Source organism: Novosphingobium sp., assembly GCF_965228995.1.
Classification (GTDB): Bacteria; Pseudomonadota; Alphaproteobacteria; order Sphingomonadales; family Sphingomonadaceae; genus Novosphingobium.
Genome location: NZ_OZ245852.1, coordinates 1,941,140 through 2,169,347, shown reverse-complemented (window position 1 = coordinate 2,169,347; position 228,208 = coordinate 1,941,140). Strand labels below are relative to the sequence as shown.

209 protein-coding genes and 3 tRNA genes (2 of these 212 cut by a window edge) are annotated in these 228,208 nt (G+C 65.2%); 108 read left to right on the top strand and 104 right to left on the bottom strand.

The features are described 5' to 3' along the window. On the bottom strand, positions 1-20 hold the beginning of the coding sequence (locus ACO056_RS10205; RefSeq protein WP_421846317.1) for an MFS transporter. The gene continues 1,231 nt to the left of window position 1, outside the view; the window shows 20 of its 1,251 coding nt (coding positions 1-20); it begins with the start codon at positions 18-20; the stop codon falls past the left edge of the window. Between the two features lie 63 nt (positions 21-83). Then, positions 84-896: a response regulator gene (locus ACO056_RS10200; RefSeq protein ID WP_421846315.1), complete on the bottom strand. Its 813-nt coding sequence runs from the start codon at positions 894-896 to the stop codon at positions 84-86. A 389-nt stretch (positions 897-1,285) separates the two neighbouring features. On the opposite strand from ACO056_RS10200, the gene ACO056_RS10195 reads away from it, so the two are divergent. After that, positions 1,286-3,925 (top strand): TonB-dependent receptor, encoded by a 2,640-nt coding sequence (locus tag ACO056_RS10195; RefSeq protein ID WP_421846313.1) that lies wholly within the window; start codon positions 1,286-1,288, stop codon positions 3,923-3,925. Positions 3,926-3,934: 9 nt separating this feature from the next. Here ACO056_RS10195 and ACO056_RS10190 read toward each other — a convergent pair whose 3' ends face one another. Both ACO056_RS10190 and ACO056_RS10185 read right to left on the bottom strand, forming a co-directional pair. Continuing rightward, a complete protein-coding gene (locus tag ACO056_RS10190; RefSeq protein WP_421846311.1) occupies positions 3,935-4,558 on the bottom strand; it encodes a response regulator transcription factor in 624 nt (207 codons plus the stop codon). Next, complete coding sequence (locus ACO056_RS10185) at positions 4,542-10,061, bottom strand: AAA family ATPase (RefSeq protein ID WP_421846309.1); 5,520 nt, start codon at positions 10,059-10,061, stop codon at positions 4,542-4,544. Before ACO056_RS10185 ends, ACO056_RS10190 begins: the two co-directional genes overlap by 17 nt. 297 nt (positions 10,062-10,358) lie before the next feature. On the opposite strand from ACO056_RS10185, the gene ACO056_RS10180 reads away from it, so the two are divergent. After that, a complete protein-coding gene (locus ACO056_RS10180) occupies positions 10,359-11,048 on the top strand; it encodes a dienelactone hydrolase family protein (protein WP_421846307.1) in 690 nt (229 codons plus the stop codon). Positions 11,049-11,139: 91 nt separating this feature from the next. On the opposite strand, the gene ACO056_RS10175 is transcribed toward ACO056_RS10180, so the two are convergent. Next, positions 11,140-11,230: transfer RNA gene (locus ACO056_RS10175), tRNA-Ser, on the bottom strand. Positions 11,231-11,306: 76 nt separating this feature from the next. Between ACO056_RS10175 and ACO056_RS10170 the strand changes: the two genes are divergently transcribed. Continuing rightward, entirely contained in the window at positions 11,307-12,293 is a 987-nt protein-coding gene (locus ACO056_RS10170) for a peptidylprolyl isomerase (protein ID WP_421846305.1), read from the top strand. 201 nt (positions 12,294-12,494) lie between these two features. Here ACO056_RS10170 and ACO056_RS10165 read toward each other — a convergent pair whose 3' ends face one another. Both ACO056_RS10165 and ACO056_RS10160 read right to left on the bottom strand, forming a co-directional pair. Beyond that, the gene (locus tag ACO056_RS10165) at positions 12,495-13,562 is read right to left on the bottom strand and encodes a hypothetical protein (RefSeq protein ID WP_421846303.1); all 1,068 of its coding nucleotides are present in this window, start codon (positions 13,560-13,562) and stop codon (positions 12,495-12,497) included. Then, complete coding sequence (locus ACO056_RS10160; protein ID WP_421846302.1) at positions 13,556-14,662, bottom strand: phosphotransferase family protein; 1,107 nt, start codon at positions 14,660-14,662, stop codon at positions 13,556-13,558. Before ACO056_RS10160 ends, ACO056_RS10165 begins: the two co-directional genes overlap by 7 nt. Before the next feature lie 115 nt (positions 14,663-14,777). Between ACO056_RS10160 and ACO056_RS10155 the strand changes: the two genes are divergently transcribed. Then, the gene (locus ACO056_RS10155; protein WP_421846301.1) at positions 14,778-15,242 is read left to right on the top strand and encodes a GNAT family N-acetyltransferase; all 465 of its coding nucleotides are present in this window, start codon (positions 14,778-14,780) and stop codon (positions 15,240-15,242) included. A 16-nt stretch (positions 15,243-15,258) separates the two neighbouring features. Here the strand turns inward: ACO056_RS10155 and ACO056_RS10150 are convergent, their stop codons facing one another. Both ACO056_RS10150 and eno read right to left on the bottom strand, forming a co-directional pair. Then, complete coding sequence (locus ACO056_RS10150; RefSeq protein WP_421846300.1) at positions 15,259-15,675, bottom strand: cupin domain-containing protein; 417 nt, start codon at positions 15,673-15,675, stop codon at positions 15,259-15,261. A gap of 41 nt (positions 15,676-15,716) precedes the next feature. Then, positions 15,717-17,003 carry a phosphopyruvate hydratase gene (eno, locus tag ACO056_RS10145; protein ID WP_421846299.1) on the bottom strand — a complete coding sequence of 429 codons (1,287 nt, stop codon included), beginning with the start codon at positions 17,001-17,003 and terminating at the stop codon, positions 15,717-15,719. 247 nt (positions 17,004-17,250) lie between these two features. Here eno and ACO056_RS10140 point away from each other — a divergent pair, with 247 nt between their 5' ends. The 5 genes from ACO056_RS10140 (at position 17,251) to ACO056_RS10120 (ending at position 19,355) form a co-directional block, all read left to right on the top strand. After that, positions 17,251-17,913 carry a hypothetical protein gene (locus tag ACO056_RS10140; RefSeq protein WP_421846298.1) on the top strand — a complete coding sequence of 221 codons (663 nt, stop codon included), beginning with the start codon at positions 17,251-17,253 and terminating at the stop codon, positions 17,911-17,913. A 9-nt stretch (positions 17,914-17,922) separates the two neighbouring features. Beyond that, entirely contained in the window at positions 17,923-18,303 is a 381-nt protein-coding gene (locus ACO056_RS10135; protein ID WP_421846297.1) for a phage holin family protein, read from the top strand. Further along, entirely contained in the window at positions 18,300-18,605 is a 306-nt protein-coding gene (locus ACO056_RS10130; RefSeq protein ID WP_421846296.1) for a hypothetical protein, read from the top strand. Before ACO056_RS10135 ends, ACO056_RS10130 begins: the two co-directional genes overlap by 4 nt. Beyond that, positions 18,602-19,042: a hypothetical protein gene (locus ACO056_RS10125; protein WP_421846295.1), complete on the top strand. Its 441-nt coding sequence runs from the start codon at positions 18,602-18,604 to the stop codon at positions 19,040-19,042. The genes ACO056_RS10130 and ACO056_RS10125 overlap by 4 nt, the downstream gene beginning before the upstream one ends. 88 nt (positions 19,043-19,130) lie before the next feature. Further along, complete coding sequence (locus ACO056_RS10120; RefSeq protein ID WP_421846294.1) at positions 19,131-19,355, top strand: DUF4170 domain-containing protein; 225 nt, start codon at positions 19,131-19,133, stop codon at positions 19,353-19,355. Between the two features lie 249 nt (positions 19,356-19,604). Here the strand turns inward: ACO056_RS10120 and greA are convergent, their stop codons facing one another. The 4 genes from greA to carA form a co-directional block, all read right to left on the bottom strand. After that, the gene (greA, locus tag ACO056_RS10115; RefSeq protein WP_421846293.1) at positions 19,605-20,081 is read right to left on the bottom strand and encodes a transcription elongation factor GreA; all 477 of its coding nucleotides are present in this window, start codon (positions 20,079-20,081) and stop codon (positions 19,605-19,607) included. A 109-nt stretch (positions 20,082-20,190) separates the two neighbouring features. Then, positions 20,191-23,550, bottom strand: coding sequence for a carbamoyl-phosphate synthase large subunit (gene carB / locus ACO056_RS10110; protein WP_421846292.1), 3,360 nt, complete (start codon positions 23,548-23,550; stop codon positions 20,191-20,193). After that, entirely contained in the window at positions 23,534-23,842 is a 309-nt protein-coding gene (locus ACO056_RS10105; protein WP_421846291.1) for a hypothetical protein, read from the bottom strand. The genes carB and ACO056_RS10105 overlap by 17 nt, the downstream gene beginning before the upstream one ends. A 134-nt stretch (positions 23,843-23,976) precedes the next feature. Further along, positions 23,977-25,146: a glutamine-hydrolyzing carbamoyl-phosphate synthase small subunit gene (carA, locus tag ACO056_RS10100; protein WP_421846290.1), complete on the bottom strand. Its 1,170-nt coding sequence runs from the start codon at positions 25,144-25,146 to the stop codon at positions 23,977-23,979. A gap of 161 nt (positions 25,147-25,307) precedes the next feature. On the opposite strand from carA, the gene ACO056_RS10095 reads away from it, so the two are divergent. From ACO056_RS10095 to ACO056_RS10080, 4 genes are all read left to right on the top strand, one after another. Then, a complete protein-coding gene (locus ACO056_RS10095) occupies positions 25,308-25,760 on the top strand; it encodes a GatB/YqeY domain-containing protein (protein WP_421846289.1) in 453 nt (150 codons plus the stop codon). Between the two features lie 75 nt (positions 25,761-25,835). Continuing rightward, positions 25,836-28,649, top strand: coding sequence for a DNA primase (gene dnaG / locus ACO056_RS10090; RefSeq protein WP_421846288.1), 2,814 nt, complete (start codon positions 25,836-25,838; stop codon positions 28,647-28,649). A 46-nt stretch (positions 28,650-28,695) separates the two neighbouring features. Next, positions 28,696-30,708, top strand: coding sequence for an RNA polymerase sigma factor RpoD (gene rpoD, locus ACO056_RS10085; protein WP_421846287.1), 2,013 nt, complete (start codon positions 28,696-28,698; stop codon positions 30,706-30,708). Beyond that, positions 30,705-31,352, top strand: a complete 648-nt coding sequence (locus ACO056_RS10080; RefSeq protein ID WP_421846286.1) for a hypothetical protein — start codon at positions 30,705-30,707, stop codon at positions 31,350-31,352. The genes rpoD and ACO056_RS10080 overlap by 4 nt, the downstream gene beginning before the upstream one ends. A 14-nt stretch (positions 31,353-31,366) precedes the next feature. On the opposite strand, the gene ACO056_RS10075 is transcribed toward ACO056_RS10080, so the two are convergent. Continuing rightward, a complete protein-coding gene (locus tag ACO056_RS10075) occupies positions 31,367-33,052 on the bottom strand; it encodes a M20/M25/M40 family metallo-hydrolase (protein WP_421846285.1) in 1,686 nt (561 codons plus the stop codon). Between the two features lie 246 nt (positions 33,053-33,298). Here ACO056_RS10075 and rpiB point away from each other — a divergent pair, with 246 nt between their 5' ends. From rpiB to rpsD, 6 genes are all read left to right on the top strand, one after another. Further along, complete coding sequence (gene rpiB, locus ACO056_RS10070; RefSeq protein WP_421846284.1) at positions 33,299-33,736, top strand: ribose 5-phosphate isomerase B; 438 nt, start codon at positions 33,299-33,301, stop codon at positions 33,734-33,736. 29 nt (positions 33,737-33,765) lie between these two features. After that, complete coding sequence (glyA, locus tag ACO056_RS10065; protein ID WP_421846283.1) at positions 33,766-35,076, top strand: serine hydroxymethyltransferase; 1,311 nt, start codon at positions 33,766-33,768, stop codon at positions 35,074-35,076. A gap of 3 nt (positions 35,077-35,079) precedes the next feature. Further along, the gene (locus ACO056_RS10060; protein WP_421846282.1) at positions 35,080-35,283 is read left to right on the top strand and encodes a hypothetical protein; all 204 of its coding nucleotides are present in this window, start codon (positions 35,080-35,082) and stop codon (positions 35,281-35,283) included. A gap of 6 nt (positions 35,284-35,289) precedes the next feature. Continuing rightward, a complete protein-coding gene (nrdR, locus tag ACO056_RS10055) occupies positions 35,290-35,766 on the top strand; it encodes a transcriptional regulator NrdR (protein ID WP_421846281.1) in 477 nt (158 codons plus the stop codon). Continuing rightward, positions 35,763-36,509, top strand: a complete 747-nt coding sequence (locus ACO056_RS10050) for an RNA methyltransferase (RefSeq protein WP_421846280.1) — start codon at positions 35,763-35,765, stop codon at positions 36,507-36,509. Before nrdR ends, ACO056_RS10050 begins: the two co-directional genes overlap by 4 nt. Before the next feature lie 349 nt (positions 36,510-36,858). Further along, positions 36,859-37,470 (top strand): 30S ribosomal protein S4, encoded by a 612-nt coding sequence (gene rpsD / locus ACO056_RS10045; protein WP_421846279.1) that lies wholly within the window; start codon positions 36,859-36,861, stop codon positions 37,468-37,470. A 67-nt stretch (positions 37,471-37,537) separates the two neighbouring features. On the opposite strand, the gene ACO056_RS10040 is transcribed toward rpsD, so the two are convergent. Next, a complete protein-coding gene (locus ACO056_RS10040) occupies positions 37,538-37,981 on the bottom strand; it encodes an Lrp/AsnC family transcriptional regulator (RefSeq protein WP_421846278.1) in 444 nt (147 codons plus the stop codon). A 104-nt stretch (positions 37,982-38,085) separates the two neighbouring features. Between ACO056_RS10040 and ACO056_RS10035 the strand changes: the two genes are divergently transcribed. Next, complete coding sequence (locus tag ACO056_RS10035; protein WP_421846277.1) at positions 38,086-39,261, top strand: indoleamine 2,3-dioxygenase; 1,176 nt, start codon at positions 38,086-38,088, stop codon at positions 39,259-39,261. Positions 39,262-39,272: 11 nt separating this feature from the next. On the opposite strand, the gene ACO056_RS10030 is transcribed toward ACO056_RS10035, so the two are convergent. Together ACO056_RS10030 and tgt are read right to left on the bottom strand one after the other, a co-directional pair. Next, on the bottom strand, positions 39,273-41,243 hold the full coding sequence (locus ACO056_RS10030) for an alpha/beta hydrolase family protein (RefSeq protein ID WP_421846276.1): 1,971 nt from the start codon (positions 41,241-41,243) through the stop codon (positions 39,273-39,275). A gap of 89 nt (positions 41,244-41,332) precedes the next feature. Continuing rightward, entirely contained in the window at positions 41,333-42,460 is a 1,128-nt protein-coding gene (gene tgt / locus ACO056_RS10025) for a tRNA guanosine(34) transglycosylase Tgt (RefSeq protein WP_421846275.1), read from the bottom strand. A gap of 73 nt (positions 42,461-42,533) precedes the next feature. Between tgt and ACO056_RS10020 the strand changes: the two genes are divergently transcribed. Next, positions 42,534-43,304 (top strand): TSUP family transporter, encoded by a 771-nt coding sequence (locus ACO056_RS10020; protein WP_421846274.1) that lies wholly within the window; start codon positions 42,534-42,536, stop codon positions 43,302-43,304. A 66-nt stretch (positions 43,305-43,370) separates the two neighbouring features. Continuing rightward, on the top strand, positions 43,371-43,607 hold the full coding sequence (locus ACO056_RS10015; RefSeq protein ID WP_421846273.1) for a YdcH family protein: 237 nt from the start codon (positions 43,371-43,373) through the stop codon (positions 43,605-43,607). Here the strand turns inward: ACO056_RS10015 and queA are convergent. The 5 genes from queA to ACO056_RS09990 form a co-directional block, all read right to left on the bottom strand. Then, positions 43,604-44,632 (bottom strand): tRNA preQ1(34) S-adenosylmethionine ribosyltransferase-isomerase QueA, encoded by a 1,029-nt coding sequence (gene queA / locus ACO056_RS10010; RefSeq protein ID WP_421846272.1) that lies wholly within the window; start codon positions 44,630-44,632, stop codon positions 43,604-43,606. The two genes, ACO056_RS10015 and queA, sit on opposite strands and share 4 nt — an antisense overlap. Before the next feature lie 63 nt (positions 44,633-44,695). Further along, entirely contained in the window at positions 44,696-45,418 is a 723-nt protein-coding gene (locus tag ACO056_RS10005; RefSeq protein WP_421846271.1) for a peptidylprolyl isomerase, read from the bottom strand. 105 nt (positions 45,419-45,523) lie between these two features. Next, positions 45,524-46,060, bottom strand: a complete 537-nt coding sequence (coaD, locus tag ACO056_RS10000) for a pantetheine-phosphate adenylyltransferase (protein ID WP_421846270.1) — start codon at positions 46,058-46,060, stop codon at positions 45,524-45,526. After that, positions 46,061-46,978, bottom strand: a complete 918-nt coding sequence (locus ACO056_RS09995) for a polyprenyl synthetase family protein (protein ID WP_421846269.1) — start codon at positions 46,976-46,978, stop codon at positions 46,061-46,063. It abuts the gene before it with no gap. Further along, positions 46,975-47,244 carry an exodeoxyribonuclease VII small subunit gene (locus tag ACO056_RS09990; RefSeq protein WP_421846268.1) on the bottom strand — a complete coding sequence of 90 codons (270 nt, stop codon included), beginning with the start codon at positions 47,242-47,244 and terminating at the stop codon, positions 46,975-46,977. Before ACO056_RS09990 ends, ACO056_RS09995 begins: the two co-directional genes overlap by 4 nt. 60 nt (positions 47,245-47,304) lie before the next feature. On the opposite strand from ACO056_RS09990, the gene ACO056_RS09985 reads away from it, so the two are divergent. Genes ACO056_RS09985 through purL form a run of 3 tightly spaced genes read left to right on the top strand, consistent with a single transcriptional unit; the run spans position 47,305 to position 50,604 of the window. Then, the gene (locus ACO056_RS09985; protein WP_421846267.1) at positions 47,305-47,703 is read left to right on the top strand and encodes a DUF2177 family protein; all 399 of its coding nucleotides are present in this window, start codon (positions 47,305-47,307) and stop codon (positions 47,701-47,703) included. A gap of 6 nt (positions 47,704-47,709) precedes the next feature. After that, complete coding sequence (locus ACO056_RS09980) at positions 47,710-48,369, top strand: hypothetical protein (protein WP_421846266.1); 660 nt, start codon at positions 47,710-47,712, stop codon at positions 48,367-48,369. A gap of 39 nt (positions 48,370-48,408) precedes the next feature. Next, positions 48,409-50,604, top strand: coding sequence for a phosphoribosylformylglycinamidine synthase subunit PurL (gene purL, locus ACO056_RS09975; protein WP_421846265.1), 2,196 nt, complete (start codon positions 48,409-48,411; stop codon positions 50,602-50,604). Positions 50,605-50,755: 151 nt separating this feature from the next. Here purL and ACO056_RS09970 read toward each other — a convergent pair whose 3' ends face one another. Both ACO056_RS09970 and serB read right to left on the bottom strand, forming a co-directional pair. Then, the gene (locus ACO056_RS09970) at positions 50,756-51,580 is read right to left on the bottom strand and encodes a Coq4 family protein (RefSeq protein ID WP_421846264.1); all 825 of its coding nucleotides are present in this window, start codon (positions 51,578-51,580) and stop codon (positions 50,756-50,758) included. Positions 51,581-51,638: 58 nt separating this feature from the next. After that, on the bottom strand, positions 51,639-52,535 hold the full coding sequence (gene serB, locus ACO056_RS09965) for a phosphoserine phosphatase SerB (RefSeq protein ID WP_421846263.1): 897 nt from the start codon (positions 52,533-52,535) through the stop codon (positions 51,639-51,641). Here serB and miaA point away from each other — a divergent pair. The 7 genes from miaA to ACO056_RS09930 all read left to right on the top strand — a co-directional run bounded on the left by miaA (position 52,528) and on the right by ACO056_RS09930 (position 58,718). Next, positions 52,528-53,487: a tRNA (adenosine(37)-N6)-dimethylallyltransferase MiaA gene (gene miaA / locus ACO056_RS09960; protein WP_421846262.1), complete on the top strand. Its 960-nt coding sequence runs from the start codon at positions 52,528-52,530 to the stop codon at positions 53,485-53,487. The two genes, serB and miaA, sit on opposite strands and share 8 nt — an antisense overlap. A gap of 274 nt (positions 53,488-53,761) precedes the next feature. After that, entirely contained in the window at positions 53,762-55,510 is a 1,749-nt protein-coding gene (ilvB, locus tag ACO056_RS09955; protein WP_421846261.1) for a biosynthetic-type acetolactate synthase large subunit, read from the top strand. 117 nt (positions 55,511-55,627) lie between these two features. Then, positions 55,628-56,149 (top strand): acetolactate synthase small subunit, encoded by a 522-nt coding sequence (gene ilvN / locus ACO056_RS09950; protein ID WP_421846260.1) that lies wholly within the window; start codon positions 55,628-55,630, stop codon positions 56,147-56,149. Between the two features lie 14 nt (positions 56,150-56,163). After that, positions 56,164-56,520: a lysozyme inhibitor LprI family protein gene (locus ACO056_RS09945; protein WP_421846259.1), complete on the top strand. Its 357-nt coding sequence runs from the start codon at positions 56,164-56,166 to the stop codon at positions 56,518-56,520. Between the two features lie 13 nt (positions 56,521-56,533). Next, on the top strand, positions 56,534-57,553 hold the full coding sequence (gene ilvC / locus ACO056_RS09940) for a ketol-acid reductoisomerase (protein WP_421846258.1): 1,020 nt from the start codon (positions 56,534-56,536) through the stop codon (positions 57,551-57,553). Between the two features lie 132 nt (positions 57,554-57,685). Further along, positions 57,686-57,985, top strand: a complete 300-nt coding sequence (locus ACO056_RS09935; protein WP_421846257.1) for an I78 family peptidase inhibitor — start codon at positions 57,686-57,688, stop codon at positions 57,983-57,985. Between the two features lie 73 nt (positions 57,986-58,058). After that, positions 58,059-58,718 carry a YceI family protein gene (locus ACO056_RS09930; protein ID WP_421846256.1) on the top strand — a complete coding sequence of 220 codons (660 nt, stop codon included), beginning with the start codon at positions 58,059-58,061 and terminating at the stop codon, positions 58,716-58,718. Positions 58,719-58,721: 3 nt separating this feature from the next. Here ACO056_RS09930 and ACO056_RS09925 read toward each other — a convergent pair whose 3' ends face one another. Then, on the bottom strand, positions 58,722-59,861 hold the full coding sequence (locus ACO056_RS09925) for an epoxide hydrolase family protein (protein WP_421846255.1): 1,140 nt from the start codon (positions 59,859-59,861) through the stop codon (positions 58,722-58,724). A gap of 196 nt (positions 59,862-60,057) precedes the next feature. Between ACO056_RS09925 and leuA the strand changes: the two genes are divergently transcribed. The 5 genes from leuA to ACO056_RS09900 all read left to right on the top strand — a co-directional run bounded on the left by leuA (position 60,058) and on the right by ACO056_RS09900 (position 64,665). Then, positions 60,058-61,728 (top strand): 2-isopropylmalate synthase, encoded by a 1,671-nt coding sequence (gene leuA / locus ACO056_RS09920; protein ID WP_421846254.1) that lies wholly within the window; start codon positions 60,058-60,060, stop codon positions 61,726-61,728. A 127-nt stretch (positions 61,729-61,855) separates the two neighbouring features. Next, a complete protein-coding gene (locus ACO056_RS09915) occupies positions 61,856-62,110 on the top strand; it encodes a type II toxin-antitoxin system Phd/YefM family antitoxin (protein WP_421846253.1) in 255 nt (84 codons plus the stop codon). Further along, on the top strand, positions 62,107-62,361 hold the full coding sequence (locus tag ACO056_RS09910; RefSeq protein WP_421846252.1) for a Txe/YoeB family addiction module toxin: 255 nt from the start codon (positions 62,107-62,109) through the stop codon (positions 62,359-62,361). The genes ACO056_RS09915 and ACO056_RS09910 overlap by 4 nt, the downstream gene beginning before the upstream one ends. 165 nt (positions 62,362-62,526) lie before the next feature. After that, complete coding sequence (locus tag ACO056_RS09905; protein WP_421846251.1) at positions 62,527-63,585, top strand: amidohydrolase family protein; 1,059 nt, start codon at positions 62,527-62,529, stop codon at positions 63,583-63,585. Between the two features lie 102 nt (positions 63,586-63,687). Next, a complete protein-coding gene (locus tag ACO056_RS09900) occupies positions 63,688-64,665 on the top strand; it encodes an NAD(P)H-dependent flavin oxidoreductase (protein WP_421846250.1) in 978 nt (325 codons plus the stop codon). Positions 64,666-64,674: 9 nt separating this feature from the next. Here ACO056_RS09900 and ACO056_RS09895 read toward each other — a convergent pair whose 3' ends face one another. The 4 genes from ACO056_RS09895 to ACO056_RS09880 form a co-directional block, all read right to left on the bottom strand. Next, positions 64,675-65,199 (bottom strand): AHH domain-containing protein, encoded by a 525-nt coding sequence (locus ACO056_RS09895; RefSeq protein WP_421846249.1) that lies wholly within the window; start codon positions 65,197-65,199, stop codon positions 64,675-64,677. A gap of 52 nt (positions 65,200-65,251) precedes the next feature. Continuing rightward, positions 65,252-65,983: a hypothetical protein gene (locus tag ACO056_RS09890; RefSeq protein ID WP_421846248.1), complete on the bottom strand. Its 732-nt coding sequence runs from the start codon at positions 65,981-65,983 to the stop codon at positions 65,252-65,254. A gap of 116 nt (positions 65,984-66,099) precedes the next feature. Beyond that, positions 66,100-66,597, bottom strand: coding sequence for a flavodoxin family protein (locus tag ACO056_RS09885; RefSeq protein ID WP_421846247.1), 498 nt, complete (start codon positions 66,595-66,597; stop codon positions 66,100-66,102). Further along, the gene (locus ACO056_RS09880; protein ID WP_421846246.1) at positions 66,587-67,888 is read right to left on the bottom strand and encodes a hypothetical protein; all 1,302 of its coding nucleotides are present in this window, start codon (positions 67,886-67,888) and stop codon (positions 66,587-66,589) included. The genes ACO056_RS09885 and ACO056_RS09880 overlap by 11 nt, the downstream gene beginning before the upstream one ends. A gap of 216 nt (positions 67,889-68,104) precedes the next feature. Between ACO056_RS09880 and recJ the strand changes: the two genes are divergently transcribed. From recJ to phoB, 11 genes are all read left to right on the top strand, one after another. Beyond that, positions 68,105-69,892: a single-stranded-DNA-specific exonuclease RecJ gene (gene recJ / locus ACO056_RS09875; protein ID WP_421846245.1), complete on the top strand. Its 1,788-nt coding sequence runs from the start codon at positions 68,105-68,107 to the stop codon at positions 69,890-69,892. A 103-nt stretch (positions 69,893-69,995) separates the two neighbouring features. Next, a tRNA-Glu gene (locus ACO056_RS09870) sits at positions 69,996-70,070 on the top strand. A gap of 74 nt (positions 70,071-70,144) precedes the next feature. Further along, positions 70,145-70,219: transfer RNA gene (locus tag ACO056_RS09865), tRNA-Glu, on the top strand. Positions 70,220-70,260: 41 nt separating this feature from the next. Next, positions 70,261-70,488, top strand: coding sequence for a hypothetical protein (locus ACO056_RS09860; RefSeq protein WP_421846244.1), 228 nt, complete (start codon positions 70,261-70,263; stop codon positions 70,486-70,488). Positions 70,489-70,694: 206 nt separating this feature from the next. After that, positions 70,695-71,849 (top strand): sensor histidine kinase, encoded by a 1,155-nt coding sequence (locus ACO056_RS09855; protein ID WP_421846243.1) that lies wholly within the window; start codon positions 70,695-70,697, stop codon positions 71,847-71,849. Between the two features lie 57 nt (positions 71,850-71,906). Next, positions 71,907-72,953 (top strand): substrate-binding domain-containing protein, encoded by a 1,047-nt coding sequence (locus tag ACO056_RS09850; RefSeq protein WP_421846242.1) that lies wholly within the window; start codon positions 71,907-71,909, stop codon positions 72,951-72,953. Between the two features lie 17 nt (positions 72,954-72,970). After that, positions 72,971-74,353, top strand: coding sequence for a phosphate ABC transporter permease subunit PstC (gene pstC, locus ACO056_RS09845; RefSeq protein ID WP_421846241.1), 1,383 nt, complete (start codon positions 72,971-72,973; stop codon positions 74,351-74,353). 6 nt (positions 74,354-74,359) lie between these two features. After that, on the top strand, positions 74,360-75,634 hold the full coding sequence (pstA, locus tag ACO056_RS09840) for a phosphate ABC transporter permease PstA (RefSeq protein WP_421846240.1): 1,275 nt from the start codon (positions 74,360-74,362) through the stop codon (positions 75,632-75,634). Between the two features lies 1 nt (position 75,635). Then, on the top strand, positions 75,636-76,463 hold the full coding sequence (gene pstB / locus ACO056_RS09835; protein WP_421846239.1) for a phosphate ABC transporter ATP-binding protein PstB: 828 nt from the start codon (positions 75,636-75,638) through the stop codon (positions 76,461-76,463). A gap of 21 nt (positions 76,464-76,484) precedes the next feature. Beyond that, positions 76,485-77,168, top strand: a complete 684-nt coding sequence (gene phoU, locus ACO056_RS09830; RefSeq protein WP_421846238.1) for a phosphate signaling complex protein PhoU — start codon at positions 76,485-76,487, stop codon at positions 77,166-77,168. Positions 77,169-77,264: 96 nt separating this feature from the next. Beyond that, positions 77,265-77,954, top strand: a complete 690-nt coding sequence (gene phoB / locus ACO056_RS09825) for a phosphate regulon transcriptional regulator PhoB (RefSeq protein ID WP_421846237.1) — start codon at positions 77,265-77,267, stop codon at positions 77,952-77,954. On the opposite strand, the gene ACO056_RS09820 is transcribed toward phoB, so the two are convergent. The 23 genes from ACO056_RS09820 to ACO056_RS09710 form a co-directional block, all read right to left on the bottom strand. After that, a complete protein-coding gene (locus ACO056_RS09820; RefSeq protein WP_421846236.1) occupies positions 77,951-78,223 on the bottom strand; it encodes a DUF1467 family protein in 273 nt (90 codons plus the stop codon). The genes phoB and ACO056_RS09820 overlap by 4 nt on opposite strands. 5 nt (positions 78,224-78,228) lie before the next feature. Further along, positions 78,229-79,881 carry a ribonuclease J gene (locus tag ACO056_RS09815; protein WP_421846235.1) on the bottom strand — a complete coding sequence of 551 codons (1,653 nt, stop codon included), beginning with the start codon at positions 79,879-79,881 and terminating at the stop codon, positions 78,229-78,231. Positions 79,882-79,923: 42 nt separating this feature from the next. Continuing rightward, positions 79,924-80,706: a type III pantothenate kinase gene (locus ACO056_RS09810; protein ID WP_421846234.1), complete on the bottom strand. Its 783-nt coding sequence runs from the start codon at positions 80,704-80,706 to the stop codon at positions 79,924-79,926. Further along, positions 80,690-81,457, bottom strand: coding sequence for a biotin--[acetyl-CoA-carboxylase] ligase (locus tag ACO056_RS09805; RefSeq protein WP_421846233.1), 768 nt, complete (start codon positions 81,455-81,457; stop codon positions 80,690-80,692). Before ACO056_RS09805 ends, ACO056_RS09810 begins: the two co-directional genes overlap by 17 nt. Positions 81,458-81,472: 15 nt before the next feature. Then, positions 81,473-82,936: an NADH-quinone oxidoreductase subunit NuoN gene (nuoN, locus tag ACO056_RS09800; protein WP_421846232.1), complete on the bottom strand. Its 1,464-nt coding sequence runs from the start codon at positions 82,934-82,936 to the stop codon at positions 81,473-81,475. After that, positions 82,936-84,516 (bottom strand): NADH-quinone oxidoreductase subunit M, encoded by a 1,581-nt coding sequence (locus tag ACO056_RS09795; protein ID WP_421846231.1) that lies wholly within the window; start codon positions 84,514-84,516, stop codon positions 82,936-82,938. Before ACO056_RS09795 ends, nuoN begins: the two co-directional genes overlap by 1 nt. After that, entirely contained in the window at positions 84,513-86,570 is a 2,058-nt protein-coding gene (nuoL, locus tag ACO056_RS09790) for an NADH-quinone oxidoreductase subunit L (protein WP_421846230.1), read from the bottom strand. The genes ACO056_RS09795 and nuoL overlap by 4 nt, the downstream gene beginning before the upstream one ends. A 5-nt stretch (positions 86,571-86,575) precedes the next feature. Next, on the bottom strand, positions 86,576-86,881 hold the full coding sequence (gene nuoK / locus ACO056_RS09785; protein ID WP_147158224.1) for an NADH-quinone oxidoreductase subunit NuoK: 306 nt from the start codon (positions 86,879-86,881) through the stop codon (positions 86,576-86,578). Then, positions 86,878-87,495 carry an NADH-quinone oxidoreductase subunit J gene (locus ACO056_RS09780; RefSeq protein WP_421846229.1) on the bottom strand — a complete coding sequence of 206 codons (618 nt, stop codon included), beginning with the start codon at positions 87,493-87,495 and terminating at the stop codon, positions 86,878-86,880. Before ACO056_RS09780 ends, nuoK begins: the two co-directional genes overlap by 4 nt. A 12-nt stretch (positions 87,496-87,507) precedes the next feature. Further along, entirely contained in the window at positions 87,508-87,993 is a 486-nt protein-coding gene (nuoI, locus tag ACO056_RS09775; protein WP_421846228.1) for an NADH-quinone oxidoreductase subunit NuoI, read from the bottom strand. 1 nt (position 87,994) lies between these two features. Next, positions 87,995-88,444 carry a hypothetical protein gene (locus tag ACO056_RS09770; protein WP_421846227.1) on the bottom strand — a complete coding sequence of 150 codons (450 nt, stop codon included), beginning with the start codon at positions 88,442-88,444 and terminating at the stop codon, positions 87,995-87,997. Continuing rightward, positions 88,441-89,484: an NADH-quinone oxidoreductase subunit NuoH gene (gene nuoH, locus ACO056_RS09765; RefSeq protein WP_421846226.1), complete on the bottom strand. Its 1,044-nt coding sequence runs from the start codon at positions 89,482-89,484 to the stop codon at positions 88,441-88,443. Before nuoH ends, ACO056_RS09770 begins: the two co-directional genes overlap by 4 nt. Further along, on the bottom strand, positions 89,481-91,490 hold the full coding sequence (gene nuoG, locus ACO056_RS09760) for an NADH-quinone oxidoreductase subunit NuoG (protein WP_421846225.1): 2,010 nt from the start codon (positions 91,488-91,490) through the stop codon (positions 89,481-89,483). Before nuoG ends, nuoH begins: the two co-directional genes overlap by 4 nt. Beyond that, positions 91,490-92,779, bottom strand: a complete 1,290-nt coding sequence (gene nuoF / locus ACO056_RS09755; RefSeq protein ID WP_421846224.1) for an NADH-quinone oxidoreductase subunit NuoF — start codon at positions 92,777-92,779, stop codon at positions 91,490-91,492. The genes nuoG and nuoF overlap by 1 nt, the downstream gene beginning before the upstream one ends. Next, on the bottom strand, positions 92,769-92,945 hold the full coding sequence (locus ACO056_RS09750; protein WP_421846223.1) for a hypothetical protein: 177 nt from the start codon (positions 92,943-92,945) through the stop codon (positions 92,769-92,771). The genes nuoF and ACO056_RS09750 overlap by 11 nt, the downstream gene beginning before the upstream one ends. Beyond that, positions 92,945-93,613 carry a complex I 24 kDa subunit family protein gene (locus tag ACO056_RS09745; protein ID WP_421846222.1) on the bottom strand — a complete coding sequence of 223 codons (669 nt, stop codon included), beginning with the start codon at positions 93,611-93,613 and terminating at the stop codon, positions 92,945-92,947. The genes ACO056_RS09750 and ACO056_RS09745 overlap by 1 nt, the downstream gene beginning before the upstream one ends. Before the next feature lie 135 nt (positions 93,614-93,748). Continuing rightward, the gene (locus ACO056_RS09740; protein WP_421846221.1) at positions 93,749-94,099 is read right to left on the bottom strand and encodes a nuclear transport factor 2 family protein; all 351 of its coding nucleotides are present in this window, start codon (positions 94,097-94,099) and stop codon (positions 93,749-93,751) included. Continuing rightward, entirely contained in the window at positions 94,099-94,320 is a 222-nt protein-coding gene (locus tag ACO056_RS09735) for a superinfection immunity protein (protein ID WP_421846220.1), read from the bottom strand. Before ACO056_RS09735 ends, ACO056_RS09740 begins: the two co-directional genes overlap by 1 nt. Then, complete coding sequence (locus ACO056_RS09730; RefSeq protein ID WP_421846219.1) at positions 94,320-95,531, bottom strand: NADH-quinone oxidoreductase subunit D; 1,212 nt, start codon at positions 95,529-95,531, stop codon at positions 94,320-94,322. Before ACO056_RS09730 ends, ACO056_RS09735 begins: the two co-directional genes overlap by 1 nt. After that, a complete protein-coding gene (locus ACO056_RS09725) occupies positions 95,528-96,439 on the bottom strand; it encodes an NADH-quinone oxidoreductase subunit C (protein WP_421846218.1) in 912 nt (303 codons plus the stop codon). The genes ACO056_RS09730 and ACO056_RS09725 overlap by 4 nt, the downstream gene beginning before the upstream one ends. Before the next feature lie 121 nt (positions 96,440-96,560). Further along, complete coding sequence (locus ACO056_RS09720) at positions 96,561-97,118, bottom strand: NuoB/complex I 20 kDa subunit family protein (RefSeq protein ID WP_421846217.1); 558 nt, start codon at positions 97,116-97,118, stop codon at positions 96,561-96,563. Beyond that, complete coding sequence (locus tag ACO056_RS09715) at positions 97,115-97,501, bottom strand: NADH-quinone oxidoreductase subunit A (protein WP_421846216.1); 387 nt, start codon at positions 97,499-97,501, stop codon at positions 97,115-97,117. The genes ACO056_RS09720 and ACO056_RS09715 overlap by 4 nt, the downstream gene beginning before the upstream one ends. 186 nt (positions 97,502-97,687) lie before the next feature. Next, positions 97,688-98,428 carry a prepilin peptidase gene (locus tag ACO056_RS09710; RefSeq protein ID WP_421855451.1) on the bottom strand — a complete coding sequence of 247 codons (741 nt, stop codon included), beginning with the start codon at positions 98,426-98,428 and terminating at the stop codon, positions 97,688-97,690. A gap of 127 nt (positions 98,429-98,555) precedes the next feature. On the opposite strand from ACO056_RS09710, the gene ACO056_RS09705 reads away from it, so the two are divergent. After that, a complete protein-coding gene (locus ACO056_RS09705) occupies positions 98,556-99,752 on the top strand; it encodes an acetyl-CoA C-acyltransferase (protein ID WP_421846215.1) in 1,197 nt (398 codons plus the stop codon). A 100-nt stretch (positions 99,753-99,852) separates the two neighbouring features. On the opposite strand, the gene ACO056_RS09700 is transcribed toward ACO056_RS09705, so the two are convergent. Beyond that, entirely contained in the window at positions 99,853-100,446 is a 594-nt protein-coding gene (locus tag ACO056_RS09700) for an SH3 domain-containing protein (protein WP_421846214.1), read from the bottom strand. Between ACO056_RS09700 and ACO056_RS09695 the strand changes: the two genes are divergently transcribed. The 3 genes from ACO056_RS09695 to ACO056_RS09685 are packed head-to-tail and all read left to right on the top strand — an operon-like array spanning position 100,445 to position 103,264. Beyond that, positions 100,445-101,488 (top strand): 2-hydroxyacid dehydrogenase, encoded by a 1,044-nt coding sequence (locus ACO056_RS09695; protein ID WP_421846213.1) that lies wholly within the window; start codon positions 100,445-100,447, stop codon positions 101,486-101,488. The two genes, ACO056_RS09700 and ACO056_RS09695, sit on opposite strands and share 2 nt — an antisense overlap. 32 nt (positions 101,489-101,520) lie before the next feature. Continuing rightward, a complete protein-coding gene (locus ACO056_RS09690) occupies positions 101,521-102,840 on the top strand; it encodes an ammonium transporter (RefSeq protein WP_421846212.1) in 1,320 nt (439 codons plus the stop codon). A 1-nt stretch (position 102,841) separates the two neighbouring features. Further along, positions 102,842-103,264 (top strand): ester cyclase, encoded by a 423-nt coding sequence (locus ACO056_RS09685; RefSeq protein WP_421846211.1) that lies wholly within the window; start codon positions 102,842-102,844, stop codon positions 103,262-103,264. On the opposite strand, the gene ACO056_RS09680 is transcribed toward ACO056_RS09685, so the two are convergent. The 7 genes from ACO056_RS09680 to ACO056_RS09650 all read right to left on the bottom strand — a co-directional run bounded on the left by ACO056_RS09680 (position 103,261) and on the right by ACO056_RS09650 (position 111,467). After that, positions 103,261-103,953: an esterase/lipase family protein gene (locus ACO056_RS09680; RefSeq protein ID WP_421846210.1), complete on the bottom strand. Its 693-nt coding sequence runs from the start codon at positions 103,951-103,953 to the stop codon at positions 103,261-103,263. The two genes, ACO056_RS09685 and ACO056_RS09680, sit on opposite strands and share 4 nt — an antisense overlap. A 4-nt stretch (positions 103,954-103,957) precedes the next feature. Then, positions 103,958-105,379: an NAD(P)H-dependent flavin oxidoreductase gene (locus ACO056_RS09675; protein ID WP_421846209.1), complete on the bottom strand. Its 1,422-nt coding sequence runs from the start codon at positions 105,377-105,379 to the stop codon at positions 103,958-103,960. A 9-nt stretch (positions 105,380-105,388) separates the two neighbouring features. Next, positions 105,389-106,150 carry a class I SAM-dependent methyltransferase gene (locus tag ACO056_RS09670; protein ID WP_421846208.1) on the bottom strand — a complete coding sequence of 254 codons (762 nt, stop codon included), beginning with the start codon at positions 106,148-106,150 and terminating at the stop codon, positions 105,389-105,391. Further along, positions 106,147-107,274: a peptide chain release factor 2 gene (gene prfB / locus ACO056_RS09665; protein WP_421846207.1), complete on the bottom strand. Its 1,128-nt coding sequence runs from the start codon at positions 107,272-107,274 to the stop codon at positions 106,147-106,149. The genes ACO056_RS09670 and prfB overlap by 4 nt, the downstream gene beginning before the upstream one ends. 89 nt (positions 107,275-107,363) lie before the next feature. Further along, a complete protein-coding gene (locus ACO056_RS09660; RefSeq protein WP_421846206.1) occupies positions 107,364-107,906 on the bottom strand; it encodes a peroxiredoxin in 543 nt (180 codons plus the stop codon). Positions 107,907-107,986: 80 nt separating this feature from the next. Further along, complete coding sequence (locus tag ACO056_RS09655) at positions 107,987-110,533, bottom strand: penicillin-binding protein 1A (RefSeq protein ID WP_421846205.1); 2,547 nt, start codon at positions 110,531-110,533, stop codon at positions 107,987-107,989. A 49-nt stretch (positions 110,534-110,582) separates the two neighbouring features. Continuing rightward, the gene (locus ACO056_RS09650) at positions 110,583-111,467 is read right to left on the bottom strand and encodes an N-acetylmuramoyl-L-alanine amidase family protein (protein ID WP_421846204.1); all 885 of its coding nucleotides are present in this window, start codon (positions 111,465-111,467) and stop codon (positions 110,583-110,585) included. A 634-nt stretch (positions 111,468-112,101) separates the two neighbouring features. Between ACO056_RS09650 and ACO056_RS09645 the strand changes: the two genes are divergently transcribed. Further along, entirely contained in the window at positions 112,102-114,897 is a 2,796-nt protein-coding gene (locus ACO056_RS09645) for an Rne/Rng family ribonuclease (protein ID WP_421846203.1), read from the top strand. Between the two features lie 88 nt (positions 114,898-114,985). Here ACO056_RS09645 and ACO056_RS09640 read toward each other — a convergent pair whose 3' ends face one another. Then, positions 114,986-115,618 carry a class I SAM-dependent methyltransferase gene (locus ACO056_RS09640; protein ID WP_421855227.1) on the bottom strand — a complete coding sequence of 211 codons (633 nt, stop codon included), beginning with the start codon at positions 115,616-115,618 and terminating at the stop codon, positions 114,986-114,988. A 305-nt stretch (positions 115,619-115,923) separates the two neighbouring features. Between ACO056_RS09640 and ACO056_RS09635 the strand changes: the two genes are divergently transcribed. From ACO056_RS09635 to zapE, 4 genes are all read left to right on the top strand, one after another. Then, positions 115,924-116,106, top strand: coding sequence for a Flp family type IVb pilin (locus tag ACO056_RS09635; protein ID WP_421855224.1), 183 nt, complete (start codon positions 115,924-115,926; stop codon positions 116,104-116,106). A gap of 201 nt (positions 116,107-116,307) precedes the next feature. After that, entirely contained in the window at positions 116,308-117,090 is a 783-nt protein-coding gene (locus tag ACO056_RS09630) for a succinate dehydrogenase iron-sulfur subunit (RefSeq protein WP_421855222.1), read from the top strand. A 25-nt stretch (positions 117,091-117,115) separates the two neighbouring features. Then, positions 117,116-117,586, top strand: coding sequence for a PaaI family thioesterase (locus ACO056_RS09625; protein ID WP_421855448.1), 471 nt, complete (start codon positions 117,116-117,118; stop codon positions 117,584-117,586). Continuing rightward, positions 117,583-118,701, top strand: coding sequence for a cell division protein ZapE (zapE, locus tag ACO056_RS09620; RefSeq protein ID WP_421855219.1), 1,119 nt, complete (start codon positions 117,583-117,585; stop codon positions 118,699-118,701). Before ACO056_RS09625 ends, zapE begins: the two co-directional genes overlap by 4 nt. 465 nt (positions 118,702-119,166) lie before the next feature. Here zapE and ACO056_RS09615 read toward each other — a convergent pair whose 3' ends face one another. From ACO056_RS09615 to ACO056_RS09555, 13 genes are all read right to left on the bottom strand, one after another. Continuing rightward, positions 119,167-121,428, bottom strand: coding sequence for an EAL domain-containing protein (locus ACO056_RS09615; RefSeq protein ID WP_421855216.1), 2,262 nt, complete (start codon positions 121,426-121,428; stop codon positions 119,167-119,169). Between the two features lie 106 nt (positions 121,429-121,534). Continuing rightward, on the bottom strand, positions 121,535-123,424 hold the full coding sequence (locus tag ACO056_RS09610) for an XrtA/PEP-CTERM system amidotransferase (RefSeq protein ID WP_421855213.1): 1,890 nt from the start codon (positions 123,422-123,424) through the stop codon (positions 121,535-121,537). Between the two features lie 10 nt (positions 123,425-123,434). Continuing rightward, positions 123,435-124,997, bottom strand: coding sequence for an exosortase A (gene xrtA, locus ACO056_RS09605; RefSeq protein WP_421855210.1), 1,563 nt, complete (start codon positions 124,995-124,997; stop codon positions 123,435-123,437). Further along, on the bottom strand, positions 124,987-126,213 hold the full coding sequence (locus tag ACO056_RS09600; RefSeq protein ID WP_421855207.1) for a TIGR03087 family PEP-CTERM/XrtA system glycosyltransferase: 1,227 nt from the start codon (positions 126,211-126,213) through the stop codon (positions 124,987-124,989). The genes xrtA and ACO056_RS09600 overlap by 11 nt, the downstream gene beginning before the upstream one ends. Further along, positions 126,210-127,271, bottom strand: a complete 1,062-nt coding sequence (locus tag ACO056_RS09595) for a FemAB family XrtA/PEP-CTERM system-associated protein (protein ID WP_421855204.1) — start codon at positions 127,269-127,271, stop codon at positions 126,210-126,212. Before ACO056_RS09595 ends, ACO056_RS09600 begins: the two co-directional genes overlap by 4 nt. Further along, on the bottom strand, positions 127,268-128,131 hold the full coding sequence (locus ACO056_RS09590; protein ID WP_421855445.1) for an XrtA system polysaccharide deacetylase: 864 nt from the start codon (positions 128,129-128,131) through the stop codon (positions 127,268-127,270). The genes ACO056_RS09595 and ACO056_RS09590 overlap by 4 nt, the downstream gene beginning before the upstream one ends. A 57-nt stretch (positions 128,132-128,188) precedes the next feature. Then, positions 128,189-129,379 carry an XrtA/PEP-CTERM system-associated ATPase gene (locus ACO056_RS09585; protein ID WP_421855201.1) on the bottom strand — a complete coding sequence of 397 codons (1,191 nt, stop codon included), beginning with the start codon at positions 129,377-129,379 and terminating at the stop codon, positions 128,189-128,191. A gap of 19 nt (positions 129,380-129,398) precedes the next feature. Continuing rightward, entirely contained in the window at positions 129,399-131,156 is a 1,758-nt protein-coding gene (locus ACO056_RS09580; RefSeq protein ID WP_421855198.1) for a preprotein translocase subunit YajC, read from the bottom strand. A gap of 2 nt (positions 131,157-131,158) precedes the next feature. Next, complete coding sequence (locus ACO056_RS09575; protein ID WP_421855195.1) at positions 131,159-132,151, bottom strand: AAA family ATPase; 993 nt, start codon at positions 132,149-132,151, stop codon at positions 131,159-131,161. Positions 132,152-132,167: 16 nt separating this feature from the next. Continuing rightward, positions 132,168-133,685 carry an XrtA system polysaccharide chain length determinant gene (locus tag ACO056_RS09570; RefSeq protein ID WP_421855193.1) on the bottom strand — a complete coding sequence of 506 codons (1,518 nt, stop codon included), beginning with the start codon at positions 133,683-133,685 and terminating at the stop codon, positions 132,168-132,170. A gap of 13 nt (positions 133,686-133,698) precedes the next feature. Further along, positions 133,699-134,346: an XrtA/PEP-CTERM system exopolysaccharide export protein gene (locus tag ACO056_RS09565; protein WP_421855190.1), complete on the bottom strand. Its 648-nt coding sequence runs from the start codon at positions 134,344-134,346 to the stop codon at positions 133,699-133,701. A gap of 202 nt (positions 134,347-134,548) precedes the next feature. After that, positions 134,549-135,784 carry a pyridoxal-dependent decarboxylase, exosortase A system-associated gene (locus tag ACO056_RS09560; protein ID WP_421855187.1) on the bottom strand — a complete coding sequence of 412 codons (1,236 nt, stop codon included), beginning with the start codon at positions 135,782-135,784 and terminating at the stop codon, positions 134,549-134,551. 3 nt (positions 135,785-135,787) lie between these two features. Beyond that, complete coding sequence (locus ACO056_RS09555; protein WP_421855184.1) at positions 135,788-137,323, bottom strand: acyl-CoA ligase (AMP-forming), exosortase A system-associated; 1,536 nt, start codon at positions 137,321-137,323, stop codon at positions 135,788-135,790. A 35-nt stretch (positions 137,324-137,358) separates the two neighbouring features. Between ACO056_RS09555 and ACO056_RS09550 the strand changes: the two genes are divergently transcribed. Genes ACO056_RS09550 through ACO056_RS09535 form a run of 4 tightly spaced genes read left to right on the top strand, consistent with a single transcriptional unit; the run spans position 137,359 to position 140,176 of the window. Beyond that, the gene (locus tag ACO056_RS09550; protein ID WP_421855181.1) at positions 137,359-138,414 is read left to right on the top strand and encodes a GNAT family N-acetyltransferase; all 1,056 of its coding nucleotides are present in this window, start codon (positions 137,359-137,361) and stop codon (positions 138,412-138,414) included. 36 nt (positions 138,415-138,450) lie between these two features. Next, entirely contained in the window at positions 138,451-138,720 is a 270-nt protein-coding gene (locus tag ACO056_RS09545; protein WP_421855178.1) for a phosphopantetheine-binding protein, read from the top strand. Between the two features lie 8 nt (positions 138,721-138,728). Then, on the top strand, positions 138,729-139,400 hold the full coding sequence (locus tag ACO056_RS09540) for a hypothetical protein (RefSeq protein ID WP_421855175.1): 672 nt from the start codon (positions 138,729-138,731) through the stop codon (positions 139,398-139,400). Further along, a complete protein-coding gene (locus ACO056_RS09535; protein ID WP_421855172.1) occupies positions 139,400-140,176 on the top strand; it encodes a hydrolase 1, exosortase A system-associated in 777 nt (258 codons plus the stop codon). Before ACO056_RS09540 ends, ACO056_RS09535 begins: the two co-directional genes overlap by 1 nt. A gap of 143 nt (positions 140,177-140,319) precedes the next feature. Here the strand turns inward: ACO056_RS09535 and trxB are convergent, their stop codons facing one another. From trxB to ACO056_RS09520, 3 genes are all read right to left on the bottom strand, one after another. Beyond that, the gene (trxB, locus tag ACO056_RS09530) at positions 140,320-141,291 is read right to left on the bottom strand and encodes a thioredoxin-disulfide reductase (RefSeq protein WP_421855169.1); all 972 of its coding nucleotides are present in this window, start codon (positions 141,289-141,291) and stop codon (positions 140,320-140,322) included. A 76-nt stretch (positions 141,292-141,367) separates the two neighbouring features. Continuing rightward, positions 141,368-142,306: a glutaminase gene (locus ACO056_RS09525; RefSeq protein ID WP_421855166.1), complete on the bottom strand. Its 939-nt coding sequence runs from the start codon at positions 142,304-142,306 to the stop codon at positions 141,368-141,370. Between the two features lie 13 nt (positions 142,307-142,319). After that, complete coding sequence (locus ACO056_RS09520) at positions 142,320-144,353, bottom strand: S9 family peptidase (RefSeq protein WP_421855163.1); 2,034 nt, start codon at positions 144,351-144,353, stop codon at positions 142,320-142,322. Positions 144,354-144,466: 113 nt separating this feature from the next. On the opposite strand from ACO056_RS09520, the gene ACO056_RS09515 reads away from it, so the two are divergent. Together ACO056_RS09515 and ACO056_RS09510 are read left to right on the top strand one after the other, a co-directional pair. Next, positions 144,467-146,236 (top strand): cation:proton antiporter, encoded by a 1,770-nt coding sequence (locus ACO056_RS09515; RefSeq protein ID WP_421855160.1) that lies wholly within the window; start codon positions 144,467-144,469, stop codon positions 146,234-146,236. A gap of 86 nt (positions 146,237-146,322) precedes the next feature. After that, positions 146,323-147,117, top strand: a complete 795-nt coding sequence (locus ACO056_RS09510) for a hypothetical protein (RefSeq protein WP_421855157.1) — start codon at positions 146,323-146,325, stop codon at positions 147,115-147,117. A 13-nt stretch (positions 147,118-147,130) separates the two neighbouring features. Here the strand turns inward: ACO056_RS09510 and alaS are convergent, their stop codons facing one another. From alaS to recA, 4 genes are all read right to left on the bottom strand, one after another. Continuing rightward, positions 147,131-149,839: an alanine--tRNA ligase gene (alaS, locus tag ACO056_RS09505; RefSeq protein ID WP_421855154.1), complete on the bottom strand. Its 2,709-nt coding sequence runs from the start codon at positions 149,837-149,839 to the stop codon at positions 147,131-147,133. Between the two features lie 82 nt (positions 149,840-149,921). After that, complete coding sequence (locus ACO056_RS09500; protein WP_421855151.1) at positions 149,922-150,746, bottom strand: class I SAM-dependent methyltransferase; 825 nt, start codon at positions 150,744-150,746, stop codon at positions 149,922-149,924. 57 nt (positions 150,747-150,803) lie between these two features. Beyond that, entirely contained in the window at positions 150,804-151,430 is a 627-nt protein-coding gene (locus tag ACO056_RS09495) for a glutathione S-transferase family protein (protein ID WP_421855148.1), read from the bottom strand. Positions 151,431-151,662: 232 nt separating this feature from the next. Beyond that, positions 151,663-152,733: a recombinase RecA gene (gene recA / locus ACO056_RS09490; RefSeq protein WP_421855145.1), complete on the bottom strand. Its 1,071-nt coding sequence runs from the start codon at positions 152,731-152,733 to the stop codon at positions 151,663-151,665. Positions 152,734-153,109: 376 nt separating this feature from the next. Between recA and ACO056_RS09485 the strand changes: the two genes are divergently transcribed. Further along, the gene (locus tag ACO056_RS09485) at positions 153,110-154,108 is read left to right on the top strand and encodes an MBL fold metallo-hydrolase (RefSeq protein WP_421855142.1); all 999 of its coding nucleotides are present in this window, start codon (positions 153,110-153,112) and stop codon (positions 154,106-154,108) included. A gap of 18 nt (positions 154,109-154,126) precedes the next feature. On the opposite strand, the gene ACO056_RS09480 is transcribed toward ACO056_RS09485, so the two are convergent. Together ACO056_RS09480 and smpB are read right to left on the bottom strand one after the other, a co-directional pair. Continuing rightward, positions 154,127-156,613, bottom strand: coding sequence for an ATP-binding protein (locus ACO056_RS09480; RefSeq protein WP_421855139.1), 2,487 nt, complete (start codon positions 156,611-156,613; stop codon positions 154,127-154,129). 82 nt (positions 156,614-156,695) lie between these two features. Continuing rightward, positions 156,696-157,178 carry an SsrA-binding protein SmpB gene (gene smpB, locus ACO056_RS09475; protein WP_421855442.1) on the bottom strand — a complete coding sequence of 161 codons (483 nt, stop codon included), beginning with the start codon at positions 157,176-157,178 and terminating at the stop codon, positions 156,696-156,698. 183 nt (positions 157,179-157,361) lie between these two features. Here smpB and ACO056_RS09470 point away from each other — a divergent pair, with 183 nt between their 5' ends. From ACO056_RS09470 to ACO056_RS09460, 3 genes are all read left to right on the top strand, one after another. After that, positions 157,362-158,489, top strand: coding sequence for a patatin-like phospholipase family protein (locus tag ACO056_RS09470; protein ID WP_421855137.1), 1,128 nt, complete (start codon positions 157,362-157,364; stop codon positions 158,487-158,489). A 24-nt stretch (positions 158,490-158,513) separates the two neighbouring features. Then, positions 158,514-159,296 carry a 3-hydroxybutyrate dehydrogenase gene (locus ACO056_RS09465; RefSeq protein ID WP_421855132.1) on the top strand — a complete coding sequence of 261 codons (783 nt, stop codon included), beginning with the start codon at positions 158,514-158,516 and terminating at the stop codon, positions 159,294-159,296. A 266-nt stretch (positions 159,297-159,562) separates the two neighbouring features. Continuing rightward, a complete protein-coding gene (locus ACO056_RS09460) occupies positions 159,563-160,951 on the top strand; it encodes an aldehyde dehydrogenase family protein (protein ID WP_421855439.1) in 1,389 nt (462 codons plus the stop codon). Between the two features lie 156 nt (positions 160,952-161,107). On the opposite strand, the gene dapA is transcribed toward ACO056_RS09460, so the two are convergent. Continuing rightward, positions 161,108-161,989 (bottom strand): 4-hydroxy-tetrahydrodipicolinate synthase, encoded by an 882-nt coding sequence (dapA, locus tag ACO056_RS09455; protein WP_421855128.1) that lies wholly within the window; start codon positions 161,987-161,989, stop codon positions 161,108-161,110. A gap of 101 nt (positions 161,990-162,090) precedes the next feature. On the opposite strand from dapA, the gene ACO056_RS09450 reads away from it, so the two are divergent. Then, positions 162,091-164,109, top strand: a complete 2,019-nt coding sequence (locus tag ACO056_RS09450) for a lytic transglycosylase domain-containing protein (RefSeq protein WP_421855125.1) — start codon at positions 162,091-162,093, stop codon at positions 164,107-164,109. 75 nt (positions 164,110-164,184) lie between these two features. Here the strand turns inward: ACO056_RS09450 and ACO056_RS09445 are convergent, their stop codons facing one another. After that, on the bottom strand, positions 164,185-164,388 hold the full coding sequence (locus tag ACO056_RS09445) for a hypothetical protein (protein WP_421855123.1): 204 nt from the start codon (positions 164,386-164,388) through the stop codon (positions 164,185-164,187). A gap of 95 nt (positions 164,389-164,483) precedes the next feature. On the opposite strand from ACO056_RS09445, the gene ACO056_RS09440 reads away from it, so the two are divergent. Continuing rightward, on the top strand, positions 164,484-164,969 hold the full coding sequence (locus tag ACO056_RS09440; protein WP_421855436.1) for a GreA/GreB family elongation factor: 486 nt from the start codon (positions 164,484-164,486) through the stop codon (positions 164,967-164,969). Between the two features lie 32 nt (positions 164,970-165,001). Here the strand turns inward: ACO056_RS09440 and ACO056_RS09435 are convergent, their stop codons facing one another. Then, the gene (locus tag ACO056_RS09435; protein WP_421855433.1) at positions 165,002-165,409 is read right to left on the bottom strand and encodes a TspO/MBR family protein; all 408 of its coding nucleotides are present in this window, start codon (positions 165,407-165,409) and stop codon (positions 165,002-165,004) included. A 151-nt stretch (positions 165,410-165,560) separates the two neighbouring features. Then, positions 165,561-167,561 (bottom strand): serine hydrolase domain-containing protein, encoded by a 2,001-nt coding sequence (locus ACO056_RS09430; RefSeq protein WP_421855119.1) that lies wholly within the window; start codon positions 167,559-167,561, stop codon positions 165,561-165,563. A gap of 185 nt (positions 167,562-167,746) precedes the next feature. Here ACO056_RS09430 and ACO056_RS09425 point away from each other — a divergent pair, with 185 nt between their 5' ends. The 7 genes from ACO056_RS09425 to ACO056_RS09395 all read left to right on the top strand — a co-directional run bounded on the left by ACO056_RS09425 (position 167,747) and on the right by ACO056_RS09395 (position 172,900). Further along, positions 167,747-169,489: an N-acyl-D-amino-acid deacylase family protein gene (locus ACO056_RS09425; RefSeq protein ID WP_421855116.1), complete on the top strand. Its 1,743-nt coding sequence runs from the start codon at positions 167,747-167,749 to the stop codon at positions 169,487-169,489. Positions 169,490-169,558: 69 nt separating this feature from the next. After that, positions 169,559-170,188, top strand: a complete 630-nt coding sequence (locus ACO056_RS09420) for a histidine phosphatase family protein (protein ID WP_421855114.1) — start codon at positions 169,559-169,561, stop codon at positions 170,186-170,188. Then, positions 170,188-170,370 carry a DUF4169 family protein gene (locus ACO056_RS09415; protein ID WP_421855111.1) on the top strand — a complete coding sequence of 61 codons (183 nt, stop codon included), beginning with the start codon at positions 170,188-170,190 and terminating at the stop codon, positions 170,368-170,370. Before ACO056_RS09420 ends, ACO056_RS09415 begins: the two co-directional genes overlap by 1 nt. Next, complete coding sequence (locus ACO056_RS09410; RefSeq protein WP_421855107.1) at positions 170,370-170,573, top strand: hypothetical protein; 204 nt, start codon at positions 170,370-170,372, stop codon at positions 170,571-170,573. The genes ACO056_RS09415 and ACO056_RS09410 overlap by 1 nt, the downstream gene beginning before the upstream one ends. Positions 170,574-170,578: 5 nt before the next feature. Further along, positions 170,579-171,055: a hypothetical protein gene (locus ACO056_RS09405; RefSeq protein ID WP_421855104.1), complete on the top strand. Its 477-nt coding sequence runs from the start codon at positions 170,579-170,581 to the stop codon at positions 171,053-171,055. Between the two features lie 33 nt (positions 171,056-171,088). Next, positions 171,089-172,357, top strand: a complete 1,269-nt coding sequence (rlmN, locus tag ACO056_RS09400; RefSeq protein ID WP_421855101.1) for a 23S rRNA (adenine(2503)-C(2))-methyltransferase RlmN — start codon at positions 171,089-171,091, stop codon at positions 172,355-172,357. Between the two features lie 75 nt (positions 172,358-172,432). Next, entirely contained in the window at positions 172,433-172,900 is a 468-nt protein-coding gene (locus ACO056_RS09395) for a hypothetical protein (protein WP_421855098.1), read from the top strand. 80 nt (positions 172,901-172,980) lie between these two features. Here ACO056_RS09395 and ACO056_RS09390 read toward each other — a convergent pair whose 3' ends face one another. Continuing rightward, complete coding sequence (locus tag ACO056_RS09390; protein WP_421855096.1) at positions 172,981-174,333, bottom strand: hypothetical protein; 1,353 nt, start codon at positions 174,331-174,333, stop codon at positions 172,981-172,983. Positions 174,334-174,543: 210 nt separating this feature from the next. Here ACO056_RS09390 and ACO056_RS09385 point away from each other — a divergent pair, with 210 nt between their 5' ends. From ACO056_RS09385 to ACO056_RS09375, 3 genes are all read left to right on the top strand, one after another. Next, positions 174,544-174,915, top strand: a complete 372-nt coding sequence (locus tag ACO056_RS09385; RefSeq protein WP_421855093.1) for a glycine zipper 2TM domain-containing protein — start codon at positions 174,544-174,546, stop codon at positions 174,913-174,915. Positions 174,916-175,011: 96 nt separating this feature from the next. Next, positions 175,012-176,250, top strand: coding sequence for a class I SAM-dependent methyltransferase (locus ACO056_RS09380; protein WP_421855430.1), 1,239 nt, complete (start codon positions 175,012-175,014; stop codon positions 176,248-176,250). An 85-nt stretch (positions 176,251-176,335) separates the two neighbouring features. Next, complete coding sequence (locus ACO056_RS09375; protein WP_421855090.1) at positions 176,336-177,550, top strand: argininosuccinate synthase; 1,215 nt, start codon at positions 176,336-176,338, stop codon at positions 177,548-177,550. A gap of 1,186 nt (positions 177,551-178,736) precedes the next feature. Here ACO056_RS09375 and ACO056_RS09370 read toward each other — a convergent pair. The 4 genes from ACO056_RS09370 to ACO056_RS09355 all read right to left on the bottom strand — a co-directional run bounded on the left by ACO056_RS09370 (position 178,737) and on the right by ACO056_RS09355 (position 185,512). Next, positions 178,737-181,661 (bottom strand): hypothetical protein, encoded by a 2,925-nt coding sequence (locus ACO056_RS09370; protein WP_421855087.1) that lies wholly within the window; start codon positions 181,659-181,661, stop codon positions 178,737-178,739. Between the two features lie 786 nt (positions 181,662-182,447). Then, a complete protein-coding gene (locus ACO056_RS09365; protein ID WP_421855084.1) occupies positions 182,448-182,873 on the bottom strand; it encodes a CHRD domain-containing protein in 426 nt (141 codons plus the stop codon). 176 nt (positions 182,874-183,049) lie between these two features. After that, entirely contained in the window at positions 183,050-184,207 is a 1,158-nt protein-coding gene (locus ACO056_RS09360) for an acyl-CoA dehydrogenase family protein (protein ID WP_421855081.1), read from the bottom strand. Between the two features lie 84 nt (positions 184,208-184,291). Then, on the bottom strand, positions 184,292-185,512 hold the full coding sequence (locus ACO056_RS09355) for a DUF3422 family protein (RefSeq protein WP_421855078.1): 1,221 nt from the start codon (positions 185,510-185,512) through the stop codon (positions 184,292-184,294). Positions 185,513-185,622: 110 nt separating this feature from the next. On the opposite strand from ACO056_RS09355, the gene bchI reads away from it, so the two are divergent. Genes bchI through ACO056_RS09335 form a run of 4 tightly spaced genes read left to right on the top strand, consistent with a single transcriptional unit; the run spans position 185,623 to position 189,333 of the window. Next, positions 185,623-186,624 (top strand): magnesium chelatase ATPase subunit I, encoded by a 1,002-nt coding sequence (gene bchI / locus ACO056_RS09350; RefSeq protein WP_421855075.1) that lies wholly within the window; start codon positions 185,623-185,625, stop codon positions 186,622-186,624. Continuing rightward, positions 186,621-188,309, top strand: a complete 1,689-nt coding sequence (locus tag ACO056_RS09345) for a magnesium chelatase subunit D (protein ID WP_421855072.1) — start codon at positions 186,621-186,623, stop codon at positions 188,307-188,309. The genes bchI and ACO056_RS09345 overlap by 4 nt, the downstream gene beginning before the upstream one ends. Beyond that, positions 188,306-189,181 carry an alpha/beta fold hydrolase BchO gene (gene bchO, locus ACO056_RS09340; protein ID WP_421855070.1) on the top strand — a complete coding sequence of 292 codons (876 nt, stop codon included), beginning with the start codon at positions 188,306-188,308 and terminating at the stop codon, positions 189,179-189,181. The genes ACO056_RS09345 and bchO overlap by 4 nt, the downstream gene beginning before the upstream one ends. Before the next feature lie 14 nt (positions 189,182-189,195). After that, positions 189,196-189,333, top strand: a complete 138-nt coding sequence (locus tag ACO056_RS09335; RefSeq protein WP_421855067.1) for a hypothetical protein — start codon at positions 189,196-189,198, stop codon at positions 189,331-189,333. A gap of 366 nt (positions 189,334-189,699) precedes the next feature. Here the strand turns inward: ACO056_RS09335 and ACO056_RS09330 are convergent, their stop codons facing one another. After that, complete coding sequence (locus tag ACO056_RS09330; protein WP_421855064.1) at positions 189,700-190,839, bottom strand: hypothetical protein; 1,140 nt, start codon at positions 190,837-190,839, stop codon at positions 189,700-189,702. 99 nt (positions 190,840-190,938) lie between these two features. Here ACO056_RS09330 and ACO056_RS09325 point away from each other — a divergent pair, with 99 nt between their 5' ends. The 10 genes from ACO056_RS09325 to pufC all read left to right on the top strand — a co-directional run bounded on the left by ACO056_RS09325 (position 190,939) and on the right by pufC (position 200,957). Beyond that, positions 190,939-192,099, top strand: a complete 1,161-nt coding sequence (locus tag ACO056_RS09325; RefSeq protein ID WP_421855061.1) for a methyltransferase — start codon at positions 190,939-190,941, stop codon at positions 192,097-192,099. 197 nt (positions 192,100-192,296) lie between these two features. Beyond that, positions 192,297-193,232, top strand: coding sequence for a chlorophyll synthesis pathway protein BchC (gene bchC, locus ACO056_RS09320; protein ID WP_421855058.1), 936 nt, complete (start codon positions 192,297-192,299; stop codon positions 193,230-193,232). Further along, positions 193,229-194,239: a chlorophyllide a reductase iron protein subunit X gene (locus ACO056_RS09315; RefSeq protein ID WP_421855055.1), complete on the top strand. Its 1,011-nt coding sequence runs from the start codon at positions 193,229-193,231 to the stop codon at positions 194,237-194,239. The genes bchC and ACO056_RS09315 overlap by 4 nt, the downstream gene beginning before the upstream one ends. Then, the gene (gene bchY / locus ACO056_RS09310) at positions 194,229-195,767 is read left to right on the top strand and encodes a chlorophyllide a reductase subunit Y (RefSeq protein ID WP_421855052.1); all 1,539 of its coding nucleotides are present in this window, start codon (positions 194,229-194,231) and stop codon (positions 195,765-195,767) included. The genes ACO056_RS09315 and bchY overlap by 11 nt, the downstream gene beginning before the upstream one ends. A 160-nt stretch (positions 195,768-195,927) precedes the next feature. Next, positions 195,928-197,373 carry a chlorophyllide a reductase subunit Z gene (bchZ, locus tag ACO056_RS09305; protein ID WP_421855049.1) on the top strand — a complete coding sequence of 482 codons (1,446 nt, stop codon included), beginning with the start codon at positions 195,928-195,930 and terminating at the stop codon, positions 197,371-197,373. Between the two features lie 124 nt (positions 197,374-197,497). After that, positions 197,498-197,650: a light-harvesting antenna LH1, beta subunit gene (gene pufB, locus ACO056_RS09300; RefSeq protein ID WP_072383985.1), complete on the top strand. Its 153-nt coding sequence runs from the start codon at positions 197,498-197,500 to the stop codon at positions 197,648-197,650. 105 nt (positions 197,651-197,755) lie between these two features. Further along, complete coding sequence (pufA, locus tag ACO056_RS09295; RefSeq protein ID WP_298171240.1) at positions 197,756-197,935, top strand: light-harvesting antenna LH1, alpha subunit; 180 nt, start codon at positions 197,756-197,758, stop codon at positions 197,933-197,935. A 136-nt stretch (positions 197,936-198,071) separates the two neighbouring features. Then, positions 198,072-198,896, top strand: a complete 825-nt coding sequence (gene pufL, locus ACO056_RS09290) for a photosynthetic reaction center subunit L (protein WP_421855046.1) — start codon at positions 198,072-198,074, stop codon at positions 198,894-198,896. A 13-nt stretch (positions 198,897-198,909) separates the two neighbouring features. Then, positions 198,910-199,872 carry a photosynthetic reaction center subunit M gene (gene pufM, locus ACO056_RS09285; protein WP_421855043.1) on the top strand — a complete coding sequence of 321 codons (963 nt, stop codon included), beginning with the start codon at positions 198,910-198,912 and terminating at the stop codon, positions 199,870-199,872. A gap of 2 nt (positions 199,873-199,874) precedes the next feature. Further along, positions 199,875-200,957: a photosynthetic reaction center cytochrome PufC gene (gene pufC / locus ACO056_RS09280; RefSeq protein WP_421855040.1), complete on the top strand. Its 1,083-nt coding sequence runs from the start codon at positions 199,875-199,877 to the stop codon at positions 200,955-200,957. 159 nt (positions 200,958-201,116) lie between these two features. On the opposite strand, the gene ACO056_RS09275 is transcribed toward pufC, so the two are convergent. The 9 genes from ACO056_RS09275 to ACO056_RS09235 form a co-directional block, all read right to left on the bottom strand. Next, positions 201,117-202,397 (bottom strand): YncE family protein, encoded by a 1,281-nt coding sequence (locus tag ACO056_RS09275; protein WP_421855037.1) that lies wholly within the window; start codon positions 202,395-202,397, stop codon positions 201,117-201,119. Positions 202,398-202,467: 70 nt separating this feature from the next. Continuing rightward, a complete protein-coding gene (locus ACO056_RS09270; RefSeq protein WP_421855034.1) occupies positions 202,468-202,974 on the bottom strand; it encodes a hypothetical protein in 507 nt (168 codons plus the stop codon). Positions 202,975-203,140: 166 nt separating this feature from the next. Continuing rightward, positions 203,141-203,401 carry a hypothetical protein gene (locus tag ACO056_RS09265; protein WP_421855031.1) on the bottom strand — a complete coding sequence of 87 codons (261 nt, stop codon included), beginning with the start codon at positions 203,399-203,401 and terminating at the stop codon, positions 203,141-203,143. Between the two features lie 69 nt (positions 203,402-203,470). Further along, positions 203,471-203,956: a TspO/MBR family protein gene (locus ACO056_RS09260; protein ID WP_421855029.1), complete on the bottom strand. Its 486-nt coding sequence runs from the start codon at positions 203,954-203,956 to the stop codon at positions 203,471-203,473. Between the two features lie 8 nt (positions 203,957-203,964). Further along, positions 203,965-205,161, bottom strand: a complete 1,197-nt coding sequence (locus ACO056_RS09255) for a geranylgeranyl diphosphate reductase (RefSeq protein WP_421855026.1) — start codon at positions 205,159-205,161, stop codon at positions 203,965-203,967. Further along, positions 205,158-206,474 (bottom strand): BCD family MFS transporter, encoded by a 1,317-nt coding sequence (locus tag ACO056_RS09250; protein WP_421855427.1) that lies wholly within the window; start codon positions 206,472-206,474, stop codon positions 205,158-205,160. The genes ACO056_RS09255 and ACO056_RS09250 overlap by 4 nt, the downstream gene beginning before the upstream one ends. After that, positions 206,474-207,400: a chlorophyll synthase ChlG gene (gene chlG, locus ACO056_RS09245; RefSeq protein WP_421855023.1), complete on the bottom strand. Its 927-nt coding sequence runs from the start codon at positions 207,398-207,400 to the stop codon at positions 206,474-206,476. The genes ACO056_RS09250 and chlG overlap by 1 nt, the downstream gene beginning before the upstream one ends. 63 nt (positions 207,401-207,463) lie before the next feature. Continuing rightward, positions 207,464-208,885: a transcriptional regulator PpsR gene (gene ppsR, locus ACO056_RS09240; RefSeq protein WP_421855020.1), complete on the bottom strand. Its 1,422-nt coding sequence runs from the start codon at positions 208,883-208,885 to the stop codon at positions 207,464-207,466. A 14-nt stretch (positions 208,886-208,899) separates the two neighbouring features. Beyond that, on the bottom strand, positions 208,900-209,850 hold the full coding sequence (locus ACO056_RS09235; protein WP_421855017.1) for a cobalamin B12-binding domain-containing protein: 951 nt from the start codon (positions 209,848-209,850) through the stop codon (positions 208,900-208,902). Between the two features lie 239 nt (positions 209,851-210,089). Here ACO056_RS09235 and bchF point away from each other — a divergent pair, with 239 nt between their 5' ends. The 14 genes from bchF (at position 210,090) to hemA (ending at position 225,701) form a co-directional block, all read left to right on the top strand. Next, on the top strand, positions 210,090-210,611 hold the full coding sequence (gene bchF / locus ACO056_RS09230; RefSeq protein WP_421855424.1) for a 2-vinyl bacteriochlorophyllide hydratase: 522 nt from the start codon (positions 210,090-210,092) through the stop codon (positions 210,609-210,611). Next, on the top strand, positions 210,608-211,912 hold the full coding sequence (locus ACO056_RS09225) for a ferredoxin:protochlorophyllide reductase (ATP-dependent) subunit N (protein ID WP_421855014.1): 1,305 nt from the start codon (positions 210,608-210,610) through the stop codon (positions 211,910-211,912). The genes bchF and ACO056_RS09225 overlap by 4 nt, the downstream gene beginning before the upstream one ends. Before the next feature lie 4 nt (positions 211,913-211,916). Further along, entirely contained in the window at positions 211,917-213,500 is a 1,584-nt protein-coding gene (gene bchB / locus ACO056_RS09220) for a ferredoxin:protochlorophyllide reductase (ATP-dependent) subunit B (protein WP_421855011.1), read from the top strand. Beyond that, positions 213,490-217,197, top strand: a complete 3,708-nt coding sequence (locus tag ACO056_RS09215; RefSeq protein ID WP_421855008.1) for a magnesium chelatase subunit H — start codon at positions 213,490-213,492, stop codon at positions 217,195-217,197. Before bchB ends, ACO056_RS09215 begins: the two co-directional genes overlap by 11 nt. 12 nt (positions 217,198-217,209) lie before the next feature. Beyond that, positions 217,210-218,100 carry a ferredoxin:protochlorophyllide reductase (ATP-dependent) iron-sulfur ATP-binding protein gene (gene bchL / locus ACO056_RS09210; protein WP_421855005.1) on the top strand — a complete coding sequence of 297 codons (891 nt, stop codon included), beginning with the start codon at positions 217,210-217,212 and terminating at the stop codon, positions 218,098-218,100. After that, positions 218,097-218,837 carry a magnesium protoporphyrin IX methyltransferase gene (bchM, locus tag ACO056_RS09205; RefSeq protein WP_421855002.1) on the top strand — a complete coding sequence of 247 codons (741 nt, stop codon included), beginning with the start codon at positions 218,097-218,099 and terminating at the stop codon, positions 218,835-218,837. Before bchL ends, bchM begins: the two co-directional genes overlap by 4 nt. A gap of 2 nt (positions 218,838-218,839) precedes the next feature. Continuing rightward, positions 218,840-220,282 carry a BCD family MFS transporter gene (locus tag ACO056_RS09200; RefSeq protein ID WP_421854999.1) on the top strand — a complete coding sequence of 481 codons (1,443 nt, stop codon included), beginning with the start codon at positions 218,840-218,842 and terminating at the stop codon, positions 220,280-220,282. A 73-nt stretch (positions 220,283-220,355) separates the two neighbouring features. After that, positions 220,356-221,132 (top strand): photosynthetic reaction center subunit H, encoded by a 777-nt coding sequence (gene puhA / locus ACO056_RS09195; RefSeq protein ID WP_421854996.1) that lies wholly within the window; start codon positions 220,356-220,358, stop codon positions 221,130-221,132. Continuing rightward, positions 221,129-221,758 carry a photosynthetic complex putative assembly protein PuhB gene (gene puhB / locus ACO056_RS09190; RefSeq protein ID WP_421854993.1) on the top strand — a complete coding sequence of 210 codons (630 nt, stop codon included), beginning with the start codon at positions 221,129-221,131 and terminating at the stop codon, positions 221,756-221,758. The genes puhA and puhB overlap by 4 nt, the downstream gene beginning before the upstream one ends. Beyond that, positions 221,755-222,237, top strand: a complete 483-nt coding sequence (puhC, locus tag ACO056_RS09185; protein WP_421854990.1) for a photosynthetic complex assembly protein PuhC — start codon at positions 221,755-221,757, stop codon at positions 222,235-222,237. The genes puhB and puhC overlap by 4 nt, the downstream gene beginning before the upstream one ends. Then, positions 222,237-222,524 carry a hypothetical protein gene (locus ACO056_RS09180; protein ID WP_421854987.1) on the top strand — a complete coding sequence of 96 codons (288 nt, stop codon included), beginning with the start codon at positions 222,237-222,239 and terminating at the stop codon, positions 222,522-222,524. Before puhC ends, ACO056_RS09180 begins: the two co-directional genes overlap by 1 nt. Further along, complete coding sequence (gene acsF / locus ACO056_RS09175; RefSeq protein WP_421854984.1) at positions 222,521-223,660, top strand: magnesium-protoporphyrin IX monomethyl ester (oxidative) cyclase; 1,140 nt, start codon at positions 222,521-222,523, stop codon at positions 223,658-223,660. The genes ACO056_RS09180 and acsF overlap by 4 nt, the downstream gene beginning before the upstream one ends. Beyond that, positions 223,654-224,439 carry a putative photosynthetic complex assembly protein PuhE gene (gene puhE / locus ACO056_RS09170; protein WP_421854981.1) on the top strand — a complete coding sequence of 262 codons (786 nt, stop codon included), beginning with the start codon at positions 223,654-223,656 and terminating at the stop codon, positions 224,437-224,439. Before acsF ends, puhE begins: the two co-directional genes overlap by 7 nt. A 41-nt stretch (positions 224,440-224,480) precedes the next feature. Further along, a complete protein-coding gene (gene hemA / locus ACO056_RS09165) occupies positions 224,481-225,701 on the top strand; it encodes a 5-aminolevulinate synthase (protein ID WP_421854978.1) in 1,221 nt (406 codons plus the stop codon). A 70-nt stretch (positions 225,702-225,771) separates the two neighbouring features. Here the strand turns inward: hemA and ACO056_RS09160 are convergent, their stop codons facing one another. Further along, complete coding sequence (locus ACO056_RS09160; protein ID WP_421854975.1) at positions 225,772-226,764, bottom strand: SDR family NAD(P)-dependent oxidoreductase; 993 nt, start codon at positions 226,762-226,764, stop codon at positions 225,772-225,774. A 299-nt stretch (positions 226,765-227,063) separates the two neighbouring features. Continuing rightward, the gene (locus tag ACO056_RS09155) at positions 227,064-227,579 is read right to left on the bottom strand and encodes a c-type cytochrome (RefSeq protein ID WP_421854972.1); all 516 of its coding nucleotides are present in this window, start codon (positions 227,577-227,579) and stop codon (positions 227,064-227,066) included. A 262-nt stretch (positions 227,580-227,841) separates the two neighbouring features. On the opposite strand from ACO056_RS09155, the gene ACO056_RS09150 reads away from it, so the two are divergent. Continuing rightward, positions 227,842-228,208 carry the start of a GtrA family protein gene (locus ACO056_RS09150; protein ID WP_421854969.1) on the top strand. Its footprint extends 1,190 nt past the window's final position, so only the first 367 of its 1,557 coding nucleotides appear in the window; its start codon is at positions 227,842-227,844; the stop codon falls past the right edge of the window.

Here is a 228,208-nt window from a genome sequence, read left to right as displayed (position 1 = left end):
CTCGTCGCCGCAGGGTTCATGTGCGGGGTGCGGTCAACGAGGGCCGCTGCGGCGGGCCGCCTGCCGCTTGCCCAAGACGCCCATCATTCCCCGATCGCTTCCTGAATGGCATCTAGCAAATCCTGATGGCGCACGGGCTTGGTCAGAAACTCGCGCGCGCCTGCCTTCATCGCGCGCACCGAGGTATGGACATCCGCATGTCCGCTGATGAAAATGACCGGCGGCTGGGTTCCGTCACGAACCAGCTCGCTGTTGAAGTCGATACCGCTCATCCCGGGAAGCCAGACATCGAGCACAAGGCATGCCGGCTGCTGCGGCGAGGGACGATCCCGGAATTCCTGCACCGAGCCATAGCTCTCGGCGGCAATCCCGGCTGACAGGAGCAGCCCTTCAAGCGCTTCGCGCACGCCGAGATCGTCATCAATGATGGCCACTGTCCGCGAGCGGGCGGACCCGGCCGGAACGCCGCAGGCAGGAGCGGTTGCGGGCGCATGGACGACCTGCATGTCGGGAAAGGGCTCCGCAATCAGCAGATAGCCCCTGCCCGGGATCGTCTTGATCACATCGCGGTCATCGCCAAGCGCGGTTCGCAAGGTTGCCATCTGGAAGCGAAGGTTGCTTTCCTCAACGGTCGTCGATGGCCAGACATGGCTGAAGATTTCGGCCTTGGTCACGATCTGCCCTTGCGATCGCAGCAGCACGACCAGCAGATCGAATGCACGGCTGCCGAGTTCGATCGGAGCCCCGTCCGCCAGCAATTGCCGCGCATTGGGCAAGACGGTAAAGCGCCGAAACCGCAGGACCGGGTCCGCCCTGACGCCGTCAACGCCGCTCTCCCTCGAAGGCAGAACAGCCGTGTCAGCGGCTGCAGGTGCTGGTTGCTGCTGCTCAAGCATTGCGGCCTCGCTGTGTTGCCGGGTCGGAGCAGGTGCTGGCTTCAGCGGTCATGCCCAAGCGAAGCCTGCTGCATCGACTCAGCGCTCTCCCGATAACCAACGTTAGCGTGCTGCTATGCATGCCTGCAATCATCCCCTCGGCGGCTCCGCCTAGCCCTCATGGCTAGTCAGGCTAGACTTTGGTCGGAGGTGGTATCGTCCTTCTTTTCAATCCGGCATGACCAGCGCCGCTAGCACTGATCATTCGCCTGACATTTCAAAGCGATTCCCGCGCGCAGTACAGATGGAAAATGGGAGTCTAACAAAATATAACCCACCCTAGCAGCCGCTAATTCACGCTGCACCGCCCTCCCGATTAGGCCTTGAAATGCCATGCTGGGGGAGTTTCCGTGCGCGCAAGAGACACATCTGACGGCCGTCGCTCCGCAGCCCGCGAAACGCGCTTCCGCGCAGCCTGCCTGCTTGTTCTGGCATGGGGCCTGATCGAAAGCTCCGGCGAGGCGCTTGCCAAGGATAGGCCCGCACCCGGAACGACCGATCAGGATACAGCTGCAAACATCGTCGTCACGGCCCGCCGGATCGGCGAAAAGGCCGAGCGCGTCCCTGTCGCCATCACCGTGGTGGACGGAGCAGCCATCGACCGGCTGGCGATCAACACGCCGCTCGATCTCAACAAGGTCGCCGGGCTTGGCGGCGCGCCGATCGGAGCGCTGACTTCGGTGAACTTCACCCTTCGCGGCCAGGGCACCGCGTTTGCCGGACAGCCCGGTGTGATCCCCTACTTTGCGGAAGTACCCAGCGTACCGCTGACCTATTTCGATCTCGCCAACATCCAGGTCATCAAGGGCCCGCAAGGCACTCTCTTCGGCCAGACATCAACCGGCGGTGTGGTTCTTTTCGAACCCCGGCGCCCGACAAGCGGATTTGGCGGATATCTCTCCGCTGAGGCCGGAAATCGCGGCTACTACCAGCTTGAAGGTGCCATCAATCTTCCCGTCATCGACGACCGCCTGATCGCCCGCGTGGCGATTCAGGTGCGCAATCGCGATGGGTGGATCAAAGGCATCCACCCCAATGGAACGACCTCCGACCTCAACAACCTCGATAACGCCAGCCTGCGGGTGTCCACGATCTGGCGGCCGACCGATACCATTGAAAACTACACCGTGTTCGCGGCTGATCGCATCCGGAGCAATGGCACCGGCTCTCCGCTCTACTACATCGACCCCCGCTTCATGAACCCCGCGGTACGCAATCTGGCGCCTGCCAGCGTGCCCTCGATTGCCGCTGCCTACGAATTCTGGACCGGCTCCGCGCCCCCGGCGGGGCAGACCTTCGCGCAGTTGCTTTCGGGCGCTTTCGCAAAACAGCTCGCTGCCGGACCGCGGACGATGTTCACCGACTATGGGCTGACCAACGAGACCAACAACCGCAGCGTGATCAACCAGACAACGTGGGACGTTTCAGACAGCTTGCGATTCAAGAACATCTTCGGGCTGCGCTGGCAAACCGTGCAAGGGGCGACCTATGATCAGGACGCGACCAGCTTGCCGCTGCTCGATTTTCAATGCCGCTTCACGCCGGGGACGACCAGCGCCGCCGGCACGTGCGCCAAGACCGGCGGCTGGCCCGAACGCACGCTCACCGACGAAATCCAGCTTCAGGGCAAGGCCTTTGCCGGGAAGCTGCAATGGCTGCTGGGCGGGTTCCTGCTCGATGGCGGATCGCGGACCTTCCGGGAGAGCAGCCGGCCCTTCATCGTCTTCGGCTCGCTTTCCGGCGATCCGGCCAGCGCCGCCTTCTGCGCCTCGGTCAACGTGGCAGCCCCGTGCGCCTCGATGGCCCGCACCACCATCCGCAGCCACGCCGTGTTCGGCCATGCCTCGTTCGCCGTGCTGCCCAACCTGCACATAGCGGGCGGCTATCGCGAAACCTGGGACTATACGCGCACCGATACGACGGCCAAGGCGAGCTACCGCGTGCCATTCCACGGCAGGCAGATCGCCGTCCCCGTCTATGGCGAGATGCCCGCAGCCGGCGCGGGGATCGTCAGCACCGTCGTCGATCTGCCGGCCAACGGATCGTACGATGTCTCGGTCGATTGGCAGGCAAGCGACAACGTCCTGTTCTATGCGGCGCATCGCAGCGGCTACAAGACGGGCGGCATCAATGCCGTCGCCGATCCCGGAAGCTCGCAGCGGACATTCGGTCCCGAACGCGCGCGGGATTTCGAAGCGGGGATCAAGAGCAAGTGGTCGCTTGGTTCGATCAAGGGGCAGATCAACGCGGCCTACTACCACACGTGGTACGCGAATATTCAGGAGGGCGAGGTCATACCGGGTACGGCGCAGACCGTGACCACCAACCTCGCCAACGCCAGGATCGACGGGGTCGAGATCGAAGGGTCGGTTTCGCCGGTCAGCTGGTTCACGCTGGCTGGCAATCTGGCCTACACCAACGCCCGCTATTCGAACTGGTCAGAAGTATCGAATTGCAGCGCTCAATTCTGGCGGCCCCAGTGCGCCGGTCTGGCACCTTCGACGCCGGTCACTATCGATCACGCTGCAGGCCTGCTCACGATTGACGGCAAAGCCATCGCCTTCACGCCAGATCGCTTTGCCAATACGTCAAAGTGGCAATGGTCCATCCGCCCGTCGCTGCAGTTGCAGCAATGGCTGGGGCAGGACATCACGCTCGCCGCGAACATCTATCACCGCGGGCCCTACGTCGATGCCGTAGCTGTGGCCAATACCTCCAAGCTCGCGGGAGTTCAGCCGCTGATCCAGCCGACCGTATTCGGCTACGCGACGAGCGATCCCTACACCGCCCCGGGCTATACCATCACCGATCTACGCATCGATTGGCGCCGCGTCGGCGGATCGCGTTTCAGCCTTGCGGCGGGCGTTACAAACCTCGCCGACAAGAATTACAGGGTCAGTTCGGCAAGCGCCTTCGAGATCATAGGGGATGTCTACACCCTCACCGGCGAACCCCGGATGTGGTTCACGCAGCTTGCCTTCGAGTTTTGAGCAGGAGCTTCAGCTGACCAGCAGGTCGGCCAGACGCACAAGCTCGATCAGCGAGCCGGCCTGCATCTTGCGCATGATCTGGCTGCGGTGCAGCTTGACCGTGGCTTCGGAGATGCCGATGCTTGCCGCGATCTGGCGGTTCAGCTTTCCGGTAATCACCTCTCTCATCACCGCACGTTCACGCGGCGTCAGCAGCGCGTAGCGGGCATGCGCGTCCGCGGTGCGCGCCTCCTCGGCGCGGCGCTTGCGGTTCGCTTCGATGGCGCGCTGAACGGCCTCGAGCAGTTCCTGTTCGCGTACCGGTTTGGTCAGAAAATCGATGGCCCCGGCCTTCATGGCGCGCACGGCCATCGGGATATCGGCATGCCCGCTTATAAACACGATCGCCCGGCGCGTGCCGGCCCGCGCAAGCTCCTCGATGAATTCGAGCCCCCCTTTGCCCGGCAAGCGGACATCGACGACAAGGCAATCCGCCCGGTCGCCGTCAGCCGCGGCAAGAAAAGCATCGACCGAGCCATGCAGGTCGGCGGTGAGGCCGATCGACTGGAACAGCCCGCCCAAAGCCTCTCGCACGGCCAGATCGTCATCGATGATGGCAACGATCTTGCCGGCGGCTTCAGCCTGCGTTTGCAACGGCCTGCTCCTCGACCAAGGCAGGCAGAGTAAATGCAAAGGTCGCGCCTCGCGGCCGATTTGCGCTGACCGTCATCCGCCCCCGGTGCGCTTCGATGATCGACCGGCAGATCGAAAGGCCCATGCCGATGCCGCCTGCCTTGGTCGTGAAAAAGGCTTCAAACACCCGGTCCTTCAAGGCTGGGTCCAGCCCCTTGCCCGTATCAGATACCGCAATGGTGAGTTCGCCGTCGCTCCCCGCGCTCGACTGGATCACCAGCTTGCGCACCCGGCCGCCCGACGCGCTCATCGCCTCGATCCCGTTGAGGACCAGGTTGAGAATGACCTGCTGCATCTGCACCCGGTCTGCATGCGCGCAGCCAAGCGTGCGGTCCAACCGCGTTTCAACCGTGATCTTGTTCCGATCAAGCTCGTTGCGCATCAGTTGGACGACCTCGAGGATCGCGTCATTGAGGTCGAGCGCGACCATCTCAGGGGCCGCCTTCTTGGCGAGCGCGCGAATGCTCGCGATCACGTCGCCGGCGCGGTGCCCGTCGTTGATGATCCGCTCCGCGGCACGGCGCGCCTCAGCAACATTGAGCCGCTCCTCCGCCAGCCACCTGAGGCAGGTCGCCGCATTGGTCACCACCGCCATCAGCGGCTGGTTGACCTCATGCGCGATCGACACCGAAAGCTCGCCAAGGGCGGTTATCCGCGAAACCCGCGCCAGTGCCTCCTGAGCCTGTTCCGCCCGCCGGAAGTCCTCGATATCCACGGCTGTGCCATACCATTTGACGATCGCGCCGCTTTCATCGCGCATCGGCTCAACACGGAAGAGGAAGCGCCGAAATTCGCCATCAAATCGCCGGATCCGCGCCTCGACTTCGCCCGACACACCGAACGCGAGCAAGTTCTGCCAGCGATCACGGACCCGCCCGATATCGTCGTGGTGATAAGTCCCCGGCCAGAAATCCCCTGTGGTCGCTCCGGGCACCTCGCTCCCGCTGTAGTCCTTCCACTTCTTGTTGGCGATTTCGAAGCGTCCATCGGGAAATGCACGCCAGGCGAGCGTGGGGATCATATCGAACGACTGGCGCAATTCGTCGCTCACGCGCCGAGCCCGGTCGCGCGCAAGCTTCGCTTCGAGAAACAACCCCGCATTCTCGATCGATACCGCCGCCGGTGAGGAAAGCATCTGCAGGATGCCGAGGCGGGCGGGCGTGAAGACATGGGAGGACAGCGAGTTTTCGAGATAGAGGACCGCAACGAGCTGGCCTTGCTTCACCAGCGGCAGGCACAGGATCGAGCGCGGTTTGGCCGCGAGCAGGTAGACGTCGCTCGAAAACATGCTGGGGTGGAGCGCATCGTCGAGGATCACCGGCTCGAGCGCGCGCACGACGTAGTTCAGCATGGACAGCGGCAATTCGCCGGCAAGCTCGCGCGAGGAGCGCAGCTCCACGACTACGCCGTCACGTCCGGTCGTCGCCTCAGCCGCAATCTGCATCTCGCCTTCACGCTGCAAGAGGAGGACACCTCGCACTGCGCCCGCCTGCTCAACCACGGTCGTCATCAATTGTTCGATCAGCCGGTCCAGCACGATTTCTCCGGAAACCGCGTGGTAGATGTCCACGAGCGCGGACAGATCGAGATTGTCCGCGAGGGCGCCCGATGAGAGCGCGCTCGCGGCCCGGCCAGTATCTTCGCGGCCCAATCCTGGATGCAGCCGATCAAGCTGGGCAACCTTGCCGTCGGCACCCCAGCGCGCATAGCAGGCGCGCGCCTTGCGCAGATAGGTTTGCGCAATGGTGCGGAAGTCGCGCGCCTCATAGAAGCGTGCCGCCAGTTCGTACCCGAGCGCCTCCATCGAAACCTGGCCATCCCGCGCAGCCGCGCTGATGGCATCTTCATACAAGCGCTGTGCCGCAAGGTCGCGGTCTTCCAGACGCGCGATCTCTGCGGCCAGCAAGGCGGCGCGCGCTGCGAAATTTGCCGCGCACAGACCGGCCCATTCCGACAATTGCTTCTGAGCGATTGCCAGTTCCGCCAACTGCGGCTTGCGCTCACCGGCCGGGACAGCGGTCAGCACAGCCGCCCGCGCGAGGGCTGCAAACAAGCAATACTCGGCGCGCTCGAACACCTTGATCGGTTCGATATCGCTGGCGAGCTGCTCGGACACTGCAAGGCAAGTCTGCCAGTCCCCCGCGAAATAGCGCATCTGCAACTTGCGGACACGGTAGCGCACCAGCGCGTGCCACAAGTGCGGAGATTGCTCGAGAAAGGCCTCATAGGCCTGCTCGTCGAAGTCGGCATAGCTGAATGAGCCGAACGTCTCGGTCATGCCCCGCAAACCGCGCACGATGGCGAGAATTCCGTTCACGAATTCCACCGCGAGCGAGAATTTCATCCGGGTCATCAGCGCCAGACCGGCCTCGGCAAGCCGGTGCACCTCGCCAAGGCTCCGCCCCCCGCCAAGCGCTGCAGTCAGCCCGGTCGACCAGGCATACCCGGCATAAGTGACACCGCCCTGCTCCCGCCCCATTTCCAGCGCGCGCATCGCAAGGTCAAAGCAATCGGCGAGCGGCAGGCTCCACGGGCCCACGGTCCCTGAGACGACGGCATAGATGCGCGCCGCGTAGCGATCGAAACCGCGCTCGTCCGCAAGGCGAAGCGCAAGTTGGCCGAACCGGTGGCCCGTCGCGAAATCCCCGAAACGCCAACCGAGAACGAGGCCGGCAAGGTTGGAAAAGATATGCGCGCTCTCGTGCGAGAGCCCATGCTCGAGGCTGATACTGGCCATCCGCAGGATCGTGAGGGTCTGCAGGTTCTCGTGATGCACGCCCGAGGAGATGATCAGCGATTCCAGCACGTCCATGACAAGGAGCCAGTGCGGATCGGTCATGCTCGGCAGTTCGAACAGGGACTCGACGGGACGGTCATTCAGGAGGCGGACAAAGCAGTTGTATTCATCATTGAGCTCAGCGGGTCCGGGGCTGACCGGAAGCACCAGACCGAGGCGTTCGGCGCAGGCGACCGCCAACGCCACGGCGGTCTCCCATTGGCCGAGATAGGCGCAAACCACCATCTGGCGGTTCACGATGCGAGGCTCGTCTGCCAGTTCGGTGCTGATCTCGGCAAGAAAGGCGAGGTTCTTCTGCGCGGCCTCGACATCCCCCGCCATGAACTTGCAGTCCGCGCGATGAAACATGAGCTCGAAGCTCAGCCGGTAATGCGCTGACCAGCTCGCCGGGCCAAGCAAGGTAAAGCCTGCATCCAGATAGCGCAGCGCCGTTTCGTAGGCGGCGGCAGCAATTGCCCGCTTGCCTGCTTCCAGATTGAGCTCGGCGACAAGAATCTGTTCTTCAACCGAGACGACAAGTCCCGCGGCCCGGTTGAACTGCCCGACGATCGTGAAGACCTCGTCCCCGACATCCGCCGCCGCCAGACCGCGGGTCAGCAAACGCCCGACCCGCAAGTGCATTTCTGCGCGGTCTTCCGGCGTAAACAGCGCGTAAGCCGCCTCACGCACGCTGTCGTGTGCGAAGTAATAGCTGTCATCGACCCGCAGCAGCAGGCTGTCGTACACAAAGATCTGGAGCGCGCTTTCAACCGCGGCTTCGCTCTGCGCCATCAGTTGCGCAAGTTGAACGACAGGCGCCGCAGTGCCGAAGCAGGCAAGTATCTTCATCACGTCCACCGCCGAGGCGGGATAGCGGCCAAGCTTGGCGACGATCAGATCGGCCACGTTGTCGGTGATGAACGCGGCCCGGATCCGCTGCAGATCGAAGGTCAGCCTGCCAGAGCCGTCGTCCAGTCGCAGCAAGCCCTCTTCGTGGATCGAGGCAAGGAACTGCAGGAGGAAGAACGGATTGCCCTGCGTCTTGGTGTAGACCAGATCGGTCAGCGGCGCGATTTCGTTCGGCGCAGCGTTCACTGCGGCCGCGGTCAATTCGGCGGCCGCCGCGCTTGTCAGGGGAGACAGGTCGATCTGTCTGAAATTCCCGCGCGCCCTTGTGATCGCCGAAAGCAAATCCTCTAGTGGATCGGCCGCCTGAAGTGCTTCGCGGCGATAGGCACCAACAAGCATCAGGCTCGGGATCGGCTCTTCCGCCGCCAGCTTTTCAAGCAGGTCCTGGGTGGCAGCGTCGAGCCACTGCAGGTCATCGAGGAAAAGAATGAGCGGGCGATCCGGCTGCGCGAAGGCGCCGACAAAGCGCCGAAACACCAGATTGAAACGGTTCTTGGCCTCCTGCGGCGAGACCATCGCGAGTGGCGGGGTTGGTCCGATCACGTGCGACAGACTCGGGAACAGATCGGCCATCAACTGTCCGTTGACGCCGACCGCCGCGCTCAGCACCGAGCGCCAGCGCGCCAGTTCCGTGTCGCTTCCGGTCAGGATCTGCTTGAGCAGCCCTTCGAACGCCTGCGACAGCGTCGCGAAGGGAACGCTCCTTTTGTATTGATCGAATTTGCCCGTCGCAAACAACGCCCCGGATGTTTCCAGCGTTCGGCCAAATTCATGGACAAGGGCCGATTTTCCCATGCCGGAATGGCCGGAGATAATGACCATCTCGAACTGGCGATGCCTGGCGACATGCTCGAAAGCATCGACCAGCGAAGCAAGCTCGGCCGCTCGCCCATAGAGCTTGCCCGGTGCAAGCAGCCGCTGCGGGCGGTCGTGCGCGCCGATCCCGAACGGCTTGATGGCCCCCTTGTCGCTGAGGTCGGCAAGGCATTGCTGAAGGTCGCGCCGGACCCCGGAGGCGGTCTGGTAGCGCTCGTCCGGATCCTTTGCGAGCAGCTTCAGAATGATCGCATCGACGAGCGGCGGCACCCCGTCCATCCGCGTACACGGCGGCGGAGGCTGGCGCGCGATATGGCAATGGACCCAGTCAGCCGGGTCGATGGCGTTGAACGGCAAGGCGCCGACCAGCAACTCGTAAAGCGTGACGCCCAGGCCATAAAGGTCGCTGCGCGTGTCCACCGAACGGTTGGTGCGCCCAGTCTGCTCCGGCGCCATATAGGGCAGCGAGCCGACTTCGCCCACCACGCCCGGCAGCGGCTGGCGCTCCCGGGCGTGGTGCCTGGCAAGACCAAACCCGGTCATGCGGACGCCGCCGGCTTCTTCTATCCAGAAGTTGCCGGGGTTGATGTCGTTGTGGATCAAACCACGCGCGTGCACCGTTTCGAGCGCGCGCGTAATACTGATCGCCTGCTTGAGAAACGGGATGACCAGGCTGGGTTTCCCGACCATCCTGTCGCTGGGCTGCCCACCGGGATCGCGCAGCAGCAGCGCAGGCTGTCCTTCGTGGCGGACCAGACGGATCGGCAGCAGGGCCCAATCGGGATCAAGCCAGGCCCGCATCGAATATTCGCGTTCCAGCCGCAGTTGCACCGATCCGGCAGACGCGCGCGCGCCGGGGGTTCGCACCAGAACCTGCGGCGTCCCGCCGGGCCCGCGCGCGCGGAACAGGGCAAACCCGGAGGTTTCCTGGATCTTCTCCAACCGATAGTCCGACAGGTCCATTGCGTGAGGCCCCTCGTCCACGTGTGCGCGAAGACTAGCGCAATTCCGGTGCAGGCCCGCCCGCTTTCAATCGAAGCTCGCACAGACTAACACCTTCTAACATTTACACCCCGCTGCGAAAACGGGCTCGCCAAGGGCCACCATCATCGCCCGCGGCAAATGCCGAGCGGCAGTATCCGGTCTGGACGGTGACCGTGCATTCTCGAAATATCCAGCTTTACTATACCCTTATCTCGATGTCCGTCGAAAAATCCGTCGGACAGGGTTCGCCAGCCGCAAGGGCAAAGGGACAAGGTGATGAAGGTAACGGTCGAAGATGGCACCTTCGCCAGTTTCGTTGCACGCCCTGCCGTTGCTCGCGCTTCGGGTGGTTCTGTGGTCGTCTTGCACGAAAGCTCGGGATTGAACGACGATATCAGATCAAAGTGTGAGGCCGTAGCTGCGTGCGGATTTCTGGCCATCGCTCCCAATCTGTTCTGGCGCGAGGAGCTCGGGATTGACACGCTAGCGAAGCCGGAACGCGAAAACAGATCGGGCACGGATCATTCGGTCGCATTCGATCACGACCGGGGCGTGAATGACATCGCGGCCGTTGTTCGGGCCGTGCGGGAAACCACGAATGCATCGGCAAGAATCGGTGTCATGGGCTTTGGCCTCGGCGGGTTACTGGCCTATCTCGCCGCTGCCCGCCTTCCGATTGACGCGGCTGTTGTCTTTTACGGCCCAAGGATCGAGCGGCATCTTGCCGAAGTGATCAGGATATCGATCCCCCTGATGATGCATGTCGGCAGTGAGGACGCCCTCGTCACCCCGGCTGCGCTTGTGGCCATCGAGCATGCCCTCAGCCACAACGCAAACGCCCAGATCCTGCGCTATCCTGCCAGCGGCCATGCCTTTGCCCGGCAGGCGGGCGCGCACTACAACGCCGAAGCTGCGGATCTGGCCCTAAACCGCACCACCGCGTTCCTGAAACTGCACCTGGCCTGATTGCAGGGCGACTTGCTTCCGTGTCTACAAGGGCGACGCGGGCAATCGGCCAGGCGGGTGCGCCGGAGCGCGGAATTTAGGCCGGACTAAATGGCGGAGCGGGAGGGATTCGAACCCTCGATACGCTTTTGGCGTATACTCACTTTCCAGGCGAGCGCCTTCGACCACTCGGCCACCGCTCCGCATGCACTGGAAGCGCGGGCCCTAACCGCATGGAAGCGCTTTCGCAAGCGCGCGAAGGCTGGCAAAGTCGGTTTCATGAAACACGCGATACTCCTTTGCTCCGCCTTGCTCAGCCAATGCGCCGCCACAGCAGCCCCTGCCCCGAAGCAAGGGCCCGCGCTCGCCCCGACCGAGATCGTCGCAGCCGCGCCCGCCGCAGACTGGGCACCCATCGCACCGTCCGATCTGCTGGTGATGGACCTTGCTCCCGATGCCAAGGGCGCAGCGCGGCGGGTGGTGATCCAGCTGCTGCCTGCGCCGTTTTCGCAAGGGTGGATCGGCAATATCCGCAAGCTGGCGGCGGCGAAGTGGTGGGACGGCACGAGCGTCAACCGCGTGCAGGACGGCTATGTCGTGCAATGGGGCGATCCGGATGGCGAGGACAAGACGAAGGCGAAGCCGCTGCCGCCGGGGCTGAAGGTGGTGCCGGTGGGAGAATACGAGGGGTCCCCTCCCCAAAAGTTCGAAGCGCAACTCGCCACATCTTTTCGGACCCATAAGAGCGATGATGACTACTATTCCCCACCGATATTCCAAACGAGGGTGGGCGAGCTCCAAGTTATTTATGACGGTTTTCCAATCGGGATAGGGGAGAACCGCAAGGCTCCAGCCATTTGGCCCATCCACTGCTACGGCACCGTTGGCGTCGGCCGCGATTATCCGCCCGATACCGGCTCGGGCGCCGAACTCTACGCCGTCATCGGCCAGGCCCCGCGACAGCTTGATCGCAACATCGCCGTCGTCGGCCGGGTGATCGAGGGGATGGAGCACCTCTCCAGCCTGCCGCGCGGCACCGGCGATATCGGGTTCTACAAGACGGCGGAGGAGCGCACCCCGATCCGCGCCATCCGCATCGGCACCGATGTGCCCGATCTGCCGCGCTACCAGTATCTCTCCACGGAAAGCAAAAGCTTCGCGGCCTATGCCGACGCGCGGGCCAATCGGCGCGATGCGTTCTACATCCGTCCGGCGGGCGGGGTGGATATCTGCAACGTGCCGGTGCCGGTGCGGCGGGTGAAGTAGACGCAGCCGCTCCCACCAAGAAAACCGTCACCCTGAACTTGTTTCAGGGTCCATTTCTCCGCCCGCGCGGAGGCTTGCGATGAGAGCACCTTGCCGCGCAGTTTGCCCTCTATCGGCAAACACCGCGCTTGCGGGACGATAGACCCTGAAACAAGTTCAGGGTGACGACGTGTGTGATGAGAGGCCGCTGTCCGCCTGCCCTCAGCCCAGCCCCAGCGGCGCGTAAGCGCCAAAGATCAGCTGCTCGAACACGCCGGTCCCTACCTCGCCCGCACTCGTCGTGACGCGGCAGACGATCTGCACATGGAAGTTGTCCATCCGCTTCGGATCGACCTCCGCCAGCACGATATCCTCGCGCTCCACTTCCAGCACGCCGTGATAGAGGCCATGCCCCCATTTGGGCGAAGTATAGCCCAGCCCGCGCATCTGGAACCGCACCAGCGGCTCGAACGTCAGCGTCAGCGGCTCATCCCCGCCGCCTATGGTCAGTTTGCCCCCCGCAGGCCACAGCGTCCCCGGCTGCAACGGCGCGTCGAGCTTCGCGGAGGGCGTCTCCGTGAAACCGTCATGCCCGGCCCCATCGGGCGCAATCACCGCGCGGGTGTTCCATGGGCTCCCATGCGCATCGGCGTTGATGTGGAAGAACACGCTGCGGCTGGGCAGGTTGATCGGCGTCCATTGCCAGAAGAACTGCGGCACCACGCCGTGCCCATGCGGCTGCGTGTCGCTCGTGCCGATGGGCCGCACGCCCCAGCTGCGATCGCGCGTGCCCGCCGTCCCCGGCTTCAGCACCGTGCGCACGCCGTCGATCTCCACCCAGCCGGTGTAGTGCCCGTTCTGCGTTGCCCGCGTGTAGTCCATGAAGGTGCGCGGGCCGATGCGGTGAATGAAGCGCGGTTCTTCGATGGGAAAGGCGCGCCCGGTGAACACGATCTCGGCGCGAATGCCCTCGCCCTCCACGCTGATCGAAAGGCGCTTGAGCGGCTCCTCCACGCGGATCGCAATCGGCCCGCACGTCAGGTCCAGCCGCTCCATCGCCAGCTCGCGCGATGCATGAAGCGAATGCTGCACACCATTGCGGATAAAGCAGAAATGCGCGTCCGCCACGTTCAGGTGCGGATAGATGCCGAAGGCCGCCGCGAAGAAATCGCTACCATCGGGCGCATAGCCGTTGAAGAAATAGCGGTCGTAGAAATTGCGGTCGGTGCCGGAATAGGCGACCGGCTCGGGCGTCTGGTGCAGCGGAAAATCGTCGCCCTTGGTCAGCATGTCTTCGTCTCCATCATAGCGTCCAGCGCGCCAATGCTATCGTGATCGAGCGCGAGTTCGGCCGCACCCCGCGCCATCGAAAGGAAGTTGGCATCGCCCCGCTCGGTGCGCACCACGAAGGCCGCGCTGAACACCGCGGTGAACAGCCCATGCAGCGCCCCGATACGGTAGCGCCGCAGCATGGCATCGTGCGCAATCGGCGCGCCGTGCCGCGCCATCTCCTCGGCATAGAGTGCCAGCAGCGCCGCCTCGTTAGGCCGCCTGAGCGCGCTGCCGATGCCGCAGCCCATGAAATAGCCCACATCGGTCATTCCGCAGCCGATGGCGCAGGTCTGCCAGTCGACGATGGCAATCGTCTCCGCCCCGCCCCCCACACCAAACAGCATGTTATCCAGCCGGAAATCGCCGTGGATCAGGCAAGGCTCCTCAGGCTGACGGCCGAGCCAGCGCTCCACCCGCGCATCGAGCTCATCGCACAGCGCCATGGCATCCGCCGCCAGTTGGCCTGCATACCGCTCGCGGAAGATCGCATGAGCCTGATGATAGAGCCGCCCGATCTCACCGAGCAGCCCCTCGCGCCCGTGGAGCCAATCCGCCCCGAGCACCGCCGGAAGGCCCCTCGTGGCGGCATGGAGCGCCGCCGCCTGCCGGATCGCCGCCTCGGCATCGGCAAGATCGCAGCCCTCAAGCTGATTGCCGCCCCGCTCCGGCGCCAGATCCTCGAACAGCAGCACGAAGTCCGTGCCTTCGGCGTTGATCTCGGCGGCGTAGACCTTGGGCGTGCGCACTGCGATCCCGGCGGCAAACTCGCGGTAGAAACCCACTTCCTTCACATAGAGCATCATCGCCGCCGCTGTGCCCCGGCTGGTCGGATCGGCGGAGGCAAACTTGCCCGCCAGCGTTGGCGGAGCTTCACAAGGCCGATCATACGTCAGGCTGAAACGCGCAGTATCGCCCACCTGCCCCGTACCGATGGCCACCCACGTGAAATCGGCAATCCGCGCCCTGTTGCCATCCGGGCCAAGCAGCCCGGCCTTGCCAAGCTGCGCTTCAAGCCATGCGGAATCCACCTCGCCCGGCGTGGTTGGAAATTCTGCCATCAGTTCTCTCTCCTGCGTCCAAGCTGGCAGGCAAGAGGGCACTTGGGAAGAGGCTTTAAGCGTCCGATTAAAATTCCAGGTTGTTGGCGCCTCAGCCGCTGCTAGAAAAGATCAAATGCTCACCATCGCCCCCATGTCCGCTTACCAGACCCACGAATTCGCCGCGATCTGGATTCCGTGGCTCGAAGGCATGGGCCGGGTGGTCGAAGCTGAAGATGCCGCGATCATGGCCGATCCCGCCACCTACTACCGCGCGAGCGGCGGTGAGGCCTTCCTCGCGCGGATCGGCGGGGAGACTGTCGGCGCAGTCGCGGTCAAGGGCCTCGGCGAGAGCGGCTTCGAGTTCTGCAAGCTGGTGGTGACGGAAAGCGCGCGGGGTTCAGGCGCCGGGCGCGCGCTGGTGCAGAAGTGCCTCGCTTACGCCGCCGAAAAGGGCGGCCCGGCGCTCTATCTGCAATCGTTCAAGGCGCTCGACGTCGCGCTCGGGCTCTACGAACGGATGGGCTTTGCCGATGCACCCGCGCCGCCGGGGATGAATGTCCTCGCGCGCACGCAGGTGATCATGGCGAAGGCGGTCTAGCCCGGCCGGCCAGGCGTCACTCGGCTGGAACGACCGGCGGTGCGCCCTTGTCCTTGACGAAGTAGGCCAGAAACCTGGCCGGTTTGGTCTTGCTGGCATTGCGGCCGACGACATGAATATCGCTGGGCTTTTCCATGAACGTCTGGCCGGGCTTCAGGGTCACTTCCGGGCCGCCCCGCACCTGCATCACCACCGAACCTTCGAGCACGTAGACATAGACCAGCGCGTTGTGGCGGTGGACAGGGTCCGACGCGCCCGGGGCGTACGTCACCAGCAGCAGCGCCGCCTCCTTGGCGCCGCCGCCCTCGATTTCGTCCTGCAGCAGCGGAGTGACCACGGCGCGCGCCGGAGCGCCTGCCGCATGATCCGGATGGGCCTGACCCGTTGACGGTGCCGCCAGGAGCGCGGCGGCAAACATCAAAGCTCTCTTCATCGATCAGGCCTTTCCGGTGGAACCGCCGCGATCAGGCGGTCTTATCCGGCCAGTCTACCAAACGCAGCCTTGCCCGCATAGCGCGCCGACTGGCCCAGCTCTTCCTCGATGCGGATCAGCTGGTTGTACTTGGCAAGCCGGTCCGAGCGCGCCAGCGAGCCCGTCTTGATCTGGCCGCAGTTGGTGGCAACCGCGAGGTCGGCAATCGTTGCGTCCTCGGTCTCGCCCGAACGGTGCGACATGACCGCGGTATAGCCATTGCGCTGTGCGATGCTCACCGCTTCCAGCGTCTCGGTCAGCGTGCCGATCTGGTTGACCTTCACCAGCAGCGAATTGGCGAGGCCCTTGCCGATGCCCATCGTCAGGCGCTTGGGGTTGGTGACGAACAGATCATCGCCCACCAGTTGGACCTTCTTGCCGATCTTGGCGGTGAGCGCCGCCCAGCCTTCGAAATCGTCCTCGCCCATGCCGTCCTCGATCGAGCGGATCGGGTAGGCATCGGTCAGTGCAGCGAGATAATCCGCCATGGCCTCCGGCGAAAGCGAAAGCCCCTCACCGCTGATCTCGTACTTGCCGTTCTTGAAGAACTCGGTCGCCGCACAATCGAGCGCGAGCACGATGTCCTCGCCCGGCTTGAACCCGGCCTGCTCGATCGAGGCCATCACGAAATCGAGCGCATCGCGCGTGCTGGCAATGTTGGGTGCAAAGCCGCCCTCGTCGCCCACACCGGTGGCGAGGCCCTTCTGGTGGAGCGCCTTCTTGAGCGTGTGGAATACTTCCGAGCCCCAGCGCACCGCTTCGGCCAGCGTCGGCGCGCCAACCGGCATGATCATGAATTCCTGGAAGTCGATCGGGTTGTCGGCATGCTCGCCGCCGTTGATGATGTTCATCATCGGCACCGGCAGCAGATGCGCCGAAACGCCGCCGACGTAGCTGTAAAGCGGCAGCCCGCGCGCGTCCGCCGCGGCCTTCGCCACTGCAAGGCTGGTGCCGAGGATCGCGTTCGCGCCAAGGCGGCTCTTGTTCTCGGTGCCATCGAGCGCGATCATCGCCTGATCAATGTCGCGCTGGTCTTCGGCATCCATGTCGACAAGCGCGCCGGCGATCTCGCCGTTCACTGCGCCCACCGCCTGCAGCACGCCCTTGCCAAGGTAGCGCCCCTTGTCGCCGTCGCGCAGTTCGACAGCCTCGTGCGCGCCGGTCGAGGCGCCCGACGGCACTGCGGCGCGGCCGAACGAGCCGTCCTCCAGCAGCACATCGACTTCGACGGTCGGGTTACCCCGGCTGTCGAGGATCTCGCGGGCGTGAATGTCGATGATCGCGGTCATGGCGCTTCCTCGTTTGGTGAGATGTCCTGCGCGCCCCTATCTGCGCTTGGCCGGAGTGACAAGGTCAAGCTTGGAACCGGCACGCCCTTGCGCAGTTATGGAAGGCGAGCGGCAATTGCGACCGGGCAGCCGCGCCCACCAGTCTTTGGCACACGCTAAATCCAGGTGCGCGCGCCTTTCGCACTTGCGGCAATTGGTCTAGGACTGGCAGTCATTCCAGAATCGCCCTCGCGAAAGGACCCGCACGATGACCGATACCCCCGAAAACGCGGCTCCCGAAGCCGCCGCAAAGCCAGCCCGGACCCGCAAGAAGGCCGCGCTCAAGGTTGTCGAAACTGTAGCTGAAGCGGTGCCCGAAGCTGTGCCTGCCGAAATCGCGCAGATTGAGGAAACCGTGGCCGAGACCGCCAGCGCCGTCACCACCCGCTTTGGCAAGGCGATCGAGGACGCCAAGGCAAGCGCCGCGAACCTGACGGGCGAAGCGCGCGAGCGCACCGCCGCGCTCACCGGAACGGTCGCCGCCACCGCCAGCGATGTGACCGAGAAGGCCGGCGAATATGCCGAGCAGGCCAAGGTCGTCGCGCTCGATCTCGCGCGTCAGGGCAAGGGCAAGGCGACAGCCGCGCTCGGCGCACTGGGTGAGACGATCGAGATCAACGCTGGCATGATCGACGAGAAGCTCGGCGTGCAATACGGCGACTACGCCCGCGGCGCCGCGCACACCCTGCAATCCACCGCTGCCAGCCTCGAGGCCAAGGACATTCCCGAGATCGGCGAGGAGATCGTGACGTTCGTGAAGAAGAGCCCGGTCAAGGCGCTCGGCATCGCGGCAATTACGGGCTTCGTCCTCTCGCGGTTGCTGCGCCGCAAGCCCGCCCCGGCGGACAGCGCCGAAACCACGGAAGCCTGATCTGCCGGCGTGACCGAGGAAAAGGTCCAGACCGAAGACGCCGCTGTCGGGGATGATTCCCTGATCGGCGGCGCGCGCACGCTGCTTGAAGATGGCCAGACCCTGCTTTCGGCGGAAATCGCGTTCCAGAAGGCGCGCGCCGGCTTCGTGTTCGGCCGCGCCAAGGGCGTGCTCGCGCTTGCCGGGCTGGCGCTCGCGCTGCTGTTCTTCGCGCTGATGGCGCTGGTCATGGGCCTGCTGCTCGCGCTGGCACCGCTGATCGGGCCGTGGGGCGCGCTGGCAGTGGTGTTCCTCGGCCTTCTTGCGCTCACCGGCCTCAGCGTGCTCGGCGTGATCCGCCGCATCGGTGCGATCACCCGCGCACTCAGCGGCAAGGATGGCCCGGCATGAGCGACAATCCGCTCCGCGAAGCCCGCGCCCGGCGCGACGAGGCCTGGGCTCGCGTGCAGGGCGAAGTGTCCGCCTTGCGCACCGGCCTTGCCGAGCGGCCGATCCCGACGCGGATCAAGGAAGCCGCGATGGACCGGGTGCTCGATACGGTGGACGAGGCCAAGGCGGTCGCCAAGGACAACATACCTGTCATCGGCGGCACTCTGGCGCTGCTCGCCGCGTGGTTCTTCCGCCGCCCCCTGATTGCCCTGCTCAAAAACCGCTTCGCCCCCGCGGCCGAAGTGGACGAGGATGAAGCATGACCGATAGCGAAACGCCGCAGCCTGAAGCTTCCGAAACCCCCGAACCCGCACCTGACGCGCTCGGCAAGGTCAAGGGTTTCGTCGAAGAACATCCCGTAGCGATGGTCGCGGGCGGGATCCTGCTCGGCGCACTGGTAGCAGGCGCCATCGCCCGCACCGGACGCGGCGTTGCGGGTGACAAGGCAACCCGCAAGGGCTCGCTCGCCCGCATGTCCCTGCCGCGCCGCGCGGCGGATATCGCCGCAGTGGGCCTCGAACTCGCGGCAGCCTATGTCGCGGGCGCTGCGGGCGAAAAGGCGGCCGCCGCTGCCAGCGATGCCGCAGGCGAAACCCCCGCCAAGCCGGACAAGCCCCGCCTGCCCGATCTGGCCGGCAAGGCCCTGCGCACGCTCGGGCCGATCCTCAAGCGCCGTCTCCCGGGCAGCAAGGCAGAATAGCGCTCTTTCCGTAGCGGCCGGGGCTTGCATCCCCCTCTTCATTTTGCCAGTGGCTGGGCTTCTCCCCAAGGAAACGGACAAGCCAGCCATGCAGAAACTGCACCTCGTCATGGGCGGGCGGGTCAAGGACCCGCAGCACCTTGAATTTACCGATCTGAACGCGATCGATCTCGTCGGCGTCTACCCGGACTATGCGAGCGCCGAAGAAGCCTGGCGCAGCTGCGCCCAGCGCACGGTTGACGATGCCGAAATGCGCTACGTGGTGGTGCACCTCCACCGCCTGCTGGAGCCGGACCTGCACAAGCCGGAGTGAGCGTTAAGCCTACCTCGCCATTGCGAGCGTAGCGAAGCTATCCAGAGCGCAGTGCACACCGCCCTGGATAGCTTCGCTACGCTCGCAATGACGAAGGGATTGGGAATAGGCCCCAACTACCGCGTCAGCCCCTCCCTCTCGTCATTGCGAGGAGGCGAAGCCGACGAAGCAATCCAGAGCGGCAAACGCAATTGCCTGCCTACCCTGCTGAACTCGCGGGCAGCCAAAACCGGCGCGAAGCCAAAGCCCTCAGATAAACTCGATCTTCTCAACCACATAGAAACGGTCGCCCGAAGGCACCGTCACTTCGATCTCGTCCTCGACCCGGCGGCCGATCAGCGCCCGCCCCAGCGGCGAGTTGTAGCTGATCCGGCCGATCTTGGCGTCCGCCTCGGCCTGCCCCACGATCTGGTAGCGCACCGGCTTGTCGGCGTCGTCAAGCAGCGTGACAGTCGCGCCGAACACGATGCGGTCGCCCGAAAGCGTGGTGGGGTCGATGATCTGCGCACGGCTGATCTTGTCTTCCAGATCGCTGATCGTGGCCTCGACCTGGCCCTGCCGCTCCTTGGCGGCGTGATATTCGGCATTTTCGGAAAGATCGCCGTGCGCGCGGGCTTCCTCGATCGCATCGACGATGAGGGGACGCTCTTCGCGTAGCGCCTTCAGCTCCGCCGTCAGCTTTGCATAGCCTTCAGCCAGCATCGGCAGCTTCTCAACACTTGCCATCCCTAATCCTTTTACCTTTCAATCCCTTGCCACGCCGGACAAGAGGAAAACCGTTCCACCCCAGTCAGCACGATGCCAAACCGGGCCCCAATCGCCGCAATGTCGGGGATCATGTGGAGGGCTGATAATAATCCTGCAAGGAGCGAACCGCAAGTTCGGCGCTGCGCAGTGCCTCGATTGCGCCAGCCGCCGCGACCGAAGCTGCCGCCGTCGTGAAATACGGAACCTTGCCATAAAGCGCCGAACCGCGGATCGATTGCGAATCCTTGTGGCTTTGCCAGCCCTCGGTGGTGTTGAAGATCAAGGCGATCTCGCCATCGATGATCCGGTCGACGATATGCGGCCGCCCTTCGGCCACCTTGTTGACCCGCTCGACCTTTACGCCCGCCGCGGTCAGGAACGTCGCCGTCCCGCCCGTCGCCACGATGCGGAACCCCATGGCATCGAGCTTCTGCACCGCTGGAAGGATCACAGGCTTGTCGCTATCCTTGACCGAGACGAACACCGTGCCGCCCACCGGCAGCACCATGCCCGCACCCAGCTGCGCCTTGGCAAAGGCCACCGGGAAGCCGCTGTCGATACCCATGACCTCGCCGGTCGATTTCATCTCGGGCGAAAGCACCGGATCCACGCCCGGGAAGCGCGCAAACGGAAACACCGCTTCCTTCACCGCCATATAGGGCACATCGCGCTTGATCGCCGGCAAGTCCTTGAGCTTTTCGCCCGCCATGATCCGCGCGGCATACTTGGCAATCGGCTGGCCGATCGCCTTGGCCACGAACGGCACAGTGCGGCTGGCGCGCGGGTTCACTTCGATGAGGTAGACCTCGCCGTCCTTCACCGCGAACTGGATGTTCATAAGGCCGCACACGCTGAGCGCCCTGGCCAGCAGCACCGCTTGCCGCTCCATCTCGGCAATGATCTCGGCCGGCAGGCTATAAGGCGGCAAGGTGCACGCGCTGTCGCCCGAATGGATGCCCGCTTCCTCGATATGTTGCATCACGCCCGCGACGACGACATCGTCACCGTCCGCCAGCGCATCGACGTCGCACTCGATCGCATCGCGCAGATACTGGTCGATCAGCACCGGGCTGTCGCCCGAGACCTTCACCGCGGTCGCGATATAATCATCGAGCTGCGCCTGGCTGTCGACGATTTCCATCGCGCGCCCGCCCAGCACATACGAAGGCCGGATCAGCACCGGATAGCCAATGCGCGTCGCCACCGCGACCGCCTCGTCACGGCTGCGCGCCATGCCGCCCAGCGGTTGGCGCAGCCCCAGCTTGTCGACGAGCCGGTTGAACCGCTCGCGGTCCTCCGCAAGGTCGATGGCATCGGGCGAGGTGCCGAGAATGGGAATGCCCGCATCCTCCAGCGCCTGCGCGAGCTTGAGCGGAGTCTGCCCGCCGAACTGCACGATCACGCCCACCAGCGTGCCGTTGGCCTTTTCGGCCTCCAGCACCTCGAGCACGTCCTCGGCAGTCAGCGGCTCGAAATAGAGCCGGTCGGAGGTGTCGTAGTCGGTCGAGACGGTCTCGGGGTTGCAGTTGATCATGATCGTCTCGAACCCGGCGCCCTTTTCGCCGCTCGCGGGGTCCGTATCGCCCAGCGCGAAGCAGGCGTGGCAGCAGCAGTAGTCGAACTCGATGCCCTGCCCGATGCGGTTCGGTCCGCCGCCGAGGATCACGATCTTCTTCCGGTCCGTCGGCGCAGCCTCGCATTCAGGCTCGCCGAACAGGCCGCTTTCGTAGGTCGAGTACATGTAGGGCGTCACCGCCTCGAACTCGGCCGCGCAGCTGTCGATGCGCTTGAACACCGGGCGCACGCCCAGCTTGTGGCGCAGCGCGCGCACTTCTTCCTCGCTCGTCGCGCCCGCCATCGCGTTCAGCACATCGTGGATCAGACCCGAGCGACGCGCCGTCGTTTCGGCCATGCCGCCCGCCACACCAACCGACCGCACCGCCAGTGTTGCCAGCCGCTTGTCCGAAAAGCCCATGGACTTGAGCCGCCGGAGCCCCGCCGCGTCGATCGGCAGGCCATCCGTGTTGATGCGCTTTTCCTCGGCGATGATCGCCTCGATCTGGCGCAGGAACCACGGCTCGTACTTGGTGACGGCGTGGATCTCGTCCACACTCAGCCCCTCGCGGAAGGCCTGCCCGATTACCAGCAGCCGCTCCGGCGTCGCCCGGCTGAGCGCCGCAACGATCTGATCACGCGTCGCGCCTTCCAGCTCGACCACGCGGTTGAACCCGTCGAGGCCCGTTTCCAGCCCGCGCAGCGCTTTCTGCACGGATTCCTGGAAATTGCGGCCAATTGCCATGACTTCGCCGACAGACTTCATCGCCGTACCCAGCAGCGGCACCGCGCCCTTGAACTTCTCGAACGCAAAGCGCGGGATCTTGGTTACGACATAGTCCAGCGTCGGCTCGAACGCCGCCGGGGTCGCCCCGGTGATGTCGTTCATGATCTCATCGAGCGTGTAGCCCACCGCCAGCTTGGCCGCGACCTTGGCAATCGGGAAGCCGGTGGCCTTCGAAGCCAGCGCGGATGACCGCGAAACGCGCGGGTTCATCTCGATCACGATCAGCCGCCCATCCTTCGGGTTGACCGCGAACTGCACGTTGGAACCGCCTGTTTCTACGCCGATTTCCCGGAGCACCGCGATCGATGCATTGCGCATGATCTGGTATTCCTTGTCGGTCAGCGTCAGCGCCGGGGCGACCGTGATCGAATCGCCCGTATGGACGCCCATCGGATCGACGTTTTCGATCGAACAGATGATGATGCAGTTGTCGTTCTTGTCCCGAACGACCTCCATCTCGTACTCTTTCCAGCCGAGCAGCGATTCCTCGATCAGCACCTCGGTGGTCGGCGAAGCTTCCAGCCCGCCGCGCACGATCTTGACGAACTCGTCCTTGTTGTAGGCAATGCCGCCGCCAGTGCCGCCCATCGTGAAGCTGGGCCGGATGATCGAGGGCAGCCCGGTGCGCTCCAGCACGGCGAGCGCTTCTTCCACCGTATGCGCGATACCGGAGCGGGCGGATTCCAATCCGATCTTGTCCATCGCATCGCGGAACTTCATGCGGTCCTCGGCCTTGTCGATGGCCTCGGCATCCGCGCCGATCATGATACAGCCGTACTTTTCCAGCGTGCCATCATTTGCCAGCGCCAGCGCGGTGTTCAGCGCGGTCTGCCCGCCCATCGTCGGCAGCACCGCATCGGGGCGCTCCTTGGCGATGATCTTGGCCACGATCTCGGGCGTGATTGGCTCGACATAGGTCGCGTCCGCCATGTCCGGATCGGTCATGATCGTGGCGGGGTTCGAATTGACGAGGACCACGCGGTAGCCCTCCTCCTTCAGCGCCTTCACCGCCTGCGTGCCCGAATAATCGAACTCGCAAGCCTGGCCGATGACGATCGGCCCGGCGCCGATGATCAGGATCGAGGAGATGTCAGTGCGTTTGGGCATCAGGGTTCAGTTTCTCGAATTGAGCGTAGGCAGCATCAAAACCGTCAAGCAGGCGGTCCTCGATGCCTTCGGAGATTGGGCAGTTGAGCCGGGCATTGTGCAGGTCTTCAAGCGCATTCTTGCGAAGGAAGGCGAGGCGCTCGGCGCTAGTCTCGCCGGGCGGCGAAAGGCTGTCCTTCATGTACCAGGGATCGTCGCCGCTACCGCAGGGCTTCACCGAAACCTGCATAATGTCATAGTCGCCGGGCACGATGTGGTAGTCCAGCGTCAAACCTTCAAGCGTACGCACCATCGAGGCTGGGGAATCCGCGGTTTTGCCCACGACCCAGTCTGTCGAAGGCGCCGCGGAACTGGCAGCCGCAGGCATAGCCACCAGCATGAAAGCTGCGGCAGCGGTCGCGCCGTGCAAGGTGAAAGTGGGGGGGCTCAACCCAGCATCCCCACAAACTTCTCGAACAGATAAAAACTATCCTGCGGCCCCGGGCTCGCCTCAGGGTGATACTGCACCCCGAACGCCCGCTTGCCCGCAATCGAAATCCCGCAGTTCGAACCATCGAACAGCGAGACATGCGTCTCCTCAACACCCTCGGGCAGCGCCGCATTGTCCACCGCGAAGCCGTGGTTCATCGAGGTGATCTCGACAACGCCGTCGGCATGGCGCTTCACCGGGTGGTTCGCGCCGCGATGGCCCTGATGCATCTTGATCGTGCGCGCGCCTGCCGCGAGGCCGAGCATCTGATGGCCGAGGCAGATGCCGAACACCGGAATGTCGCGCTCCAGCAGCCCTCGGATCACCGGCACCGCGTAAACACCCGTAGCCGCCGGATCGCCCGGGCCGTTGGAGAGGAACACGCCCGCCGGCTCCAGCGCCAGCACCGTTTCCAGCGAAGTCTCGGCAGGAACAACCGTCACTTGCGCACCGGCGCGCACCAGATTGCGGAAGATATTGTCCTTGGCGCCATAATCGATCGCCACGACATGCGGCCGGGGATCGTGCGGCGAGCGGGCATAGCCCTGCCCCAGCCGCCAGATGCCGCCTTCCCACTCGGCCTGCTCCTCACGGCTCACCACGCGGGCAAGGTCCATGCCTTCAAGGCCCGGCCATGCCTTCGCCTCGGCGATCAGCGCCGGAATGTCGAACTGCCCCTCAGGATCATGCGCGATCACCGCATTGGGCGCGCCGAGCATCCGGATCCGCCGCGTCAATGCACGTGTGTCGATGCCGGCAAGCCCGATCTTGCCACGCTCCGCAAGCCAGGCCTGCAGCGGCTCTACAGCGCGGAAGTTGGCAGGCTCGGTCACGTCCTCGCGCACCACAAGCCCGATAGCGCCCGGCACGTCATGGCTTTCCATGTCCTCGGGATTGGTGCCGACATTGCCGATATGCGGGAACGTGAAAGTCACCACCTGCCCCGCGTAGGAGGGGTCCGTCAGCACTTCCTGATAGCCCGACATCGCGGTGTTGAAGCACACTTCGCCCACGGCCTTGCCTTCCGCGCCGAAGCCGCGGCCCCAGGCCACCGAACCGTCCGCAAGGACAAGAACGCCGGTCGCGCCCGCCGGTTTGGGCGCATGCGTGTGGGCGGGGTCGGCCATGATAGGGGGCGCTCCGTTGGCAAGGGTCTGGCGATGTCGCTAAGGCTCGGTCGCTAGGCCCCTCGCCGGTTCCCGTCAACCTAGCGAAGGCAGAAAGTTTCGCCTAAGTGACAGGCTTTCGCGCGCTGTCCGCACGCTCCATCCACAGGAATACGAATCCCATGATCCGCGATACCATCAAGGCCGCCCAGATCAGCGCCATGAAATCCGGCGACAAGCTGCGCCTTGCTGCCGTCCGCCTCATCCTCGCCAAGCTCAAGGACAAGGATATCGAACTGCGCACCGCCAGCACGGTGCCCGACGATGACGTGATCGTGGTCGATGTCCTCCAGAAGATGGCCAAACAGCGCCGCGAATCGATCACGCTCTATATGGAAGGCGGTCGCCAGGAACTCGCCGATATCGAACAGGCCGAACTCGCCGTCATCGAGGAATTCCTCCCCGCCCAGCTCGGCGAAGACGATGTGAAAGCCGCGATCGAGGCGATCAAGGCCGAACTTGGTGCAACCTCCATGAAGGACATGGGCAAAGTCGTCGCCGCCCTCAAGGCCCGCCACGGCAGCCAGCTCGACATGGGCAAGGCCAGCGGGCTGGTGAAGGCGGCGCTGAGCTAAACCTCACCGCCCAATCCCCCTTCCCGTTCGTGTCGAGCAAAGCCGAGACACCAAACACATGCCACTGAACGCCCCGTGTCCCTGACCCCCCAATGGCTCGATGAACTGCGCACCCGCGTCTCGCTGTCCGCGCTGATCGGGCGGAGCGTGCGCGTCCAGAAGGCGGGGCGCGAGTTCAAGGCCTGCTGCCCGTTCCACAACGAGAAGACACCCAGCTTCACGATCAATGACGAGAAGGGCTTCTATCATTGCCTGGCTGGTGAGACGCGCGTGATCACCACCGAAGGTGTCGTGGCCATTGCTGATCTAGCCGGCAGCACACACACCGTACTGAGCCGGGGCGGCACATGGATCACAGCTCCCTTCCGCAGTTTCGGGCAGCAACGTCTTTGGGAACTCGTCCTTTCGCGCAACGGCATACGAAAGACCATCTACGCAACGGATGGTCATCGCTGGTTCGTCAGGGGCCGCAACAGCGAGACTACCACAAGACAGTTGCGCCCTGGGCACCGGTTGGAAGCAGTGTTTCCCGCAAGTCGCACCGATTGGACCATTGATCCTGCGGGTGTCAGACACGGGATTGTCTTTGGTGACGGAACACTGATGAAGGCCATCTATGGCACAGTGAACCTGCACGGCCAGAAGGATGCCGAACTGGCGGCATGGTTTCCAGACCAGTCCCATCAGCATCGCGAGCGGGCCAACGGCGAACCGTTCATGCGCATCTATGGCGGGCGGGCGTGCGGGCACATGAAGGCCTTGCCCGAAAGCGACGCAAGTGCGGCCTATTTGCTTGGTTTTCTGGCGGGTTACTTCGCTGCAGATGGTCATGTCGCCAAAGACGGTACGGTCATTCTCAATTCGGCCAAGTCTGCCCATCTCGATGCCGTGCGTGATATCGCGACGCAGCTCGGCATCGGCACATTCGGTCGCACAACCCAGACGCGCCGGGGCCTCAACGGGCAGACAAGCGATGTTCATCGCATCCATTTCGTGGCGTCTTCACTGGCCGAACCCTTCTTCCTCCTTTCCGAAGCGCGCCGACGCCATGCTACCGCCTCCAAGGCTTTCGAGCGGCTGCGCTGGCAGGTCATCTCGGTCTCCCCCACCGACCGGATCGAGGAAGTCTTCTGCGCTGAAGTACCCGGCGAGCATGCCTTTGCCCTCGAAGACAACATCCTGACCGGCAACTGCTTCGGCTGCGGCGCCCACGGCGATGCGATCCGCTGGATGACTGACCATCAGGGCCTGCCCTTCCTCGATGCGGTGAAGGAACTGGCGGCGAGCGCGGGCATGGAAGTCCCCGCACCCGATCCGCGCGCGGCAAAGCGTGCTGAAGAGCAGAAGTCGCTCCACGATGTAATGGCGGCAGCGCAGGCGTTCTTTGTCAAAAGCCTGGCTGAGGATCAGGGCGCGGCGGCCCGCGCCTACCTCGCCTCGCGCGGGTTTCCGGCACATGTCATGAAGGACTTCGGCTTCGGCTACGCACCCGACAGCCGCACCGCGCTGAAGGACGCGCTGTCCCAGTTCCCCGAGGCCATGCTGATCGAGGCGGGCCTGCGCATCGTGGTCGAGGGCCGCGATCCTTACGACCGTTTCCGCGGGCGGCTCATGCTGCCCATCTGCGATCCGCGCGGCCGCGTCATCGCCTTCGGGGGGCGCATCCTCGACAAGACCAAGACGGATGCGCCCAAGTACCTCAATTCCCCCGATACCCCGCTCTTCGACAAGGGCCGCACGGTCTACAACCTTCACCGCGCTTCCCCGGCCAGCCGCCAGTCGGGCCGGGTCGTCGTCGTCGAAGGCTATATGGACGTTGTCGCGCTCGCCGCCGCCGGGATCGGCGAAGCAGTCGCTCCCCTGGGCACGGCGCTGACCGAAGACCAGATCGAGCGGCTCTGGCGCATGGTGGAAACGCCTGTGCTGTGCTTCGATGGCGATGCGGCCGGCCAGCGTGCCGCCGCGCGTGCCATCGTTCGGGCACTGCCGCTGCTGCGCCCCGGTCATTCGCTGCGCATAGCCGTGCTCCCCGCCGGGCTCGATCCCGACGATCTCATCAAGCAGCGCGGCGCCCCCGCGATGGAAGACGTCCTCGCCGCCGCTCGCCCGATGGTCGAAGTGCTGTGGGATATCGAGCGCATGGCAGGCCCGCTCGCCACGCCCGAGGACAAGGCCGGGCTCAAGGCCCGCCTCATGGCCCATGTCGAGACAATCGGCGACGGCGATATCAAGGCGCTCTATCGCCGCGATCTGCTCGACCGGTTCGGCGAGCTCGCCTACCCGCAGCGCGAGCGCCCCGCGTTCCAACCCGTGCAGCGCGGCTCCGGGCGCGGCTCCGGGCCCGGCCGCAAGGGCCCCTGGCAGCCCGCCCCTCCGCCGCTTTCCGCCGCCGTCACCGCGCGGATGCAGGCCGTGGGCGAAGGCCGTCCGCTACTCGCCGCCGTGCTTACAGGCCTTATCGAACAGCCGCAGCAGATCGCGCGCCATGCCGAAACGCTCGCCCGGCTCGAGGTTGCCGATGCCGGGCTCGCAGCCCTCCTCGATGCGCTGATCGATATGGTTCATAGCGGTGCGCAGCCGCTTGAAAGCAGCGACGTTCTTACCATATTGGCAAAGCGGGGCCTCAGGGCACCGCTGGCGGACGATTACGCCGGAATGCGATTCGGTTTTCTGGGCGGCAAGGCACCCGATGCGGCGGAAGAACTCGCCGAAGCGGTCGATCTGCTGGTTGGATTGCCGGCCGTCGAAGCTGCGCTGGCAGAAGCCACGCGCCGGCATGAAGCGGAGTTTTCCGACGAAACATTCGCCGAACAGCAACGTTTGCTACAACGAAGGCTGGCGCTGCTGGCCCGCTTGGGGCAAATGGGCCGCACCCGCGCCGGGATGTGACAGGGGAGTCACGCCTCGCGCGCCGCACAGATGGTACCGGGATTAAATGGCTTCCAACGACACGACTGACACCGGCGACGCTCCGCTGATCGATCTCAACGACGCTTCCATCCGGAAGCTGATCGCCCGCGCCAAGCGGCGCGGGATCATCACTGTGGACGAACTCAACGAGGCCCTGCCGCAGGACCAGATGTCTGCCGACCAGATCGAGGACATCATGGCCGCGATCTCGGAGATGGGCGTCAACATCGTCGAAAGCGATGAGGACGCCGTCGATCCCGAGGACAAGGCCGCGGAAGACGACGCCGACGAGGCCGAGCAGGTCGACGAACGGCCGGACCTTGTTTCCAAGCGCAAGGAAACCATCGAACGCACCGATGATCCGGTGCGCATGTACTTGCGCGAAATGGGCGCGGTCGAGCTCTTGAGCCGCGAGGGCGAAATCGCCATCGCCAAGCGCATCGAGGCCGGTCGCGACACGATGATTCTGGGCCTGTGCGAAAGCCCGATCACCTTTCACGCGATCATCCAGTGGTCCGAAGCGCTGAACGCAGGCGAAATGCAGCTGCGCGAGATCCTCGATCTTGACGCAATGCTTTCAAAGGAGCCGCAGCCCGAAAACCTCTCCGAAGACGGCGAGGAAACCGGTGACGGTGAAATCAGCGAAGCCACCGCCGGCCCCTCCTTCAAGGAAGAAGAGGACGTCGAGGAGGAAGAGGTCGCCGAGGACGAGGACGACGAGCTCACCGAACGCCGCGCCAAGCGCCCGGTCGAGGAGGAGGAGGAGGACAACACCCTCAGCCTCGCCCAGATGGAAGCGCAGCTGAAGCCGGAAGCGCTCGAGAAGTTCGCCCAGATCACCAGCCTGTTTCGCGCTTTCGAGAAGATTCAGGCGGCGCGGCTCAATGCGCTGGGCGCGGGCAATGATTTCCCCGCTGCCAAGGAAATCGAATACCAGCAGCTGCGCGAGGATCTCACCGCGCAGGTCGAAAGCGTGCAGTTCCACGCGACCAAGATCGAATACCTGGTCGACAACCTCTACGCCTTCAACCGCCGCCTTACCACGCTGGGCGGCCAGATGCTGCGGCTTGCCGAACGTCACAAGGTGCCGCGCAAGGACTTCCTCGATCACTACGTCGGGCGCGAGCTCGATGAAGGCTGGCTGCAAACGCTCGCCAACCGTGACAAGAAGTGGGCGGCCTTCGCCCTGAACGAAGCCGAGCCGGTCGAGCGCATCCGCGCCGAGATCGCCGACATCGCGGCTGCCACCGGCATGTCGCTCGGTGAATTCCGCCGCATCGTCAACATGGTCCAGAAGGGCGAGCGCGAGGCGCGCATCGCCAAGAAGGAAATGGTCGAGGCGAACCTGCGTCTGGTGATCTCGATCGCCAAGAAGTACACCAACCGCGGGCTGCAGTTCCTGGATCTCATTCAGGAAGGCAACATCGGTCTGATGAAGGCGGTCGACAAGTTCGAGTACCGCCGCGGCTACAAGTTCTCGACTTACGCCACGTGGTGGATCCGGCAGGCGATCACGCGTTCGATCGCGGATCAGGCGCGCACGATCCGCATCCCGGTCCACATGATCGAGACGATCAACAAGCTGGTGCGCACCAGCCGCCAGTTCCTGCACGAGCAGGGCCGCGAGCCGACGCCCGAGGAAATGGCCGAGCGCCTGTCGATGCCGCTCGAAAAGGTCCGCAAGGTGATGAAGATCGCCAAGGAGCCGATCTCTCTCGAAACGCCGATCGGCGACGAGGAAGACAGCCACCTCGGCGATTTCATCGAGGACAAGAACGCGGTGATCCCGGTGGATGCGGCCATTCAGGCCAACCTCAAGGAAACCGTCACCCGCGTCCTCGCCAGCCTCACCCCGCGCGAGGAACGCGTGCTGCGCATGCGCTTCGGCATCGGCATGAACACCGATCACACGCTCGAGGAAGTCGGCCAGCAGTTCTCGGTGACGCGCGAACGTATCCGCCAGATCGAAGCCAAGGCGCTGAGGAAGCTCAAGCACCCGAGCCGTTCGCGGAAAATGCGTTCGTTCCTCGATCAGTGATCCGCACGGCAAGCTTCGCCCTTGCCGCCGCGCTGGTTGCGGCAGGTCCGGCGCTCGCGCAGTCGGCTCCGGCCCAGACAGCCGCCTCCCAGGCACCAAGCCAGCCCGCACCCGCGCCAGCGGCTGAAAAGGCTGAGCTCGATCCCAAGGCTGTCGCGCTCGCGCAGGAAATTCTCGATATCGGCATGCCGCCAGAGAGCCGCCCCGCGATGTTTGCGGGCATCATGGGTTCGCTGCGCACGCAGATCCGGGAATCCATGTCCAAGATCGCCGGAACCGGCGATGCCGAAGCCGACGCCATCATCGGCCGCGGGATCGACCGCATGTACAAGCAAATGACCGAGCGGATGAACACGCATCTGCCCGATCTCTATCAGGCCATGGCGCGGGCCTATGCACGGCAGTTCAGCTTCGAGGATCTGACACAGATCCGGGCCTTCGTGGGCACGCCGACCGGGCAGCGGTTCTTCTCAAGAAGCGCAACCGTGATGAGCGATCCTGACGTGATGGAAGCCAACAAGCGCTCGATGGTCGACATCATGGGACTCGCTCCGCAAATGCAAAAGCAGATGATCGACGAACTCGTGGCGCATATCGCCAAGAAGGAAGGTCAGAAGTCGCGGGCCGGTAGCCATCCGAGCTAGGCCGACGGCCCCCGTCACTTGTCCGCGCTATAGACCGGCACGGTATCGGCCAGCGGATCGAGCCGCACCGTCAGCGCCGTGCCAACCGCGATCACCAGCAGCACCGCCGCTGACATCCGCGCCGTCCGGGCGCTGAAGCCCTCCCACAGCGGCAGGACTGCCAGCGCCGTCACCGCCAGCGGCAGCACGGCCGCCATCGGCAGGTTCGGCCCGACGCCCTGCATCACCTGATGCCCCAGCGCGATCATGTAGCCGATCACCGGCGTCCCGAGGAGCAGCGCCGCCAGCCGTCCGCCTGCGCCCTCACCCGCTGCCAAGGCCAGCGCCGCGAGCATCACCGGCAGCACCACGACATAAGCCGCCGTCGGCGCCAGCGCCTGCATCACCGCGCTCAGCACGAAAAGCGGCAGCGCCGCGCCGACCAGCCCCGCCGGCTTTGGCTTCCACGCCCCCATTGCCAGCAGGAATGCCGCCAGACCGCCGCTTAGAGCCATAACTTCGAGCCGGGGGATCGCCGCCAATCGGTCGTAGTAATTGACCTTGGCCGACCCCAGCGAAAGCTGGTTCACTGCCCACAGCACAAGGCCCCCCAGCACGATCAGCGCCAGCATCCGCCCTGCCCCCGCCGCGCCCGCGCCGAAGCCGCCGCCGCGCCGCGCGGCAAGACCGAGGCATCCGGCCGCCACCGCCAGCATGGCCCACCCCGCCCACGCCGGATAGACCACCATAAACAGCCCGAACACATCGAAGAACACCACATCCGCCGCCTTGCCCGGCAGCGGCCCGGCGTGCAGCAACGCTCGCGTCAGATCGAGCACTTGCGCGCCCATATCCTGCAGCGCCCCCTGATCGAGCGCGTCGGGCGTCGCCTTGGGTGAATGATAGAGTTGCGGCCGCCCGATGAAGGCAAAGTTGTAGCCGGTATAGGGCCCGCCGCGCGTCTCGGTCAGGTCGGTGTCGTTGGGCAGCACCTTGTAGATGAACACCGCAAGGCTGGACCCGCCAGGCCGCGCGATCGCGCCCGCCGCCCGCGCAATCGCCGCACCGTTGTCCGCCGATGTCTCGAACAGCGTCGTCCGCCCGCCGCCGCCCCGCGCCTCGACATTGATCACCGCGCCAACATGCGCGCGCAAGGGATCGGCGGTGAAGAAGTGATGCGCCCCGTCGAGCCCCAGTTCCTCGCCATCGGTGATCAGCACGATCAGATCGCGCGCCGGCTGCCCAGCGGCCCGCACCGCGCGCGCCGTCTCCAGCAGCGCCGAAACGCCGGCCGTATCGTCTGCCGCGCCGGGCGAGCCGCCCACCGTATCGTGATGCGCCATCAGCAGCACCGCGGGCAGGCTGCGGTCCTTGCCCGGCAGCACCCCGATTACGTTGGTCAGCACCGGTGCGGCAACGTCTTTCCCGCTCCACCACGCCAGCCGCCTGGCGCTTGCGGGCGGCGCGGTGAACAGCGTCTCGTGCACCTCCATCCCCATCGCCTGCATCCGGCGAACGATATGCGCACGCACCGCCGCATCCTCGGGCGAGGCGGCAAGGTGCGGCCGCGCCGCGATCATGCGCACATCGGCCATCGCGCGCCCGGCGGCAAAGACCTCTGCCGGAGCATCGGCGCCAACCGGCACGGGCGGAGTCGTCGCGCGGATGCCGAGCAGCACGCCCAGTATCAGCGCCGCCAGCAGGATCAGCCGTTTGGTCATCTTCCCTCCCGTTCCGCTCTGCGGTACCATGCGCGCAGCCAAGCCTGAATGCGAAGCTTCCGCAAGGCTTCAAATGCTGAACGCATCCGCAGCCTGCCGATACTCCGGTCCCCGCCATCCGCATCCTTCGGTATAATTTTCACTTATATATAACTTAAGGCAATCGCGCGCACTGGCAAAGCCGGGCCAACCCTCCTAAAGCGCGTGGGTCACACGAATCCCTTGGCTCAGGACTACTCGCCGCCCATGCGCATCGCAATCGCCTCGGACCATGCTGCCTTCGATCTCAAGGCCGAACTCGTCGCCCATATCACCGCGCTTGGCCACGAAGTCCTCGATCTCGGGCCGGACAGCACCGCCAGCGTCGACTATCCGGACTATGGCTACAAGATCGCCGAAGCCGTCGCTTCGGGTGAGGCGACGCGCGGCGTTGCGCTTTGCGGTTCGGGCATCGGCATCTCGATCGCGGTAAACCGCCACCCGGCGCTGCGCTGTGCGCTTGTCAGCGAACCGCTGTCCGCCGCGCTCAGCCGCTCGCACAACAACGCCAACGCGATCGCCATGGGCGCGCGCCTTGTCGGCCCAGAAATGGCCAAGGCCTGCGTCGAAGCCTTCCTGGCCGGCGAATTTCTCGGCGGCCGCCACGAAGGCCGCGTTGCCAAGCTTTCCTCCCCAGCCTTCTGACAAACCCCTTCTGAAAGGAGCCCCCGCTGATGAACGCTGCCGCCCCCGCACAGGATATCCGCAAGCCCGGCTTCTTCACCGAACACCTCGCTGCCGCCGATCCCGAAGTCTACGCCGCGATCCGCGGAGAGCTGAACCGCCAGCAGACGAAGATCGAACTGATCGCCAGCGAGAACATCACCAGCCTCGCCTGCCTCGAAGCTGCCGGTTCGGTGTTCACCAACAAGTACGCCGAAGGCTACCCCGGCAAGCGCTACTATGGCGGCTGCGAATATGCCGACGTCGTCGAAACGCTGGCGATCGAGCGGGCCAAGGCGCTGTTTGGCTGCCAGTTCGCCAATGTGCAGCCCAATTCGGGCAGTCAGATGAACCAGGCCGTGTTCCTCGCGCTGCTCGAGCCGGGTGACACCTTCATGGGCCTCGATCTCAATTCGGGTGGCCACCTCACCCACGGTTCGCCGGTCAACATGTCGGGCAAGTGGTTCAAGCCGGTCGCCTATGGCGTCCGCCGCGAAGATCACCAGATCGATATGGACGCTGTCCGTGCCACCGCGCACGAGCACAAGCCCAAGCTCATCATCGCGGGCGGCACTGCCTATTCGCGCGTGTGGGACTGGGAAGCCTTCCGCACCATCGCGGACGAGATCGGCGCCTACCTCCTCGTCGATATGTCGCACATCTCGGGCCTCGTCGCGGGCGGTGCGCATCCCTCGCCGATGCCGCATGCCCATGTCGTCACCACCACCACGCACAAGTCGCTGCGCGGCCCTCGCTCGGGCGTGATCCTCACCAACGACGAAGCGCTCGCCAAGAAGATCAACATGGCGGTCTTCCCCGGCATGCAGGGCGGCCCACTCGTCCACATCATTGCCGCCAAGGCCGTTGCCTTTGCCGAAGCGCTGAAGCCCGAATTTGCGGCCTATGCCCACCAGGTCGTCGCCAACGCCCGCGCGCTGGCCGCAAGCCTGCAGGAAGCCGGCCTCGGCATCGTCTCGGGCGGCACCGACAACCATTCAATGCTCGTCGATCTCACTCCCAAGGACGTGACCGGCAAGGCCGCCGAGAAGGGCCTCGACCGCGCCTGGCTCACTTGCAACAAGAACGGCATCCCGTTCGACACGCGCTCGCCCTTCGTCACTTCGGGCATCCGGCTCGGCACGCCCGCCGGCACCACCCGCGGCTTCCGCGAGGAGGAATTCCGGCAGATCGGCGCGCTGATCGCCGAAGTGGTCGACGGACTTTCGCGCAATGGCGATGAAGGCGACGGCCAGGTGGAACAACGCGTGCGCGAGCGGGTTGAAGCCCTGTGCGCACGCTTCCCCATCTATCCGGAGCTTTGAAACATGGCTGACAACGACGATCTCATGGCCCGCGCCCAAGCCGAAATCAGCGGCATGGCCAAGCAGGGCATGGACCATCCCTCGACCAAGCCGGTCCTCATCGGCGCCGGCATCGGCGCAGTGGCCGGCGCGCTGCTGCCCTTCGTGTCGCTGCCCCTCGGCCTTGCCGTGGGCGCGGGCTATGCGTTTTATCAGCGCATAAAATAACACCGCATGCGTTGCCCGTTCTGTGCCCATGAGGAAAGCCAGGTAAAGGACAGCCGGCCGAGCGAGGACAACACCTCGATCCGCCGGCGCCGTCAGTGCGAGGCCTGCGGCGCCCGCTTCACGACCTTCGAGCGCGTACAACTGCGCGAGGTCATGGTCGTGAAAAGCGGCGCCGGAGGCGGCGAACCCCGGCGCGAGCCGTTCGACCGCGCCAAGATCGAACAATCCGTCGCGCTCGCCTGCCGCAAGCGCCCGGTCGCGCCAGAACGCATCGAACGCCTTGTCAGCGGCATCCAGCGCCAGCTTGAAACGCTGGGCGATGCTGAAGTCGAAAGCCGCCAGATCGGCGAAATGGTGATGGAAGGCCTCCGCCAGCTCGACAGCGTCGCCTACATCCGCTTCGCCAGCGTCTACCGCGATTTCACCGAAGCCCGCGATTTCGAGGAATTCGCCAGCACCGTGCGTGAGGTGGGAGGGACGTGACGCCCCCGAATGATGCACCGGTCATCGTGCTCGTCCGCCCCCAGCTCGGCGAGAACATCGGCAAGGCGGCGCGCGCCATGCTGAACTTCGGCCTCACCCGCATGCGGCTCGTTTCGCCGCGCGATGGCTGGCCCAACCCCAGTGCCGGCCCAGCCGCCGCGGGCGCGGACGTGGTGCTGGCAAACGCCGAAGTCTTCGAAACCCTCGCGGACGCCGTCACCGATTGCGCGCATGTCTACGCCACCACCGTACGCAAGCGCGGCGTGACCAAGCCCGTTCTCACCCCCGAGGCAGCCGCCAGGGAAGCCGCTACCGCCGTGGGCGGCACCGCCTTCGTATTCGGTCCGGAACGTTCCGGCCTCGAAACCGACGACGTTGCGCTTGCCCGCGCGATCATTACCGTGCCGATCAACCCCGAATTTGGCTCGCTCAATCTCGCGCAGGCGGTGATCCTGTGCGCCTATGAATGGTCCAAACACGCGCCTGAGGCCGGACTCGCCCAGCCGCCAGCCGAGGATGCTCTCCTCCCCCCTGCCCCGCAGGAAGAGCTCGAGGGCCTGATCGGCCACATCACCGGTCTGCTGGAGCCGCGCGGCTACTTCGAACCCTACAGCCGCGCCGACGTGACCCACCGCACCTTGCGCAACATGCTGACCAAGCCCGGCTGGAACCATCTAGAGGTGCGCACCTTGCGCGGCGTGCTCACCACCCTCATGCGCAAGCCCGGCCCGAGGGAGAAGTAGCGCCTCATAAATGGGGACAGTCCCTATTTCCAATTTGGTTCGCGCAGAGGCGCAAAGGCGCAGAGAAGGAATAAAGCCTGCGGCGGAGCCGCCTTCCCGTTCATACTTGCTTCTCCGCGCCTCTGCGCCTCTGCGCGAATCCCCTTCACACCCCGCTCACCCTTGACATTCCGCGCAATCGCTGGTCTAGGCGCCCCTTCGCAATTGGCCCTGCACGCCCGGTGAAGCAGTGGCCGCATGCCCCTTATGGGAACATGGTGCGGTTCCGGGTCTACGAAACGCCGGCCTCAAGGCTGGTTCCACAGGCTGGCCCTCGGGCTGGCTGCATAGCAAATTGAAAGGACTTGCCATGTCGAAGCGCAAGGCATCGAAGCATAAGATTGACCGCCGTCTTGGCGAAAACATCTGGGGCCGCCCGAAGAGCTCGGTCAACCGCCGCGCCTATGGCCCCGGCCAGCACGGCCAGCGCCGCAAGAGCAAGGTGTCGGACTTCGGCATCCAGCTGCGCGCCAAGCAGAAGCTCAAGGGCTACTACGGCGACGTCACCGAGAAGCAGTTCAAGCGCACCTATCAGGAAGCCGCGTCCATGAAGGGCGATACCGGCCAGAACCTCATCGGCCTGCTCGAACAGCGCCTCGACATGATCGTCTACCGCGCCAAGTTCGCGCCGACGATCTTCTCGGCCCGCCAGATCGTCAGCCACGGCCACATCCGCGTCAACGGCGTGAAGTGCAACATCGCCAGCCGCCGCGTGCGCCCGGGCGATATCCTGACCCTCGGCCCCAAGGCCAAGGAAATGGCGCTCATCGCCGAAGCCCAGTCGCTGGCCGAGCGTGACATTCCCGATTACGTCGCCGCCGAGGCAGACAAGGCCACGTTCGTGCGCGTCCCGACGCTCGACGAAGTGCCCTACCCGGTGAAGATGGAACCGAACCTGGTCGTCGAGTTCTACTCGCGCTGATCAGCCGGTTTCAGATACGAACACGAAGGAGGCGGGGCAAACACCCCGCCTTTTTTGTTGCTCCCGATCAGCCCCGGAGGTCCTTCGACGTCCCCAGCGACACGTGGCTGGTGATGCTGCGCACTTGCGGCAAAGTTCCCAGCGTGTCCGAATGAAACCGCTTGTAGGCCTCCAGATCCGCCACTTCCACGCGTAGCAGATATTCGACCGCGCCGGTTATATTGTGGCACTCGCGCACCTCGGGCGCCTCGCCCATTGCTTCCTCGAACGAAAGCGCATCGCGCTTGAGCTGGCCGGAGAGGCCGACCATCACGAAGATCGTTACGCCAGTGCCGAGCCGGGCCCGATCAAGCACCGCGCGATAGCCCTTGATTACCCCGCCGGTTTCGAGCGCCTGCACCCGCCGCAGGCAAGCAGAGGGCGACAGGCCCACCCGCTCGGCCAGCTGCAAATTGCTGATTCGCCCGTTGCATTCGAGCGCACGCAATATCTTTTCATCAATAGCGTCCATAACGCCGATCATTGTGCAACTGCACGGCATAACGCGTCAAGACGCAACCTCATTCGGTCATAATTCGCATATCATTGCGCCGCAGAATGACACCGGAGAGCGCCATGACCCTTGCCAGCCTCGCAACCTACGACATCTCCCCCGAACGCGGCTTCCTGTGCGGCTACGATGCTCCCGCCGTGGTGCTAGGCGGCGCGCTGGCAGCAGCCCGCGAGATCGCGCTGCGCCTCCCAGAAATCCTCCCCACCGGGCAGGTCCGCGCGGTGCTCGAAAGCAGCCTCCCTGCCATTACGCCCGAACAGATCGCCGCGCTGGACGAGCCCGCCGCCCGCATGGCGATGGTCCACTATTCGTTCCTCGTGCAGGCCTACGTCTGGGGCGCGGCCGAAGCGCCGGCGGCGCTCCCCGCTATCCTCGCGGTGCCAATGGCCGCGCTCGCCGACCGGCTCGACCAGCAGCCGCTTTTGCAATACAGCGGCTATGTGCTTGATAACTGGGGCCTGATCGACCTTGCCGCACCGGTCAATCTCGACAATATCTACATGATCCAGAAGTTTGCCGCGGGCACCGACGAGGCGTGGTTTGTCCTCATCCACGTCGCGATTGAAGCGCAGGCCGGGGCCGCACTCAAGCTGTTCGCTCCGCTGATCGCCGCCGCCGATGCCGGGGATACCGCTGCCGCCCGCAGCTTGCTTGAGCAGATCGTCGCGGTCTGGGCCGGCATCAACGCAATCTTCGATCGCATGCCCGAACAGTGCGATCCCTATATCTACTTCCGCCGTGTCCGCCCCTATATCCACGGTTGGAAGGACAATCCCGCCCTGAGCGCCGGCCTCGTATACGAGGGCGTCGCGCGGCTCGGCGGGGCCCCGCAGGTCTATCGCGGCCAGACCGGCTCGCAGTCCTCGATCGTTCCCTCGATGGACGCGCTGCTCGGCGTCGGCCATGCAGCCGATCCGTTGAAGGCCTATCTCGATGAACTTCACATCTACCGCCCGACCGGCCACCGCCGCTTCATCGAAGATGTGCGCGCCGCCTCGCGCCTTCGCGCCTTCGTCAGCCGCACCGGCCACAAGGGGCTGACCGATGCCTACAACGGCGCGGTGCAGGCCGTCGCCGATTTCCGCAGCCGCCACCTCGAATATGCCGCAAGCTACATCAATAAGCAGGGCAGCAAATCGGCCGGCAACACCGCAGACATCGGCACCGGCGGCACGCCGTTCATGAAGTATCTCAAGAAGCACCGCGACGAGACCGCCGCGATGCTCCTGCCGGCCTGACCGGGCCCGGACTACATCCCCATGGCCTTCCTCAGAAACGCGTCGCTATCCGCCAGCAGACGCGTCCGCGCTGCTGCGGAGGCGAGCTGGTGGTCGAGGCCGGGAAACGTCACCAGCGTCACCTGCTTGCCGGCATCCTTGAGCCGATCGGCCATGAGGCGGGATTCCGCGATGCCGACGTTCATGTCGCGCTCGCCGTGGAACATCAGCACCGGCACGGTGATCGCGGCGGCATGGCGCGCCGGGGAACCGTCCTCGATATGGTCTCCGTGACCGATAAAGGCATCGGCGAGCCGGAAATTGGCGAAATCACGGAATTCCTCGCGCAGCCTGTCGAGATCGGTGACCGGTGCCACCGCCACAATCGCCTTGAACAGGCCGGGATTGGTCACCCCAGATTGCAGTGCTGCATAGCCGCCATAGGACCAGCCGACGATGGCGAGCTTCGCGGGATCAGCAATCCCCTGCGCAGTGAGCCAGTGGCCTGCCGCGGCAATATCGCTGATCGCAAGCCGCCAGGATTTGAAGCCGTTCTTCTGGTACCAGCCCGAACCATACCCTGTGGAGCCGCGATAATTGGGCTGCAGCACCGCATAGCCGCGCACCGCGAAATACTGCACCAACCAGTCGAAACCCCATTCATCACGCGCGCCGGGGCCGCCGTGGGGCATGACGATGGCTGGAAGCCCCTTGGCCGCGGCAGGCCCTGCGATGCCGGGCGGTAGCGTGAGATAGGCCGGTACCATGCTGCCGTCGCCGGCCGGATAGGTCACCGGGATCATCTTGCCGAGCGCTAGCTGCGCCAGCGGCTGGCGAATCGGTAGCACCTTTTCGAGCTGATGCGTCGTCTTGTCGTAGCGATAGAACAACCCCGGATCTGAATCGCTCGAGGCGAGCAGGAGCAACCGCCCCTCATCTTCGCTTGAATCGACGAATTCCACCAGCGGCTGCCCCGGCAGCGCCTTGCCGAGCGCCGCGCCGAGCTTCCTGAGCTCGGGATCGAAGAACACGTTCACACGCTTCTCGGTCGCATAGGTTGCGCCCACCACGCGGCCATTGCGCCCGATGCTGGTAACGTCATCGATGTCGATACCCGGCTGCTCCAGTACGACCTGCCGGGTGCCTGTCCCATCGAGCGCCACACCATAGAGCACGTGAAAGCCATCCTTGGCGCCGAGCACATAGGCCAGGTTCTTGTCTGGATCGACCGCCAGCGGCGTATCGCTGTCCTCACCCTTCGCAGTGATGAATGGCAGCCACTTATCATCGTCCCTGGCGCGGTAGAACCAGCGCACCTCATCCTTGATATAGCCCTCGTCGCTCTGCCCGCGCAGAGCCATCAAGCGCACATGGCCCCGCCCATCGGTGATATAGCGCACCGCGCCATTGTGGGGTGCCTCGACCAGTTCGCGCTTGCCGCTTTCGAGATCGACATCCTCCACGCCGAGCCCCTCGCGTCGCCGCTCGATATTGCTGCCCACCATGCTGGAAGGCACGAAGGTCCGGGTCATCAGGACGTGGCCCGGCTTGCCCGCGATATCCCAGTCGAGCACACTGCCGCCGTCCTGCAATCCGCTTTGCGACTGGCGCGAAAGCCCGCTCGACACGTAGCCTTGGCCCGTCCCGTCGTTGCGCACGATAACATAGCGCGTCGCACCGAGCAGCACGTCGCCCCGATTAACGGCAACATAGAGTTGGCACATCAGCCGGGTCTCGCTGGCCCAGCGGCACCAGCGCAACTCTTCCCCGGGATTGGCGGCATTCAGCACCGCGCGCGTTTGGCCGGTGGCAAAATCGGCGACGATTACCGTCACTCCGGACCCGGCATTGGGTTTGAGAAAAGCGACCTGATTGCCCGAAGGCGAAAGGCTGATCTGACGCACATCCTCCAACGCGCCGAAGCGCGCTGCCATCGCCGCTCCATCCTCGGCCCGCACAGCCCCCGCGGCCAATGCCAGCGCCGCTCCTGTCAATGCCGCCACGATCCGCACGCCTTATCCCCTTGCCGAAACAGGAGTATTCTTGCCGTGACCGGGCGTTCGATCAAGTGCCCATGGGACGGATTTGGCAGTTACCGCTTCGCGAGATACCGCGCCCGGAACGCGGCCGCAAAGCTCGCAAACCGCGCCTCGGCAATCGCGCCGCGCATCGCGGCCATCAGTTGCTGGTAGAACGAGAGGTTGTGCTCGGTCAGCAGCATCGCGCCCAGCATCTCGCCCGCCTTGTGGAGGTGGTGCAGGTAGGCCCGGCTATACTTGGCGCACACCGGGCACGTGCACTCCGGATCGAGCGGCCCCATATCCTCGGCGTGCTTCGCGTTGCGCATGTTCAGCGGCCCGTCCCAGGTGAAGCCCTGCCCGTTGCGGCCCGAACGCGTCGGCAGTACGCAATCGAACATGTCGACCCCGCGCTCCACTGCGCCGACGAGGTCGTCGGGCTTGCCCACGCCCATCAGGTAGCGCGGGCGATCTGCGGGCAGCTGGCCCGGCGCAAAGTCCAGCGTGGCGAACATCGCCTCCTGCCCCTCGCCCACGGCCAGCCCGCCGATGGCATAGCCGTCAAAGCCGATCTCGGTGAGCGCCCCCGCGCTTGCCGCGCGCAGCTCCTCGTCCAGACCGCCCTGCTGGATGCCGAACAGCGCCGCGCGCTCTGCATGCTCGCCGCCTGCATCGAAGCCGTCGCGGCTGCGCCTCGCCCAGCGCATCGACATTTCCATGGACTTCGCGATCACGTCGCGGGGCTGGTCGATCTTGGGGCACTCGTCGAAGGCCATCACGATGTCGCTACCCAGCAGCCGCTGGATTTCCATGCTGCGCTCTGGTGTCAGGTTATGCCGCGAACCGTCGATATGGCTCGCAAAAGTCACGCCTTCCTCGGTGATCTTGCGCAGGTCGGAAAGGCTCATCACCTGATAGCCGCCGCTGTCGGTCAGGATCGGTTTGTCCCAGCGCATGAAATTGTGGAGCCCGCCCAGCCGCGCCATCCGCTCCGCGCCCGGCCGCAGCATCAGGTGGTATGTGTTGCCGAGGATGATGTCCGCGCCCGTCGCCGCGACATCTTCCACCTTCATGGCCTTGACCGTGCCCGCCGTTCCCACCGGCATGAATGCGGGCGTGCGGATCGTGCCGCGCTGCATCGCAATCGCGCCGGTGCGCGCGCGGCCATCGGTGGCATGGACGGTGAAGGAAAAGCGGGTCATCTGGAAGTCCGGGGTGGGGGAAGCCAAAGGGCCAAGGGTTGTGCGCCTTACGCACAAACGCCATGGCGCGCAAATGCACGAAGCGTTTGCCCTCGCCCCCTGGCTCTATCCCGCGCTGACCGGGCTTGCCGTCCTCACCGGCTGCATCGATGCCATCGCGGGCGGCGGCGGGCTGCTGACGCTGCCTGCGCTGATCTACGCCGGGCTGCCGCCGCACCTCATGCTCGGCACCAACAAGCTCCAATCGGCGATGGGCGCGACGGTCGCCACCACGCGCTATCACCGCGCCGGGCTCTTCGCGCTGCGCCCCAACCTGCCCACCGCCATCGCCGCGTTCCTCGGCGCGGGGGCGGGCGCGCTGGTCATCCAGCATTTCGATGCGCACGTGCTGCGCCTCGTTGTCCCCCTGCTGCTGATGGGCGCAGCGCTTTACACCCTGCTGTCACCCCGCATGGACGATGCGCCGGGCAAGCCCCGCATCTCGGAGCGGGCCTATCTCCCCGTCGCGGGCGGGATCGGCTTCTACGACGGGTTCTTCGGCCCCGGCACCGGCCAGTTCTTTGCCGCCACACTGGTCGCCCTGCGCGGCCTCGGCCTTACCCGCGCGACGGGCCTGACCAAGCTGCTCAACCTTTCGAGCAACATCGCCAGCCTCGTGATATTTGCGCTCGGCGGGCAAGTCATCTGGCTGCTGGGCCTGTGCATGGGCGCTGGATCGATGGTGGGCGCGATGATCGGCACCCGCCTTGCCACCCGCTACGGCGCGCGGCTGATCCGCCCGCTGCTCGTCACCGCCAGCCTCGCGCTGACCGGCAAGCTGGTGTGGAGTTGGTTCGCCAATTGATAGACCGCAAATCGCTTGCCCTCCTTGGCTGCTAGGCTCATCCCACACCCAACGAGGAGACTTGCCATGAGCCATTCCGCCCACGATCTCGCCGCCGCCTTCCCCGAAGCGACAGCCCGGCTCCACGAACTCAAGCTGAGCGATGCGCATTTCCGGAACCTGAGCGATACCTACTACCAGCTCGACAAGGCGATCCATCGCGCCGAAACCGGGATCGAGCCTACTTCGGACGAGCACCTCGAAGACCTCAAGAAACAGCGCCTGACCGTGCTCGATGCGGTGGCCGAAATGGTGGCCGACTAGGGTATCAACAGGCTCGAATCGCCATAGCTATAGAAGCGGTAGTCGTTCGCAATGGCATAGGCATAGGCCGCCTGCATTCGCTCGATTCCCATGAGCGCGCTGACCAGCATCATCAGCGTCGATTTGGGCAGGTGGAAGTTCGTCATCAGCCCGTCGATTGCCCGAAAACGGTAGCCCGGCGTGATGAAGATGCTGGTGTCGCCCGCAAAGGGATGGATCACGCGCCCCTCATCCGCCGCACTCTCCAGAAGGCGCAGGCTGGTTGTGCCCACCGCGATGATCCGACCGCCGGCGGCACGGACGGCATTGAGCCGAGCTGCCGTTTCAGGTTCGATCCGGCCCCATTCGGCGTGCATCGCATGGTCGTCGGTATCGTCGGCCTTGACCGGCAGGAACGTGCCTGCCCCTACGTGAAGCGTCAGCGTCTCGTGGCCGATGCCTGCCTCGGCAAGCGCCGCCATCAGTTCGGGCGTGAAGTGCAGCGCGGCGGTCGGCGCCGCAACCGCGCCGTCTTCTGCCGCGAACATCGTCTGGTAATCCTCACGGTCGCGTTCATCGACCGCGCGCTTGCCCGCGATATAGGGCGGCAGCGGCATCGTGCCCGCGCGTTCGAGCAGCACTTCGACCGGCTCCTCACCGCCGAAAGCCAGCGTCCAGCTGCCGTCGGCATGCCGCTCCTCGGCCGTGGCCGTCACGCCCGCGCCGAAGGTGATCACACTCCCCGGCTTGAGCCGGCGCCCGTTGCGCACGAAAGCCTGCCAGCGGCGCAAGTCCATCCGCTTGTGCAAGGTCGCGCCGATCCGCGCCTGGCCGACCTCGCCGTCCAGCTGCGCCGGAATCACCCGCGTATCGTTGAACACCAGCACGTCCCCCGCGCGCAGCAGCCGGGGCAGATCGCGCACAACCGCATCGATGAACGGCCCTTGCGGCCCTACGCCAAGGTGCTTTGCCGAATCGCGCGGGCTGGCCGGGCGCAGCGCGATGCACTCTGGCGGAAGCTCGAAATCAAACAGGTCTACTCGCATGGGAGTTGCCGCTAGCGCGGTGCAGGTGCTTCGACAAGCTCAGCGCGAGCGCCGCCTCAAACCTCAGTTGGACTTCGAATTGCTCAACATATCCGCAGTGAACGCCGCTGGCGCAGCAGGCGCGGGCGGCGGCGGGGGGGCCTTGTTTTCCGAAGCAAGGCTTGCCTGCACGATCTTGGTCGGGTTCTTCGGCGGCTCGCCTCGCACGATCGCATCGACGATGTCCATGCCCGCGATCACCCGGCCGAAATTGGTATATTTGTGATCGAGCGCGAAGCGCGGATAGAACACGATGAAGAACTGGCTGTTGGCCGTATCCGGCTGATCGGTCCGCGCCATCGAGACTGTGCCGCGCAAGTGCGGGATATCGTTGAACTCGGCCTTGAGGTCCGGCAGCTTGGAGCCGCCCTGCCCGGTGCCGGTGGGATCGCCCGTCTGCGCCATGAAGCCATCGATCACGCGGTGGAAGATGACCCCGTTGTAGAAGCCTTCCTTGGTCAGCGTCTTGATCCGCTCGACATGGTGCGGCGCCCATTCCGGCATCAGCCGGATCGCCACGCGCCCGCCGTTCGAAAGATCGAGCAACAGCACATTGTCCGGATCATGCGAGACGTCGGCATCGACGGCGTAAGTGATCGTCTGGACGTGCTTGATCGGATCGACCTTGATCGGCTTCACCTGTTCCTTCTCGGGCGGACGCTGCGCCAGTGCCGGCGAGACCGGAGCGAACAGCGCCGCGCCCAGCGCGAGGGCGAGCGTGATCCTGTTGAACGAACGCGATGCCATCAAACCAAATTCCTAATCACGTTGGCCGATCAGATCTGCCGATTGGCGGCGGATAGCCCCCCGGCGATGACGCCGCAATGAACAAATCGTGATGCAGCGCGGCGCTCAGTAATCGCCAAGCCGGCCCTGGCGTTCCACCCGCTCCACCACTTCATCGCGCACCTGCTGAGTCACGAAGCGATGAATGTCACCGCCGAACATCGCGATTTCCTTCACCAGCTTGGAAGCGATCGGCTGCAGGCTGACGTCGGCCATCAGGAACACCGTCTCGATGCCGTCGTTGAGCTGCTGGTTCATCCCGGCCATCTGGTATTCGTATTCGAAGTCCGCCACGGCGCGCAGGCCGCGCACGATCACGCTGGCGCCTTGCTTCTCCGCGAACTTCATCAGGAGGGCATTGAAGCCCATCACCGAGACATTCTCGATCCCCTGCGCCGCCACTTCGCGGCTAACCATGGCCATGCGTTCTTCGGGCGTGAACATCGGGTTCTTGGACGGATTGGTCGTCACGCCGATGATCAGCTTGTCGACCAGCTTCGCCCCCCGGCGGATAATATCGAGATGCCCGAGTGTGATCGGGTCGAACGTGCCGGGGTATACCCCGATCCGCGCTCCACTCCCCTTGGCCCCCGCCTCTCCCATTTACCGATCCCTTTCGACAATGAACCACGCCAGCGCGCGCAGAAGGTCCGCTTCCTCGCCGTAGGAGGCGAGGAACTGCACTGCCTGATCGACCAGCATCTGCGCCTGCTCGCGCGCCCGTTCGGGTCCGAGCAGCGAGAGGAAGGTTTCCTTGCCCGCGTTCTCGTCCTTGCGCAGCGCCTTGCCCGCCGCCTGCTCATCACCCTCGGCATCGAGGAGATCGTCGGCGATCTGGAACGCGAGGCCGATATCGCGCGCATAACCACGCAAGTGCGAGCGCCCTTCGGCCGGAATGCGCCCGATGATCGCGCCCATTTCCACCGCCGCGCTTAGCAAAGCGCCGGTCTTGAGCTGCTGCAGGCGCGTTACCGTAGGCAGATCGAACGAGGCGGTTTCGGCCGCCATGTCCATCATCTGCCCGCCGGCCATGCCGTTCATCCCGCTCGCCAGCGCGAGTGTGCGCACCAGTTCGATCCGCACGAAAGGATCGCCCGAAAGGTTGGGATCCGAAAGCACCTCGAACGCGAAATCGTGCAGCGCATCGCCCGCCAGCACGGCCGTCGCCTCGTCAAAGGCCACGTGCAAGGTCGGCTTGCCATGCCGCAGGGCATCGTCATCCATGCAGGGCAGATCATCGTGGATCAGCGAATAGACGTGGATCGCCTCAAGCGCGGTGCCCACGCGGATCGCCATGGCCCGGTCCGCGCCGAACAGGCTGGCCGTTGCCGAAACCAGCAGCGGGCGCAGCCGCTTGCCACCACCGATGGCCGCATAGCGCATCGCCTCGATCAACCTGTCGCGCGGGTCGTTCGCCAGCGGCAACAGCGCATCGAAGCTGCTGTCGATATCCTCGCCAATGCGCTTCAGCGCAGGCAGCAGCAGGTCCCGCCAGGGACCGGTACGTTCCATTGCGGTCATGCCCCGCCCGCTCCATCATCGAAGGGCCGCGTTCCCGTTGCGCGCCCCGGACCGCCAGCAGGTCCATCCGTCACGATCGCCTCGATCCGCGCCTGCGCCGCATCGAGCCGCTTCTGGCAATGCGCGCGAAGTGCATCGCCCCGCGCATAGAGATCAATCGATTCGTCGAGCGGCGCCTCTCCGCTTTCCAGCCGGCGGACAATATCCTCCAGCGCTTTCAGGGCTTCCTCGAAACTCAGCGAGCCGATGTCGTTATCGTGTGCCATCGCTGCCAGCATTGACGGGCGAGCCGCAGCCGGTCAAGCTTCGAGGCGGGGAGTATGCGCATGCAATTGGTGATCGCTTATGTCGTGGCAGCCGTGGTGTTCGGCGGCCTCGATGCCGTGTGGCTCGGTTGGGCCGGGCCAAACCTCTATCGCCCGGCACTGGGAGACCTGCTGGCGCCCACCTTCCGGCTTGCCCCGGCGGGCATTTTCTACCTCGCCTATCTCGCCGGCATGGTCTGGTTCGCGATCCGTCCGGGCATCACCGCAGGTCTCGGTGCGGCGGCGCTTAACGGGGCGCTGCTCGGCGCGCTGTGCTACGCGACCTACGATTTCACCAATCAGGCCACGCTCGCCCGCTGGCCGACGTATGTGACCATGATCGACGTGTGCTGGGGCGCCTTTGCGACGATGACCGCTGCGGTCGCCGCCACCTATGCTGCCCGCGCATTCGCCGGATAACACCCCATGTTCATCGGTCACTACGCCCCCGCCTTCATTGCCGCGACATCGCGCAAGGCTCCGCCACTTGCCGTTCTGGTCGTCGCCGTCCAGCTGCTTGATTACGCGTTCTTCAGCTTCGCGCTGCTGGGCATCGAGCACTACCGCATGGTGCCGGGTTTCACTGCGAGCAACTGGCTCGATCTCTACGACATGCGCTACAGCCACAGCCTGCTCGGCGCCGCAGTGCTGGGCGCGCTGTTCGGCCTGCTGGTCCTTGCCATGACCCGCAGCCGCGCCGCGGCCGCGATTGCCTTCGCCTGCGTCCTCTCGCACTGGCTGGCGGATTATATCGTCCACGCGCCGGACCTGACGCTGGCCGGCTCCCCGCCCAAGCTCGGCCTCGGCCTGTGGAATCATCCATTTGCCGAACATGCGCTCGAAGTCGTGCTCGCTTTCGGCGCGCTCGCTTTCTACGCGAGGCGCACCCGTGCAGCCGGCCCGCGCGCAGCCCTCGTGCTCGCCTTGTTCGCAGGTATCATGGGGTTGCTCCAGATGACCGACTGGCACGGCCCGCGCTCCACCGAGGTCAGCGCTTCGCAGCCGCTCCTCGCCCTTTTCGCCTTTACCGTCCTGGCGGTCCTCGCGCTCCTCGTGCAAGCAACCCGGCAAAACCGCCCCTCTTGAGACTCGCCTTGCCCGCGCGACGGGGCTAAGGGCCCTCCCATGGCCGAGATCACTGCTGAAACCGTCGCCGCCCATGGGCTGTCCGAGGAAGAATATGCCCGCGTGCTCCACGCACTCGGGCGCGAGCCGAACCTTGTCGAGCTCGGCATCTTTTCGGTCATGTGGTCGGAACACTGCTCCTACAAGTCGAGCCGCATCCACCTCAAGAAACTCCCAACCGAGGCGCCCTGGGTGATCTGCGGCCCGGGCGAGAACGCGGGCGTGATCGATATCGGCGACGGGCCGGATGGCACCAAGCTGGCGGCCATCTTCAAGATGGAGAGCCACAACCACCCGTCCTACATCGAACCCTATCAGGGCGCGGCAACGGGCGTGGGCGGCATCCTGCGCGACGTATTCACCATGGGTGCGCGCCCCGTCGCCAACCTGAACGCGCTGCGCTTCGGGCGCCCCGATCACCCCAAGATGAAGCACTTGGTGCAGGGCGTCGTTGCGGGCATCGGCGGCTACGGCAATTGCGTCGGCGTGCCGACCGTCGGCGGCGAGACCAATTTTCACCCCGCATATGACGGCAACATCCTCGTCAACGCGATGACCGTGGGCGTCGCCGATCAGGACAAGATCTTCTATTCCGCCGCCACCGGCATCGGCAATCCGATCGTCTATGTCGGCTCGAAGACGGGGCGCGACGGCATCCACGGCGCGACGATGGCCAGCGCCGATTTCGGCGAGGATTCGGAAGCCAAGCGCCCCACCGTGCAGGTCGGCGATCCCTTCACCGAAAAGCTGCTGATCGAGGCCTGCCTCGAACTCATGGCGACCGACGCCATCGTCGCGATCCAGGACATGGGCGCGGCAGGCCTCACCTCCTCGTCGGTCGAAATGGCGACCAACGGCAAGGCCGGGATCGTGCTCGACATGGACAAAGTGCCCTGCCGCGAAGAGGGCATGACGCCTTACGAGATGATGCTCTCGGAAAGCCAGGAGCGCATGCTCATGGTGCTGAAGCCCGGCAAGGAAGCCATGGCGGAAGCGATCTTCAAGAAGTGGGAGCTCGATTTCGCGGTGATCGGCGAAGTCACCGACACCGGCAACATGGTGCTCAACTTCCGAGGCGAGACCGTGTGCAACATCCCGCTCGGGCCGCTGGCCGAAGACGCCCCGCTCTATGACCGGCCCGCGATGAGCCTTGCCGAATACAAGGCATGGGCAAAGGTGCAGCCGCTGGGCGAAGTGCCCGAAAGCACCGATATCGGCGCGGACTTGCTCAAGCTGATGGCCTGCCCCGATCTCGCCAGCCGCCGCTGGATCTATGAGCAATACGATTCGCAAGTCGGCGCGGACACGCTGCAGAAATCCGGCGGCGATGCGGCGGTGGTGCGCATCCACGGCACGCACAAGGCACTCGCGATGAGCACCGATTGCACCCCGCGCTATTGCTATGCCGACCCTTATGAAGGCGGCAAGCAGGCGGTGGCGGAAACCTATCGCAATATCTCGGCTGTCGGTGCCAAGCCTTTGGCGATCACCAACTGCCTCAACTTCGCCAACCCCCAGCGCCCTGAAATCATGGCCCAGATCGTCGAAGCCCTGCGCGGCATGGGCGAGGCCTGCCGCGCGCTGGATTATCCTATCGTGAGCGGCAACGTCTCGCTCTACAACGAGAGCAAGGCGACCGGCGGCGGTTCGGCCATCCTGCCTACGCCTGCGATTGGCGGCGTCGGGCTGATGGAAGACCATGCCAAGATGGCGACGATCGCGTTCAAGCAGGAAACCGACACAATCTGGCTTATTGGCGGCAAGGGCACCCACCTGGGCCAGTCGCTTTGGCTGCGCGAAATTCATGGCCGCGAGGACGGCAGCCCGCCGCCGGTCGATCTCACCAAGGAACGCCGCAATGGCGAACTCGTCCGCCAGCTCATCGCAGATGGTGTTGCGACTGCCGTGCATGACATTTCGGACGGCGGTTTGCTTGTTGCGCTCGCCGAAATGGCAATGGCTGGTGGTAGCGGCGCGTTCATCGCTCCCATCGAAAGCGCCGAGGAAGCGTTTGGCGAAGATCAGGGCAGATACATTGTCACAACGCGCAAAGGCGTCGAAATTCCCGGTGCCATAGCGATTGGATCGGTCGGCGGAAACGGCATCGAAGAGTGCCGCGATGGTGGCATCAAATTGGCTGCTTGCGACATGCGCGAAGCCAATGAAGCCTTCTTCCGCGACTGGATGGAAGGGTAAAGAACCCCTCCGACCTGCCTGCGGCAGGCCACCTCCCCGTTTGGGCTTCGCCAAAACAGGGAGGACCTAATTCCTCCCCATTTTCCCCTGAGCTTGTCGAAGGGGCAAATGGGGAGGTGGCAGCCCGAAGCTCTGACGGAGGGGTGCTAAATCAGGCCGCCTGCTTGCCCAGCAGATCGTAAGGATCGACCCCCATCGACTGCCACACTGCATGCGCCGCGCGGTAGTGCATGGTCGGCGCGATGTTCAGCTTGGCGCGCACGTCTGCCAGCTGCATCGGCAGCAGTTCGGTGATCGAAAGCTCGGCCACGCGCGGGCAGGCCTTGCCCAGCCCTTGCGCTTCGCGGATCGCGCGCAGCACCGGGGCGCTGCTCTTGACCTGCTTGCCGATATTGAGCCCGGCCATGTAGCCGATGAACAGGTGCGCCAGCGCGGGCTGCTGGCTGTAAGTGAACGCGAGCACGCAGGCCTCACCCAGCGCATCGCGGCCATAGCCGGTCAAAACATGAAGCATATCATGCACATCGCGCATGCGGTTCATGTACCACTGGAACTGGTCGTTGTACTTGGGCTTGTCCTTGGCGAAGCGCTGGAATTCCTCGACAAGGCCCTGCGCCGTCAGTCCCTCGCGCTCCATGAAGTCGCAATAGGCATGCGCGAGCGAACCCTCGGGCGTCTTGCGCAGCGCGGAATGGTCATCGAGGATCGTCGGCAGATTGGGCTCACGCACGCGCAGATCGAGGCCGCGTTCCGAAGTCAGGAACCGCTCGCCCGATTTGCGCAGATCGCGCCAGGGCAGCGCCTCGAAGATGTAGAACACCTCCTCGGTATTCTCCTTGTCCTTCAGGAGCTCACGGAAATGATGCAGCGCCTTGGCCGGGCGCAGCTTGAGCTGCGGGCGGCGTTCATCGAACAGCGGCAGCTGGAGGAAATCGCGAGACGTGTCGGCTTCGAAACGGGCAGCAAGAGCGTTCACACGGTGTCTCCGCAGAATCAGGTTCTGCTGCCGTACTAACACCAGTGTTAATATCGCGTCAACCCGCCACCCAGTTCTCGCGCGCGATCCCATAAAGCGAGAGAATCGCGGTCAGATCCCCGCGCTCGATCCACCCGTCCGCCGCCGCGCGCGCCTTGGGCTTGGCGCGGTAGGCGATTCCGTGGGTCGCCGCTTCGAGCATCGGAATGTCGTTCGCGCCGTCCCCGGTCGCAAGCGAACCGCTCCCCTCGCCCAGTCGCTCCGCCTCCTCGACCAGCACCTTGCGCTTGACCGAACTGTCGACGATCCCGCCAACCACCTCGCCCGTCAGCACGCCGCCATGCACGCCCAGCCGGTTCGCCACGACATGGTCGAAGCCCAGTTGCTCCGCCACCGGATCGGCAAAGGCGTGGAAGCCCCCCGTCACCAGCACCGTCCGTGCGCCCTGCGCCTTCAGCGTTGCGACCAGCGTGCGCGCGCCGTCCATCGGGCGGATGCGCTGCTCCAGGCACTCGGCAATCGCGCTTTCGGAAAGATCCTTCAGCAGCCCCACGCGTTCCCGCAAGGCAGCCCCGAAGTCGAGCTCGCCGCGCATCGCCCGCTCGGTGATCGCCGCGATGCGCTCCTTGACTCCCGCAAAATCGGCCAGTTCATCAATGCATTCCTGCCCGATCATGGTCGAATCCATGTCCGAGACGAACAGGCGCGGAACCTCGATGGGATGCGCCGAAAGCAGCAGATCGCTCTGCGGGAAGCACTGATCCAGAATGCGCCGCACCGCGCCCACGTCCGGCGCCTTGGCCTCCTCGATCAGTTCCATTTCGAGCACGTCGTCTACGTCAGACAGCATGCCAGCGCCGGCTACTTCCCAGCCTTCGCCCTCGATCTGTTCCATGGCGAGCGCAAGATTGTCACCAAGCGTCTCGGGCTCTGCTATCAGCCGTGCGATGAGCACCGATCATTCCCCTTCCGGCGCGGCCAATCTGCCGCCGCTCGCGCTCATTGCAGGGCCGACGGCGAGCGGCAAGAGCGATCTCGCCGTGCGCACCGCGCTTGCGCACGAAGCGGCCGGGGGGAAGGCTGTCGTCATCAACGCCGATAGCGCGCAAGTCTATGCCGATCTCGCTGTCCTCAGCGCCCGCCCCGCCGAGGCCGAAATGCAGGGCGTGCCCCACCGCCTGTTCGGCGCGTGGGACGGGGCAGACGCCTGCTCCGCCGCCGATTGGGCCGCCGCCGCCCGCACCGAAATCGCCGCCGCGCATGCAGCAGGCGCGCTCCCCATCCTCGTCGGCGGCACCGGGCTCTATATCCGCACCCTGCTCGATGGCATCGCGCCGGTGCCCGCCATCGAGGCCGATGTGCGCGCAGAAGTCCGCGCCATGCCGGTGGCCGAAGCCTACGCCGCGCTGACGGCCGAAGATCCGGCCCGCGCCGCCGTGCTCGCCCCCGCAGACGGCGCGCGCATCGCCCGCGCGCTCGAAGTGGTGCGCTCGACCGGCCTTCCACTCGAAGCATGGCAGGCCGAACGCAGCGGCGGCATCGGTGACAAGGTCGCGCTGCGCCCGCTCATCCTCATGCCTGACCGCGCGTGGCTCTATGAACGCTGCGACCGGCGCTTTGCCGCCATGTGGCGTGCGGGCGCCGTTGCCGAAGTGGAGGCGCTCCTTGCCCGCGGCTTCGACCCTGCGCTCCCTGTGATGCGCGCCATCGGCGTTGCGGAAGTCGCTGATTTCCTTGCTGGAAGGATAAGCGAGGCGGACGCAATCGCGGCGGGAAGCCAGGCCACGCGCCGTTATGCCAAGCGGCAATACACCTGGCTGCGCCACCAGCCGCCTGCCGACTGGCCACGAGTCACGTTGGATAATTCCCCGCCAGACAGCCTGATTGAAGCATTATTACACGATTAGCGGTTGACACGGCATTTTGTGTCGCCTACCGCAGTCCTACCGCAGGCAAGGATTCCAGTCCCGTCCTGCGGCTTGCCTGGCCCGGTGCAGTCTGCCTCTGCTCCGGGCCGCATTTTTTGCAGGGTTCGTGAGAATCGGCCCACAATCAGGCTGAATTCGGGTTTCAGCAGGCCCTTTTGGTTTGAAGGAATTGGGCAGCGCGGCTAACGCGCGCCATCGCAGCGGCACCCCGGGAAACCCATTGGGGAAACACGGGGCCGGAAAGGAACGACACGTGAAGAACGAGCGCAGCGGCGCGGAGATCCTGGTCGAAAGCCTTGTCGCACAGGGAACCGAATGCGTATTCGGCTATCCCGGCGGTGCAGTGCTGCCGATTTACGACGCCCTTTTCGGCGACGAGCGGATCCGCCACATTCTCGTGCGCCACGAAGCCGGCGCGGCCCATGCTGCCGAAGGCTATGCCCGCGCCACCGGCAAGCCCGGCGTCGTACTCGTCACCTCGGGCCCGGGCGCGACCAACGCGGTTACCGGCATTGCCGATGCGTTCATGGATTCGATCCCGCTCGTCGTCATCACCGGGCAGGTGCCCACCGCGCTCATCGGTTCGGACGCGTTCCAGGAATGCGATACCGTCGGCATCACGCGCCACTGCACCAAGCACAACTATCTGGTGAAGGATCCCAACCAGCTTGGCGAGATCGTCACCGAAGCCTTCCGCATCGCCACTGAAGGCCGCCCCGGCCCGGTTGTGATCGATATCCCCAAGGACGTCCAGATCGCCCTCGCGCCATGGACCGGCAAGCCGCTGCGCGAACGCATGCGCTACAATCCGCAGGTCGAAGCCCCGCGCGAGGATATTGCGCAGGCCGTGCAGATGATCGCCGCCGCGCAGGCTCCGATCTTCTACACCGGCGGCGGCGTGATCAATTCCGGGCCCGAAGCGGCCGCCCTCCTGCGCGAGCTGCAGGCGCTCACCGGCGCGCCGGTCACTTCCACGTTGATGGGCCTCGGCGCCTTCCCGGCCGAGCATCCGGCGTGGCTCGGCATGCTCGGCATGCATGGCACCTATGAAGCCAACATGGCGATGAACCGCGCCGATCTGATCGTCGCCATCGGCGCCCGTTTCGATGACCGCGTGACGGGCCGGCTCGATGCCTTCTCGCCGAACTCCAAGCGCATCCACATCGATATCGACCGCGCCTCGATCAACAAGACCGTGCGCGCCGATCTGCCGCTCGTCGGCGATTGCGCGAAGGTCATCAAGCAGCTCCTCGGCGCGTGGCACCAGGCCCACCATGAAGCGGCAGACCTCACCGAATGGTTCGCCCGCATCGATGGCTGGCGCGCCCGCAAGTCCCTCGCCTACCCGCACCGCAGCGAGGCGATCATGCCGCAATATGCGGTCGAGCGGCTCCATGCTCTCACCCGGGGGCATGATCCGATCATCACGACCGAAGTCGGCCAGCACCAGATGTGGGCGGCGCAGTACTTCCACTTCTCCGGCCCCAACAAGTGGCTCACCTCGGGCGGCCTCGGCACGATGGGCTACGGCCTGCCCGCCGCGATCGGCGCGCAAGTCGGTTTCCCCGATGCGCTGGTGATCGACATCGCGGGCGATGCCTCGATCCAGATGAACATTCAGGAACTCGGCACCGCCACGCAGTACCGCCTGCCGGTCAAGGTCTTCGTGCTCAACAACGAATGGATGGGCATGGTCCGCCAGTGGCAGGAACTGACCTACGAGAGCCGCTATTCGAATTCGTACTCGGACAGCCTCCCGGATTTCGTGAAGCTGGCAGAGGCTTACGGCTGGAAGGGCATCCGCATCGAGAACGAGAGCGAGCTTGATGCCGGCATTCAGGCGATGATCGACCATCCCGGCCCGGTCTTCGTCGATTGCCTCGTGGCCAAGGAAGTGAACTGCTACCCGATGATCCCTAGCGGGGCGGCGCACACCGACATGATCCTCTACGGCGACACCGTCTCCGGCACGATGGACGACGCCGCCAAGGCGCTGGTTTGACCTTTCCAATGCTCCATTTCTCCCCCCTCCCGTTCGTGTCGAGCGAAGTCGAGACACCATACGCGGTGCCCGGTGTCTCGACTTCTCTCGACACGAACGGGACTTGGATTGATCCCAATGAACGCTGAAACCGCAATCACCGCCGCAGAGCGCCACGTCCTCACCATCACCGTCGATAACGAGGCGGGCATTCTCGCCAAGATCGCGGGCCTGTTCACCGCGCGCGGCTACAATATCGACAGCCTGACGGTGGCCGACATCACCGATGGCCACGATGTCAGCCGCATCACCATCGTCACCCACGGCCCGCCCGAAGTGATCGACCAGATCCGCGCCCAGCTTGAACGCCTCGTGCCCGTGCACAAGGTCGTCGATCTCACCGAAGTCGGCCCTTACGTCGAGCGCGAGCTCGCGCTGATCAAGGTTGCAGGCAAGGGCGAGAACCGTGTCGAGGCGCTGCGCCTGGCCGATGTGTTCCGCGCCAAGGTCGTCGATACCACCACCGCCAGCTTCGTCTTCGAACTGACCGGCGCGCCCGAAAAGATCGACAGCTTCGTCAGCCTGATGAAGGAGCTCGGCCTTGTCGAGGTAGGCCGCACCGGCATCGTCGGCATGATCCGCGGCGCGCAAGCGGCGTGATTTCGGCGCTATTCATGCTTGCTGCGGTACCTGTGCCGGTCTGTGTCGAGACCCCGCAGACCAATTATGAAATTGGCCAGTGCAGCGCGGTGGAGGTCATAAAGGCGGATCAGCGAATGACGGCAGCTTGGCGGAAGCCGCTGAAGGATGTCGGCGGTTCGAAAACACAAACTGGCCAAACCCTTTTGGTCGAGCAGCGGGCGTGGATCGCGTTTCGCGAGAAAGCCTGTCAGGAGTATCAGAACCCCGACCTCGGTCGTGACGCCCAGATCGTGGATGGCCCGATGTGTGTGGCGAACATCATTAACGATCGGGCAAAAGACCTCGAGAGCCGTTACCAACTCAACCACCAAGACCAGATCAACCCGTAAGGATCCCTCTGAAATGAAAGTCTATTACGACGCCGATTGCGATCTGAACCTCATCAAGGACAAGAAGATCGCTGTCCTCGGCTATGGCTCGCAGGGCCACGCCCACGCCCAGAACCTGCGTGACAGCGGCGTCAAGGACGTCGCCATCGCTTTGCGCGCCGGCTCGGCCACCGCAAAGAAGGCGGAAGGCGCCGGTTTCAAGGTCCTCTCGAACGCCGAAGCCGCTGCCTGGGCCGATATCCTCATGGTCCTCGCGCCCGACGAGCATCAGGCCGCGATCTATGCTGAAGACCTCCACGCCAACATGAAGCCCGGCGCGGCGCTTGCCTTCGCCCACGGCCTCAACGTCCACTTCGGCCTGATCGAACCGCGCGCCGATATCGACGTGATCATGATCGCGCCCAAGGGCCCGGGCCACACCGTCCGCTCGGAATACGTCCGCGGCGGCGGCGTTCCGTGCCTCATCGCCGTTCATCAGGATGCGACCGGCAACGCACATGACGTCGGCCTCGCCTACGCTTCGGGCGTCGGCGGCGGCCGTTCGGGCATCATCGAGACGAACTTCAAGGAAGAGTGCGAGACCGATCTGTTCGGCGAACAGGCCGTGCTGTGCGGCGGCATCACCCACCTGATCCAGGCCGGGTTCGAGACGCTGGTCGAAGCCGGTTACGCTCCCGAAATGGCCTATTTCGAGTGCCTGCACGAAACCAAGCTGATCGTCGACCTGCTCTATGAAGGCGGCATCGCCAACATGCGCTACTCGATCTCGAACACCGCCGAATACGGCGACATCACGACGGGTCCGCGCATCATCACGGATGAGACCAAGGCCGAAATGAAGCGCGTTCTGGCCGACATCCAGTCGGGCCGCTTCGTCAAGTCCTTCGTGCTCGACAACCGCGCCGGCCAGCCCGAACTCAAGGCCGCCCGCAAGGCCGCTGCGGCTCACCCGATCGAGAAGACCGGTGCCCAGCTGCGCGCGATGATGCCGTGGATCGGTGCCAACAAGCTGGTCGACAAGGCCAAGAACTGATCTGACGTGCGAAGGGCGGGCCTCACCGGGCCCGCCCTTCGACGAACGACATATGTGAAGCGCTGACCGGCGGTTGTCGATTTACCTCGCACCCGATACCCCCATTTTCGAAGTATCGGGGAATACACAATCATGACATTCCGGTTTGGTGCGGCGGCGCTTGCTAGCCTGCTGCTGTGCGCCGCACCCGCCTTGCCACTGCGCGCGCAGCCCGCGCCCACGGCTCCTGATACCTGCAGCCTCGCGCTGACCGCCCGATTTGTCGGCGCGCGGGATATGGCGGAAGTGCGCAATGCCGTCCGGCAGGTCGCGCGCCCCCATCCGGTGCGCTGGATCGGCCCGGGCCAGCCCATCACGCTCGATCAGAACCCGCAGCGGCTCAACGTGATCGTCGACGAAAACGGCCGCATAGCCGTCATGCGCTGCGGCTGATCGCAGCGGGGTTGCCAGCGGTCGCTCTGCTGTGGCAGCGCCACGGCAAGTCGCCCCCGCCGAAGGACCGTCCATGCGCCGCCTGTTCCGCCCTGCCGTGCTGCTAACCCTGACGCTCATGCTGGCAGGCCCTGCCGCGCAGATCGGCGCAGAGGCCCCGGCAAACCTGCCCGGCACGCTCGATGCGGCCCGCGTCACTGCGGGGACGTACTCATCCGATCCCGGACATTCCTACGTCGCCTGGCGCGTCAATCACCTCGGCTTCAATGAGAGCCAGGGCCTCATCGGCGATGTCACCGGCACCCTCACCCTCGACCCCGCCAATCTCGCCGCAGCCAAAGTCAGCGCGGTCATTCCCGTCGCCAAGCTGGTCACGCCCAACCCGGCGCTGACCGCCTCCCTGCTCGCGCCCGGGGCGGACGGCGGCAAGCCGCACTTCTTTGGCGCCGCTCCGGCCGACGCGACCTTTGTCTCGACCAGCGTCGTCCCCGGCGCGGATGGCCTGAGCGCCGAGGTCAACGGCAACCTCACCCTCAATGGCGTGACCCGCCCGGTCACGCTCAAGGCCCATCTGAGCGGCGCGGGCATCAATCCCTTCAACGCCGGCGCGCGGACTGTCGGTTTCATGGCCGAAACCACCATCAAGCGGTCCGACTACGGCATCATGTTCCTGCTCCCCATCGTGGGCGACGAAGTGCACCTCACCATCTCGGCCGCCTTCGAGAAGAAGTAGGCCTTACCGCATCAGGGCAAACGCCGTCCGCAGTTCGCCCACGAAGCTCCCGGGCTGCTCCCACGCGGCAAAGTGCCCGCCCTTCGCCATTTCGCCCCAGTGGACGATGTTGGCGCAGTGCCGCTCCATCCATTTGCGAGGCGTCGGCAGCACTTCCTTGGGAAACGCGCTCACCGCCACCGGCATCGCGATATCCCCGCCGCCCGCGCTGCCGAAGCTCTCCCAGTAGAGCCGCGCGGAGCTCGCACCGGCCGCCGGCAGCCAATAAAGCATGATGTTATCCAGCATCGCATCCCGGCTGAGCGCGCTTTCGGGCATGCCATCATGGTCGGTCCAGGCCCACATCTTCTCGTAGATCCAGCCTGCCAGCCCCACGGGCGAATCGACCAGCGAATAGCCGATCGTCTGCGGCCGCGTGGATTGCTCCTTGGAATAGCCCGAATCCCAGTCCTGATAATACTTCAGCGCGCCCAGCGCCTTGAGCTCCGCCGGCGAAGGGTTCGCCAGATCTTCCGGCAGCGGCCGCGCGATGGGCATGTTGAGGTGGATGCCCGCACAGCCCTCCACCGCCTGCATCCCGATCTGCGAGGTCACAATCGCGCCCCAATCGCCGCCTTGCGCAAACCACCGCGCATAGCCCAGCCGCGCCATCAGCACGCCCCAGGCCCCTGCGATCTTTTCAACGCCCCAGCCATGCCGCTCCGGTTTCCCCGAAAGGCCAAACCCCGGCAGGCACGGGATCACCAGATGGAAAGCATCCGCCGCCGTCCCCCCATGCGCTTCCGGATCGGTCAGCGCATCGATCACCCCCCGGAATTCAAGGATCGAGCCCGGCCAGCCATGCGTCATGATCAGCGGCGAGGCGCCTTCATGGCGCGAGCGCACATGCAGAAACCGGATCGCCACCCCGTCAATATCCGTGGTGTAGAGACCCTGCCCGTTCAGCCAGTTCTCGCAGCTGCGCCAGTCATACTCGTGCCGCCAATAGGCCACGAACTCCTTGAGCGCCGCCAGCGGCACCCCTTGCGTCCAATCCTCCACCGCTTCGCGTTCGGGCCAGCGGGCCATGTCGATCCGCACATTGAGATCATCCAGTGCCGCTTGCGGCACATGATAGGCAAACGGCTCCACAGCTTCAGACATCACCCACTCTCCTTTGCATTCACTGTGGACAAGCGCGGCGTCCTTCACCATAGGCTAAAAGCATGATCGCCGCTCTGGACCTTACCCTGCGACTTATCCGCCCTTGGGCGTGAAGAGAGGCGGCCACCGGGCGCGCCTTTAGCGCCCAAGGGTCTCCCGCCATAAAGTCGTCATTTCCAGATCCGAAAGCAGTCCCATGTCGATGCTCAAGAATCCCTCGGTCAAGTACCGCCCCTTCCCGCAAGTTCCGCTGGAAAATCGCCAGTGGCCCAGCCGCACGATCACTCAGGCTCCGCGCTGGCTCTCGACCGACATGCGCGATGGCAACCAGTCGCTGATCGATCCGATGGACGCAGACAAGAAGGCCCGCTTCTTCGATCTGCTTGTCAGCCTCGGCCTCAAGGAAATCGAAGTCGGCTTCCCCAGCGCGGGCGCCACCGAATATGATTTCATTCGCGGCCTCGTCGATTCCGGCAAAGTGCCGGACGATGTTTTCGTCCAGATCCTCACCCAGTCGCGCGAAGACCTGATCAAGACCTCGTTCGAAAGCCTCGCCGGCGCCAAACAGGCCATCGTCCACGTCTACAACGCGGTCTCGCCGCTGTGGCGCAAGGTCGTGTTCGGCATGGAACCTGCCGAGATCAAGGAAATCGCCCGCGCCGGCGCAACTTTCCTGCGCGATCAGGCCGCCCGCTTCCCGGAAACGGACTGGCACTTCGAATATAGCCCCGAAACCTTCTCCACCGCCGAACTCGATTTCAGCATCGAATGCTGCGAGGCGGTGATGGAAGTGCTCCAGCCAACGACCGACAAGCCCATCATCCTCAACCTCCCTGCGACGGTCGAGGCGGCGACTGCCAATATCTACGCCGACCAGATCGAATACTTCTGCCGCAACCTGCCTGGGCGAGACCGCGCAGTGATCAGCCTCCACACCCACAACGATCGCGGCACCGGCGTCGCGGCTGCCGAGCTTGGCCTGATGGCCGGCGCGGACCGCGTCGAAGGCTGCCTCTTCGGCAACGGCGAGCGCACCGGCAACTGCTGCCTCGTCACTGTCGCGCTCAACATGTACACGCAAGGCGTTGATCCCGGCCTCAATTTCTCGGACATCGACAAGGTCATCCAGACGGTCGAGTACTGCAACCAGCTCCCCGTCCACCCGCGCCACCCCTATGGCGGCGAGCTCGTCTTCACTGCCTTCTCAGGCAGCCATCAGGACGCGATCAAGAAGGGCTTTGCCGCGCGCGAAACCCAGAACGATGAACTCTGGGCGGTTCCCTATCTGCCCATCGATCCCGCCGATCTCGGCCGCAGCTACGAAGCGGTCATCCGCGTCAACTCGCAAAGCGGCAAGGGCGGCTTCGCCTGGGTGCTCGAGCAGGATCAGGGCCTCAAGCTGCCCAAGAAGATGCAGGCCCACTTCTCCCGCCACGTGCAGGAACTTGCCGACGAACTGGGGCGTGAACTTCACGCAGGCGATATCTGGGCCGTGTTCCAGAAGACCTACCACCTCGAAGGCGAACAGCGCTTCACGCTCGTCGACTACGAAGAAGCCCGCGCGGGAGACGGCACCCGCGTCTTCGCCGGCAAGATCGCGGTCGACGGCGAAGTCCGCTCGGTCTCCGGTCGCGGCAACGGCCTGATCTCCTCGGTCGTCGCTACCCTCAGGGACGGCTTCGGCATTAGCATCGACGTGCGCGATTACGCCGAACATGCCCTGCAAGCAGGCAGCGACGCCCGCGCCGCCGCCTACGTCGAATGCACCGGCCCCGATGGCAAGGTCATCTGGGGCGTCGGCATCGACGAGGACGTCGCCACCGCGAGCGTCCGCGCGATCCTGAGTGCAGCGAACGCGGCGGGCTGACCCCCAAGGTCCTCCCCATTTTTGCGAAGCACAAATGGGGAGGTGGCAGCCCGCAGGGCTGACGGAGGGGCAAAGCCTCTCCAAACGCAAACCTTGCAATAAGTACGCAATCACGTACAATACCAAAATGCGTTCCACCTCGTACAGTGATCTGAGGAAAAACCTCGCCGCAATGCTCGACGCAGTAAGCGCCGATCACGAACCCGTGATGATCACGCGCGATCGTGGCAAGCCCTCCGCCGTCCTGATGTCGCTAGAAGACTACGCCTCGTTCGAGGAAACGCGCTACCTGCTGCGCAGTCCCGCCAACGCCGTCCGGCTTGCCGCCTCGATTGAAGCGCTCGATTCCGGTGACGGGGTGGACCGCCCGCTCGCCGAATGAAGCTGATCTTCAGCGAGCAGGCCTGGGAAGACTACTGCTATTGGCAGGATCAAGACCGAAAGCTGGTCCAACGCATCAACGGCCTCATCAAGGAATGCCTGCGCACCCCCTTCAACGGCACCGGCAAACCCGAGCCTTTGCGCGGAGCCCTGTCCGGCTGGTGGTCACGCCGCATCAATCAGGAACACCGGCTGGTCTACAGGCCCACTGAGGACGGCCTGCTGATCGCGCAATGCCGTTATCATTATTGAAGGATTTCACGGGCCTCAATCCGGCATTCTCCGCGTTCGTGCAGGAGTTCCGCCGACCCTCGACCACTCGTTCCAGTCATGGCCGCCCCGGCCCCCTTCCCTTTCCCGCCCCATCCGGCATACTCCCCTCGCGTGCCCGCCAGAGGCCGACCACGAGAGAGAGCCATGCCAGAAGCCCAAATCGAAGAGATCATCGAACCCGATCTGCCGATCATCGACCCGCACCATCACCTGTGGGATCTGCGCCCGCTGGTCGCCTCGTTCCCGACGCCGCTGCATCCCTTTGTCGAGACGCTGGTTCCGGCGGCCTACTACAACTTCGATACGCTCCACGCCGATACGCACAGCGGGCATAATGTAGTCGGCACCGTGTTCATGGAATGCGGCGCGTTCTACCGCAGCGGGGCCGAAGCTGCGATGAAACCCGTCGGCGAAGTCGAGTTCGTCAACGGCGTCGCCGCGCAGGGCGCGAGCGGGCTTTATGGCAATTACCGCCCTTGCGCCGCGATCATCGGCCATGCCGACATGACACTGGGCGACGGCGCGGCGCCCGTTCTGGAAGCATTGGTGGCTGCCGGAAACGGCCGCTTCAAGGGCATTCGCCATGCCGCCGCGTGGGATGCCGATCCGGAAGTGCTCGGCCCCCCGTTCCACGCCCCCGCCGGGCTCTACAACAGCGACGCCTTCCGCGCCGGCTTCAAGCATCTCGGCAAGATGGGCCTCACGTTCGATGCCTGGCTGCTTGAACCGCAGCTCCCCGATGTCATCAGCCTCGCCCGCGCCTTTCCGGATCAGCCGATCGTGCTCGATCACTGCGGCACGCCGCTCGGCACCGCGAGCTACAAGGGCAAGCTCCACGAACGCTTCGACGTGTGGCGAGGGCATATCCGCGAGCTGGCAGAATGCCCCAATGTCTCGGTGAAGCTGGGCGGGCTCGCCATGGCGTTCTGCGCGATGCCAGAACAGGGCCCCGCTGCCGGGGTGGGCTCCGAAACGCTCGCGGCGATGTGGCGCCCCTATATCGAAACCTGCATCGACGCCTTCGGGCCGGAGCGCGGGATGTTCGAAAGCAATTACCCTGTCGACCGCTGGGGCGCGACGTACCCGGTGCTGTGGAACACGTTCAAGCGCCTCGCCCACGGCGCTTCCGCGGAGGAGAAACATGCGCTCTTCGCCGGCAACGCAGCGCGGACCTACGGCATCAAGCATCTGCTCGCTGCATAGCGTCTGCACCTAGCCATTAAGGGAGCGGCGCTGCCGTTTGACAGCGCCGCTTCTCCTGCTAAAGCTCCGTTTAACCGCTCGCTTAAAACCGGAGCCCTCAGGATGCCGCTTCCCCCGCTGTTCAAGAACCTGCGCCTTCCCGTCATCGGCTCGCCGCTGTTCATCATTTCCGGCCCCGAACTCGTCATCGCGCAGTGCAAGGCGGGTATCATCGGCAGCTTCCCGTCGCTCAACGCGCGCCCGATCAGCCAGCTCGACGAATGGCTGCACGAGATCACCGAGACGCTCGCCGCGCACAACCGCGATCATCCGGAAAGCCCCGCCGCTCCCTTTGCGGTCAACCAGATCGTCCACAAGACCAACAACCGCCTCGATGAGGACATGGCGCTCTGCGAAAAATGGCAGGTGCCCATGCTGATCACCTCGCTCGGTGCGCGTGAAGACATCAATCAGGCCGCGCACCGCTGGGGCGGCATCGTGCTGCATGACGTGATCAACGATCGCTTCGCCCGCAAGGCGATCGAAAAGGGCGCAGACGGCCTGATCCCCGTCGCCGCGGGTGCAGGCGGCCATGCCGGCGCGCTTTCGCCTTTTGCGCTGATGCAGGAAATCCGCACCTGGTTCGATGGCCTCGTCGCGCTTTCGGGCGCCATCGCGCATGGCCGCTCGATCCTCGCGGCGCAGGCCTTGGGCGCCGATTTCGCCTATATCGGCTCGGCCTGGATCGCGACCACCGAAGCCCGCGCGGCCGAAGCCTACAAGCAGGGGATCGTCGAAGGCAAGGCTGACGATATTGTCTATTCGAACCTCTTCACCGGCGTTCATGGCAACTATCTGCGCGGCTCGATCGTCAAGGCCGGGCTCGATCCGGACAACCTGCCCGAAAGCAGCCCGGCGGCGATGAACTTCGGCTCGGGCGGCAACACTGAGGCCAAGGCCTGGAAGGACATCTGGGGCTCGGGCCAGGGCATCGGCGCGGTCGAAAAGGTCGAGACGGTCGCGGAGCGCGTCGCCACGCTCACCGCGCAGTACCGTGAAGCTGCCGCCGGGCTCGATGCCGACAGCGCGCCGTTTCGCTGATCCTGCGGCCTAGAGCCTGCTTTCCGTTGCGTGCCAAAGCATCTCGGCCATCCGGTCGAGGTGGCTGTAATCGAGCGCGGGATCGTGCTTGTTGAGCACGATCTCCTCGCCCTTGCGCGGGCTCAGCAGCCGGCGGCGCAGCGCGCGCTGCAGCAGGTCGAGCCGCATCAGCGCTTCCATCCCGGCAAGCTCGGTATCGTAACGGCGCGTCCGGCTCCAGCCGAGTTCGATCTGGCCGACCCGTTCGGTAACCATCTCCGAATAGGTTCCGTGCGGCCCCCGGTGTAACGGCAGGCCAATTCGCTGCGCTCCGCTCTCGGTTGCGGGCAGCAGTAATCCATTGGCACGAAAGTCGTGAAAGCCGATCCGGTCGGGCGTAAGCGCGCCGATCATGCGGCTGAACGCGCGGCGCCCCAGCAAGGCGCGGGGCAGCAGGTGATGGCGCTGCAAGCCGGGCGTATAGCCAGCCCTGCCCGGCACATTCACCGAGCGAAAAGGGATACGTCCCCGGGCAATATGTCCGACAAGAACCATACAGCCATGCTCGCGCCCGTGCCTTAACGCGTCGCTTGCAAGCGTGCTTTACCTAGCGGGAGACCACGTTAAGCCTGTTGTGCCCGTCCGGCTCCAGCCAGACTGCGCCGACCCCGGCCAGCACCACCTCACGCGGGGTATCCACCCGGCCGTGTGCCACCAGCCAATCGGTGAGCCGCACGGCGATGCGGCTGTCCTCCCGGTTGGGCCCGCCGCTACCCGCATGGAGCTTGAATTCCTGGCCTGTGAGGAAGGCGAGGCCCTCGCTCTCCAGCCCGTCCTGGCTGCGCGCCAGCGCCGTCAGCGCGAGCGCGGGGAACGGCCCGCCAGCGAGCCAGATGCCCACTGCCTCGGCAAACCATGCCGGAGACATGACGATCCGCGCCGGACGCCACATGATCGCCTGCAGCCCGTTCAGCATCGTCAGGTGGCGCAGGACAGCCGCGGCGACCCGAAGCACCGGCAGCAGGCTTTCGGCCCCGGCGAGGTGCGGCCCGACCATGAACCCAACCGCTTCGAGCGCATCGCTATTGAAATCATTGGGCAATGCCACGCGGTGCATCGCAGCCGGATGGGCGCACTGCGGGGCGGGAGCAAGCCCGGCAAGGTCGAAGGTCAGCCCGTCACGCAGCACTTCCGCGCTGCCGGCGGGCACCCGCTCGGAGTTAAGCAGGGAGAATCCTTCGGGACCGGCAGCAAGGCCAGCGACATCATCCGTAGCCGGCCGGCCATCCCGGCCGAACAGCAGCGCGGCAAGAGGCTCACGCCCTGCTGCACGCTCCATCACCACCCACTATGCTCCCTAACATCCGCATCTTCAGAGACACCAATGTTGGGGAGTCGTCGAGTCCCCCATGCCCGAACTGACGCGAAATCGGACCATCGCAGCCCGCCGACGCACTAGAATAGGCCCATCGTCAGACCGGCGCCGAAAGACTGTCCCAAATCGTGGCACTCTTGCAGCGCCGCCTGAGGTACCGTCTTGGCCACCAGAATGGCCTCTGGTGTCTGGACCGCAAGGTTGACGATCAGACTTTCGGCAATGCGCCGCAGCCGCCAGCCGGTGACGATCCGCTCGATCTGGCGCTCTGCCCCTGATCCATCCGAACCCGCTGCAATTGCTGTGGCAAAGGGGCGGCCCTCGATCTGCCCCAGCAGCGGATAATAAGAACGATCGAAGAACTCCTTCATCGCCCCGCTCATCGTGCCAAGGTTCTCCGGGCACACGAACAGATAGCCCTGCGCGGCAAGGAGATCGTGGGGCTGCGCTTCTGCTGCGGCGAGCAGCCGCGCGTCCCCTTCCATCGCCGCACCTTGCCGCGCAGCGTCCGCCATCGCGCGGGCAGCGCCGGTGCGGCTGTGCCAGATGATCAGGAGCATGGCCGGTTCAGCAGCCATCCCCATTGCCGCCAGCACCGCTGACGGCGCCGCCAAGTGCTCCGCCGATCAGGCCGCCAAGCCCGCCCAGCCCGCGCTTCTTGGGCTTGGGCTGGCATTGCTGTTGCGATTGCTGATCGCCTCGGCCTCGCCCGTTTTCGGACGCTGCCTCGTCCATTCCCGGCATGCCGAGCAGGAAGCCGGTCATCGAGCGGTGGCGGATATCGGCGGTCCATTCAGGCTTCCACGGGGTCTTGGGATTGGCCGGGCGCGGCGGATAGACGAAGCTTTCTTCCGGCCCGTAGGCATAAAGCGTGACCATCTGGAACTGCGGCGCGGCGGCCTTGACCTCGGCGGGAACCATGCAGGTCGTCGTGGCGGGTGCGAGCACCGTCTTGCTGGCAACCAGCTTCGCCACCGTTGCGGGCGAGAGCCAGTCCGAAAGCCCGCCGCCAAACTCGCGCGTGGTGCTGGAAGACCACCAGACCATATCGTTCATCTCGCCGCTTCTGCTCATGTTCGCGCCCATCAGCGAGGCGTGATAGCCGGTCGCGTCGGGCAGCGGGTTCCAGCGCAACAGAGTCGCGCCGCTCGGCTGCGCGAACGTGGAGGTACGCAGCGCGCCCATGAAATCCTTGGTCAGCGTGAAGTTCATTTCGGGCGAATAGTTGCCCACGACCTTGTGCGCGCCGATCAGCGAGCTGTCGGTCCGGATCGAGACCTTGCTGTCGCTGTTGGGCCACGAGCCATAGGTCTTGCTGCTCCCCGGCGAGACATGGCGTTCCATCGGCACACTGCTGGTCCACAGCCCCGGTGGCATCTGCCCGGCAGCGATCTTGGAGAAGTCGATGATCACCGGCTGCCCGGCCGGCGCATGTTCACCGCAGCCCCAGAAGATCAGGATGCGCCCCTTGGGCCGCTTGAAGTCCCGCTTCTCGGGCGGCTCGTTCGAGTACTCTGGCGTAGTGGTCTTTTCGGGGGACTTGAGCGGCACCGACAGGCCCAGCTTCGCCCCCGCCGGCATGAAGTGGTCCGCCTTGGGCGCCGCGCCAACCGGCAAGCGGCTCGATCCCAGTTCGAGCGTCAGTTCGTGCTGCGGCGCGTTCCGGTTGCCGCCGCCGAACGCCATGCTCATCGCCCCGCCCATGCCGCCGCCCTTCATGCCCGACATGCCGCCCATGATGCCCGAGGTCGTCCCGGCGCGCATTTCGTAGCGCGCGATCGGCGCGGCTGTCTGTGCCATGCCCAGCCCGACGAGCACGACACTCGCGCCGCCCGCGGCAATCATCAGACGCATGCTGTTCCTGGTCATCAGCTCAACCCCCTCCTGCAAGAGCGGCGGATCTGCCCCTCAGCCTGTTCGTATCGCGCGACCGGATTTCTCTTTTGCCGGATGCGACCATATCCAAGGGCCTTCTGTCAATCGCGCTGCGCTGATGCGATGATCTGGCGCACAGCAATGCAAGGAATGTGGGCAGGATTTGCACTGCCCTTCCCTGCGTCGCTGGTATCGGTTAGCGCCGCTGCCATGATCCCGGTCACCGCCATCACTCGTTCGCTGTCCGGCCTCGCCTGGCGCTGGCGCGGCGGCAATATGGACCTAGCGTCCGGCGGGCCGGGAGCGAGCTTTGGCCAACTCGATACCTTGGTCGATCAGCTGCTCATGGCCCGCGGGGTCGAGCGCCACGATCTCGAGCGCCACCGCCGCCCGACCTTGCGCGATTTCCTGCCCGATCCCTCGATCTTCAACGATATGGACAAGGCCGCCGCGCGTCTCGCCGATGCGATCACCAAGGGCGAGGCCATCGCGGTTTATGGCGACTATGACGTTGACGGCGCGACGAGCGCAGCCCTCCTCATCCGTTTCCTCGCCGGCCTCGGCGTCCACGCGCGGCCTTATATCCCCGACCGCTTGCTCGAAGGCTATGGCCCTTCGGCGGAAGGCCTCGTCAAACTGGCGCGCGAGGGCGCGCAGCTGATCGTCACGGTCGATTGCGGCGCGATGGCCTATGAAGCGCTCGCCGCCGCACGTGCCGAGGGTGTCGACGTGATCGTCGTCGACCATCACAAGTGCAATCCCGAGCTTCCCCCCGCCACCGCGCTGGTCAATCCCAACCGGCTCGACGAAAGCGACGAGGCGGCCAGCCACGGCCATATGGCCGCTGTCGGGGTCGCCTTCCTTCTTGCCGTTGCTACGTTGCGCGAACTTCGCGCGCGCGGCGTGGTCGGAGCCTCGGCGGCGCCCGATCTCATGAGCCTCCTCGATCTCGTCGCGCTCGGCTCCGTGGCCGATGTTGCACAGATCAGGGGCGTAAACCGCGCATTCGTGGCACAGGGCCTCAAGATCATGGCGCGACGTGCGAATATTGGTCTTGCCGCGCTGATCGACGCCAGCCGCCTCACCCGCGCGCCTACCTGCAGCGATCTCGGCTTCGCGCTGGGCCCGCGGATCAATGCCGCAGGGCGCATCGGCGATTCGGGCCTCGGAGTCAGGCTCCTCACCACCAATGACGCGGAAGAAGCCCGGACGATCGCCGCGCGTCTGTCCGAACTCAACGACGAGCGCCGCGCGATCGAGCAGGCCGTGCAGGAAGCCGCCGAGGCGCAAGTCGAGGCGCAGCATAATCGCAGCGTGGTGGTGGTGCATGGCGCGGGCTGGCACCCCGGCGTCATCGGCATCGTCGCCGGGCGGATCAAGGAAAAGACCGGCCGGCCCGCTCTGGTCATTGCAGAAGACGGCGACGCGGAAGGCAACGGCAAGGGTTCTGGCCGGTCGATCCCGGGCGTCGATCTTGGCGCCGCGATCATCGCTGCACGCGCGGCAGGCCTGCTGATTGCCGGCGGCGGCCACGCGATGGCATGCGGCCTCACCGTGGCGGCTGGCGGAACCGAGCGCCTTGCCGACTGGCTCGACGACCGACTTGCCCGCGATGTCGCGGCGGCGCGGCAATCACAGGCGCTGCTACTCGATCTGAGCCTCGCGCCCGGCGGGCTTACGCCCGATCTGGTCGAACGGCTCGAGGCGGCAGGCCCTTTCGGCATGGGCTGGCCCGGTCCGCGCGTGGCCGTGGGGCCGGTGCGCCTGATCAAATGCGATCTCGTTGGCACCGATCATGTCCGCATGGTCGCGGGAGGGCCCGATGGCCGTTCGTTCAAGGCGATCGCCTTCCGCGCCGCCGAAACCGAAATGGGCCAGGCGCTGCTGCACGGTTCGCGTGGCCGGTCGTTCTGGCTCGCCGGGCGGGCGAAGATCGACGATTGGGGCAGCCGCCCGGCGGCAGAACTCCATGTCGAGGATGCAGCCTTCGCGGACTGACGCCTGCCCCTTTGGACAGGCATTTCCGCGTCCACAGTCTGGGGGTTGACCAAACCCGCTTCTCGCCCTAGTTGCGCGGGCCTGCCACGCGGCCCAAGCCGTTGGCCCCTTCGTCTAGCGGTTAGGACGCGGCCCTTTCACGGCTGAAACACGGGTTCGATTCCCGTAGGGGTCACCAACTTGATAGCCGGGCTGAAATGCCGGGCAAGAACACTAAAACCGGGGCGAAACCGCCGACCCGGTTCACGGCAAGGCCCCTTCGTCTAGCGGTCAGGACGCGGCCCTCTCACGGCTGAAACACGGGTTCGATTCCCGTAGGGGTCACCAACCTGTAAGCCGGCCGGCTGGCACATTCGGCCCGGGACGCGATGGATCTCGACTCGCTCAGCTACACCACGGAATTTGCGGCAACCGGCCTGCTTGCGCTGGCTGTCGGAATGGTTGCGGGCCTGCGCGAGCGGCGCGAACGACGCCGGCCGAATCTCGACCGCATCAGCACCGTGCCGTGGGGCCTGATCTCGGCACTCTTCTCGCTTCTTGCGATCATCCTTATCGCTACCGCGGCAAAAGCGTGGTTCGTGCCCGGCGGCGGATAGACCGCTGGTTTGTGGTACTGGCGAGTCAATGCATCGCGCAGACCGGAAAATTGTTTCATGGATCGACACAAAAGCGCAGTCTTTTGCCGTAATGAGGTGATGACGCAGGGCAGCAAGCCCATGCGCTCGCAAAGGTTTGAAGCGGCTTCCATGCTCCGCAGTTCAGCAATTCCGTCGTGACCGGCCCTTCGCTCCCATGGCCGAGCATGATTGTGGCAATCGGCACATGCCTTGCCATGATCATTGTCGGCAGCAGCATTGGCCTCGCCGTCGCGGTGCTGATCCTGTGGCTCGGCACCTTGTGGCTGTCGCGGCCCGAACCTGTCATCGAAGTGCGCGTCGCTGATGAAGGTTCGGTTTCGCGCCAGGCCATGGTGGAATTGGTCGAACCGTTCAGCGTTCCGGTGCTGATGCTCGATAACCAGCGCATTGCCGCCGCCAATGCCGCCGCGCGAGAAGCCCTGGGGCCGCATATCGTCGGCCAGGACGCACGCGTCGCCCTGCGGCATCCCGAGGCGATCACCTTGCTCGACAAGCCGCAGGGCACCGTGATGGTTCGCGGCCTCACTGGCGCAAGGAGCATCTGGCAGGTTCGCCGTGTCAGCATCGATCAGCGCTTTTCGCTGATCGAGATGGTCAACCGCACCGCCGAAGCCGATATCAGCCGCTCGCATACCGACTTCGTCGCCAATGCCAGCCACGAACTGCGCACGCCGCTCGCCTCGATCATTGGCTATATCGAGACGCTGGCCGATCCCGATGCCAAGGTCGATACCGCCACGGCGGCGCGTTTCCATGCCACCGTGCTGCGCGAATCGCGGCGGCTGCAAAGCCTTGTCGAGGATCTCATGTCGCTCTCGCGCATCGAGGCGGAAAAGCACGATGCCCCGCGCGAGCAGATCGATCTTGGCCTTCTCGTGGCCAGCATCGGGTCGGAAGTGGCATCTACCGCCGGTGAAAGCCGGATCTCGGTGAAGGCAACCGACGCGGTGGTGACGGGCGATCGCCAGCAGCTCGATCAGGTCATCCGCAATCTCATCGACAATGCATTGAAGTATGGCGACTCAAGCCAGCCTGTTCGCGTCGAGATCGAGCGGGACGGGCCGGAGGCCGTGTTTTCGGTCACCGACCGGGGCGAAGGCATTCACCCGGATCACATCCCCTATCTGACGCGCCGATTCTATCGCACCGATCCTGGTCGCAGCCGGGCGGCTGGCGGCACCGGGCTCGGCCTTGCCATCGTCAAGCACATCGTCGAAAGGCACCGCGGCAAGCTCGATATTTCCAGTAAGCTCGGGGAAGGAACGACCGTGACGGTGCGCCTTGCGCTTACCGTACCACCGTCGAAAGAACTGTCATAGACCTGTCACACCTTGGTCGCATTGCCCCTCGAACGCTTGGCATAAGGGAACGCAACAATGGTCTCGAATCGTTTCATCGCAGGACCGGCGCTGGCACTTGCCACACTTGGCCTTTCCGCTTGTGGCGGCCAGCAGAACGCGACCCGCGATCAGGTCCGCGCCGTGGGTTCGTCCACGGTCTATCCCTTTGCCAAGGCGGTTGCGGAATCGCTCGCCAAGTCTGATGCGACGATCAAGGCGCCGATCATCGAATCGACCGGCACGGGCGCCGGCATGAAGCTGTTCTGCGCCGGCGTCGGCCCCCAGCACCCCGACATCGAAGACGCCTCGCGCCGGATGAAGAAGTCCGAGTTCGACGAGTGCGTGAAGAACGGCGTGAAGGAAATCGTCGAGATCCAGGTCGGGCTTGACGGCGTTGCCTTCGCCGAGGGCACGAATGGCCCCGGCATCCCGCTCACGCCTGCCGATGTCTACAAGGCGCTCGCCAAGGCCCCGTTCGGCAAGCCCAACACCGCCAAGACCTGGAAGGACGTGAACCCCGCCCTCCCCGACGAGCCGATCCTCGTTTATGGCCCGCCCTCGACATCCGGCACGCGCGATGCGCTCAAGGAACTCATCCTCACCAAGGGATGTGAGACCGATCCCGCGATGACGGCGCTGAAGGACAGTGACAAGTCGAAGCACGACGCCATCTGCGGCGAAGTGCGCGAAGACGGCGCCTATGTTGACTCGGGCGAGAATGACAACCTGATCGTCCAGAAGATTGAGGCGAACCCCAAGGCCATCGGCATTTTCGGCTTCTCCTACCTCGAGGAGAACCGCGACAGGCTGAAGGGCCTGACCATGGCAGGTGTGACGCCGACCTACGAGACGATCACCAATTTCGCCTATCCCGGTGCCCGCCCGCTCTACATCTATGTGAAGAAGGCGCACATCAAGGCGATCCCGGGGCTTCAGGCCTATGTCAACGAGTGGGCCAAGCTGTGGAGCAAGGGCGGTGTCCTCGCCAAGGCGGGCATGGTTGTCGCGCCGGATGATGTGCTCGCCGCCAGCGCGAAGGCGGCCAGCGAGCTGCCCGTGCTCGATGGCTCGCAGCTGAAGTAAGGACCGGACAAGCGGCCATGTCGCCAGGCATTCTTTTCTTTCTGGCGTTTGGCCTGGGTCTGGTCGGCTGGCTGGCCGGGCGCTCGCGCGCCTGGGCCTTCCGCAAGGCCGCACCGGGTACGCGGATCAATTCGCTTCCCGATTTCCATGCCTGGTACGTCGGCCTCTGGGTGGCAGTGCCCACCCTGGTGTTCGCGCTGCTGTGGGATGCGATCAGCCCGGCGCTGGTGCTGCAGCATGTCCTCGCCGATCCCGCCGCCGCCGCGCTTCCCGCCTTCGGTTTCGAGCGCGAGGCGATGATGGGCGAGGCCCGCGCAGTTGCCACTGGCGCCGCACGCGCCGTGTTCAACAGCGAGGCCGAAGGACTGGTCGAGCCCTACCGCATCGCACTCGCGCGCTACAACACCATCGGCCTTGTCGTCACGCTGCTGATCGCCTTTGCCGGTGGTGCGTTCTCGTTCCTGCGCCTGCGTCCCGATTTCTCCGCCCGCACGCGGGTCGAGCGCGCGGTCATGGGGCTTCTGCTGCTGGCCTCGCTGGTCGCGATCCTCACGACGATCGGGATCGTTGTCAGTCTCGTGTTCGAGACGGTGCGCTTCTTCGGCATGGTCTCGCCGATCGATTTCCTTTTCGGAACGCACTGGGCGCCCGATCCGATGAGCACCGGCACGCCCGACGGCAAGGCCTTTGGCGCGATCCCGCTGTTCTGGGGCACGATCTATATCGGCGCGATCATCGCCATGGCGGTGGCGATCCCGCTCGGGCTGATGAGCGCGATCTACCTCACGCAGTATGCGGACAACTCGGTGCGCCGCATCGTCAAGCCTCTGCTGGAGATCCTCGCGGGCGTGCCGACCGTGGTCTACGGCTATTTCGCAGCGCTCACCGTGGCGCCTGCGGTGCGCGATGCGGCGCAGGCGATCGGCATTTCCAATGCCTCGACCGAAAGCGCGATGGCCGCCGGGCTCGTGATGGGCGTGATGATCATTCCCTTTGTGTCCTCGATGGCTGACGACAGCATTGCCGCGGTCCCCCAGGCCATGCGCGACGGCAGCCTTGCGATGGGCGCAACCCGCTCCGAAACGATCCGCAAGGTGCTGATCCCTGCCGCGCTCCCCGGCATTGTCGCGGGCATCATGCTCGCGATCAGCCGCGCGATCGGGGAAACCATGATCGTGGTGATGGCAGCGGGTGCTGCCGCAAACCTGACGGCCAACCCCTTCGAATCGATGACGACGGTGACCTTCCAGATCGTCGCCATGCTCACCGGCGAAGGCAGCTTCGATCACCCCGCCACGCTGTCCGCCTTCGCGCTCGGCATGGTGCTGTTCCTCGTCACGCTCACGCTCAATTTCATCGCCCTGCGCGTGGTCAAGCGGTACCGCGAGGCATATGAGTAACCGGCCATGAGCACGAAGAACGATCCTGCCGCGCTCGAAGCGCTGCGCAAGGCGCGCCAGGCCCGGATGCAGGCGGGCCTGGCACGGCGCTATCGGTCCGATGCCTTGTTCCGCTGGGCCGGCTTTGGCGCGGTCGGCTTTTCGGTGCTGATCCTCGTGCTGCTGCTGGTCTCGATGGCATCGAGCGGCTGGGCCGGCTTCCATCGCAGCGAGATCCGCATGTCCGTGCCGATCCGCGGCCACATGCAGGTCGATCCCGCACGCCTCGCCCAGCCCGATCCGCTTGGCGGACTTGAAGTGGCGGGCCTTCCGGCGCTGGTCAATTCCGCCGCGATCACCGCTTTTGGCCCAGGCGGCGACGCCCTGATTGCCGATGGCGCCTGGCGCGAGGTAGGTCAGCAACTGGTCGACGATCCCTCGCTGCTGATGGCCAACGAGATCAAGGTCTCGGTTCCGGCCAGCGATGATCTCGCCAATGCCCAGCGCGGCGGCGGCGATGCGGCGCTGCGCCAGCGCGCCGCGCGCCTCGCCAGCGACGGCAAGCTCGTGCACGCCTTCGATACCGGCTTCCTCGTCCGCGCCGATGCCACCAATCCGCAAAGCGTGGGCATCTGGGGGGCGCTCAAGGGTTCGATGATGACGATGTTCATCACGCTGGTGCTCGCCTTCCCGGTCGGCGTGCTTTCAGCGCTCTACCTTGAGGAATACGCCGCGCGGAACCGCTGGACGGACTTGATCGAAATCTCGATCAACAACCTCGCGGCTGTTCCCTCGATCATCTTCGGCCTGCTCGGTCTTGCGGTCTTCCTCGCCGCGTTTCCCAACTACCGCTCGGCCCCGCTCATCGGCGGCATGACCCTTGCGCTGATGACCATGCCGGTCATCGTGATTTCGGGGCGCAACGCGATCAAGGCGGTCCCGCCTTCGATCCGTGATGCCGCGCTCGCCATGGGAGCCAGCCCGGTGCAGGTCGTATTCCACCACGTCCTCCCGCTCGCGCTCCCGGGCATTCTCACGGGCACGATCATCGGCATGGCCCGCGCGTTGGGCGAAACCGCGCCGCTGCTGATGATCGGCATGCGCGCCTTCGTCGCCAGCCCGCCGAGCGATTTCACTTCGCCAGCCACGGTGCTGCCCGTGCAGATCTTCCTGTGGTCGGACGAGATCGACCGCGGCTTCATCGAGCGCACCAGCGCGGCGATTGTCGTCCTTCTGATCTTCCTGCTCGTGATGAACGGCGTGGCGATCTACCTGCGTAGTCGCTTCGAGAAACGGTGGTAACATGAACGCTCCAGTCCCTGCTGCGGAAGCAGTGAACCAGTCTGCGGACCCCGTGTTTCCCGAACCGGTCGGCCCGTCCAAGATCAGCGCGCGCGGCGTTTCGGTCTACTATGGCCAAAAGCGTGCGATCGACGAGGTCTCGATCGAAATTCCCCAGAACTACGTGACCGCGTTCATCGGCCCTTCGGGCTGCGGCAAATCGACGTTCCTGCGCAGCCTCAACCGCATGAATGACACGATCCCGAGCGCGCGGGTGGAAGGCGAAATCCTGCTCGACGGGAAGGACATCTACCGTTCCGGCATGGACGTCGTACATCTGCGCGCGCGGGTGGGCATGGTGTTCCAGAAGCCCAACCCGTTCCCCAAGACGATCTACGAGAACATCGCCTACGGCCCGCGCATCCACGGCATCACCGCCAGCAAGGGCGAGCTTGACGGCATCGTCGAGCAATCGCTCCAGCGCGCCGGTCTGTGGGATGAAGTCAAGGACCGCCTTACTGACAGCGGCACCGCGCTTTCGGGCGGCCAGCAGCAGCGCCTGTGCATTGCGCGCGCCATCGCGGTCGATCCCGAAGTGATCCTGATGGACGAGCCCTGCTCGGCGCTCGACCCCATTGCCACCGCGCGCATCGAAGAGCTGATCGACGAACTGCGCGGCCGCTATGCCATTGTCATCGTTACCCATTCGATGCAGCAGGCCGCACGCGTTTCGCAGCGGACCGCATTTTTCCATCTCGGCAAGATCATCGAATACGGTACAACCTCGGATATCTTCACAAATCCGCGCGAAGAGAAGACCAAGGACTACATCACCGGCCGATACGGTTAAGTGCACGGGTAAGGAATCAGGATGGCTGAACACACCGTCAAGGCGTTCGACGAGGACATCACCCGGCTGCGCGGCCTCGTCGCCGAGATGGGTGGTCTGGCCGAGCTTTCCGTGGCCGAGGCTATGGACGCCCTTGTCAGCGGCAATCAGGATCTCGCCGAGGGCGTGATCGCGCGCGACAAGCGGATCGACCACCTGGAAGGCGAGGTCGACCGGCTCGCGGTGCGCGTGCTCGCCCTGCGCGCTCCCATGGCGGATGACCTGCGCGAAGTGATCGCCGCGCTCAAGATCGCCGGTGTGATCGAGCGGATCGGCGATTATGCCAAGAACATCGCCAAGCGCGTCGGCCATATCGAGGGCCGCAAGCGGTTCGAGCCGCTCACCCTGCTGCCAGTGATGAACGAGCTTGCGGGTGACATGGTCCATGATGTGCTGACCGCCTATGCCGCCCGCGATCCCGTTGCTGCGGCCGAGATCGTCAAGCGCGATGCCAAGGTCGATGCCTTCTACGACAGCGTGTTTCGCAACTTCGTATCCTACATGGTCGAGAACCCGGCCACGATCAGTTCGGTTGCGCAGCTCATGTTCGTCGCCCGCAATATCGAGCGGATCGGCGATCACGCCACCAATATTGCCGAGATGGTCCACTATGCCGCGACGGGTACGTACCTGCCCGAACGTGACGAAGTTATCCCGCCAGTCTGAGCGGATAAGCCCGCGTCACGACCGCGTAACATTTGTCGTGTTTGCGTAATCTGACTGTCATGCCCGACGGTCGCACGATTGCATCAGGGGTTTTCGATGTCCGCGCCGAAGCTGCTTCTGGTTGAGGATGACACCGCACTTGCCGAGCTGGTTGAATACCGGTTCCGCGGCGAGGGTTATGAGGTCCGCACAACCGACGATGGCGACGAGGCACTGCTCCTCGCCGCCGAGGACACGCCCGATCTCGTCCTGCTCGATTGGATGATCGGCGGCACCAGCGGCATCGAAGTCTGCCGCCGCCTGCGCCGCACCAAGGCCACGGCGCACGTTCCCATCATCATCCTCACCGCACGCAGCGACGAGGACGACCGTGTGCGCGGGCTCGAGACTGGCGCGGACGACTATGTCACCAAGCCCTTCTCCCCGCGCGAACTGATCGCCCGCGTCGGCGCGGTGCTGCGCCGCGTGCGCCCTGCCCTTGCCGGCGAGACGATCACCGTCGGCGATCTCGCGCTCGATCCCACCGCACACCGCGTCACGCGCCGGGGCCAGTCGATCAAGATCGGGCCGACCGAATTCCGCCTGCTCCGCCATTTCATGGAGCATCCCGGCCGCGTGTTCTCGCGCGGGCAGCTGCTCGATGCGGTCTGGGGCAGCGGCAGCGATATCGAGCTGCGCACGGTTGACGTGCACATCCGCCGTCTGCGTCAGGCCATCGCCATCCCCGGCGCGGCGGATCCGGTGCGCACGGTCCGTTCCGCCGGGTACGCGCTCGAAGGCGTTTAAATCCCCAGCAGCGGCGCGATATCGAGGTCCTGGATCGTGATCCACTGGTTCACGTAGTTGGCATAGTAGAGCCAGAACAGCACCGTCGAGAGAACCGTTGCGCGCAGGATGATCCGGCGCGGGTTGAAGTTTGCCGGTGCGCTGGGCGCCTGGCCCGGCACTTTCTCCACGCCCAGTTCATCGGATGTGCGCACCCCGAACGGCATGACGAGAAAGGCCGAGAGGACCCAGAACAGCGCCCAGATCGCGATGATCGATGTCCACTTCATGCGCTTCAGCCTTCCCGTAGCATGACCTGGACAACCGGCTTCTTGCCCGACCAGCGCTGCGCCGCGCGCCGCACCGTCAGCCGCACCGTCTCCGATATGGCCGCCCGGTCGCGCTTCTTGTCACCCTTGATCGCGGCGACCGCCTTTTCGACATCGGCCTGCGCTTCGGTGATGAAGTCGTCCATGTCTTCCTCAAGCGGCAGCCCGATCGCGGCGATCTCGACGGCGGAAGTCAGCTTGCCCGCAGCCGAGACTGCAAGCCCGGCAACCACCAGTCCGCTTTCCGCCAGCTTGCGGCGCTGCGCCATCGCGCTGCCGTCCGCAGGTGCGATGATGTCGCCATCCAGCACCAGCCGCCCGTTTCGCACTTCCGTCAGCTTTGCCGGCCCATTGGGAGCCAGCCGGACCACATCGCCGTTCTTCTGGACGATCGTGCGCGCAATGCCGCTCGCTTTGCCCAGCCGCGCCTGCTCGGCCATGTGCCGCATCTCGCCGTGCACCGGCACGAGGATTTCCGGCCGGATCCAGCTATAGAGCGCTTCCAGCTCCGGCCGCCCGGGGTGGCCAGACACGTGGATCATCCCCTGCCGGTCGGTCAGCAACTCGACGCCCTTTGCCGCCAGCTGGTTCTGCACGCGCCCGATGGCGAGTTCGTTGCCGGGGATCTGGCGGCTCGAAAAGATCACCGCGTCGCCCTTCTCGAGCTTCACGGGATGCGAATCCGAGGCAATCCGCGCCAGCGCCGCGCGCGCCTCGCCCTGCCCGCCAGTGGCGAGCACCATGACCTGGCCGCGCGGCAAGTCCATCGCCTCATCCATGCTGACGGTCTCGGGGAAGTCCTTGAGATAGCCGCTCGCTTGCGAGACCCCGATGATCCGGTCGAGCGAACGCCCTGCCACACAGAGCTTGCGTCCGGTCGCCACGGCCACTTCGCCCAGCGTCTGCAGCCGCGCGACGTTGGAGGCGAAAGTCGTCACCACCACGCGCTTGCCCTTGAGGCCGCCCACCATCTCCATCAACCCATCGCGCACCCCGCCTTCGGAGCCCGAGGGCTTGGGATTGAACACGTTGGTCGAATCGCAGACCAGCGCCAGCACGCCCTCGTCGCCCAGCGCGGTGAGCTCACCTTCCGTCGCCGGAACACCGATCAGCGGTTCGTCATCGAGCTTCCAGTCGCCGGTGTGGAACACCCGCCCATGCGGCGTCTCGATCACCAGAGCATTGCCCTCGGCAATCGAGTGCGCCAGCGGCACGTAGCGAATGTCGAACGGCCCGAGGCTGAGCGAGGCCTCGTTGGGGATCGTGTTCAGCGTCACCTGCTTGGAAATGCCCGCCTCGGCCAGCTTCTCCGCCACCAGACGCGCGGTGAACGGAGTCGCGTAGAGCGGCACGCCGAGATCGAGCGCGAAGTATGGCACTGCGCCGATATGATCCTCGTGCGCATGGGTGAGGACGATCCCGACCAGATCGTCCAGCCGCTCCTCGATGAATGAGAGATCGGCAAACACGAGGTCGATGCCGGGGTAATAGGGATCGGCAAACGTCATGCCGAGGTCGACCATGAGCCACTTGCCGTCACAGCCGTAGAGATTGACGTTCATGCCGATCTCGCCCGAACCACCGAGTGCGAGAAACAGCAATTCCTTGCCGGGTTTCACCAGAATTCCAATTCGCTTGGGGGCACCCTTGCCCCGGATAAATCAGTTTGCGGCGACGCGCTCCGCCAGGATGGCCAGGCCATCGAGCGTAAGATCCGCATCGACGTGGTCGAAAATGTCGGTGTGATCGCCGAACAGCACAGCAAGGCCGCCCGTCGCGATGACTTTCGCGGGGCGGGCAATCTCGGCGCGCATGCGGGCGATCAAGCCCTCCATCAGCGCCACATAGCCCCAGAACACGCCGATGTGCATCTGGTCTTCGGTGTTACGACCAATCACGCTGCGCGTCCGCGTCGGCGGCTCGATGGCGATGCGAGGAAGCTTGGCCGCGGCATTGACCAGCGCATCGAGCGAGAGGTTGATGCCCGGCGCGATGATCCCGCCCTTGTAGGCGCCCATGTAGTCGATCACGTCGAACGTGGTTGCCGTGCCGAAGTCGACGACGATGAGGTCACCCGGATAGCGCGCATGCGCGGCAATCGCGTTGACAGCGCGGTCCGCACCCAGCGAGCGCGGCTGGTCGACATCGGCCGAAAAGCCCCATTCGACCGGCGGTTCGCCCGCGATCAGTGCCTCACGGCCGAAGTATTTCTGCGAAAGGACCTGCAGGTTGTGCAGCGCGCGCGGCACCACGGTGGCGATCAATATCTGGTCGACCGTCTTGGGATCGAAGCCCTGCAATTGCATCAGCTGGAGGAGCCACACGGCATACTCGTCCGCCGTCCGGCGCGGATCGGTCGCCACGCGCCAGCGCGACTTGATCTCGCGGCCATCGAACAGCGCGAACACGACATTGGTATTGCCGACGTCAACCGCCAGAAGCATCGTTCTCTCCTCCCCCGGAGTGACTTGCGCCGATCAGCTCGACATCTCCGGCGTGGATGGCACGTACGCTGCCGTCAGCCAAGCGGAGAAGCGCCGCGCCATCCGGGTCGATCCCCGCAAAGCCGCCGATCACATGGCCTTCCTCGGTCAGGTTCACGCCCAGCAGCGTCCCCCTCGGCAGGGCCCGCGCTAGCCAGTCCTCGCGCAGCCTCGGCCATGCGCCGGCGTGCCACGCAGTAAGGTCCTCGGCCCAGCTCACCACGAGCGCCGAGGCAAATTCGTCGCGGCGCACCGCGTGGCGCAGTGCGGCCAGAGAAACTGTCCTGCGACCCGGCACCTCGGGCGCCTCGGCCAGATTGACCCCGATGCCGACGATCACGGCATCGCGCTGCCGCTCAAGCAGGATGCCGCCCAGCTTCGCCTCGCCAACCAGCAGATCGTTGGGCCACTTCAGGGCAAGGTCCGAAAGCTCCGGGACGACGGCCATGAGCGCCCTGTGGACGCTTACGCCTGCAACCAGCGCCAGCGTCTGCGGCAAGGCCTCGTCACCCCGCAAGGCTACCGCGGTCGATCCCATGAAATTGCCAAGCCCGCCGGTCCATACGCGACCAGCGCGCCCGCGCCCGGCGGTCTGCCGGTCGGCCACCAGCCAGTGGCCTTCTGCAGGAGCCTCGCCATTCGCCAGCCGCGCCAAGAGCGCCGAGTTGGTCGAGGCGATCTCCGCGACAACCTTGATCAGCGGGTCCGGCACCGCCCTCTCAGCGTGTCATGCGATGTGGAACAGTGCGGCAGCGGCATGGCCCGCCAGCACGCCCAGCGACTTCGTCAGCAGGTAACCGAGCGGGGAGATCGCCACGACCGAGACGAACAGCAGCACGCGCTGCGCCATGTCGCTCCGGCCCGTCACCACATTGGCCGCCTCGTCGAAGTACATCACCTTGACGACCTTGATGTAGTAGAACGCGCCGATCACAGAAGCAGCGATACCGATGGCGGCGAGCGAGAGTAGGTTCGCCTGCACCGCCGCCTGGAACACCACGAACTTGCCCCAGAACCCGAACAGCGGCGGAATGCCCGCGAGGCTGAACATGACCGCAGCCAGTGCCAGCGCCAGCATCGGACGGGTCTTGGAAAGCCCCGCCATCGCGGCGATCGATTCAACCGGCGCGCCGCTCTCGTCGCGCAGCATCAGCACCGCGACAAAGCCGGCGACCGTCATCGCGACATAGATCGCAAGGTAGATCAGCATCGCCGCTGCGCCCGCCTGATTGGCGCAGGCAAGGCCGATCAGCATGAAGCCGACGTTGTTGATCGAGGAATAGGCCAGCAGGCGCTTGATATTGTCCTGCCCGATCGCGCCGAGGGCACCGATCACGATCGAGAGCAGCGCGACGAAAATCACGATCTGCTGCCACACCCCGGGCTGCGCACCGAAGGCAAACAGGCTCACGCGCATGAGCAGGGCCAGCGCGGCCACCTTGGGCGCGGTGGCAAAGAAGGTCGTCACCGGGGTCGGCGCGCCTTCATAGACGTCGGGCGTCCACATGTGGAACGGCGCCGCGCTCACCTTGAATGCGAGACCTGCGAGCACGAACACAACGCCGAACACCGCGCCCATCGCCAGTGGCCCGGCCAGCGCGGCATGAATGCCCGCAAAGCTCGTGCTGCCCGTGAAGCCATAGGTCAGGCTGATGCCGTAGAGCAGGATGCCCGAGGCGAGCGAGCCCAGCACGAAGTACTTGAGGCCCGCTTCCGCCGAACGTTCGTCGCTGCGCAGGAACGCGGCCATGACATAGGCGGCAAGGCTGTTGAGCTCTAGCCCGATGTAAAGCGCGAGCATATCGGTCGCCGAAACCATCATGCCCATGCCCATCGCCGCGAGCAACACAAGCAGCGGGAACTCGGCGCGCATCGCATTCTCGCGCTCGAAGAAGGCGGGCGCAACGATCAGCGTGACGGCCGCGCCGGCATAGATCAGCAGCTTGCCGAAGGCAGCGAAGGCGTCGCCGCTGAACTGGCCGTTCCAGGCGCTGACGCCGGGGCCCATCGCGGCCTGGCTGAGCGCGGGCGCGGTGATCACGGCACAGACGGTGAGGACAGCGACCGCTGCAATCGAAATCGCACGGCTCGCCTTGTCACCGCCCCAGGCAGCGGCCAGCAGCAGGATCAGCCCGGAAATGCTGAGGACTTCCTCGGTCCCGGTGATCGCCAGCGAACGGAGGAGTTCCATCAGCGTGCCTCCCCCCGCACAGCATTGGGCGCGGCTTCGACCCCGTGTTCCATTGCATCCCTTTGTTCATGTGTCGCCGCGGCGGGCGGAATGGCCGCCAGCTGCACGTCCGCATCGCCTTTGGGCCGTGCCTGTGCCAGCCGCGCTTCAAGCGCCGCGATGTCCTTGCGCATCGGCGCAAGGAAGGTTTCCGGATAGACGCCCATCCACAGCACCGCGATACCGAGCGGGATCATCAGCGCCCATTCGCGTGCATCGAGATCGGGCATCGCCGCGGCGTCCGCGTTCTTCTGCACGCCGAAGATCACGCGGCGATAAAGGTAGAGCATGTAGGCCGCGCCAAGGATGATGCCGGTGGTGCACACCAGCGCGACCCAGCTCGATTGCGCGTAGATGCCCATGAGCGAGAGGAACTCGCCAACGAAACCGCTCGTACCCGGCAGGCCGACCGAGGCCATCGTGAACAGCATGAAGAACAGCGCATAGCCCGGCATATTGATGGCAAGGCCGCCGTAGCGGTCGATCTCGCGCGTGTGCAGCCGGTCGTAGATCACGCCGACGGCAAGGAAGAGCGCGCCCGAGACGATGCCGTGGCTCAGCATCACGATCATCGAGCCTTCCAGCCCCTGCCGATTGAAGGCAAACAGCCCCACCGTCACGATAGCCATGTGCGCGACCGAGGAATAAGCGATCAGCTTCTTCATATCGTGCTGCACCAGCGCGATCAGCGAGGTGATGACGACCGCCGCCATCGACAGTCCGTAGATCAGCGGCGCGAACTGCGCGGAGGCCTCCGGGAACATCGGCAGCGAGAAGCGGATGAAACCGTAGCCGCCCATCTTCAGCAGCACGCCAGCAAGGATCACCGAGCCCGCAGTCGGCGCCTGTACGTGCGCGTCCGGCAGCCAGGTATGCGTCGGCCACATCGGCATCTTCACCGCAAAGCTCGCGAAGAACGCCAGCCACAGCCAGGTCTGTGCCTTCACCGGGAAGCTGTAGGCCATCAGCGTCGGGATATCGCTCGTTCCCGCCTCGTTCGCCATCCACATCATCGCGATCAGCATCAGCACAGAGCCGAGCAGCGTGTAGAGGAAGAACTTGTAGCTGGCGTAGATGCGGTCCGCCCCGCCCCAAATGCCGATGATCAGGTACATCGGGATGAGGCCGGCTTCGAACATGATGTAGAACAGGAACAGGTCCTGCGCGGTGAACACGCCGATCATCAGCGTCTCCATCACGAGGAAATTGGCGTAGTACTCGCCCGCGCGCTTCTCGATCGCGTTCCAGCTCGCGCCGATGCAGATCGGCATGAGGAACACCGTCAGCGCGATCAGCAGCAGCGCGATCCCGTCGATGCCCAGCTTCCATTCGAAGCCGGCAAAGACCGATGCATGCTCCTGGAACTGCCACTGCGGCCCGCCGATCTGGTAGTGCGACCACAGCACCGCGCCGAGCACGAGATCCACCAGCGTCGCCGCCAGCGCAATCATCCGCGCCTGTTCGCGCCCCGCCATGAGGCAGGCCACCGCGCCGACCAGCGGCACGAGAAGCATCAGGCTGAGAATGGGAAAGCCGCTCATTTCGCAATCACCCAGCTGACCGCGCCGACAAGGCCGACGAGCATGACCAGCGCATAGCTGTTAAGGTATCCGGACTGCAGCCGTACCGCGATCCGGCTGCCACGCGCGACCATCGCCGCCGCGCCATTCGGGCCGAACCGGTCGATGATGCCGATGTCGCCCTGCTTCCAGAACACGCGGCCGAGCGCCATCGCGGGCTTCACGAAGACCGCGTTGTAGAGCTCGTCGAAGTACCATTTGTTGAGCACGAACCGGTAGAGCGGCCCGATCTGCGCGGTAAACGCGGCCGGGAAGCCGGGGTTCACGATATAGGCGTAATACGCGATCACAACGCCGGTCACCATCACGCCGAACGGCGCCCACTTCACCCACTCCGGCACCCCGTGCATCGCGTGGATCAGGTGCTCGCTGAAGGCGACGCTGTTCTTCCAGAACTCGCCGCTGCCTTCGCTGATGAACGCACCGTGGAACACGAAGCCCGCCAGCACCGCGCCGACCGACAGCAGCGCCAGCGGCACCAGCATCGAAAGCGGGCTCTCATGCGGGTGATAGCCCGCCGTGCCATCATGCGAGGCGTGTGCGTGCGCATGATGGTCATCATGGCCATGCGCGTGGTCGTCATGCCCGTGCGCATCATGCCCATGAGAATCGTGAACGGCGTGCTGGATATGCTCGGACTGCTCCCAGCGCGGCTTGCCCCAGAAGGTCAGGAACATGAGGCGCCACGAATAGAAGCTGGTCATCAGCGCGGCGATAACGCCGCACCAGAAGCCGAAGTGGCCCGCGCTCGTCCCGCTGGCATAGGCCGCCTCGAGGATCGAATCCTTGGAATAGAAGCCCGCAAACCCGAACACGTCGACCAGGCCGACGCCGGTGATCGCCAACGTGCCCGCCATCATCGCCCAAAAAGTGACCGGGATGTGCTTCCGAAGGCCGCCGTAAAACCGCATGTCCTGCTCATGGTGCATCGCATGGATCACCGAGCCCGCGCCAAGGAACAACAGCGCCTTGAAGAACGCGTGCGTGAACAAGTGGAACATCGCCGCGCCCGGCGCGCCCACGCCCGCCGCCACGAACATGTAGCCGAGCTGCGAGCAGGTCGAATAGGCGATCACCCGCTTGATGTCCCACTGCGTCGTGCCGATCGTCGCTGCAAAGAAGCAAGTCGCGGCGCCGACATAGGTCACCACGGTCATCGCGGTTTCGCTTGTCTGGAACATCGGCGAGAGGCGGCAGACCATGAACACGCCCGCCGTCACCATGGTCGCGGCGTGGATCAGCGCCGAAACCGGCGTCGGGCCTTCCATCGCGTCCGGCAGCCAGGTGTGGAGGCCCAGCTGCGCCGATTTGCCCATCGCGCCGATGAACAGCAGGATGCACAGCACCGTCATCGTATCGAAGCGGTGGCCCAGGAACCCGATTGTCGAGCCCGCCATGCCGGGCGCGGCCGCCAGGATCGCCGGGATCGAGACAGTGCCGAACACCAGGAACGTGCCGAAAATGCCCAGCATGAAACCAAGGTCACCTACGCGGTTGACCACGAAGGCCTTCATCGCGGCAGCATTGGCCGAGGGCTTGCGGAACCAGAACCCGATCAGGAGGTACGAGGCGAGGCCCACCCCTTCCCAGCCGAAGAACATCTGCACGAGGTTGTCCGCCGTCACCAGCATCAGCATCGCGAAAGTGAACAGCGAAAGGTAGGCAAAGAACCGCGGTTGATCCGGGTCCTCATCCATGTAGCCCCAAGAGTACAGGTGGACGAGCGCCGAGACGCTGGTCACAACCACCAGCATGATCGCTGTCAGCGTATCGACGCGCAGTGCCCACTGGAAGTCGAGATCGCCCGAGCGCACCCATTGCAACACCGGCACGACCGAGGCTTCGGCGCTGCCGGACAGGAACGAAAGGAAGATCGGCCAGGACAGCGCGCACGATGCGAACAGCGCCCCCGTCGTCACGATCTTGGCCGGCACCTTGCCGATCAGCCGGGCGCCCAGCCCTGCGACAAGCGCTGCCAGCAGCGGCAGGAACACGATTACCTGAATCGGATGCACGGTGGTTACCCCTTCATCCGGTTGACGTCGTCCACGGCAATCGTGCCCCGGCCGCGGAAGTAGATGACGAGAATGGCAAGCCCGATCGCCGCCTCGCCCGCCGCCACCGTCAGCACGAACATCGCGAAGATCTGGCCGACGAGGTCGTGCAGGAAGGCGCTGAACGCCACGAAGTTGATGTTCACCGCCAGCAGGATCAGCTCGATCGCCATGAGGATGACGATCACGTTCTTGCGATTGAGGAAGATCCCCAGCACGCCGAGCACGAACAGGATCGAGCTCACCGCCACATAATGTTCGATACCAATCACAGCGTCACCCCCTGCCCGATGGCGGGCTTGACGTTGACCGTCGCGTCCTCAGGCCGGCGCGCGACCTGGCGGCCCACGTTCTGCCCGCGCGTATCGCCGCGCTGGCGGTGCGTCAGCACGATCGCGCCGATCATCGCGACAAGCAGGATGATCCCCGCCGCCTCGAACAGGAACAGGTAGCGCGTGTAGAGCAGCGCGCCGATGGCGGCGGTATTGGAAAGCCCCTCCGGCGTCGCCGAAGCGCCATCCGCCACGCCCAGCTGCAGCGCACCGGCGTGCCAGACGCCAACGCCCATGCCGAGCTCGACCAGCAGCACCAGTGCAATCAGCAGCCCCAGCGGCGCATTCTTGATGAACCCGGCGCGCATTTCCGAAAAGTCGATGTCGAGCATCATGACCACGAACAGGAACAGCACCGCGACCGCGCCGACATAGACGATGACCAGCAGCATCGCGATGAACTCCGCACCCACCAGCACCATCAGCCCCGCCGCGTTGAAGAACGACAGGATCAGCCACAGCACCGAATGCACCGGATTGCGGGCGAAGATCACGGAAAGCGCGCTGAACAGCATGATCGCCGTGAACAGATAGAAGGCAAAGACCTGGATCATGTGGCGCGGCCCCTAGCGGTACGGTGCATCGGCTTCAAGGTTCGCGGCCAGCGCACGCTCCCACTTGTCCCCGTTGGCGAGCAGCTTGGTCTTGTCGTAGAGCAATTCCTCGCGCGTTTCGGTCGCGTATTCGAAGTTCGGCCCCTCGACGATGGCATCGACCGGGCAGGCTTCCTGGCAAAAGCCGCAGAAGATGCACTTGGTCATGTCGATGTCATAGCGCGTGGTGCGGCGGCTGCCGTCGTCACGCGGCTCGGCCTCGATGGTGATCGCCTGCGCCGGGCACACCGCCTCGCACAGCTTGCACGCAATGCAGCGCTCCTCGCCATTGGGATAACGGCGCAGCGCATGCTCACCGCGAAAGCGCGGGGAGAGCGGGTTCTTCTCGAACGGGTAGTTGATCGTCGCCTTGGGCTTGAAGAGGTACTTAAAGGTCAGCCAGTGCGCCTTGAGGAACTCCCACAGCGTGAAGCTCTTGATGATCTGCGAGACGGTCATTCTATTGCTCCACCGGCTTGGCCGGTTCGGTCACGGACTGACACCCATATCCGGGCATCTGGAAGAGAGATGGGTGCTTCATAGAAAGCCAGAAGAACGCCCCCTGACCACCTGAATGAACATCGGAAAAGCAAGTAAAGGCAACGCGGCGCTTGGCACCCTCGGACCAGACGAGTCCGTTGGACCTGCCCATGCAGCCAAACGATACCTCAGCCTGTGCTGCCGCCACGGTCCGGTTGTCCGGCCAAGTCAACGTCCAGCTCTTTCCGTCGCCATGTTCAACCAACGTCAGGTCTACGCGCGATGCAGCCTTCTTGAGTTGGCCGGGGCTGGTGAAATACTGGCATGAGTAGATCTGGTCAGCGGCATAGGCGTTGGCAGGTGCCCACCCAGCACACAGGGCAGCCGCCAAACTCATGACCAAGGAGCGTGTGGAGGTAGCGTGCATCACGCGTAGTGCCCCGTCGCCATCAGATACCCGCTGATCGCGAACACGAAGAACAGCGAAAGCGGCAGGAAGATCTTCCAGCCCAGCCGCATCAGCTGGTCATAGCGGTAGCGCGGCACCGTCGCCTTGACCCAGCTGAAGATGAAGAAGAAGCCGCAGATCTTGATCACCAGCCACACCACACCCGGCAGCAGATAGAGCACCGGAATGTCCAGCGGCGGCAGCCAGCCGCCCCAGAACAGGGTGGCATTCAGCGCGCACATCAGCAGCACGTTGGCATATTCGCCCAGCCAATAGAGCGCGAAGGCCATCGAGGAATATTCGGTCTGATAGCCCGCAACGAGCTCGCTTTCCGCCTCGGTCAGGTCGAACGGTGCACGCGCGGTTTCGGCCATGCCGGAGATCAGGAACATCACCCAGACCGGGAACAGCAGCGGGTTCGCCACGAAACCGTTGATGATCCAGACGTGGTCCTTCTGCGCCTTGACGATCTCATTCAGATTGAACGAACCCGCCCACAGCACCACACAGATCAGGATGAACCCGATCGAGACTTCATAGGAAATCATCTGAGCGGACGCACGCATCGCGCTGAAAAACGGGTATTTCGAGTTGGACGACCAGCCCGCGATCACCACCCCGTAAACCCCCAGCGACGAGATCGCGAGGACATAGAGCAGGCCGACATTGATATCCGCCAGCACCGCGCCCGAATTGAACGGGATCACCGCCCAGGCCATCAGCGCCACGGTGAAGGTGATGATCGGGGCGATCAGGAACAGACCCTTGTTCGCCGCCGAAGGAATGATGGTTTCCTGCAGGAACACCTTCAGTCCGTCCGCAAACGACTGGAGGATGCCGAACGGCCCCACCACGTTGGGCCCGCGCCGCAGCGCCATCGAGGCCCAGATCTTGCGGTCGGCATAGATCACCAGCGCCACCGCCAGCATCACCGGCAGGGCGATCAGCAGGATTTCCAGCACCGTGGAAAGGCCCCAGGCAGCCTCGTAGGAAAGGCCGAGCGCTTCAAAAAACGGGATCATTCCGCGGCCTCCGCAAAAGTCTCGCCGTGCAGCAGTTCTGCCGAGCAGCGCTGCAGCGTCGGGCTCGAACGCGCGATGGCGTTCGTGAGGTAGTGGTCCTTGATCGGGTAGCCCGCGATCACGCCCTCCGCCTTCGCCCCATGAGGAGCCGCAGGAAGTGCGCCATAATCGGCCAGCCCTTCCGAACCCAGCGCAGGCACTTCGGCAATCATCGCCGCGCGCAGCTGTTCGAAGCTATCGAAGCCGACCGAAACCCCCAGCGCATCGGCCATGGCGCGCAGGATCGTCCAGTCCTCGCGCGCGTCGCCCGGTGCATAGACCGCGCGTTCGGAATACTGCACGCGGCCTTCGGTGTTGACGTAAGTGCCGTCCTTCTCGGTGAAGGCCGCCGCCGGCAGGATGACGTCCGCCGCATGCGCCGCCTTGTCACCATGGTGGCCGATATGCACGATCATCGAGCCGGCAAACTTGGTGTAATCCACCTCGTCCGCCCCCAGCGAGATCACCATCTTGGGGCTAGCGGCAACCAGATCGCCCAGCCCGCCCGGCTGCGCATAGCCCAGCATCAGCCCGCCCATGCGGCTCGCGGCCATGTGCAGCACGTTGAAGCCGTTCCACTCTTCGGTGACCAGCTTGAACCGCTCGGCAAAGGCCAGACCCGCTTCAAGCGCGCCCCTGGCAAGGCCGGCCCCGCCAATCACGATCGCAGGCTTCTTTGCGCCTTCGAACGCGGCCACCACTTCGGCAGGCACATCGTTCAGGATCGCGGCATCATCGCCAAGGAACGCCGCCGGATAAGTCGGCTGCCAGGCCGCGCCGATCACGAAAACCTTCGCGCCTTTCTTGGCCGCCTTGCGCAGCCGGGTGTTCACCAGTGGAGCTTCATCGCGCACGTGGCTGCCCACGATCAGCACCGCGTCGGCCTCCTCGATGCCGTTCAGCGTCGAGTTGAACGCCACGGCGGCCATGTTGCTTGCGGTATAGGCCAGCCCGGTCTGGCGGCCCTCCAGCAAGCTGGACCCCAGCCCGCGCGCCAGGGCCTTGGCGGCAAACATCGTCTCGCAATCGACCTGATCGCCCGCGATCACCGCCACCGCAGCGCCCGGATTGATCTTCGCCACAGCGTCAAACGCCTCAGCCCAGCTCGCGGCGACCAGCTTGCCATCCCGGCGCAGCCACGGCTTATCCAGCCGCCGCCGCGTCAGCCCATCGACCACATAGCGCGCGCGGTCAGACAGCCATTCCTCGTTCACATCGTCGTTCACGCGCGGCAGGATGCGCAGGACCTCACGGCCCCGGCTGTCGATACGGATGTTGGAACCGACCGCGTCGGACACGTCGATGCCCAGCGTCTTCTTCAGCTCCCAAGGCCGCGCCTCGAACGCATAGGGCTTCGAGGTCAGCGCGCCGACCGGGCACAAGTCGATCACATTGGCCGAAAGCTCGTGCTTCGCCGCGCCTTCAAGGTACGTCGAAATCTGCATCCCCTCGCCCCGATAGAGCGCGCCGATCTCGTCCACGCCAGCGATCTCTTCCGAGAAGCGCACGCAGCGGGTGCAGTGGATGCAGCGGGTCATCGTCGTCTTGATCAGCGGGCCCATGTACTTGTCGGTTACGGCGCGCTTGTTCTCGTCATAGCGCGACTTGCCCCGGCCATAAGCGACCGACTGGTCCTGCAGATCGCATTCGCCGCCCTGATCGCAGATCGGGCAATCGAGCGGGTGGTTGATGAGGAGAAACTCCATCACCCCTTCGCGCGCCTTCCTGACCATTTCGCTGTCGGTGCGGATTTCCTGCCCCTCGGAGGCTGGCAGCGCGCACGAAGCCTGCGGCTTGGGCGGCCCGGGCTTCACTTCGACCAGACACATGCGGCAATTGCCCGCAATGCTGAGCCGCTCGTGATAGCAGAAGCGGGGGATTTCCTTGCCCGCCAGCTCGCACGCCTGCAGCACCGTCGCGCCTGCGGGGACTTCGAGCTCTACGCCATCTACTTTGAGTTTAGGCATTATTCTGCTGCCTCTTGCATCGCGCTGTTCTCGGCAATCCGGCGCTCGATCTCGGGCCGGAAGTGCTTGATCAGGCCCTGGATCGGCCAGGCCGCCGCGTCGCCCAGCGCGCAGATGGTGTGGCCTTCGACCTGCTTGGTCACCTGCTGGAGCATGTCGATCTCTTCGACTGCTGCATCACCGGTGCGCAGGCGTTCCATCACGCGCCACATCCAGCCGGTGCCTTCGCGGCACGGCGTGCACTGGCCGCAGCTTTCGTGCTTGTAGAAGTACGAAAGGCGGGCAATCGCGCGGACAATATCGGTGGACTTGTCCATCACGATCACCGCCGCCGTGCCGAGGCCCGAGCCGACGGCCTTGAGCCCGTCAAAGTCCATCGGCGCGTCCCAGATTTCCGCTGCCGGCACCAAGGGCACCGAGGAACCGCCGGGGATCACCGCGAGCAGATTGTCGCGCCCGCCGCGAATGCCGCCGCAGTGCTTTTCGATCAGCTCGCTGAACGGAATGCTCATCGCCTCTTCCACCACGCAGGGCCGCTCAACATGCCCGCTGATCTGGAAGAGCTTGGTGCCCTTGTTGTTGTCGCGCCCGAAGGACGAGAACCACGAAGCGCCGCGCCGCAGGATCGTCGGCGCGACCGCGATGCTCTCGACATTGTTCACCGTCGTCGGGCAGCCATAGAGCCCTGCGCCTGCCGGGAACGGCGGCTTGAGGCGCGGCTGGCCCTTCTTGCCCTCAAGGCTCTCGATCATCGCGGTCTCTTCGCCGCAGATGTAGGCGCCCGCGCCCCGGTGCACGAACACATCGAAATCATAGCCCGAACCGCAGGCGTTCTTGCCCAGCAGCCCTGCCTCATAGGCTTCCGCCACCGCCGCAAACAGCGTCTCGGCCTCGCGGATATATTCGCCGCGAATGTAGATGTAGGCGGCCCGTGCGCGCATCGCATAGCCCGCGACCAACGCGCCTTCGATCAGCTTGTGCGGATCGTGGCGGATGATCTCGCGGTCCTTGCACGAACCCGGCTCGGACTCGTCGGCATTGATGACGAGGAAACTCGGACGGCCGTCCTTCGATTCCTTGGGCATGAACGACCACTTCATGCCGGTCGGGAACCCCGCACCGCCACGACCGCGCAGGCCGGAGTCCTTGATTTCCTGAATGATCGCGTCCTGCCCGCGCTCCATCAGGGCCTTGGTATTGTCCCAATCCCCGCGCGCCTGCGCCGCTTTCAGGTTCCACGGCTGGTAGCCGTAGAGGTTGGTGAAAATGCGGTCCTTGTCAGCGAGCATTGTCCGCTCCGTTCTTCTTCGGCGCATCGCCGCGCGTCGCAAAGGCGATCAGCAGCGCGGCAACGGCAATCGCCCAGCCGCCGAGCGAGCCGTCACGCGCCAGATCGAGCATGCCCAGCCCCATCAGCACCGCACCCACGGCAATCAGGATTGGCTTGAGGGCCATCACCATTCCCCCCGGTAATCGTGGTTGGCGGTCGCCATCGCGGTCAGCGAACTGAGCGCGCCGGCCGGCTCGACGGTGTGACGGCCCGGCAGCTGCGTGCCCGTCTTGGGCTGCTTGCCCGCGGCGAGTTCATCGAGGATGCGCGTCATGTCCGCCGCGGTCAGGTCCTCGTAGTTGTCGTCATTGATCTGGACCATCGGCGCGGAGGAGCAGTTTCCCATGCATTCCACTTCGGTCAGCGTGAACAGGCCGTCGTCGGTCGTGTGGCCCTTATGGAGCCCGCGCGCCTTGCAAGCCGCCATGATGTCGTCAGACCCGCGCAGCATGCACGGCGTCGTCCCGCAGACCTGCACGTGGAAGCGGCCGATGGGGGCGATGTTGTACATCGTGTAGAACGTTGCGACTTCGACCACGCGGATGATCGGCATGTCGAGCTGCTGCGCCACATATTCCATCACCGGAATTGGCAGCCAGCCTTGCGTATTCTCCTCGGCGCCGACCTGGCGCTGCGCCAGATCGAGCAGCGGCATCACCGCCGAACGCTGCCGCCCGGCCGGATAGCGCGCGATGATGTCCTTGGCCTTCTCGGCGTTCTCCGCCGTCCAGACAAAGCTGCCCCAACGCGCCCGCAGCGCGGGGGTATCGGGTTCGATATGACGGTCAGCCACGTGTATTCCCCAATCTCGTCGGCCCCGCACACCCTTTCGTCACCCCCGCGAAGGCGGGGGTCCAGAGCCCACAAGCACCGCCGCGCGACTGGATTCCCGCCTTCGCGGGAATGACGAAGAAAAGATGGTGAGCCATCAGCGAATGAACTCCACCCGAGAGCACTTATCGCCCTCAAAAGAATAGACAGCGATCACATCGAACGGCTCGACCAGCGCCGAACCATCGGTCGAGGCCCCGCGCGTCACATGCTCACGCATCACAACATAAGCGCCGATGGCCTGCGCCTCGACGATCTCGGCATGGTTCTGCGGCCAGCGAGCGAAAGCGGCGGCAAGGCCGGAACGCGTGCCTTCCTTGCCTTCGCGCACGACATCACCGCGATAGTTCGCCTCGCAGGCATCGTCGGTCATGTAGGAGACGTAAGTATCCACATCCTGGGCGTTGTAAGCAGCGATCATGGCCTTGGCGGTGGCGAGGCCCGACATCAGAAGACTCCGTCCGTTGATGTCTCAGCGTTGGCCGGCTTGCCGATGATAGCCCAGATAAGGGCCAGAATCCAACCGATCCCGGTCCAGCCAGCCAGCAAATTAAGTGCCAAAACAAGCCACTTCTTTGCATGCTTGCGGCTGAACGCGATTATAGTTGGCGCGAATGATAGCGGCAAAACGATCAGCAAAACGATCAAATGGGGCAGAGAAAGGCTCATCACCGGTCACACTCCCCGAACACCACATCGATGGCGCCCAGAATGGCGGTCGCGTCGGGGAGCATGTGGCCCTTCGACATGAAGTCCATCGCCTGCAGGTGCGAAAATGCAGTCGGCCGGATCTTGCAGCGGTACGGTTTGTTCGAACCGTCCGACACGAGATAGACGCCGAACTCGCCCTTGGGGCTTTCGGTCGCGACGTAGACTTCGCCCGCCGGCACGTGGAAGCCTTCGGTGTAGAGCTTGAAGTGATGGATCAGCGCTTCCATCGATTGCTTCATCTCGCCGCGCTTGGGCGGCACGACCTTGCGGTCGCTGCTCGAAACCGGGCCTTCGGGCATTTCCGCAAGGCACTGCTTCATGATGCGCGCGGACTGGCGCACTTCTTCGACGCGGACCATGAACCGGTCGTAGCAATCCGAGCGCGTGCCCACCGGGATCTCGAAGTCCATACGGTCATAGACGTCGTAGGGCTGACTCTTGCGCAGGTCCCACGGAATGCCCGCCGCGCGGATCATCGGGCCGGAAAAGCCCCAGGCAATCGCGTCCTCGCGGCTCACCACCGCGATATCGACATTGCGCTGCTTGAAGATGCGGTTGTCGACCACGAGGCTCATCGCGTCCTCGAAGATCTGCGGCAGCCGCGTGTCGAGCCAGTCGGCAATGTCGGTCAGCAGCTTGAGCGGCACGTCCTGGTGCACGCCGCCGGGGCGGAACCACGCCGCATGCATGCGCGCACCCGAAGCGCGTTCGAAGAAGTTGAGGCAGTCCTCGCGGATCTCGAACAGCCACAGGTTCGGCGTCATCGCGCCGACGTCCATTACGTGCGAACCGAGGTTCAGCATGTGGTTACAGATGCGCGTCAGTTCGGCAAACAGGACGCGCAAATACTGCGCGCGCAGCGGCACTTCGATGTTGAGCAGCTTCTCGATCGCCAGCACATAGGAGTGCTCCATCGCGAGAGGCGAGCAGTAGTCCAGCCGGTCAAAGTAGGGCAGCGCCTGCAGGTAGGTCTTGTGCTCGATCAGCTTTTCGGTGCCGCGGTGGAGCAGGCCGACATGCGGATCGATCCGCTCGATGATCTCGCCGTCCAGCTCCATCACCATGCGCAGCACGCCGTGCGCCGCCGGGTGCTGCGGGCCGAAGTTGATCGTGTAGTTGCTGATGACCTCATCGCTGGTGGTGGGCGACTGTTCCAGTTGCAGGCTCATGCCTCGCCTCCATCGGTCTTCGGCTTGCGCGTCCGCTTGGGCTTTTCAGCCTCACCCCCAACAGGCACCGTCGGCTGCTTCTTCGCGCGCGGCTTGCGGGCCGGGCGATCCTCGGTCGGATCAGGGGCGCTGGGTGCGGGTGTCGCGCTATCCGCCGGCGCGCCGGGCGAAACGGGCTCCGAGGCCTTCGCATTGGCAGGCTCGCCCGCCCCGGTGTCGGCCTTGGTTTCGGTCGTCTTGGGCGTGTCCGCCTTGCGAGCGGCGGGCGCAGCGGCCGGCGCGGGAGGCGGCGCAGCGGCCTTCTCGTCACCCGGCAGCACGTAGTCCGCGCCTTCCCACGGGCTCATGAAATCGAACTGCCGCAGGTCCTGCGCCAGCTCGACCTTCTCGTAGACCACGCGCTTGTCCTCTTCCGAATAGCGCAGCTCGACATAGCCGGTCAGCGGGAAGTCCTTGCGGAACGGATGGCCCTGGAAGCCGTAGTCGGTGAGGATGCGGCGCAAGTCCGGGTGTCCGGCGAACAGCACGCCGTACATGTCGTAGACTTCTCGCTCGTACCAGTTGGCGTTCGGCCAGAGCACCGTCGCGGTCGGCACCGGGGTTGCCTCATCGGTCGAGACCTTGACGATCAGGCGGTGGTTCTTCGTCAGCGAAAGCAGGCAGTAGACGACCTCGAACCGCTCGGGCCGCGAGGGATAGTCGGCCCCCGCGATGTCCATCAGCTGCTGGTAATGGTGCTCATCGCGAAGGGCGCGCAGCACATCGACGATCCGCTCGCGCACGACATGGATCACGATTTCGCCGTGCTGCTCGCGCGCGGAAATTACATCTGCGCCAAGCGCGCCGCTCAGCGTTTCCAGCACGCCATCAAACGGCGAATAGCGGGGGGCGGGATGAAGCACAGTCATGCCAGAGCCCTTTCCGCTGGCGCCGCGCCAACGTGCTTCGACAGGCTCAGCACGAGCGGGGTTGGGGTAAGGACCACACACAAGGTCCGCTCATCCTGAGCTTGTCGAAGGATCACAGCGCTCACCGCTCCAGCGTCCCCATCCGGCGGATTTTCCGCTGCAGCTGCATCACGCCATACAGCAGTGCCTCTGCCGTCGGCGGGCAGCCCGGTACGTAGATATCGACGGGCACGATGCGATCGCAGCCGCGCACCACCGAATAGCTGTAGTGGTAATAGCCGCCGCCATTGGCGCAGCTGCCCATCGAGATGACGTACTTGGGATCCGACATCTGATCGTAGACCTTGCGCAGCGCCGGGGCCATCTTGTTGCACAGCGTGCCGGCCACGATCATCACGTCCGACTGGCGCGGGGACGCGCGCGGGGCGACCCCGAAGCGTTCCATGTCATAGCGCGGCATGTTCACATGGATCATCTCGACCGCGCAGCAGGCGAGCCCGAAGGTCATCCACCACAGCGAGCCGGTGCGCGCCCACTGGAACAGTTCCTCGGTGCCGACGACAAGAAAACCCTTGTCCGAAACCTCGGCATTGAGGCCGTCGAAGAAAGCCTGATCGGGCGCGGTCGGCAGGTCTGCCGCGGTCGCCGGGATGATCGAAGAGGAACCCACGGTGCTCATTCCCAGTCCAGCGCCCCTTTCTTCCAGGCGTAGATAAAGCCGATGATCAGTTCGAACAGGAACACCATCATCGTGCCCCAGCCGGCCCAGCCGCTTTCCTTGAGGCTCACCGCCCAGGGAAACAGGAACGCTGCTTCAAGGTCGAAGATGATGAACAGGATCGCCACGAGGTAGAAGCGCACGTCGAACTGGCTGCGCGGGTCTTCGAACGCGGGGAAGCCGCACTCATACTCGCTGAGTTTTTCGGCGTTCGGATTGTGCGCGCCGGTCAGCCGGGCCACCCCCATCGGCAGGAACACGAAAGCGCAGGAAAGCGCGAGCGCGATGCCGAGGAAGATGAGGATCGGCAGATAGTGCGCGAGATAGGGCAGTGATTGGGCCAAGGGGCTGACTCGCCTGTTTCTATGTCGTGCGCGCCCTAGTCCCGGCAGCCCGCCTGCGCAAGTGCGGCATAGCCCGATGAGGCTCTAATATCTCGCTTTTGTCTGTGGATGACCCCGCGCAGCGCAGTTTTGCGTGCTCTTTGGCGCTGCATACGAATGTTCAAATAGTAATAACGCTTCGCATTCTCAAAAACCCTGCCACAGGAACACCGGCCACGCCGCCACCGCGAGCAAGGTCCCAAGTGGTAGCATCGTGTCGGGCGTGATGTGCTTGCCCGCGCGCCACAGCACGGCCGCGACCGCCAACCCGGCAAGGCTCCCCACCAGCAGCGTGTGGATTACCCCAAGCGGCCCCAGCCACAGCCCGATCGCGCCCAGCAGCGGGGGATCACCGCCGCCCAGCCCTTCCTGACCGCGCCAGGCCTGATAGCCCTGCCCCAGCAGCCACAGCACCGCGAACCCGAAGACCCCGCCGACGAGCGACTGGACAAGGATCATGACGTCATCGGCCCAGTATCCCATGACCAGCGCAAACAGCGCGCCGGTTGCCCCCAGCAGCGCCGAAAGTTGGCGCGGCAGCCACATATGGCGCAAGTCCAGCATTGCCAGCAGCAGCAGCTGCCAGCCGAGCAGCATGGCCCAGATCGGAAAGTAGCTCAGCAGTACGGCGATCGCGCCGATCGCCGAGCCGCCCACTTCTGCCGCGAGCTGCCAGCGATCGATGGCAGAGCCGCACTCGCGGCACTTCCCGCCCTGGATCACCCACGAAACGATCGGGATAAGCTCGGCCGGAGTCAGCTCCTTGTCGCACGTGTCGCACATCGAGCGCCCCACCAGCACCGACCGCCCATCGGGCAGCCGCACCAGCGCAGCGCCGAGGAAGCTTCCAACGACCGCGCCCAGCACCATGGCGCCAAGGATCAGCACGAGCGTCAATTCACCGATCCCCGCATAGCTTTGCGTCCCCGCATCAATTGTATTCGTGTGCTCCGGCGGCTACATGATCGGCAGCCCCCGGGGCCAGGCGCGGTCCCTTAGCACAGGAATAGTTTCCATGGTCCAATTCTCCGCCGCAGATCCGGTCGTCATTCTGTCCTTCGCGCGCACCCCGATGGGCGCCATGCAGGGCGCTCTGTCCGATGTCTCTGCCACCCAGCTCGGCGCCACCGCCGTAAAAGCTGCGGTCGAGCGCGCGGGGATCGCGGGCGAGAAGGTCGACCGCGTCTACATGGGCTGCGTGCTGCCCGCCGGCCTCGGCCAGGCGCCGGCGCGCCAGGCCGCGATCCATGCGGGCCTGCCCACCTCGGTCCAGGCGACGACGGTGAACAAGGTCTGCGGCTCGGGCATGCAGGCCATGATCATGGGCGCCGAAGCGCTCGCATCGGGCAGCATCGACATGGTCGTCGCGGGCGGCATGGAAAGCATGACGAACGCGCCCTACCTGCTCAAGAAGCACCGCTCGGGCGCGCGCATCGGCCACGATACGGCCTATGATCACATGTTCCTCGACGGCCTTGAAGATGCCTACGAAGCGGGCCGCGCCATGGGCACTTTCGCGCAGGACACCGCCAACGATTACCAGCTGACCCGCGAACAGCAGGACGCCTACGCCATCGAATCGCTGCGCCGCGCGCAGACCGCGATTGCCGATGGTGCCTTTGTCGCCGAAATCGCGCCGGTGAAGGTCGTCAGCCGTGCAGGCGAAACTGTGGTCGATACCGACGAGGCCCCCGGCAAAGGCAAGCCTGACAAGATCCCGGCCCTGAAGCCTGCCTTCGCCAAGGACGGCACGATCACTGCGGCCACCTCGTCCTCGATCTCGGACGGTGCCGCCGCGCTCGTTCTCACGCGTGAGAGCGTTGCCGCCGCCGATGGCCTCACGCCCGTTGCCCGCGTTGTCGCCATGGCTGCGCACGCGCAAGCACCCAAGGACTTCACCACCGCTCCCGTCGGCGCCATCACCAAGCTGCTTGACCGTGCCGGGTGGAGCGTGGCCGATGTCGATCTGTTCGAAGTCAACGAAGCCTTCGCCTGCGTCGCGATGTTCGCGATGCACGATCTCGGCATCCCGCATGAGAAGATCAACGTCCACGGCGGCGCGACTGCGCTCGGCCATCCCATCGGCGCTTCGGGTGCGCGCATTGTCACCACGCTGATCGGCGCGCTCCAGCGCCACGGCAAGAAGCGCGGCGTTGCCAGCCTGTGCATCGGCGGCGGTGAAGCCACCGCGGTTGCGATCGAACTGGTCTGAACAGGAAAATAGGGACTGTCCCTATTTTTCAGGCCCCCCCCATTTTTGCTCGGCACAAATGGGGAGGTGGCCCGCCATCAGGCAGGCCGGAGGTGTAGTCTCAATCGGCACCCCAGACAGCGGCCTTGGCCACAAAACCGCGCCGGCCGTCGATATCGAACTTGCACCAGGCCGCGCCGCAATCGCCCAGCTTGCCTGTCACCCCCGGCTCGGCGCGCCACAGCAGGCGGCCCGAACCGTCGGAATTCTCACGGATTTCGGCAATGCCGCCCTTCACCGTCGCGGTGCGCGTGCGTGAGAGGAACTGCGCGAGCATCCAACCGCGCGCGCCGTCGATATCCTCGACAAGCCGCCATCCGCCGATCATGCGCAGCACCTTCATCGGCAGCCCTGCGCGCACATAGACCCAGCTGATGCGGTATTCGCGCCCCGGCCCAACGCGCAGATTGGCGGGCTGGCCGCGCAGCGAGGCCCAGTAGGGACCGCTGTCATCGTCCGCAGCGCGCACCGGCGCGGCCATCAGCATGGCCAGCACCGTCATGGCCAGCACCATCAGGATTGCAAACCGGGGTCCGCCACGCCTCACGATCAACCGTCCTCCATCACCCGCGTTCCACCCTGCGATACAGCATTCGCGGCCTTGGGCAACCGGGTGCTTGACCGGAGGCGGCGAGGCGGCATAGCGATAGGTCATGGCCCCCGCTCACACCCCCGCCGGTTCCCCAGGCGCCGACTACCGGCCCACCCGCCGGATCGAAGGCCGCCCCCGCGTCTTCGTGACTCGCCGCCTGCTGCCCGAGACCGAGGCGCGCATGGCCGAACTGTTCGACGTGACGCTCAATCCCGATGATCGGGCGCTGTCGCAGGACGAGATCAGGGCCGCGATGCAGGAAGCCCATGTGCTTGTCCCCACCGTCACGGACCGGATCGATGCGGAGCTCATTGCCGCCGCCGGCCCGCAGCTTGGCCTCATTGCCAGCTTCGGCGCAGGCACCGACCATATCGACCTCGCCGCAGCCCGTGCGCGCAAGATCCTCGTCACCAATACCCCCGGCGTATTTACCGATGATACGGCCGACATGACGATGGGGCTCATCATCGCCGTCTCGCGCCGCCTTGCCGAAGGCGGCCGCGTGATCCGCTCGGGCGATTGGGCCGGGTGGGCGCCTTCAACTCTCCTCGGCCACCGTATCAGCGGCAAGCGCCTTGGCATCATCGGCATGGGCCGCATCGGCCAGGCCGTCGCTCACCGTGCGCGCGCCTTCGGGCTCGAGGTGGTCTACCACAATCGCCAGCGCCTCCCCGAAGCGTTCGAGCGCATGGTCGGCGCGCGGTATGAGGCCGATATCGATACTCTGGTGAGCGAGGCGGACATCGTTACGCTCCACTGCCCCTCGACTCCCGAAACCCACTTCCTGATGGACGCGCGCCGTATCGCGCTGATGAAGCCCGAAGCCTATCTCGTGAACACCGCGCGCGGCGATGTGGTGGATGAGAACGCGCTGATCGAGGCGCTTCAGGCCGGCCGCATCGGCGGTGCCGGGCTCGACGTGTTCGCGCACGAGCCGAAGATCGACCAGCGCCTGCTCGCACTCGGCAATGTCTCTTTGCTGCCTCACATGGGCAGCGGGACATTCGAGGGGCGCACCGCCTCGGGCGACAAGGTCATTGCCAATATCCGCTTCTGGGCCGATGGCCACCGTCCGCCCGATCAGGTACTCGAAGGCTGGGCGTAAAACAGAACAGGCCGCGTGGGGGAGAATTGCCAATGAAGAAGTTCATCGCGGTGGCACTTGCCGCCAGCGCCCTCGCGCTGCCTGTTCTCGCCCATGCCCAGAGCGCAGACGTGCCGGTTGAAGCGCTCGACGCGGCTGACAGCGGCGATACGGCCTGGCTGCTCGCTTCGACCGCGCTGATCCTGCTGATGACACTGCCCGGCCTTACGCTGTTCTATGGCGGACTGGTGCGCGCCAAGGGCTTCCTTGCGGTGGCCATCCAGATCGGAGCGATTGCCGCGATCACCTCGCTGCTGTGGATCATGGTCGGCTACACGCTTGCGTTCGGCCCGGTTTCGAATGGGTGGATCGGTGGCGGCTCGGCCTGGATGCTCGCCCAGCTCGGCAATGTCCGCGAAGGCACGCTCGTTCCAGAGAGCGCTTTTGCCCTGTTCCAGATGATGTTCGCGGCAATCACGCCCGCGCTGATGGTCGGCGCCTGGGTCGATCGCGCCCGCTTCGGCTGGGTTGTCGCTTTCGCCGCGCTGTGGACCCTGATCGTCTACGCCCCTGTCGCGCACTGGATCTGGGGCGGCGGCTGGCTTGCGAGCCGTCTCGGCACCATGGACTATGCCGGCGGCATCGTCGTCCATACCACCGCCGGAGTCTCCGCGCTCGTCGTTGCGCTGCTGCTCGGCAAGCGCACCGGCTTCCCCAAGACGCAGATGCTGCCGCATTCGCCTGCGCTCACCATGATTGGCGCGGCGATGCTGTGGGTCGGCTGGTTCGGCTTCAACGGCGGCTCCGCGCTCACCGCCACCGACGATGCGGCCTCGGCGATCATCAATACCCATGCCGCCGCCTGTGCTGCCGCGCTCGCATGGCTCGTCATCGAAAAGATCAGCATCGGCAAGCCGACCTCGGTCGGCTTTGCCACAGGCGCAGTGGCCGGACTGGCGACGGTCACGCCGGCCGCGGGCTTTATCGCTCCCGGCGCGGCCATCGTCTTCGGCCTTGCCGCCGCGGCTGTCTGCTACCCGATGATCCTCCTGGTGAAGCGCCGCTTCGAAATCGACGATTCGCTCGATGTCTTCGCGGTACACGGCGTGGGCGGCATCATCGGTTCGCTGCTCCTCGCGGTGTTTCTCGAACCGTCGCTCGGCGGGATCGGCTACAACGAAGGCATGGGCCTCGTCCGCCAGCTCTTTGCGCAGGGCGCCGGGGTCGGCGTCGTGGCAGGCTGGAGCGCGCTCGGCACGGTAATCTGTGCGCTAGCCGTCGCCATGGTCATCCCGATGCGCGTGAGCGAGGACGAGGAGCGCGAAGGCCTCGATCTCACCAGCCACGGCGAACGCGCGTGGGAGTTCGAATAAGGTGGGGCGCAAGGCAAGGCTCGCCGCCTTCATCGAAGCCGTGTGGAACCGCGGCGATGCCGCCGCTGTACCGGGCTATCTCGCCCCGGCCTACACCATCCACCATGATCCCGGCGATCCATGGGAAGGCCGCACGCTGGACCCTGCCGGGTTTGCCGAAAGGCTGCTGCAATCGCGCGCGCCGTTCCCGGATCAACGCTTCACGGTGCTGCGCATGGCCGAAGACGAAGACGCCGTGATCATGACCTGGACGTGGGAGGCCACGCATCTGGGCGATTTTCCCGGATTCCCCGCCACCGGCAGCACGATCCGCATGTCCGGCGCGACGGCCTACGGGTTCGACAGTGAAGACCGGATCACCGGCCACTGGCAGATTGCCGACCGGCTCGGCGTGTTCCAGCAGTTGCAGGCGAACCGGACCTAGAGCTCTTCGCGCAAGATCCGCAGCACCGCCGCCACCGCACCGCGCGCGCTGGCCAGTTCGAAGTGCTTGTACGGCACTTCCACTAGCCGGTCAGCCTGCCCCGCCTCGCCCGCAGCGCAGCGTGCTGCGACGATGCCGTCTCGCTTTGACCAGACCGCAATCGTTCGCACAGGCGGCTTCACGCCCGGGTCCTCTGGAAAGGGCGGCGCATCCACCGTGTGATCGTTGAGCGCCTCATAGACCCGCCAGGCGTTGTTTGCCCGGCGGTCGCCCGAAAAGGGCGAACCGAGCGTTACCACCAGCCTGCAGGCACCGGGATGCCGCTGCGCCAGCACGCGCGCAAACAGGCCGCCAAGGCTCCAACCGATCAGCACGACCGGCTCGCCGGTGCGCGCTGCAAGGTCGCACATCCGCGCTTCGAGCCGGGCGATCTGCGCTGGCCGGGCGCCGGTATTGAGCCCCTGCTCCCAGCCTTCGACGACAAATCCCGCCTTGCTGAGCGAATTGCGCAGCAGCGCGGTCGAACGATCGTTCGAAAGCAGCCCCGGGATCACGATAACTGGCCGCCCCTGCCCGAACGGCGGCACGACGACAGGGCGGCGCAAGGGCGCCGCCTGGATCTGCGGCAAGGCCAGGAACTCCAGCGCCCAGCGCCAGCGCGGCGGGGCCTTGGCGGGGTCTGCTGCCAAAGCCTCAGTCCCCCGTCAGGATGCGGTCCACCAGCTGCTTCACGGTGGGCGTGAAGTTGTTGGAATAGAACGGGTCCTGCTTGAAGCGATAGGCCGCGTGCCCCGCAAACATCAGGTTCTCGTCGATCGGCCCGCCATGCGCGATTTCCTGCAGGGTTTTCTGGATGCAGAAGCTGCGCGGATCGGCGAGGCGCCCGGTGGTGTAGTCATCGTGGTCCTTCCACGAAGAGAACCCGCAATGTGAAAGGCAGCCCATGCAGTCCTTCTGGTCCTGCTGGATTTCCTCGCGCTCTGCCATCGTCACGAAGACCACGGTATCGTCGGGCGTGCGCAGCGCATGGGTAAACCCGGCGCCGAACCATGTGCGGGCGCGGTCGCGGTCCGCCGGAGTCACCCAGAAGTTCTTGCCCTTCACCCCGACGTCGAGCTGCACAGTATGCTCGCCGGCGGAGACCTTGGAATAAGGAATCTGCCGCTCGGAGCGTGCTTCCAGCGCGCGCAGGAACGGGTTGCGCACGGCGGAGGAATAGAACCCCGTCGGCGAGAAGCGGTGGAGCAGCACATCACCCGGCTCGAGCGTGCGCAGATGCTCCTTCCAGGCCTGGGGAATCGGGCTTTCCTCGGTCAACAGCGGACGCGTGCCGAACTGGAAGGCAATCGAGCCAAGCTCGGGGTTGTCGATCCAGTTGTCCCACTCGCGCAGGAACCACACGCCGCCTGCCATCACGATCGGCACGCTATCCGGCACGCCCTCGGTACGCATGACCTCGCGCAGCACCTTCACGCGCGGATAGGGGTCCTCTGGCTTCTTCGGGTCCTCGGCGTTGGAGAGGCCATTGTGACCGCCTGCCAGCCACGGATCCTCATAGACCACCGCGCCCAGAAGCTCGGGCACCTTGTGATAGGCCCGCTTCCACAGCGCGCGAAACGCGCGTCCCGAGGAAACGATGGGCAGATAGTTAACCCCGTAGCGCGCCGCGATTTCGGAAAGCTTGTAAGGCATGCCCGCGCCGCAGGTGACCCCGGAAACGAGGCCCCTGGTCTTCTCCAGCACCGCTTCGAGGATCGGCTGCGCGCCGCCCATTTCCCACAGGACGTTGATGTTGATCGCGCCCCGCATGCCATTCGGGCCGCTGGCCAGATCATAGGCGCGGCGCACCTGTTCCACTGCGCCATCAATGGCATAGCGGATCAGCTGCTCATGGCGCTCCTTGCGGGTCAGCTGGTTATAGACCTGCGGGACGATCTTGCCGGTGGGATCATAACTGTCGGCATTAACCGCGCTGACCGTGCCGATTCCGCCCGCAGCCGCCCACGCGCCCGAACTGGCATGATTGGTCGCCGCGACACCCTTCCCACCCTCAACAAGAGGCCACACTTCGCGGCCGCCATACAGGATCGGCTTCAAACCCTTGAACGCAGACATCGTCTTCCCTTAGAGACCCCCAACCTTGCCCCCACCGGCATAAACCCCGGCATGGCATGATCGCATCTTGCTCGGCTCCGGCGGCCCGCTGCCCGCGGGTACGAACTGAGCATAATAGCCTGATACATCCGGCTTACGGCGAAACGCGGTCAAGCGAAAGCCCGCTGTCTCGAATTCGCAAAAAAGCAGGGCCGATGGCGTCCCGTGCTGATCGGTCGGCCGCTCCGCATCGACCACGATCACTGAGCCACCCGCCTTGAGCGCCGGCCACAGCCGCCACAGGAAAGGATAAGGTTCGGCGATCTCATGGTACATGTGAATCATGAACACGCGGTCGAAGCTTCGCGGCGGCAGGCGCGGATCATCTGGAGCGCCCTGCTTGATCGAGACGGTTGTCAGTTGCTCGCGCTCGATGCGCGCGCCAAGCCGCCGCAGCGCGCCCTCGTCGATGTCCTGCGCCAGCACGCGGCCCTTTTCGCCGACGCGCGCCGCAAGCCGCACCGTGTAATAACCCTCGCCCGCGCCGATGTCCGCGACCGTCATGCCGGGCGCAACTTCGGCCTCGTCCATCACGCTGGACGCTTCGCCCTGCTTGTCCCGCAGCTGCTCGGTCGACCACTGGGTAGAAACAATCCTGGCCACCGGCCGCTCCGCACGCGGAAATGCCCGGTCCTGCGGCGCGCGATCGGCATCGCCCGCATCGGCGCGGCAGGCGGCCAGCGCCAGCAGCCCAGCCAGCAGCCCAGCCACCGGGACTGAGCGCGTGCTCAATCGTCGTCTTCCACGGTCACCTTCTCGCCGGTCACCCGCTGCGCAAGCGCGGCGGCCATGAAGGGATCGAGCGCGCCATCAAGCACGTCGGTCGGGTTGGTGCTGACGACGCCCGTGCGCAGGTCCTTCACCTGCTGATAGGGCTGCAGCACGTAGGAACGGATCTGGTGGCCCCAGCCGATCTCGGTCTTGGCCGCATATTCGCCGCTCGCCGCGGCTTCGCGCTTGGCGAGTTCGGCTTCATAGAGCCGCGCCTTCAGCATGCCCATCGCGGTCGCGCGGTTCTTGTGCTGCGAACGGTCGATCTGGCTGGCAACTACGATGCCCGAAGGCACGTGCGTGATGCGCACCGCCGAATCGGTCGTATTGACGTGCTGACCGCCCGCACCCGAGGCCCGATAGGTATCGATCTTGAGGTCAGCCGGATTGATCTCGATATCGATATTGTCGTCGATTTCGGGATAAACCCAGACCGAGCTGAACGAAGTGTGCCGCCGCGCCGAACTGTCATAGGGGCTGATTCGCACCAGCCGGTGCACGCCGCTTTCGGTCTTGGCATAGCCGTAGGCGTTCTCGCCCTTGATCAGCAGCGTGGCGCTCTTGATCCCCGCCGCTTCGCCCACGTGGTAATCCAGCAGATCGACCTTGAAGCCATGGCGCTCGGCCCAGCGCGTGTACATGCGCTGGAGCATTTCGGCCCAATCCTGGCTCTCGGTGCCGCCCGCACCTGCGTGGACTTCGAGGAACGCATTCGATCCGTCCGCCTCGCCCGCGAGCAGCGCCTGGACCTTGTCCTCATCCGCGCGCCCGGCCAGCGCCGCCAGCGTCGCCAGCCCCTCGGCCACGGTCGCTTCGTCGTCCTCGGCTTCGCCCAGTTCGATGAACTCGATCGCGTCGGCCATCTCGCGGCTGATTTCGTTGACCGCACCGATGGAGGCCTCAAGCCGCCGCCGCTCGCGCATCAACACCTCGGCCGCCTTGGGATCATCCCACAGCTTGGGATCCTCGACCCGCGCGTTCAGCTCGTCGAGCCGCCGCACGGCGCGGTCCCAGTCGAGGAACTTGCGCACCAGCCGCAGCGCGGCTTCGATGCGATCGATGTGGGCCTGCCCTTCGGCACGCATGACGGGTCTCACTCCAGATTGCGGGAGCCAAGCCGCTTAGCGAAGCCGCGCGCCTTGTAAAGAGGCGCCGGGACTGCGGCGTCCGGCGCTCAGCCCTTCTTCAGCTTCTGGACCGCCTCGAGCGTGAGCTTCACGTGATCGCGATAGTCCATGTCCGAATGAACGAGGACGATCTTGCCGTTCTTCGCGATCACGTAGCTGGTGCGCTTGGTCAGCCCGCTGGAAATGCCGGCGACCTTGAGCGAAACGTCATAGGCCTTGATCACGTCCTTCGATGCGCTCGCCACGGTAAACTTGTCGCGGCATTCGGCGGTGGAGAACTTCTGCAAGGTCGGCAGATCGTCATTCGACATGCCAATTACCGTGGCGCCGGCTGCGGCAAATTCCGCCGTCGCTTCGGCAAAGGCGTGCGCTTCCATCGTGCAGCCCGAGGTGAACGCCTTGGGATAGAAATAGAGCACCACCGGCCCCTTCGCGAGCAGGGCCTTGAGGTTCACCTTCATCGGCTTGCCGGCAAGGGCACCCATCGTGGTGAAATCGGGCGCGGTGGCGCCCTGCGCCAGTTCCGCGTTGGCCGCAGCAGGAACGAAAAGGGCGAGCGCCGCAGCAGCGGCCAGCATGTGCTTGATCATGACGCGCTATCTATCAGCATGATGCGCTGGCGGGAACCGGCAAATGGTGCAGGCCGTTCGCAGCCCTCCCCCAGCCGCGCCTAGTAGATGCCGCCCTTGTCTTCGACGAAGTCGCCTTCTTCCACCGGCACGTCTTCGCCGCCGGCATCGGCGCCCTTGGCCGCGCGGGCTTTGCGGATCGCCTCGAGCACCGCGTCCTTGAGCGTCTGATCCTCGGGCCGGAACGTCCGGGTCGGTTCGCTGTTGGGCTTGAACGCCTCCCAGATGATCGAAGCCTGTCGTTCGTAGTCCTGCGGCGTTCCGCCAAAGACCTGCCGTCCGCTCACGCGGTCGATCTTCACCATGCGGATACCTTCGGGCACGGTGAAGGGCGTGTCGCTCCAGTGCTTGCGCGTCAGTTGCACGAAGTCCTTGAAGATCGGCGCAGCGATCCGCCCGCCCTGCGCATAGCCGCCAAGGCTGCGCGGCTGGTCATACCCAAGGTACAATGCGCTGACGATATCGGGCGAGCCGCCGGCAAACCACACGTTGGTCGGACCCGATGTGGTGCCGGTCTTGCCGAACAGCGGCAGCTTGAGATCGGCCAGCGTCAGCGCGGTCCCGCGCACGACGACGCCTTCCAGCATATGCACCACCTGGTAGGCTGTGCGCGGATCCATCACCTGCCTGCCGGTCACCTTCATGCGCGGCATCGGCCGCCCGTCCCACTGCGCCATGTTGCAGCCGTTACAATCGCGGTTATCGGCCTTCCAGATCACCTTGCCGTCGCGGTTCTGCACATAGTCGACCAGCGTCTGCTCATGCTGGCGGCCATGGTTGGCAAGCGCGGCATATGCATTGGCCATCTTCGCGGCGGTCGTATCGCCAGCGCCCAGCGCCATCGAGAGATAGGGCTGATAATCGCCGATGCCGACGCCCTTGATCGTGCGGACCACCTTGTCCATGCCGATGTCGTTGGCGATGCGCACGGTCATCAGGTTGCGCGATTGCTCAAGCCCCCAGCGCATCGTGTGGCTGCCCGAACCGCCTTCGTTGCCGAAGTTGCGGAAGCACTTCTGCCCCAGCGCCGCGCCCTGATAGACGCAGAACGTGCCATCGAGCACCATCGAGGCCGGAGTCATCCCGTTATCGAGCGCTGTCGCGTAGACGAACGGCTTGATCGTCGATCCGGGCTGGCGCGCCGCCTGCGTCGCGCGGTTGAACGAGCCGAGCCGCGAATCAAACCCGCCCTGCATGGCCAGCACCCGCCCGCTCTGCGGATCCTCGACCACCATGCCGCCCGAAACCTCGGGAATCACACGAACCGACCAGCCCCCGCCCGAAGGCGCCGCCGCGATCACGTCGCCCGGCTTCATCGCGCTCGGCATCGCCCAGAGCGGACCGGTGCTGCCATCGGCAAAGCCGATCCGGCCATCCCCTCCCTGATTATTGGCGCCGCGCCGTTCCAGCACTACGCCGATCCGCCAGTCCTGATAGTGGATCGAAAGGTTGCTGGTGATCAGTTCGGATTGCCAATTCCCCGAAACATCGAGCTTCGAGATCGGCCCGCTCCACGCCCGTCCGCCGCTGAAGCGAAGGAGCCCCGTACGCAGCGCCGACTGCGCGGCCGTCTGCAGTTCGGTATCGAGCGAAGTCCGCACCCACAAGCCGCCCGCATAGACGCTGTTAGGCCCGTCGTCGGCATTCTCCCCGAATTTGTCGATCAGCTGGCGGCGCACTTCCTCGAGGAAATATCCCGCATCCGCCGTGTAGTTCTCTGCCCGCCGCTGCACCAGGCCAAGCGGCTGTGCCTTCGCCTCGGCGGCCTCGGCCGGTGTTGCCCAGCCGTTCTTGACCATCTGGTCGAGCACATAGGCACGCCGCTCCAGCGCTTTTTCCGCAAACTTGGCGCGGCCATAAGTCTCTGGCGCCTTGGGCAGGATCGCGAGGAACGCGACTTCGTGCAGCTTCAGGTCGCCCACGTCCTTGTCAAAATAGGCACGCGCCGCAGCCTGCACGCCAAAGCTCTGCCGCCCCAGCGGGATCTCGTTGAGATAGAGCTCGAGGATCTGCTGCTTGGTCAGCACGCTTTCGATGCGCCGCGCGAGGATCATTTCCTTGAGCTTGCGCGTGACCGAATATTCGTTGCCGATCAGGATGTTCTTCGCGACCTGCTGGGTAATCGTCGATCCGCCGCGCGCGCGCTCGCCCGATCCGAACTTCAGCGTGTAGTCGATCATCGCGCCGATCAGACCGGTGATATCCACCCCGCCGTGGCTGAAGAACGACTTGTCTTCGGCCGAGAGGAAAGCGTGGATCAGCGGCTCGGGAAAATCGACATAGCGCAGCTGCACGCGCCGCTCGCGCGCGTAACTCGAGACAATCTCGCCATCATTGCCGCGCACCATGGTTGGCAGCGGCGGCTGATAGGTCAGCAGCTTGTCCGCCGATGGCAGGGTGCGGATCACCGTGACCCAGAGGAGCGCGTAGAGAAGCACCAGCACGCCCAGCGCATAGCCGGCGCGGCGCACCCAGACCTGGTCGCGCCAGAGCTGCCGGGCCCGGCCCAGAATGCCCGCCGCATTGCGCTGGATGCGCCAGCGCACAGAGGTACCGTCAGGGTCGGGAAGTCCAGGGTCGTTAGCCATCTGCGCCGCGCTTTAGCATGGCCTTTCGCCCGATTGCCAGTGGCCAGCTTCAGGGAATGGCCGAGGCGACCGTCGTCCGGGCAAGGTAGATCTCGATTGCCGAGGCCACGGCGGCGGCAAAGCTCTTGCGCCAGCCCGGATTGACCAGCGCGCGGGCATCGTCCGGGCTGCTGATATAACCGGCCTCGATCAGCGCCGAAGGCAGGTCGAGCGATTTCAGCACGACAAATGCAGCCTCGCGCTCAGGATCAGTGTGGAAGCGCACCTTTCCGTCCCCCTCGCGCAGGACCAGCGCAGCAAAGGCCTGCGACCGCGCGCGCATTTCGCGCTGCGAGAGACTGACTAGGATCGCCGTCACCGCATCGGACTTGCCGCCGAGGTCCACCCCGTTCACCGTATCGGCCTTGTTTTCCCGCCGCGCGACCGCATCGGCCACGGCATCGGATCCCCGGTCGGACAGCGTGTAGACTGTGGCGCCGGTGGCATCGGGCGATTCCGAAGCGTCGGCGTGGATCGAAATGAAGAGATCCGCTTTCAGCCGCCGCGCAATTCCCGAACGTTCTTCCAGCGCGAGAAAGCGGTCACCGTCTCGCGTCAGGGCCACGCGCACCCGTCCGTCTGCCAGCAACGCATCGCGCAGCGCCAGCGCGAGCGTAAGCGTTATCATCTTCTCGCGCTCGCCGTGCTGCCCGCTCGCGCCCGGGTCATGCCCGCCGTGCCCTGCATCGATCACCACCAGTGGCCGGCTCGCATCGGCCGGGCCCTCCACCTTCGGCAGCCCGATCGCGCCCGTCCGCTCGGGCATGGTGATCCGCACGACATAATCCGGGCGGCGCGCCGGTTCCCACCGCGCCAGCGCAAGCAGGATCGCGGCGGCCATCACCACGGCCAGCGCAGCCCCCAGCCCTACCGCAATCACCACCCGCCTCGTCATGGCTCGCGGCTATGCAATGCAGACTGCCAGCCGGTCCAGCGGAATTGCTACGTGGTTCGCGCGGGGCTGACACATGCCCGCAGCCTCACTGTCATGGTTTTAATTGCTGGTTGGCAAATCCGGTGCTAGCAGTGCCAATCTGGAACGAGCCCGGAATGGCCTCGGCTCCGCCCCCGAAACGCGATGCGGCAAATGATCCCGTATCTCAGTTTATCGGAACAAGGCGCTGCCCTGGTTGGATTTTTTTGGCCCGCGCCTGAAGTACCAGCGAAAAGGCACAGGCCCTGCCCAGCCTTTCTCGCGCCAGAGGTTGATGTCTTGATGCAAATCCGTGCACCGTTCGAGCCGAGGAGCCCTTCAGGGGCCCGTGCGGGCTTGGCGGGCATCGGTCCGTGCCAGTCGCCACGGACCATCTTCAAGACAGACACGCACCAACCGCCGCCGGGCGGCGAGCGCTTGGGGACCGCGCATGCGTCCCTTCCCGCGCTGCGAACCGGCAAATCCGCATTCGCGAAACGCCCTGTTCCGGCCCCGGCACCTGCCAGGCCCGGCCAAGACGGCTATCGCGCTTTCACATTGAACCGCGCCCAGAACCCGGGTTCACCCCCGAGGCCGCGCGGCTGGAGACTTTGTAATGACAACGCGCATGCTGATCGATGCGCGCCACCAGGAAGAAACCCGGGTGGCGGTGCTCAATGGCAACAGGATTGAAGAGTTCGATTTTGAATCTGCTGATCACAAGCAGATCAAGGGCAACATCTATCTCGCCAAGGTAACCCGCGTCGAACCGTCGCTTCAGGCGGCGTTCGTCGATTTCGGTGGCAATCGCCACGGGTTCCTCGCCTTCAGCGAAATCCATCCCGATTACTACCAGATCCCCAAGGAAGACCGCGAGGCGCTCCTTGCCGAGGAAGCCGCCCACGCCGAGGAAGAAGCCGCGCTGCGCGCCGCTGATGAAGCCGAGCACGGCGACCTTGATGACGAGGAAGGCGGCGATGACCGCTACGACTACGACGGTGATGAAGGCGTCACCGAAGTCGATACTTCGGAGAAGGACGAAGTCGCCACGATCGAGGGCGGCGTCGTCGAAAACGGTTTCGAAGACGAAGACGGCAACGGCGGCGACGAAGCCGACGATGAGCAGGGCGAAGAAGGCGGCGAAGACGGCCGTTCGCGCCGCCCCCGCCGCCAGCGCGCACCCCGCGCCCAGGCGCGTGAGGCCGACGATCTGCGCGCCCGCCGCATGGCGCTGCGCCGCCGCTACAAGATCCAGGACGTGATCCAGCGCCGCCAGGTGCTGCTTGTCCAGGTCGTCAAGGAAGAGCGCGGGAACAAGGGCGCTGCCCTCACCACCTACCTCAGCCTTGCGGGCCGCTACTGCGTGCTCATGCCGAATTCGAGCCATGGCGGCGGCATCAGCCGCAAGATCAACTCGGCGGCAGACCGCAAGCGCCTCAAGTCGATCATGGCCGAGCTCGAGTTGCCCCGCACGATGAGCTGTATCGTGCGCACCGCCGGCCTCCAGCGCACCAAGCCCGAGATCAAGCGCGACTTCGACTATCTCGCCCGCCTGTGGGACGAGATCCGCGAACGCACCCTGAAGTCCTCCGCGCCTGCGCTGATCCATTCCGACAGCGACCTCATCAAGCGCGCGATCCGCGACATCTATAATCGCGATATCGAGGAAGTCGTCGTCGAGGGCGAGCACGGGTACCGCGCCGCCAAGGACTTCATGAAGCTGCTGATGCCCAGCCACGCCAAGCGGGTGAAGCAGTATGCCGATCCGGTGCCGCTATTCCAGCGCTACGGCGCCGAGGACCAGCTCACCGCGATGTATGATCCGGTCGTCCAGCTGAAGAGCGGCGGCTACCTCGTGATCAACCCGACCGAGGCGCTCGTCTCGATCGACATCAACTCGGGCCGTTCCACCAAGGAGCATGGCATCGAGGCGACCGCGGTCAGCACCAACCTTGAAGCCGCGCGCGAAATCGCCCGCCAGCTGCGCTTGCGCGATATGGCCGGGCTTGTCGTGATCGACTTCATCGACATGGAGTACGGCTCGAACGTCCGCAAGGTCGAGAAGGCGATGAAGGACGCGCTGCGCAACGACCGCGCGCGCATTCAGGTTGGCCGCATTTCGGGCTTCGGCCTGATGGAAATGAGCCGCCAGCGCCTGCGCACCGGCGTGCTCGAAGCGACGACCCGCGCCTGCCCGCATTGCGATGGCTCGGGCCTCGTGCGGACCGCCTCTTCGGCAGGCCTCTCGGCCCTGCGCATGATCGAGGACGAGGCCGCCAAGGGCAAGGGCACGATCATCACGCTCTATGCCAGCCAGGAAGCCGCGATCTACGTGCTCAATGCCAAGCGCGGCGATCTGGCCGAGATCGAGATGCGCTACGGCGTGACGGTCGAGGTGATCCCCGAGGGCGAGAACGAAGGCGCCAAGATGCGCGTCGCCTCGCGCGGGCCCAAGCCATCGTTCGTGCCGCGTTTCGAGCCCATCATCGAGCCTGAGACGGACATCGACGAGGACGACGACTACGCCGACGAGGAAGAAGCCGAAGGTCAGGACGAGCCGCGCGGCGAACGCCGGGATCGTGACGAAAGCGATGGCGAAGGCGGTCGCCGCAAGCGGCGCAAGCGCCGCCGCGGTCGCGGTCGTGACCGCGATGGCAACGAGATCGCCCAGTCTGCCGCCAGCGAGGGCGAAGCGGGTGACACCGAAGGCGAGGACGAAGGCGACGAGGACGTTGAAGGCAGCGAAAGCGGCGAAAGCGGCGAACGCTCCGACGAGCGCCCCGATGAGCGCGGCCCACGCAAGCGCCGCCGCCGTGGTCGTCGTCGGCGCGGTGGCCGCGGTGATGGCGAAGCGCAGGGCGGCGATGCCGAAGGCGGCGAAGCGCAGGGTGACGAAGCCGATACCGCTGGCGACGAAGCCATCGAGGCTGTCGAAGCGCCGGCTCCGGCCGAAGCTGCCGAGGAAGCGCCCGCCAAGCCGCGCCGTTCGCGTCGCCGCAAGGCAGACGCCGAGCCGGTTGCAGCCGAAGCCGAAGCTGCGGCACCCGAGCCTGCTCCGGAACCGGTAGCAGCCGAGGCCGAAGCCGAAGCGCCCGCCAAGCCCAAGCGCACCCGCCGCAAGAAGGCTGATGCCGCCGAAGCGGCAGCCGAAGCGCCGGTTGCCGAGGTCGTTGCCGAAGCGCCTGTGTCTGAAGCCGAGCCGGAAGCTACGGCCAAGCCGAAGCGTGCGCGCCGCAAGAAAAGCGATTCGCCCGAAGCCGAAGCACCCGCTGCGCCGGCAGAGGAAGCGCCTGTCGCAGAAACCGAAGCGGAAACGCCTGCCGAAGCACCGGCCAATGCCGCCGCTGCTCCGGCCGACGACAAGCCGGGCGAGCCGCGCCGCGGCTGGTGGCAACGCACCTTCGGCGCCTGATCCACAGCGTTCTGGCGCACAAACACAAAGGCCCTCCCCGGCACCTGCGCCGGGGAGGGCCTTTTGTTTGTTTGGGAAGCTCGTCCTGTCAGGCGAGCCGGGTTGCGGTGCCCCATTCCATCCACGCCGCCCAGCGCGGATTGCCCGGCAAATAGCCCTGCCCGATCGGTGAGACATCAAACCCGGCATGTCGGACAGCTGCGGTGATCGGCCTGGTCAGGTGGCAGCCACCGGCAATCGGCTTCCAGAACGGTTCGATTCGCTGCTGCCAACGCTGCACATCCGCATCAGGCGCGCTGCCGTGCTCCAGGAACAGGAATTGCCCGCCCGGCTTCAGGATCCGCTGCAACTCGGACAGCACGCGTTGCGGATCGCTGACCGAGCACAAGGTGTACGTACAGACCACCGTATCGAAGCTCTCGCTGGCGAAGGGGATCGCCTCCCCCACGCCGTGGCGGATATCCGTCGCCCAGCCCTTCCTGGCCGCTTCCGCACGCGCAAAATCGAGCAGCTTGTCGGACGGGTCGATCCCCGCGAAGGACGTTACAGCGTCCTTGTCGTAGAACTGCTGGTTGAAGCCGCCGCCGCAGCCGATCTCGAACACCGCGCCGCGTGCCCGGGGCACCACCTGCCCACGCAGATCCATGATGCCCGGCGCACCGCAGCAGGTGCGAATGAGCCGCGGCACCATGTGCCGGTCCCAGAATGACTTGAAACCCATTGGCGCTTCCCCTCCAAAGCCGACTGACGCTGTTGTTGCACGCTCTGCCGCTGGCCGACAAGCGCCTCGGAAGGTCGTTTCACCGAGTCGAATTATATCTATTTTGCGCCCGATATTTTGCCGATGCCACCCATTTGGAGGGATTATCTCCTTGATATATAGAATTTTTATACAAAGTCACATTCGCGCAAAGCGCATCGGGCGTTAGGGGATTGTTAGAAGGTTATGCGTAGATAAGGCCTTGCTCACCACGGAAGACATAGAGGGGTGGGTGGCGCGTGGGGCGCCAACTCAGGAGATCGAACATGACGCTTTTCAAGAACCTGCTCGCGAACGAAGATGGTGCTACCGCGATTGAATACGGCCTGATCGCCGCTCTCATCGCCGTTGCCGCGATCACCGCCATGGGCGCGCTCGGCAACTCGCTGTCGAACACGTTCAATCTGGTTTCGACCCAGATGAACAACGCTTCGGACGGCAAGCTCTAAGAGCTTCGCGCAAGCGAAACGTTCGGGGGCGGGGAACGAAAGTTCCCCGCCCCTTTCGTTTGTGGTGGAGCCGGCCCGACCTGTCACCATGGGTAGGCCAACTTTGCCCCCTGCCCCCTTGCCCGCCGCCACGGTTTCGCTAAGGACTGTTCATCCTTTTTTCGAACCCGATCAACGTATCTGATCAACAAGGACGGCTCGATGGCGACCTTCACGCTTCCGAAGAATTCCAAGGTCAATGGCAAGTCGCGGCATTTCCCGGCGGCCACGCAAGGAAAGATCCAGAAGTTCAAGGTTTATCGCTACGATCCCGACAGTGGCGAGAACCCGCGCTATGACACGTTCGAGATCGATCTCGACCAGTGCGGCCCGATGGTGCTTGATGCGCTGATCAAGATGAAGGGCGAACAAGACCCGACTCTCACCTTCCGCCGGTCGTGCCGCGAAGGCATCTGCGGTTCCTGCGCAATGAACCTCAACGGCCGCAACGGCCTTGCCTGCACCACCGCGATTACGGACCTCAAGGGCGAGATTCGCATCACCCCGCTGCCGCACATGGAAGTGATCAAGGACCTCGTCCCCGATTTCACGCACTTCTATGCGCAGTACGCTTCGATTCGCCCCTGGCTGCAGACCGTCTCGCCCACGCCTTCGGGCAAGGAGCGCCTGCAGAGCCCCGAGCAGCGCGAAAAGCTGGACGGGCTTTACGAGTGCATCCTGTGCGCCTGCTGCAGCACCTCGTGCCCAAGCTACTGGTGGAACTCCGACAAGTTCCTCGGCCCCGCAATCCTGCTCCAGGCCTACCGCTGGCTGGCTGACAGCCGCGACGAGATGACCGGCGAGCGGCTTGACGAGCTTGAGGATCCGTTCCGCCTCTATCGTTGCCACACGATCATGAACTGCGCCAACGTGTGCCCCAAGGGCCTCTCGCCGGCGCGGGCGATCGCGGAAATCAAGAAGATGCAGGTCGAGCGCTCGCTCTGAGGCGAGCGACTTGCCGCAGCCTGTCATGACCGTCGACAACGCCGCTTTCACTTATGGCCCCTCGGCGGACCATCCCGGCTGGTACACCTGGGACCTGAAGGATCAGGACCGTTTCAACGCCTATGTGATGGGCCCGCTGCTGGTCCGGCGGGAAGACTTGCCCGGCGGCGGCCCGGCGGTCCGCCTCCGCATGTTTCCCGAACGCCGCCACAGCAATCTGCTCGATGCGGTCCACGGCGGGATCACGCTGTCGTTGATCGACGTTTCGTTATTCGCCTGCATGCGTCACGCCATCGATGGCGATGCCGCTGGATCGGTGACACTCGATCTTTCCACCCAGTTCATCGGCGCGGGCATTGTCGGCAAGCCGCTTGATGCGGTGGTCGAAGTGCTGCGCGAAACCCGCCGCCTCATTTTCCTGCGCGGCACGGTGGTGCAGGAAGACCACCTCGTCGCCGCCTTCAACGGAACCGTGCGCAAGCCCTCGGCGCGATGAGCGGTCTGGCGGCCCGCTACGCCGCGCTTGTGGCGGCGGGGGAATTGAAGCCCGATCCCGAACAAGCCGCCGCCGCTATCCGTCTCGATGCCCTCCAGCAGGAGCTGGAACGCCCTGCTCCCAGGCCTGGACTCGTGAGCCGTTTGCTCGGCAGCAAGCCCCCAGCCAGCCCGCGCGGGCTCTACATGTGGGGCGGTGTGGGACGGGGCAAGTCGATGTTGATGGACTTGTTCCACGACACACTCGATGCCCACCCCAAGCGCCGCGCGCACTTTCACGAGTTCATGCTCGATGTGCACGCCCGCCTGCGCGTCGAGCGCCAGAAGGAGCGCGGCGATCCGATCCCGCCGGTCGCTGCCGCAATTGCCACCGAAGCGCGCGTGCTCGCGTTTGACGAGATGGTGGTAAACAACAGCGCCGACGCGATGATCATGGGCCGCCTGTTCACCGCGCTCATTGCCGGTCTCGGCGTTACCGTCGTCACCACCTCGAACCGCGCGCCGAGCGAGCTCTACAAGGACGGGCTCAACCGCGAGCACTTCCTGCCCTTCATCGCACTGATCGAGAACCGGCTCGACGTGGTCGCTCTGAACGGACCCACTGACTACCGCATGGCCCGCATGCAGGGCGTGGGCACCTGGCACGTCCCCAACGGCCCGGAAGCGACCGCAGCGGTGCGCGAGGCCTTCTTCCGCCTGACCGACTATCCGCCGGAGGACAGCGTCCACGTCCCCACCGGCTCGCTCGATCTCGGCGGCGGGCGCTTGCTGCATGTGCCCAAGAGCCTCAAGGGCGTCGCGGTGTTCAGCTTCAAGCGCCTCTGCGGCGAGGCGCGGGGGGCGGCGGATTACCTCGCCGTCGCGCGCAACTACCACACGGTGATCCTCGTGGGCATCCCGCGGCTCGGACCCGACCAGCGCAACGAGGCCGCGCGCTTCGTCACGCTGATCGACGCGCTCTACGAGCACAAGGTTAACCTGATCGCGACGGCCGACGCGGCGCCTGCAGACCTGTACCCCGCAGGTGACGGCCGCTTCGAGTTCGAACGCACGGTGAGCCGCCTGATCGAGATGCAAAGCCGGGACTATCTCGCCCTGGGCCACGGCGAGGACTGAGCGCCCTCCCGGGTAAAGCCGCGCGCCGACGGCGGCGACCACAGACTGCAGCGAAGTTTTGAGGCCCCGAGGCCGCCGTTCAGAGAACAGCGGCGGGGTACAGTGCGTGGCAGCCTCTGCGAATTGCAGCCCGAGTGAGCGCCACAACTGGGCTAGCTGAAGCCGGTCCTAACCGGCAAGCACAGACTAAAACCAAGCGCACAGACACAAAAAAATCCCCATTCTCGGCGATCGTGATGACGTCATGACGTCATCACGATCGATTCGAGTTTGAAGATTTATGCATTTTTTCGGTCCTTCTCTGAGGCACCGAATTCGATTCGGCCATGCTCGGAAAACATCAAATGACGTCAGGAATCCGGAGCATTTCCGATAATCAACGGAAGATATAATGCCAGATCATAAATGCCTCCATCGGGTTGCGATGGTGCAGATATATACTTAATCGGTCTGGTTAACAAGTTCTTAAACTTGCCCGGCGGCTCGGCTCAGGCTGGCCGCATATGTCCTCTCCAGATCGGAATACGTGACAGGCCGGCCCAGAAGATACCCCTGCGCATAATCGCAGCCCATGGACTGGAGGATGGCCAAAGTCTCTGGCCGCTCGATCCCTTCCGCCACCACGGTCTGGCCAAGTGCATGCGCGAGCGTGATCGTGTTCGCCACGATCGCCTGGTCGCGCGGGCTTGTCCCGAGGCGGTCGATGAAGCGCCGGTCAATCTTCAGCTCATCGCTGGGCAAGTCGGCAAGATAGGCCAGACTGGCCTCCCCGGTGCCGAAATCGTCGATCGAGAGGCGGAAGCCCAGTTCGCGCAGCCGAGTCAGGTTCTGGCACGCGGCAGGCCGGTTGCGGACACTCGACGTTTCCGTGATCTCGATCGTCAGCAAGCTCGGATCGATGCTACGCCGGCGCACCGCGTCGGAAAAATTGGCCACAAGGTCAGGCTTGTCGACCATCTGCGCCGAGAGGTTGATGCTCATCTGGAAGCGCGGGCCACGCGCATTGAGCGCCAGGGCAGCCGTAATCGCCAGATCGAGCACCCAGTAAGTCAGGGCATCGATGCGCCCGGCGCGCTCGGCCTGCAGGATGAAGGCATCGGGCGCAATTGGCCCGCGCGTGGGATGATTCCAGCGGATCAGTGCTTCCGCCCCGCACATGCGGTTTTCCTTGAGATTCCACTGCGGCTGGAAGGCCAGCCAGATATCGCCGTTGCGCAGGCCTTCCTCGATCCGCGCGTGTAGCGAAAGCTCCCAGGGCGCTTCGGCAAGGCGGCTGGCCTCGAACAGCTCGATCGCGCGGCCATTGGACAAGGCTTCGTTGGCGCTGGCGAGCGCGGAATTGACCCGGGTGGGGGAATCGAGGCCTTCATTGCGATCCAGCCCGAAGTGGATGTTCGTATCGAAGGTGCGAGTGCCGATCAGCAACGGGGCGGCAAACAGCGCGCGCAGGCCCTCGAGGTGATCGAGCTGCATTTCGAGCGGACGGGCTTCTTCAGCCCAGGCGAAATGGCCGCCATCGCCGTGGTAGATCGTATCGGCCCCGGAACCAGCAGCAATACGCCGCGCGATCTGCCGCGCGCATTCGCTGTGCAGATCCTGCGGCAAAGTCGCGAGGATTTCCTCGTAGCGCGCTACGACGGCGACAACGACATCGGATCCGACCGCAATCGGATTGTTTGCCAGTGCCAGCAGATTGGGCAGGCCCGATGCGCTGGTCAGCTGAATGCGCCGCGCACGCTTCTGCCAGAGCCGGATCGTGCCGTAGATCCCGAGAAAGATGAAGGCCGTGTCTGGCGCAAAAACGATGCCTTGCGTGCGCAGCAGCGCAGGCACAAGCGCGACGGAGCCAAGGGCCGCAACATAGGCCGCAACCTTGCGCCAGCCTCTCGAACGCCGTCCGAACGAGACCAGCAATGCCACGAGCGCGAGGATCGGCAACGAGCCGAGCCGAGGTCCGAACGAGAGGGAGAATGGCGCCTTGAGGCCCTCGGCCCCGGCAATATCGAGCGCGACGGCAGGTGTATAGCTATGGCCGAAATACAGAATGGACGGGGATTTGTTCAACCCGGTCACGATCACCGTTCGTCCTGTCAGATTGCTGGCGCTGGCTGCTCCCGCAACAAGCTCGTGCGAAGCGAGCCGCGGGATCGTCGCAGGATCAACCCTGAAATCGGGGTAGTAATCGCCTTCAAAGCCCGAGCGAACGCCCGCGAGCGCCGCAGAAACCGTGCTGTACTTATGCCCGTCGATGTCGACCGCGTACGGGGCTGAAACGGCATAGAGCACGAAATTCCCGCGCCACGCCGAAACCAGCACCTCGGCATTGCCGGTGATCTGCCGCGGCGGCAGGATAATCGCATCCTTGCCGAAATTGTCGATCTTGTCGGAGCGGGCGATGAAGGCAATGTCAGAGCCGTAGCTGTGGACTTCCCGTGCCAGCCCCGCATCGTCAGCGGCGTTCTCGCCGACCGGCAGCGCCGCATCGATCAGCACGCGCCGCGGCATGCGAAGGCGCAGGCGGCCAAGGATCTCGGTGAGCCCGGCGGAAGTCAGGTTCTTCTGATCGTCGATTGTCAGCAGCACGGTCGAAGCCGGCGCCGGTCGCTGCAGGTTCTTGAACAGCATGTTCCAGTAGCCATGCGCCAGCGGCTCGCCAGCCGCCATCATCGCCAGAAGCAATGTGGCAAGCAGGGAAATGCCGAAAGAGGTACGCAGGAACTGCCGCATGGACCGCCCAGAAGGGATGTTGACACCCGTGCCTAGTCCGAAATGGTTGATATTGGTTTAAGGTTCTGCCGCCAGATTCAACCGTGTATGTTATCAAGTATCTGTTTTATATAACTATATTCAAACTTCTGTCCAACATCAGCAATTGCCAGATAAGCCTGCTGTGATCGCTTGTTCCCGCGATATGCGCCTCCGCCAGAGCGGCGAGGCGTGCTGTGTCGAACCAGCCGGTGCGCGCCAGAGTGCCGCCGGAAACGACCTGCCGCGCTTCCTCGGCGAGCGGCCCGCGCAGCCAGGAGGCGATCGGCGTGACGAAGCCCATCTTCTGCCGGAACAGGATATCTTCCGGCAGATAGCGCCGCATGGCCTCTTTCATCAGCCATTTGCCAGTCTTGCCGCGCACGCGCATTCGCTCCGGAAGTCGCGCGCCGAACTCGATCAGGCGATGATCGAGCAGCGGCTCGCGCGCCTCGAGGCTGACCGCCATGCTGGTGCGATCGACCTTGGTGAGAATATCGCCAGGCAGGTAGAACTTGAGATCGGCATATTGCGCCCGGTCGAGCCCGCTGCGCGCAGGCGCCGCGCGCATCAGTTCCACAAACGGCTGCTCGGCGCGGTAATCGCCGCGCAGCCGCCGGAAATCCTCGGAATAGAGGCTCGCCCGCAGTTCGGGCCCGGTTACCGCCAATGCCCGGGCATAGCCCTCCTCGCCGCTCCCTGCGAGGCTGAGCAGCGTCGTTTTCGCCCGCAAGGGCCGCGGTGCCCAGTCCAGCTTGGGATAAAGCGCACCCAGCCCGCCCAGCAGCGGGCGGCGCAGTGCGGCGGGCATGAAGCCGCGCACTTGCTCCTCGCGGTGCTGGAACGTCTGGCGGCGGTATCCGGCAAAAGCCTCGTCCGCGCCGTCGCCCGATAGCGCCACGGTCACATGTTCGCGCGCCAGCTGCGAGACGCGGTAGGTCGGCAAGGCGGAGGCATCGGCAAAGGGTTCGTCGAACATCGCCGCGAGTTTGCCGACCAGCGCAAAGTCATCCGCGCCCACGATCCGCTGATGGTGTTCGGTGCCATATTGCTCGGCGATGCGCCCGGCATATTCGGTCTCATCGAGCGCCTTCACATCGAAGCCGATGGTGCAAGTCTTCACCGGCTCGCGGCTCGCCTCGGCCATCAGCGCGACGACGCTGGAGCTGTCCACCCCGCCCGAGAGGAACGCGCCCAGCGGCACATCGGCGACCATGCGCGAGGTTACCGCCTCGCGCAGGTGGTGCAACAGATGCGCACCGAGATCCGCCTCGCTCCCACGCTCGCGCGCTTCGAACGAGACGTCCCACCACTGCACCGGCGACGGCGGCGGGGCATCGTGGCGCAGCAGGCGGTAGTGGCCGGCCGGCAGCTTCTCCACGCCTTTCAGGATCGCACGCGTATCGGGCACAAAGCCCCAGGCGAGATAGTCCTCCACCGCCAGTGGATCGATCTCCCGCCGCAGCGAGGGATGCGCGAGGAGTTGCTTGAGTTCGGACCCGAAGATCACGCTGCCATCGGCGAGCGTCGCCATGTGGAGCGGCTTGACCCCCAGCCGGTCGCGCGCCAGCAGCAAGGTGCGCTGCCTCAGATCATAGAGCGCGAAAGCGAACATGCCGTGGAGGCGGGGCAGGCAGTTCACCCCCCACTTCTGCCACGCGGCAAGGATCACCTCGCTGTCGCCGTCGGTGCGGAACGTCGCGCCATCGGCCTGCAGTTCGCGCCGCAATTCGCGGAAATTGTAAATCTCGCCGTTGAACACCAGCATCGCCGCGCCATCGGCCGAGGCCATCGGCTGCGGCGATCCGGCAAGGTCGATGATGGCAAGCCGCAAGTGCCCGAGGCCGACACCCGGCGCAGTCCACACCCCTTGCCCGTCCGGCCCGCGATGCGCCGCAGCTGCGCACATCCGCGCCACCCGGTCCGGATCGACAGGCTTCAGGCCCTCGGTATGAAAGATCCCGGCAATGCCGCACATAGGCCAGCGCTTACCGGACGCGCGCCATGCGGTCCATCCACGGCGCGATGGGGCCGATGGCGGCAAGGAAGCTGCGGATCGATTCGTCGGGTGGCGGAACGTGTTCACCGGCTTCGGCGGACAAGATCAGTGTCATCGTCGCGCGAGGACGCAACAGCAGTCGGTCTTCCATGTTGGCAAGCTTGAGCCGGGTGTTGCTCCCCGTGAGCAGATCGCCAGTGCGCAGCCAGGTCACGGCGAGCCGGTGAACTGGACCGGGTGCCTGAATCACGTCGCTCTTGGCGTCGGCAAACGCCGTTCCCGGCTCCTCCCACGCCCAGCGGCTGCCGAGTGGGAGCGCGCCCTGGCCAAAGCCGCCCGCCTCCTTGCCATCGCCTTGCGACGCGTAGAGCCCGAAGGAAAGATCGACCACGTGGCCCTTGCCATCGGCATAGCGCGTCACCAGCCGGTGATCGGCACCGGTGTGCAGCGGGTGCCATTCGGCCCGTGGGCTGCCGTCGTCGATGTGCCAGCCCGGTACCGCCGGGAGCGTGATGAGATCGGGCATCGGCGCCGCGATCCGGCTCGCTGCCGCGCTCCACGCAAGGCCTGCCAACGCGAGCGCGGCAATTCCGCCCAGCGCTGCCGGAGCCGGCAATGCCATGCGCTCCAGCCGCGCCAGCAGCGGCGAGGCTGCGATGGCCGCTCCATCGACAAGCGGCGCGTCGATTTTCCGGTCAAAGAAGCGCCAGCCCACGGCCATGACGAGCATCATGACGAGCGCGAAGAACACCCAGCCGTAGAAGATATGGTCAAAGCTGGCCGCAAACTCGATCCCGCGCCAGCTTGCGATGTAGATCGTCCCCCACGCGCGCACTCCGTTCGCGAGGACCGGCACCACCAGCGAAAGCGCCATGAACCCCGCCCGGCGCCGCCAGCTGGCAAAGCACACGTTGGAAACAAGGACGCCATAGGCGAACATCGCGATGAGGAACTTCACCCCCGAACAGGCCTCCGCCACCTCGAAATAGCCGAAGCGGGTGGAGATGAAGACGCCGTCGATCGTCGCGGGCAGATGGCTTAACGCCAGCAGCACCATCGTCAGCTTGGCGGTGATTGTCTGGAGGAACGGGATCAGCTCGTCACCGAAGGGCACCAGCGTGAGCATATAACCCAAGGGAAACAGCTGCGCGGCGGCAACGCGCGGTCCCAGCAGCAGCAGCGCAGCACCTTGCAGCATCACGACAGCCGCCAGCTGCCGCGCCAGATTGAGCCCGGCAAAGTCTCCCAGCACCCACAGGAACACCGCGCCGCCCACAACGAAGAGGCCAGGCCACCACGCGCGCGGCACGATCGGGGCGGTTTCGGCTGCGCGCTGCATGGCGAGCCAACCCAGGATCGGCGGAATGAGCAGAATATGATTGTAGGTCGAGCTGTCCCACCACTGCCACGCCATGTCGCGCCAATCGCCGCGAAACAGCACGATAAGCGCCAGCCACACCGCAGCCAGCCGGATCAGCGGCGCGCGCCAATGGTCCGGCACGCGGGCAAGCAGGCCTGGTGGCCGCGCGGGCAGCGCAGTTTCAGGCAGCATCGGCTCCGGCCCCGGTCGGACCGGCAATCAGCGCACGCAAGGGCGCGAGCACGCGGTCCCAGCCGCACTCGGCCACAACAAAACGCCGCGCCGCAGCGCCCATGGCCGCTGCCGCATCGCGGTCCGCCAGCAGTGCCAGCGCCCGCTCGGCCATCGCCAGCGGCGCCTCGGCAAGCGCGAAGTGTTCGCCATCAAGGCCGTCGATGCCCGTAGCCGCTGCCGGCGTCAGCAACACCGGGCGCGCCATTGCCATTGCCTCAAGCACCTTGTTCTGCACCCCGCGCGCGATCAGCAGCGGCGCAGTCACCAGATCCGCCCCTGCCAGCCACGGCCTAACATCGGGGACGGCGCCGGTAACGAAGGTGCCATTGATCCCCTCCAACGCACGCACCGCGGCGGTCGGCGCACGTCCGACCACGGCGAGGCGGGCCTCAGGCTGAGCTGCCCGGATGCGCGGCATCACTTCGTGCGCGAAGAGTTCGACCGCTGTGATGTTCGGTGGATAGTCCATCTGCCCGGTGAACACGATGCTTGGGCCTTCACCCGCCAGCTCAGGAGCCGGGGTGACTGCCGCCGGATCGAACAGCTCTGTATCGATGCCGTTGCCCAGCGCCCGCACATCGGGCCGCGCGCTGCCGGACAGCCGACTTTCAAACAGCGCGCGCTCCTCGCGGCTGACGAACAGGCTCGTCGTCGCGCGGCGCGCCGCCACTTCCTCGAAACGGCGCAGCAGCCGTGCCTCGCGCGCATAGAGCAGGCGGCGCGGCAGCGCACCGGTCTGGGCGTAGGCCTCGAACTTCGCCGAATCGACATCGACGAAATCCATGACCACCCGCCCCCGGAACTCGGGCGGAACATATTGGGCCATCTGCCCCGAAAACACGAAGATCGCCGAAATGGGCCGGGTTTCCAGCACATGGTTCACCCAGCGCTGCAGCTTGGCGGAAGCAAAGGCGGCAAGGCTCACCGGCAGCCCCTGCCCCAGCGCTGCCAGCGCGGCGAGGGGAAGCGGCGCGCTGCGGCGGATAATGCAGTGGCTCATCGCAAGCTCGGCTACCGCACTGGCCTGCGCCAGGTCCGCCGCATCATCGGCAAGCGCGCCGACATGCACCGGCGCAATTTCCGCGATCCGGCGCAGCAGGTGGTTGGAGCGGATCTTGTCCCCCCGGTCGGGCGGATAAGGCACGCGGTGGGCAAGAAACAGGACCTCGCTCATGCAAGGCCCCGTGCGATGAACGGCCCGACGCGGTTGGCGATCCCCAGCGGCAGCTTCTGCCACAGCGCGATCTTGGCCTTGTAGCGCGGGGAAAGCGGATTGACGTCCCGCGGCGGCGCACCATCGGCGCTCCACACTGCGTAGCTCAGCGGCTGCGGCTCGAAACCCCAGTTGCGCTTGAAGTGATAGGCGCCGGTATCGGTCTTCGAGCGTCCGAAATCGAAGCGGTCGCAGCCCTTTGTGCGCGCATGGCACATCAGGGCGTAATACATCACGTCGTTGGCCCTGAGCCCACGCGCCGCATGCACCCCGCCGCCCCAGTAGGGCATCACCGCGCCGCGGTGATAGAGGCTGAGCACCGAGGCGATGGCGCGGCCCTCATGCACGACGGTCAGGATATCGGCATCCTGGCCGAACCTGTCGAGCACTGCCTCGAACAGCGCGCGCGGAAACACCGGAGTGCCGAGATTGCGTACCGATTCGGCGTAGACGGCATAGTGCCAGTCGCGGTCCCGCGCATCGCGGCCGACCAGCACTTGCATCGCGTTGGCCAGCCCCTTGCGCACCTCGGCGCGCTGCTTGCGGGGTATCCAGGTGAGCTGCGCCTCATCATCGGCGGCAAGCGGCGCGACGAAGCCAGCGTGGCTGTCCCGCTTGATGTGCCAGGCCTCGTCGTCGGGCATCGCCCCGCCGCGCACTTCGACAGTCGGACAGGTCAGCCGCCGCGCGAGTTCGGTCGCCGCCGCAAAAAGGCCGGGCGCGGCATCCGCATCGCCCAGCAGGCCGCCGCCAACCGCAAATCCGCTCGAAACCAGCGCGCGGCCGAACAACGGCGAATGGACCGCATGCATGGGCAGCAGCGCGGCAATCGCTCCGCCTCGCTCGGCGATCAGCACATGCGCGGGATGTCCCGCCGCATGCGTCACCGCTTCCAGCCACTCGGGCCGGTGGAAAGGAGTCGCGCCGTCAGCTTCCGCCACAAAGCGCGCAATCGCGCCCCGATCTCCCGGATCGGCAAGACGAACTGCGGTCAGCGAAGGCCGGAATGGCGCGTTCATGCTGCCACCTGCTCGGCATCGAGCCGCGCGGCTTCGGCCGCGACAACTGCGTCCATCCGGCCCCACTCGAACGCGTCCAGCAGCCGGCTGAGCTTTCCGGCCATGACTGAAAGGTTGGTATAGTGCCGGAAGCGCGAGCGCAGCGGCGCATCGTCGCGGCGCGGCTGGTCGGGATCGACTTCCCAGGGATGGAAATAGAACGCCGCGGGCCGGCCATCGCGCCGGTTGACCCGGTCGACCGCCCAGTGCGAGACGCCATAAGGCAGCAGGCGGAAGAACCCGCCCCCACCTGCCGCCATGCGCCGACCGGCAAGCTCCACCGTCGTCACCGGCACTTCGACGAGCGGCGATCCCACGACCGGGCGGAACGCGAAGCGCGGCGCCTCGCGCCAGCCATAGTGATCGTGGACAATCGGCGCCACGCTCGACGAATAGGCGTAACCCTGCCGCGCCAGCACTTCATGCGCCCAGGGCGTGCGCGCATCGATCGAAAAGCTCGGCGCACGGTATCCCGTCACCGCGCCGCCGCTGGTATCTTCCAGTACGCCGCGCGCCCGCGTGATATCCTCGGCAAACGCCGCCTCGCCCATGGCGAAAACGCGCTTGTGGTCCCAGCCGTGGCTGGCGATCTCATGGCCCTCAGCGGCAATCCGGCGCATCATCGCGGGATGGCGCTTCGCCACCCAGCCGAGCGTGAAGAACGTCGCCTTGACCCCGGCATCGCCAAACAGCGTCAGCACGCGGTCGCAGTTTGCTTCCACGCGGCGGTCGAGCCCGTCCCACTCGCCGCGCCCGATCACATGTTCGAACGCGCCGACCTGGAACCAGTCCTCGACGTCGACCGACATGCCGTTGAGCATGGCACCGGAGGGGCGGGGATTTTCAAGATCAGGGCGGGACATGGCGTCATCGCTCCTTCAGGCGGCGCGGCGCGGGGTGTCGTTCTCGAGCCACTCGATCAGCATCGTCAGCACGTGGCGGATCGCCTGCTCCTGCTCCGCCCCGCGCGCCTCGAGCGCGACGATGCGCTGTTGCAAGGCGCCGAGGGCGGCTTCCAGCGTATCGAACCGCGCATCTGCCAGCGGCAGCCCGGCGGGGGTAGCGGGCATGTCGGCCAGTTCGAGCACGGCCTTCTGCAGTTCGACGATCTGCTCCGCCTGGCCCGAAACCGCCTGCTGCAGACCAGCGAGACCGGCAATGGCGGCGGCTGGCAGTTCAGCCTGAGGCGCGGCTTGCGCGGCAGGTGTGATCAGCGGCGCCGGGGCAGGCGCGGGTGCAGCCGGATCGGCCAGCGTGCCGTCGCGCTCCAGATCGGCGATAACTTCGGCCAGCATGGCGCTGTCGATACGCGACTTCTGCTCCACCGCGCCCATCAACAGCAGACGTCCGACCACCTGATTGATCCGGCGCGGCAGGCAGCCGGTCGCCAGAGCCAGATCAGCGAATACATGCGCATCAAACGAAGGGTTCCCCTTCCAGCCGACGCAGGCAAGACGATGCAGCACATAGGGGCCGACTTCGCCCGGCTCCATCGCTTCAAGGTGGTGCGTCGCGATCACGCGCTGGCGCAGTTGCTCCAGCCGCGGCGAGCTTTGCAGCAGATCGCGGAATTCGGGCTGGCCCAGCAGCAGGGTCTGCAGCAGCGGGTGCGAACCGAGCTGGAAGTTGGAGAGCATGCGCAGCTCTTCCAGCGCCTCGATCGAAAGGTTCTGCGTCTCGTCCACCACAAGCAGGCAGCGGCGCCCGGCGCGCGCTTCCTCGTGAAGAAACGCCTCGATCATTGCCAGCGCGCTGGCCTTGTCATGCCCGGCGACGGCAAGGCCGAACGCGCGCGCAGCCATGTGCACCATTTCGCTGCCATCGAGCCGGCTGGTCACGATCTGCGCGGCGGTCAGTCGCTGCCGGTCGATCGTTGCGAGGAGATGCGCCGCGAGCGTCGACTTGCCCGCCCCCACCGCGCCGGTAATGACGATGAAGCCTTCACCCTGCGCCAGCCCATAGCCAAGGTACGACAGCGCCTTGCGGTGCGTGCCGCTCTCGAAATAGAACTCCGGATCGGGGGTAAGCTGGAAGGGCCGTCCGGTCAGCTCGTAAAACCTGTCATACATCGTGGGGGACGCCCTTCTCTCAGAAATTGTAGCGCAGGCCGACCTGGCCGGTGGCGACCAGTTCATCGGCGAGGACCTTGCGATTGAGCGAATCGAGCCCGACCGCGGCACTGCCGACAAGGCGCCGGGTAAACTGCCGCGAAAGTCCGGCGTTGACACCGATGGCGTTGACGTCGGCAAGGTCCGAAACACCGGACTTGTACCAGCTGTCGTAGACGCCGACGGTGAAAGCGGTGAGCCGGTCGATCGGCCCCGAAATCTGCCCGTTGACGTAGACTGTCTGGTCCGTCCGGTTGTTGGCTGAGGCAAGCACGGTGCCCTGCGCGCCGATGAACTTGCGGCGCAGATACCCGGCGCCCAGCCCCATGCGCAGCTTGCCCGCCATGTGGCTGTACGAAGCCGAAACGCCGCGCGTGCGGAACGCCGCAGAAGCGATCGAGCCGAGCGCACCATTGACGCAGCCGCCGCTCTGCGCACCCGCCGCACAGCCCGAGATATCGCCGCTGAACGGATTGCGATCGGTGGTGAAATCGGTCGGCAAGCCGCGAACCGCGTTGCCGACAGTCGAGCCGAAGCCGCTGACCGCGTCGAACACATCGATTTGCAGGCCATTGCGCGCGTTCGGCGTGTAGGACAGCGAACCGTAATACGTCATGCTGTCATAGCGGCGACCGACGAAGGCGCTCAGCGACGTGCGGCGGCTGGGGCGCCACATCACGCCGACATCCCAGGTAAGCCCGGTCACGTCATAGGCAATCTGGCGCGGTTTGGACTTGTCGGTCACATAGCGGCCGTCGCTGCCGACCACCGGCACGCCGCCCGGCCCGCGCACGGCATCGCGCGAAGACACCTTCACATCCTGCCAGCCCACATCCCCGATCAGCGCCAGCTCCGAATTGACCGGCAGGGTCGCCTGCACACCGGCGCGCAGTTCGCGCACGCGCTGGTCGAGGTTGGCAATGTCTTCCTGATTGTAGCCCGCGCTCGCGGTCAGCCCGATGGGCAGGACAGTGCCCGGCGCAACTCCAGCGGAAACCTGCGCGGACTGCGCCACCGAGTGATTGAAGATATCGCCCTGCGGTTGGGGCTGGCCCGGCGGCAGGCCCGTGACCGGGAGGCGCGGCGTGTTCACCTTGGTATAGCCGACGAGGTAGGAACCCTTGAGCGCAACTTCGCCCACGTGAGTCGAAACCGCAGGGCCCGCATAGACCGAATAGACCTGCGCCACCTGATCGCCCGTCCGCACCGATCCAAGGCGCGAGGCGCCGCTCGCGTCGAACGTGGTGCGCGTGGCAAGCCCGCCCGCCTCGATAGTCAGCTCGCGCGGGATGAGATCGTGACGCACCCGCGCGAGGCCCGAAACCGTATCGTTGCTGACGATGTTGCCGCTTTCGGCAAAGCGCCTCTCATAACGCACGGAAACCGCGCCCTCGGTCCGCCGTCCTTTGAGCGATGCATCGACGCCCACAGCCACGCTCGAATAGGTCAAGGTCTCGTGGACCGGCTCGAGCCGGGCAAGCACGCTCTGACTGAGCTCGATGTAGGGCTGGATCTTCATCCGCCCGGATCCACCCGCGCTGCCCATGCTGCGCTCGCTGCGGCGCGAACCGCGGCTGCGGGAGCTGTCGGCGGTATCCGCAGGCGCGCCGTCGCCGCCCGAGATGGACTCGCTGTCGCCCGGATCGCCATAGGGCAGCGACTGCGCATGCGCCGTGCCGGCCGCAAGGGTCAGCGCCAGCATGGCGGCCGCAAACGCATGGTCTGGAGTGCGCGCCATGGTCATTCCTTGTACCCGTAATAGGTGCCGAAGCGGCGTCCGGTGGGCGAGAATCGTGTGCAATTGAGCAGCAGCTTGATGTCCTCGCAGCCTGCAAGGATGCTCACCGCATCGCGCAGCGCGGCCTCCCCGGTCAGGTCGGCACGCACCACCATCAGCGCCTGGCCGACATGGTGCGCCAGTTCAGAAGCGGGCGAGGCCGCGAGCACCGGCGGGCTATCGAAGATCACGATGCGATTGGGCGACTGCGACGTCAGCCGGTCCAGAACCTGCGCGGTATAGGCAGAGGCAAGGTGTTCGGTGTCATGCCCGGTCGAATTGCCTGCAGGCAGCACGAACAGGCCGGCGATGTCAGTCCCGATGATGCAGTCCTCGACCGCGATCTCAGGATCGGCCAGCGCGTCCATCAGCCCGCGTCCGCCCGGCAGGCCGAGCGCGGAGAGCACGCTGGGCTTGGCGAAATCGGCATCGACGAGCAGCACTTCGGTGTCCTTCTCCGCTGCCATCGACAGCGCGAGATTGACCGCGCAGAACGTCTTGCCCTCACCCGGATGCGACGAACACACGAGAATGCGCTCGCCAAGCGGAGCCCCCCGCCCGGCGCGCGATTCCGCTGCCGTCATCAGGAGCTGGCGCTTCACGATGCGGAACTCCTCGAGCAGGCCCGTCACCGGACCCTCGGGTTCGATCAGGCACTGTTCGCGCAGGTGCTTGCGATCAACGGGATGGAACGTGCCGCGAAACGCCTGCCGCGCCGGAATGCCATCGAACGCCGGCGGCGCAAAGCTCGGGCGCGCAGGCGGGGCTGCACGCTGCACCGGCTCGGCTGGTTCTGCCGCTTCGGAAGTGACCGGAGCCGGCTCGCGCGGCTCGGGCAGCTTGGGCGCGACCGGCGCCTGGAAGGCACGCAAATCGAACGTTCCCGCCGCCCGCTCGATCAGCGAGCGCGCCTCGGATGTATCCTTGGGAACCGGGATCTTGCTCTGTTCGGTCATGATCTTTTCCGTTCCCTCAGGCGACCATGCCGCGTTTCATGAATTCGACCGCCAACAGCACGACAAGCACGAAGGCGAGGCTGGCGATGCCGCCGGCAAACCACTTGAGCTGGCGCCAGTATTGCGCCCGCGCACGGCGCGTCAGCGTCAGCGTGACAGAGCCGACCACCGGCATTCCGGTCGCACGTTCGAGCTGCCCGGTCGTCGCGTAGGTCGAGCGCAGCTGGCCCACGGCGAAGGCACTGCCGCAGCCCGCCGCCACGCCCACGATAAGCACGAGGCACAGGAGCATCGGCCGGTCCGGCGCTGAAGGCGCGCGCGGCGTCGTCGGCGGATCGATCACTTCGAACTTCACCGCATTGCGCTCGGTCTCGACCTGCCCGCGCAGCCGCAGCTGCTCGCGGTCGCGCAGCAGCTTGTCGTACTGCTCCTTGAGCACGTCGTAGTCACGGTTGATGCGAGAGGCCTCGGCGGCAAGGCCGGGCTCGCTGTACTGGCGGCCGGTGAGCTCGGCGATTTCCTGGGTCAGCGAACCGCGGCGCGATTGCAGCGCGACGAGGCTCGCCTCACGGTCCGCCTTTATCGACTGGAGCGAGGAATAGGCGGGGTTCGGCATGCCGCCCGGCCCGACCTCGCCCGCCGCCGCACGCTGCAGCGAAGCAACTTGCGCCTTCATGGCGATCACATCCGGGTGGCTGTCGGTCAGCCCGCGCGCCTTGAGCGCGCTGAGGTCGGCCTGCGCCTGCGCCAGCGAGCCGCGCGCACCGCCGCTCGCGCCCGGCATCACGATCGTGGGCGGCGTGCCGGAGAGCTGGCCGCGGATCGAGGCCAGCGCGCTCTGCGCCGCAAGGAGATCGGATTCCACTCCGCGCAGCTCGGCCCGTGCGCCCTCGATCTTGCTCGACAGCGAGCCGTTGCCCGGCATCATTTCGGCATTCTTGGCCTCGAACGCCTGGCGCTTCTGCTCTGCGGCCTCGAGATCCTTCTGCCGGTCGGCCAGCTGCTGGTCCATGAAGGCCAGCGTGTCGCTCATTTCACCGCGTCCGCCCGCCAGGTTCTCCTCGCGGAAGATGTCGATCATCTTCTGCACGATGTCCTGCGCCAGCTTGGAGTTCTGGACGTCGGAATAGGCCTTGCTGCCCGAATAGGCAGTGATCTCGAACAGGTTGTCCTGCTGGCTCACCACCTTGACGTTCTTGGCCAGCGCAGCGACCGCCGCTTCCATCTGCTTGTCGGAGGTCACCTTGTCGCCCAGCCGAGTCGCGCGGACGACCTTGGACAAGTTGACCGAGCTGGTCAGCGTCTGGCGCACTCGCTCGATATCGCGCTTGCGGTCCCCGCCGATGCCGATCTGGTCCGAAAGCACATCGTCGATCTGGACGAAGATGCGTGCCTTGGATTCGTAAGTGTTGGGCACTGTCGCCACGACCAGCCAGCCGAGCAGGCAGACCAGCCACGTAGCGCCCAGCGCCAACCAGCGCCGGTGCCAGATGCCGTAGAGTGCGATGCGCACTTCTTCGTAGATGCTCGTCATTGCGCGGGCATCCTCAGAACGTGCTTTCGGGAATGATGATCACATCACCCGGCATCAGCATGACATTCGCGCGCGTATCGCCCTTGCGCAGCAGATCTCCGATCCGCACGCTGTATTCCTTCTGCTTTCCGGTCTGCTTGTCGAAGCGCACCAGCCGTGCCTTGTTACCGGCCGCGTATTCGGAAAGGCCGCCCACCGCGATCATCGCATCGAGCAGCGTCATGTTGGCGCGGTATGGGATCGAGGCCGGCTTGCTGGTCGCGCCGACAATCCGCACCTGCTGGCTGAACGTGCCGGAGAACTTGTTGACGATAACCGAGACGATCGGTTCCTGAATGTACTGCGAAAGCTGAAGCTTGATGTCCTCGGCCAGCATCGAGGGCGTCTTGCCCACGGCCGGCATGTCGGTGATCAGCGGCGTGGTGATGCGCCCATCCGGACGCACCTGCACCGATGCACCAAGCTCGGGGTTGCGCCACACGAAGATGGTGAGATCGTCAAGCGGCCCGATCACGTATTCCTCGCCCGGGCCTTCCTGCAGCGCCACGAACGAAGCGGGCGGCAATTGCGCGCCGCCGGCCCCGCCTGCGCAGCCGCCGAGCAGCAGGCTCAGCGTAGCCGCAAAGGCCAGCAGGCTGGAGATACGCGTATTCTTGGGCATTGACCGTCCTTTGCGCGCTCTGGGTTGGCTGTCCCATTCGTCCCGCAGCGGGACCACGGGGACCTCCCATCACTTCCGAGCTATCGCCAAAAAGGGTGAAGATACCGTTAGTCCTGATGCGCATGGCGCGGTCTGCACAAGCGCATTTCCGCCAAAGTCCCGTTACGGGACGGCGCACCGGGTAAAGGTTAATACCTAAAAATCAGAGGCTTGCGTTAACCAGCCATTCAGCTGCCGGACCGTGTCCGAGGAAGTGCAGCGGGCTCGCACTCGCCCCATAGGCACCCGCGCAAAAGATCGCGACGAGATCGCCTTCATCGGCGCGCGGGAAACCGCCCTTGTCGGCCAGCCGGTCAAGCGGCGTACACAGGCAGCCGACGATGCTCGCCGTCTCCTCCACCGGGGCGCCATACCGGGTGGCTATCGCGCTCGGATAGTTGCGCCGCACCACCGTCCCGAAGTTTCCGCTCGCCGCCAGCTGGTGATGCAGTCCGCCATCGGTAACAAGGAAGACCTCGCCATGGCTTTCCTTGCGATCGATGATCCGGGTCAGATAAACCCCTGCCTCGCCAACGAGATAGCGCCCCAGTTCGATGCAGAACGCGGTCTCTTTCAGCACCTCCGGCAAGGCGGCAAACTGCGCGCCCAGGGCGTCCCCTACCGCTGCAAGATCAAGCGCTTCGTCGCCAGGAAAATAGGGAATGCCAAACCCGCCGCCGAGGTTGCAGGCTGGCAGTGCCACTCCGCTTTCCTCTGCCAGCCGCGCTGCCAGCGCCACAGTCGCCGCCTGCATCTCGGCAATCGCGGCGGCATCAAGTGTCTGGCTCCCGGCGTAAATGTGAAAGCCCCGCCAAGTCGCACCCGCAGCGATGATCCGCCGCGCCAGCGCAGGCACTTGCGCCGCATCGACACCAAAGGGCTTGGCCCCGCCGCCCATTTTCATCCCCGATCCCTTGAGATCGAAATCGGGATTGACCCGAATTGCCAGCCTTGGTGCGCGGCCCAGCCGCTCACCGATGGCCAGCGCCCGCTCCGCCTCGCGCGCAGATTCAAGGTTAAGCGTCACCCCGCGCGCAATCGCCGCCTCAAGGTCCGCATCGCGCTTGCCGGGGCCGGCAAAGCTGATGCGCTCTGCCGGCACGCCTGCGGCCTCCGCCAAGAGCAGTTCGCCGCCCGAAGCTATGTCAAACCCGTCGACGAGGCCCGCCATATGGCGGAGCACCGGCGCAAAGGGATTGGCCTTCATCGCATAGTGCAGCCCCAGCCGCTCCGGCAGCGCCGCGCGCAGCGTGGCCACCCGGGCCGACAACAGCCCTGCATCATAGACGAACAGCGGTGAGCCTGCCTCTGCCACCAGATCGGACGCCTTGCGCCCGCCGATGGCAAGCACGCCATCGATCGCGGCAAATCCGGGCGGAATGGGGCCAAGCGGCTTCATGGCTCAGCCCTTTGGCACGGCGGCCGATAATTCCTGGTAAAGACCCGTCCGGTCGAGCTTTCCATTGGGGCTGAGCGGCAGCTCCTCGCGCCAATGGATCACTCGCGGCACCATGAAACCGGGCAGTTCGCGCGCCAGCGCAGCGGGCAGCGCCGCCTCGGCCTCGGCCGCATCGCCCCTCGCCCGCGCCACAAGGTGGATCGCCTGCCCCAGCGCCGGATCGGGGATTCCAAGCGCGACCGCCTCCGCCACGAGCCCGGTCGCAAGCGCGGCATCCTCCACTTCCTGCGGGCTTACGCGGTTACCGGACGTCTTGATCATCGCATCGCGCCGCCCGGCGAAATGGAGCAGCCCCGCCGCATCGCGCCGGACCCGGTCGCCAGACCACACCGCCATGCCGCCCATCCGCGAAAACGCCGGCGCCGGCCTGAACCGCTCCGCCGTCCGCTCGGCATCGCGCCAATAACCCTGCGCTACCAGCGGCCCGGCATGGACAAGCTCGCCTTCCTCGTCCGGCCCGGCCTCGCGCCCGTCGTCCGCCACCACCATCACCTCGGCAAACGGGATCGCCGTACCAATCGAGGTGGGATGCGCATCGACCATCGCCGGATCGAGATAAGTCGAGCGAAACGCCTCGGTCAGCCCATACATCGGGAACAGGCGCGCCGCCGGAAACCGCGCCCGCAGTGCGCGCACCAAAGGCTCGGTCAGCGCGCCCCCGCTATTGGTCAGCCGCTTCAGCCTAGCCGCAACCGCTTCGGGCCAATCGAGCTCGGTCAGCTGCAGCCAGAGTGGCGGCACCGCAGCAATCGTCGTCACCTCGTGGCGCTCCACTGCCTTGATCACATCGCGCGGCATCAGATAATCGAGCGGCACCACCGCGCCGCCCGCGTACCATGTCGAAAGCAGCTGGTTCTGCCCGTAGTCGAACGCCAGCGGCAGCACGGCCAGCACCCGGTCGTCCTCGCCCACGCCAAGATAATGCGCCACGCTCACTGCGCCGAGCCAAAGGTTCGCATGGCTCAGCATCACGCCTTTGGGCCGCCCGGTCGAACCGCTGGTATAAAGGATCGCCGCCAGATCATCCGGTGCGGCATGCGATGGCCCGAGCGGCTCCAGCGCTTCCGCAGCCGCCCATACTGCGCTTTCCTCCAGCGCCGCCGCTTCGGCGAGATCGCCGGCCTCCAGCGTGGAAAGCCGCCCCGCGTTCGAAATCAGCAGCCGCGCGCCGCTATCGGCAAAGATATGCGCCACTTGTCCGCGCTTGAGCAGCGGGTTCACCGGCACATGCACCAGCCCCGCGCGCACCGCCGCCAAGGGCATCAGGCAGGCCAGCTCGCTCTTGGGCAGCCATGTGGCCACGCGGGCGCCTGGCTCCGGCACTTCCGCCGCAAGCCACGCCGCAAGTTGTCCTAAACGCCGATTTAACGCCTCGTAGCTAAGCGTGTGGGTCCTGAAGACAAGCGCCGCCGCATCCGGCCGTCCTCTGAGCGCGAGGTGGTCGAGCGGATGGATGGTAGGATCGGGCGCTGCAGGCAAGCGGCTCTCTCGGATGCGAAGGCAGGAACGAAGTCTTGGGCGTAACGGTCTATCACGCTGATTTGCGGGAAGCGCAAGCCGACCCGGCGCTCGCTGCGCTGCTCGGCCGCTCGCCCATCAGCGCGCCGTTCGACCGACTGGACTGGCTTGCGCTCCTTGCCGCGCATTGCTTTCCCGATGCCCCCTGCAAGCTTGCCATCGCGCGCGACGGCGATGCGCTCGCGGCCCTGCCGTTCCGCGAGGGGCCCGGCGGTGCTGCCCCGCTCGGCACCTGGTACAGCTTCTTCGTCCGCCCGCTGATCAACGATCCCCCACGCGCGCCAGAGCTCTTCGAAGCGCTGGCACGCAGCCTTGCCTCAAGCGGCGCAGTCCAGCTTTCGCCCATGCCCGAAACCGAGGCCACGGCCCTTGCCACCGCCTTCCGCGCTGCCGGCTGGATCGGCGTCGCCGAACCTTGCGACACCAATCATATCCTCGAGCTCAAGGGCCGCAGTTTCGCCGAATACTGGGCCACGCGCCCAGGGCAGCTGCGCGAAACCGTCCGCCGCAAGACCGCGCGCGGCAAAGTCACCCTGCGCATCGAAACTGCCTTCAGCGCAGCCGATTGGGCTGCATATGAAGCGATCTACGCCCGGAGCTGGAAGCCCGAGGAAGGCAATCCGGCGTTCCTGCGCGCCTTCGCCGAGGCCGAGAGCGCCGCCGGTGCGCTGCGCATGGGCATCGCCGAGATCGACGGCGAGCCCGTCGCCGCACAGTTCTGGACCGTCGAGGGCGGCACCGCGTGGATCCACAAGCTGGCGCACGATGAAGCGCAGCGCGCCCATTCCCCCGGCACGCTGCTGACCGCCGCCCTGCTGCGCCACGTGATCGACGAGGACCGCGTCCACACCGTCGATTTCGGCACCGGCAACGATCCCTACAAGCGCGACTGGATGGAGGCGCAGCGCCCCCGCTTCGCGCTTCGGTTCTATCGCCCCGCCGCTGTCGGCCACTGGCCCGCGCTCGCCCGCCTCGCCGCCAGCGCCGTCAAGCGCCGGATGCGCACCCCGCGCCCCCAGCCCGCGCTTGTTTCCCCGCAGGCCGCTGGCTAAACCGCGCCCCTCTCTTTTTGTAACAAGGCCTTACCTGTGACTTCGATCGATCAGACCGACACCGACCTGCGCAGCCTGCTGAACGATGTGCTCGGCCTCGGCGCCGCGCGCGCTGCGGCTTTGACGGCGGAAAGCGGCTTGTTTGGCGCCTTGCCCGAACTCGATTCGATGGCTGTCGCGGGCCTTCTCACCGAAATCGAAGACCGATTCGACATCGTGATCGACGACGATGAAGTCGATGGCGAGATGCTCGGCACCTATGGCGATCTCCTCGCCTTCATCCGCGCCAAGCGCGGCGAGGCCTGAGCGCGCGCATGCCGGCAACCTGGCCTTGTCCCGGTCCCTCCGGCATTGCCGATGAATACGCTGTGGTCTTCGATCGCGGGCGTGCTGGACGCCTGCTGATCGTGCCCCCGTTGTTTGAGGAAATGAACCGCACGCGGCGCATGCTGATCGAAACCCAGCGCGAGCTCGACGGTCTCGGCGTCGATTCGATGCTCCCCGATCTCCCCGGCTGCAACGAAAGCGGCCAAGCCTTCTCCGCGCAAAGCCTCGGCAGCTGGCGCGATGCCATGGCCGCCGCCGCGCGCCACTTTGCCGCGACCCATGTCCTCGCGGTCCGCGGGGGCGCACTAGTGTTTCCAACCAGCCTCCCCGGGTGGGTGCTCGAACCGCAAAAGGGGAGCTCGATCCTGCGCCAACTCCTGCGCGCCCGTGTGCTCTCCGCCAAGGAAGCCGGACGCGAGGAAAGCAGCACCGATCTGCTCGAACACGGCCGCAACCACGGCCTTGAACTCGCGGGCTACCGCCTGTCCGCGGCGCTCGTCGCCGGGCTCGACGCCGCCGTCCCGCAGGATGAGGGGCAAGTGGTTCTCCGGCAAGCCAACCTTGGCGGCAGCGCCTTGTGGCTCCGCAGCGAGCCGGGCGAAGATTCCGCCCAATCGGCCAATCTCGCCAGGATCATCGCTCTGGATGAGGGGGGCTGATGCGCCGCCACCTCACCTTCTCCTGCGGCGCTGACACGCTTGTCGGCACGCTCGATATGGAAGCCGCCACCGGCTCCACCGGCGTGCTGCTCGTTTCGGGCGGGCGTGAAGTTCGCTCCGGCAGCTGGGGCGGTCAGGCCCGCATCGCAGCGCGCCTTGCCGCCAGCGGCGTTCCCGTCTTCCGCTACGACCGCCGCGGCGTCGGCGAAAGCGAAGGCAGCGATCCCGGCTTCCAGCACACCCGCGAGGATATCGCCGCCGCCCTCGCCGCCTTCCGCGCCGCCGTGCCCACGCTGCGCCGCGTGATCGCCTTCGGTAATTGCGACGCCGCCGCGGCGCTGATGCTCCACGCCGCCGATCTCGGCCTCGATGGCCTTATCCTCGCCAATCCGTGGACGCTGGAAGCAGATGAGGCCGAGGCCGCCCCACCCGCTGCGCTGCGCCAGCGCTACCTCGCAAAGCTCGCCAATCCGCGCGAAGTGCTGCGCCTCCTCACCGGCGGCGTAAACCTCGCCAAGCTGGCGCGCGGGTTGAGGCAGGCTGCCTCGGCCCCGGTGGAATCCTCGCTCGTTGATAGCCTGGCGGCCAGCCTCGTTCGCTTCGCCGGCCCCGTCACGATCCTCCTCGCCGCCGGAGACCGCACCGCGCAGATGTTCGAGGCCGTCTGGCCGAAAGACGATCCGCGTATCCAGCGCCACGCCAGCAGTGGCCACAGCTTTGCCGGGGACGAAGCGCAAGGCTGGTTGCTTGAGCGTATCCTCGAAGCGGTGCGCTGAGCGATTGGCCCGCTAATACCCACCTTCGTCATTGCGAGCATAGCGAAGCAATCCAGAGCGGCTGTGCATGGCGCTCTGGATTGCTTCGCTACGCTCGCAATGACGAGGAGTAAGATCGTGCAGCCAAGCCGGACCTTGGCAGCCTACTCCGCCGCCACAGCCTGCGCCGCGGCAAAGGCATGCTCGGCCAGGAACCGCTCGGCATCGAGAGCAGCCATGCATCCTGTTCCTGCCGCAGTCACGGCCTGACGATAAGTGTGGTCCATCACATCGCCGCAGGCGAACACGCCCGGGATCGCCGTCTTGGGCGTGCCCGGCTGCACCACGATATAGCCGCTCTCATCAAGCTCCAGCTTGCCCTTGAACAACTCGGTCGCAGGCGCATGGCCGATCGCCACGAATGCGCCGTCAGTCGCGAGCGACGATTCCTCGCCCGTAACCGTATCAACGAGTTGGACCGCTTCCAGCACACCGCCCGCCACGCCGGTAAAGCGCGTAACGGCCTTGTTCCACAGCACCTTGATGCGCGGATTGCTCATCAGGCGGTCCTGCAGGATCTTCTCCGCACGCAGACTGTCGCGGCGGTGGATCAGCGTCACTTCGGGCGAATGGTTGGTGAGGTAGAGCGCTTCCTCGACCGCAGTATTGCCGCCGCCGATGACCACTACCTTCTTGCCGCGATAGAAGAACCCATCACACGTCGCGCAGGCCGAGACGCCCTTTCCGCCGAATTCCTGCTCGCCCGGCACACCCAGCCACCGCGCCTGCGCGCCCGTTGCGATCACCAGCACCTCGCCTTCATAGACGTCGCCGCTATCGCCGTGCGCGCGGAACGGCGGGCCGTCGAGGCTCACTTCGGTGATCGTGTCCCACAGCATCCGCGTGCCGACATGTTCGGCCTGCGCCTGCATTTCCTGCATCAGCCACGGCCCCTGGATCACGTCGCGAAAGCCGGGATAGTTCTCGACATCGGTCGTGATCGTCAGCTGTCCGCCGGGCTGCAGGCCCTGCACCACGATCGGCTCCATCCCCGCGCGCGCGCCATAGATGGCGGCGGAAAGCCCGGCCGGGCCGGAACCGATGATCAGCATGCGGGTCTTGTGCGTGGTAGCCATGAAATCCTCCAATGGGAGCGGGAAATAGGGCGCACCTTCGCGGAATACGAGTCCCGCTCAGGGGCTATTCCCAGAATTAGCTGTGGCAGGCCTCAAACACCGACCACCCGGTCCGCGCCGCCAGACGTTCCAGCGCCAGCGCGCCAAGCTGCGAATTGCCCTTGGCCGTCAGGCCGGGCGACCACACCGCGATGCTCGCCGTCCCCGGCACCACCGCCAGAATGCCGCCGCCCACGCCCGATTTACCCGGCAGGCCGACGCGGAAGGCAAACTCGCCTGAATTGTCATAGTGCCCGCACAGCATCATCAGCGCGTTGATCCGCCGCGCGCGCTGGGGGGTTACGATGCACCGCCCGGTTGCCGGATCGCGCCCGTCATGCGCCAGAAAGCGCCCCGCCATGGCGAGTTGCCGGCAGCTCATGGCAAGCGAACATTGGTGGAAATAAACCCCCAGCGCCTGCTCGACCGGATGCTGCAGGTTGCCGAATGAACGCATGTAGTTGGCCAGCGCCATGTTGCGATAGCCGGTCGCCAGTTCCGCCGCCGCCACTTCGGCATCGATCGTGATTGCGTCATCGCCCGCGAGCGCACGGACAAAGCGCAACACGCCCGCAATCGCCTCGGCCGGGGTGCCGCCGGCCAGCAGCACATCGGCCACCACGATGGCACCCGCATTAATGAACGGATTGCGCGGGATGCCATGCTCGGTTTCCAGCTGCACGATGGAGTTGAATGCGCTGCCTGAAGGCTCGCGCCCCACCCGCTGCCACAACGCATCACCCACCATGCCAAGCGCCAGCGTCAGCGAAAAGACCTTGGACACCGACTGGATCGAAAACGGCTCCTCGGCATCGCCGCCCAGATGCACCGTGCCATCTGCCATCACCACCGCCATCCCGAACCGGTCGGGTGAGACGCAGGCGAGCGGCGCGATATAGTCAGCCACCCGCCCCCGATCGTCCGCGCCGCGCATTTCCTGCGCGATCTCGGCTACGATGGAGGCAATATCCGCCATGGGCTTGCCGGCCTCAGTTCAGATGCTGCTTGAACCAGTCGACAATCCGCTCCAGCCGGTCGCGCTGGAAGCTGGGCCGTGCGATGCCGTGGTTCTGCTCCGGATAGCCGACCAGCCGCGTCGGCACGCCGGTGATCTTGAGCGCCTCATACAATTGCTGCCCGCCGATCAGCGGCACGTTGTCGTCAGCCATGCCGCCCATGAACAGTGTCGGCGTCTTGATCCGGTCGGCATGCAGCAGCGGCTCCGAAAGCCGCGTCCACAGCTCGGGCTCCTTCCACGGCGTGCCGAGCTCCTGCGTGTATTGCTGGACATACTGGTCCACGCCGAACAGCGCGAAGATGTTGCCCTCGCCCGCGCCGCTGAACGCCGCCCTCAGGCGGTTGTCGCGCACGATCAAATAATCGGTGAGGATGCCGCCATAGCTCCACCCGCCCGCGCCCAGCCGCGCCGGATCGGCAAAGCCCTGCGCCACCGCCCAATCGAGCGAGGCATGGAGATCAGCTACGTCCTTCTGGCCCCAGTCCGCCGCAATCGCCTGGGCATAGGCATCGCCCCGGCCCGAAGAGCCGCGATAGTTGGGCATCAGCACCGCGTAGCCCTGCGCCGCCAGCAAATCGGCGATCATGCTGTAGCCATCGACCGCGTGGATATCTTGCGCGTTAGGCCCGCCGTGGATCCACAATAGGGTCGGCACCTTGGCTCCGGCTGCGATGCTCGCCGGGCGCAGCATCAGGCCATGGACTTCGTTGCCGTCCTTGGCTGTCGCCGCATAGTCCTCCACCTTGCCCCAGGCGACCCGGTCCGCCACCGCCTTGTTGTGCGATGTCAACAGCTTGAGCCCGCCCTTGGCATCAAGCGCATAAAGCTCGGCCGGCTTTCCGTCGCCGCTGGCAACCACGGCGCGCGCCGCCGCGGGTACTCCCGCTGCGCACTGCGCCAGCACCGAAAGCGTGCCGTCATTCAGCCGACGCAAGGCGCCCTTGGCATCGACCACTGCGGGCACTTCATGCCGGTCTTCTGCAAGCACCACGCCGATTTGCCCAGCCCCGAGGTCCACCGGCGCGCTGACGAAGATCCCCGCCGTTGCAGGCAGGATCCGGGTTGCCCCGCTGGCCACCACGGTCTCGGCCAGATGCGGCTGGCCATACTGGTCAACCTTGCCGCCCGGCCCCACCAGATGCGTGATCTTCGTGCCATCCGCAGACCACACCAGCGCCTGCCCGGGCGCACCATTGAGCTTCGCCACGACCTTCGGTGCGGCACCCGCGCGCGCTTCGATCACAGTCAGCCACTGGGCACCAAGGCCGGCCAAATCTGCCGTATGATCAGTGATATAGGCAATGGACTTGCCATCGGGTGACCACTCGGCAGGGCCCACATCGAACGCGTCCGAAGCGGTCAGCCGCGTCTCGGTGCGCGCCGCCACATCGAACAGGGCAAGATGTGCATGCGCGTCCGCCGTGATGAAGCCGACGCCGTCCTGCTTGAACTTCACATCACCCACCACCACCGGCAGCGGCCGTTCCGGATCGTCCTTCGGCGGCTCGGGCGCGGGATCGCTGATTGCCAGCAGCAGTGTCCTGGCATCGGGAGACCAGCGGAAGCCGGCGATATCGCCCTTCACATCGGTCAGCTTGGTTGCCTCGCCGCCGCGCCGGTCGAGCAGCCAGATCTGCGCCAGCTTGTCCTTCCCGCGCTTGGAAAGGAAGGCGATCGACTTGCCATCGGGGCTGAACGAGGGCGCACTCGCGCTATCCTCGCCGCTCGTCAGTTGCAGCGGCGCACCGCCGGCCAGGTCTGCAAGCCACAGCGCGCTGCGCCGTTTGTCGGCCTTGAGATCGGCCTCGCTCACCACATAGACCGCCTGCTTGCCATCGTGCGCGCAATCGAGCCCGGATAGCGAGCGCAGCGCCAGAACATCATCGATGGTGACGGGATGACGGGCAGGAGCCGCGCTTCCCTCGGCCATTGCCGGCAGCGCGCCAGCGATTGCACAGGCCGCCAAGCCCCAGCCCAAACCCTTGCGCCACGCCGTCACTGCCATTGATATTCCCCCAAGAATCCGAATTATGTGCATGACTAACCACACCATTACGGCGCAAGCAATCGGCACCTTATTCCCATGACATTACGGGCTATCCGGCTAGGGTGGTCATCATGGCCGGACATCTCGAATTCAATACCTCGATGAGCGATGTGCTCGTCGTTCTCGGCGCGGCGGGCATCGTCATTCCCGCCTTTGCCCGCGCGCGCATCACGCCCGTGATCGGCTTCATCCTCGTCGGCGTGCTGGTCGGTCCGTTCGGCCTGGGGCGCCTCGTCGGCCAGTTTCCTTCGCTCTACTATTTCACGATCACCCGGCCCGAAGCGATTGCCCCCTTCGCCGAACTCGGCGTGATCCTCCTGCTGTTCGAGATCGGCCTCGAACTCTCGTTCGGCCGGCTGTGGAGCATGCGCGCACAAGTCTTCGGCCTTGGCGCGACAAAGCTCCTGATCTCGGCCGCACTGCTAACGCTCGTGCTGGTCGCCATGCATTACGATGTCCCCGCCGCTGCCGGGCTCGGCATTGCGCTGGCGCTGTCCTCCACAGCGCTGGTCCTGCCCATCGCCGGCACGCAAAGCCCGGTCGGCCGCCGCGCGCTGGCCATGTTGCTGCTTGAGGATATCGCGCTCGTCCCGATCATCTTCGTCCTCGGCGCGTTCGGCCCGGGCGGCGAGAGCGGCGCTGACCTCATTGCCACGCTCTGGCGCGGCGCAATCATTATTGCGGTGATGCTCACGCTTGGCCGCTTCCTCCTGCCCCGCCTCTTCGCCAGCGCCGCGCGCACCAAGAGCCCGGAACTCTTCCTCGCCTTCAGCCTCCTCGTGGTGATCGCCGCCGCACTTGCCACCGCCGGTGCAGGCCTCTCACCGATCATGGGGGCGCTACTCGCCGGTCTCCTCATTGCCGAGACCGACTACTCGCGCGAGGTCGAGGCGCTCACCGCGCCGTTCAAGGGCCTCGCGCTGGGGGTGTTCCTGATCACCGTCGGCATGAGCATCGACGTGGGCGAGATCTGGCGCCAGCTGGGCCAGATTGCACTTGGCGTCGCAGCCGTGCTCGCTGCCAAGGCGATCGTCACTGCCCTGCTGCTGCGTGTGGGTGGCGCAAGCCGGGGGGTCGCGGCCGAGGTCGGCCTGCTCCTCGCCTCCCCGTCCGAAACCACCCTGATCGTGTTGACCGCAGCCGCCGCCGCAGGGCTCATCAGCCACGAGAATGCGCAGTTCTGGCAGATCGTCACCGCGCTCGGCCTCACGCTTACGCCGCTGCTCGCGATGGTCGGTCGCCGCATCGCCAATGCGGTGGACCGCCCGGGCGAAGCACCGACCGCTGCCACCCCCGACGATGCGACCGGGCAGGCACTCGTGTTCGGCTATGGCCGCGTCGGTCGCCTCGTCGGCGCGATGCTCGCGCGGCACGACGTGCCCTGGCTTGCACTCGATGCTGATCCCGCGCTTGTCGCACAGGCCCGCAGCGCCGGTGATCCGGTGATCTACGGCAATGTCGCCAATGCGTCCCTGCTCGAAAAGCTCCACCTCGAGTCTGCGCGCGCGGTCATCGTCACCATGGACGAACCGGTCCTCGTCAGCCGCACTGTCCGCCGCATCCGCGCTGCACACCCGGATCTGCGCATCATCGTGCGCGCCCGCGATGCCGATCACGCGGCGGAACTTTACCGCGCCGGTGCCAGCGAAGCCGTGCCCGAGACGCTCGAAAGCTCGCTCCAGCTCTCCGAAGCCGTGCTTGTGGACGTCGGCATCCCGCTCGGCCCGGTCATCGCATCGATCCACGAAATGCGCGACGAACTGCGCGAGGCGATCATGCTGGGCGGCGGTCTGGAACAGAAACCCCGCCTGAAAGCAGCGGGATTGCGGGACCGTACCTGAACCGCCCGCGCGGCTGACGGTAAACCAATTGGTTGCAGGAGGACTGCCGGGGGTGCATTCTTCCTGCATATGGGGAGGTGCAGGCCGTGAGCAGCGTGGCGCAGAATGCAGGTCCGGCTACACTCCCCCGCGGCGAACTCGAAAGCCGCGACGCGCGCTTCTTTGTCTGGCTTGCTGCCGCCTGCGCGCTCATCGGCATTGGCGGGTTCGTGCCGACATATTGGCTGCAGGTGCCCGTCGGCACGTTCATCGGCACACCGCTCATGCACCTTCACGGGCTGCTGTTCACCACCTGGGTGCTGCTGCTCCTCGTCCAAAGCTGGCTGATCGAGCAGCGCCGCTATCGCAACCACCGGGCATGGGGTCTCTTCGGGGTTGCGCTGGCCAGCATGATGGTCGCAGTTGGTACGGCGCTCGCGGTGCGCGGCTTTGCCCGGGAGGTCACGGTCTATGGCGATGCCGCGCGCCGTTTCCTGATCGTGCCGCTGTTCGCGATGGCCGCGTTCCCGCTCCTCATGGGTTTCGCCATGATCCGGGTGAAGCAGAGCGACTGGCACCGGCGGCTTATCTTCGTCGCCACTGCGTCCCTGCTCGGCGCGGCGCTGGCGCGGGTGTTCTTCACGATCTTCGTCGGCTTCGGCCCCGGCATGCGCCCGGGCATGCAGCCGCCGCTGCCCGTGAATGCCACGCTGGTGCCGGTCATGCTGTCTAATCTGGTGATCGTCGCGGGCATGGTCCATGATTGGCGCACGCGCGGAAAGCCCCATCCAGCCTGGATCATCGGCCTTGCCGCGCTGGTCACCGGCGAACTTCTGCGCACACCCGTCGCATCAAGCCCGGCGTGGCTGCATTTCACGGACTGGCTGCTGACCGCTACCTGAGCGGTCCGCCGGTTCAGCCCGCGAGCACGCCCTTCACCGCCGCAATCGCATCGGCCGCTTTGCTGCCATCGGGACCGCCGCCCTGCGCCATGTCGGGCCGGCCGCCGCCGCCCTTGCCGCCGAGCGCCTCGACGCCCGCGCGCACCAGATCTACCGCGCTGACTTTGCCAACGAGATCCTCGGTCACCGCCGCGGCGATGCTCGCCTTGCCTTCGTTGACCGCGACGATCACCGCAACGCCCGAACCCATGCGGGTCTTGGCCTGATCCAGCAGCCCGCGCAATTCCTTGGGATCGAGCCCTTCCAGCACCTGCCCGGAGAACGTGACGTCGCCCACCTTCTCGTCCGCGCTTTCGGCCTTGGCCCCGCCGCCGCCTAGCGCGAGCGCCTTCTTTGCTTCGGCCAGTTCGCGCTCCAGCTTGCGCCGCTCATCGAGCAGCGCGCCGACCCGGGCTTCCACGTCATCGGGCGTCGTGCGCAGAAGGCCCGCGGCACGCTTCAGCGCTTCCTCGCGGCTCACGAGCCAGGCGCGTGCGCCCTCGCCCGTCAGCGCCTCGATGCGCCGAATGCCGGAAGATACCGCGCCTTCGCTGACGATCCTGAGCACCCCGATATCGCCCAGCGCGCGCACATGGGTGCCGCCACACAGCTCGACCGAATAAGGCGCATCGCCTGACGCGGTGCCCATGCTCAGCACGCGCACTTCGTCGCCATACTTCTCGCCGAACAGCGCCATCGCACCCGCCGCAATCGCATCTTCGGGAGTCATCAAACGCGTCGTCACCGGCGCATTCGCGCGGATCTCCGCGTTCACTTCAGCCTCGATCGCGGCGATATCGTCCGCAGTCAGCGCGGTCGGCTGCGAAAAATCGAAGCGTAGCCGGTCGGCTGAAACCATCGAGCCCTTCTGCGTCACATGCGCGCCGAGCCGGTTGCGCAGCGCCTGGTGCAGCAAGTGCGTCGCCGAATGGTTCGCACGCGTGGCATCGCGCCGCGCGACGTCGATGGCGAGTTGCACAGCATCACCCACCTTGACCGAACCGGCTTCCACAGTGCCGATATGCGCATGCAGCCGGCCGAGCGGCTTGGCCGTATCGCTCACGGCGATGCGCAGGCCCTCGACCGTGCTGATCGTGCCGGCATCGCCCATCTGCCCGCCGCTTTCGCCGTAGAATGGCGTCTGGTTGGTCAGCACGGTCACTGCTTCGCCCGCATGGGCCTCCGCCACTTCCTTGCCGTCCTTCACCAGCGCAACCACCACGCCCTCGCCGATACTGGCGGTATAGCCGGTGAACTCGGTGGCGCCCTCGCGCTCGGCAATGTCGAACCACACTTCGCTGTCGGCGGTCTGGCCCGAGCCCTTCCACGCCGCGCGCGCCGCTGCCTTCTGCTGCGCCATCGCTGCCTCGAACCCGGCGCGGTCGACGGAGATGCCCTGTGCCCGCAGAGCATCTTCGGTGAGATCATAGGGAAAACCATATGTATCGTAGAGCTTGAACGCAGTCGCACCGGGTAAGGTAATTTTTTCCTGCAATAGCAATGACGAAATCGCGGGCGAATTGGGCTTAGACTGAACGAATTGCCGGAGCCGCAAGTTCGCAACTTCCTCGTCGAGCAGCTTGAGCCCGTTCGCCAGCGTGCGGCGGAACTGCACTTCCTCGCGCAGCAGGGTCTCTTCCACCAGCGGCTGCGCGCGGCCGAGTTCGGGGAACGCCTGCCCCATTTCGGTGACGAGCGAGCCCACCAGCCGGTGCATCAGGGGCTCTTTCGCGCCCAGCAAATGCGCATGGCGCATCGCGCGGCGCATGATCCGCCGCAGCACGTAGCCGCGGCCTTCGTTCGACGGCAGGACGCCGTCAGCCAGCAGGAAGCTTGAGGAACGCAGGTGGTCCGCAATCACCCGGTGGCTCGCGCGGCTTTCGCCCTCGGCCCGGGTGCCGGTCAGGCTCTCCGAGGCCGCAATCAGCGCGCGGAACGTGTCGGTATCGTAGTTGTCATGCTGGCCCTGCAGCACAGCAGCAATGCGCTCGATGCCCATGCCCGTATCGATGCTCGGGCTCGGCAGGTTCGAACGCGTACCATCGGCCGACTGCTCGAACTGCATGAACACGAGGTTCCAGATCTCGATGAACCGGTCGCCATCCTCGTCCGCCGAGCCCGGCGGCCCGCCGAAGATATGGTCGCCATGGTCGTAGAAGATTTCCGAGCACGGTCCGCAGGGGCCGGTATCGCCCATCGACCAGAAATTGTCCGAAGTCGGGATGCGGATAATACGGTCGTCAGAAAGCCCCGCGATCTTCTTCCACAGGTCGAACGCTTCGTCATCGGTGTGGTAGACCGTGACGAGCAGTTTGTCCTTGGCCAGGCCCCACTCGCGCGTCAGCAGGGTCCAGGCATGGGTGATCGCCTGTTCCTTGAAGTAATCGCCGAACGAGAAATTGCCGAGCATCTCGAAGAACGTGTGGTGGCGCGCGGTGTAGCCCACGTTGTCGAGATCATTGTGCTTGCCGCCGGCGCGCACGCACTTCTGCGAGGAGGTGGCCCGCTTGGTCGCGCGCGTCTCGAGCCCGGTGAACACGTTCTTGAACGGGACCATGCCCGCGTTGGTGAACATGAGCGTCGGGTCGTTGAACGGCACCAGCGGCGCGGAAGGCACGATCTCGTGCCCGGCAGCGCCGAAGTAGTCGAGGAAGGACCGGCGGATTTCGTTGGTCGAAGTCATAAAAAGCCGATTAGGCGAGCGTTCGGCGCGGAACAAGCACGTTTCAGCTATCCCGGCGCGCTTGTCCCCATGTCGCGGGTCTTCACTGGTTGTCGGCGGTCGCCGTCACCAGCCAGGCAGCCGCCGGAAAGCACACCCGGCCGCCGACATGGCGGGACTGCACGAGTTCAAGCAGGCCCCGCTCGAAGGCCGCGCGCGCCTGATCGGGCAGGATGCGGATCGCAGCCGCAGCAGGACCGATCCGGCTGAAAAACGAGAGCGCATCCGCCACGGGATTGCTTCCCGATCCGGCGACATAGGCAAAATCGAGCGGCTTGAATTCGATATCGCGCCAGCCTTTAAGGCAGCGGCGCGCGTGATCGGGATCGGCAAAGGCAAAGGGCCCAGGCGGGAAATCGATCGCCGGCGCAGGTTTCCCCGGCGGCAGCAACCGCGCGATGTCCATCGCCCAAGGATTTTCCGCAGCCGGCCTGAAGCACGAAAACACGATGCGTGCGCCCGGCGCGGCCTTCGCGGACATGTGAGCGAAAGCAGCGGGCGGGTCGGTAAAGAACATCACCCCGTGGCGCGAGACATAGAGATCGGGCGCCGCGCCTTCGGCCTCCCATTCGGACGCGTCCGCCACGGTGAATGACAGATTGGCAAGCCCCGCAGCGCGATGTCGCGCCGCCTCGACCAATTCCTCGGAGATATCCACCCCGGTCACCTCGGCAGCGGGGCGCGCCGAGGCAACGGCCAGAGAAAGCTCGCCCGCGCCGCAGCCGATATCGATAACCCGCTTGCCGGGCTCGGCCGCAATGGCCTCGAGCAAGTATGGCGTGAGCGCGGCAAAGCTGCGGTCGGTCCGCTCCCACTCTGCCGCCCAGTTCTGGCCGACCCGGCCCTGCCACTCTTGCGCACCCGTCATGCCATGCAGGCTATGCGCGGGTGCTCCAAGCAGCAAGTGATATTGCGGGAAATCTGCTCAGGTTGCGAAATAGGGCCCGCCCTTCGCCCGCGCGGCCTGCCATGCTGGCCGAGCATGGATCGCAGCGACGAAGGCGGCGAGCTTGGGATAGGCCGCGCTCATGCCCTGCATCACCACGACTTCGGCGGGGAAGCTCAGCATCACGTCCGCCCCGGTCCAGTCGTCGCCGATGAAGTGGCCCGAGGGTCTGAGAATCTGCTCAAGATAGCCGAAATGCGCAGCGAGCTGCTCGTCAATGCGCGGCCGCAGCGGCGCGCCCGCTTCGCCAAGGCGCGAGACGTAGAGGTTGAGTAGGATCGGCGTCATCGCTGAGCCTTCGGCGAAGTGCATCAGTTCGCTATGCCGCAGCGCATCGTCGGTGCCCGGGGCGGGCTGCCACTTGCCATGGCCGTGGGTATCGCAAAGATACTGCACGATAGCGCCCGATTCCTCGATCACCCGGCCATCAACCTCGAGCAGCGGCGACTTGCCGAGCGGGTGCACCGCCTTGAGCTCCGCCGGCGCGAGATTGGTTTCCGCATCGCGCTGGTAGATCTTCAGTTCATAGGGAACCTCCAGCTCTTCCAGCAGCCAGAGAATGCGCTGTGAACGGCTGTTGTTGAGGTGGTGAAGAACGATCGACATCAGGTTTCCTTTCCGAGCGGAGCCGGCCGGCGCCGGTCATTATCCCTACGCTAGGTGTTTTCTCCCGGACGCGAAAGCGCTGGCTGCAATCCCCGATCCGATGCTGTGCTCCTTTCGGGGAACGCCCCTTTTGCCCCAAAGAAAAACCGGCGCGTTCCTTCCGGGGAACGCGCCGGCCTTTGGACTGGCGGCGAGGTGCGGGGGGAAAGGGGTGCCCCCGCCGCCTGAAGGATCAGATGTCGTCGTCCGCGTCCGGACCCGCCATCAGACCTTCGGCGACCTTGTCGGTCTGGCCGCGGATCGCGGCTTCCAACTTGTCGCAAAGTTCACGATTTTCGCGCAGGTAGTTCTTGGCGTTTTCACGGCCTTGCCCGATCCGGATTGAATCGTAGCTGAACCACGCGCCCGACTTCTCGACGACCCCGGCCTTGACGCCGAGATCGAGAATTTCGCCGATCTTCGAAATACCCTCGCCGTACATGATGTCGAACTCGACCTGCTTGAACGGCGGAGCGACCTTGTTCTTGACGACTTTCACGCGGGTGGCGTTGCCCACGATATCGTCACGGTCCTTGATCTGGCCGGTGCGGCGGATGTCGAGGCGGACCGAGGCATAGAACTTGAGCGCGTTGCCGCCCGTCGTCGTTTCGGGATTGCCGTACATCACGCCGATCTTCATGCGCAGCTGGTTGATGAAAATCACCATGCAGCGCGAGCGGCTGATCGAGCCGGTCAGCTTGCGCAAGCTTTGCGACATGAGGCGCGCCTGGAGGCCGACGTGGCTGTCACCCATCTCGCCCTCGATCTCGGCCCGGGGGACGAGCGCGGCGACCGAATCGACCACCAGCACGTCGATCGCGTTCGAACGCACCAGCGTATCGACGATCTCCAGCGCCTGCTCGCCGGTATCGGGCTGCGAGACGATCAGCTCATCGATGTTGACACCGAGCTTCTTGGCGTAGACCGGATCGAGCGCGTGTTCGGCATCGACGAAGGCCGCGGTGCCGCCGCCCTTCTGCGCCTCTGCAATCACGTGGAGCGCGAGCGTAGTCTTGCCCGAGCTTTCCGGCCCATAGATTTCGATCACGCGGCCGCGCGGCAACCCGCCGACGCCGAGTGCGATGTCGAGCCCGAGCGAGCCGGTCGAGATCGCCTCAACCTGCATCGTTTCCTTCGATCCCAGCCGCATGGCCGAACCCTTGCCGAAGGCCTTGTCAATCTGCGCGAGCGCTGCATCGAGCGCTTTCTGACGATCCATGTCCTTGTCTTTGCCTTCCTGGATAAGCTTCAACTGTGCCGCCATGGCTTGCTTCCCCTTGCTAGAGATGGCTGACCTGAACCGTCAACACCAGCCTTGTACCCAGTTTGTTCTGTTGGAACAAGAGGGGAACGATATTGCTCGCAAGATGGGGAGCATTTGGCCCCACATTGCGGATTTTCCTAAGGAATTTCTGCTCGAAAAATCAGTTCCGCGGGCTCCGCCGCGAAGATACTGCCTAAACGGAGCAAAAATATTCCGGGGAAGCCTGATTCGGACGGGGCTGATCCAGTCCCCGCGCCATACAGTCTGCAGAGCCCGCCTTACCCGCGATGCGCATCAGATTGACAGCGCAAAGAGCGGCACTAAGTTCTGCTGCATCGCACAACTTGCGGCGGGGGCCGCCGGCGGGGGAATTTCAATGAAGTCCTTGGTTTCCTTCGCACTTGCCGCATCCAGCCTTGTGCTTGCCGCTCCGGCCACGGCGCAGGATGCTGCCCATACCGTGCGCGTGCTGCCGATCAACGATCATCTCACCGCCTTCTATCAAGGCCGGCCGGACGAAGCTTCGGTCAAGCCCGGCCCGCGCCATTGGCCTGATCTTGGCGCGATCTTCGTCGGCGTCGCAACATATGCGATCCACGATGGTGACACCGCGCTGGTCTACGATACCTTCACCGATCCCGCTTCGGCGCAGTGGGTGCGTGATTGGCTCACCAAGGCGGGAGTGCGCCGCTTCATTCTCGCCACCAGCCACTGGCACCTCGATCACATTGGCGGCAACACCGTCTATGCCGACAGCATGCGCTTCGCGACCGAAGCGACCCGGGTGAAGCTCACCGAAAAGCGCGCCGCGATCGAGGCCGGGACCGAAGAAGGCCCACCGGCGATCCGCCCGCTGATCCTGCCCAACATCGGGATTGCGCCGGACAGCGTGGTGACCTTGATGATCGGCAGCGTGCGGGCCGAACTTCACCCCATTGCCATCCACTCTGCCGATGGCCTCGTCATCGAACTGCCGGACGACAAGCTGCTCCTTGCCGGAGATACGCTGGAGGACACCGCGACGTTCGTCGCCGAGCCGGAATCCCTCCCGCAGCAGTACCGCGATCTCGGCGCGATGCGCGGCTGGGGCTTCACGAAGATCCTGCCCAACCACGGCAATCCGGCTGTGATCGCAGCCAGTGGCTATGGCCTCGGCCTGATCGACGCGACCCGCGCCTATATCCGCGCGCTGGTGGAGCATTCGCACGACGCCGATTTCCAGAAGCAACCGCTCGCAGGTTTCGTCGCGGACGCGGTCAAGCGCGGTGACGTCAGCCTGTGGTGGCCCTACCGCGATGCGCATGCCAACAACCTCGCAGTGGTGGCCAAGGCGTGGAAGGACAAGCCCATCCCGGCGTTTGACGCCGCGCCCTGAGCCGCCGGACCGGCCGGCTCACCTGCGCTTCAGCACGTCCTCGACCGCAGTGCAGATCTGCGCCACGCTGAAGGGCTTGGCGAGGAAGTACATGCCCGGAATATCGATCTCGCGCCGCAGCTGCTCCTCGGCATAGCCTGACATGAACAGCACCGGCAGTTCCGGCCGCAGCGCGCGGATCTCGCGAACCATCGCGGGGCCGTCCATGCTCGGCATGACCACGTCCGAGACGACGAGATCGAACTCCTCGCCCGCCGAGATCGCCCGGCCCAGCGCTTCCAGCCCGTCCTCACCGTCGCTCGCGGTGGTCACCTCATAGCCCTGCCGCACCAGCGCGCGTTCGGCGACCGCGCGCACGGTATCCTCGTCCTCCACCAGCAGCACGCGCCCGCCACCGGACCATTGCTTGCGCGGTGCGGGCAGCCTCGCCGCCGTGGCCGCGGCCGCGGCTTCCGCCACATCGGCGGCATCGGGCACATGAACCGGGAAGTAGATCGAAAAGCGCGTGCCCTTGCCCACTTCGCTCTCGGCGAAGATGAAGCCGCCAGATTGCTTGACGATGCCATAGACCGTCGAAAGGCCCAGACCCGTGCCCTTGCCTTTCTCCTTGGTGGTGAAGAACGGTTCGAAAATCTTGCCGATCTGCGCCGGAGGAATGCCGTGACCGGTGTCCTCCACGATCAACGCGGTATAATCGCCGATCGGGAGGATCTCGCTCTTCATCGCGCGCACGTCGGCCGAGGTGATCCGCCTGGTCTTGAGCCGCAGCACCCCGCCGCCCTTGGTCGCCGGAATGCCGCCCGATCCGCCGTTCCCGGTCATCGCATCGCGCGCATTCACCGCAAGATTGAGGAGGACCTGCTCGAGTTGCACCGGATCCGCACGGACAAGCCCGAGGCCGCGGTCATGCGTCACCTCGAGGAGGATCTTCTCGCCCAGCAAGCGTTTGAGCAGAGTGGATATTTCTGCAACCACATCGGGCAGCTGTAGCACTTCGGGGCGCAGCGTCTGCTGGCGGGAGAAAGCGAGGAGCTGCCGCGTCAGGCTCGCCGCGCGGTTGGAATTGGCGCGGATCTGCTGAATGTCGTCGTAGTCGCTGTCGCCTGGCGTGTGGCGCATCAGCATGAGATCGCAGTAGCCGATGATCGCGGTCAGCACATTGTTGAAATCATGCGCGACCCCGCCTGCGAGTTGGCCCACCGCCTGCATCTTGGTCGCTTGCGCGATCTCGCGCTTGAGGCGGGTTTCTTCCGACGAATCCTTGAGGCTGAGGATCACCGCCCCCTCGCCCAGCCCGCGCACACCAGCGAGGCTCAGTGAAACCGGATCCTCAGGCGCAACGCGCAGCCGCACCGCAACGTCGCCCGCGCCCCCGGCGCCTTGCGCAAAGCGGCGCACGGCATCGGCGAGCGCCCCCTTGTCCTCGCGGATCACCAGGTCTGAGGGATACGGCGGCGGCCCGTTTTCGTCATGCCCGGCAGCGCGCAGGAAAGCCTTGTTGGCAAACAGGAACCGCCCATCCCGGTCCGTCATCGCAAGGCCCAGCGGCAGGCGCGCAAGAAGCGCCTCGATCTGCGGAATGCCGGTGCGGGTGTCGCCCACCCCGCCCTGGTTGTCGATGAGGAAGAACAGCGAGGCAGTTTGCCCAGGATCGGCTGCTGCCGAGCCCGAAGCCACAGCGTCGGGATCGGCAATCGGCACATGGAGCATACGCACCGAAGCGCCGCGGTTGCCCTCGCGCGCGTAGAAAATACGTTCCTGCTCGTCGGCGCTGAAATAGCCGACGAAGTCAGTGCCCGCGACGTCCGCTTCGGCCTCGCCCGTCGCGCGCGCGGCAAACAAGGTATTGGCTGCGTGGATATGCCCGTCGGGAGCGACGGCGGCGATCTGAATGCCCTCGCGCCCCAGCGCCGAACCCACTTTGCCGCGCACATGGCCGATTACGTCCTGCAACGGATCGCGGTGCACCACGGGGGCAAAGCGCCAGATCAGGAAGTCCTGCCCGCGCCCTGCCCGCTCGATCTCGAGCCGCCACTCGCGCCCGCCCGCGACAATCGGCTCGAACGCGGCCTTCCCGTCGCGCCAGGCGGTGCGCGCAGCGCCTTCCAGCGCCTCACTATCAGCGCCTGCCAGCCCCACCAGCCGCGGCGGCGCAGCGCCGATGCCGAAGCAATCGGCAAAGCGCGCATTGGCGCAGGTCAGGCGCCCGGCGCGGTCGATGATTGCGGTGGCTTCCTCCCCCCGCTCGATGGCGGCGTGGGTTACAGACCAGTCCGGCGGCGCATATTCGCTGGTCTCGGCCGCCTCGCGCGGGCGCGCAGCAAAACTCAGGGCAATCGCAAGGCAGCCCACGCCAAGCGCATAGGCCAGCGCGGTCACGATCTGACCCGATGCCAGCCAGAGCAGCAGCGCGCTCGCCAGCACGGCAAGCGCGACCATCAACCTCTCGCGCCAGCGCGACGGCCGGGGACTGTCGGTTCCGGCGGACAGGGTATCCACGCTCATGCCTCGTGCAGCGTCCCGGCCGCGCGATAGCCGGAAGCTGGCTTCCAAACGTCGCTGCGATCATCCCCGTGCGGACGCGCCATCAGCCATGATCGCGCATGATGCGCGCCTTGTCACGCTGCCAGTCGCGGTCCTTGATCGTCGCGCGCTTGTCCGCGTTGTTCTTGCCCTTGGCGAGCGCCAGTTCGACTTTCGCGCGGCCGCGGCCGTTGAAATAGACCGACAGCGGCACCAACGTCATACCCTTGCGCTCCACCGCGCCAGTGAAGCGGGCGATCTCGCGCTCCTTCAGCAGCAGCTTGCGCGGGCGCTTGGGCTCGTGGTTATAGCGGTTGCCGTGGCTGAATTCGGGAACGTTGGAATTGACCAGCCAAACCTCGCCGTCCTTAACCTCGGCATAGCTCTCCGCGATCGAACCTTCGCCAAAGCGCAGCGATTTCACTTCGGTGCCCGTCAGCGCGATCCCCGCCTCATAGACGTCCTCGATGAAATACTCGAAGCGCGCGCGGCGGTTTTCGGCGACGATCTTCTTCTTGTCGAAGGCGGGCGGGGTGGGACGGACCATGGTCATGGCCATGTAGGCCCCTCATGGCTGAAAGAAAAGGGAGACCCCGCGAATGAAAGAGGCGCCTCGGCCGATCAGCCCTTGCCAAGCGCTCGCTGCGGTGCACAAAGAGGCGCAAGGGGGAGGACACCGCGCCGCAAGCGCAATCAGGGCGTCATCTTGGCGCGACAAGGATCGAGCGGCATGGCCGGCAGACAGACCCCTCCCACCCCAGCAGCCACAGGCGAAGCCAATGTGCTTGTGCTCCAGGGCGGGGGAGCGCTCGGCGCCTATCAGGCCGGGGTGTTCGAGGCGCTGGCAGCGGCAAACCATCAACCCGCATGGGTCGCCGGCATTTCGATCGGCGCTGTCAACGCCGCGCTGATTGCCGGCAATCCGCCCGAACAGCGCCTCATGGCCCTGCGCACTTTCTGGGACCGCGCTTCCTCACGCGTGCCCTTCCCCGCGCCGTTTGCCGATGGCTGGGGCCGCCGTATCTTCAATGAGACCGCCGCCGGAATCGTGGCGCTCACCGGCATTCCCGGCTTCTTCACGCCGCGGCTCACGCCTCCGTGGCTCGCCCTGCCCGGAACGCCCGAAGCGACCAGCCTTTACGACACCGCCCCCTTGCGCGAAACCTTGCTCGAGCTTGTCGACTTCGATCTGCTCAACAACGGCCCCATACGCTTCAGCGTCGGTGCGGTGAACGTGCTCTCGGGCAACTTCACGTATTTCGACAACCGCGAACGCCTCATCGGGCCGGAACACATCATGGCAAGCGGCGCGCTCCCGCCGGGCTTTCCGGCCGTGATGATCGATGGCGAGCCCTATTGGGATGGCGGCATCGTCTCCAACACACCGTTGCAATATGTGCTCGACGAACGCGAGAGCGACACGCCGCTGCTGGTATTCCAGGTCGATCTGTTCAGCGCGCGCGGGATGATGCCGCGCTCTGTGCCCGAGGCGGTCCAGCGCGAGAAGGACATCCGCTTTTCCAGCCGCACCCGGCTCGGCACCGATATGCAAAAGCGGCTTGAGGCCATGGCCAGCGCCGCGACGCGCCTTGCCGAACGCCTGCCCGATAGCTTGAAGAACGATCCCGATCTCGTCGCCCTGCTCGGCGAGGCCAGTGATTCGCCGGTTACCGTCCTCCACCTCATCAACCGGGGCGAGGACTACGAATCGCAAGGCAAGGACTACGAATTTTCGCGCACGACCATCAACGACCACTGGTCCAGTGGCCGCCGCGATGTCGAACGCTCTTTCGCCAGCCCGCGCTGGAAGCAGCGCAACTTACCCGATTGCGGGATCGTTACCCTCGATCTCGCCTGAGCTACAAACAAGGAGCCTCCCCCCATGAACCTTGAAAACAAGATCGCCATCGTCACCGGCGCCGCCAGCGGCATCGGCCTCGCCATCGCCCACCGCTACGCCGCCGCCGGGGCAAAGGTCGCCATCGCCGACTTGAAGCTGGAGGCTGCGCAGGCCGCCGCCGATGCGATCAACGCAGAGCATGCGGGGGCCGCGATGGCCGTCGCGATGGATGTGACGAACGAGGATCAGGTGAACGCCGGCGTCGCCGCCGTGGTCGCGGCGTGGGGCACGGTCGATGTGCTCGTCTCAAACGCGGGCATCCAGATCGTGAACCCCATCGAAGCCTTCGCCTTTGCCGATTGGAAGAAGATGCTCGCCATCCACCTCGACGGCGCGTTCCTCACCAGCAAGGCGGTGATCCCGCACATGTACAAGCAAGGCTCGGGCGCGATCCTGTTCATGGGCTCGGTCCATTCGAAGGAGGCGAGCCCGCTGAAAAGCGCCTACGTCACCGCCAAGCACGGCCTCCTCGGCCTGTGCCGCACGATCGCCAAGGAGGGCGGCCCCCATGGCGTGCGCACCAACGTGATCTGCCCCGGCTTCGTGCGCACACCGCTGGTGGACAAGCAGATCCCCGAGCAGGCCAAGGAACTGGGCATCAGCGAGGACGAGGTCGTCAAGAAAGTCATGCTCGGCCAGACAGTCGACGGCGAGTTCACCACGGTGGAGGATATTGCCGAGTTGGCGCTGTTCTTCGCAGCGTTCCCCAGCAACGCGCTGACCGGTCAGTCACTGGTGGCGAGCCATGGGTGGTCGATGAGCTAAGGGACTTGGGGTAACGCGAGCCACCGCCACCCCCAAACCCGTCCATCCTGAGCTTGTCGAACGACTGTTTTTTTCCTTTGAGGCATTCGCATCACCCGCAAAAAGAAGTGCAGTGCTTCGACAAGCTCAGCATGGACGGGATTGGGGAAGCGCTTCTGGTTTCGCGCAGGATGCGCTCGGCGGCGTGGACAGACCTTCCCTCCACAAAATTGCACAGAGCGATCCGTTAGGTCACCTTACATTGACCGCGCCGCTGGGCTACGGCAATCGGGGACCCAAACCCGGCCGCTCCGGCCCCAAGCAACCCGCAGGCACCGCAGACCATGACCAACCCCACCGCAGCCGACCTCCTCCGCATTTTCGAACTCCAGCAGGCGAACCAGTGGACCATGAAGGCCTCGAGCGCCGAGGCGCGCAAGGCAAAGTTGGCAGGCCTGAAGGCCGCAGTCGAAGCTCATGCCGATGCCATTGTCGCTGCCGTGCTTGAAGACACGCGCAAGCCTGAGGGCGAGATCCGCGTGACGGAAGTGCTCAACGTCACCGCCAATATCCAGCGCAATATCGACAATCTCGATGCGTGGATGGCCCCCACCGAAGTCACCCCCTCGCTCAATCCGGCTGACCGCGCGCAGATCCGCCATGAAGCGCGCGGCGTCTGCCTGATCCTGGGTCCGTGGAACTTCCCGCTCGGCCTCGCGCTCGGGCCGCTGGCCGCCGCGGTCGCGGCGGGCAACACCGCCGTGGTCAAGCTCACCGATCTGTGCCCTGCCACCGCCAAGGTCGCTGCCAAGATCATCGCCGAAGCGTTCGATGAAAGCGAAGTTGCGCTGGTCGAAGGCGATGTCAGCGTCGCCACCGCGCTGCTCGAACTGCCGTTCAACCACATCTTCTTCACCGGCAGCACCCGCGTCGGCAAGATCGTGATGGCCGCCGCCGCCAGGCACCTCGCCAGCGTCACGCTCGAACTCGGCGGCAAGTCGCCCGTCATCCTCGATACCGGCGCGGATATCGACAAGGTTGCCGCGCAGCTCGCCAATGCCAAGCAGTTCAACGGCGGACAGGCCTGCATCAGCCCGGACTACGTTTTCGTGCGCGAGGAGCAACAGGCCCAGCTGGTCGAAGGCTTCAAGACCAATGTCGCCAAGAACCTCTATGACGAAACCGGCGCGATCAAGAAGGCCAGCATCGCCCAGATCGTCAATCAGGCGAACTTCAACCGCGTGAAGGCGCTGTTCGATGATGCCGTGGCGCAAGGCGCGACCGTCGCTGTCGGCGGCACGATGGATGAGAGCGACCTCACCATCCACCCCACGTTGCTCACCGGCGTCACCCCGCAGATGAAGATCCTGCAGGAGGAAATCTTCGCCCCCGTGCTGCCGGTGATGAACTACGATAGCCTAGATCAGGCGATCGACTACATCGCCGCGCGCGACAAGCCGCTCGCGCTCTATGTCTACTCGGTTGACGAGGCGAACATCGAGAAGGTCATCAGCCGCACGTCATCGGGCGGCATGACGATCAACGGCGTGTTCTCGCACTATCTCGAAAACCACCTGCCCTTCGGCGGCGTGAACGCCAGCGGCACCGGCAGCTATCATGGCTACTTCGGCTTCAAGGCCTTCTCGCATGAGCGGGCGATTTACCGGCATATGTGAACCGGCTCAGGGCCTCATCCCAAACACTTACAACCCCCAACCCCGCTCATGCTGAGCTTGTCGAAGCATCACGCACAACGGCCGTGCCAGCACCCTTCGACAGGCTCAGGGTGAGCGGGGTTGGGGTGGGACAATGGATTTCCGGAGTCCGGAGGCCTAAACCAGCCCCGCGTGCTTCAGTGCCGCGTCCACTTCGGCGCGCGCCTTGTCGCTGCACGGCACCAGCGGCAGGCGCAGGTCTTCGGTGATGTAGTTGTGCACGCGGCTGAGTGCATACTTGACCGGCCCCGGCGAGGCATCCTCGAACATTGCGTAGTGCAGCGGATAGAGCAGGTCGTTGATCTCGCGCGCCTTCTCGAAATCGCCCGCCGCGCAGGCCGTCTGGAAATCGGCGCAAAGGCGCGGCGCGACATTGGCTGTCACCGAAATGCACCCCACCGCGCCCGCCGCATTGGCCGGCAGCGCCAGTTCATCATCGCCCGATAGCTGGCAGAAATGCTTGCCAATGCCCATGCGGTGGTCGGTCACGCGGCTAAGATCGCCGCTCGCGTCCTTGATGCCCACGATCTTGTCCGGATAGCGGCGCGCCAGTTCACACACCGTCTCGGGCAGGATGTCGGTCACCGTACGGCCGGGCACGTTGTAGAGGATGATCGGCAGATCATTGTGCTCGGCGAGATAGCCGAAATGCGCGAGCAGCCCCGCCTGGCTCGGCCGGTTATAATAGGGCGCAACGCAGAGCGCGGCCTTGGCCCCGCTCTTGCGCGAGAAGGTCATGTGCAAGTGTGCGTTCATCGTGTCGTTGCTACCGCACCCGGCAATGACCGGCACGCGCCCCGCCGCCTGCTCTACGCAAACCTCGATAACGCGGTGGTGTTCGGCGTTCGACAGCGTGCTTGCCTCGCCCGTCGTGCCGCAGGGCACCAGCGCCGAAGAGCCGTTCTCGATCTGCCAGTCGACCAGTTGGCGAAACGCTTTCTCGTCAAACACACCGCCGCGAAAAGGTGTCACCAAAGCCGGAATGGAGCCGGAAAACATGGACTTTGCCCTTCGATTTGCGCCACAAGGCGACTTGGCGGCGCTTCTGTTCATCGCCGTAACACGCGCCTGATAGGAAGACGAAAGCCGGAATGTCCAGCATGGAGATGAGTGTGGGTGCCGGAAAGCTCTGGCGCAAGCTGCTGCTGGGCGCTGCGCTGCTGCCGATGCTTGCCGCTTCGGCTGCATGCCACGCCAGCGATGTCGATGCCGGCGCGGCTGCGTGGGATGCCGCGCGCGCCAAGCTGATCGCGCAAGGGCAAGGCCCGATGGCGCAGGCAATCAGCCGCTGGCAATTGCTCTATGGCTCCGATCGCTTCGCCTTCGGCGACTATTCGGGCTTCATCCTCAGCTATCGCGGCTTCCCGGAGGAGGAGAAGTTGCGCCGCTCCGCCGAAGCCGCGCTCGATCGCCAGGGCGCCGATGCCAGCAGCGTGGTCGCTTTCTTTGATCGCGTTCCGCCGCTTACCAATCCGGCGCGCGCACAATATGCCCTCGCGCTGAAAGCCCTCGGCCGCCCGGAGGCCGATGCCATGGCGCGCGCCGCGTGGCGCGGTGGTTCCATGAGCGAAGCGGTGGAAGCAGCCATCCTCGCCGGCTGGGGCAGCACTTTCACACCCGACGACGAGGACGCGCGGATGGACGCGCTGCTCTGGGCCGGGAACCCCTCCCCCGCCGCGCGCCAGACCGCGCGGGTCAGCCCTGCCCGGCGCGGGCTGTTCGCGGCGCGCCTCGCCACGCTGATCGGGCTCGATCCCTACGCCGCCGCTGATGGCCTTAGCGCAGACGTGCTCAACGCCGATCCCGGCTTCATCTATTCCCGCGCGCGCCAACTGCGCCGTCAGGGCAATGGCGCCGCCGCACAGGCGCTGATCGCGAACCGCCCGCTTCTCGCGCGCCCTCCGCTCAACCGTGACAAATGGGTCGATGAACTCCTCGCCAACGCGCGCGGTGCCGCCGTTGCCGGGGATGCCCGCACCGCTTACCGGATCGCAGCCGGGATCGACGATGCCTTCGCGCGCGGCGAGGACATCAGCCAGATGCCCTACGATCTGCGCGACGATTACACCTCGCTGATGTGGCTGGGCGGCCAGCAGGCACTGCGCCAGCTCGGCAGCGGCACCGATGCCGCGCCACTGTTCTCGCGCTATGGCTCCGCCGCGCGCACGCCCGGCACACGTTCCAAGGGCTTCTACTGGGCGGGCCTCGCCGCCACGCAGGGCGGGCAGGCGGCGGAGGCGCAGCGCTACTTCGAAATGGCCGCCGCCTATGCCGACCAGTTCTATGGGCTCCTCGCGCTCGAACGGCTCGGCCGCCCCGTCCCGCGCTTCGCGGCCGATGCCGATGTCCAGCCCACGCCTGAAGAGCGCGCCCGCTTCAATGCCTCGCTGCTCACCCAGGCCGTGCGCGAATGCGCGCGCGATGCAGACTGGCGCACCACCATCCGCTTCTTCCGCGAAATCAGCGATCAGCAGCAAACCAAGGGCCAGCACGTGCTTGTCGCGCAGCTTGCGCGCGAACTGGGCCGCCGCGATCTCGGCGTCATCGTCGGGCAGGCCGCCGCCGCGCGTGGCTACCTCGATTTCCAGCACATCGCTTTCCCGGTGATCCCCGTGCCGCCGGGCTATGAGCACGCGTGGACGATGATCCACGCCATCGCCCGGCAGGAAAGCCAATTCTCGCAGAATGCCGTAAGCCATGCCGGCGCGCGCGGCCTCATGCAGCTGATGCCGGCCACCGCGGGCGAGCAGGCCGGCAAGCTGGGCCTTGCCTACTCGAACAGCGCACTGATCGACGATGCGGGCTTCAACCTGCAAGTCGGCGGTGCCTATTTCCAGCGCCTGCTCGATTACTTCAACGGCAGCTACCCGCTCGCCGTCGCGGCCTATAACGCCGGCGCGGGCAACGTGAACAAGTGGCTACGCGCCAACGGCGATCCGCGCGCCGGGGGGATCGGCTGGATCGACTGGATCGAACGCATCCCGATTCAGGAAACCCGCAACTACGTTCAGCGCGTGATGGAAAACGCCGTCGTCTACGAAGCGATGAACCCGGACAAGGCCAGCTACAACGGCCCCAATCCGCTCAGCCACTTCCTCGGCAAACCCACGCCGGGCTGACACCCCCCTCCCGCTCATCCCGAGCTTGTCGCAGGAGGGAGGGGTCGGGGGTGGGCTTGGCCCGAAGCTAGACGCTCATTCCGGAAGCATGTCCTGCAGACGCGCGAGCAGCTTCTGGATGTTCAGCGCGGCCAGCTTGAACGTCTCCACGTCTTCCTTGTTGTTGTCTGCGCGGGCTTCCTCGGTCGCCTCGGCGTATCCTTCAAGGTCTGCCTCGAGGGCATCCACGAGGATTTCGAGTTCGTCTTCGGTCAGCGTCAGCGCAATGGTCTTGGCCATGATATCCTCGTGTAAAGCGGTTTGCGCCGCACTAGGCGCACCCCTGCGCGGGGGCAACCTTCCATGCGCGCCCATCCCCGGCTAGGCTGCATATGATGCAACCTGATGGCAACCCGATCACTCCTGCCGGCATGGCCGCGCTGCGCGCCCGCTACGATCACCTGCTCGGCACCGAACGCCCCGCGATCGTCGAAGTCGTCAGCTGGGCCGCAGGCAACGGGGATCGCTCGGAAAACGGCGATTACCTCTATGGCCGCAAGCGCATGCGCGAGATCGACCGGGAGCTCAATTTCCTCAGCCGTCGGATGAAGGCAGCCCGGGTGATCGACCCTGCCAGCCAGCCGGACCAGACCCGCGTCCTCTTCGGCGCCACCGTCGAAATCGCCGACGAGGACGACGCGCGCCTGACCCTCACGCTCGTGGGTGACGACGAGCAGGACGCCACCGCCCGCCGTATCGGCTGGAGCGCCCCCATCGCCCGCGCCCTGCGCGGCGCGCGGGTGGGCGACTTGCGCAAGGTCAATCTCCCCGGCGGCGAGAAGGAATGGGAAGTGATCGCGATCACGTACCCCGAGGGTTAAGGCCCGCCTTGGGCGGGTCGGAGGGGTAACCCTTACCGAAACGGCGCGTTCAGCTTCACAATCGCCCAATTCAGCCACGCCGCAAAGCTCACCCACGCCAGATACGGCAAGATCAGCTTCGCCGCGAACGGTGAGATCGGCCAGAGCCCGACGACCAGTGCCACCAGCGAGGCCCACAGGAACACGACCTCGATCAGCGCCCAGTCCGGCCGCCGCAGCTTGAAGAACAGCGGGCTCCACAGCAGGTGAAACAGCGCATTGGTCGCAAACAGGATCACCACGCTCATGCGCGCCGCATCATCGGCCGCCGCAGTCCATGCCGTCGCTGCAGACCACGCCGCGAGGCCGAGGATCACCGTCCACGCCGGGCCGAACAACCAGTTCGGCGGCTGCAGGCGCGGCTTCCTCAGGTTTGCATACCAGGGCCCGATCGGCGTCATCAGACCACCCACCACGCCAAGGGCAATCGCGCCGCCGGCGGCAACGAGGACAGGTGTCGATATCACGGAAGCGCGCCGATCATGCGGGAGGAAAGCAAGCCCCACAGTGGCAGGTTTGCCGCCCGCGGGACAGTATTTTCAGCCGCCCGGATCAGGAAACTTCGGTAAACACATAGACATGCTGCCCGTCGCGCACTGTCAGCGTGCGCTTTCCATCCGCCACCCCGATCAGCAGTTCGTTGTCGCCGATCCAGCCCGGATCGATCGAAACGAGCGAGACCGTGCCGTCATCGTTGCGCCGTGTCGTCATCAGCGTGTTCCATGCCGAGGTGAAGCCGCGCACCTGCGCGCCTTCCTTCACCAGCCGCAAGGTGCCAAGCTCGGGGCTGACGTAGCGCGCTGCCAGCGCACCGATCACCTTGTCGTCCGCCGGCATCTGGATACGTGAGCGGAACTCGGCCAACTCCGCCGCAAGACGCTTTACCACCGCATCGGCATCGCCCTGCGCCTCGGGCTTGCCATCGTAGAGCACCTCGAGCAGCCGCCGCTGGAACACGCGGCGCAGATAGGGGCCGTTCTCCCCGTTGGTGAGGATCACTGCCGCCACGCCCGCCGAGGGGATGGCAAACATCTCGCTGTGATAACCCATGAGATCGCCGCCATGATGGATCACCGAAACGCCGGTGCTGGCATCTTCCATCAGGCCCATGCCGTACCACTGGTCCTCGGCAATCGGCACACCGCGCGCGCGCCGCGCCAGCAGCGCCTCCGCCGAAACCAGCCGCTTGCCGCCCGGCAGAACCCCTTCGTTGAGCTCGTTGGCGATATAACGGATCATGTCGTGCGGCGATGACCATGCCCCGCCCGCAGGCCGGAATGGATAAAACGTGCGGTTGAGGTCCTGCGCTTCCACCGCCGGCTTGCCGTCCAGCCCGTCGCCATGCGGCGAGGCATGGTCGGCGGCGAGCGCTTCATCCACGCTCATGGTCGAATCAGCCATGCCCAGTGGCTGCCAGATCTTCTCCTTCACCGCGCGGTCGAACGCGGCGCCGAGTTCCATGTCCGGGTAATAGATGTGCCCGGCGATGTAGCCCGCCGCCGAAGCCATCAGGTTGTTGTACTGGAACGCTTCGCCGAATTTGCTGGTCGGCTCCGTCCCCGCCAGCAGTTTGAACGTGTCCGAAGCCGGTGTCTGGGCTGTGGTGGTGAACAGCAGCTCCATGTCCTTGCGCGGCAGCCCGGTGCATGCGCAAACCAGATGGCGGATCTGCACCGATTTCGTCGTCGCATCGCTGCCGAGGCGGAAGGAGGGATAGACTTCGGTGACGGGCTGATCCCAGCGCAGTCGGCCCTCGCTCACCAGTTCGGCCAGCAGCAAGGTGGCCATGCTCTTGGTGTTGGAAGCGATCATGAAGCGGGTATGCGCGTCGACCGGATCGGGCTTGCCAAGCTCCTTCACGCCGACCCCGCCTTCGTAGACGACCTGCCCGCCCGAATAGAACGCCAGCCCCACGCCGGGAATGTGCATCGCATCGGCATTGTGCTTTACGAAATCGAGCAGCACCTGCACCCGCGCCGGATCAAGCAGGTTCGCTGTTTTCCCGGCGAAGCTCTCGCGCGTGTAGCCCGCCGGGCGCAGGCTCGTCAGAATCTGGCCGATTGCACCGCCCCGCTTTTCGGCGGTCGCTTCGCTGCCATCCATGATGAGCACGGTCCAGCCGGTGCCCTTGCGCCGTGAGACGCCCATCTGCACCAGATGCTCGGCCGGTGATGTTTCGTAGTTGATGACAGCCGCTTCTTCCCAGCCATTGCGCGGCGGGCGCGCGGTGAGCAGCTTGAAGGGATGCGCCCGCTTCGGCGCATAGACCGCCCACGCCGCAGCAGCCGCCGCCTTGGCATCTGCCGCCGCACCGACATCGACGATAGCGATGTGCAAGTCGGGCTCGGGCGGGCTCAGCGTCAGCACATTGCCGGAAGCGCTGGCCTGCCAGCCCGCAGGCAGCAGCACCGTGCTGCCACCCGGCGCGGTCGTGGTGGTATCGGCAGCCGCCGCTGCTGCTGCGGCCGGCGGCGTATCCGCCAGCGCGGGCGGCACCAGTGCCACCGCCGAAAGCCCCGCCAACGCTCCAACCAGCCACGCCTTGCGCATCATCGTCTCCCGCTTGATACCGGCGAGATTGCACGCCAACCACCCCGCTGCCAAGGCCCATTCCAACCGATCCGGTCGCCGAACGGCACGTGTTCGGGGCTGCACCGGCCCGCGCGCGTACCTATCTTCACGGCGCTGTGATCCTGCCTTACCATTGCGCCTCTGACATGGCGCCGGAGGCAAGCCGCATGACACTGAATCGCTTCACCACCAGCGCTGCGGCCGCGGCGCTCGCGGTTTTTGCAATGCCCGTTCAGGCGGCGCCCTCTCCCGCCTATGACGTGGTGATCCGCGGCGGTACCATTTACGACGGCTCGGGCGGGGTCCCGTTCACCGCTGATCTCGCGGTCCTGGCGGACCGGATCGTGCGCATCGCGCCGCATATCGCGGGGCGCGGCAAGGCCGAAATCGATGCGACAGGCAAGGCGGTTGCGCCCGGATTCATCAACATGCTCGCCCATCCCGAGGAAAGCTTGCTGGCCGACAAGCGCGCGCTCAGCGACCTGGTGCAGGGCGTGACGCTCGAAGTCATGGGTGAGATGTCGATGGGCCCGCTCACGCCGCAGATGAAGGACGAACTGGTAGAGGGCCAGGCCGATATTGCCTACCCGATCAACTGGACGACACTCGGCCAGTATCTCGACGGCCTCGAACGGCGCGGGGTTTCGCCCAATGTCGCCTCGTTCGTCGGCGCGGGCACGGTGAGGCAGAACCTGTTCGGGGATGACGCTACCCAACCTACTGCCGAGCAGCTCAAGACGATGCAGGGTCTTGTCCGGCAAGCGATGGAAGAAGGCGCGCTCGGCGTCACCACTGCGCTGATCTATGCTCCCAACACCTTTGCCAAGACGCCGGAACTGATCGCGCTGGCGCAGGAATCCGCGCGCTGCGGCGGCATGTACATCGCGCATATCCGCAGCGAAGGAGACCGCTTTCTTGAAGCGATCGACGAAACGATTGCGATCGCCAAGGCATCTGGTGCGCCTGCCGAGATCTATCACCTCAAGCAGTCCGGCCGCGACAACTGGTCCAAGCTCGATCCCGCGATTGCAAAAATCGAACAAGCCCGCGCCGAGGGGACCCGGATTACCGCCGATATGTACAACTATATCGCTGGTGCCACCGGCCTCGATGCCGCGATGCCCACCTGGGTGCAGGAGGGCGGCTATGACAAGTGGGCCCAGCGGCTCAAGGACCCGGCAACACGCGCCAAGGTTATTGCCGAAATGCAGGAAGTCCATCCGAAGGACTGGGAAAACCTGATAGGTGCGGCCGGACCCGAAGGGATGCTGCTGCTGGCCTTCAAGAACCCCCTGCTAAAGCCCTACACTGGCAAGACCCTTGCCGAAGTCGCGAAACTGCGCGGCGTATCCCCGCAGGAAGCGGCGATAGAGCTTGTGGTCGAGGACGGCACCCGCGTCGGTGTCGCCTATTTCCTGATGTCGGAAGACAATGTCCGGCGCCAGGTTGCCCTGCCGTGGGTCAGTTTCGGTTCGGACGAGGCCGCGCCGGCGCCGACGGGGGTCTTCCTCAAATCGCAGAACCACCCCCGCGCCTATGGCAATTTCGCGCGGGTGCTTGCCCGATACGTGCGCGATGAGCACCGGCTGACGCTCGCGGAGGCTATCCGCAAGCTTTCGGCAATGCCGGCCCAGAACCTCTCGCTCAAGGATCGCGGGATGCTCAAGGACGGCTATTTTGCCGATATCGTGGTGTTCGATCCTGCCACGATCCAGGACCACGCCACATTCGAAAGGCCCGCTCAACTCGCCACCGGCGTCGAGCAGGTGCTCATCAACGGCGGCTTTGCGCTGAAGGACAGCAAGGCCACCGGCGCACCGACCGGCCGCTTCATCCATGGTCGCGCCTGGACCGGGGTGCCCGGCGGAGGCTGCCGCGCTTCCGCCACGGACTGGAGCTGGTCAAAGTAACAGTCGGCTCTCTTGCTGCTGTCAGGCGCCCCCTCGCCTTCCCCGTTCTGGCAAGCTATCAAACCCGCCATGTCCAGCCCCCGTTTCTTCATCATGCGCCACGGCGAGACGGTCTATAACGCCGCCCGCCGCCTTCAGGCGAACCACATCCACACCCCCCTCACCCAGCTCGGGGTCGAGCAGGCCCTCGCGATGGGCGTGGCGCTGCGCGGCGTTCTGGGCGATCGGCCGCCGGTCAGGCTCCACGTCTCCGAAACCGGCCGCGCGCTGCAGACGGCGGCCATGATCGCGGATGTGCTCGATCTCGATTGGTTCTCCGCCAACCGCACCCACGATCTCAAGGAGATCGACATGGGCACGTGGTGCGGCCGGCTCTATGATGATGTCGAGGCTGAAGTCGGCCCCATCGTCCTCGCCGATCATCTCCTGCGCCCTGCCCCCGATGGCGAGGACTACCCGATGATTGCCGCCCGCCTCGCCAACTGGCTCGAAGAAACGGGCGATGCGCCGGGCGATCACATCGTCGTCATGCACGGCATATCGAGCCGCGTGCTGCGCGGGATGATGGCTGGCTACCCGGTCCACCCCGATCTCGGCGCGCCCATTGCCCCGTCGCTCGTGCAAGGCTCGATCGCGCTGGTGGAGAATGGCCGCGAAACCGTCCTGTTCGGGTCCGAGCGGGGCAGCGAGCACGCTTGATGGGCGAAGTCGTCAACCTCCGTCTTGCCCGCAAGGCCGCCGCGCGCCGCAGCAAGGAGGCTGAAGCCGCGGCCAACCGCCTCGCCCATGGCCGCACCCGAACCGAACGGGAGGCGACCGCGGCAGAGGCAACACGCGCTGCCCGCCTGCTCGATGGCGCCAGGCGCGAAGGGCACGATTGATGCGCTCAACGCACGAAAACACCAGCGTCCGCCTCTATCACCTCAGCGACGGCCCCGAAGGCGGCGCGGCGCAGACACTGCTCTACGGCACCCTCGCCGAAGCGCTCGCCCTCGCCGCCCAGCAGCCCGAGGAGATCCAGGCCGATCTCTTCATCGCGACCGACAACGATGTTGTCGCCTATCTCGATCTGGTGGATCCGTGAGGCGCGTGGCTCTCGCTGCCGCGCTGCTTGTCGCCTCGCCCGCTCTGGCACGCGACAGCCTTGGCATCTGGAACAATTGGGGCGCCTTTTCCGACGTTGGCATCCCGCGCTGCTATGCGATCGCCATGGCCGACAAGGTGGAAGGCCGGGCGAACGAGTTCCAGCCCTACTTCACCGTGGGCACCTGGCCCCGCCGTGGGACACGCGGCGAAATCCACGTGCGGCTATCGCGCAAGCTCGGCCCCGGCGGCACCGTCACGCTTTCGCTTGCCGGACAGCGCTTCCCGCTCATCGCAGGCGCCGCCGATGCATGGGCGGCGGATCGGCGGATGGACGCCGCCGTGGTCGCCGCGATGCGCTCGGCCGCGACCATGAGCGTGACCGCCCGCAGCGCCGCTGGCCGCACGTTCACCGACGTCTATACGCTGGCCGGCACAGCCTCGGCGATGGACGCTGCCATGCTCGGCTGCGCGCAGAACTGACCTCTGTTTGCACGGGCAAGCGCTTGCCCCTATATGCGCGCGATGCAGATAGAGCCGATGCCGATCCCGGGACATATCGATCCCGTACCCGTCCCCCGTGAGGTGACCCCGCGTGCCGATGGCCGCGTGGACCTGATCGGCCTCAGCCGCCCGCAGATCGCCGCCGTGTTCCTTGACGCCGGGCTAGATGCCAAGGCCGCCAAGCTGCGCGCCAAGCAAGTGTTCCACTGGCTCTACCACCGCGGCGTGACCGAGTTCGAGGCGATGACCGATATCGCCAAGACCATGCGCCCCTGGCTTGCAGAGCGCTTCGTGATCGGTCGGCCCGAAGTGGTCGAGGCGCAGGTTTCAGGCGACGGCACGCGCAAGTGGCTGCTGCGTACGGCAGACAATCACGATTACGAAATGGTGTTCATCCCCGATGCCACGCGCGGCACGCTCTGTGTTTCGAGCCAGGTGGGCTGCACGCTCAACTGCCGCTTCTGCCACACCGGCACGATGCGCCTCGTGCGCAACCTCACGCCGGGCGAGATCGTCGGCCAGGTCATGCTGGCGCGCGATGTGCTGGGTGAATGGCCGCGCGGCTCGATGGCCGGTCTGGATTTCGATGAGCCGGACGAGGATGAAGCCGCTGCCGATTACACACCGGACGGCCGCCTGCTCACCAATATCGTGATGATGGGCATGGGTGAGCCGCTCTACAATTTCGAGCATGTCCGCGATGCACTGAAAGTGGTGATGGACGGCGACGGCCTTGCCCTCTCCAAGCGCCGCATCACGCTTTCGACCAGCGGCGTGGTGCCTATGATGGCCCGCGCGGGCGAGGAAATCGGCGTCAACCTCGCCGTCTCGCTTCATGCCGTGACCAAGGATGTGCGCGACGAGATCGTGCCTATCAACCGCAAGTTTGGGATCGAGGAACTGCTGCAGGCCTGCGCCGACTATCCCGGTGCCTCGAACGCGCGGCGCATCACGTTCGAATATGTCATGCTCAAGGACAAGAACGACCGCGACAGCGATGCGCACGAGCTCGTCCGTCTGCTGCGCCAGTACGACCTCCCCGCCAAGGTCAACCTGATCCCGTTCAACCCTTGGCCCGGCGCGCCCTATGAATGCTCGACGCCGGAGCGGATCAAGCGCTTTGCCAAGATCGTGTTCGACGCCGGCATTTCCGCACCGGTGCGCACCCCGCGCGGCCGCGATATCGATGCTGCTTGCGGCCAGCTCAAGACAGCGGCAGAGCGCAAGTCCCGGGCCGAGGTCGAGCGGCTTCTTGAAGAAAAGCAGGCAGCGCTGGGTTAACTGCCTTTTTACGGCAGTATGGAAAATCTCCCGCGGCAGCGTGTCTGGAAGCGCTCGCGGCAAGGGAGATCAAGCGTGCGCAGACTTTCGATTCTGGCTGTGTGCTCGGCCTGGGGCTGTTCCACCGCGGCCCTGCCGCAGGCGGCCACGGAGCCTGCATTCCCGCCGGATGGCATCTACCGGGTTGTTTTCTCAGGCCCCAAGGGCAAGCAGTCCACCCACGACGACTATCTCAAGATCGACAGCCGCGAAAAGTTCGAGAAATTCATTTCAGCAAAAGCCAGCAGCGGCTGCAAGGATACTCCGCTACGCATCGGCGATGGCACATTTACCCTTGAGGCGCAGTGCGACACACCGGAACGCGATATTCGCGGCATCCCGGTCAGGATCAGCGGTCATTGGAGCGACCATGCGCTGACGATTGTCCGTGAGACGATGCTGTTCGGCTTCAAGCTCCGCGAACAATATGACTATACTTGGCTCCCGGAACGCAACGCGCCGCGCCCGCGCATCATCATCGAGCCTGCCCCTGCCGCTCCCTGAGGAGCGGCAGTATTCTCGATCCGGCACGGCGCACGGGGTCCATCAAAAGCCGTTAGACCGGGCTTTCCTCGGCGGCGACGTCAGCTTGCCGAGAAGCTGCTCGAAAGGCGGAAGGTACTCTGCAAGGTTGCGCCGTTGACATAGCGAACGCGGTAGAGCGTTGCCGTGCCGACCGTGCCGCACATGCGCACCGAAAGGTTGGCCGCACCGCCCGCCGCCACCACCTGGCTCGCGACAGCCTGATACGTCGCGCCGGTATCAAGCGACTGATCGATGAACAGCGTCCCCGCCTGATCTGCGAAGGCAGTCGCGTTGAAGAAGGCATATTGGCCGGCACTGTTGGCGCGCCCGGTGCCGGTGAACGTGCCCGCAGCAGCAAGCGCAGCCGTGCTGTCGGTAAAGCCGGTCCCCGTGTTGACGTTACCTGAAACGGTCGTGGTGCCGATCACCGAGACACTCCCGATGCCCGAAGAGCCCGCAGCGAGCGAGATGCCCGTTGCGGGCGCGACCTGCTGTTTCTGGCTGAGCACAACGGAAACGGTCCCGCTGGTGAAGGTGGAGACGCGTGCCCGCACGAAAGCCGCCGAGGAAACGTAGCTGTAGATGCCGGTGGCCGTCGAAGTCGTGGCGGGCGCCGCCGTGGGCGAAGCCGCCGAAAGGACCGGCAGCGTGACCCAGTTGGTCCCGTCATTTGATTGCTCGTAAGTGATCGTGCACGTCGTGCCGGCGCTCGTCACATGAAACGAGCCGCCCATGTAGAGGTTGTTGCTCGTCGACACCACGACGGCGGCCGAAGTCACGCTGCCCGAAAGCGTCGCGCCCTCGCTGCACGAACGATAGATTGCGGAGAGCCAGCCGGTGAGGCCGGTTCCTCCGCTCGGCATCGTCGTGCCGGTAATCGCCACCGCCGCCGGTTCGAGGTTCGCGGTATCGCTGGCCAGGCTCACCGAAAGGCTGGCGGCAGATGCCCTTGTCCCGATGCTCGCCGGAAGCTGCCCGGAGATGGTTGCCAGCGACGTGTTCGTCGCCGTCTGGTTCGCAGCGTTCGCCGCGCCGGCCGGGAGGGGAAGGCTGGCGGCGCTCACCGTCTGGGTCGCGGGGAAGTTGCTTACCGTCACGCCAAGCGCAGCCGTATCGCTTGCCAGCGTCACCGGCAGGCTCTGCGCCATTGGCTTCTGACCCAGTGTCGCCGGAAGCTGCCCGGAGATGGTTGCCAGCGACGTGTTCGTTGCCGTCTGGTTCGCAGCGGTCGCCGCGCCGGTGGGAAGTGGCAGGCTCGCGGCGCTGATCGCCTGTGTCCCCACGCTGCCGGAAATCGCGACCGGCAGGGGAGCGTCGACGCTGACGGTCTGGGCCGTGCCATCGACATTGGTGAAGGCGACAGCATTGGCCGGGGTAAACAAGGCGGGGAAGGTAACCGGTGGATTTGGCATGAACTTTCTCCAGACAGACACAAAAAGTGCACGCGCAAATAACCCATTTGGTTCGTGTAGGAAAATTTCCTGATCCAGATCCGCGCTTCGTCGCGCAGGCACCTCACCTCATCGCCTTTGCGGCTGTGTTCATGTGCGGTTGGGCATCCTGCCCGCAGGGTCGTCTTTCACGACCGTCACCTCGCAGCAAACCGAAAGGATGCGCAGATCATGAACAGGCTCATCATCGCCGCGACCCTCGCCGCAACGACACTTGGCGCAGCACCGGCACTGGCCGATCCGCCGCCTTGGGCGCCAGCTCACGGTCGCCGTGCCCATGATGGCGAATATGACTCGTATGGCCGCTACAACGAGCCCCGCCCCCTAACCAGGAACGACCGGGTCTGGCGCGGCCGCGACGGGCGCTACTATTGCAAGCGCAGCAATGGTACGACCGGCCTCGTTATCGGCGCTGTCGGCGGCGCACTGGTAGGCCGCACGATCGATACACGCGGCGATCGCACCCTCGGCACCCTGCTTGGCGCTGCGGGCGGCGCGCTGCTCGGCCGCGAGATCGAACGCAGCGGTTCGCGCTGCCGCTGATGCATTGCACTTATGCGCCGCGCGGCTTGCCCGCGCGGCCCCTGCGGGCCATACCGCCATTGAGGGCAATACCTGTGAAGGGGGTCGCCTATGTCCATGTTTTTGCTTGATGCTGCGCTGCGCCGTCTGGTGAAGCACGGCACTTTGACGCTCACCGAAGCCTCGGGCCGCCAGCGCCATTACGGCACCGCCGCCCCGGGCTGGCCGGATCTCGGCCTGAAGCTCCACGATGCGCGCGTACCGGGCGCGATCGCCCGCAATCCCAGCCTCGGCATGGCCGAATGCTTCATGGATGGCCGCGTCTTGATCGAGAACGGCGATATCCTGGATTTCGTCGGCTTCATCCGCCGTAACAATCCATGGGAAACGGGCGGCGATCTCGACAACCTCAACCTGCTCGACAAGGCCCGCGTGGCGATCACCGGCCGCCTCGACCAGATCAACCAGCGCCGCTCCTCAAAGCGCAACGTCGCGCATCACTACGATCTCGACGACCGGCTCTACGACTTGTTCCTCGATCCCGCGCGCCAGTACTCCTGCGCCTATTGGGACGAAGGCGTCACCACGCTCGAGGAAGCCCAGATTGCCAAGATGGACCACATCGCGGCAAAGCTGGACCTCAAGCCCGGCATGCGCGTGCTCGATATCGGCTGCGGCTGGGGCGGCCTCGCGCTGCACCTCCACAAGATCTCGGGCGCATCGATCCACGGCATCTCCCTCAGCGTCGAGCAGATCGGCTACGCCAAAGCCTGGGCCGAGCGCGAAGGCGTTGCCGACAAGGTGACCTTCAGCCTCACCGACTACCGCGACCAGCAGGGCCCGTTCGACCGCATCGTCTCGGTCGGCATGTTCGAGCATGTCGGCGTGCCCAATTACGAGACCTTCTTCCGCAAGTGCCACGATCTGCTGGCCCTCGACGGCGTCATGCTGCTCCACACCATTGGCCGCGCCGGGCCGCCCAACATCACTGACGACTTCACCCGCAAATATATCTTCCCCGGCGGCTACATTCCCTCGCTCAGCGAAACGGTTAAGGCGATCGAGCCGTGCAAGCTCATGCTGACCGATTGCGAGATCCTGCGCCGCCATTATGCGCTCACCTTGCGCGAATGGTACAAGCGCTGCGCCGAGCAGGAGGAAACGATCACCCGCATCTATGACGGGCGCTTCTTCCGCATGTGGCAGTTCTATCTGGCGGGCGCCGCGACCGGCTTCGAGCATGCCGATCTGGTGAACTTCCAGCTCCAGATCGTCCGCAATCGCGATGCGCTGCCGCTGACGCGGGACTATATCCACGAGACGGAACTGGGATACCGGGCGGCGCGCAAAGGCTGAGCGCGCCCCAACCGGTTGCACGAGGCGCGCGGCCCTGCTAGCCGCCGCGCCATTCCTTGCACCTGTCCACGGGAACCTGGCTGCCATGTCCGATATCAAGCGCGTCGTCCTCGCCTACTCCGGCGGTCTCGATACCAGCGTCATTCTCAAGTGGCTGCAGGTGACTTACGGCTGCGAAGTGGTGACCTTCACCGCCGATCTCGGCCAGGGTGAGGAACTGGCCCCTGCCCGCGCCAAGGCCGAGCTGATGGGCGTGAAGGCGGAGCATATCTACATCGACGACCTGCGCGAGGAATTCGTGCGCGATTTCGTGTTCCCGATGATGCGCGCCAATGCCCGCTATGAAGGTGACTACCTCCTCGGCACTTCGATCGCGCGCCCGCTCATTTCCAAGCGCCTGATCGAGATCGCGCGCGAAACCGGCGCGGATGCGGTCGCCCACGGCGCGACCGGCAAGGGCAACGATCAGGTGCGCTTCGAGCTTTCGGCCTATGCGCTGGAGCCGGGGATCAAGGTCATCGCCCCGTGGCGCGAATGGGATCTCACCAGCCGCACCGCGCTGATCGCCTGGGCCGAAGAGCACCAGATCCCGGTGCCGAAGGACAAGCGCGGCGAGAGCCCGTTCTCGACCGACGCGAACCTTCTCCACACCTCCTCGGAAGGCAAGGTGCTGGAAGATCCGTGGCAGGAGACGCCGGACTACGTCTACAGCCGCACGGTCAACCCCGAGGACGCGCCGGACGAGCCCGAATACATCACCATCGACTTCGCGAAGGGTGACGGCACCGCACTCAACGGCGAGGCGATGTCGCCCGCCACACTGCTCGCCGCGCTCAATGAACTGGGCCGCAAGCATGGCATCGGCCGGCTCGATCTCGTCGAGAACCGCTTCGTCGGCATGAAGAGCCGCGGGATGTACGAAACCCCGGGCGGCGAAATCTATGCCCGCGCGCACCGCGGCATCGAGAGCATCACGCTCGATCGGGGCGCGGCGCACCTCAAGGACGAGCTGATGCCCAAGTATGCCGAGCTCATCTACAACGGCTTCTGGTTCAGCCCCGAGCGCGAGATGCTGCAGGCCGCGATCGACCACAGCCAGGCCCGGGTGAACGGCACGGTGCGGCTCAAGCTCTACAAGGGCAATGCCTCCGTCGTCGGCCGCAAATCGGCGGACAGCCTTTATTCCGAGCGCCACGTGACGTTCGAGGACGATGCCGGTGCCTACGACCAGAAGGACGCGGCGGGCTTCATCAAGCTCAATGCCCTTCGGTTGCGGTTGTTGGCGCAGCGCGGGCAATAAGCCCCGCTACGAATCGTCACAAAACTAAAACAAAGCGGTTTCCGCAGCTTGCGAAGTTGTCCACCAGCCATTGGGCTGCCTGTGGATAACTTTGCATTTTGCTGCTTGTGCGACTCACGGACGAGGCGCAGCATCTGTCTTGTCGAGAGGGAAACGAAGCCTGAGAGAAGTGCCGCAAGGCACTGATTGAAAGGCAGAAATCTCCTGATCGGGCCAGGCTGGAAAGTTTGTTTTGAAACCACTTTCGGTGTGCTGAGGCGCATCTGGAAGAGGTGGACGCACAGACCGGAAGGACTGGCACCGGAAGCCGGAATGGCGTCCCGAAGCGAAGCTGATGCGGCAAGGCCGATGGCCGCGAGACCGGGGGCAGCACCCAGCAGCAGCGGAAGCGAGGGGCAGCACGCCAGAACGCGCGGAAGGGCCCTTTTCTCCCCAAGGGAGGTATCGTCCGAAGGCGCGGCCGCGAGGCCAGACCTGCGGGAGCGTCGCCCGAGGAAGAGCGAAGGAAACACGCACGCAGCAGCAGGAGGCGCGGCAACGCGGCAAATGCGGCACGGGCGCCAGCGACTGCCAGGCCCATGCGGTCAGGAACTGCGGACGCCGCAGTCCTGAATGCAGAGCCGGTAAGGAAGAGCCCGCCACGCGGGAAGGACCGGACGGCGAAGCGGACCGGAGGTGCATCGTTCGCAAGAACGGGCCGTTCGAAAGGACGGGAACCGAAGGGCAGGGAACGGCGGAAGGACGCGGTGAGCTCAGGCGCTGGAAAGCCAGAGTGCCAGCAGCGGCGACAGTGGGGGCCGGCAGCAATGCCGGCCCCCATTTGGTTTCGGGCATTTGGTCTTCAGGCCCCGATTCGCGCCGGGGCCAGGTGCAGCGTCCCGCAGCGGGACCAAGTTGACACAGTTGACACAGTCCTGAGGACAAACTGTCACCCCCCTCGCAGCGCGCGATCCTGCCCGCGCGGGGCTGGAACTGGCGGATTGTGGAGGGTTTGCGGAGCATGTGGGCATCATGCCGCAGAGCGATGGCTGTAGGACAGCGGTTTATAAATAACAGACGCGTCTGTTATTTATGGGGGTGGGGAGACGAGCGACTTTGGGACTTAGCCGCCGTTCCCGATTTACATCTCGGATGCCAAGCATGGCCGAAAACCGACATTGACCGCACCCCTTGTAAAGGATCGCAGCTATTTTTGGTCCGGGCCTGTCTCGAAATTCATATCGCTGCGCACTAGGCGATCCTCCATCACCTTCCTTACTTGTGCACGCCCCTCTGTATCAACGGTGACCTCAACTAACAATTCCTGCCCCTCGAATAATTCCGAGCGTTGCCTTTGAGAAAGTAAATGAAAATGGAAAAAAGCATCCACGCCCGTCTCGGGAATATAAACAAAACCATAGCCTCGATCTTCAAATATTTTTGCAACGGTACCCGATAGAATTGGACGATCGACCCTCTGAAACTCGCGGACAATCGAAACAGCAAAGCCTTTACCTCCTCGCGTCAACTCACACACAATGGTGTCCCCTTCGGCAACGTCGATTAGACCGGACTTTTCGAGGACGTTCGCATGAAGAAACGCGGAGTCTTTTAACGCTGGTATCTCGACAAAACCGAAACCGCGGCTGTTGTCGTAACGTTCGATTACTCCTCGAAATGTCTTACCCACTGGTTGAGGCAAATCATCCACCAGTGCGCCCCTGCTGACACCTATCCATCGACCTTCTAGGTTCGAGACGAGGTCACGCTGAAGTCTATAGGCACCAGATTCTGGGATTATACAAAAACGGCTATCCTCTTCGAGGACATATTGACAAAATATTCTCCTGACTAATTCCAGTCGCTCGTTGTAAGATTTTTGTGCTTTAAATGCCGAACGGATTGATCGCGCAACATCGGAATCTGGTATCCTCGTCGTCAACGCCATTTGCTCAAAATAAACTGCATTAAACGATGCTAAAATTAAATGGAGCATTCCACTTTCTGATATCGCAATCCTTTGATCTTCAGAATAATCCTTTTTTGATAGATCATATGGCTCTATAAGATCTGATACTATCAAAAATTCGAGGGATTTCTGTACGGCCACCTCAGACATCGACATTACGTCGAAATAACTCTTTATCGAACCAACGGCGATATAACGATCCACATCGTCTGTCGCCGCTTCATGTAAGGCATGTAGGTATGCCAGCAAGCGCAAATGTATTAGAGGAGATTGTCTAATCTTACCATCAACTTGATATAACGGCAAAATGAGAGGCTCGTCGCCGGGTCTATAAAGTTCGTAGTCCCCTTTCATAATAGCGTTCATAAAGCGCTCGCGACTCGGCGCAACCATAGAGCCCGTGATATAGGACCGAACCAGGTCCTCAATCTTTAAGACAGATGACGTAATAACTCTTTTTGAAAGGCCCAACGCCTTCCGCATATTGTAATTTGATAGCTCACCAACTATTTTTGACGGATAATCCTGCTCCACAAATACATCTTCGACAACTTTAGCAAACGCATCTAAGTCTCGGATCTGGATCGTAATTCCACGACTTAACAGATATTGACGAGCGGTCTTGCTGCCGGTTTTATATCCAATTTTCTGCTTTAGATAATCAATGCGCTTCCTAAATACTTCTCGAGGGGACGGTGTTGGCAGAAAGAACGATCTCGACGAGTAGATGTTGAATATCTCAGTTTTTGAAAACGTCCAAGCAGACCTATCCGTCGCCGGAAACAGTAGCAGGCAGTGTGCCGCCGCCCTCCGGATCGACTGAAAATACTGAAATACTCTAGTCTTAAATTCAAGATCAAACTCATCAGTGTTATCGATCACAAATATCGGAAGCTTTTTCCTATTCTTAATCAGATCGCTTATAAGTCTTTGTAGATAACCCTCACGGTCTTTTTCAACTTGCTCCTCTACATACGCAGAAAATTTTTCTTTGAATGCATCTTTATCGCGGGAATATAGAAGGGCATCAATGCCTTTTGATCTTCTTACATATTCTAAATGATATAGGGCCTGCAGGTGAGGCCACTCTGGGAAGCCCTCAGGAAAGAGTTGCTGTTCGATTGCCCTTATCGAGCACTCTGTCATCCACTGCAGAGCCGAGAGGTCGCTCCCACTGGCGTCAAGCACGTTCACATTGATAACAATGCATCGCTCCCTTATGTCTGCAGAAAGCGTCCGCTTAAAGAAGCGATCGAGAAAGGTGCTTTTCCCAGCGCCTGAGGGTCCAACGATAAAGACTGTTTGGCCTGTTTCTCCAGCCACCGTATCTTTAACGAGCGCGTGGAGACCTTCGCCTACGTCTGCATCGTGTGGACTAAGGTTGCCCAGAACATTTTTGGTAATGCGCTCAAGGGAAAAATCGGCAACTCGACTTTCCTTAGTTTCAACGAAACAATCCAGAATCATGTCTGGATCGTCATCGCCGGTCAGTCCAGAGAAGAAGCTTGCAAATACCTTCTCAAGATCAAAAGCCAATCCTGACTTTTGGACAATCGAATTTTCACCGATGTCAAATGCAGGAACAAGTGGATTTTCAAGGTTTAAGCGGTTCTCATTTATTTGATCGAATATAGCTCGATAAGTAGATTTTCTGCAATCAGACTTGCTGATTAATTCAAAAAATAATGCAAAATCCTTTAAAATAGATTCGAGGCTTGGAAATACGACGGCTTGTTTTTCTTTATAACCCCATGGGAGGAATATTACCCATCGGATACCGTCTGTTAATACGGCGAGAGGAACTCCATCCGGATTGCAATAGCGAGCAGCCTGTGAAATTCCTGTTAATGCTGGTTTGAGTACTGGCCCAGAGACCTTATATATACCTTTAACATTTGAGGTTGTTTTGAGGCTTATCTCGCCAACCTTCTTCGCTTCAATTACAAATACGTTCCGATCACCGTCTTTAATTAGATAATCGGAGAAGCCGTTTTCGTTCGGCGTTTCGTTCGCTATGTCCTCATGTGACCAGCCTAGAGCTTCTGTTAAGATACGTGTGATGATCTGTAGCTTTGCGTCTTCTTCGGAGCGGATTGCTTCGAGCCGGTCTGCAACCGACGAGATGATCGCTTGCGCACGCTCAAATGCGGTATCTACGTTCATTCAGACCCTCCGGGTACTCGACGTGAATGATCGATCTAGCGCCAGAACCCAAGGCCGATCTTCGATCCTTCTAGAACCTTCTTTCATCCAGCTAAAGAGCTCGCGACGTTCAGTCTGACGTCGAAGCTGACGAAACGGATTGCCAGCATTCAGGATGCACTCCTGCGCATTGCTATTGCGAAAACCGGGACGCATTGCCGATCGTCCGGTTTGACAAGCCCGATTGGCGGGTTTCGTCAGAATCGGACGTCTGCCGGGGTTGAAGTGAGCGACCGATTCTGGTCGCAAACCGACGGACTTCGGCACCGGAGCTCACGGGATGCAAGGGCGATGGCCCTTGCCCGCCGGAGGCTGTTTCTTTCGGCTTGCTCGCGGTTTGGCGCTCTGGATTGCTTCGCGTTGCTCGCGATGACGATGGGGTGGGAGCGGCGGGCTTGGTGGTTGTGGGGATGGCGGGTTTGGTTTGGCTGCTGGCCGCTCGTGTGGGGCTGGCGTCGAATTACCCCTCCGTCAGCCCTGCGGGCTGCCACCTCCCCATTTGTGCTGCGCAAAAATGGGGAGGATTGTTGGGTTGCAAGGGCGGTGGCCCTTGCCCGCCGGAGGCTTCTTCTTTCGGGTAAGTTGGGCTGGTCGCCCCCTCTCCGGGCCCTCTCCCCTGTCCTGCGACAAGCTCAGGATGAGCGGGGGAGAGGGCTTTTGGCTTTTTGGCGGCGGTAGAGTGCTGGGGTGGGTGCCCCTCCACCATCCTTTGGTGGTCCCCCTCCCCGATCCGGGGGCTCTCTGTCGTCAGCCCTTGGTCAGCTGGCCGCGGATGGCGCCGGCGGGGAAGTCTGCGGTGTGGATGTTGACGTAGAAGCCTGCGGGGTTGGCGACGATGGGCTTCAGTTTCTCGGGCTCTACGGCGATGCACATGTCGCTGCCCTTGCCGGTGACGTCCATGGTGATGACGGGGGCGCCGTTGGTGCCGGCGGCGCCGGTGTGGACGTGGGCCATGGTGGGGGCGGCGATTTTCTCGCCGTAGAGGGTGTAGCAGAAATCGCCGGTTTCGGTGTTGATCTCGACGCGGAAGGCGCCGTTGCCTTCGGGCGCGCCGCCGGCGGGTTCGTTGGCGCCGGTGAGGTTGGCCGTGAGGACCACCGTTTCGGCGGCGGCGGCAACGGGGGCCAGCGCGAGCGCGGCTGCGCAGGCTGTGGGGATCAGAAACCTGGTCATCGCATCATCTCCTGTGGCGGCATGCTCCTGACGCGGTGAGACTCGCGCGCCGGGCTGCCGCTGCGGATTGATCCTACGCCTCGCTGCGGGGGGCGCAAGGTTTGCGGGGTTCTTGCCTTGGCGCGCTGTGTCTCGACTTCGCTCGGCACGAACGGGGGGGGTAGCAGGTTGTGACCCTAGAAGCTTTTCGGCAGGCCCAGCACGTGGGTGGCGACGTGGCTGAGGATGAGGTTCGAGGAGATCGGCGCGACCTGGTAGAGGCGGGTTTCGCGGAACTTGCGTTCGATGTCGTATTCCTCGGCGAAACCGAAGCCGCCGTGGGTCTGCACGCACATGTCCGCCGCGAACCATGAGGCTTCGGAGGCGAGGAGCTTGGCCATGTTCGCCTCGGTGCCGGCGCCCTCCCCTGCGTCGAACCGGGCGGCGGCATCGGCCACCATCTGCGCGGCGGCGGTGGTCTGGATATAGGCGCGGGCGATGGGGAACTGGACGCCCTGGTTCTGGCCGATGGGTCGGCCGAAGACGGAGCGCTCCCTGGCGTAGGCGCTGGCACGGTCGATGAAGAAGCGCGCGTCGCCGATGCATTCGGAAGCGATGAGGATGCGTTCGGCGTTCATGCCGGAGAGGATGTAGCGGAAGCCATCGCCTTCCCTGCCGATGAGGTTTTCCGCAGGGACCGGGAGATCATCGAAGAACAGCTCGGTCGTCGCGTGGTTGAGCATGGTGCGGATCGGGCGGATGGTGAGGCCATTGCCGACCGCATCGCGCATATCGACGAGGAGGACGCTCATGCCTTCGGTGGACTTTGCGCAATCCTCGCGCGGGGTGGTTCGCACGAGGAGGACCATGAGATCAGAATGTTCGGCGCGGCTGATCCAGATCTTCTGGCCGTTGACGATGTAGCGATCACCGTCACGGCGGGCGAAGGTGGTGAGGCGCGTGGTATCGGTGCCGCTGGTGGGCTCGGTGACGCCGAAGGCCTGGAGGCGCAGGTCTCCGCGTGCGATGGCGGGGAGGTAGCGGTCTTTCTGCGCCTCGGAGCCGTGGCGCAGGAGGGTGCCCATGGTGTACATCTGCGCGTGGGCGGCGCCGCCGTTGCAGCCGGAGCGGTGGACTTCCTCGAGTACGGCAGTGGCGGCAGCCAGGCCGAGGCCGGACCCGCCGTAGGCCTCGGGGATGAGGACGGAGAGCCAGCCTTCCTGTGCGAGGGTGGTGACGAATTCGGTGGGGTATTTCCGGTCACGGTCGAGCGCCTGCCAGTAGCTGCCGGGGAAGCGCGCGCAGAGGCGGCGCACGCCTTCGCGCAGGTCTGCAAAGGTTTCTTCGTCTGCCATGTCCCTCTCCACCGAAGCGCTTGTGCGGCATGGCTATTGCCTGCCTTTGCGCCGCCGTAAAGCGGGCCTCGTGGTGCAAATTTGCTAGTGGCCGCCGAGGCGGCTGCGCTCGCGGCGCAGGTAGACGTAGAGCATGATGAAGACAGGGATGATGACGAGCGCGGCGAAGAGGTCGTGCTCGACGTGGACGCCGAAGAGGGCGAGGCCGCCGCTGAGGTAGGCGAGGAGCGAGACGGCGTAGTAGGTGATGGCGACGGTGGAGAAGCCTTCGACGAGGTGCTGGAGGCGCAGCTGGGTGCGGGTGGCGCTTTCGAGCGATTGCAGGAGCTGCGCGTTCTGGTCCTCGATCCGAGTCTCGATGCGGGTGCGCAGCAGCGAGGTGAGCTGGGCGGAGCGTTCGGCGAGTTCCTGCTGGCGGCGCACGACCGTCTCGCAGGTGCGGATCGCGGGGTAGAAGCGGCGCTGGGTGAAATCGGCGAGGCTGGCGAAGCCGGGGATGGCGACGGGGGCGAGCGTGGCGAGGCGTTCGTCGACCAGGCGCGCGTAGGCGGCGGTGGCGCTGAGGCGGTAGCGCGAATCGCTGGCGATGGTGCCGAGTTCGAGGCTCATGGCGCAGAGCGCATCGAGGAGTTCGTTGTCGGAGCTCTCGTCCGAATCGAGGCGGCGGCCGAAGGCGCGCAGTTCTTCCTCCGCGGCATCGAGCTTGCCCCAGCAGGCGCGGGCGACGGGGAGGCCGAGGAGGGCCATGTTGCGATAATTGCCCAGCTCCTGCAGCGATTGCACCGCGCGGGCGAGATCGACCGGGCCAAGCTGGCCGGCGGCCACGACGAGGCGGCCATAGCCTTCGTCCTTGATGCGAAAATCGGAGGACAGCCGCGCGCCGCCGCCGAAATCGCAGCAGACAAGCTCGGCGGGGTCGATATCGAATTCGGCCATGCGGGCGGCGGCTGCGGCGGCATCGGCCTCGATATCGATGAGGGTGGCGCGCAAAACCTCGCCGGGCGCGCTTTCGGCCCAGGCGCGGGCTTCGGCGAGGAGCGGGGCATCGGGGCGCGCGAAGACGGTGAGCGTGGTCGCCTCGCTGTGGCGTTCCCAGGTGAACAGGAGGCCGTCGGCGAGAATGCCCTGCATGTGGCGCTGGCCCGGTTCGGCAGCGAAGGCGGGGCCGCCGCGAAAGGGCGGCAGGCCTTCCGAGGCACCGAGGCGCAGGATCTGCACGATTGTCATCGGCGGCGTGATCGGCGGCCAGCGCCTGAGATGCATCTCGCCGACAATCTCGCGCCGCAGCCGGTGCTCGTTCAACATGGCCTCTGGCACTCCCCGCCCGGCGCGCACGTCGCCCCGGATCAATCGCGCCTTAGTCTTTCACAGCACACTTGCCGTTACAACCCGCATAGTCCAGATTGCTTGACACTATGAACCGCTTCCCCTTCTCCGCCATCGTCGCGCAAGACGAAATGAAGCAGGCCTTGCTGCTGGCCGCTGTCGATCCAGCGATCGGAGGCGTGATGGTCTTCGGCGACCGCGGGACCGGAAAATCGACGGCAGCGCGCGCACTTGCGGCGATCCTGCCACCGATCACCGCGGTGGAAGGCTGCCGGTTTGGCTGCGCGCCGCCCGATGCGGGGACCTGTCCAGATCCCTGTACATCGAAGCGCACGGCGAAGCGGGCCGTGCCGTTCGTCGACCTGCCGCTGGGCGCAACCGAGGACCGCGTGATCGGCGCGCTCGATCTCGAACGTGCGCTGCGCTCGGGCGAAAAGCGGTTCGAGCCGGGGCTGCTGGCCAAGGCGCACCGGGGCTTTCTCTATATCGACGAGATCAACCTGCTGGAGGATCACCTCGTCGATCTGCTGCTCGATGTGGCGGCTTCGGGCGAGAACCTGGTCGAGCGCGAGGGGCTTTCGGTGCGGCACAGGGCGAAGTTCGTGCTGATCGGCAGCGGCAATCCGGAGGAAGGCGAACTGCGCCCGCAATTGCTCGACCGGTTCGGGCTTTCGGTGGAAGTGCGCACCCCGCAGACGCTGGATGCCCGGGTCGAGATCATGCGCCGCTGCGCTGCGCACGAACGCGATGCGGCCTCCTTCTGCGAGGAATGGGCACCGGCGGACGCCAAGATCGTGCGGCGGATTGCGCGCGGGCGCTCCCGCTTGCCGACGGTCGAGACGCCGGATGAAGTGCTCTACGATGCCTCACGCCTGTGCATGGCCTGCCGCGCCGATGGGCTGCGCGGCGAACTCACTGTGATGCGCGCGGCGCGTGCGCAGGCGGCGCTGGAAGGTGCCGCGACCGTGCAGCGCAAGCACGTAATCGCGGTCGCGCCCATGGCGCTGCGCCACCGCCTGCGCCGCGACGTGCTCGACGAAACCGGATCGACCACCCGCATCGAACGGGCGGTGGCCGAGGTCTTCGGATGACGTCCACTGAGGCGCCGCCCGCCGCAGAGGATGCGGCGCTGGCGCTGCGCGCCTTTGCGCTCTGGCCGGCGGGCTTTGGCGGTCTCTGGCTGCGCGGGCCCGGCCCGGCACGGGATGCGCTGGTCGAGCGGCTGGGCAGCGCCGTGCGGCTGAAGCGGATGCCCGCGCATATCGACAGCGAACGCCTGCATGGCGGGATCGATCTTGCCGCCAGCCTTGCGGCGGGACGCAGCGTGGCGCGGAGCGGGTTTCTGGAGGAAGCGCGCGGAGCTGTGGTCCTTGCACCTCTGGCGGAGCGGATCACGCCCTCGCTGGCGGGCAGCGTGGCGCAGGCGCTCGATCATGCCGATGCAGCGGAGCGTTTTGGCATCGTTCTGCTCGATGACGGCGCGGAGCATGACGAAGTGCCGCCGCTGAGCCTGACTGAACGCGTGGCATTTGCCTGCGATCTGGGCCAGATGGCGCCGGCCGACCTCGGCGCGGCGGACTTGCCGCCCCCCCTCGCCTCGCCCACCGAGATCCCGGCCTGCAGCGCGGAGGGCCTTGAAGCACTGGCGGCCGTATCGCTGGCGCTGGGCGTAAACTCGGGCCGGGCGCTGCGCTTTGCCGCGCTTGCTGCCGGGGCCAGCGCGCGGCTGGCGGGGCGCGAGACCGTGCGCGAAAGCGACCTTGCGGCAGCGGCGCGGCTGGTGCTCGCCCCGCGCGCGACACGCCTGCCACCACCGCCTGAGGACGACGCGGAAGCGCCGCCCCCGCCCCCTCCCCCGCCTGCTGAGAGCGATGCCGAGACGCCCGGCGACGAGGAGCAGGAGGACAACGGCACGCCCGATCCCGATCAGTTGATCGAAGCCGCAGCCGCCGCGATACCGCCGGGCCTGCTCGAAGCATTGGCGGCCGGTCGGACCCGGCGCGGTGCGGGTAGCGGCGGCGGGGCGCGGCATCTTTCACCGCTGCGCGGCCGCCCACTTGCGGCGAGGCAGGGCTTGCCGCGCGGTGGCGCAAGGCTGGCGCTGATCGACACGCTGCGGGCCGCTGTCCCGTGGCAGGCGCTCCGCCGGACGGAGGGCGAGGCCCGCACGGGCCTGCGCATCCTGAAAGACGATGTGCGGGTCCGCCGCTTCGAGGCGCGCAGCGCGTCGGTCACGATTTTCGCGGTCGATGCTTCGGGCTCGGCTGCCTTCACGCGCCTTGCCGAAGCCAAGGGCGCGGTCGAACTGCTGCTCGCGCAGGCCTATGTGAAGCGCACGGAAGTCGCGCTCGTCGCGTTTCGGGGCAATGACGCGCAAGTGCTGCTACCGCCCACGCGTTCGCTGACGCGGGCACGCCGCGCGCTGACCGAACTGCCGGGCGGCGGAGGTACGCCGCTTGCCGCCGGGCTTGCGATGATCTGTACGCTCGGCACGGGCCTCATGCGGCGAGGCTATACGCCGCTGCTGGTGCTGCTGACGGACGGGCGCGGCAACATTGCGCTCGATGGCAGCACCAACCGGGCGGCGGCGACCGAGGACGCCATGAAGGCCGGACGCGCGATTGCTGCGGCAGGGCTTGCCGGGGTGGTGATCGACATTTCGCCGCGCCCCCGCCCCGAAGCGGCGGCGATCGCTTCGGCCATGCGCGCACGCTATGTGCCGCTGCCGCAGGCGAGCGCCGCCACGCTGAGCAAAGTGATCGGAGCCCTGACGTGAGCAAGCCGTTGGTCTGGGAAACGGACGGGCGTGATTGGCCGCACCGCTCGGCCAGCCGCTTCGTTCCGGTTGGCGGGCTGACGTGGCACGTCCAGGAAATGGGTGAAGGGCCGCCGATCGTGCTGCTCCACGGCACCGGCGCTGCGACGCATAGCTGGCGCCATCTGATGCCGCTGCTGGCAAGAGATCACCGCGTGATCGCAATGGACCTGCCCGGCCACGGCTTCACGCGCGGGAGGCCGAGCGGCGGCCTTACGCTGCCCGGCATGGCGGCTGCCGTGAGCGGGCTGCTGACTGCGCTGGACGCGGCGCCGGGCAAGCTGATTGGCCATTCGGCGGGCACCGCCATTGCGCTCAAGATGGTGCGCAGCGGGCTCGAGGTGCCCGAGGTGATTGGCCTCAATGCGGCGCTCACGCCGTTTCCCGGTGTTTTTGCGCCCTTGTTCCAGGGCCTTGCCCGCGCGCTCGTGCTCAATCCGCTGGTGCCGCGCCTGTTCGCCGCGAGCACGCGGGGGGCGGGCGATACGGAGAAGTTTCTGGTCCGCTCCACCGGATCGGCCATCGATGCGGATGGACTGCGCTTTTATGGCCGGCTGCTGGGCAATGCGCTGCATTGCCGCGGGGCGCTGGAGATGATGGCTGGGTGGGACCTTGCCGGCCTTCAGCGCGAGCTGCCCCGGATCACGGCGCGTGTCCGCCTGATCCACGGCGCGAGGGATGCTGCGGTGCCGACCAGTTCGATAGAGCAGGCGGCGCGGCTGATGCCGCACGCTACGCTCAGCGTGCTTGCAGGTCTTGGCCACCTGGCGCACGAAGAGCGGGCGGATCTTGTTGCGGAGGCGATCGCTGCCCCCGCAGCAGTGCATGCTTGAGAGGGAGGCAGCGCGTGGCTCAGAACTTCGGATGGATCGAGATGGTCGTTTTCGGCGGGATCGCGCTCTCGCTCGGCGTGTGGCAACTGGTCTCGGTCAACCGCGAGATCGCGCGGGACAAGGCCAAGAAGGACGCTGCGCCGAAGGAGTAAGTGCTACTTCGCCGCCCTTGCGAAGGCGGGGGCAGGAGTTGCTGGCCGCTGACGTCGGTGTGTGCCGCTCTGGATTCCCGCCTGCGCGGGAATGACGAGGGGTTTTTGAATACGTATCGTCACGCCCGCTTCGTCACCCCCGCGTAGGCGGGGGGCCAGGGCAGATGGTCGCTGACGTTGGCTTGTGCCGCGCTGGGTTCCCGCCTGCGCGGGAATGACGAGGGGTTTTGACTACGTATCATCAAACCCGCTTCGTCACCCCCGCGTAGGCGGGGGGCCAGGGCAGATGGTCGCTGACGTTGGCTTGTGCCGCGCTGGGTTCCCGCCTGCGCGGGAATGACGAGGGGTTTTTGGGATCACGCGTTTTTAGCGCCGCGCTCTGGGCATCCGGTGCGGGATCAATTGCTGCACGATCGGTGAGCAGAACCTGTCGAGCGAAAGCGTTTCCTGCATCGCCACCACCGGTTCGCCATAGAGCCGGGCGTGGAGAGTCGAGCGGGTGTAGAAGGGCGAATCCTCCCAGGTGCGGCGCACCGTGGCATGGCCGCGATCCGCGCGGGTGACGCGCTCCATCTGCCAGAGCGTGTTGGGCAGCGGTGCTGTCGGCGGCAATTCGGCCTCGTGCGGAATGCCTGCGGAATCGAAGCGCAGCGCGCTCGCGAAGGTGGAGCCATCGCGGCGCTGGCCTTCGTAGAACACCGCCACATCCTTGCCGAGATGCGCGCGCGACCAGTGCCAGACGCGGAAGCCTTCCTCGAGCGACTCAGAGCCGCGGTTGGAATCGAGATAGGCGCTGCCCTGCCAGCTGAGCTCAGGCGCCTTCATCTCGACCGAGATGCGGGCGCGCGGGGCAAGGCAGTGCCACAGGTGCTTGCCGGAAGGATCGAGCGCGAAGGCTTCGGTGTTGAGCATTTCGGGCCAGACCTTGATCTGGCCTGAAACGCGGCGGCGGAACGGGTTCATGATCCGCTTGTCGAGTTCCTCGATGTCGATGATCAGGCAGTCCCCTGCCCAGCGCACCGAGCTTGGGCCGATGGCGAAGTGGTCCGCTTCGGGCCTCACCGCGTGTTCGCCGCGCTCGGTCATCGTCCAGCGCGCCTTGGGGCCATAGAGCGCAACGTTGAGCGCGCAGTGATCGAGTGGATTGCTGCGCCCGGAGCGCTTGAAATAGGGTGAGAACACACTGCCGATAAAGGCGATCAGGGTGAGGCCATGCTGCCCGTCGTCGCTCAGCGCATCGACGTACCACCAGCTGTAGCCGCCCGCAGGGACCGGCGTATCGAAGCGGGGATGCGCATCGCTATCGAGGCTGCCCGGCGCGCGCACGAGGCGGTCGTCCTCACCGCGGCGGAGCAGGGCCCAGGGATCGGGAGCTGGCGGCGCAGGCGGCAGGGCGCCGTTCATCCGCGCGATGCCCTTCCACAGCGGGGGCCATTCCTCCGCCGTTTCGGGGCCGCCTTCCCTGTACCTTAGCGCACCATCCGCGTTGGTCTCGCCTCGCCACATGGCACAATCTCCCTCTCCCCGGATGCGGGGCTTGCACGGATGATTGACGCATTGCTTCGGAATGTCCAATGTAATTGACATATGGATATGTCCAATCGAATGGATTTGCCCCCAAGGGTCGGGCTGAGGGAACGCTGGATCGGCTGGCGCAACCGCCTGTTGACGAACCCGCGCTTCCAGCAGTGGAGCGCGGCCTTTCCCTTGACGCGGCCGATCGTGCGCTCCCGCGCCCGGCGGGCGTTCGATCTGGTGGCCGGGTTTGCCTATGCGCAAGTGCTCACCGCCTGTGTCGAGGGCGGGCTGCTGGACCTCCTTGCGGAAGGGCCGTGCGACACCGCGACGGCCGCGAACCGCGCGCGCCTTGGCCTTGCCGCAACCGAGCGCCTGCTGCGCGCCGCCGCCTCGCTGGGGATTGCCGAGTCGCTCCCGGGCGGGCGTTGGACGCTGGGGATGGATGGCGCGGCGCTGCAGTGCAATCCCGGCGCGCGGGCGATGATCCATCACCATGCGCTGCTGTACAGGGATCTTGCCGATCCGCTGGCGCTGCTGCGCGCGGATCGCAAGGAGCCGACCGCGCTTTCGGAATTCTGGACATATGCGCGGGCCAGCGCGACGGGTGCGGTGCCGCCCGGACGACAGGGCGACGCGGCGAATCAGCCTGCCGCTACGGCCTATTCCGCGCTGATGGCCGCCTCGCAGGCGATGGTCAGCGAGCAGCTGGTCGCCGCCTATAAATTCAACCGCCACAAGGCGATGCTGGATGTTGGCGGGGGCACGGGCGCCTTTGTTCGCGCGGTGGGCATGGCTGCCCCTGCACTGCGACTCGCTCTGTTCGATCTGCCCGATGTCGTTGCCGGGGCGGAGGCGACGCTCGGGCGGGATGCGCTGATTGCGCCGCGCCTGGCGCTGCACAAGGGCAGCTTTCTCCACGATCCGCTGCCGGCAGGGCATGACCTGATCACGCTGGTGCGGATCCTTCACGATCATGACGATGAACCGGCGCTGCGCCTGCTGCGCGCGGTGCGTGCGGCGCTGCCGGCAGGCGGCACGCTGCTGATCGGCGAGCCGATGGCGGGAGCCGCCGGGGGCGGCGCGATGGGCGATGCCTACTTCGGGCTCTACCTCTGGGCGATGGGATCGGGGCGCCCGCGCCGTCCGGCCGAGCTGGGCGCGATGCTGCGCAGCGCGGGATTTTCTAGCTGGCGCGAGCTGCCGACCCACCTGCCGCTGGTCTGCGGTGCGATCGTCGCGCGTGTCTGACCGGGCGAGCCCTGCTTTCGGCGGCACGCTCCACCAAAACGGACCATCGGCGATGCTGCACACCTTGTCGCAGCAGCATGACACACAAAAGTGTAGTGCCGAGTTGACACTTCTTGATGACAATGTAAGCTGACACTCGGAAAGGTCCCCAGGACGAACGGTACGCCGATCGGCAGGGGACTGAGGGGAACGTGGTCGTGGAAGCACTAGCGCTAATCATGGAGGCACCGGAGCAATTGGCTCTCCGCCCCCTCGCGCTCGATGCGCCGACCGGCTCCGACGTGGTGGTCGAAGTCCGCTGGAGCGGCATCAGCACCGGCACCGAAAAGCTTCTCTGGACAGGCAAAATGCCCATGTTTCCGGGCATGGGTTACCCGCTCGTGCCGGGCTACGAATCGGTCGGGCGCGTGATCGATGCCGGCCGCGATGCCTGGGCGCGAATCGGTGACTGGGTGTTCGTGCCCGGCGCGAGCTGCTTCCGCGATGCGCGCGGCTTGTTCGGCGGCTCGGCTCGCCGCCTTGTCCTGCCATCGACCCGCGCGCTGACCATCGACGAGTCGCTGCAGGCTGACGGCGTGCTCTTCGCCCTCGCCGCAACGGCGCTTCATGCACTCGATGGCGGCACCCTGCCCGATCTCATTGTCGGCCACGGTGTGCTGGGCCGCCTGCTTGCCCGGATCACGATCGCGCTTGGTGCGCCGGCGCCCACGGTGTGGGAAACCGATCCGCTGCGCACCGCCGGTGCGGTTGGCTACACGGTGGTGACGCCCGAAGCCGATCCGCGCCGCGACTACCGCTCGATCTGCGATGCGAGTGGCGATTCGAACATTCTCGACACGCTGCTTGGCCGCCTTGCGCGCGGCGGGGAAATCAACCTGGCGGGCTTTTACGCCGAGCGCCTGAACTTCGCCTTCCCGGTGGCCTTCCGCGCCGAGGCACGCATCCGCGTCGCCGCGGAATGGAGCCCCGGCGACCTCGACCGGACACTGGGGCTCATCCGCGACGGGCGGCTTGAGCTGGGCGGCCTCGTCACCGACGTGCGCCCCGCGAGCGAGGCAGCGGAAGCCTATCCTGCGGCCTTCACGGACCGCAACTGCCTGAAAATGGTTCTCGATTGGAGCAATTGCGCATGACGACTCTTGAAGCATCTGCTGTTGGAGTTTCTGGGCGCGTTCAGGCCCTTCGCGACGAAGCAGCGATCGAACCTGACGCGATCGTGCCGACCGAAGTGACCAAGGAAACGCAGATCATCGCGATCTACGGCAAGGGCGGCTCGGGCAAGAGCTTCGCGCTGTCCAACCTCAGCTACATGATGGCGCAGCAAGGCAAGCGCGTGCTGCTGATCGGCTGCGATCCCAAGTCCGATACAACCTCGCTGCTGTTCGGCGGCAAGAGCTGCCCGACGATCATCGAGACATCCTCGCGCAAGAAGCTGGCGGGCGAGGAAGTGAAGATCGAGGACGTGTGCTTCCAGCGCGACGGCGTCTTCGCGATGGAGCTCGGCGGGCCCGAAGTGGGCCGCGGCTGCGGCGGACGCGGCATCATCCACGGTTTCGAACTGCTCGAGAAGCTGGGCTTCCACGAGTGGGGCTTCGATTACGTGCTGCTCGATTTCCTCGGCGACGTTGTCTGCGGCGGCTTCGGCCTGCCGATCGCGCGCGACATGTGCCAGAAGGTCATCGTCGTCGGCTCGAACGACCTCCAGTCACTCTACGTTGCCAACAACGTCTGCAAGGCGGTCGAATACTTCCGCTCGATGGGCGGCAATGTCGGCGTCGCGGGCATGATCATCAACAAGGACGATGGCACGGGCGAGGCGAAGGCCTTTGCCGAGGCGGTCGATATCCCGGTGCTCTGCGCGATCCCGGCGGACGAGGATATTCGCCGCAAATCAGCGAATTACCAGATCATCGGCCGGCCCGATACGCAGTGGGGCGGCCTGTTCGAGGAGCTGGCGGAGAATGTCGCCACTGCCCCGCCGCGCCGGCCCAAGCCGCTCGACCAGGACGGCCTGCTCGGCCTGTTCTCGCCCGAGGAAACCGGCGGCAGCGTGACGCTGCTGCCTGCCACCCAGGCCGACATGCGCGGTGGCAGCTTCGAACCCAAGGCTTCGCTGGAGATCATCTACGATGACATCTGACGCCCGCCCTCCTGTTGACCGGATCGACGCCGTGCCGGACGCGCTTGTGCCCGCTGGCGAAGGTGGCGGCTGCCACGGCGGCGCGGATCGGATGCGCGAAGCAGCGCGCAGCGCGGGCAAGAGCGAAGTGCTGGATCGCTATGCCGCCGACTATCCGGTCGGCCCGCATGACCAGCCCCAATCGATGTGCCCGGCGTTCGGATCGCTGCGCGTGGGCCTCAGAATGCGTCGCACCGCCAGCGTGCTCTCGGGCTCGGCCTGCTGTGTTTATGGCCTGACCTTCACCTCGCACTTCTACGGCGCGCGGCGCAGCGTGGGCTATGTTCCGTTCAATTCGGAAACGCTCGTCACGGGCAAGCTCTTCGAAGACATCAAGGAAGCGGTCGAGAACCTCGCGGATCCGGCGCTTTACGACGCGATTGTCGTCACCAACCTGTGCGTGCCCACGGCAAGCGGCGTGCCGCTGCGCCTGCTGGGCAAGGAAGTAAACGGCGTCCGGATCATCGGGATCGATGTTCCGGGCTTTGGCATCCCGACCCATGCCGAAGCCAAGGACGTGCTCGCCGGTGCCATGCTCGCCTACGCCCGCAGCGAGGCTGAAGCAGGCCCGGTGAGCGCGCCCCAGACCCGGCCCGACAAGCCAACCGTTACCCTTCTCGGCGAAATGTTCCCGGTCGATCCGATGGGCATTGCCCAGATGCTCGAACCGATGGGCCTGGCTGCCGGGCCAGTGGTGCCGACGCGCGAATGGCGCGAGCTTTATGCCGCGCTCGATTGCGCGGTGGTCGCCGCGATCCACCCCTTCTACACAGCCAGCGTGCGCGAATTCGAAGCGGCAGGCCGTACGGTCGTCGGCTCTGCGCCGGTGGGCCGCGATGGCACGGCGGCCTGGCTTGCCGCCATCGGCGATGCTTGCGGGATCAAGGCCGATCTGGTTGCTGCCGCGCAAAACCGCATCCTGCCCGCGATCAGCGGCGCACTTGCCGCCCGCCCGATCAAGGGCCGGATCACCGTTTCGGGCTACGAAGGCTCCGAACTGCTGGTGGCGCGACTGCTTGTCGAGAGCGGCGCCGATGTCCGCTATGTCGGCACGGCCTGCCCTCGCACTGTCTGGTCCGATCCGGACCGCGAATGGCTGCAGGCCCGGGGCATCAAGGTGCAATACCGCGCCAGCCTCGAGCAGGACATTGCCGCGGTCGAGGAATTCCGCCCCGATCTCGCCATCGGCACGACGCCGGTGGTCCAGCACGCCAAGCAGATGGCGATCCCGGCGCTCTACTTCACCAACCTCATCTCGGCCCGGCCGCTGATGGGCCCGGCGGGCGCCGGCAGCCTCGCCATGGTGGTCAACACCGCCATTGCCGGCAAGGCGCGCTTCGACCGTATGGCCGCCTTCTTCGAAGGTGTCGGCACCGGCCACACCACCGGCGTCTGGGAAGATACTCCGCAGGACCGCCCGAGCTTCAAGAAGAAGTACGCCGCGCTCAACGAGGCTGCCCGCAAGGCGGCCGAGGCGGTGGGCTCATGATCCTCTGCATCTCATACGGCGGCCAGCGGCTCGCCATCACTGTCCAGCCCTCGCGGCAGCCGTCGAGCCCGCCCTCTGACCAAACGTCGGCGCTGCTGTTCGGCCATAGCTTGGTCAAGGCGCTGGGCCAGTCTTTGGGCCAGACTCTCGGAGGGTGCGCATGACCCTCATCATCGATCATGATCGGGCCGGCGGCTATTGGGGCGCGGTCTATGTCTTCACTGCGGTGAAGGGCCTGCAGGTCATCATCGATGGCCCGGTGGGCTGCGAGAACCTGCCGGTCACCTCGGTGCTCCATTACACCGACGGCCTGCCGCCGCACGAACTGCCCATTGTCGTGACGGGCCTGGGCGAGGAAGAGCTCGGCAAGACCGGCACTGAAGCGGCCATGCGCCGTGCCTGGAAGACGCTCGATCCCGATCTGCCAGCCGTGGTCGTCACCGGCTCGATCGCCGAGATGATCGGCGGCGGCGTGACGCCGGGCGGGACCAACATCAAGCGTTTCCTGCCCCGCACGATCGACGAGGATCAGTGGCAATCGGCCGACCGCGCGCTGAGCTGGCTGTGGACCGAGTTCGGCCCCAAGGCGATGCCCGCCCCCAAGGCCCGAAAGGAAGGCGACAAGCCCCGCGTCAACATCATCGGCCCGGCCTATGGCATGTTCAACATGGCCTCGGATCTCGCCGAAGTGCGCCGCCTGATCGAAGGCATCGGCGCCGAGGTCAACGTGGTGTTCCCGCTGGGCTGCCACCTTGCGGATATCCGCAAGCTGGCGGATGCGGATGCCAACGTCTGCCTTTACCGCGAATTTGGCCGCAACTTGTGCGAAGTGCTCGAGCGGCCCTATTTCCAGGCGCCGGTCGGCCTCACTTCGACCACCCGCTTCCTCGAAGCGCTGGGCGCATCGCTCGGGCTTGATCCCGAGCCGTTCATCACGCGCGAGAAGCACACCACGATCAAGCCGCTGTGGGATCTGTGGCGCTCTGTCACGCAGGACTTCTTCGGCACGGCGAGCTTCGGCATCGTTGCGAACGAGACCTACACCCGCGGGATCCGCCATTTCCTTGAAGAAGACATGGGCCTTCCTTGCGCCTTCGCGTTTTCGCGCAGCGCGGGCGTGAAGCCGAAGAACGAGGATGTGCGCGATGCCATCCGCGCCGGCGCGCCGATGGTCGTGTTCGGCAGCTATAACGAGCGGATGTACCTCGCCGAATGCGGCGCGCGCAGCATCTACATTCCCGCAAGCTTCCCGGGTGCGGCTATCCGCCGCCACATCGGCACGCCCTTCATGGGCTATTCGGGGGCGACTTACCTGATCCAGGAAGTGTGCAACGCGCTGTTTGACGCGCTGTTCCACATCCTCCCGCTGGCCACCCAGCTCGATGCCGTGCCCGCCACACCGGCGCGTGCACACCGCGAGCTGCCGTGGAGCGATGACGCCAAGGCCCGCCTCGACGAACTGGTCGAAGCACAGCCGGTGCTCATCCGCATCTCCTTTGCCAAGCGCCTGCGCGATGCGGCCGAAGCCGCTGCGCGCCGTGAGGGCGAAAGCATCGTCAGCCCCGACCGGCTGGCAGATGCGCTGCTTGGCAGTGCCGCACCATGAGCGGCGCGAACGAAATGACCCGCAGAACCGCGGGCAACCCCATTCCATCGGTTTCGGCCGGTGGGATATCGCCGGGGGGCGATCGCCGCCTCTCGCTTTGCACGTCAATACTGGAGATGCAGAAATGAGCGATGATCGCCTTGGGCTCAGGACCTACCTGACCCCCGAAGAAGCCAAGGAATTCCACAAGCTGTTCATGAGCAGCTTCCTCGGCTTCACCGCTGTGGCCGTGGTTGCCCACGCGCTTGTGTGGTCGTGGCGTCCCTGGATTTCGTAAGAAATCCACCGTCACTTCAATCACGTTTGGCCACAACGGCCACCCGGCCTTTTTGGCCGAACCTGAATACCGCGCCCAGGTGGCGCATTCACAAGGACAATGACCATGTGGAGAGTCTGGCTTATTTTCGATCCGCGCAGGGCCCTCGTGGCACTTGCTGCCTTCCTGTTTGTGCTGGCAATTGTGATTCACTTCATCCTGCTCAGCACGCCCCGCTTCAACTGGCTCGACGGCCCGCACACTGCGGCCCCGGCAGCCGCAGCCGCTGGCGCGGCCGCACCCTGACCACCTGCAAGGCAAGAGGCGGCACCCCACCATTTTAACATGGTGGGCCCTGCCGCCTCCGGCACTGCCGGGGGGAACCGGTTGATTTTGACCATTTACTTGTGCCCGCCAGGCTTGGGCGGGGGAGGATAGAGCTATGGCGCTCCTCAGTTTCGAGCGAAAGTATCGCGTGCGCGGAGGCACGTTGATCGGCGGGGACCTTTTCGATTTTTGGGTCGGCCCGTTCTATGTCGGTTTCTTCGGAGTGATGACGGCGATCTTCGCCTCGCTCGGAACAGCCCTGATCCTCTACTGTGCCTCGCAAGGTGGCACATGGAATCCATGGCTGATCTCGATCGCTCCGCCGGACCTCAAATATGGCCTGGGCTTTGCCCCGCTGCGTGAAGGCGGGTTCTGGCAGGTGATCACGGTCTGCGCGATCGTCTCGTTCACATCGTGGGCACTGCGTGAGGTGGAAATCTGCCGCAAGCTTGGCATGGGCTACCATGTCCCGGTTGCGTTCGGGTTCGCCATCTTCGCCTACGTCTCGCTGGTGGTGATCCGTCCGGTGCTGCTGGGTGCATGGCACTTCGGCTTCCCCTACGGGATCTTCAGCCACCTCGATTGGGTGTCGAACACCGGGTACCAGTACCTGCACTTCCACTACAATCCGGCGCACATGCTGGCGGTGTCGTTCTTCTTCACCACCACCCTGGCGCTCGCATTGCACGGCGCGCTGGTGCTTTCAGCGGTCAATCCCAAAGAGGGCGAGACCGTCAAGACGCCGGAATATGAAGACACTTTCTTCCGCGATCTGATCGGTTACTCGATCGGTACCCTGGGCATCCACCGCCTGGGCCTGCTGCTGGCGCTCAACGCCGGCTTCTGGAGCGCGATCTGCATCATCATCAGCGGCCCGCTGTGGACCCGCGGATGGCCCGAATGGTGGAACTGGTGGCTCAATCTGCCGATCTGGTCGTGAAGGAGGACTAGCCATGGCTTACCAGAATATCTTCACCCAGGTTCAGCTCAGCCATGCCCCGGAAATGGGCATCGGGATGAAACCCGGCAGTGATCCGCGCGGCACCGCCGTAGGGTTCAACCACCTCTTCGGCCGCTTTGGCCAGGCCCAGCTCGGCCCGATCTACCTTGGATGGACAGGGCTCCTCGCCCTCCTGTGCGGGTTCATCGCGTTCGAGATCATCGGGCTCAACATGATGGCTTCGGTCAACTGGAATCCGATCCAGTTCGTCCGGCTGCTGCCCTGGCTCAGCCTCGAGCCGCCGGGGCCGGAGTACGGCTTCTCGCCGATCGTTCCGCTCGCCAAGGGCGGCTGGTGGATCCTCGCCGGCATGTTCCTGACGCTCTCGGTACTGCTGTGGGCGATCCGGACTTACCGCCGGGCCCGCGCACTCGGCATGGGCACCCACGTGTTCTGGGCGTTCATGTCGGCAATCTGGCTGTTCCTCGTGCTTGGCTTCATCCGGCCCGCCTTCATGGGCAGCTGGTCAGAAGCGGTGCCCTTCGGCATCTTCCCACATCTCGATTGGACTGCTGCGTTTTCGATCCGCTATGGCAACCTGTTCTATAACCCGTTCCACGCCCTTTCGATCGCCTTCCTCTACGGCTCGACGCTGCTCTTTGCGATGCACGGCGCGACGATCCTGGCGGTTGGCCGGTATGGCGGTGAACGCGAGATCGAACAGATCACCGATCGCGGTACTGCATCGGAGCGCGCTGCCCTGTTCTGGCGCTGGACCATGGGCTTCAACGCCACGATGGAATCGATTCACCGCTGGGCCTGGTGGTTCGCCGTGCTGACCACGCTGACCGGCGGCATCGGCATCCTCCTCACCGGCACCGTTGTCGACAACTGGTACCTGTGGGCACAACAGCACCACTACGCGCCGGCTTACCCTTCCACGGGGGTCATCGACCCGGCATTGGGGAGCAAGTGACCATGAAACCGAACCTCATGCTGCGCATCGGCGCGGTGGTCATCGGAGCAGCGCTGCTCAGCGCCTGCCAGGTGGGGACCAAGTCCGCCAAGCAATACGGCTATCGCGGCACCGGCATGGATCAGATCACGCTCGCTGCGGCGAACAAGAAGATCGATCCGATCAATGTCGTGCCGCCGCCGCCCTACGATCCGCCCAAGCCGGGTGGCCGTCCTGCCAAGGAAGCCTACCAGAACGTGCAGGTTCTGGGTGACATCTCGGAGGACGAGTTCAGCTACACGATGGCCGCGATTACGCAGTGGATCGCACCGGAGCAAGGCTGCAACTATTGCCACAACCCGGCAAACATGGCCTCGGACGAACTCTACACCAAGAAGGTCGCGCGGCGGATGCTGCAGATGACCCGGAACATCAACACGAACTGGACACAGCACGTGAAGATGACCGGCGTTACCTGCTACACCTGCCACCGCGGCAAGGCGGTGCCGACCGAGAACTGGGCACTGCCGGCCAAGGGCAATCCGGACACGATCCTCGGCAATCGGCACGGCCAGGATAACCCGGTGATCGCAACGGCCTATTCGTCGCTGCCCAACGCAGCTTTCGCCAAGTACCTGCTGAATGCGAACTCCAGCAACATCCGGGTCCAGTCGACCTACAGCCATCCCTCGCGGCTCGACAAGACTTCGGTCATGGAGACGGAGGGCACTTACAGTCTGATGATGCACACCTCGACGGCGCTGGGCGTGAACTGCACGTTCTGCCACAACACCGACTCGTTCCAGGCCTGGAACAGGAGCACACCCAAGCGTGTCACCGCCTGGTATGGCTACCGGATGGTGCGCAACATCAACGGTGAATACATCGGCTCGCTTGCCGGCGTGTTCCCCAAGCACCGCCTCGGCCCGCAGGGTGATCCGCTCAAGGTGAATTGCACGACCTGCCACCGCGGCATCAACAAGCCTCTCGGCGGTGTCTCGATGGTCAAGGACTACCCGGCCCTGCGGCCGAGCGCTCCGATGATCACCGCAGCAGCAGCGCCTGCCCCGGCAGCTCCGGCTGCAGCGGCAACCAAGATGCCCTGACCCCGGTCAGGCAACAGAACACCCCCGCGCACGCAACCGGCGCGGAACACCTGCCCCTGCGATCCCATGCGGATCGCGGGGGTTTTCTTTTGGGCAGTGCGCGCGCTTGCCCCTTGCGTTTGCCCGCCTGGCATGAGGCAGGACGCCGAAGGGCACAGCTCAGGACTTGAGACGCAACACATAAATGTTGCCATCGCCGCTGACCCAGGCCCGCCGTCCATCGGGTGTGAAGCCCATGGCGCAAGCGCTTGACCACGGATTCCTGATCGTTTGCAGGATGCGCCCGTCCTCCATGGAGATCAGCGCCGTGTTGGCCCCGCCACTGCCCGCCAGACGCGGCAAAGTGATCAAAGCATAACGACCGTCCGGGCTGATTGCCGGAGGATCAGGGTTTGAGAAAGCCGTGGCCGTTCCGGTGATCCGCCACTGCACGGCACCGGTGGACAGCGATTTCAATTCAGCGACAACACCCGTCTGCGGAGCAGGCGGAGGACATTCGGGATTGTGTTCACAGATCGGGCCATTTGCGCTCAGTGCGCGAGCGATCAGCAAGGCCGAGCCATCGGGCATGATCGCAGCTTCGGCAACAACATCCGGTTCACCACCCAGCGCGATCGGGCGAAGCGGCTGACCCTGCTTCCATTCAAACCAGCCGATGTTGCCAAGGCGCAAGACGGCATGCACGTCTCCGTCTGTGGTCTGCCGCACAACCAGCTTCATGACGCGCTGCAAGAAGCCGCGCTCATCCTTCGGCGGAAACGGGATCGCCTGCAGAACCCGACCATGGATGGCATCGACGATTGCAAGGGTCGGCGCCGGGTCTTCGCGGGGAGGCCTGTAATATTCGCCCTTGGTCCCGAACTCGGCAATCGCCATGCCGGCATGACCGACCCACGCAATACCATCGAGGGGGCCCGCCGCATGCACGAGAGTCGGTAAGCTGCGAGCCTTGCCGTCTAGCCTGTACCGCACGGGTTCGAGTGGCGAAGTGGCAAATCCATGGCTGTCTGTCTTCTGGCGCACCGACAACAGTTCGCGGCTGTTCTCAAGCCATGCCAGGGTGCTGGCATTATCAAGGAAGCCGATGGCGGCGATGCCGTATCTGCTCGCGACCTGCACGCTTGCGCGATCGACAAGCCGGGCGAGGGAAAGACCCTCGATGCCGTCGTAGGCGGCAATGCTGCGCCCATCTGGCGAAAGCAGCGGCGGTGTTCGGGTGTAACTCGTCGGTGGGAGCCGCCCCAGATATGCCGCCTCGCATGTGAGGGGTCCGCCGCCCTTGATCGTTCCACAGGCGCGGTTGTCGTAGCTGCGTGGCGCCGGGGCGCCATCATCGGCATCGCCTTCCGCCTTTGCGGCTGCGCGCAGCCCTTCGCGGGGTGTTTCGGCCACCGCCGTGCTGGCGCAAATCACCAGCGATACGAGGACAACAGGGCTCAATTGGCGGGGCATTTCATGCATATCTGCCAGAATTGATGACAGTAGTCTTAATGCCGACTTGGGAAACGGATCACTCGCCGTGAAGAGAGCATTCGGTGATCCATTCTGGAGGCAGAACGTTGACTGCGACGTTCGGCGGTATGCGATAGAAATTCATAGTCCTATAGCTCCATCCATAAGGCTCGCAGCGCTTCAGAACGGCGGCATGCAGAAAGAATTGTAAGTCGGCCGGGGCTTTACGCACTGAAGTTAGGAATGCGTGCTGGATCTGTCGCTCGGCACCGAATTGGCTCACCGCTCGAGATCGCAAGTGATCGGCGTAAGCTCCAACTGTCAGCAGCGAACCCAAAAGTCCGACTGTAAGGAATACGGGCACACGAAAGAGCGAAACGCGATCGGGTAAGAGGAAGCCAAGCGCTCCCACGGCAAAGCACGCGAGCACGATCAAACGCCAGTAAGGCGCACTCAGCCTATCGGACCAGATCACTGCAAGAGATACCGGCTTCAGGATGTCGCTGAATACGACGTCTGCGATCAGTAGGTATGTGAGGCATCCAAGAGCAATGGTTCTGATCATAGGCAGCTGATTGGCCTTCGAACGCCTGTTGGTCTGGCCTCAGGATTTATCAGCCTGAGCCTCTCTATAAATGCAGCCCTGCCTTGTCAGGCTATTTCAGTTCCAGTTTCGATCTATTCGTTGAAGAAGCCACGGTGTTTAGTTGCATGCGCGGCACACATGAGACTTACAGCCCCCGCCCACGCCGCAGCAGATCCGCCAGATGCACCGGGAACGAGGCCGCCAGAGCAAGGCCGATCCACGGCCAGCCTGCGCCAACCAGCGCCGCGCGCAAGGCCAGCATCATGCAGGCGCCGGGGAGCAGGAGCAGTGCGACATCGATGGCGTGGCGGCCGGCGCGCAGGAGGATCAGGGCCTCCACCGCCAGCACGGCGAGCACGAGATCGGCGGCGTGGCCGCTGGCGAAGAAGGCAGTGAGATCAGGCATCGAGCGGATAGGTTGTGCTGTGGCCCTTCGACAAGCTCAGGGCGAGCGGGTTTGGGGGTATGCCCATCTCTAGCCGAACGGCCCGTTGAGCTGGATCACCTGCCAGTTGAGCGCGCCAGCGACCGTCACCCACGCGAGATAGGGCAGCAGCAGCAGCGCCGCGATGCGGGAATGGCGGGCGCAGGCCACGATCAGGATGAGGATCGAGAACCACAGCATCGCCAGTTCGACAAAGGCCCAGTCCGGGCGGCGCAGCTGGAAGAACAGCACGGTCCACATCACGTTGAGCGCGCCGTTGAGCGCAAAGAGGCCGATCAGGGTATCGGCGGAGCGGCTGTCCGGCGCGGCCCGCCACGCGTTGACGCCGGAGGCGGCGATGAACGTGAAGACGACTGTCCAGATCATGCCGAACGCGGGCGGCGGCGGGTTCCAGCTCGGCAGGCGCAGGGACTGATACCAGCCGGTCGTATCGGTCATCGTGCCGCCGACCCCGGCAACCACGATCGCCGCAATCGCGGCAATGGCAATCGGCAGGCCCCAGGGCCGATCAGCCATCTTGCTGTTCAAGGGTGCGCTGCCCTGAGGCCAAGGAGATGCGCGGTATCCTTGAGGAATATCCGCACGTGGGCCATCGGATCGGCCTTGACCAGTTTCTTGTTCATATAGGCCTGCCAGGTGAGCCGCTGCACATCGGGATCAGCGCACATCGCCACGAACCGTTCGCGGCGCTTGTCACTGGAATACCAGAAGTATTGCATCATGCCGAGAATCCAGAACACCCGGCCATGCTCCTTGAGGAAAGTCCGCCGCGCGGCCCTGAGCGCGCTCGGCTTGCCGGTGAGCAGGAATTGGTGCGCGGCATTGGCGGCGTGGCGCCCGCAGGTCATCGCATAGTAGATCCCCTCACCCGAGGCAGGCGCGACCACGCCGGCGGCATCGCCCGAGACGAGCACATCGCGGCCGTTGTCCCAGCGCTTCAGGGGTTTCAGCGGAATGGGCGCGCCTTCGCTGCGCACCGTTTCGCACGCCGCGAGGCCCATTTCGCGGCGCATGTTGGCGACCGAGCCGCGCAGTGAGAAGCCCTTGTTGGCGCTGCCGACGCCGATGCTGGCGGTTTCGCCGTGCGGGAAGACCCAGCCATAGAAATCGGGCGAGACGCGGCCCTGGTAGATCACATCGCAGCGCGCGGGATCGAAACCGTGGTCGTTGGCGGGCGGTGACTTGATGATCTCGTGATAGGCGAAGACGCATTTCACGTTTTCGCTGCCGGGCAGGCTATCGCGCGCAACACCCGAGCGCGCGCCATCGGCGCCGATCACCAGCCGCGCGCGGACGCGGTGTTCAGTCCCGCCGCGGGTTTCGCGGTAGACGACCACGGCGCCTTCGGCCCCGTCACGCTCGATCCGCTCGAACGTGCCGGTGCGGCGTTCAGCCCCTACCTGCGCGGCGCGGTTCCGCAGCCATTCGTCGAACACATCGCGGTCCACCATGCCGACATAGCCGATCTCACCCACCGGCATATCGACCGCCCGGTCCGAAGGCGCGACCATGCGCGCGCTGCGGGCGCGGGCGACGAGCAGGCTATCGGGGATCGCAAACTCTTCCATCAGCCGCGGGGGAACCGCGCCGCCGCAGGGCTTGATGCGCCCAGCCCGGTCCAGCAACATGACCGAATGGCCCATCCGCGCGAGATCAGCTGCGGCAGTGGCTCCCGAGGGCCCGCCGCCTACCACGATAACGTCGAAATCGATCCCGCTCATGCTTCCGCCTCCCGCAAATTCATTGTCGCGCCCTGCCCCGCAATGCGCGCTGCCATCACTGCCGCGGCCATGAACAGCACGGCCTCGATCGCAAAAATGGATTGGAAGGCGCGCCCGTCGCTTTCCGCGTGGCGCGCCAGATCGACACCGACCGCGCCGGCCAGCCCGCCGAGCCCGAAGGCGACGCCTTGCGCCGCGCCCCACACGCCCATGCGCACGCCGGTATCGGCGCCGGACCCGCTACCAGCGAGGCTCATCATCGCGCCGATGGCGGAGACAGCGAACACGCCGTTGGCAAAGCCGAGCGCACCGATATTGGCGGCGAGCGGCCAGCCGGGCCCGATCCCTGCGCCAACGGCGAGGCCCGCCAGCGCGAGCGCCGAGCCGACGCAGCCGGCGGCGATCCAGCCGCGGAGCTCTCCGGCAGCGCGGCCTGCAAAGGCGCTGCCGCCTACGCCGGCAACGATCATGCCGAGGAGGACGCCGCTGTGCTGGACGGCGGAAAGCGACGTCGATTGCGCGGGGCTCATGCGAAAGACGATCCCGGCGAAGGGTTCGAGGATGAGGTCCTGCATCGAATAGGCGAGCATCGAGAGGAACACGAACGCGGTGAAGCGCCGTGCGGCCGTTTCGGCGAAGACGGCGCGCAAGGCATCGCCGAGGCTGGTTTCGCGGGTTGGTTCGGGCGTGGCGGTTTGCACGCCGCGTTCCAGCCGGAAGGTCGCAACCACGGTGAGCACGAGCGCGGCGAGCGCGATGCCGCCCGAGACTTGCACCAGCCGGCCCCACGAAAACGGATCGAGCAGCGCGCCGGCAGTGCCTGCGGAAATGACGATCCCCATGACCATCATGATCCAGGTGACGGCAGCAGCCGCGGCGCGGCGCTTCGGTGCGACCCCGGCGGCGAGAAGTGCGAGCAGCGAGGTGCCCGCCGCGCCGACGCCCGCGCCGATCAGGATGAAGCCGAGCAGCAGAACCGCGTCCGCCGCCAAGGGCTGCGCCTTGCCCAGCGGCAGGGCGAAAACGGCGAGCATCGAACCAAAGCCGAGCACCGCGACACCGCCGATGATCCACGGGGTGCGGGCATGGCCGCGATCCGACCCGTGGCCCCAGACGGGGCGCGCGAGCTGCACGCCATAGTGAAGCGCGACAAGCCCGGCGGGGACACCGGCGGCCATCCCGTATTCGACGACCATGACCCGGTTGAGCAGCGAAGTGGCCAGCATGACGATGGCGCCGATCGCCGCCTGCACGAGGCCGAGGCGGGCAATCGAGAACCAGCCGAAGCCGGACGGAGCGGCGCGCGGGGCCATCACCAATGGCCGCCAAGGCCGCCGGCCGCTGCCAGCATGCCAAGGACATAGAGCGTGACGCCGGTGCCGCCATACCACGGCGCGCGGGCGGCGGGATCGGCGATGAGCTTGGGCATGAGCGCGAATTGCACGGCGAGCACCCCCGCGACGATCAGCGCGGAGAGCGTGAGGCCCTGCTGCACGAGGTAGATCGCGACGATCACTTGCGCGAGCGCCATGACGCCGCAAGCAAAGAGCGCGGCATTGCGGACGCCGAGCACGACCGGCAATGAGCGCACGCCCGTCTGCTTGTCGCCTTCTACTGCCTTGAAATCGTTGAGAGTCATGATCCCGTGCGCACCGAGGCTGTAGAGCACGAGGACGACCAGCACCGGGGTGGGCGGCAGGGAGCTGTTCATCACGGCGGCGCCGGTAAACCAGCTGAGGCCTTCATAAGTGAGGCCGACAAGCGCAGGGCCCCACCAGCCGCTCGCCTTGAGGCGGATCGGCGGGGCGCTGTAGGCCCAGGCGGCGGCGAGGCCGACCGCAGTGGCGACCATGACCCAGATGCCGAGCGCTGCGCCAACTGCAAAGGAAATGACGGAACCGACGCAGGCGATCCCCAGACCCCAGCGGCCGGGAATGCGGCCCGAAGGGATCGGGCGGTTCGGTTCGTTGATTGCGTCAACGTGGCGATCAAACCAGTCGTTGATGGCCTGGCTGTTGCCACAGACGAGCGGACCGGCCAGCAGGCCGCCCGCGATGATCGCGATCCAGTGGCCGGACGCAGGTTGGCCCGATGAGACCACCCCGCACATGAAGGCCCAGATCGGCGGGAACCAGGTGATCGGTTTGAGCAGCTCCAGCACGTCACGCGGGGCGGGGCGCCGGATGGCTTTGGGGGTCTCTGTGGTCAGGGCCCCGGCCGAAGTGGCTGGCTGCGTCATACCCCGGAGGGTATGGTTGACACCCCTAAGTGTCAATTGATTCTTACACTTGCGTAGGAGGCGCTATTCGCTCTCGCCCACGAGATTGCCGAGCCCGTAGCGGTGCAGCTTGGAATAGAGGCTTTGCCGGCTGAGACCGAGGATTTCCGCCGCCGAAGCGCGGTTATCGGAGGTATAGGCAAGCGCCGCTTCGATGCACAGGCGCTCGATCAAGTCGGTGCTTTCACGCACGATTTCCTTCAACGACGCGCGGCCGACGAGTTCGGTGAGCTGTTCGACCGAACGGGGCAGATCGAGCGGAGTCGGCGGCAAATCGCGCAGGCGGCGCCCGATCTCGCGGATCGCGAAGCCGTAGCACGGAGAATCGCCCGAAGTGCGCACGGCGGAGAGTTCCACCGGCTCCTCGATCTCTGAATCGCGCGCGCGGACCACGGTGCTGACATTACGTGCAAGGCCGTACTTGGTCAGCTGGCCTTCGATCAGATCGAGATCGATGCCCGGACGGCCGACGAACTCGCCCAGCGGGCGTCCGCGGATCTGATCGAGCGAGGCGGCGCGTGCGAGTTCGAGAAATGCGATGTTGGCCGCGATGATCCGCATATCGGAATTGGCGACGACAAAGGCATCGGGCATGCGCTCAACGATATCGAGCAGCGTGGCGGCGCCTTCGGTGGTGCGCGCGATCGCGCTGCCGAGACGGACGAGGAGGTAGCGCCCGCCCAGCTGACGGAAGCCCGTAGCCGAGATGGTGAGCTGCTGGCGCACGCGTTCGAGATCGACCGTGAGCGGCGAGACTTCGGACGTTGTCAGCACCGCGCCGAGATAGGCGATCAGCGCATCGCGCGAACTGCGCGCGACGAGCCCGGAAAGCTTGGAGCCGACAAGGCTGCCAGGACGCGCTTCCAGCAAGGCATGCGCGGCGGGGTTGGCTTCCTGAATGCGCTGGCTGTCCGCCTCCACGAGCAGGACCGGCTCGGACGAAAGATCGAAGAGCAGGCGGTAGCGTGTCTCGATCTGGCGCAGGCGCATGTAATCGCGCTCAAGCGATTGCTGGGCCTGGAGCAGGCGCTGCTGGAGCACCATGGCCCCGCGCATGTCGCGCCCCACGGCAACCAGCCGCTTGCCGCCGGCAAGGCTGATCAGCAGATAGCGCACCGGGATATCGCCGGCCGGGCTGGTGTGGTTGATCTGGCGCCAGCGGTTGCCCGCCTCACCGGGTTCGACCTGCAGCATGTCCTTGACCTTGCTGCGGCTTTCGACCGTGACAGTGGCGTTGAAATGCTGGCCGATCCAGCTGTCACACCCCGGAAAGTCCTGCCGGTTTGCCGCTACGTCGAGAATGTGGCCGTCAGGATCGAGCGACAATGTCACGTCGCCAGCGGCGAACACAAGGCGCAGGGCATCAGCCGAACCAATGTCGTTGAAAGCGGACTCTGACCGGGTAAACGGTGTCTTGTCCGCGAGGGCGCGTTCGGGTTCTGCCACGGAAATGACCGGCCCTAGCCGGCGTTCACGGTCCGGTGCGTGGCCGCGCCGACCAGATGGTTGGCGAGAGCAAGCGCTCCGGTTGCATCGACTGCTGAGCCATCGGCCCCGGCCTCATCAGCCAAGGCTGGATTGGCGTTCACGGCGTGTCCTCCCACCAGAATCTTCACTTCTTGACACATTGACACACTGCGAACTGCCTTGATCGTTCTTGCGAGGGACTCGGTAGTGACATCGCAAGATACGGTCAACCCAACGAGATCGTACGATTTGTTAGCGACCTTTGCGACGAGTTGCCTCATATCCGGGGCGACCAGAACTTCGCTGTCCCACGCCGCGCGGACGAAGACCTCGTGGACCATCGTGGCGCCGAAACTGTGCTGATCGCCCGGCATCGCCGAAAACAGCGCCCGGCTCGGCACCCGGAGCGGCCCGGTGATGATCGGGCTGCCCCACGCTATTTCGCGCATCACTTCCTGCAGGCGCCACAAGCCGATCGTGACATCGAGGAAATCGCACAAGTCATCTTCCCACAGGGCGCCGAGGCGGCGCGCGGCCGGGGCGAGGAGATCGACGAGGATGGCGTCAATACCGACACCGCGCGCGATATACTCTTCGACATGGATGAGCAGTTCATCGGCCTGAAGGGTCAGCGGCAGGGGCGAGAAGCGCGCGACATCGTCAGCCGTGATCAGGCCGCTGCCCTGCATCAGGCTGCGGCCGGGACGCGTGCGGTGCGCGACCAGCAGCTGGGGAATGATCTCGGCTTCGATAAGCGTGCAGATCGAGGGGCTGGAGCCAGGGCGTTGACGACGGCTGTTTGAACCACGGCCGCTACCGGTGTTGGCGTTTTTGCGGCGGCTGCTGATGGCCATGCCCGAATGCTCTTCATGTGTGGCGGATTGCTCCCCCTTCCGGGGGCCCTGGCCATTCATGGGGCCGCTTTTGCCAACTGCCAAGTCCATGTCAGACTCTCCCGTCTGCCGCGGCCAGTGCCGCGTGGGGATAGTGGTTAAAGACACTCCGACTCTGTCCCTCACGCAAGACGTACGCCCAATCCCAAACCTTGGCAAACCCAATTCTGTCAATTTCAGTTGTCGTCCAATTTTATTGACAGTCGCTCAAAACGAGTCGTAAGCTCCTCATTGCTAAGAGGGATGGGACGCCAAGGATGTTGAACGGTGGTACGCCAGCACTGCAGGGAATCAGGTCCGGATCGGACCCCCGGCAGAACGCTCGCGGGGCGGTCCGCCAGACCCGTCCTCTCTACACGGCTGAAGAGCAGCGCAGGCGCGACCAGACGCCGTGGACCATGGTCCAGGGCCTGCTCGCTCCCTTCCAGTTCGTGGTCTTTCTGGTCAGCGTCACGCTGGTGCTGCGCTGCCTGCTGACGGGTGACGGCGCATTTGCTGCCGATCTCTCGGTCATCGCGAAGACGCTCACGCTTTACACGATCATGGTGACGGGTTCGATCTGGGAGAAGGTCGTCTTCGGCAAGTGGCTGTTTGCCCCGGCATTCTTCTGGGAAGATGTCGTCTCGATGCTCGTCATCGCGCTGCACACGGCCTACCTCGTGATGCTGCTCGGCCACTTCGGCACGCTGGAAGCGCGCCTCACGGTCGCGCTCGCGGCCTACCTTACATATGTCGTCAATGCCGCGCAGTTCCTGCTGAAACTGCGTGCGGCACGGCTTCAGGCGCAGATGCTGAAGGGAGCCGCCGCATGAGCCCGGTTCAAGCTCTCGCCGCTGCCGAAAAGCCGCGTGACGGCGCCTTCGAAGTCCTGCGCGAGCGGGGCCAGCGCGAGGTGTTCTGCGGGCTGACCGGCATCGTCTGGCTGCACCGCAAGATGCAGGACGCGTTCTTCCTCGTGGTCGGCTCGCGCACTTGCGCGCATCTGCTGCAATCGGCCGCGGGCGTGATGATCTTCGCAGAACCCCGCTTTGCCACCGCGATCATCGAAGAGCGCGATCTGGCCGGCATGGCCGATTGCCACGCCGAGCTGGACCGCGTGGTTGACCGGCTGCTCGCTCGCCGCCCGGAAATCCGGACGCTTTTCCTTGTCGGCTCCTGCCCTTCGGAAGTGATCAAGCTCGATCTGGGCAATGCCGCCCAGCGCATCGGCGCACGGCATCTGCGCAGCGAAACCGGCGAAGGTGTACGGATCCTCGCCTATTCGGGCAGCGGGATCGAGACGACTTTCACCGAGGGCGAGGACGCCTGCCTTACCACGCTGGTGCCGGAAATGCCGGTGCAGGCGGCCGATGCGCCGCTATCGCTGCTGCTCGTCGGCGCCCTGCCCGATATCGTCGAGGACCAGTTCCTGAGGGCTTTTGCCGAGCTTGGCATCGAACATGTGGGCGTCCTGCCTGCCCGCCGCGCCGGGGCGCTGCCCGCCATCGGCCCCAACACACGCTATATCCTGGCGCAGCCATTTCTGGGCGAGACGGCCCGCGCATTGGAAGACCGGGGCGCGGTGCGCATCGATGCCCCCTTCCCCTTCGGCGCCGAAGGCACCGCAGCGTGGCTTACGGCAGCGGCTCTCGCGTTCCGAATCGACGAGATGCACATCAACCGCGTGATCGCGCCGGGCCGCGAACGGGCCAAGCGGGCGCTCGAACGCTACATTCCCGCGCTCAAGGGCAAGCGCATCACATTCCTGCCCGACTCGCAGCTGGAGATCCCGCTGGCGCGCTTCCTCGCCACCGAGCTGGGCATGATCCCGGTCGAGGTGGGCACCCCCTATCTCCACCGCGCGCACTTGGCCGCCGATCTGGCGCGGCTGCCGGAAGGGACCCGGATCAGCGAAGGGCAGGATGTCGAACGCCAGCTCGACCGCGTTCGTGCCGACCGGCCCGATTTAACCGTTTGCGGCCTTGGCCTTGCCAATCCGCTCGAGGCCGAAGGCCTTGCCACCAAGTGGTCGATCGAACTGGTGTTCTCACCGGTGCACGGCTTCGACCAGGCGGGTGACCTCGCCGAACTGTTCGCACGGCCCCTGCGCCGCCGCGACGTGATGAGGATCTAGGCCCATGCAGCTCGCCGTCTGGACCTATGAAGGACCGCCACATGTCGGCGCCATGCGGGTCGCGACGGCCATGCGCGGGGTGCATTACCTGCTCCATGCGCCGCAGGGCGATACGTACGCGGACCTGCTGTTCACGATGATCGAGCGGCGCAGTGCCCGTCCGCCGGTAACCTACACCACGTTTCAGGCGCGCGATCTGGGCAAGGATACCGCGAGCCTGTTCCAGAACGCCGCGCGTGATGCGGTGGAGCGGTTCAAGCCGCAGGCGCTGCTGGTCGGCGCTTCGTGCACGGCCGAGCTGATCCAGGATGATCCGGCGGGCCTTGCCAACAACATGGGCCTGCCCTGCCCGGTGATCCCGCTTGAGCTGCCCAGCTATCAGCGCAAGGAAAACTGGGGCGCGGCGGAGACGTTCTACCAGATCGTGCGCCATCTGGCGGATACCTCGGTGCGCCCCGCGCCGCGCGAAGGCCGCCGTGCGCGCGTCAACCTGCTCGGCCCCGCCGCGCTCGGCTTCCGCCACCGCGATGACGTGCGCGAAGTGCGCCGCATTCTCGACCTGCTGGGCATCGACGTGCATCTCGTCGCGCCGCAGGGCGCATCGCCCGAGGATATCCGCACGATCGGCGCGGCAGACTTCAACGTGGTGCTCTATCCCGAGATCGGCGATGAAGCCGCGCGCTGGCTCGACAAGACCTTTGCCCAGCCGACGATCCGCACCGTGCCGATCGGCGTGGGCGCCACGCGGGCCTTCATTGCCGAAGTGGCCGCGCTCGCCGGGGTTGATCCCGCGCCGGCGCTCAATGATCCTTCCTCGCACATGCCGTGGTGGAGCCGCTCGGTCGACTCGACCTATCTCACCGGCAAGCGCGTGTTCGTGTTCGGCGATGCGACTCATGCGGTCGCTGCTGCGCGGATCGCGCACGAGGAGCTTGGCTTCACTGTCTGCGGGATCGGCTGCTACAACCGCGAGTTCGCCCGCGATATCCGCAATGCCGCCAAGGAATACGGCCTCGAGCCGCTGATCACCGACGATCACCTGGCCGTCGAGGATGCCATCGCCGCCGCCGCGCCCGAACTGGTGCTCGGCACGCAGATGGAGCGCCATATCGCCAAGCGCCTCGGCATTCCCTGCGCGGTGATTTCGGCACCTGTCCACGTGCAGGATTTCCCGGCGCGCTTCAGCCCGCAGATGGGCTTCGAAGGCGCGAACGTGATCTTCGACAGCTGGGTGCACCCGCTGGTCATGGGTCTGGAGGAGCACCTCCTCACCATGTTCCGCGACGATTTCGAGTTCAGCGACGCAGCGGGCCCCTCGCACCTCCACGGTTCTGTTCCTGCGCATGCGAAGGCCGAACCGGTGCTCGCGCCTGCGGGCGACATTCTCATCAAGGACGAAGCCGCGCCCGTCGCTGCTTCGGACGGCTCGGCCGGCTGGACCGACGAAGCCGAGCGCGAACTGCGCAAGATTCCGTTCTTCGTGCGCGGCAAGGCTAAGCGCAACACCGAGAAGTACGCGAACGACATGGGCCTGCCGGCTATCACGCTCGACACGCTCTACGAGGCAAAAGCCCATTATGCGCGGTAACGGCCCCCTCCCCACGCCGGGCACGGCGGTACGCGTTGTCGTCATTACGCTCGACAACCACCTCTCCGGTGCATTCCAGCGTGCGCAGGCGCAGTTCACCCGCGCGGGCACCGGCGTAACGATCGGTTTTCACGCGGCGGCCGACTGGGAAGAAAAGGCCGGTGCACTCGATGCCGCGCGCGAGGACATTGCCCGTGCCGACATCATCCTGTGCACGATGCTGTTCCTCGAGGACCATATCCGCGCGGTGATGCCGGCGCTGGAAGCCCGCCGCGAGGATTGCGACGCGATTGTCGGCCTGATGTCGGCGGGCGAAGTGGTCAAACTCACGCGGATGGGCGACTACCGCATGGACAAGCCCGCGACGGGCATGATGGGGCTGCTTAAGAAGCTGCGCGGATCGGGCAAGCCCGGGGCGAGCTCGGGCAAGGGCCAGATGGCCATGCTGCGCCGCCTGCCCAAGCTGCTGCGCTTCGTGCCGGGCACTGCGCAGGACGTGCGCGCCTATTTCCTGACGCTGCAATACTGGCTGGCAGGCAGCGACGACAACGTGGTGGACATGATCCGCGCGCTGATCGACCGCTATGCCAGCGGCGAACGTGCTGCACTTCGCGGCGCGATGAAGGCCGAAGCGCCCCGCGAGTATCCCGAGGTTGGCGTCTATCACCCCGCGATGACCCCGCGCATGGCATCGAGCGCGGCGGCCCTGCCCGCCAGCGCCACGGCAGGCAAGCGCGGCACGGTCGGCCTGCTGATGCTGCGCTCTTATGTGCTCGCCAAGGATGCGCGCCATTATGACGGCGTGATCGCGGCGATGGAGGCCCGGGGCCTCAGCGTGATCCCGGCTTTCGCCGGCGGGCTCGACGGGCGTCCGGCCATCGAGGCGCTGTTCATGAAGGACGGCAAGGCGACGGTCGATGCGGTGGTGAACCTGACGGGCTTCAGCCTCGTCGGCGGGCCTGCCTATAACGATACGGCGGCGGCGGAGGCGATCCTTGCCAAGCTCGACCGGCCCTACATTGCCGCACATCCGGTGGAATTCCAGACCTTGCAGGCCTGGGGCGCAAACCCGCAGGGGCTGCTGCCGCTCGAATCGACGATGATGATCGCGATCCCCGAGCTGGACGGCGCGGTGCAGCCGATGGTGTTCGGCGGCCGCTCGGATGGCAGCGGCGAGGCTTGCACCGGCTGCGCCAATGGCTGCACCTTTGCCGGATCCGGGGTTGCGGGCGTGCGCCAGATGGAAAGCTGCGTGGAACGCGCCGAGACGCTGGCCTCGCGCGTGGTCAAGCAGATCGATCTCGCCCGTGCGGCGGCAGCGGAGCGGCGGATCGCCGTGGTGCTGTTCAACTTCCCCCCGAATGCGGGCGCGGCTGGCACGGCGCAGTTCCTGAGCGTGTTCGAATCGCTCCACGCCACGCTCGTCCGGCTGGCGGCGGAAGGCTATGCGGTCGAAGTGCCGGACAGCGTCGATGCGCTGCGCTCGGCGATCCTGATCGGCAATTCGGCACGCTATGGCACCGAGGCCAATGTCCACACGCGGGTGCTGGCCGATACCATCGTGGCGCGCGAGACCTGGCTCAAGGAAATCGAGGCATCGTGGGGACCCGCGCCGGGCAAGCTGCAATCGGATGGCAGCGCGGTGCAGATCCTTGGCGCGCAGTTCGGCAACGTGTTCGTCGGCATTCAGCCCGCCATCGGCATCGAAGGCGATCCGATGCGGCTGCTGTTCGAGGGCCGCTTTGCCCCGAGCCACGCCTTCGCCGCGTTCTACCGCTGGCTGCGGGAGGACTTCCAGGCCCACGCCGTGCTGCATTTCGGCACGCATGGCAGCCTTGAATTCATGCCCGGCAAGCAGACCGGCCTCACCGCCGAGTGCTGGCCGGACCGGCTGATCGGCGATCTGCCGAATATCTATCTCTACGCGGCCAACAACCCTTCGGAAGGCGTGCTCGCCAAGCGCCGTTCGGGCGCGACGCTGGTGAGCTACCTCACCCCCGCCCTCACCCGCTCGGGCGTCTACAAGGGCCTTGCCGACCTCAAGGCTTCGGTCGAGCGCTGGCGTTCGCTGCCCCCCGGCGACGAGCAGGCCGCGCTGCTGGCCGAACTGATTGCCGAACAGGCCGAAGCGCTGGACCTCGAAGGCAGCGACGTGCCGGCGCTTGCCGCACGGCTCTACGAGATCGAGCGCGAGCTGATCCCGCAGGGGCTGCACGTGGCAGGCCTTGCCGCGACGCGCGAAGAGCGCATCGACATGGTGCGCGCCTCTGCCGAAGCGCGCGGCGAGCCGCTTTCTGCCCAGGTCGCCGAACTGCTGGTCGATTGCCGGCTGAAGCTCGATACGCCGCTGCTGAAGGACATGGCCGCGCTCAATACGGCGCTTTCGACCAACTACGAGCTCGACGGCATTGTCCGCGCGCTTTCGGGCCGGTTCATCCGCCCCGTCTCGGGCGGGGACGTGCTGCGCGCGCCGGAAATCCTGCCCACCGGCCGCAACATCCACGGCTTCGATCCGTTCCGCCTGCCTTCGGCCTTCGCGGTGAAGGACGGCGCGGAGCAGGCGAAGAAGCTGCTCGAACGCAGCATGGCAGATGCCGGGCATCTCCCGGAAACGGTCGCCATGGTGCTGTGGGGCACCGACAACCTCAAGAGCGAAGGCGCGCAGATCGCGCAGGTCCTTGCGCTGATCGGCGCGCGGCCGCGGTTTGACAGCTACAGCCGCCTTGCCGGGGCCGAACTGATCCCGCTTGAAGAGCTGGGCCGCCCACGTATCGACGTGATCGCGACGCTTTCGGGCGTGTTCCGCGACTTGCTGCCGCTGCAAACGCGCATGCTGGCCGAAGCCGCGCTGCTGGCGGCTGAGGCCGAAGAGCCGATCGAGATGAACTTCGTGCGCGCCCACGCCATCGCCCACCAGCGCGAACATGGCTGCGATTTCGAGACGGCGGCACTGCGCGTCTTCTCCAACGCGCAAGGGGCCTATGGCGCCAACGTCAACCTGATGATCGACAACGGCGCGTGGACCGATCCCGATGAACTGGCCGACAGCTTCGAGCGCCAGAAGGGCTATGCCTACGGCGTGAAGGGCGTGCCGATCCGTCAGGCCGCGATCCTCGCCTCGGCGCTCAAGACAGTCGATTGCGCGTACCAGAACCTCGAAAGCGTCGAGCTCGGCATCACTTCGATCGATCAGTATGTCGATGCGCTCGGCGGCATCAGCCGCGCCGTGACGCGCGCCAAGGGCGGCGAGACCGCGCCGGTCTATATTGGTGACCAGACCCAGGGCTCGGGCAAGGTCCGCAGCCTGCAGGAGCAGGTCGCGCTCGAAACCCGCACCCGCATTCTCAACCCCGTGTGGACCGAAAGCCTGCTGCGCCACGGCTATGAAGGCGTGCGGGCGATCGAGGGCCATGTCACCACCACGATGGGCTGGTCCGCCACCACCGGCGAAGTCGATCCCTGGGTCTACCAGCGCATCAGCGAAACCTACGTGCTCGACGCCGCCATGCGCGAGCGCATCGCCGCCCTCAATCCGCGCGCTTCGGCCCGCGTAGCAAACCGCCTTCTCGAAGCGGTCGACCGCAAGTTCTGGTCGCCCGACGAAGCCACTCTCGCAGCCCTCCACGCCGCCAGCGACGAACTCGAGGACCGCCTTGAGGGCGTGATCCCCTCGGGCGTCGAAGCCGTCGCGGCATAAAGGAAACCAATTATGGCACTTCTCGATCCCCCCGTCCGCAAGCTCGATGGCGATGGCTCGGTCCAGGTCCGGCTCGATCCGGCCGACCGGATCGGCAATGCCAAGGTCTTTGCCGTTTACGGCAAGGGCGGCATCGGCAAGTCGACCACCTCGTCGAACCTCTCCGCCGCCTTCTCGATGATGGGCCACCGCGTGCTGCAGATCGGCTGCGATCCCAAGCACGATTCGACCTTCACGCTCACCAAGAAGCTCATGCCGACGGTGATCGACGTGCTCGAAACCGTGGAATTCCACGCCGAGGAACTGCGGCCTGAGGATTACATGTTCGAAGGCTTCAACGGCGTGATGTGCGTCGAGGCAGGCGGCCCGCCTGCAGGCACCGGCTGCGGCGGCTATGTCGTGGGGCAGACGGTGAAGCTGCTCAAGCAGCACCACCTGCTCGAAGATACGGACGTCGTGATTTTCGACGTACTGGGCGATGTGGTGTGCGGCGGGTTCGCTGCGCCGCTGCAACATGCCGAACGCGCGATCGTCGTCGCCGCCAACGATTTCGACAGCATCTTCGCGATGAACCGCATTGTCGCCGCGATCAACGCCAAGTCGAAAAACTACGACGTCCGCCTTGCAGGGGTTGTCGCCAACCGTTCGGCGGGCACCGACGAGATCGACCGCTTCAACAGCGCCATCGGGCTCAAGCGGCTCGCCCACTTCAAGGATCTCGACGCGATCCGCCGCTCGCGCCTGAAGAAGTGCACCTTGTTCGAAATGCCCGACAGCCCGGACGTGATCGCGGCGCGTGAGGAATACCTCAATCTTGCCCGCATCCTCTGGAATGGCACGCCTGCGCTTGAGGCGACGGCCATGAAAGACCGCGATATCTTCGATTTCCTGGGGTATGAATGATGGCGACGCGCGCATCTTCCGGCTTTGATGGCCAGGTCTCCCGGCACGGCTCGCGCTTTGAAGCACAGCGCGAGAAGCTGACGACCTATTTCGACAGCACCGCCCGCAAGGCGTGGATCGACCTGACTTCGGATGCGAAAGTCAGCGGGATCCGCGCCACGGTGCGGGCCGGGCGCGATGCGATGCGCGACGTGCTGCTGGGCTGGCTGCCGCACGACCTGCGCCGGATGCGCGTGCTCGATGCCGGGTGCGGCACGGGCGCGCTGAGCGTGCTGGCGGCGCGGCGCGGAGCCGAAGTGGTCGGCGTCGATGTTGCGGGCGGGCTCGTCGCGATTGCGCACGAACGCTGCCCCTCATTCCTTGGCCATGGCCGCATCCACTGGCGGGTGGGCGACATGCTCGATCCCGCGCATGGCCGCTTCGACCATGTCGTCGCGATGGATTCGCTGATCCACTACCGGCCGGAAGACATTGTCTCCACGCTGGTCTCGCTGGCGCAGCGCTGCGACGGCTCGATCGTGTTCACCCATGCGCCCTCGACCCCGATGCTGCGCGCGATGCACACGATGGGCCTGCTCTTCCCGCGCAGCGACCGCGCGCCCGCGATCGTGCCGGTGTGCGATGCCGATCTCATCGACCGGATCGAAGCCGCCCTGCCCGGCTGGCATGTCGGCCGCACGAAGCGGATCGGCACCGGCTTCTACATTTCCAACGCCCTCGAACTGGTGCGCGACTGACTATGACCGCAACGCCCGCCCTGACCGAAGCCATGCCGCAGACCCGCTTTTCGCGGATGGCGGGCCAGTGGACACGCGTGGCGATGACCTGGCTGCCGTTTGCCGACGCAGCCAGCGCCGAATTGCCCTTGCCCCGCCTGCTGCGCCTTGCGCTGTTTCAGGTGAGCGTGGGCATGGCGACGGTGCTGCTCAACGGCACGCTCAACCGGGTGATGATCGTCGAGCTGCACACGCCGGCCTGGCTGGTTTCGCTGCTCATCGCGATGCCGCTGCTGTTTGCCCCCTTGCGCGCGTTGATCGGCCACAAGTCCGATACCCACCGCTCGGTGCTCGGCTGGAGGCGCGTGCCTTATATCTGGTTCGGCACGCTGATGCAGTGGGGCGGTCTGGCGATCATGCCCTTCGCGCTGCTGCTGATGAGCGAGCAGCGCACGTTCTACACCGGGCTTGGCGGCGGCGCGCTGGCGTTCCTGCTGACGGGCGCCGGGCTCCACGTGACGCAGACGGCGGGCCTTGCACTCGCCACCGATCTCGCGCGCGAGGACAAGCGCCCGCGCGCGGTGGCGCTGCTTTATGTGATGCTGCTGGTGGGCATGATGGTTTCGGCCTTCGTGATCGGCGGGCTGCTGGTGCCGTTCAGCCCGACCCGGCTGGTGCAGGTGATCCAGGGCGCGGCGGTCGTCACGCTGGTGCTCAACGTGACCGCGCTGTGGAAGCAGGAAGGCCGCAATCCCGGCGCGACTGCCAAGGACCGCGAGACCCCCGAGTTCAGCGACGTCTGGCGCGAATTCGTGGCCGAGCCCAACACTGTCCGCCTGCTTTCGGCCATCGGCCTCGGTGCGGCGGCGTTTGCGATGCAGGACGCGCTGCTTGAGCCCTACGGCGCCGAATTGCTCGGCCTGACGGTCGGCTCGACGACGATGCTGACCGGATCGTGGGCCATGGGCGCAATTGCCGGCTTCTCGCTTTCGACGCGCGTGCTGGAGCGCGGCTTCGATCCGCTGCGGCTTGCGGGCTGCGGCATGGTTGGTGGAATCTGTGCATTCATCCTCGTGCTGCTGGCAGCGCCGCTTCACGCCGCGATCCTGCTCGCCATCGGCGCGGGAACCATCGGGTTCGGCATCGGGCTGTTCTCTGTTGGCACGCTGATCGCGGCAATGTCGCTGGCGCAGCGCGGCGATTCAGGCGTGGCGCTGGGCGCATGGGGCGCAGTGCAGGCGACAGCTGCTGGCAGCGCGCTCGCGGTGGGCGGGGTGATCCGCGACACCGTCTCGTGGGCCAGCGGCCCAGGCGGCCGCGCGTCAGGCTATGCCACGGTCTACAGCCTTGAAATCGTGATGTTGATGGCGGCGCTGGTGGTGCTTGGTCCGCTCGCGGGCAAGCGCATCGGGATCGCCGGCGAACTGCCCGGCGGGCAGATGGCGATACCAGAGTTTCCGACATGAATGTGGTGTCGAATGTGATTGAGGTGGTGGGAATTGCGGCCTCCGGGGCCCTGATCCGGGAAAGGAACGTCCGATGAAAAGCGCATATGTAGTTGGCTCGATTGACGTGGCAGAGCTCGCGCTCTGGGCGTTCTTCCTCTTCTTCGTCGCTCTGGTCTTCTGGCTGCGGCGCGAGGATCGTCGCGAGGGCTATCCGCTCGAGGACGAGATCAACGGGTTCATCGAGAGCGTGGGTGGCCCGCTTTCAACGGCGCTGCCCAAGCGCTTCATCCTGCCGTTCGATCGCGGCACCGTGGTCGCCCCGGTCGGGCCGACCGAAGGCCGCGAGCCGGTGGACATCGCCGCCAAGCGCTTCGAGAACTTCCCCGGCGCGCCGTATGTGCCGACCGGCAATCCGCTGGTCGACGGTGTCGGCCCGGCATCTTACGCCAATCGCGCCAAGTGGCCCGATCAGGACGCGCATGGCCGCGCCCGCATCGTGCCGCTTTCGAGCGAAAGCCACATCTCGGTGTGGAAGGGCGGCCTCGATCCGCGCGGCATGAAGGTGACGGCGGCCGACGGCAAGGTGGCCGGCAAGGTAACCGACATGTGGATCGACCGCGCCGAGCACCAGGTCCGCTATCTCACGGTAGAGACGACCAGCGGCAAGACCGTGCTCGCTCCGATGGCGATGGCTTCGGTGAGCGCTTCGGGCGTGAGCATCGATGCGATCAATGCGGCCGACTATGACGCCGTGCCGCAGCTCGAAAGCGCGACCGAGATCACCCGCTATGAAGAAGAGCGCGTGATCGGCTACTTCGGCGGTGGCTATCTCTATGCCAACGCCGGCCGGCAGGAGCCCATCCTGTGAGAGAGCATGATATCGAACCGATCCGCGGCCTGCCGGGTGATCTGCCTCCGGGTGAGGCGATCCTCTGGCAGGGCACGCCCGATGCCTGGGTATTTGCCCGCAGCGCGCTGGGAGCGCGGTGGATCGGCGGATACTTTGCGCTGCTCGTCGGCTGGGCGCTCGTCAGCGGGACGCCGCTGGGTGCGCTGCTGACGGCGGGCTTCGGCGTGCTGGCGATGGGCCTGACGTATGGCTTCGCGCTGCTGGTGGCGCGCAGCACGGTCTATACGATCACCAACCGCCGCGTGGTGCTGCGCATCGGCGTTGCGCTCAGCAAGTGCATCAACCTGCCGCTGGTGAAGCTGGGCGGCGCGGATCTGCGGGGCCTGGGCGCTGGCTATGGTGATATCGCCCTCACGCTGCAGGGCCCCAGCATGCTCGGCTACGCGATGCTCTGGCCCCATGCCCGGCCCTTCCGCCTTGCCAAGCCGCAGCCGATGCTGCGCGCACTGCCCAATGCTGCTGAAGCGGCCGGCATTCTGGCCAAGGCGACTGCGGCGATCGTGCCGGTGCAACAGCGCGGCGAAACCACGCAGACTGTCAACGCGCCGCGTCCCGCCCTGGGCGCACGGGAGGTTGCAGCATGAGCCTTGTTCACGATCATGAGCAAACGATGCCCAAGGGCGCGCTTACGGCTGCGCTGATGCTTGTGGTAACCGCTCTTGCACTCACCGCGCTGGTCAAAGTCGGCGTTCTGAGCCGGGAAGCGGTGCCCGCCATCGCCCGGTCCGAAGCGCACGTTGCGCCTGCACTGGTGCGCCAGCTCAGCTTCACCGACCGCGGTGACGGAGCCGTGGTGGTGCGCGATGTGAACACCGGCGAGACGGTGCGCATTCTGGTGGACGGCGTGCCCGGCAACGGCTTCGTGCGCGGCGTGATGCGGGGCATGGCGCGCGAGCGGCATATCCGCGGTGTCGGCATGGCCCCGCCCTTCACGCTGACGCTGTGGAAGAACGGCACGCTCAGCCTCGAGGACAAGGCCACCGGCCGCAACATCGAGCTTGGATCATTCGGACCGGACAACCGCGCTGCCTTTGCCGCGCTGCTGCCCGGAGGCGCCGCCTGATGAGCGCGAGCCGCTTCGATACCCCCTGCCGCATCGAGATCGAGCAGACGCCGGAGCACTTCCACGCGCATGTGCGACTGGCTGGCGATATCGAATTGCAGCCGGGGGACCGGGTCAAGGTCCACGGCGCACCGATCCGCGTTGATTTTGGTCAAAGCCTCGCCATCGACCGGATGGCAACGGTAACGCGGGCTGGACCGCTCGTGCGGCTCTGGATCAGGCTGGCCGCTTATTTCGACCTTACCGAACTCTACGAAGTCAGCTTTACGCCCGGGAGACCGTCATGAACGCCCCTACCACGATCGACCCGAAGTCGTCCGCGCATGAAGAGTTCAGCCGTGCCGCAGCAGCAGCCGGCCTCGATATCGACAGCGGCAGCAGCGCCAAACTCGATACCCTGGCCATGGCGCGCGCCGAAACGGTGCTGAGCCCGCGGTTCTACACGACCGACTTCGCCGCGCTCGATGCGATCGACGTTTCGCCGGTGCGCGCCGAGTGGGATGATCTGATTGCCGAGATGCAGGCCGACCGCAACAAGCTGCACTTCAAGCGGACGGAGAGCTTCGAGGGGATCATCGAAGGGCTCGAACCCGCGCTGCGCGAAGAGTTCACCGACTTTCTCGTCAGCTCGATGACTTCGGAATTCTCCGGCTGCGTGCTCTATTCCGAAATGGCCCGGCGCACGCGCAATCCGGACATGAAGATGCTGTTCAAGCTGCTGGCGCGCGATGAAAGCCGCCACGCCGGGTTCATCAACGAAACGCTGAAGGATGCCGGGATCGGCGTTGATCTGGGCTTCCTGACGAAATCCAAGAAGTACACCTACTTCCGGCCGAAGTTCATCTGGTATGCCGTGTATCTTTCGGAAAAGATTGGTTATGCCCGGTATATCACGATTTACCGCCACCTCGCCAAGCACCCCGAGCACCGCTTCCACCCGATCTTTTCGTGGTTCGAGGAATGGTGCAACGACGAGTTCCGCCACGGCGAGGCGTTTGCCCTCCTTATGCGCGCCGATCCGAAGCTGCTGACCGGGCTCAACCGCCTGTGGATTCGCTTCTTCCTGCTTTCGGTCTACGCCACCATGTATGTGCGCGATCATGCCCGCCCGCTGTTCCATGCAGCGCTCGGCGTCGATCCGACCGAGTATGACTACAAGGTCTTTTCGGTCTGCACCGCGATCACGCGGCAGGTGTTCCCGATCGAGCTGGAGACCGATGATCCGGCCTTCCGCCGCCGGATGGACGATCTGCTTAGCGCCAGCAACCGCATTGCCGCCGGCAAGGCGCGCGGCGGCTTGGTTGGCGCAGTGCAGCGCTACACCGGCGTCGCGGCCGCCGGCCTTGCCTTTGCCCGCATGTATTTCCACCGCACCCGCCCGAATGTCCTGCCCGCCCAGGTGCGGATGCAGCCTTCGTGGTAAGCTTTTCCGGCCATGCCGTGCCCATGGTGGTCACGCTGCTCGTGTGGTTCTTCGCCACCGGGCTGATCGCGTGGCTGGACAACCGTGACCGCGCGACTTTCCCGCGTGCGCTGGCGCTTGCGGGGGCTGGCGGCATTCTCGGGCTCGTCGCGGTCGTGGTCGGTTCGGTCATGTCCGGCATGGCGGGGGCCTATATCGGGTTCGTCGGCGCGCTGATGGTCTGGTCGTGGCATGAGGCGAGCTTCCTCATGGGCGCGGTCGCGGGCCCCCGGCGCGAGCCGAGCAATCCCGCTGCACGCGGCTGGGACCGCTTCATCGATGCGGGATCGACGCTGATCTACCACGAGATCGCCCTCGCCCTCACCGCGCTGATGCTGCTTTCGCTGGGCTGGAACGCGATCAACCCGACGGGGGCCGAAGTCTTCGTGCTGCTGCTTGCGCTGCGGCTCACCAGCAAGTTCGCGCTTTATGCCGGAGTGCCGAGCCAGGTCGGCGATCTGCTGCCGCCGCACCTCGAATACCTGCGCAGCTATTTCGGCCCGCGGCGCTTTTCGGCGGCACTGGGGCTGGCGCTGGTGTTTACGGTGGTACTGGCCGCCCTGCTCGGGCAGGCTGCGCTGGCCGCGCCCGCCGGCAGCACCGAAGCCGTCCGCGCCAGCCTGCTCTTTGCAATGGCTGCGCTGGGCGTTCTTGAACACGTGTTTCTAGCCTTGCCGTTTCGCGACGGCGCACTCTGGGGCTGGGCTCTGCCTGGCCGCCGCAATCACCTGGGCGCTTGAGGGCCCGGATCTGAGTTTTGAAGGGAAGGGGTATTTCGGCCATGGATTATGAGGCCTTCTTTACACAGGAACTCGACGGCATCCGCGGCGAAGGGCGCTATCGCATCTTCGCTGAACTGGAGCGCCATCGCGGCTCCTTCCCCAGGGCGACGCGCCATGTGGATGGCGGCACGCAGGAAGTGACCGTCTGGTGTTCGAATGATTACCTTGGCATGGGCCAGAACCCCAAGGTGCTCGACGCCATGCACACCGTGATCGACGAATGCGGCGCGGGCGCAGGCGGCACGCGCAACATTTCGGGCACGAACCGCCACCATGCGCTGCTCGAGACCGAACTTGCCGATCTGCACGGCAAGGAAGCCGCGCTGCTGTTCACCTCGGGCTATGTCTCGAACTGGGCGGCGCTCGGCACGCTGGCAGCGCGCCTGCCTGATTGCGTCGTGTTCTCGGACGCGGGCAATCACGCCTCGATGATCGAGGGCATCCGCCACAGCCAGGCCGAGCGGGTGATCTGGAAGCACAACGACTGGCGCGATCTGGATGCCAAGCTTTCGCAAGTGGCCCCCGGCCGCGCCAAGCTGGTTGCGTTCGAGAGCGTCTATTCGATGGACGGTGATATCGCCCCGATCCGCGAGATCGTTGAAGTCTGCGAAAAGCACGGCGCGCTCTCCTACATCGACGAAGTCCACGGCGTCGGCCTCTATGGCCCGCGCGGCGGCGGTGTTGCCGAACGTGAAGGGCTGATGGACCGCATCGACGTGATCGAAGGCACGCTGGGCAAGGCCTTCGGCGTGATGGGCGGCTATATCGCGGCTTCGGAAGCGCTGTGCGACTATGTGCGCAGCTTCGCCTCTGGCTTCATCTTCACCACAGCGATCCCCCCTGCCCTTGCCGCCGGCGCCTGCGCCAGCATCCAGCACCTGAAGGTAAGCGGCTACGAACGCGCCCGTCACCGCGACCGGGTGAGCACGGTGCGCCGCAAGCTCAATGCGCTGGGCATCCCGCACCTCGACAACCCGAGCCACATCATCCCGGTGATGGTGGGCGACGCGCGCAAGTGCAAGATGATCAGCGACTGGCTGCTCGACAACCACGGCATCTACGTCCAGCCGATCAACTATCCGACCGTCCCGCGCGGCACCGAGCGGCTGCGCATCACGCCCTCGCCCGTCCATACCGACGGCGATATCGACCGGTTGCTGGAAGCACTGAGCGATATCTGGTCGCAATGCGAACTGGCGCGGCGTTCACACGCAGCTTGAGGTGAACTGAAATTGGAAGGCCCGGCTTCCCGCAGGCGCGGGGGGCCGGGCCTTTTCCTTGCGGCTCGGGTTAGTGCTTTGGCGATCGCAAATCGAAGCTCTCCGCGACCCATTCCTCGCTCCTCGTCCACAAGGCCTTCGCCGTTTCCGGATCGAGCGCATAAGGCCGCACGCCCGGGCTACCGAAGCCGATGCTGCCGTCGGCGATCACGGGTGAGACCTGGCAGTCCTCGCAATAACGACCGCCTACTTCATCCGCGTCCGCAACGAGGCCAGCCCATAGCGTCGTCGCGGCGCCTTGCTGCGGCGTTTTCCATTCCATCGGCGGCTTGCCTTCGCTGGCGAGATCGGCGTTGATCTGATCGAACAGCAACTGGAGCTTCTCGCCGCCCATATGACGGGCGAGTTCGGTGCGGATGCCGCCGGGATGGACCGCAGTCGCGCGCAGGCCGAGCGCGCGATAGCGCCGGTCGAACTCGACGGCGAAGAGGACGTTGGCCGTCTTCGAACGGCCGTATCCGATGAAAGGCTCGTAGGCGGTGGTCGCGAAGTTCGGGTCTTCGAGATCGACGTTCGCAAAGCGGTGCCCGGAAGAAGCGAGCATCACCAGCCGCGATCCGGGCCGCATCAAGCTGGCGATCCGGTTCACGAAGACAAAATGCCCGAGATGGTTCGTGCCGAACTGGGTTTCGAATCCGTCGGTCGTGAGCGCGAAGGGCGGCGCCATGACGCCGGCATTGGCAATCACGAGATCGAGCGGAAGCGCATCGGCGCAGAGTGTGTCGGCTGCGCTGCGGGCACTCGCAAGATCGGCCAGATCGAGCCGGACCAGTTGCACGGCGGCGCTCTCCAATCCGGCATCGGCGAGGGCCTTGGCGGCCTTGGCCAGATCCCGTGCGGTGCCGATCACCTCAGCGCCATGGCTGACGAGGGCGCGGGCGGTTTCTACCCCCAGCCCTGCTGATACGCCGGTTACGAGGACGCGCTTTCCGGTCAGGTCGATCCCTGCAAGCACATCGTCGGTGGTGGACTTGCGTCCGAAGGTCATTGTCTTGGTTGGCATGGTCAAACTCCTGCTGGTGATCAGGAGATGGGCATCTTCAGGTTCGACTGGAACTCGCCAAATTTGCACGCATGCCATTCACTTTTGGATGGCTTGTCAAAGCACTCTCCTTGCTTTGGAGGCAAGGCGCTGTGGGGCCAGAACTGGGCAGTCCTTCGACAAGCTCAGGACGGACGGGGTGTGGGGACGGCGGCGTGCATAGCTCTCTGACGGCGCCCAATCCGCCAGCTTCGCGCCCACAAAAAACGCCGCCCCCTTGCGGGAGCGGCGCTCTTTTTGGGCGCTGATGGCAGCGAGGCTTACTTGGTCGCTTCGGTCAGGTAGGCGATCACGTCCGCGCGGTCCTGGCCCTTGGGCAGGCCGGCGAAGGCCATCTTGGTGCCGGGGACAACCCGCTGCGGCTTCTCGAGGTACTGGTAGAGCTTCGCAGGCGTCCAGGTGATGCCGCTTTCCTTGTTCGCGGTCGAATAGGAGAAGCCGGCGATCTGGCCCGACTTGCGGCCGATGATGCCGTGGAGCGAGGGCCCGATGCGGTTCACGCCCGGATCGATCACGTGGCAGGTCTTGCACTGGGTGAAGACAGCTTCGCCGTGCTTGGCATCGCCCTTCATGTCAGCAAACTTGGTGCCATCGAGCGTGGTGACGTCGTCGGCCGCGATCTTGGCGGCAGCGGGAGCAGCCGCATCAGCAGCAGCCGAAGTGGCCGCAGCGGGGGCTTCGGCAGCAGGCGCCGCGGCTTCTTGCTTCTTGCCGCCGCAAGCTGCCAGTGCGGCAGACAGGGCGATCAAACCGAGGTATCCTCTCAAATTGCTCATGGCCACTCCTTTAACGACTGGGGCAGTTGCAAACTGCCGAACGATTATGACGAAAATCGCAGACCGGCAACCGACAAACGCCGCGCAGCAGGCATGGACCGTGTTCCTTACACACATTTAATCTTCACCCGGATCAGCCGCCGGGCAATTGTCCTCAAGGGCATGTCGCGCGCACGGGCCCGATCTGCCATCGCGCCGCGCTTTTCCTTCTGCGAACGCCCCCTTTGACAGCAGCGCCAGAGCGCCCGTAAAGGCGGACGGGATGAGGGTATGGCCGTTCTCCGTACTGGTTGATGCGCGCCCGGCTGCGGCGCCTGAACGGGCGTCGGCGGAGCTTGCCCTGATCCTGCTGCTGAGCGCGCTGGCTGCCCTGCCCGCGATCTGCGCGCCGGTGCTGCCGCTGATCGATCTTGGCGGCCATGTCGGGCGCTATGCGGTGCAGCTCGATGCCGGGCGTTCGGAGGTATTGCGCAACTGGTACAGCTTCGAGTGGGGGCTGCTGCCCAACCTCGGCGTTGATCTGCTGGTGCAGCTCCTCGCGCCCGTCATGGGGCTGGAACCGGCGGTCCACCTGATTGTCGGGCTGATCCCGCCGCTCACGGTTTCGGGCATCCTGCTGCTGGCGCGCG

Excerpts from the sequence above, each read along its gene's own strand:
- eno (WP_421846299.1), bottom strand. The coding sequence starts at position 17,003 with ATGACCGCGATCATCGACATTCACGCCCGCGAGATCCTCGACAGCCGG.
- ACO056_RS09445 (WP_421855123.1), bottom strand. The coding sequence starts at position 164,388 with ATGGCCAAGACCATTGCGCTGACGCTGACCGAAGACGAACTCGAAATC.
- ACO056_RS09900 (WP_421846250.1), top strand. The coding sequence starts at position 63,688 with ATGCCGCTTCCCCCGCTGTTCAAGAACCTGCGCCTTCCCGTCATCGGC.
- rpiB (WP_421846284.1), top strand. The coding sequence starts at position 33,299 with ATGCGCATCGCAATCGCCTCGGACCATGCTGCCTTCGATCTCAAGGCC.
- ACO056_RS09235 (WP_421855017.1), bottom strand. The coding sequence starts at position 209,850 with ATGGACTTGGCAGTTGGCAAAAGCGGCCCCATGAATGGCCAGGGCCCC.
- ACO056_RS10005 (WP_421846271.1), bottom strand. The coding sequence starts at position 45,418 with ATGGCATCGCGTTCGTTCAACAGGATCACGCTCGCCCTCGCGCTGGGC.
- ACO056_RS10075 (WP_421846285.1), bottom strand. The coding sequence starts at position 33,052 with ATGACCAAACGGCTGATCCTGCTGGCGGCGCTGATACTGGGCGTGCTG.
- ACO056_RS09740 (WP_421846221.1), bottom strand. The coding sequence starts at position 94,099 with ATGTCGGGCCTCGCCACCGCCAAGGCCATGATCGCTGCTTACAACGCC.
- ACO056_RS09385 (WP_421855093.1), top strand. The coding sequence starts at position 174,544 with ATGAACAGGCTCATCATCGCCGCGACCCTCGCCGCAACGACACTTGGC.
- ACO056_RS09540 (WP_421855175.1), top strand. The coding sequence starts at position 138,729 with ATGCCGGCAACCTGGCCTTGTCCCGGTCCCTCCGGCATTGCCGATGAA.
- ACO056_RS09525 (WP_421855166.1), bottom strand. The coding sequence starts at position 142,306 with ATGGCGGATATTGCCTCCATCGTAGCCGAGATCGCGCAGGAAATGCGC.
- tgt (WP_421846275.1), bottom strand. The coding sequence starts at position 42,460 with ATGACCCGCTTTTCCTTCACCGTCCATGCCACCGATGGCCGCGCGCGC.
- bchL (WP_421855005.1), top strand. The coding sequence starts at position 217,210 with ATGGCACTTCTCGATCCCCCCGTCCGCAAGCTCGATGGCGATGGCTCG.
- ACO056_RS09565 (WP_421855190.1), bottom strand. The coding sequence starts at position 134,346 with ATGCCCAAGAATACGCGTATCTCCAGCCTGCTGGCCTTTGCGGCTACG.
- ACO056_RS09820 (WP_421846236.1), bottom strand. The coding sequence starts at position 78,223 with ATGAAGTGGACATCGATCATCGCGATCTGGGCGCTGTTCTGGGTCCTC.
- ACO056_RS10165 (WP_421846303.1), bottom strand. The coding sequence starts at position 13,562 with ATGCTGACCAAGGGCGACGATTTTCCGCTGCACCAGACGCCCGAGCCG.
- ACO056_RS10170 (WP_421846305.1), top strand. The coding sequence starts at position 11,307 with ATGAAACACGCGATACTCCTTTGCTCCGCCTTGCTCAGCCAATGCGCC.
- ilvN (WP_421846260.1), top strand. The coding sequence starts at position 55,628 with ATGAACGCTGAAACCGCAATCACCGCCGCAGAGCGCCACGTCCTCACC.
- ACO056_RS09590 (WP_421855445.1), bottom strand. The coding sequence starts at position 128,131 with ATGCTCAACGGCATGTCGGTCGACGTCGAGGACTGGTTCCAGGTCGGC.
- ACO056_RS09700 (WP_421846214.1), bottom strand. The coding sequence starts at position 100,446 with ATGACCTATCGCTATGCCGCCTCGCCGCCTCCGGTCAAGCACCCGGTT.
- ACO056_RS09610 (WP_421855213.1), bottom strand. The coding sequence starts at position 123,424 with ATGTGCGGCATTGCCGGGATCTTTCATACCGAGGGCCTGAAGCCTGTC.
- recJ (WP_421846245.1), top strand. The coding sequence starts at position 68,105 with ATGATCCCGGTCACCGCCATCACTCGTTCGCTGTCCGGCCTCGCCTGG.
- ACO056_RS10130 (WP_421846296.1), top strand. The coding sequence starts at position 18,300 with ATGAGCGACAATCCGCTCCGCGAAGCCCGCGCCCGGCGCGACGAGGCC.
- ACO056_RS10150 (WP_421846300.1), bottom strand. The coding sequence starts at position 15,675 with ATGAAGAGAGCTTTGATGTTTGCCGCCGCGCTCCTGGCGGCACCGTCA.
- queA (WP_421846272.1), bottom strand. The coding sequence starts at position 44,632 with ATGCGAGTAGACCTGTTTGATTTCGAGCTTCCGCCAGAGTGCATCGCG.
- ACO056_RS09570 (WP_421855193.1), bottom strand. The coding sequence starts at position 133,685 with ATGACGAGCATCTACGAAGAAGTGCGCATCGCACTCTACGGCATCTGG.
- rpsD (WP_421846279.1), top strand. The coding sequence starts at position 36,859 with ATGTCGAAGCGCAAGGCATCGAAGCATAAGATTGACCGCCGTCTTGGC.
- bchY (WP_421855052.1), top strand. The coding sequence starts at position 194,229 with ATGACATCTGACGCCCGCCCTCCTGTTGACCGGATCGACGCCGTGCCG.
- phoU (WP_421846238.1), top strand. The coding sequence starts at position 76,485 with ATGGCTGAACACACCGTCAAGGCGTTCGACGAGGACATCACCCGGCTG.
- ACO056_RS09430 (WP_421855119.1), bottom strand. The coding sequence starts at position 167,561 with ATGATGCGCAAGGCGTGGCTGGTTGGAGCGTTGGCGGGGCTTTCGGCG.
- ACO056_RS09675 (WP_421846209.1), bottom strand. The coding sequence starts at position 105,379 with ATGTCTGCGTTCAAGGGTTTGAAGCCGATCCTGTATGGCGGCCGCGAA.
- dapA (WP_421855128.1), bottom strand. The coding sequence starts at position 161,989 with ATGTTTTCCGGCTCCATTCCGGCTTTGGTGACACCTTTTCGCGGCGGT.
- ACO056_RS09500 (WP_421855151.1), bottom strand. The coding sequence starts at position 150,746 with ATGACGGGTGCGCAAGAGTGGCAGGGCCGGGTCGGCCAGAACTGGGCG.
- ACO056_RS09470 (WP_421855137.1), top strand. The coding sequence starts at position 157,362 with ATGGCCGGCAGACAGACCCCTCCCACCCCAGCAGCCACAGGCGAAGCC.
- miaA (WP_421846262.1), top strand. The coding sequence starts at position 52,528 with ATGAGCACCGATCATTCCCCTTCCGGCGCGGCCAATCTGCCGCCGCTC.
- ACO056_RS09580 (WP_421855198.1), bottom strand. The coding sequence starts at position 131,156 with ATGGCGCGCACTCCAGACCATGCGTTTGCGGCCGCCATGCTGGCGCTG.
- ACO056_RS10155 (WP_421846301.1), top strand. The coding sequence starts at position 14,778 with ATGCTCACCATCGCCCCCATGTCCGCTTACCAGACCCACGAATTCGCC.
- ACO056_RS09390 (WP_421855096.1), bottom strand. The coding sequence starts at position 174,333 with ATGCCAAATCCACCGGTTACCTTCCCCGCCTTGTTTACCCCGGCCAAT.
- ACO056_RS09910 (WP_421846252.1), top strand. The coding sequence starts at position 62,107 with ATGAAGCTGATCTTCAGCGAGCAGGCCTGGGAAGACTACTGCTATTGG.
- ACO056_RS09520 (WP_421855163.1), bottom strand. The coding sequence starts at position 144,353 with ATGGCAGTGACGGCGTGGCGCAAGGGTTTGGGCTGGGGCTTGGCGGCC.
- ACO056_RS09660 (WP_421846206.1), bottom strand. The coding sequence starts at position 107,906 with ATGATCAAGCACATGCTGGCCGCTGCTGCGGCGCTCGCCCTTTTCGTT.
- hemA (WP_421854978.1), top strand. The coding sequence starts at position 224,481 with ATGGATTATGAGGCCTTCTTTACACAGGAACTCGACGGCATCCGCGGC.
- ACO056_RS09575 (WP_421855195.1), bottom strand. The coding sequence starts at position 132,151 with ATGACCGAACAGAGCAAGATCCCGGTTCCCAAGGATACATCCGAGGCG.
- ACO056_RS09515 (WP_421855160.1), top strand. The coding sequence starts at position 144,467 with ATGGCCGGACATCTCGAATTCAATACCTCGATGAGCGATGTGCTCGTC.
- ACO056_RS09375 (WP_421855090.1), top strand. The coding sequence starts at position 176,336 with ATGTCCGATATCAAGCGCGTCGTCCTCGCCTACTCCGGCGGTCTCGAT.
- ACO056_RS09885 (WP_421846247.1), bottom strand. The coding sequence starts at position 66,597 with ATGGCTGCTGAACCGGCCATGCTCCTGATCATCTGGCACAGCCGCACC.
- ACO056_RS09810 (WP_421846234.1), bottom strand. The coding sequence starts at position 80,706 with ATGCTTCTGGCGGTTGACGTCGGCAATACCAATGTCGTGTTCGCGCTG.
- ACO056_RS09255 (WP_421855026.1), bottom strand. The coding sequence starts at position 205,161 with ATGAGCGGGATCGATTTCGACGTTATCGTGGTAGGCGGCGGGCCCTCG.
- ACO056_RS09270 (WP_421855034.1), bottom strand. The coding sequence starts at position 202,974 with ATGATCAGAACCATTGCTCTTGGATGCCTCACATACCTACTGATCGCA.
- ACO056_RS10015 (WP_421846273.1), top strand. The coding sequence starts at position 43,371 with ATGAGCCATTCCGCCCACGATCTCGCCGCCGCCTTCCCCGAAGCGACA.
- ACO056_RS09890 (WP_421846248.1), bottom strand. The coding sequence starts at position 65,983 with ATGGAGCGTGCAGCAGGGCGTGAGCCTCTTGCCGCGCTGCTGTTCGGC.
- purL (WP_421846265.1), top strand. The coding sequence starts at position 48,409 with ATGGCCGAGATCACTGCTGAAACCGTCGCCGCCCATGGGCTGTCCGAG.
- ACO056_RS10105 (WP_421846291.1), bottom strand. The coding sequence starts at position 23,842 with ATGGTGCGTACGCTTGAAGGTTTGACGCTGGACTACCACATCGTGCCC.
- nrdR (WP_421846281.1), top strand. The coding sequence starts at position 35,290 with ATGCGTTGCCCGTTCTGTGCCCATGAGGAAAGCCAGGTAAAGGACAGC.
- ACO056_RS09215 (WP_421855008.1), top strand. The coding sequence starts at position 213,490 with ATGCGCGGTAACGGCCCCCTCCCCACGCCGGGCACGGCGGTACGCGTT.
- ACO056_RS09850 (WP_421846242.1), top strand. The coding sequence starts at position 71,907 with ATGGTCTCGAATCGTTTCATCGCAGGACCGGCGCTGGCACTTGCCACA.
- ACO056_RS09495 (WP_421855148.1), bottom strand. The coding sequence starts at position 151,430 with ATGTCGATCGTTCTTCACCACCTCAACAACAGCCGTTCACAGCGCATT.
- ACO056_RS09915 (WP_421846253.1), top strand. The coding sequence starts at position 61,856 with ATGCGTTCCACCTCGTACAGTGATCTGAGGAAAAACCTCGCCGCAATG.
- ACO056_RS09260 (WP_421855029.1), bottom strand. The coding sequence starts at position 203,956 with ATGGCTGATCGGCCCTGGGGCCTGCCGATTGCCATTGCCGCGATTGCG.
- ACO056_RS09995 (WP_421846269.1), bottom strand. The coding sequence starts at position 46,978 with ATGACCGCAATGGAACGTACCGGTCCCTGGCGGGACCTGCTGCTGCCT.
- ACO056_RS09435 (WP_421855433.1), bottom strand. The coding sequence starts at position 165,409 with ATGACGCCGATCGGGCCCTGGTATGCAAACCTGAGGAAGCCGCGCCTG.
- ACO056_RS09160 (WP_421854975.1), bottom strand. The coding sequence starts at position 226,764 with ATGCCAACCAAGACAATGACCTTCGGACGCAAGTCCACCACCGACGAT.
- ACO056_RS09380 (WP_421855430.1), top strand. The coding sequence starts at position 175,012 with ATGTTTTTGCTTGATGCTGCGCTGCGCCGTCTGGTGAAGCACGGCACT.
- ACO056_RS09315 (WP_421855055.1), top strand. The coding sequence starts at position 193,229 with ATGACGACTCTTGAAGCATCTGCTGTTGGAGTTTCTGGGCGCGTTCAG.
- ACO056_RS09450 (WP_421855125.1), top strand. The coding sequence starts at position 162,091 with ATGGAGATGAGTGTGGGTGCCGGAAAGCTCTGGCGCAAGCTGCTGCTG.
- ACO056_RS09640 (WP_421855227.1), bottom strand. The coding sequence starts at position 115,618 with ATGGGTTTCAAGTCATTCTGGGACCGGCACATGGTGCCGCGGCTCATT.
- ACO056_RS09635 (WP_421855224.1), top strand. The coding sequence starts at position 115,924 with ATGACGCTTTTCAAGAACCTGCTCGCGAACGAAGATGGTGCTACCGCG.
- pufM (WP_421855043.1), top strand. The coding sequence starts at position 198,910 with ATGGCTTACCAGAATATCTTCACCCAGGTTCAGCTCAGCCATGCCCCG.
- ACO056_RS09200 (WP_421854999.1), top strand. The coding sequence starts at position 218,840 with ATGACCGCAACGCCCGCCCTGACCGAAGCCATGCCGCAGACCCGCTTT.
- bchI (WP_421855075.1), top strand. The coding sequence starts at position 185,623 with ATGAACCGCTTCCCCTTCTCCGCCATCGTCGCGCAAGACGAAATGAAG.
- ACO056_RS09225 (WP_421855014.1), top strand. The coding sequence starts at position 210,608 with ATGAGCCCGGTTCAAGCTCTCGCCGCTGCCGAAAAGCCGCGTGACGGC.
- chlG (WP_421855023.1), bottom strand. The coding sequence starts at position 207,400 with ATGACGCAGCCAGCCACTTCGGCCGGGGCCCTGACCACAGAGACCCCC.
- ACO056_RS10020 (WP_421846274.1), top strand. The coding sequence starts at position 42,534 with ATGCACGAAGCGTTTGCCCTCGCCCCCTGGCTCTATCCCGCGCTGACC.
- ACO056_RS09860 (WP_421846244.1), top strand. The coding sequence starts at position 70,261 with ATGGATCTCGACTCGCTCAGCTACACCACGGAATTTGCGGCAACCGGC.
- ACO056_RS09330 (WP_421855064.1), bottom strand. The coding sequence starts at position 190,839 with ATGTGGCGAGGCGAGACCAACGCGGATGGTGCGCTAAGGTACAGGGAA.
- ACO056_RS09155 (WP_421854972.1), bottom strand. The coding sequence starts at position 227,579 with ATGAGCAATTTGAGAGGATACCTCGGTTTGATCGCCCTGTCTGCCGCA.
- nuoF (WP_421846224.1), bottom strand. The coding sequence starts at position 92,779 with ATGCTCGCTGACAAGGACCGCATTTTCACCAACCTCTACGGCTACCAG.
- pstA (WP_421846240.1), top strand. The coding sequence starts at position 74,360 with ATGAGCACGAAGAACGATCCTGCCGCGCTCGAAGCGCTGCGCAAGGCG.
- ACO056_RS09720 (WP_421846217.1), bottom strand. The coding sequence starts at position 97,118 with ATGAGCACCGTGGGTTCCTCTTCGATCATCCCGGCGACCGCGGCAGAC.
- ACO056_RS09795 (WP_421846231.1), bottom strand. The coding sequence starts at position 84,516 with ATGAGCGGCTTTCCCATTCTCAGCCTGATGCTTCTCGTGCCGCTGGTC.
- ACO056_RS09655 (WP_421846205.1), bottom strand. The coding sequence starts at position 110,533 with ATGGCTAACGACCCTGGACTTCCCGACCCTGACGGTACCTCTGTGCGC.
- xrtA (WP_421855210.1), bottom strand. The coding sequence starts at position 124,997 with ATGCTGCCTGAAACTGCGCTGCCCGCGCGGCCACCAGGCCTGCTTGCC.
- leuA (WP_421846254.1), top strand. The coding sequence starts at position 60,058 with ATGTCGATGCTCAAGAATCCCTCGGTCAAGTACCGCCCCTTCCCGCAA.
- nuoN (WP_421846232.1), bottom strand. The coding sequence starts at position 82,936 with ATGGAACTCCTCCGTTCGCTGGCGATCACCGGGACCGAGGAAGTCCTC.
- ACO056_RS10120 (WP_421846294.1), top strand. The coding sequence starts at position 19,131 with ATGCAGAAACTGCACCTCGTCATGGGCGGGCGGGTCAAGGACCCGCAG.
- carB (WP_421846292.1), bottom strand. The coding sequence starts at position 23,550 with ATGCCCAAACGCACTGACATCTCCTCGATCCTGATCATCGGCGCCGGG.
- glyA (WP_421846283.1), top strand. The coding sequence starts at position 33,766 with ATGAACGCTGCCGCCCCCGCACAGGATATCCGCAAGCCCGGCTTCTTC.
- rlmN (WP_421855101.1), top strand. The coding sequence starts at position 171,089 with ATGCGCGCGATGCAGATAGAGCCGATGCCGATCCCGGGACATATCGAT.
- nuoH (WP_421846226.1), bottom strand. The coding sequence starts at position 89,484 with ATGATCCCGTTTTTTGAAGCGCTCGGCCTTTCCTACGAGGCTGCCTGG.
- ACO056_RS10095 (WP_421846289.1), top strand. The coding sequence starts at position 25,308 with ATGATCCGCGATACCATCAAGGCCGCCCAGATCAGCGCCATGAAATCC.
- ACO056_RS09485 (WP_421855142.1), top strand. The coding sequence starts at position 153,110 with ATGAAGTCCTTGGTTTCCTTCGCACTTGCCGCATCCAGCCTTGTGCTT.
- ACO056_RS09980 (WP_421846266.1), top strand. The coding sequence starts at position 47,710 with ATGTTCATCGGTCACTACGCCCCCGCCTTCATTGCCGCGACATCGCGC.
- ACO056_RS09735 (WP_421846220.1), bottom strand. The coding sequence starts at position 94,320 with ATGAGCCTTTCTCTGCCCCATTTGATCGTTTTGCTGATCGTTTTGCCG.
- ACO056_RS09705 (WP_421846215.1), top strand. The coding sequence starts at position 98,556 with ATGGTCCAATTCTCCGCCGCAGATCCGGTCGTCATTCTGTCCTTCGCG.
- ACO056_RS09415 (WP_421855111.1), top strand. The coding sequence starts at position 170,188 with ATGGGCGAAGTCGTCAACCTCCGTCTTGCCCGCAAGGCCGCCGCGCGC.
- ACO056_RS09265 (WP_421855031.1), bottom strand. The coding sequence starts at position 203,401 with ATGCCTGATCTCACTGCCTTCTTCGCCAGCGGCCACGCCGCCGATCTC.
- alaS (WP_421855154.1), bottom strand. The coding sequence starts at position 149,839 with ATGACTTCGACCAACGAAATCCGCCGGTCCTTCCTCGACTACTTCGGC.
- ACO056_RS09625 (WP_421855448.1), top strand. The coding sequence starts at position 117,116 with ATGACCGTCGACAACGCCGCTTTCACTTATGGCCCCTCGGCGGACCAT.
- ACO056_RS09585 (WP_421855201.1), bottom strand. The coding sequence starts at position 129,379 with ATGTATGACAGGTTTTACGAGCTGACCGGACGGCCCTTCCAGCTTACC.
- ACO056_RS09410 (WP_421855107.1), top strand. The coding sequence starts at position 170,370 with ATGCGCTCAACGCACGAAAACACCAGCGTCCGCCTCTATCACCTCAGC.
- ACO056_RS09750 (WP_421846223.1), bottom strand. The coding sequence starts at position 92,945 with ATGGCCCTCAAGCCAATCCTGATTGCCGTGGGTGCGGTGCTGATGGGG.
- smpB (WP_421855442.1), bottom strand. The coding sequence starts at position 157,178 with ATGGTCCGTCCCACCCCGCCCGCCTTCGACAAGAAGAAGATCGTCGCC.
- ACO056_RS09615 (WP_421855216.1), bottom strand. The coding sequence starts at position 121,428 with ATGCGGCAGTTCCTGCGTACCTCTTTCGGCATTTCCCTGCTTGCCACA.
- puhA (WP_421854996.1), top strand. The coding sequence starts at position 220,356 with ATGAAAAGCGCATATGTAGTTGGCTCGATTGACGTGGCAGAGCTCGCG.
- ACO056_RS10185 (WP_421846309.1), bottom strand. The coding sequence starts at position 10,061 with ATGGACCTGTCGGACTATCGGTTGGAGAAGATCCAGGAAACCTCCGGG.
- pstB (WP_421846239.1), top strand. The coding sequence starts at position 75,636 with ATGAACGCTCCAGTCCCTGCTGCGGAAGCAGTGAACCAGTCTGCGGAC.
- ACO056_RS10200 (WP_421846315.1), bottom strand. The coding sequence starts at position 896 with ATGCTTGAGCAGCAGCAACCAGCACCTGCAGCCGCTGACACGGCTGTT.
- ACO056_RS10125 (WP_421846295.1), top strand. The coding sequence starts at position 18,602 with ATGACCGATAGCGAAACGCCGCAGCCTGAAGCTTCCGAAACCCCCGAA.
- ACO056_RS09180 (WP_421854987.1), top strand. The coding sequence starts at position 222,237 with ATGAGCGCGAGCCGCTTCGATACCCCCTGCCGCATCGAGATCGAGCAG.
- rpoD (WP_421846287.1), top strand. The coding sequence starts at position 28,696 with ATGGCTTCCAACGACACGACTGACACCGGCGACGCTCCGCTGATCGAT.
- bchB (WP_421855011.1), top strand. The coding sequence starts at position 211,917 with ATGCAGCTCGCCGTCTGGACCTATGAAGGACCGCCACATGTCGGCGCC.
- ACO056_RS10160 (WP_421846302.1), bottom strand. The coding sequence starts at position 14,662 with ATGGCAGAATTTCCAACCACGCCGGGCGAGGTGGATTCCGCATGGCTT.
- ACO056_RS09480 (WP_421855139.1), bottom strand. The coding sequence starts at position 156,613 with ATGAGCGTGGATACCCTGTCCGCCGGAACCGACAGTCCCCGGCCGTCG.
- ACO056_RS09420 (WP_421855114.1), top strand. The coding sequence starts at position 169,559 with ATGTCCAGCCCCCGTTTCTTCATCATGCGCCACGGCGAGACGGTCTAT.
- ACO056_RS09780 (WP_421846229.1), bottom strand. The coding sequence starts at position 87,495 with ATGATCCAGGTCTTTGCCTTCTATCTGTTCACGGCGATCATGCTGTTC.
- ACO056_RS09630 (WP_421855222.1), top strand. The coding sequence starts at position 116,308 with ATGGCGACCTTCACGCTTCCGAAGAATTCCAAGGTCAATGGCAAGTCG.
- ACO056_RS09880 (WP_421846246.1), bottom strand. The coding sequence starts at position 67,888 with ATGACCAGGAACAGCATGCGTCTGATGATTGCCGCGGGCGGCGCGAGT.
- puhC (WP_421854990.1), top strand. The coding sequence starts at position 221,755 with ATGAGCCTTGTTCACGATCATGAGCAAACGATGCCCAAGGGCGCGCTT.
- ACO056_RS09925 (WP_421846255.1), bottom strand. The coding sequence starts at position 59,861 with ATGTCTGAAGCTGTGGAGCCGTTTGCCTATCATGTGCCGCAAGCGGCA.
- ACO056_RS09935 (WP_421846257.1), top strand. The coding sequence starts at position 57,686 with ATGACATTCCGGTTTGGTGCGGCGGCGCTTGCTAGCCTGCTGCTGTGC.
- pufL (WP_421855046.1), top strand. The coding sequence starts at position 198,072 with ATGGCGCTCCTCAGTTTCGAGCGAAAGTATCGCGTGCGCGGAGGCACG.
- zapE (WP_421855219.1), top strand. The coding sequence starts at position 117,583 with ATGAGCGGTCTGGCGGCCCGCTACGCCGCGCTTGTGGCGGCGGGGGAA.
- ACO056_RS09345 (WP_421855072.1), top strand. The coding sequence starts at position 186,621 with ATGACGTCCACTGAGGCGCCGCCCGCCGCAGAGGATGCGGCGCTGGCG.
- ACO056_RS09645 (WP_421846203.1), top strand. The coding sequence starts at position 112,102 with ATGACAACGCGCATGCTGATCGATGCGCGCCACCAGGAAGAAACCCGG.
- ACO056_RS09650 (WP_421846204.1), bottom strand. The coding sequence starts at position 111,467 with ATGACGAGGCGGGTGGTGATTGCGGTAGGGCTGGGGGCTGCGCTGGCC.
- ACO056_RS10140 (WP_421846298.1), top strand. The coding sequence starts at position 17,251 with ATGACCGATACCCCCGAAAACGCGGCTCCCGAAGCCGCCGCAAAGCCA.
- ACO056_RS09695 (WP_421846213.1), top strand. The coding sequence starts at position 100,445 with ATGGCCCCCGCTCACACCCCCGCCGGTTCCCCAGGCGCCGACTACCGG.
- pufA (WP_298171240.1), top strand. The coding sequence starts at position 197,756 with ATGTGGAGAGTCTGGCTTATTTTCGATCCGCGCAGGGCCCTCGTGGCA.
- ACO056_RS09595 (WP_421855204.1), bottom strand. The coding sequence starts at position 127,271 with ATGAACGCGCCATTCCGGCCTTCGCTGACCGCAGTTCGTCTTGCCGAT.
- pufC (WP_421855040.1), top strand. The coding sequence starts at position 199,875 with ATGAAACCGAACCTCATGCTGCGCATCGGCGCGGTGGTCATCGGAGCA.
- ACO056_RS09945 (WP_421846259.1), top strand. The coding sequence starts at position 56,164 with ATGCTTGCTGCGGTACCTGTGCCGGTCTGTGTCGAGACCCCGCAGACC.
- ACO056_RS09365 (WP_421855084.1), bottom strand. The coding sequence starts at position 182,873 with ATGACCAGGTTTCTGATCCCCACAGCCTGCGCAGCCGCGCTCGCGCTG.
- bchZ (WP_421855049.1), top strand. The coding sequence starts at position 195,928 with ATGACCCTCATCATCGATCATGATCGGGCCGGCGGCTATTGGGGCGCG.
- prfB (WP_421846207.1), bottom strand. The coding sequence starts at position 107,274 with ATGCGTGCCGAAGGGCAGGCCCACATCGATCGCATCGAAGCCGCGCTG.
- ACO056_RS09855 (WP_421846243.1), top strand. The coding sequence starts at position 70,695 with ATGATTGTGGCAATCGGCACATGCCTTGCCATGATCATTGTCGGCAGC.
- ACO056_RS09440 (WP_421855436.1), top strand. The coding sequence starts at position 164,484 with ATGCAACCTGATGGCAACCCGATCACTCCTGCCGGCATGGCCGCGCTG.
- phoB (WP_421846237.1), top strand. The coding sequence starts at position 77,265 with ATGTCCGCGCCGAAGCTGCTTCTGGTTGAGGATGACACCGCACTTGCC.
- carA (WP_421846290.1), bottom strand. The coding sequence starts at position 25,146 with ATGGCCGACCCCGCCCACACGCATGCGCCCAAACCGGCGGGCGCGACC.
- ACO056_RS10060 (WP_421846282.1), top strand. The coding sequence starts at position 35,080 with ATGGCTGACAACGACGATCTCATGGCCCGCGCCCAAGCCGAAATCAGC.
- ACO056_RS09250 (WP_421855427.1), bottom strand. The coding sequence starts at position 206,474 with ATGGCCCCGCGCGCCGCTCCGTCCGGCTTCGGCTGGTTCTCGATTGCC.
- coaD (WP_421846270.1), bottom strand. The coding sequence starts at position 46,060 with ATGGGAGAGGCGGGGGCCAAGGGGAGTGGAGCGCGGATCGGGGTATAC.
- ACO056_RS09990 (WP_421846268.1), bottom strand. The coding sequence starts at position 47,244 with ATGGCACACGATAACGACATCGGCTCGCTGAGTTTCGAGGAAGCCCTG.
- ACO056_RS10180 (WP_421846307.1), top strand. The coding sequence starts at position 10,359 with ATGAAGGTAACGGTCGAAGATGGCACCTTCGCCAGTTTCGTTGCACGC.
- pufB (WP_072383985.1), top strand. The coding sequence starts at position 197,498 with ATGAGCGATGATCGCCTTGGGCTCAGGACCTACCTGACCCCCGAAGAA.
- ACO056_RS09730 (WP_421846219.1), bottom strand. The coding sequence starts at position 95,531 with ATGAGCCTGCAACTGGAACAGTCGCCCACCACCAGCGATGAGGTCATC.
- ACO056_RS09930 (WP_421846256.1), top strand. The coding sequence starts at position 58,059 with ATGCGCCGCCTGTTCCGCCCTGCCGTGCTGCTAACCCTGACGCTCATG.
- ACO056_RS09325 (WP_421855061.1), top strand. The coding sequence starts at position 190,939 with ATGGATTTGCCCCCAAGGGTCGGGCTGAGGGAACGCTGGATCGGCTGG.
- ACO056_RS09560 (WP_421855187.1), bottom strand. The coding sequence starts at position 135,784 with ATGAAGCCGCTTGGCCCCATTCCGCCCGGATTTGCCGCGATCGATGGC.
- ACO056_RS09465 (WP_421855132.1), top strand. The coding sequence starts at position 158,514 with ATGAACCTTGAAAACAAGATCGCCATCGTCACCGGCGCCGCCAGCGGC.
- greA (WP_421846293.1), bottom strand. The coding sequence starts at position 20,081 with ATGGCAAGTGTTGAGAAGCTGCCGATGCTGGCTGAAGGCTATGCAAAG.
- ilvC (WP_421846258.1), top strand. The coding sequence starts at position 56,534 with ATGAAAGTCTATTACGACGCCGATTGCGATCTGAACCTCATCAAGGAC.
- nuoI (WP_421846228.1), bottom strand. The coding sequence starts at position 87,993 with ATGACCGTCTCGCAGATCATCAAGAGCTTCACGCTGTGGGAGTTCCTC.
- ACO056_RS09725 (WP_421846218.1), bottom strand. The coding sequence starts at position 96,439 with ATGACTGTGCTTCATCCCGCCCCCCGCTATTCGCCGTTTGATGGCGTG.
- ACO056_RS09370 (WP_421855087.1), bottom strand. The coding sequence starts at position 181,661 with ATGAACGTAGATACCGCATTTGAGCGTGCGCAAGCGATCATCTCGTCG.
- ACO056_RS09895 (WP_421846249.1), bottom strand. The coding sequence starts at position 65,199 with ATGGTTCTTGTCGGACATATTGCCCGGGGACGTATCCCTTTTCGCTCG.
- ACO056_RS10035 (WP_421846277.1), top strand. The coding sequence starts at position 38,086 with ATGACCCTTGCCAGCCTCGCAACCTACGACATCTCCCCCGAACGCGGC.
- ACO056_RS10040 (WP_421846278.1), bottom strand. The coding sequence starts at position 37,981 with ATGGACGCTATTGATGAAAAGATATTGCGTGCGCTCGAATGCAACGGG.
- acsF (WP_421854984.1), top strand. The coding sequence starts at position 222,521 with ATGAACGCCCCTACCACGATCGACCCGAAGTCGTCCGCGCATGAAGAG.
- ACO056_RS09985 (WP_421846267.1), top strand. The coding sequence starts at position 47,305 with ATGCAATTGGTGATCGCTTATGTCGTGGCAGCCGTGGTGTTCGGCGGC.
- trxB (WP_421855169.1), bottom strand. The coding sequence starts at position 141,291 with ATGGCTACCACGCACAAGACCCGCATGCTGATCATCGGTTCCGGCCCG.
- ACO056_RS09535 (WP_421855172.1), top strand. The coding sequence starts at position 139,400 with ATGCGCCGCCACCTCACCTTCTCCTGCGGCGCTGACACGCTTGTCGGC.
- nuoG (WP_421846225.1), bottom strand. The coding sequence starts at position 91,490 with ATGCCTAAACTCAAAGTAGATGGCGTAGAGCTCGAAGTCCCCGCAGGC.
- recA (WP_421855145.1), bottom strand. The coding sequence starts at position 152,733 with ATGGCGGCACAGTTGAAGCTTATCCAGGAAGGCAAAGACAAGGACATG.
- ACO056_RS09425 (WP_421855116.1), top strand. The coding sequence starts at position 167,747 with ATGACACTGAATCGCTTCACCACCAGCGCTGCGGCCGCGGCGCTCGCG.
- ACO056_RS09600 (WP_421855207.1), bottom strand. The coding sequence starts at position 126,213 with ATGAGCGAGGTCCTGTTTCTTGCCCACCGCGTGCCTTATCCGCCCGAC.
- ACO056_RS09355 (WP_421855078.1), bottom strand. The coding sequence starts at position 185,512 with ATGTTGAACGAGCACCGGCTGCGGCGCGAGATTGTCGGCGAGATGCAT.
- ACO056_RS09905 (WP_421846251.1), top strand. The coding sequence starts at position 62,527 with ATGCCAGAAGCCCAAATCGAAGAGATCATCGAACCCGATCTGCCGATC.
- ACO056_RS09690 (WP_421846212.1), top strand. The coding sequence starts at position 101,521 with ATGAAGAAGTTCATCGCGGTGGCACTTGCCGCCAGCGCCCTCGCGCTG.
- pstC (WP_421846241.1), top strand. The coding sequence starts at position 72,971 with ATGTCGCCAGGCATTCTTTTCTTTCTGGCGTTTGGCCTGGGTCTGGTC.
- ACO056_RS09360 (WP_421855081.1), bottom strand. The coding sequence starts at position 184,207 with ATGGCAGACGAAGAAACCTTTGCAGACCTGCGCGAAGGCGTGCGCCGC.
- bchM (WP_421855002.1), top strand. The coding sequence starts at position 218,097 with ATGATGGCGACGCGCGCATCTTCCGGCTTTGATGGCCAGGTCTCCCGG.